Raw genomic sequence first — 161,623 nt, 5'->3', positions numbered from 1 at the left:
CCGCTGGAGATTTCTCGTACCGTTTCCCTGTCGGCCATGCCCAATCCCGAGGTGAGCCTTCCCATCTCGCCCCGTGCATACCTTGCACCCCAAGGAACAGGTACTGCCTGACTTGCTGCTGACCGCCTAGCCGGTCGCTGAACCCCAAAATTTACTAGGACCTATCGTGCGCCGTTTGGCGCACGCGGGATTCGCTCACCCTAAAGAAACCTCCATGGCTCTCGATCAGCAACAGACAACGCTTGCCCTCGCCTCGCTGCGGCTTCGCATGGGCGACGATCTCAAAGAATTTCAATGCGCCCAGCGCATGCTGCTGCGCAAAGTAGTACTGCAAGACGAACTGCAGTGGAATGTGATCTGGCAAGGGAAGAACGTTATTTCCGCCCGCCTCGTCCAGCGCTTGCAGCGTCTCGGTGGTCTGATGGGGGCATGGTAATGCGTACTGTGATCGCTCATAGCATCGCTGTGCTGTTGCTGCTTGCGCCGGCTTTTCTGACTGCTCTTGGGCTGGTGAAAGGGTAATGATGCGCGGTGCACGAATTAAGGACCATGCGTCATTCCGTTCGGCTGCGGACTTGCTGCGTGAGCGCGCGGCATGGGTGCCCACGCCTCCGGGTAATGAAGCAGCCAAGGCTGAGCTAGAGAAATCCATTTCTCTACTGCGCAACCGGCGGCGGCCCAATCTCCAAACCGGGATTGCCTATTCCTGGGCAGCGATGCCCAAGCCAGTGCGTCGACACATTCTGGCCCTGGCGGGATTCTCGGCGGATCGCTGGGAATGCCCTATTCACTCCTTCACAGAAGCTGAACGCCTGGCCATGCGCCATGCGGTGCTGCGTGCCATTACGACGTATGAAAGAGCCCTCAATGCAGTCTAGAACAGTCGATGCGAAGACACGGCGTCGGCATCGGGCCTTCGTCGAATCTCGCCAGTTTGCCGGAGAACTGGCACGTATTCCGCTGAAGTGGCGCGGACGTGTCGTGAGCCAGGCGCTGGAACTGATGTCGGTATGGCACTGGAACAAGATCTTTGAACCGGTTGCGGTTCAGTTCGTCCGCGAATTCGCTGAGCAGTACGTACCGGCCGGCGTGGACCTGTCGCAGGATGATGCCGATATTTGCGCCACGGCCGAGAAAGCCGCCGAGAACGTCAAGAAGGTTTTATGGAAAGCGATTTCTGACACCCACGCACGCGACCTCATTGAACAAGAGTGTAGCGACTACGGCATTGATATGCCTGAAGTGGATGATGATGACCTGCGCGCCATCATTGCACGTGTCGTGGATCCACGCTGGTGGCGCAGGCAACTGCGCAAGGTGGTCGGCCGCGCCTTTGAGGGCGGCAATATCCGCCTGGGCTACGTCCATTACCACGGCGAGCCCTATGCCAGTAATGACGCCGTACTGTCTCGCCTGGCACAGAACCGGAGAAATGCTGCCGCACTGGAATCAACCATTGTGCGCAATGAGGCTGGCCAGGAATTCAGCATTGCTGAGCTGGCCGAGAAGACGACTGCCAATAAGACCATTCGTCGTGGCGAACTCATGCTGCGCATCAATGGTTTCGAGGCCATTGCGAAGGAGTGCAACGATCAGGGCCTGTTCCTCACCTGGTCTTGCCCATCGCGCTTCCATGCGACGCTGCACACCGGTAAGCCGAATCCGAAGTATGACGGTTCGGACCCGCGCACCGCCAATAAGTACCTCGGCAAGATGACTGCGCTGGCGCGTTCGGCGCTGGCCCGTCGCGGTATCGGCCTGTACGGCTTCCGTATTGCCGAACCGCATCACGATGGTTGCCCGCACTGGCACATGCTGGTGTTCGTGCGCGCACTGCAGGATTACACCACGCCGCACGTCAAGGACGTGGCCAGCCGCGCTATCCGCGTCATGAAGAGATATGCCTGGCGTGTGGATCGCGGCGAGCCTGGCGCATTCAAGCGCCGCCTGGATGTGAAGCGTATCGACTGGGCGAAAGGTAGTGCTGCGGGCTACATCGCCAAATATGTGGCCAAGAACATCGATGGGGTGGCGGACCACAAGACCAAGGAAGGCTATCTCATCACCACCGATATGGCGGGTGATCGTGAGCTGACGCCCTCGGCCCGCGTGGAAGCCTGGGCGGCCCGCTGGGGGATTCGTCAGTTCCAGCAATGGGGTGGCGCACCGGTAAGCGTCTGGCGCGAGCTGCGCCGCGTTCCGGCAGACATGGTGCAAGAAGCACCACCGGCGATGGCTGCTGCCTGGGATGCGGTGCAGAAGGTCGAGGGCGAGAAGCGCGCGTGCTGGGCCAGCTATTTGCGCGCCCAAGGCGGTGCCATCGTGAAGCGCGACGATCTGATGGTCACGCTGGCGAAGGAAACCAAGACAGTCAGCGGTCGCTATGAAGAGTGCGAGCGCGTCATGCCTTATGGCGTCCAGTGTCGCCAGATGGTCGGTGTGGTTTTTAAATCCGTTCGGCACACATGGACGCCAGTTCAAGGACACGACGCCCGCGCTTCGGCGGGTTCGGGGTTCCCTTGGACTCGTGTAAATAACTGTACGCAGCCCGCTGGGCCTGACTTTTCAGCAGATGTGTCCTTCGAGCCGAAGACATCACCAGCGCCGGTCATGTTCAAGCCCGACCAAGCCGCCCAGATCGATCATGCCTGGCTCGCCCTGGGCGCATGTCCCTGGCCTCGACCGGTGGTGGACGACATGCCGACATGGCCAGGGCCAGCTATGACCGCCGACGAACAGCGCCAGGCCCTGGCCTCATGGGACGCAATCAAGGCATGCCCATGGCCGCGCGTGGTGCCGGTGCAGGATAAATCGCCGCGCCGTGGAACGCCGTGCCAGGTCGCCGACTGGCGGGCCGGCCGGCTCGATGTGACAGAACTTCCGATTGATACCAACCCAACGAAAGGGAACGCCCCATGACCGCGTTTCGTGTCGTCGTGCGCACTTCCAACGCACGCCATTCTTACACCGCCATCGCAGCCCATAGCTGCGACGTGATCGCCGCCGCCGTCGATCGCTTTGGCGTGTGCTCTGTTACGGCCATTCAGGAGAACCAAAAGTGAACGCAACCACAACCACCAATCCCGCCGTGTCTTACCGCGCCGAAGGTTACGACACCACGTATTTCGCCAAGCAGCCGAAACAGCGTGATTTCGTCATGCTGCCACCGCAGCCCCTGGACCGCATCACGTTCAACACACCAGATGACGGTGTACTGGCTGGCTATGTATCGGTCATCCGTCAGCACCTGGGCAATGGCCAGAGATTCGCCTGGGTGGAGCTGGATGACGAGCTGGCAGGGCAATTCCGGGGCGTGCCGCTGGTGGACATCCTCACTTGCGATGATGCGGGAAGCCTGCGCCGTAATATGCCGAACCAAGAAGCCAGACGTCTGTGCCTGAGCGACTACAGCGAAAAGTTGAAATCAGAGCCTCTGTGGGCAGCTTCTACAGATACTGGCCGAGCAGTTAAACCCTAAGCTCCGAAGCAGAAACATGCCCTAGACAAAAATGCAGAAACCGAAAGACATAATCTACATCCGGCATTATGAAGGCGACGATCTTTACAAGCTCTAAACAACAATCCAATTTTGTTGGACAGTTTCTGTGCAGCATTGATCACGCTAGTGACGAAATGCATCGTGAATACAATGCCGTGAACGGTTGCCTCTGCTGGAGAGCCTATCGAATCTCCATTTCACGTCTCAACAGATTGTTTCAAAAGCTGAGGGGCACTCTGCGCAACGAAGGTGTGATATGAAGGCACAAATGTTCTTAGTAATGAAATATGAGCGCATGACGATGACACTGGCCGAAGTCTGCGAGGAAATCAGCTTGGAGGTCGGCACCGCTCACAATAAAATCTCGGCAGGAACATTTCCAATCCCAACGCGTAAGGAGGGTAGGAACCGCGTGGCTGATGTACGTGACGTTGGCGACTACCTAGACAGGCAGCGCCAGGAAGCCAAGGAAGCGTATGAAATCCGGCATTGATGCCTTAATCCGCCTCAAACTGAAAGGCCTGAGCCCGGTGCAATACCGAACTCAGGCCTTCGCTGGCTAGCTTTTAAGCCGTCCGAATTTACGGGTCAGTTCAAAATTCCGAGCAGCCCGTTCGACCCAGGCCGGGGTCCCGGCCTGCTAATCCTCAGATTTCATTGCCGCCGCGATCGCCCTGATAGCGATCGTATATCGCCCCCGCCCAGGCCGCAAATCACGGCAGTCGCGCAATGGCATTGAGTTGAGCCTGGGAGTAGCCAGAGATATCCAATCCATTAGGGAAGTACTGTCGCAGCAAGCCGTTTATGTTCTCGTTCGATCCGCGCTGCTATGGACTGCGTGGATCGCAGAAGTAAACCTAGATGTTGATTTGCTCGCAGATTTGGCCCTCTCCATTTGACCCACCTTCCATTGCCTGCTGAAGGTAGCCACTCGGTCAGCCATCCGCGAAATCAATCACCACACGCGAGGCCACCTGGCCATGTTCCAGCCGTTCGAAGACCTGATTGATGGCCGAAAGCGGCTGCAACTCGATATCTGCCTTGACCTTACCGGTTGCGGCAAAAGCAAGCGCCTCATTCATGTCCTGGCGAGTTCCGACAAACGAACCGCGAATGGTGATGCAATTGGCCACCACATCGAACAGCGGTATCGGAAATTCTCCCGGCGGTAAGCCGACCAGTACGCAGGTGCCAAGCTTACGCGTCATAGAAACACCCTGCGCGAAGGCGCTTAGCGATGGTGCAGTGACAAGCACACCATGCGCCCCTCCGCCGATTTCTTTCTTCAACACTACAGCCGGATCGCTGGCTTTGGCATTGATCAGCAAATCTGCTCCCAACTGCCTGGCGTGCTCCAGCTTGCCATCGTCGACATCAATCGCGCACACGTTGAGTCCCATGACTTTGGCGTATTGCACCGCCAAATGGCCCAGGCCCCCAGCGCCGGAGATGGCAATCCATTCACCGGGCTTGACCGAGGTCTCCTTGATACCCTTGTAGGTAGTGACACCGGCACAGATGATCGGCGCCGCTTGCAGCGCACTGAGTCCTGCCGGAATGTGTGCGACATAGGCAGGATCAGCGAGAATGTATTCGGCAAATCCGCCGTTGACGGTGTAGCCACCGAATTGGGCCTGGCCACATACGGTCTCCCAGGCTTTCAGGCAATATTCACAATGGCCGCAAGCGGAAAACAACCAGGGCACACCGACGCGGTCACCCGCCTTCACCCTACTCACTCCGGCACCGACGGCTACAACCAAACCGATACCTTCATGTCCAGGTATGAATGGCAGTGTTGGCTTCAGAGGCCAATCTCCCTTAGCGGCATGCAGATCGGTGTGGCACACCCCACAGGCTTCCGTCTTGACAACAATCTGGCCTGCTGCCGGCGTGGGAATATCCCGCTCCCGTAGAACCAAAGGCTTTCGGAACTGCTCGACGACTGCGGCTTGCATTTTCAGTGCCATTATGAATTCCTTTGATTTTGAGAATTGAAGACGGGTGGAGCGGAAGACTTGAGCACGCTGCCGCCCAGCGGTGCACTCATTACATATGCCGTGTTTTTTTAGGCCGTGCTAGCCAGGCCACGGATCGCCTCAATCATTTTTACCAGTACGGTTTGCGCGTCGCCATACACCATCTCGCAGTTGTCCCCGTAGAACAGGGGATTTTCAATACCAGCATAACCACGGCCTTCACCGCGCTTCACGATGTATATTTTCTTCGCCTGGTCGGCATTGAGGATGGGCATGCCGAAAATCGGTGATGACTTGTCGTTGCGTGCAGCAGGATTGACCACATCATTGGCGCCTATCACCATCACTACATCGGTGTGGCTGAATTCTTCATTGATATCTTCAAGCTGATAGATCATGTCGTAAGGCACACTAGCCTCGGCCAGCAGTACATCCATTTGGCCCGGCATACGCCCCGCAACCGGATGCACCGCGAACTTCACAGTAACGCCGGCCACCTGCAACAATTTTACGAACTCATATAGCTTTTGTTGGCCGTGAGCGACGGCAAGCCCGTATCCTGGCACGATGATTACGCTACCGGCATAGCGCATGGAAATCCCGGCGTCGCCAGCATCGACCGGCTTCAGTTCGCCTTTGATAGCACCCGGCCTGGTCTTCGCAACCGCACCGAAATTGGTGAACACCACATTACCGATCGATCGATTCATTGCCTTGGCCATCAGTTGAGTGAGCGATAAGCCGGCCGCGCCCACTACCATGCCAGCGATCATGAGCGCCGGATTTTGCAGAACGAGCCCCTCCAGGGCCACGGCCAGCCCCGTTAATGCGTTGTAAATGGAAATCACCACGGGCATATCGGCACCGCCAATAGGCAATGTCATCAGCACACCGAAGACCAGCGCAAAAGCAAAAAACAGGCAGACCAATAGCGGCGCCGGCTGTGGTGTACCGATCACCACTTGCGTCAGATAGACGATGAAGCCTCCGAGAATGATGGTAGCCAGCATGGCGGTACCGTTTAGGATTTGTTGCCCGCGAAACCTCAGGGGCTGCTTAATTACTCCTTCCAGCTTGGCCCACGCAACCAGCGATCCGGACAGCGATACAGATCCAATCAGCGCGCCGAGCAAGGTAATGCTGAGTGATGGGATTCCGATGGCGCGAGTACTGAACAGTTCCATCGCCGCGATCGCTGCTGCAGCCCCGCCGCCCATACCGTTATAGAGCGCAACCATCTGAGGCATGGAGGTCATCGCTACACGTTTCCCGCTCAACCACGCCGTGCCGCCCCCCAATAGCAAGGCCGCGATTGCAAGTGCGATATTGAGCGGCAGATGCAGCTGTGCACTTGCATGGACACCGGCAATATAGAAGAAACCAACCACGACTGCGGCCAGCATGCCGCCACCTGCTAGCACAATCCCTGACGGTGCGGTGACGGGCGATGACATGCGTTTGAGACCATAGATCAGAAGAAACGCTGCAGCCAGATCCACGCCGCCGATTAGTAGTTGTGCAATCGAGTTGATCATGCTGGTTCCTCAGCCGGGCGTGGGCTTGGTCTGTGCGGCTTTCTTCGCGCGTCGTTTCGATGTTCTGGGATGCAGCGGTTTGGTTGGCCCCGGCTGAAACATCGCCAGCATGCGTTCGGTTACCGCGTAGCCGCCCACCGCGTTGCCAGCGCCCAGCAGCACGGCGAAGAAACCGATGACCTGATCCAGTGTCGTGCCGGCATTGAGCAACGCATACAGTGCGCCAACGACTACAATGCCGTGCACGAAATTGGAGCCGGACATCAGCGGCGTGTGCAATATGGCCGGCACACGAGTGACCACCACCCAGCCGGTAACGCCGGCCAACATGAGGATATAGACGGCCGCATAGCCGTTAATGCTGAAGTCGGGATTCATTGTGCGCTCCTGATGATGTCGCTTTCCATGCTGTCGGCCGATGCGTGGTTGGCCAGCACAATGCCGTTCTGCAGATTGCCGGAATGGGTTACCGCCGTTCTAGCCAGGACTTCGTCATCCCAATCGATAGTGACGACGTTATTTTTCAGCATCAAGGCCAGCAGGTTGTATTGGTTCCTGGCATACAGATCGCTAGCATCGCTGCTCAACAAAGAGGGAATATTTAGCGGTGCAACAATGGTGACAGCACCGATGTACGCGGTCTCACCAGGCCGCGTATCGAAGCAGTTGCCGCCGCCCTCGGCCGACATATCCACAATGACCGCCCCTCCTTTCATACCTTTCAACTGTTCGGCGCTGATCAGCTTGGGAGAGGGCTTTCCGGGAATCGCCGCAGTAGTGATGATGAGATCGGCCTGCTGTATATGTCGCGTGAGGACGGCATCGATCTTCACCTGTTCGTCAGCACTCAAGGCACGGGCATAACCTCCCTCGCCACGTGCGTCAACTCCAGTGTCGATGAAGCTCGCGCCCAGCGAGAGTGCCTGTTCCTGGGTCTCAGGACGAACGTCATAGGCCTCGACGACCGCACCCAGGCGATGCGCGGTGGCGATCGCTTCCAGACCGGCTACCCCAAGTCCCATCACCAGTACCCGGGCAGGTCCCACTGGCCCGGCTGCGGTGGTGATCTTCGGCAGGATTCTGGCGAGATGCGTCGCACCCAGCTGTACGCCGTAGTAGCCGGCCAGTGCAGACTGACTGGAGAGTGCATCCATCGCCTGTGCACGAGTGATGCGGGGAATGCGTTCCATCGCAAAGCAGGTGATCTTTTTATCCAACAAGCATTGCATCAGGCTGGTCGCTATTTCCGGGTAGATGAACGATATGAGAATTGCCCCCTCCTGCATCGCATTGACCTGTTGTACCGAGGGAGGCTGAACGGCGAGCACGACATCGGCCCGCTCGAGCAGTTGAGCACAATCGGAAGTAAAGAGGACCTCCTCATAGGCGGCGTCGTGGTAGCCGGCGCTGACACCCGCATCAGTTTGCATGTGCAGCCTGGCGCCAAGCTTGATCAGTTTGGGCACAAGAGCCGGAACCAGCGCGACACGGCGTTCATGCGGTCGCATTTCCTTCAGGATGGCAATAGTGACGTACATACTGATGGCCTATGCTGGGGCATCTATCGAAGCCGTGCGCACCAGTTTTTTGTTCACGAACTCCTGGATGCCCATGCTCGACAATTCACGTCCGTAGCCCGAATTCTTGATGCCGCCGAACGGTAAATCGGGCGTAGTCCAGGTGGGATGATTGATGAATACCATACCGGTATTGATGTGGCTGGCCAAACGCTTGCCGCGGTGTACGTCTCGGGTAAAGATGGAGCCGCCGAGGCCAAATTCGGAGTCGTTGGCCAGCGCAATTGCTTCGTTCTCATCCTTGACGCGGAAGAACAATGCCACCGGTCCGAAGAATTCATCCCTGAAGGCAGGATTGTCTGGAGTGATATGACTTAGAATTGTGGGCTCCATGAAAGCGCCCGGACGATTGAGGCGCTTGCCGCCCATCACCAGCTTTGCGCCTTTCTCAACCGCCTGCTTCACTTGGGCGAGCAACTTGATCAATGCTGCCTCGGTCGAGAGCGGCCCTAGCGTGGTTGCCACATCCATCGGATTGCCCGGTTTGAGCTTGGCAAGCGCAGTCTGGAACTTATCAAGAAATCGATCCGCCAGCTCCTCGACCACAATAAAGCGCTTGGCCGCAACACAGCACTGGCCGGTGTTGTTCATCTTGGCCCACACCGCCCATTCGACGGTCTTGTCGAGATCGGCATCCTCCAGCACGATAAAGGCGTCGCTACCACCCAATTCCATCGTCGATTTCTTCAGATTCAGACCCGCGCGCGCTGCCACAGCTTTGCCGGCCTCCACGCTGCCGGTCAGGGCAATACCTTTGATACGCGGGTCATCTATGACGCGGTTGACCTGGTCGTATGAAATGAGCAGGTTGGTGTAGGCCCCGGCAGGTGCACCGGCATCCAGCCATAACTTCTCAAAGGCGATAGCACATTGAGGCACACATCCCGCGTGCTTTACCATCACTACATTGCCGGCCATCAGATTGGGGGCTGCAAAGCGTGCGAGCTGATAGTAAGGAAAATTCCAAGGTTCCACGCCAAACAGCACTCCAAAAGCTGCGTTCTGGATCTCTGCTTCGCCGGTTGTCGGATGCAGTGCTTCTGGTGCCAGGAAGGTCTCGGCATTCTTTGCGTAATGGTCGATGATGTCGGCGCTCAGTTCCACTTCGCCACGCGCCTGGGTGATCAGCTTTCCCATCTCAAGCGTGACGGGCCGCGCAAATTCCTCGCTGCGCTCTCGCATCAGCACCGCCGCCCTGGCAACGATCACGGCGCGCTCGCCGTAACTCTTCTTATTCCAGATTTCAAAGCAGGCAGCGGCCGTTGCAAGGGCAGATTCCAACTGCCCATCGGTCATTTCCTCAAACTTTTGTAGGACAGTGCCGTCATAAGGATTAACACTTTCGTAGCTCATGGCATATTCCTTGTTGATTAGAAGCGAATTGGCAGAGCAGCGATAGCCAAGAACGATCAACCTTCAAAACAGCGCTGAACCGTCGTCCTGAGGGATCAGGAACTTTTTCCCGTCAGAATCGGCTACTCATTGCTCATTAGCCTCGATGATGACTTTCAGTGACTTGGTTTCAGGAGCATGCGCAAAAGTCTCATAAGCCTCCAGAATCTCATCGAACTTAAAGCGATGCGTAATCAGTTGTAAGGCATCGATTTTTTTAGCAGCAAGGGATTTGAGCAGCATGGGCGTGCTAACGGTATCCACCAGCCGGGTGGTAATGGAAATATTGCGGTCCCAGAGCTTTTCCAGATGCAATTGGACCGGTACGCCATGCACACCAATATTGGCGATAGTTCCTCCCGCCGCCACGACTTGCTGACATAGATCGAACGTGGCCGGAATCCCAACGGCCTCAATCGCAGCATCGACGCCCTTTTCCTGCGTCATTTGCATGATCTTCTCGCGTACGGCCCCATCTGCGCTGTTGATAATGTCGGTTGCGCCAAATCGCTTTGCCACCTCCAGACGGCTCTGGTCCAGATCGATCATGATGATCTTCGCCGGCGAATAGAATTGCGCCGTCAGCAAAGTTGCCAAGCCGATCGGCCCGGCACCGACAATCGCTACGATCGAGCCCGGGGCCACTTTGCCATTGAGTACACCGCACTCGAATCCAGTGGGCAGGATATCGCTGAGCATAACCAACGCATCTTCATCGGCGCCAGCTGGTACCGGATACAGACTGGTATCTGCATGTGGTATGCGCACATATTCAGCCTGCGTGCCATCAATCGTATTCCCAAGTATCCACCCGCCTGTGAGGCAATGTGAGTACATCCCGCGCCGGCAATACTCACATTTCCCGCATGAGGAAACACAGGAAATAAGTACGTGATCGCCTTTGTGAAACGTCGCTACGGCCGTTCCCACCGAATCGACGATGCCTACACCTTCATGTCCAAGGATGCGGCCTGGCTTACAGCTTGCCACGTGTCCCTTGAGAATATGGAGATCTGTACCGCAGATCGTAGTCTTCATGATCTTCACGATGGCATCGCCGGGCGCTGCAATGTCGGGCTTAGAACGGTCTTCAAGTGCCTTATTGTTGCTGCCTTTGTAGATTAAAGCCTTCATCGCACCCTCCTGCAGAGCTGAGAATCGGTCATTTGATGGATTCGATAATCCGGGAGACCAATTGTGTGCTCTGACGTCATCTGCCTTCTGTACGCTAACCCGCTTTGGCAGTATGAAAAATCCACCTTGGAGTGCTTCTAGAGAATGCATTGCGTCGATTGGGCTACTGTGCAAATTTCGGGCGCATCCCGTTGAACGACTTAGTCTCTTCATACGCGATTTTGGTACCCGGACTGTCTCTCTGTTTCAATACAGAAGTAGTTCCTCTGCATGTCTCTCTACCTGCTACCGAAATTTCGAGACATCCGTCCCATGTTCGATATCCAACAGACTCTCACTAAAGACTTCTTTAAAGTCAGGAAGTCGATTGAAACATGCTCTGTGCAGCCGCGCCGATCGTGCTTCTGTTCGTATGCAGTCATTCACAATCAGGAGGTTAATGATGAAAAAGATCAACTTAGTCATGGAACTCGCTGTTATCGCCATGATGTTTACAACAGGTTCGGTATCAGCCCAAACTGCCGGTAGCAGTACAACATTAGGCGTCAGCATTGTCGAATCCACACAAGTCGCATTGGGCTGGAGCGTCAAGAAATCGATCCTCGGGAAAGTGGTTTACACAGACACCGGTAAAAAGATTGGGAAGGTCGAAGATCTGATTATCGCGAAAGACCGACAGGTCTCCTATGTGATTATCGGGGCGGGAGGGTTCGTGGGTATTGGCACCCACAACGTCGCGATTCCTGTTGCGCAGATCGAATATCAGGGTGACAAGTTAATCATGCCTGGTGCCACACGTGATTTAGTCAAAGCACTCCCTCGTTTTGACTATGCAAGCAGTAGCTCAAGGCGCGATGAATTTGTAGCAAAGACTGAGGCTGACCTCGCCAGCGCCAGAACGGAAATTGCGATGTTAAAAAATCGCACCGTCTCGGGAACGAACGAGGCCAAAACGGAGATGGAGATGAGGATCAACGCGTCAGAAAAAGCACTGAAGGACACCGAGGATAAATTGATCGAACTGAAGAATTCCAAGGCAGGTCGATGGATGGAGTTTGAAGCAGGAGTGAAAGGTGCGAATGAACGCTTGCAAAGGTCGCTATTAAAGGCATCTGTGTGATCTCTACCGAGACTATCGCGACGTTTGAACTGCGCATCCATGAAGAAGAGCTGAGGCGCGATGCCTGGCGTGCGGCTGGCAATCTAGAGAAATATCTTGAAGCCTGCGGCACGGTGGATTGTCTTGAACGACAGCTGGAATTGAGATTCCAGAAACCATAGAAATGCATGCTCAGCTATATCGTACGGTGCGTGCATAAGGTGTTCGATATCTGGCGGCACGTCGTGACTATCAATCATGTCGCCAGCACTTCAAAGAGAAAATTTCAACACCGTTGAAAGGAATTGAAATGATTACGAAAAATGCCGGTCTTGCGATCGCAACTTATGCATCGCACCAGGAAGCGGAAGACGCCATCAAAGAACTACAGCGCTTGGGCTTTGACATGAAGAAAGTCTCTATTATCGGGAAGGACTATCGATTGGAAGAACATGTCATTGGTTTTCTCAACGCCGGCGATCGCGCCCGTATCTATGGAAAATTGGGCGCATTCTGGGGAGGGCTGCTTGGTATCCTTTTCGGATCGGCGTTGCTGTTCGTCCCAGTCGTGGGCCACATTGTCGTGCTGGGCCCACTCGCAGCGATGTTGTTTTCCGGCCTAGAAGGCGCAGTATTGGCGGGGGGCGCTAGTGCGTTGGTCGGCGCGTTGAGCTCGTTAGGTATTCCTAAGGACTCCGTGCTTCGCTATCAGACTGCACTTCAGGCGGAACACTTCATTCTTGTTGTTCACGGCGATACAGGTTCGGGGGAGCGCGCAAAGAGTCTGCTGACCTCTTCTGGCTATCTATCGTTCGAGCATCATGTGCCCTCTGGAAAGCCAACGTTGTCCGCTCCGCTGGAGCAGATCAATTGAACCGTTCTTGACTTAGTCGTCTCATGTGGTTAGACACGCGGGAGATGTAATCTGTAATCAAAGAAAGGTGCCCAGCGCCTTTCATGCTCGAGCTGGCAACCAATGGGGCACTTTTTATGGGGCGGCCAGTACAGCCTTTTTCGCGTGACTGACTCTGGCCTGATGCTGAGCCATTCACAAAGAAGCCGCAGTGGGTCGCTGCCTAGCTATGAAAATGGCCTCTTCCGGCGTAGCATTCTCTTACGATCACACAGCGCCTTCTGGAGATTTAACAACCTGGAAATCGCTCATGGATAAATCCAGTTTTCTGCCATTAATCCCGTTAGCACTAGCCGAAATGGATCGCGCTCATCAGCAGGTGCTGGCGGGATTTGTACAGTTGTCGCAAATACCTAACGCCGATTTTGCGGGGGCGTTCGATACATTGGTCAGGCAGATCGAGACAGGCTTCCGCAAACAAGAGGAACTAATGGACAAGATTGCGTATGTCGGTCTCAAGTCCCACCGGAAAGAGCATTGTGCCTTGCTTACTTTGTTGCACCGGCTGAAGCCCTATATCGATGATGGGGATACCCCGCCATCTGACATCGTCCAGAGCATGATGCCGGTCATGTTCATGAAGCACATGGGCGTTATGGATGCACAGTTGGCCAGTGTCTTGCGCGATTTCGAATGGAACCACTGACTATTGATTTTCTCTCAGATTTTACTCTCTCCATTTCCCCAGCTTCCATTGCCTGTTGACGCCAGCCACCCGGTCATACGCGCCATCGTATTCCAGTCCTTTTAGGTACAGGAACATCTAGTTAGGGGGCATTCTTTGCGTTGCAGATTTGAACATCTCTGCACTGAGTCAGGCGGAGATCTTGGCTGTGAAGTCATCGAGCGAGCTTGGTGAACGCTTTACTGGATAACCGGTTTTGTTGACATAGAATCGGATTTGGCGACGAACTGTCCTGAACGATGAACTGCTGATTGGACAGGATTCGCTTCGGAAGGTTTACTTCACGCGGCGGCAAGTCTTTTTACACAGCCTCGGCCAGAAGCGGACTTCTGACGCTTATCGGCGTCTAGGTAGCCGCCACCCTGTCCAGCTCGTTACAGTTTGACTTGCCAACTCAAACCGAACTGTGCGCCCACGTGCCTTCCAAATATGCAAATTCTGCGCGTAGTGGACAAAATTTGGACAAAAAATACTACCAACCCATTACCTATAGGACATCCAGACCTAATTCGCTCCAGTCCATCATCGGGGCGACGCTCAGGGTGCGCGGAGGCAGGTCTTTCTTCATGGGCTGACGAAATGCATCAATCAAGGTTCGTTTGCGCCTTCGGGCGCGGGGGCGACGATGGGATAGCCACACTCGCCGCAATCATCGCAATGGTACTTCGGCGCCGTCCCGAGGGTCTTTCCAGCTTACGCCAGCAATGGCTAGCAATGGCAGATAGCAGCGACAAATAGAAAGCCCGCAAGGCTTGCGCGTTGCGGGCTGGTGTCCCCTCTATCCTCTTCGAGATAGGATTTTTCGTACAGCGGACTCGATTCTGCACCACAAACCGGCAGTCGTCATTTCGCAATGCACAAAAACAGCGCAACAAAATCTATTTTGGACAAATGTTCATCTCTACTGACAAAGAGATGAAGACAAATCCGGCACCGAAACACCGCCGGGAAGCCCGGAAAGCGCCTCATTGGTTGGTCCGGCGAAATCGGCAAAAAAAAAGCCCACAACCGAAGTTGCGGGCTTGAATCCAATTCTTTAGGAGGAAATTGGAGGAGACAGGTGTAACTATATGGCAGTGCATCATGGCTGTCTGCTTTATTGTGCTGATATCAGTTATTCACAAACCACATATCAACACAACCTACCTCACTCCGGCGGCCGTTACCGGCCACCCCGCTCCCTTAGACCGATTCTTCGCGCGACGCCTTCTTGCGCTCGTGTTCCTTCAGGTGACGCTTGCGCAGGCGGATGCTCTTCGGGGTAACTTCGACCAGCTCGTCGTCCTCGATGAATTCCACCGCGTATTCCAACGACAGCTCGATGGGCGGCACCAGGCGCACGGCTTCGTCGGTACCGGAAGCGCGCACGTTGGTCAGCTGCTTGCCCTTGATGGGGTTGACCACCAGGTCGTTGTCGCGCGAGTGGATGCCGATGATCATGCCTTCATACACCGGGTCGTTGTGGCTGACGAACATGCGGCCGCGATCCTGCAGCTTCCACAGTGCGTAGGCCACGGCGGCGCCGTCGTCCTGGGAGATCAGCACACCGTTGCGACGGCCGGCCAGTTCACCCTTGGTGGTGTCAACCGGCTTGTAGTCGTCGAACACGTGGCTCATCAGACCGGTGCCGCGGGTCAGGGTCATGAATTCGCCCTGGAAGCCGATCAGGCCACGCGCCGGGATGTGGTATTCCAGGCGCACACGGCCCTTGCCGTCCGGTTCCATGTTCTGCAGGTCGCCACGACGGCGGCCCAGTTCTTCCATCACGCCACCCTGGTGGGTTTCTTCGACATCGACGGTCAGGTTTTCGTACGGTTCTTCACGTACGCCATCCACCATGCGGAACACCACGCGCGGACGCGACACGGCCAGTTCGAAGCCTTCGCGGCGCATGTTTTCGATCAGGATGGTCAGGTGCAATTCGCCACGGCCCGACACTTCGTAGGTCGAGTCGTCGTTCTCGGCCTGCACCACGCGCAGAGCCATGTTGGACTTCAGTTCCTTTTCCAGACGATCACGGATCTGGCGGGTGGTGACGAACTTGCCTTCGCGGCCAGCCAGCGGCGAGGTGTTGACCATGAAGTTCATGGTCAGGGTCGGTTCGTCCACCTTCAGCATCGGCAGGCCATTGGGCGCATCCGGCGAGCAGATGGTGGAACCGATGCCGATTTCCTCGATACCGTTGATCAGCACGATGTCGCCGGCCAGGGCTTCGTCCACCAGCACGCGCTCCAGACCCTTGAAGGTCAGCACCTGGTTGATGCGGGCCTTGGTGGGCTTGTCTTCGGGACCGTTCATCCAGACCACGTCCTGACCGCCCTTGACGCGACCGGCCAGGATACGGCCGACGCCGATCTTGCCGACGTAGGAGGAGTATTCCAGCGAGGTGATCTGCAGTTGCAGCGGCGCGTCCGGGTCATCCTTGCGGGCCGGGACGTACTTCAGGATGGCGTCGAACAGCGGTTCCATGCTGCCGCCACGCGCTTCCGGGTCCAGGCTGGCGTAGCCGTTCAGGCCCGAGGCGTAGATCACGGGGAAGTCCAGCTGTTCTTCGGTCGCACCCAGCTTGTCGAACAGTTCGAAGGTGGCGTTGATGGCCCACTCGGCGCGTGCGCCCGGGCGGTCGATCTTGTTCAGGACCACGATCGGCTTCAGACCCAGGGCCAGCGCCTTGCGGGTCACGAAGCGGGTCTGCGGCATCGGGCCTTCCTGGGCATCCACCAGCAGCAGCACCGAGTCGACCATCGACAGCACGCGCTCGACCTCACCGCCGAAGTCGGCGTGGCCCGGGGTATCGACGATGTTGATGTGGGTGCCCTTGTACTCCACCGCGCAGTTCTTCGACAGGATGGTGATGCCGCGTTCCTTTTCGATGTCGTTGGAGTCCATCACGCGGTTGTCCACTTGCTGGTTGTCGCGGAAGGTACCGGACTGGCGCAGCAGCTGGTCCACCAGAGTGGTTTTGCCGTGGTCAACGTGGGCGATGATGGCGATGTTGCGAATTGCGCGGATATTGTTTGACATGGTGACTGTGGTTGGAATGCCGATTCTTGGGAGGCGCGCATTATAGCATGTTGCGACGCATGAACTTTGAAAAAACCTGTGTTTTCAACGGCTTGCCGGTGCCCGGAGCATCCCCCGGGAAGACCTGCTGCAAGCCGCTTTGCTGCTGTTTTGTGCTGCTTTTGTGCTGGGTCTGGCTGATTTCTAGGAGGCCGTGGACACCAGCCGTTCCGGCGCCAGGATGGCGTATTCCTGCAACAACCCGGTACCCAGCAAGGCGCCATCCGAACTGCGATAGACCCGCACCCGGCCGGTCTGCTCCGGTACGGGCACACCCTCCTTGCCCAGCGGCAGGCGCTGGCCGTGCAGGAAGCGGCGCGCCAGCTCATCCGTCAGTTGCACTGCCGGGAAGCTGCGCAGCAGGCCATCGACGGGCAACAACATGGCCTTGCGGGAGTCGACGTCACCGGGAGCGTCGAACTGTTCCAGCGTGACCGCACCCTCCAGCGTCAGCGGGCCGACACCGATGCGGCGCAGGGCGTTCAGGTGCGCGCCGCAGCCCAGGGCCTCGCCGATATCTTCACCCAGCACGCGGATATAGGTCCCTTTGCTGCAGGTGACGCGAATACGCAACATCGGCGCCTGGTAATCCAGCAACTCCAGCGCATGGATGGTCACGTCGCGCGCCTCACGTTCCAGCGTGATGCCGGCGCGGGCGTATTCATACAAGGGCTTGCCATCTCGCTTCAAGGCCGAGTGCATGGGAGGAACCTGGCTGATCGGGCCACGGAACTGCGCCAGCGCGGCTTCGATCTGCGCCACGCTGACAGCCACCGGCCGCTCAGCGAGGACCTGGCCCTCGGTGTCGCCAGTATCGGTGCGCACACCCAGGTGCACGAGCGCCTCGTAGGTCTTGTCGGCTTCCAGCAGGTCCTGCGAGAACTTGGTGGCTTCGCCGAAGCACAGCGGCAGCAAGCCGGTGGCGAACGGATCCAGGGTGCCGGTATGGCCAGCCTTGGGCGCGTTAAGCATACGCTTGGCGCGGATCAGGGCGTCGTTGGAGGACAGGCCCACCGGCTTGTCCAGCAGCAACACACCATGCACCGGCACGCGCGGAGGACGCGGCGGCCGTTGCGGCTGGCCGCGCTTGCTGCGCTTGCCCTGCTCCGGCGCACTATCGGGGGAAGCGGACGCGGGGTCCGCCGTCATATTGTCAGCCATGAAATGCAAGACCGGCCTCGCGCCCCGATGAAGGGATCGCAGACCGGTGCGAAGATGAAGGAGAAAAACTGCAATGCTACGACGCAGCCGACGCCTGGCTCAGGCCTCGTCGTCCGAATCCTTGGCGCGGGTAGCGTTGGCCTCGTCGATCAGGCGCGACATTTCAATGCCGCGCGCGGTCGAGTTGTCGTGCACGAAATGCAGTTCCGGCAAGGTGTGGATGGTCAGGCGCCGACCCAGCTGGGTACGCAGGTAACCGCCCGCCTTGCGCAGTCCGGCCAGGGTGTTCTTGATCGCATCCGGGTTGTCCACCAGCGTGGTGAAGAAAACCTTGGCGTGCGCGTAATCCGGCGTGACCTGCACTTCGGTAATGGTGATCATGCCCACCCGCGGGTCCTTCAGCTCGAAGGCGATCAACTCCGACAGATCACGCTGGATCTGGTCGGCTACGCGCAAGCCGCGCCCGGGAATGGATTTGCTATGTTTTGCCATGCTTTAAAAAAACAATCCGTCGATGGCTTGGCGGGAGGATTCCCGCGTTGCTGCGACGGATCTTGCCAGTGAAGCCGGCGCATCCATCAGGATACGCCGGCATATTGCCTTTTTACAGGGTACGGGCGACTTCCTGGACTTCGAAGATTTCGAGCTGATCGCCCACTTCGATGTCGTTGTAGCCCTTGAGCGAGAGACCGCACTCGAAGCCCGACTTGACTTCCTTGACGTCGTCCTTGAAGCGCTTGAGCGAATCCAGTTCGCCGGTCCACACCACCACGTTGTTGCGCAGCAGACGCACTTGCGAGCCACGCTTGACCAGGCCTTCCAGCACGTAGCAGCCGGCAATCGAACCCACCTTGCTGACCACGAACACCTGGCGGATTTCCACCAGACCCAGTGCCTGTTCGCGCTTCTCCGGCGACAGCATGCCGGACATCGCGGCCTTCACCTCGTCCACCGCATCGTAAATGATGTTGTAGTAACGGATGTCCACGCCCGAGGCTTCTGCCAGCTTGCGAGCAGATGCGTCGGCACGGGTGTTGAAGCCGATGATGACCGCCTTGGAGGCGACCGCCAGGTTGACGTCGTTTTCGCTGATGCCACCCACGGCGGCATGCACCACCTGGACGCGCACTTCGCTGGTGGACAGCTTCTGCAGCGACTGCACCAGTGCTTCCTGCGAACCTTGCACGTCGGTCTTGATGATCATCGGCAGGTTCTTGACCTCGCCTTCGGTCATCTGGTCGAACATGTTTTCCAGCTTGGCGGCCTGCTGCTTGGCCAGCTTCACGTCGCGGAACTTGCCCTGGCGGAACAGGCCGATTTCGCGCGCCTTGCGCTCGTCGGTCATGACCACCACTTCTTCACCGGCGGAGGGCACTTCGGTCAGGCCCTGAATTTCCACCGGCAGGGACGGGCCTGCCTCGGCGATGTTCTTGCCGTTCTCGTCCAGCATGGCACGCACACGGCCATAGGCCGAACCGGCCAGCACGACGTCGCCGCGCTTCAAGGTACCGGATTGCACCAGGATCGTTGCCACCGGGCCACGACCCTTGTCCAGCTTGGCTTCGATCACCAGGCCACGGGCCGGCACGTCCACCGGTGCGGTCAGTTCCAGCACTTCGGCTTGCAGCAGCACGTTTTCCAGCAGCGAGTCGATACCTTCGCCGGTCTTGGCCGATACCGCGATGAAGGGGGCATCGCCACCGTATTCTTCCGGCACGACTTCTTCAGCGATCAGTTCCTGCTTGACGCGGTCGGGGTTGGCACCCGGCTTGTCGATCTTGTTGATCGCCACCACCAGCGGCACGCCGCCGGCCTTGGCGTGGGCGATCGCTTCCTTGGTCTGGGGCATGACGCCGTCGTCGGCTGCCACCACCAGGATCACGATGTCGGTCGCCTTGGCACCACGGGCACGCATGGCGGTGAACGCCTCGTGGCCCGGGGTATCCAGGAAGGTGATCATGCCGCGCGGGGTTTCCACGTGGTAGGCACCGATGTGCTGGGTGATGCCGCCGGCTTCACCCGAGGCCACCTTGGTGCGACGGATGTAATCCAGCAGCGAGGTCTTGCCGTGGTCGACGTGACCCATGACGGTAACCACCGGTGCACGCGGCAGCGCTTCGGCATCGGCGTGTTCTTCGCCTTCGACCAGCAGCGCTTCCGGATCTTCCGCCTTGGCGGCGTGGGCACGGTGGCCCATTTCTTCCACCACGATCATCGCGGTTTCCTGATCCAGCACCTGGTTGATGGTGACCATCTGGCCCAGCTTCATCAGGTGCTTGATGACCTCGGATGCCTTGACCGCCATCTTGTGGGCCACTTCGGCCACGGTGATGGTTTCCGGCACGTAGACATCGTGCACCACGGCTTCGGTCGGCACCTGGAAATTGCTTTCACGCTGGTCATCGCCATGCGAATGACGACGGCCCTTGGGGCCGGCACGCCAACCATCGCGACCACCGCCACCGGTAGCGCCGCGCGACTTCATGCCGCCGGTGCCACGCTTCTTGGCATCGTCCTGCCAGGTCGACGAGACATTGGCCGACTTGATCGACTTCTTGTCTGCAGCCACGACCGGCTTCTTGTCATCCTTCTTCTCGCCCGGCTTGGCAGCGGTCGCCGGCTTATGCAGCGTGCCTTCGGAGGTCTTGGCCGGGGCTGCAGCAGGTTCGGGCGCCTTGATGACGCGACGCGGCGCATTCATCATGGCCTTGATCTGTGCCACTTCGTCTTCCACGGCCTTGCGGGCGCGGTCAGCGGCGGCAGCACGGTCAGCGGCTTCCTTGGCGGCGGCTTCAGCCTTCTTCTTGGCTTCTTCGGCAGCAGCGCGCTTCTTTTCTTCGGCAGCCTGGTCGACCGCCGGAGCCGGTGCAGCAGCGGCAGCAGCCGTCGCGGCGGGGGCAGCGGCCTTGGCCTTCTCGGCTTCGGCGGCAGCAGCAGCCGCTTCCGCGGCCTGACGCTTGGCTTCGGCCTCGGCTTCTTCGCGGATGCGTTGCTGCTCCAGCTCGGCAGCCTTGGCCTGGGCGGCGCGTTCGGCCTCCAGCTGGTCCAGACGCTCCTGTTGCGCCTTCAGTTCGGCCTGACGGCGAGCCTCTTCCTGCTCACGTTCCTGCGCTTCGATGGCCGGATCGCGCTGAGGCGCCGCAGCACGCGCTGCGGTCTCGTCCACGCTGGGCTCGTCACGCTTGATGAAAGTACGCTTCTTGCGCACTTCCACCTGGATCGTGCGCGATTTGCCGGTTGCATCGGCCTGCTTGATCTCGGTGGTTTCCTTACGGGTCAGCGTGATCTTTTTCTTCTCGCCTTCCGGCGCGGCCCCGCGCGCTCGGCGCAGGTGTTCAAGCAGGCGGTCCTTGTCTTCCTTCGACAGGGAATCGGATGCAGAGCTCTTCTCGACGCCGGCCGAACGCAGCTGGGTCAGCAGCAGATCAGCGGGCATTTTCAGCTCGGTGGCAAATTGGGCAACGTTGTTACTCGCCATTCAGTCCTCTTTTCTATGTGGCTCGGCAGATGATGTGGAGACGCACCGCTTCTCAGCGGCCTTCGACTGCGCTCCATGCCTTGGCCTGCAGGGCCTTGGCGCGCTCATCGTATTTGGAATCGATGAGCTTCATTTCATCGTCGGTCACATCTTCAAATGCATTTTCAATCAGTTGGCGCGCGCGCTCGGAAGGCAGGGCCAGGATCGCGCCGAATTCGTCATAAGCCAGGCCGGCGAAGGCCGGCAGCGTCTTCACGCCAGCCAGACCCAGCTTGCCGGCCAGCACACGGTCCAGGCCTTCGAAGTTGATCAGCTCCTCTTCCATGCCTTCCAGGCCTTCTTCGGAGGCGATCGCTTCGGTCACCAGGGCGTCGCGGGCGCGGTTGCGCAGCTCATTGACGGTCTCTTCGTCGAACGATTCGATCTCGAGCATCTCGGTGATCGGCACGTAGGCGATTTCTTCCAGGGTCGAGAAACCTTCCTCGACCAGGATGTCGGCCACTTCCTGGTCAACATCGAGCTTTTCCATGAACAGCGTACGGATCAGCGCGGTCTCGGCCGCCGACTTGTCGGCCGATTCCTCGGCCGTCATGATGTTGATCTGCCAGCGGGTCAGTTCGGCTGCCAGACGCACGTTCTGACCGCCGCGACCAATGGCGATGGCCAAGTTCTCTTCGTCCACCACCACGTCCATGGCGTGCTTCTCTTCATCGACCACGATGGAGGTGACGTTGGCTGGGGCCAGCGCGCCGATGACGAACTGCGCCGGGTCTTCCGACCACAGCACGATGTCCACGCGCTCGCCACCCAGTTCACCGGTGACGGCCTGCACGCGCGAACCGCGCATGCCCACGCAGGTACCGATGGGGTCGATGCGCTTGTCGGCGGTGTAGACGGCGATCTTGGCGCGTACGCCCGGATCACGTGCGGCAGACTTGATTTCCAGCGAGCCTTGTTCGATTTCCGGCACTTCCAGCTCGAACAGCTTCATGATGAATTCCGGCGCGGTGCGCGACAGGATCACCTGCGGGCCACGGGCACCGCGATCCACGCGCAGGATATAGGCACGGACACGGTCGCCGATGCGCAGGTTTTCCTTGGGGATCATTTGGTCGCGCGGCAGGCGGGCTTCGATCTTGCCGGATTCGATGATGGCGTCACCGCGCTCCATGCGCTTGATGGTGCCGGTCACCAGGGCATCGCCACGGGCCAGGAAGTCGGCCAGGATCTGCTCGCGTTCGGCATCACGGATGCGCTGCAGGACCACCTGCTTGGTGTCCTGTGCGAAGCGACGGCCGAATTCCACGGACTCGATCGGGTCTTCGATGTATTCGTCCACTTCGATGTCGGGGAACTGTTCCTTGGCTTCGAACAGCAGCACTTCCTGGTCAGGCAGTTGCAGGCCGGCTTCGTCGGGCACCACGTGCCAGCGGCGGAAGGATTCGAACTCGCCGCTTTCGCGATCGATGGAGACGCGAATGTCGACCTCGCCTTCATAGCGCTTCTTGGTAGCCTGCGCCAGGGCATGCTCCAATGCGCCGAAGACGACTTCCTTATCGACGTTCTTTTCGCGCGCCAGCGCATCGACCAACAACAAAATTTCGCGACTCATCCTTTGCGACTCCTAAAATCGACCTGCGGCACCAGGTGTGCCTTATCCACATCGGCCAGCGTGAAATTCAACACGGCAGCCGACCCATCGTTTGCTTCAAATTCCAGTACCAGTTCCTCGCCTTCGGGCGCGCGCAGCACGCCTTCGTAGGTCTTGCGGTTGGACGTGCCGGGCAGCGGCACGCGCAACTTGACCACGGCTTCGCAATCCACGAAACGCACGAAGTCGGTAAATTTCTTCAGGGGGCGATCCAGGCCGGGCGAGGAAACCTCCAGACGCTCATAGATCACGTCTTCCACGGTGAAGACGTGCAACAGTTGATGCGTCGCCTTCTCGCAATCCTCGACGGTGATCGAACGCGCTTCCTCCGCATCAGGATCGAACGGGAAATCGATAAAGACGCGCACCAGACCGCGCGGCGCCTTCTCGAACTCGACCAGTTCGTAGCCCAGGCCCGAAAGGGTGGATTCGATCAGTTCCAGCAATTGCAAGACTTTTTCTCCATGACAATGCTGCTTTGCCGGAGTGGCAGGCAGACATCCAAAATTGAACAGCAAAAAAAAAATGGGCATCTGCCCATCTTTTGTTATCTCTACACAAATCGAGATCACACATCACGCGAACCGCCGGACTTCCAACACATCGGGGCGCAGGCGGATCTATCAATGATTTATCACATATGCGATTCGCGGCAGGTTGCGTTTAACTAACACATTATAACCGATCCAGGTATTGACAGCAAATCCCGAATTGGCAGAAATGTGAAGAAGGCACCAAAAACGTCCATAAAAAACGTCATTGGCGCACTCCTGCGGGGCTTATCGCAGCATGACAGGCCGAATTGTCCGCGGCATTGCCGCCGGACAATTCACTGCATCAGCGACCGCCGCGACGGCGATTCATGCCCGGCAGGCCGCCCAGCATGTAGTTGGCCGCGCTGTTGCCGCCACCACGCTGCGGGCGATTGCCGCGGCGCTGGCCGTTGCCGGCGTCAGGGAAGCCCAATGCGGTCTGCAGCGGGTCAGGCTGGCGGCTCTTGGGTTGGCCACCCTTGTTGCCGCCCTTGTTACCACCGTAATTGCCGCCACCGTAGTTACCGCCCCCGGCATTGCCACCCTGGCCGCCGTAATTGCCGCCCTGGTTGCCGAAGTTGCCGCTGCTACGCCCCTTCTGCGGCCCCTTGTTCTGCATCGCATTGCCGCGAGGCGCGTTGCCCTGCGGCTTGCCACCATTGCCCGACTTGGCCTCGCCAGCCTGTTTTTCCAGACCGCAGGCCGCCATCAGGTTGCGCACGGCGTTTTCTTCCAACTCTTCCCAGCGACCGCGCTTCAAGGTCTGCGGCAGCGTCATGGCGCCATAGCGGGTACGGATCAGGCGCGACACGGTCAGGCCGACCGCCTCGAACATGCGGCGCACTTCGCGGTTGCGGCCTTCGCCGATGGTCACGCGATACCACTTGTTGACGCCTTCGCCACCGCCGTCGGCGATGCGCGAGAACTGCGCCGGACCGTCATCGAGTTCGACGCCGCTCAACAGCTTCTGGCGCATGCCCTCTTCCAGCTCACCCAGGGTACGCACGGCGTATTCACGCTCGATGTTGTAGCGCGGGTGCATCAGGCGGTTGGCCAGGTCACCGGAGGTGGTGAACAGCAGCAGGCCTTCGGTGTTGAAGTCCAGGCGCCCCACGGCCAGCCACTTGCCGGCCTTCATGGTCGGCAGGCGGTCGAATACGGAACTGCGTCCTTCCGGATCGGCATGGCTGACGATTTCACCGGAGGGCTTGTGGTACACCAGCACGCGCGGCGGACGCTTGCTCACCTTGCGCTGGATCAGCTTGCCATTGATGCGCACGGCATCGGTGGGCAGGATGCGCTGGCCGATGTGGGCCGGCTCGCCGTTGACCGAGACACGGCCGGCGACGATCAGCTCTTCCATGTCGCGGCGCGAGCCCAGACCTGCGTCGGCCAGCACCTTGTGCAGCTTGGGAGCATCATCCTCGGCGGTCAGGTCGCGGCGACCGTTCTTGCCGCGCATCTGGTGCGCCTGGCGACCACCGGCCTTGGCGCCTTCGTCACGGTCATAGGCTTCCGAGGTGACGTAGGAGAAGATGTCGTCCACCGGCTCCGTCGCGCGCAGACCCAGTTGCGGGGCCTTGGGCTTCTTGCCGTTCTTGTCGAAGTTCTTCTTGCCTTGCTGACCTTGCTGGCCGGGCTGGCCGTTGTGACCACTTTGACCACCGTGGCCATTGTTCTTGCCGAACTGGCCGCGCGGCTGTTCCGGTGCCGAGGGGCTCTCGCCCTTGGCCGGAGCACCTGCTTCGGCGCCGGCAGCAGCGCGCTGGGCGGCGCGGTTGTTGCGCAGGGCGCGGGGGCCGCGCACGCCGCGACGGGCGGGCTTGGCACGGTTAGGGTCCAGCGGGGCGTCCAGCAGCACCGGCGGCGCCACCACTTCCTCACCCACGGTGACGATGACCTTGGGCGGCTCGACAGGCGCCGGCGCCGGCGCCGGTGCCGCAGCAGCCGGAGCCGCCTCAGCCTGGGCAGCCGCCTTGGGCTTGGCGGCGCGCTTGGGCTTGGCCGGCGCGGGCGCGGATTCGATCTCCAGGCTCAACTGGGCCGAAGCGGCCGAGGCGGCGCTTTCGATGGCCTGATCGGCCTTCTTGGCGCGCGGCTTGGTCGCGCGTGGCTTCTTGACCGGCTCGGCAGGCTCTTGTGCAGGTGCAGCTGCAACCTGGGCGGACGCTTGCTCCACCGGGGCCGATTCCTCGGCCACTGCCTTCTTGGCACGGGGAGCACGCTTCTTCGGCGCGGCAGCATCGGCAGCCACGGCTTGCGCCGCCGGCACCTCGCTTGCCTCGGATGCGGCGCTGGCCGCAGGCTTGCGGGTGCGCTTCTTCACCGGCTTGTCGGTGGTGGCGGCAGCAGCCGCTGCGAGTTCGACCTGGGTCTCGTCTTTGGAACTAGTTGGCTTCATTCTTCGAATCTGGATGTGGCGGACGCGCGTCATCTTCCCGCTGATCGGCCCGCTCGGTGGTGTCGTTATGCTCGCCTGCCGCTTCGCCGGCGGCCTCGATGGCGTCTGTGCCAGTTACGGCAACGTCTTGCTCAAAAGGTTCTGGTGCTTCCGGGGAAGCGTCGTCCTGATTACCCGCAGCGCGCTCTTCCCCGGCGGCGGCTGCAATATCCGTGTGATCTGCGGAAGCATCGGCTTCGGCCTGGCCGACCAACGCTTCGGTGTCATCGGCGTCAGGCGAACTGTCGATACCATCCACCGCTTCGGCGATCTCGACGGCTTCTCCGGCTTCTGCAGCCTCTGCAGTCTTTACAGCGTCTGCTTCGTCGCCAGCTTCCGGCAGTTCCGGTGTAGCGTCTGCAGACTCCTCGTCCGGCTCTTCTGCCGCCAGGGCAGCCACGCCGCCCTCAAGGGCCTGCAATTCCAGCAGCGCGCCCTGGGCAGCCGCTTCGCCGCTGACCTGCTGCAGCGGCGGCAATTCCTCCAGCGAGCTCAGGCCAAGGTCATCCAGGAACTTGCGTGTCGTCGCGAACAAGGCCGGTCGTCCCGGCACATCGCGATGGCCGATCGACTCGATCCAGCCCCGGTCTTCCAGCATGCGTATGGTCTGGGTGTTGACGGCCACGCCGCGGATCTCTTCGATATCGCCGCGGGTGACCGGCTGGCGGTAGGCGACGATGGCCAGCGTTTCCAGGGTGGCGCGGGTGTACTTGGGCGGCTTCTCCGGATTGAGGCGCTCCAGGTAGACCTTCATTTCCTTGCGGCTCTGGAAGCGCCAGCCGGTGGACAGGCTGACCACCTCCACGCCCTTGTCGGCCCACTCGGTACGCAGCTCGTCGAGCATCTGCCGGATCATCTCGGCATTGACGTCGCTGCTCTCATCGCTCTCGGGATCGACGTACAGCTTCTTCAGGTCATTGATCGACAGCGGCTCATGCGTGCAAAGCAATGCGGTTTCGAGGACTTTCTTGGCCTCAGCAATATTCATGTACCACTCTTGTGCGTCTTGTTGTTAACAAAAGTTCGGCTTGCAGCTGATCTCCATCCCGCAGGGCTGCGACAAACCAGGCCCGCGATCAGGCCAGGTACGGCAAGTCTTGCGCTGTGCTGGATGCGGCGGCGCTACCTTCCGGTGTTTGGAGATTGAATGAGCTGGAATCTAAGACCCGGGCAAATCGGCGTCGCGGAGGTATCGCGCTTTCGCAAAGCCGTCATGTCGCGGGGTTGCGGACGGCCGACTGGCACCTTTTCAACTACCGGCCTTGCGTCATGGAGACTTTGTTGTCCGCACAGGCTGCGGCGGTCGGGCGCAAGGCATTAAAAAGTTCTGCGCGGAGTGTAGCACAAAGATTTCCGTGGATGGAGCCTGTTGCACCCCGTGCACGATTATTTACCTGGCGCCGGCAGGCCGCTTCCCGCACGCCGGGTCAGCCATTCGGTGAAATCGGCCACCGCCATCGGCTTTCCAAAGTAATAACCCTGTACCTCATCACAGGCATTTTCCTTCAGGAAAGCATGCTGCTCCTCATCCTCCACGCCTTCTGCGATGACGCGCAGGTTCAGGATATGGGCCAGGGAGATGACCGCCTTGACGATGGCCGCACTGTCGGCATCGCGGGCGATATCGCGCACGAAGGACTTGTCGATCTTCAGCGCATCCACCGGGAAGCGCCGCAGATACGACAGGCTGGAATACCCCGTGCCAAAGTCATCCACCGAGATCTGCAGGCCCAGGCGCTTCAAGGCATGCAGGGTCGCCACGCTTTTTTCGGCATCCTTCATGACCACGTTCTCGGTGATTTCCAGCTCAAGGCAGGATGGCGCCAGCCCGCTCTGGGCCAGCACATCGCTGACGAAATCCGGCAGGCTCTGGTTCAGCTGCCGCGGCGACAGGTTCACCGCCACCGGAATGGTCGGCAAACCGGCCTGTTGCCAGCACTTGTTCTGGTGACAGGCAGTGCGCAGCACCCATTCGCCGATGGGCACGATCAGGCCGGCATCCTCGGCGAAGGGAATGAAGCGGTCCGGCGGCACCATGCCCTGTTCGGGCGACTGCCAGCGGATCAGGGCCTCGGCACCGATGACACTGCCATCCTTCAAGCTGAGCTTGGGCTGGTAGTACAGCTTGAACTCCTCCTGATCCAGCGCCCGACGCAGGTTGATCAGCATTTCCAGGCGGTTGCTGACCTGGGTATCCATCCATGGGGCGAAGAACTGGAAGTTGTTGCGTCCCTGCTCCTTGGCCCGGTACATGGCCGAGTCGGCCTGCTTCAGGAGGGTCTCCACATCCTTGCCATCGGCCGGATAGCGGCTCACGCCGATGCTGGCGGTGACCTGGAATTCACGGTCTCCGGCCTGCCAGGGGCGCGCCACGGCCGCCAGGATACGTTGCATGACCTCGGCAATGCCCTGCTCGCCGCCGGTCTGGTTCTGCAGCACCAGCACGAATTCGTCGCCGCCCTGGCGCGCCACCATATCGGTATCGCGCAGGCAGGCTTGCAGGCGCTGCGCCACGGTCTTGAGCAATTCGTCCCCGACCTGGTGGCCCAGGCTGTCATTGATGAACTTGAACTGGTCCAGGTCCACGAACACCACCGCCGTCAGGCCACCCTTCTGGCGCGCCACCTGGATGGCGCGCTGCAGGTGTTCGTGCAGCATGTTGCGATTGGGCAAGCCGGTCAGGGCATCGTGGGTGGCCTGGTGGCGCATCTCGGCTTCGTACAGCTTGCGCTCGGTGATCGCTTCCACCGTGCCCTCGTAGCAGATCAGCTTGTCGGCGTCGTCGTAGACCGCGCGCGCATTCTCGGAAATCCAGATGATGTCGCCATCGCGCCGGTACACCCGCGACTCGAAATTGGACACCGAGCCATGCTGTTCCATCAGGCGCATGAATTCGGTCCGCCGCTCCGGCTCCACATAGAGCTGGTGGCTGATGTCGCGCAGGCCCACGATCAGGTCTTCCGGCGAGTGATAGCCGTAGATGCGCGCCAGGGCAGGATTCACGGCGATGTAGGTGCCATCGGGCGTGGTCTGGAACACCCCCTCGATGGCATTCTCGAAGATGCTGCGATAGCGTCGCTCGGCTTCCTGCAGCGCCTGGGCGGCTTCCTTGCGTTCGGTCACGTCCTGCAGGAAGCCTTCCAGGGCCTCCACCTTGCCGGCCGCGTTGTACAGACCCACGCCCCGCTCCCACACCCAGCGCAGGCTGCCGTCGGCATGCACGATGCGATATTCGATATCGATGCGACGGCGCTCGCGCAGGCATGTCTCGATATGCGCGCGCACCATGTCCCGGTCATCCGGGTGGGTCAGCTCCAGGAAGGACAAGCGGCTGTTGAGCAACAGGTCACCCGGGGCGTAGCCGGTCAGCGCCTGGCAACCGTCGCTGACGAATTCCAGGGTCCAGTAGGCGTCGTCGCGGCAACGGTAGACCATGCCATCGAGGTTGGCCAGCAAGGTTTCCAGCAGGCGCGGCGGGCGCGCCATGGCCACGACGGCCTGGTCCCGGCCTGGCTCATGGCGGCACAGGGCGCGTGAAGCAACTGTTTTCATAACGACATCGTGTCTCTCGCCTCTGCTGAGCAGGAGCTGGTGTGGTTGTGGAGATGGAGGACGCCAGGCTGCCGAATCCCCAAGGCGGCCAGCGTGATGATTCGGCAAAGCAATAAGGATGCCCACTGCCAGCGTAACGGGCCCGCGTGCCGTCAGCGACGGCCCTTACCGCTAAATCGACGGGAAACACCCCTCAGTTCGTCCCGCACGCGGCTGGCCCCAGGGCGTTAGAATCCTGCTAACCCCGCCTACTGACCAACTGGTCGGTACCGGTTCAACAATGACAACAAACGGACTTTTCCATGTGGGCAAATCGGTATCTGGTTTTCTGGGCGGTGCTCGTACTGACCGTCGTCCTGCTGGCACTGGCGGCCACCCATGCCCTGAACTGGGCCTGGGTCCTGATTCCGCTGGCCTTGAGCGTGCTGGGCATCCATGACCTGGTACAACGGCGCCACGCCGTGCTGCGCAACTATCCGCTGATCGGCCATTTCCGCTTCATGTTCGAATCGATCCGTCCGGAGCTGCGCCAGTATTTCTTCGAAGATGAAATGGACGGCCGCCCGTTCTCGCGCAAGAAGCGCAGTATCGTCTACCAGCGTGCCAAGGCCGAGGTCGACAGCCGCCCCTTCGGTACCGAACTGGACATGCAACAGGCCGGCCATGAATGGATCGGCCATTCGCTGTCCCCGACCAAGATCGCCAGCCACGACTTCCGCGTAACGGTCGGCGCTGATCGTGCCCAGCCGTATTCGATGTCGGTCTTCAATGTCTCGGCGATGAGTTTCGGCTCGCTCTCGGCCAATGCCATCCGGGCACTGAACCAGGGTGCCAAGAAAGGTAATTTCGCCCATGACACCGGCGAAGGCTCGGTCTCCGAATACCACCGTGAATTCGGCGGCGACCTGGTCTGGCAGATCGCCTCCGGCTATTTCGGCTGCCGCAATGCCGATGGCAGCTTCAATGAAGAAAAATTCACGGCCCAGGCGCAATCACCGCAGATCAAGATGATCGAGGTGAAGCTGTCGCAAGGCGCCAAACCCGGCCACGGCGGTGTGTTGCCGGCGGCCAAGATCACCCCGGAAATTGCCGCCACCCGTGGCATTCCCATGGGCGTGGATTGCATTTCCCCGGCGGTGCACTCTTCCTTCTCCAACCCCATCGGGCTGCTGGAATTCATCGAGAAGCTGCGCGGCCTGTCCGGCGGCAAGCCGGTCGGCATCAAGTTGTGCGTGGGCCATCCCTGGGAATTCTTCGGCATCGCCAAGGCCATGCTCAAGACCGGCATCGTGCCCGACTTCATTACCGTGGACGGCTCCGAGGGCGGCACCGGCGCCGCGCCCCTGGAATTCGTGGACCACGTCGGCATGCCGCTGCAGGAAGGGCTGGTCATGGTGCACAACACCCTGGTAGGCATCGGCTTGCGCGACAAGGTGAAGATCGGCGCCAGTGGCAAGATCGTCACCGCCTTCGACGTGGCGCGCACGCTGGCACTGGGGGCGGACTGGTGCAATTCGGCGCGTGGCTTCATGTTCGCCCTGGGTTGCATCCAGTCGCAGAGCTGCCATACCGACCGCTGCCCCACCGGCGTGGCGACCCAGAACGCAAATCGCGCCCGCGCGCTGGTCGTCCCGGACAAGGCCGAGCGTGTGCATCGTTTCCACCAGAGCACCCTGCACGCGCTGCAGGAACTGGTGCAAGCCGCCGGATTGCCTCACACCTCGGCCTTGCGTCCGCATCACATCGTGCGGCGCATCAACGATCACGAGATCCAACTGATGTCCAACGTGCTCAAGTATCTCCAGCCCAACGACCTGATCGACGGCAATTACCGCTATCGGGTCTATGAGAAGTTCTGGCCCATTGCCCGCGCCGAAAGTTTCCACCCGGAATTCTGAAGCGCCCGGGCGGCTGCTCGACCGCCTGGCGACGGACAACAAAAAACCCGCAGCTCGGAGAGTTGCGGGTTTTTTCATGCTGCCAGCCATTGCTGGCATGGCAGAAATTACTTGCGCTTCATGAAGAAGATGAACTCATGTTCATCATTCTGCGATTGCTCCAGCAGATCGTTGCCGGTCTGCTTGGCAAAAGCCTGGAAATCGCGCACCGAACCGGTATCGGTGGCGGTCACCCTGAGCACCTGTCCACTGGCCATATCGGCCAGGGCTTTCTTGGTCTTGAGGATGGGCAGCGGGCAGTTAAGACCGCGCGCATCAAGTTCCCGGTGAAATTGAATGGTCATTACTTCGACTCAAAATGGATCACAACGAAAACGATTCTACTGCAAAATGCGCCGACTTGATGCATTGCACAAGTTCTGTTGTTTTCGCCGCACTAAGCTTGTGCAGAAGCAAGCTTTTTGCAGCAACGGGCGTCGGCACCGCTTTGTTGTCGCCTTGATTACTTCAGCACCACCGGCGCCTCGATGGGCGTAGTGGAACCGGCAAACTCCACATACTGCACCGGCAGATCGCGCTGACGCATCCAGTCGGCCACGGCATGGCCGGTTCCGGCCGGCCAGGGTCGCAGGTCGGCCGGGGCCGACAGGCGATACTCCACCAGCTCCGGCGAGAGCTTGATGACCCCGCTGGCCTTGACGTAGTAGGCGATGATCAGCTCGTTCTTGCGCATGAATTCATAGACACCGATCAGCTCGATGTACTGGGCGTCCAGATCGGTCTCTTCCTTCAGTTCGCGGGCAATGCCCTGCTCGGGCGTCTCGTCGCGTTCCATGAAACCGGTGATGAGGGCAAAGCGCCCCTCAGCCCAGGCGGCATTGCGTGCCGTCAACATCTTGCCGTCGATTTCGACCAGCGCGGCCAGCACCGGCAGCGGGTTGTCCCAATGCGTCCAATGGCCTTCAGGACAGGCCAGGCGGACCTTGCCCGCCTCGCCTTCATCGGCGCGCAGCACCAGCGATGCTGCGCAGACCGGGCAGAACTTGAAATCGCTCATGAGTGCTCCGCGCCGGTGTCGGCTTACAGTTTGGACTGGACCCAGCCCGCCACGCCCTGCAGGGCGCCCGGGAGGGCCGCCGGCTCGGTACCACCGGCCTGGGCCATATCGGGACGACCGCCACCCTTGCCGCCCACCTGCTGGGCGACGAAGTTGACCAGTTCGCCGGCCTTGACCTTGGCGGTGGCATCGGCCGTCACGCCTGCGATCAGGCTGACCTTGCCATCCTTGACGCTGCCCAGCACGATGGCGGCGGTCTTGAGCTTGTCCTTCAACTTGTCCATGGTCTCGCGCAGGGTCGCCACGTCGGCGCCTTCCAGCGTTGCCGCCAACACCTTGATACCGTTGATGTCAACGGCCTGGCTCACCAGTTCGTCGCCCTGGCTGGAGGCCAGCTTGGACTTCAGCGATGCCAGCTCCTTTTCCAGTGCCTTGACCTGGTCCTGCACCTGGCCGATGCGCGGCAACAGTTCTTCCGGCTGGGTCTTCAGGGCGGCAGCGGCCTCGGCCACCCGGGCCGACAGCGACTGCACCAGCGCCAGCGCGCCTTCGCCGGTGACCGCTTCAACCCGGCGGATGCCGGCCGCGACGCCACCTTCGGAGACGATCTTGAACAGGCCGATATCACCGGTACGGGTCACGTGGGTACCGCCGCACAGTTCGGTGGAAGTACCGATGGAGAGCACGCGCACCTGGTCGCCATACTTTTCGCCGAACAGCGCCATGGCGCCGGCGGCAATCGCGTCGTCGTAAGCCATCAGTTGGGCGCCGGTGGCGACGTTGGCCAGCACTTCGCGGTTGACGATGTCTTCCACGCGACGGATTTCGTCGGCGGTCATCGGCGCGTTGTGGCTGAAGTCGAACCGGGTCTTGTCGGCATCCACCAGCGAACCCTTCTGCGACACATGCGAACCCAGCACTTCACGCAGGGCCTTGTGCATCAGGTGGGTGGCCGAGTGGTTGCGCATGGTGCGCGCGCGCTGGTCGGCATCGACCTTGGCCTCGACGGCGTCGCCGATGGCCAGGCTCCCCTTGATCAGTTGACCATGGTGACCGAACACATCGGCCTGGATCTTGTGCGTATCGGCCACGGCGAACAGGGCATTGGCCGCTTCCAGCGCACCGGCATCCCCCGACTGGCCGCCGGATTCGGCGTAGAACGGGGTGGTATCGAGCACCACGATGGCGTCCTGGCCTGCCTCGATCTTCTGCACCGGGCTGCCGGCCACGTACAGCGCCACCACCTTGGCCTGCTGGGCCAAGGATTCGTAGCCGACGAAGCGGGTCTTGTCACCGGTGTACTCGATGGCAGCAGCCATCTTGAACTTGCCGGCGGCGCGGGCGGCGCTCTTCTGGCGTTCCATGGCGGCGTTGAAGCCGGCCTCATCCAGTTCGACATTGCGCTCGCGGCAGATGTCGGCGGTCAGGTCCAGCGGGAAACCGTAGGTGTCGTACAGGGTGAAGGCAGTCTCGCCGTCCAGCTTGCCGGTATTGGCAGCCAGTGCGGCTTCCAGGATCTTCATGCCGTGTTCCAAGGTTTCGCCGAAACGTTCTTCTTCCTGCTTCAGGACCATCTCGACGCGCTCGGCGGCTTCCGGCAGTTCCGGATAGGCGGCGCCCATCTGCAGCACCAGGTCCTTGACCAGCTTGTGGAAGAACGGCTTGGTCTGGCCCAGCTTGTGACCATGACGCAGGGCGCGGCGGATGATACGGCGCAGCACGTAGCCGCGACCTTCATTGCCGGGGATGACGCCGTCGACGATCAGGAAGGAAGTCGCGCGAATGTGGTCGGCGATCACGCGCAGCGAGGCGTTGGACAGGTCGCTGATGCCGGTTTCGCGGGCAGCGGCCTTGATCAGTGCCTGGAACAGGTCGATCTCGTAGTTGCTGTGCACATGCTGCAGGATGGCCGCCAGGCGTTCCAGGCCCATGCCGGTATCGACGCAGGGCGCCGGCAGCGGGGTCAGGGTGTATTCGCCGGTGGCCGCATCGAGCTGGCGGTCGAACTGCATGAACACGTTGTTCCAGATTTCGATGTAGCGGTCGCCGTCGGCGTCCGGGCTACCCGGGGGGCCGCCCCAGACGTCCGGACCGTGGTCATAGAAGATTTCCGAGCAAGGGCCGCAGGGGCCGGTCTCGGCCATCTGCCAGAAGTTGTCGGAGGCATAGGGCGCACCCTTGTTGTCGCCGATGCGCACCACGCGCTCCGGCGGCAGGCCGATTTCCTTGGTCCAGATGTCGTAGGCCTCGTCATCGGTCTGGTAGACCGTGGCCCAGAGCTTGTCGGCCGGCAGGCCATAGACCTGGGTCAGCAGTTCCCAGGCCCACTTCAGCGATTCGCGCTTGAAGTAGTCGCCGAAGGACCAGTTGCCCAGCATTTCGAAGAAGGTATGGTGGCGCGCGGTGTAGCCGACGTTTTCCAGGTCGTTGTGCTTGCCGCCGGCGCGCAGGCAGCGCTGCACGGAAGTAGCGCGCACGTAGTTGCGCTTGTCGGTGCCCAGGAACACGTCCTTGAACTGAACCATGCCCGAATTGGTGAACAGCAGGGTCGGGTCATTGCCCGGCACCAGGCTGGAGGAACGGACGATGGTGTGTTCTTTGGATTCAAAGAATTTCAGAAACTTGTCGCGAATTTCGGCTGAGTTCATGTTCGAAGACGGATAAATGGACCTGATGCCGCCGGAAAGAGGCAGATTCGGCCCGGATGATAGTCGGTGCAAAAAACGATTGCGAACCGATGATTATACGTGATCCGGCGCCGATGGGCGGGCTTCAAGGGTCCCCTCGGGCAGCCTCGTGCAAGCTCATGCAGGCGCTATCAGCTCGCCGTAACGCCCCGCAACGACGGACGAAAAAAAACCCGCCGGGATGACCCCGGACGGGTTACAGGTTCGGCTGACCCGGTACTGCGCGCTACCCTGCGCTCCCCGGTCCTTAACAATGTCAGCCTGACCTTCCGGTAAAGCAGGTCACCGGCCAGGTCTTCCGGCCGGCGGCAACCGCAATCAGGCGCCCTTGTTGATGGGCACTGCCGGCGCGGCCTTCTTGGCGTGCTTCTTGTGCTTCTTCTGCTTTTTCTTGGCGTGCTTCTTGTGCTTCTTGTGAGCAGGCTTGGCGGCCGGCGCTTCGGCTGCGGGAGCCGCTGCCGGTGCGGGCTGGGCCATGACCGGCATGGCGAAGGCGGCGACGAGTACGGCGGCCAGCAGTTTGTTGATCTTCATCGTTTTCCTCTATCTGTCAGTGTTGTGTGCTCCACAAGTCCACCGGCGTGCTCACGGGCGCCGGCCTTGTGTTTCCTTAACGCAGGGCTTTTGCGAGACGTTGACAGCATCCTGACAACTTTGGCTGACAGCGTCGACCGCAGGGAAATCATAGCGGGCGAGCCATGATTCAGTCCGCCGGTAAGAGCGCGATTTGCCGTTCATTTCCACGCTGCGCGATGCCCGCTAGCAAGAGCCTCCCCCGTTCACGCTGCCCAGGCATCGGCGGCGATCAGGTCGATGCGGTCGGTGCAGAAGGCATCCACGCCCCAGGCGCGGATTTCGGCGGCACGTGCCGTATCGTTGACGGTGTAGCAGAACAGGCCCACGCCAGCATCCTTGACGCTGGCCGCCAGGGCCGGGGTCAGGTGCTTGTGGTTGGTATGCAGGGCGACCGCCTGCAACTGCGCCAGGCGCTGCTGCCAGTCTTGCGGGATCACATCCACCAGGAAGCCGCGCGGCAACTGCGGCGCGGTCTCCTGCGCAGCCAGCAGGGCCTCGAACGAGAACGAGGACAGCACCGGCAAGGCGGCACCGCTGACTCCGGCAAAGCGCCGCGCCACCGCCTGCGCGGTCAGCTCGGCGGTGCGCCGCGCATGTTCCGGCGCGGCCGGTTTGATCTCGACGTTCATCCAGATGCCCTGTTCCAGGCAGAAATCCAGGCACTGCTCCAGGGTGCAAATGCGCTCGCCGGCAAAGGCGGGGTCACGCCAGGCACCGGCTTCCAGCTCGCGCAGCTCGGCCCAGTCGGTCTCGGCGATGCGCCCGCTGCCGGGCAGGGTGCGCCCGCGCTGGGGATCGTGCATCAGGATCGGGACCTCATCGCGGGTGAGCATGACATCGAACTCCACTGCACGATAACCGTGCTGCAGACCGGCGCGAAAACCGGCCAGCGTGTTTTCCGGCGCCAGCGTGCCGCCGCCGCGATGAGCAAGAATCCTGGGATAGGGCCACATGAAGTTCTCCGAAGGGTGGGCCGCATAAGGTAGTGCAGATCACGCCGCGCTTCAAGCATCCGGCACCCGCGCTGCTACCGTTGGTCGCAAGGCGCTGGCCCCGCACCCGGCCGGCGCGCATGCTGCGGGCATGATCACCCAGGCAGCCAGACAAGGAGAGCGCCATGCGAGATACCGAGCTTCACGACGACACCACCCATCCCGACTACCTGCGCGCCGAACGGCGCGTGGCACGCCAGTTGGGCTTTTTCAGGCATCTGGCGATCTACCTGGTGGTCAATGCCGGGCTGATGCTGGCCAACCTGCTCACCCCGCATCCTCACTGGTGGAGCATCGGGCCTCTCCTTGGCTGGGGAATCGGGGTACTATTCCACGCCTTGAGCGTATTCGGGCGCTTTCCCGCCGACTGGAAAAAGGCGATGATCGCGCGCGAACTGCGTCGCCGCTGAGCGGGCAGCGCGCCCCTCGGCCGCTTGTTTGCACTCTCCCAGGACCGCATGACCCCACACGATACTTCCGTCCCGCCCCGCCTGCTCCTGCTGCTGCGCGAACTGGCGCTGGCCCTGCTGCCCACGCTGGTGATCAACCTGCTGTGCGCGCTGGCCGTCACCTACCTGCTGCGCATTGGCGGCAGCTTCTATGAAAACCTGCAGGTATCGATGTGCATCGGCCTGCTCGCCATGCTGTTGATCAACGGCAGCCGCCTGCTGCTATGGGGTAACGACGCACCCAACAAGCTGGGCATGCTGCTGGTGATCGTGGTGATGGCACCGCTGGCGGTACTGCTGGGCCGGGTGCTGGCCAGCCTCTTGATGGGCCAGCCCATCCTGAGCCTGGTGCCGGAGCACAGCGACAGCATCATCGCGGTCATCGTGCTGACCTTCCTGGTCTGTTTCGGCGCCACCCTGTTCTTTTGGAACCGCCAGAAGATGGCCGCCCTGGAAGCCCACGCCACCCAGGTCGAGAAGCAGGCCGTGCAGGCCCAGCTGCAGATGCTGCAAGCCCAGATCGAGCCGCACATGCTGTTCAATACCCTGGCCACGCTGCAGTCGCTGATCAGCACCGATCCGCTGCAGGCCGAGCTGATGCTCAACCAGCTGGTGCAATACCTGCGCACCACCCTGTCGGCCTCGCGCGCCGACAGCACCTCGCTGCAAAAGGAATTCGACCTGATCAAGGCCTATCTGGGTTTGATGTCGCTGCGCATGGGCATGCGCCTGTCCTATACCCTGCAATTGCCGGAACACCTGGGCCGCCTCAGGCTGGCACCGATGCTGCTGCAGCCCCTGGTCGAAAACGCCATCAAGCACGGCCTCGAACCCAAGGTCGACGGCGGCAACTGCACCGTGCGCGCCGCCGTGCATAACGACATGCTGGTCCTGAGCGTGCTCGATACCGGTGCCGGCCTGCCCACCAGCATCAGCCTGAACCAGCCACCACCGCAGAAGGAGCCGGTGATCGGCATGCATTTCGGCCTGGACAATATCCGCGAACGTCTGGTCACGCTCTATGGCCCGCTGGCCGAACTGATCATCACCCACAACGTCCCGGCCGGCGCCATGGCGCAGATCACCATCCCGCTGAAGGCACTCAAGAGCGCCCACCGCACCACGCGCCACAACCGCGCCCTGGATGCCTAAAAACCTTGTCTGAAGAATCCTTCACTCTGGAGCCATCATGGCCGTCCCTACAGCGCTGATCGCCGAAGACGAACCCCTGCTGGCCCAGGCGCTCCGGCAGGCACTGGCCCAGGCCTGGCCGGCACTGCCACCGCCGCAACTGGCGGCCAATGGCATCGAGGCGCTGGAGCTGACGCTGGCGACCCTGCCCGATGTGCTGTTTCTGGATATCCGGATGCCCGGACTGAGCGGGCTGGAAGTGGCGGCGCAACTGGGGGAGGAATGGCCGGCGCAGCGGCCTTTCCCGCTACTGGTGTTCGTGACGGCCTATGACGACTATGCGGTGCAGGCCTTTGAACGCGCCGCCGTCGATTACCTGCTCAAGCCGGTCACCCGCGAACGCCTGGCGGTGACGGTCGGGCGCCTGCAAACCCTGCTGGCCCAGCGCGCCGCCAGCAGCCAGGAGGCCCACCTGGAGCACGCCCTGGCGCAGTTGCGCGCGCTGGCCCTGCCCGCTCCCGGCGACAAACCACCCCGGCTGGACTTCATCCGCGCCGCCGTGGGCAGCCGGGTGAGGATGATCCCGGTACAGGACGTGTTGTACTTCGAAGCCACCGACAAATACGTCAACGTGGTCACAGCCGAGGGCGAGGCCCTGATCCGTACCAGCCTGCGGGAACTGATCCCGCAACTGGACCCGCAGCAGTTCTGGCAGGTCCATCGCGGCATCGTGGTCCAGGCCCATCAGATACAGGCCGCGCAGCGCGACGAAGCGGGCAAGCTGTGGCTCACCCTGCATGGCCGACCTGACGGCCAGCGGCTGCCGGTGAGCCGCCTCTTCGCCCATCTGTTCAGGCAGATGTAATCCCGGCCAGTACCGGGAATATCAACGACCGATCAGCGGCCGATCAGCGCCCGTAGTAATAACCCGGGCCGTAATAAGGACGGTAATAGTGCGGTTGCGGCGGTCCGGCCGGCACCACCACGCAGGCCGAGAGGGTTGCAGCCGCCACGCTGGCGGCGACGACCAGTTTGATCAGTCGATTCATGATTGCGCTCCTTTTTCTTGTCCACCCCTGCCTGCATGGGGCCGGGAATGTTTACCTGACCCGGCACGCTGCCAAGTCATGGGCGCAGATTGCCAGCCGCCCCTCCTGACAGGTAATTCCCACCCGTATCTTGTGTAACAAGAAAAGTGTCTCCCAGGACAATCAGCCTGATCGCCAAGCTGGACCATGCGTTGTCTCCCGGCAAAAAATCTGGCCCTGGCAGCCGCAAAGCCCGTTGAAATCGGGCACGTGCGGTAAAATGCTTGCCATCTGAATAAACAGGCATTCCTCCGATTCATCTCATGAGCAACGAACTGAAAAACGGTCACACCCCTGCCCCCACCACCAATTTCCTGCGCGGCATCATCGAATCCGATCTGGTTTCCGGCACCTACGCCGAGCGCAGCAACGGTCAGGGCGAGGCCCTGCCGCAGGTGGTGACCCGTTTTCCGCCCGAGCCCAACGGCTACCTGCACATCGGCCACGCCAAGTCGATCTGCCTGAACTTCGGCCTGGCCGCCGACTACGCCGGCCGCTGCCACATGCGTTTCGACGACACCAACCCGGAAAAGGAAGAGCAGGAGTACGTCGACACCATCCTCGACTCGGTCAAGTGGCTGGGCTTCTCCTGGGAGCACGACGGCAAGTCGCACCTGTACTACGCCAGCAACTACTTCGACGTCATGTACGCCTGTGCCCAGGCGCTGATCCGCAAGGGCCTGGCCTATGTGGACGAGCAGAACGCCGAGCAGATGCGCGAGAACCGCGGCACCCTCACCGAACCCGGCAAGAACTCGCCCTGGCGTGACCGCCCGGCCGAGGAGTCTCTGCGCCTGTTCGATGAAATGCGCGACGGCAAGCATCCCGACGGCTCCCTGATCCTGCGCGCCAAGATCGACATGGCCAGCCCCAACATGAACCTGCGCGATCCGGCCATCTACCGCATCCGCCATGCCACCCACCACAACACCGGCGACAAGTGGCGCGTCTACCCGATGTACACCTTCGCGCATCCGATCGAGGACGCCCTGGAAAACATCTCCCACTCCATCTGCACCCTGGAGTTCGAAGACCAGCGCCCCTTCTACGACTGGCTGCTGGAGCAACTGGCCGAGGAAGGTTTCTTCAAGAAGCCGCTGCCGCACCAGTACGAATTCGCCCGCCTGAACCTGACCTACATCATCACCAGCAAGCGCAAGCTGCGCCAGCTGGTCGATGAAAAGATCGTCGCCGGCTGGGACGACCCGCGCATGCCCACCATCGTCGGCCTGCGCCGTCGCGGCTATACCCCGGAAGCGATCCGTCTGATGTGCGACCGCACCGGCGCCTCCAAGAACAACAGCTGGATCGACTTCAGCGTGCTCGAAGGCGCACTGCGCGAAGACCTCGACCCCAAGGCCCCGCGCGCGGTGGCCGTGCTGCGTCCGTTGAAGCTGATCATCGACAACTTCCCCGAAGGCGTGTCCATCGATTGCAGCGCCCCGGTCTATCCGCCGGCGCATCCGGAACACGACACCGCCCACCGTCACTTCCCCATCACCCGGGAACTGTGGATCGAACGCGAAGACTTCATGGAAGTGCCGACCAAGGGCTACTTCCGCCTCTTCCCCGGCAACAAGGTGCGCCTGCGCTATGGCTACGTGGTCGAATGCACCGGCTGCGACAAGGACGAGCACGGCAACGTCATCGCCGTCCACTGCAACTACTTCGAAGACAGCAAGAGCGGCACCGAAGGCAGCTCCAACTACAAGGTCAAGGGCAACCTGCACTGGGTCAGCGCGGACCACGCCCTGGCCACCGAAGTGCGCCTGTACGACCGCCTCTTCTCGGACCCGCATCCGGATGCCGGCGGCAAGGACTTCCTGGCAGCCTTGAATCCGAACTCCAAGGAAGTCATCACCGCCTACCTGGAGCCGACCCTGAAGAACGCCAAGCCGGGCGAGATCTACCAGTTCGAACGCCACGGCTACTTCGTGGCCGACCGCGTCGACTCGACCGAAGGCCAGCCGATCTTCAACCGCGCGGTCACGCTCAAGGACAGCTGGGGCAAGTAATCCCGGTATTCCGGGGAACCGGCCGCAAGGCCACGCGGGCGGCGCCATGCGCTACGCCGTCCGTGCACGGGAAGGCGCAGCGGCGTGGACAACTCCACGCGGACGAGCAAGGGGAAGGCTCATGTTCGAGCAGATCAAGATCCAGCGCATGTCGATGGCGTCCATCTACAAGCTGCTGGCCATCGGCACCACGTTTTCGCTGGTACCGTTTTCGACCCTGATGGGGGTCTTGTCGTTATTCGGCGCCCAGACCATCACCTGGGACGGCAAGCACCTGATCGGTTATGACGGCCTGATCGCCTCGCCCTTCATCGGGCTGTTCCTCTCGGGCTTCATCACCCTGTTCCTGGGCACGCTCTGCACCATCGGCCTGTGGCTGTATTCGCTGTGGCGCCCGCTGTCGTTGCGGGTGGAAGCAGTGGACAACCTGGACATCGACAAGCTGATCCGCGAGAGCGAGGAAGCCATGGCAACACGCGACTGAAACGCTGCAGGTGCCTGCCGCACCTGAAGCGCCCAAAGCGCCTCAAGCGCACAAGGCACCTCGAGCACCTAAAGCGCCATCTGGAAGATCTTCCTCAGAAGATCTTCATCCACCGCAGGAAGGCCACGGTCGCCACCCCCAGGCCACCCATGAGCCCCATCACTATCCAGAACGAGGTCTCGTCATGCAGACCCGGCAGACCTGCCACGTTCATCCCGAAAATCCCCGACACCAGCGTGGCCGGCATCAACAGCGCGGTCAGGATCGAGAGCGCCATCAGGTTGCGGTTCATCTGCTCCGACATCTGCGACGCGATCTCTTCCTGCAGCAGCTTGGCACGCTCATAGACCGCTTCCACGGTGGAATGCAGTTCATTGAGTTCGTCCAGTGCATGGGTCAGGTCTTCCAGTGCCTCGCGCGGCACCCAGGACGGGCGCAAGCGCTGGAACTGCGCCAGGATGCGGCGTTCCGGCGCGATGAAGCGCCGCAGCTCGGCCAGCTGGCGGCGAATCCCGGAGAGCTCGGCCCGGTCTTCGGCCCGGCGATCCGACAGCACCGAAAACTCGATGTCGTCCACCTTGTCGTTGAGCTTGTCCAGGCGCGCATTGAATCCGTCGGCCAAGCAGCGCAGCAGCTCGGCGAAGAGGTCCATGGGATTGTCGAAATCGCCGCCGTCCAACACCTTCTGGCGCAGCATGTTGGTGGAAATCAGCGGCTGGGTGCGCAGCGTCAGGAGGCGCGTGCGGTCCAGGTAGAAATGCAGCGCCCCCTTCTCGGTACCGGTGTCGCCGATCTCCATCTTCATGTCGGTCAAGGTGCCGTAGACGCTGTCGGGCGTGGCATGCAGGCCCGGATGGGTGTCGCTGCTGAGCAGGAATTCGGTGATGTATTCGGGGATGCCGCTGTGGTGGGCCAGCCATTGCTGGATCTTCACGTCGGCCGTCTTCACGTGCAGCCAACTGAACGCCGGAGTGACCGGATGATCATCGACCACCTCGTTCCAGTTCATCTGGCGCGCACGGCCCTCCTCGAAACGGAAGGAGCAGATGAATCCGGCCGGCTCGTAGAGCAGGTGCAAGGCTTGCGGCGTATCCGGCGGATTGTGCATGAGCGGCCAGTCAGGGAAGAGGGCAATCGAAAACCCCGCATTCTAACGACCGTCTTTGACAGATTTGTGACAGCGCCGTGACGATGCCAGGGCGCGTCCGGGCCGCCTCAGCCGATCAATAGTTGAAGTTGCGATTGGCCCAGGCTTCGCGGGCGGCTTCGCAGACCTTGATCTGGGACTGGTTCATGCCCGATGTGCCGTTGAGTTGGCATTGGTCGGACACCGACTTGGCCTCGTCCATATGCTGGCGGAAATAGGCGTAGTCCTTCTTGCCGGCCAGGGCGTCACAGGCCGACAGCAAAGGAAGGGCGATGCACAGCAAGGCTGGCAGGCGGATGGCGGAGTTCATGCGGTGATTCCCCTGATAAGCGAGCCTGGCAAGAGACCTGGCCCGACGACGTGCAGCTGGCTATCCCGGCCTCCTGCCCGGCCCCCCGGGGCCATGGCGGCGACGCTGCGCTGCAACGCGCCAAAGTATAGACAGCAAACGGAGATTGCTCAACGGAAATTTTCACAAAATCTCCGCCATATCCGAACATTCAGCACGAACAGAACATCAAGGCCGATCGCCCGGAACGGCCCGACCCGAACCGGCCTCTTCCTTCCCGCCCACACGCATTGTCAGGATGGAATCAACCCCGACGCTTGAGCAGCGCATGCAGGATGATCGCCCCGAAGGTGGCGGTACCGATGCCACCCAGCGCGAAGCCGCCCAGCTTGAGGGTGAAGTCGCCCGCGCCCAGCACCAGGGTCACGGCCGCCACGATCAGGTTGGTATTGTTGGAGAAATCGACCTTGTTCTCGACCCAGATACGGGCACCGGACACGGTAATGAGACCGAACACCACGATCGATACACCACCCAGCACCGCCCCGGGGATGGTCAGGATCACCGCGCCGAACTTGGGCGAGAAGCCCAGCAGGATGGCGATCACCGCCGCCACAACGAACACCAGGGTGGAGTAGATCTTGGTCACGGCCATCACGCCGATGTTCTCGGCATAGGTGGTCACGCCGGTGCCGCCGACGCTACCCGAAAGCATGGTCGCCAGGCCGTCACCGATGAAGGCACGGCCGATGTAGCGGTCCAGGTTCTGGCCGGTCATGGCCGACACGGCCTTGATGTGACCCAGGTTCTCGGCCACCAGGATGATCGCTACCGGAGCCAGCAAGGCCATCGCGCTGGCCTGGAACACCGGAGTGGCAAAGTGCGGCACGCCGAACCAGGCGGCATTGGCCACGCTGGCAAAGTCGATCGGCTTGCCCAGGCCCAGGCCATTGGCCAGCACTGCATACAGCACATAGGCCAGCAGCAGCCCGACCAAAATCAGCAGGCGCTGCAGCATGCCACGCGTAAACACGGCGACGAAGCCCACGCACAGCACGGTGGCCAGTGCCATCCAGCTGTCGAAATTGCTGCCCGAGACGCCCTTGACCGCGATCGGCGCCAGGTTCAGGCCGATCACCGCCACCACCGCACCGGTCACCACCGGCGGCATCAGCGACTCGATCCAGCGGGTACCGACGCCGGCCACGATCAGGCCGATCACCGCATACACCGCACCGCAGGCGATGATGCCGCCCAGCGCCACGCCCAGGTTGGCATTGGCACCGGAACCGGCATAACCGGTCACCGCAATGACCAGGCCGATGAAGGAAAAGCTGGACCCCAGGTAGCTCGGCACCCGGCCGCCCACCAGCAGGAAGAACAGCAGCGTACCGACGCCGGACATCAGGATTGCCAGGTTGGGATCGAAGCCCATGAGCAGCGGCGCCAGCACGGTCGAACCGAACATGGCCACCACGTGCTGCACCCCCATGGCCAGGGTCTGTGGCGCAGGCAGCCGCTCGTCGGCGGCGATCACGGCTCCCTGGCCGTCAGTGGTGCTTTGGCGCAGCCGCCATTGGGGGAAATACGAACCCGACATGGAGATCCCTTTCGTTGTGGATTTGTTTTGATTTTGGATAGATAAAACGGGAGCTAGTGTATTGAGCGCGGCCCCAAATAACAATTGCTGCGGCGCGTGGACGCAAAATAAATCCGTAAAAGATTTCGGCATCCACACGACTTGCCGCCAGACGGTGCAAAAAACCTGCGCGCACCATGACGACGCCCCAAAACAGGCCACCGCAGGCCGCGCGTGAAAGCTTTTCAGCCGACCACAAATTCCATTGAACGCCGGACTCCGGGGAAAATGTGATAATCGTGCGGCCCGCCGACGCACCACGGCGCCGGCGGCCACCCTCGACTATGCACTGCACAATGGAGAACCACATGATCCTGGAACTGGCGGACATCCGCATCCAACCCGGCAAGCAAGCCGAATTCGACGAAGCCATCCAGCGCGGCCTGGCGCAGACCATCAGCAAGGCCACCGGCTATCTCGGCCACAAGGTGCAAAAGGGCGTCGAATCGCCGGAGCGCTACCTGCTCATGGTGTACTGGGCCACCCTGGAAAACCATACCGTGGACTTCCGCGAATCGCCCGCCTTTACCGAATGGCGCAGCATCGTCGGCCCCTTCTTCGCCGGCGCCCCGCAGGTGGAACATTTCTCGCTGCTGACCGAATCGGTCTAAGCCCGCCCCCCCCTGATTGTCGGCAGCACCAGCACCACCGCATTGCCCCCCTCTGCAGCGCCTCCAACCGGGGCGCTGCGGAACGTTTGCGACTCGCCCCGGACTAACCGGGCAGACCCAAGAGCATCAACCCAGCATCAACCCTGCATCAGGCCGTACCCGGGCACAGCGCCCTCTTCGCGGCATGTGCCGCCATGACACGAGCACCGGGCAAGACCCGGCGCCAGGAACACCAGGATGACCACTTTGCACCGTCCCGCCCCTCCTCCCCGCCCAGCCTCACCTTCAGCCTCACCCGCGGCCGCCCCCTCTTCCGCCCACGCATTGCGTACCGGTGCCGGCGCCGTCGCCCTGGGCATGCTGCTGACCCTGTCGGGTTGCAACAATTTCAGCGGCGAGGAGCAGCAGCAGGCCGAAGTGGTCGGCGACTTCTACCGCATCCACCTCAAGCACAACGCCCCCGGCCTGCCCTCGGCCGACGAACTCAAGCAGTTCGAACCGCTGGTCAGCCGCTCCCTCTACAACCTGCTGACCCGGGCCGAAGCCGCCGACGCCCGCTACCAGGCCGCCGCCGGCCCGCAGGCGGCCCCCATCGTCGAGGGTGATCTGTTCACCTCGCTCTTCGAGGGCGCCACTTCCTTCGCCGTCCAGTCCTGCGACAGCGAAGCGGATCGCGCCGCCTGCCAGGTGGCCTTCCGCTACCAGCAATCGGGCAGCGACGAATCCTGGAACGACAAGATCCTGCTGGTCCGCGAAAACCGCCAGTGGCGCATCGATGACATCGAATTCATCGGCAACGACCAGTCTTCCCAGCGCGAATACCTCACCGACAACCTCAGCGACGCCATCCAGCAGACCGAATAAGGTGCCGCGGCAACAAACGTGGCACCCGGTCCAGAGCGAGCCGGCACGCCTCGCCAGCCCGCTTTGACGCAGCATTTGCAGCGAATTGGCGGCCTTTTGGCGATGTATTTCGGGCCTTCCTGCCGAGCCGGGAGGCGTAAGCTTGCCACCGGGAATGCTTGTCGATCTGCTCACGCAATCGTTCACATTCCACTGATGACAAGGTAATAACGAAATAACAGATCAACAGGCCGTCGGCCGCATGCCCCTCTACCATGCACGCGACCACGGCACAGGGAGAATCAGATTGAAGCGGATCGGTACGACACTCTTCGCCGCCGCCAGCCTCTTGCTGGCAGCGTGCACGGCCAATGAAGACGGCAAAGCCAAGGAATTGGTCACGGAGTTCTACCAGGCCCACGCCTCGGCCAGGCCCGTTGGCGCGCTGACGCTGAAGGAACTGATCACCTTCCGCAGCTTCCTGTCGGTGTCGCTGTTCGACCTGCTCAAGGATGTCTCGGTCGCCCAGGAAGCCCGCACCGCCCAGGCGGCCGCCGACCTGGCCGCCGATCCCGATGCCGAGCCGCTGCCGCCCCTGGTACAGGGCGACCTGTTCACCGGCAACCCGAATGGCGCCTCGACCTTCCGAGTGGTTCAGTGCGAAGCCCAGGAACGTGAAGCAACCTGCACGGTGGAACTGATCTTCAGCGATGCCAAGCTGCAATCCCCGGCCAAATGGACCGACCGCCTGACCCTCTCCCGCGACGCCCGCGGCTGGGTGATCGACAACATCCAGTACGCCGGCGGCAACCCGCCCCTGCGCAGCGGCACCCTGCAGGATCTGCTGCGCAAGGTGCTCAAGCGCGATACGCCGGCCTTGCAGTAACGCCGCCATCCAGGCCCTCGGCATCGATCGAGAAAGCCTCGGCAATCCCGCCGGCCTGCGCGCTGATCACGGCGCGCAGGCCACAAGGCTCTATAATCGCGCGATTCCCATAGAAGCCCGCCGCGATGTCCAATCACACCTTCCTCTGGCACGACTACGAAACCTTTGGCGCCGTGCCGCGCCGTGACCGTCCCGCGCAGTTCGCCGCCGTGCGCACCGATGCCGAACTCAACGAGATCGGCGAACCCATCATGATCTATTGCAAGCCGGCGCCGGACTACCTGCCCGACCCTGTGTCCTGCCTGATCACCGGCATCACGCCGCAGCACTGCCTGGAACACGGCATCCCCGAACACGCATTCGCCGCACAGATCGAGCAGGCCCTGGGCGAGCCCGGCACCATCGGCGTGGGCTACAACACCATCCGCTTCGACGACGAAGTCACCCGCTTCATGTTCTGGCGCAACCTGATCGATCCCTATGCCCGCGAATGGGCCAACGGCTGCGGCCGCTGGGACCTGCTGGATGTGGTGCGCCTGACCTATGCCCTGCGCCCCGACGGCATCCAGTGGCCGACCAAGGAAGACGGCAGCGTCAGCTTCAAGCTGGAACATCTCTCCAAGGCCAATGGCCTGCTGCACGAAGCCGCCCACGATGCCCTCTCCGACGTGCGCGCCACCATCGCGCTGGCGCGCCTGATCCGCCAGCACAACCCGCGCCTGTTCGACTTCGCCCTGGCCCTGCACAAGAAGGAAAAGGCCGCCGCCGAAATCGGCCTGCCGGCGGCCAAGCCCTTCCTGCACGTCTCCGGCATGTTCCCGGTGGCGCAGGGCTGCCTGGCGCTGATGTGGCCGCTGGGCATGCACCCCACCAACAAGAACGAAGTGATCGCCTGGGACCTCGGCTACGACCCCGCCGAACTGGCCGGCCTGGACGCGGCGACCGTGCGCACACGCATGTTCACCCGGCGCGATGACCTGCCTGAGGGCGTCGAACGCCTGCCGGTCAAGAGCATCCACCTGAACAAGTCGCCCATGGTGGTGGGCAGCCTCAAGACCCTCAGCGCCGAACGCGCCGCGGCCCTGGGCATCGACGTCGATACCGCCCTGCGCCATGCCGAACACGCGGCCGCCCTGCCCGACCTGTCGTCACTGTGGCGCCAGGTGTACCAGCGCGAGGGCGAAGACCGACCCGACGTGGACGAAGACCTCTACGGCGGCTTCATCGGCAACGGCGACCGGCGCCAGCTGACGCAACTGCGCGCCCTGGCTCCAGCCGCCCTGGCCGAGGCCAGCATGTCCTTCGACGATATGCGCCTCAACGAAATCCTGTTCCGCTATCGCGCCCGCAACTTCCCCGAGACCCTGCGTCCTGATGAAGCCCAGCACTGGGAAGAGCATCGCGCTGCCCGCCTGTTCGAAGGCGCCGGTGGCGCGCGCACCATCGCCCAGTTGTTCGAACAGATCGACCAGTTGCAGGAGCAGGCAGACGACGAGCGCACCCAGGACATCCTGGGTGCGCTCTACGACTACGCCGAAATGATCGCGCCGGCCAACCAGTAAGGGCGCCGCCGGCTGACCGCTTTATTCTGCGGCGGCCTTGCCCTGCGCCTTGAGCTTCATGATGAAGTCGCGCAGGGCCGGTTGTATTTCTTCGAACAGGGGATGCTTGCGGTTCTTCAGCATCACCTCCGAAAACAGTTTCAGCCCCAGCGCCAACTGCGCGCTGGTATCGCTGTCGAACTGGCCATTGCCGCGCAGGCGACCAACGATACTGAAGATATCGTCATGGTTGCCAGCCTCGAAACTGATGGGCTCATGCAGCGTCTGCCCCTCCGACGCCGTGGCCAGGTGTTCCAGGGTGATGCGGTAGCGATGTTCCTTCATGTTGCTCTCCTTGCTTGCTTCTTTGGGGCTCAGGCCCGCTCCACCGCCACGGCGGCGCGATCGATGATGTCGATGATGGCATGCAGTTCTTCCTGCTGCAGCTTGCCCTTGGCCAGGCGCGTATGCAGCGCCATGCGGAAGTTCTGGACCGCCCGGCGCAGTTCCGGCGAATCGGCATCCGGCCGTTCCTGGCGGCGCAGTTCGAACTTGCGCAGCACCTGCTGCAGTATCTCGGCGTTTTCCTTCTCTTCCAGATGCGCACGGCCCTCGGTGCTGATGGTGTAGAGCTTCTTGCCGCCCTCCTCGCCCTGCACCGAGGCATGGCCCATTTCTTCCAGCAGGGTCAGGGTCGGGTAGATCACGCCCGGGCTGGGGCTGTAGCCACCGCCCACCAGCTGCTCGATGGCCTTGATCATGTCGTAGCCGTGGCGCGGCTTTTCCTGCAACAGGTGCAGCATCACGATGCGCAATGCGCCCTGCTCGAACATGCGCGCACCGCGACCGCCCCCACCGCCACCCTCGCGGCCACGCGGACCGTGGTGGCCGCGATGGCCCTCTTCATCAAACAGGCCGCCGCCATGGTGCGGACGGTCGTGGCGCTGGTGCATGGGGCCGTGGCCCGGCTGGCCGTGGTGGCCGAATAGATGCTTGAACATGGTATTTCCTTCTTGTCGGTTTGCTAAAGGCAGCGACTGACGCACGCTGCGTGTCGATCGATATAACCAAGATATATCTTTATTTTGAATATTTCAAGATATATCTTAATCATATTTTTCATTGCATTTGATCAACACATGAAGCAAAAGGCTTCACCGTCAGGCTGGCGACATTGAACGACCGGAAGAAGTGCTATGTTCTCTCCGGGGCAGCCACTGCCCTGCCTACCACGACAACAGGAGACCCCATGACCCCGACCGCCCCCATCGGCCGCTTTCCCATCCCAGAACTCGACGAGCTTCCCGAGGACATCCGCCAGCGCATCCTGACAGTGCAGGAGAAGTCAGGATTCATCCCCAACGTCTTCCTGGTCCTGGCGCACCGCCCGGACGAATTCCGCGCCTTCTTCGCCTATCACGATGCCTTGATGGACAAGCCCGGCAAGCTCACCAAGGCCGAGCGCGAGATGATCGTGGTCGCCACCAGCAATGCCAACCAATGCCAGTACTGCGTGGTGGCGCATGGTGCGATCCTGCGTATCCGCGCCAAGGACCCCTTGCTGGCCGACCAGGTCGCGATCAATTACCGCAAGGCCGACATCAGCCCGCGGCAAAAGGCCATGCTGGATTTCGCCATGAAGGTCTCGGCCAGCGCCTGGGCGGTCAACGAAGAGGATTTCGCCCTGCTGGGGGAACAGGGCTGGGGAGAGGAGGAAGCCTGGGACATCGCGGCCATCGCGGCCTTCTTCGGCATGTCCAACCGGCTGGCCAACGTGACCAGCATGCGTCCCAATGAAGAGTTCTATCTGATGGGGCGAGTACCCCTGCAATGATGTCGCGCAGACAGGCTCAGCGCCGTCCCGCATGCCAGCGCGCCACCTGCTCCAGGCAGGCGCGCAGGTCACCCTGCACCAATTCGGCGGCGTGCGCCAGCATGAGGTTGCGCGGCAGGCCGAAGTCCTCGATCTGCATGCCCGCGCGGCAGTAACCGGGCTCGCCCTGCGGCACCTGCGCCAGCAGATCCTGCGCCGGCGTGTTGTAGCACCACACCCTCTTGCCACGCCCGACCGCGTAGCCGATCTCGAAGACCGTGCCCGAATCCGGCTCATGGCCGCGAAAGTCGCGCACGTTGGCCACCACGGCATCGGCCGACTCGATCAGGGCTATGTTGATTTCGTAGATGCGCCGGGCGATCTCGGACTTGCTCTCGCCCTGCACCTCGTCATCGCCCGGGCACAGGGCCAGCAAGCCCAGCTCGCCGCACCATTGCTTGATGCGCGTCTTGTGCGCGGCATAGTCGCGCGCGAAGACATCGGGACCGGCGAGGTAGATGCGGGGCTGTCGGGTCATGGTTCATCCTGTGGCTGTATCCGGAGCCGGCAGCTTACGCGAACTAGGAAACCTCTGCCATGTTCTCGGCCCGGTCGAAGTCGGCCGCAAAATCGTCCACCTGCACGCTGAGGTCCCCATAGTGGGCGAAGGCATCCAGCACTTCCTTCTCCTGCTGCGAGATCAGACCGCGCTGCAAAACCAGCGCACTCCAGGCCGGCAGTTCGCGCAGGCTCTGCGGCATCGGCGGCAGGCGCTCTTCCTTGATCTCCGGCTTGAGCCGCTGCTCCAGTTGCTGCACCACGGGCGCCAGTGCAAAGGCCAGTTCGCCGCAGGCCAGCGGATCACCTTCGCCGGGCACATAGGTATCGGCCACCAGCCGGTCACGGCTTGCACCCGGGGTCTGCATGGCCTTGGCCACCAGCGTGCCGAGCAGGTCCGATGGCTTGCGATAAGGCAGTCCCAGCGGGAAGATCAGCACCCGCAGCAACAGCGCCACCGGCCGGTTGGGGAAGTTGTGCAAGGTCTCGACGATGGCTTCCTGCGCCCGGTTCAGGGCATCCTGCACCGACCAGTCCACGTAGGCCTGGTCAGCTTCCTGACGACCTTCGTCCTCGAAGCGTTTCAACACCGCCGACACCAGGTACAACTGCGAGAGCACATCCCCCAGCCGCGCCGAGATACGTTCACGGAACTTGAGCGTACCGCCCAGCACGGCCATGCTGACATCGGTGAGCAAGGCGAAGGCCGAGGACAGGTGGACCACGGCGCGGTAGTAGCGGCGCGTGGCATGCGCCGCCTGGGACGGTGCCGGCAACAGCCAGCCGCCGCTGATGCCACCCACCAGGCTGCGCGCCGCATTGGCCGCCGCGAAGGACAGGTGCGCGAACAGCACGCGGTCGAAGGCCTGCACCGCGCGTTCGCGATCCTCCTCCGAGGCCGCAGCCAGCTCCTGCAGCACATAGGGATGGCAACGGATCGCCCCCTGGCCGAAGATGATCAGGCAGCGCGTCAGGATATTGGCGCCCTCTACCGTGATGGCGATCGGAATCTGCTGGTATACCCGCGCCAGGAAATTGCCCGGCCCCATGCAGATGCCCTTGCCACCGATCACGTCCATACCGTCATTGACCACCATGCGCCCGCGCTCGGTGACGTGGTACTTGGAGATGGCCGAGATCACCGATGGCTTCTCGCCCGCATCCACCGCCAGTGCCGACAGGCGGCGCGTGGCATCCATCATGTAGAGATGCCCGCCCATGCGCGCCAGCGCTTCCTGCACGCCCTCGAACTTGCCGATCTCGATCTTGAACTGGCGCCGCATGGCGGCATAGGCGCTGGTACCGCGCACCGCCATCTTGGAAAAACCGACGCTGGACGACGGCAGCGAAATCGCCCGCCCCGCCGCCAGGCATTCCATCAGCATGCGCCAGCCGCGTCCGACCTGGGCCACGCCGCCGATCACCCAATCCATCGGGATGAAGACATCGGTCCCCTCGGTCGGACCATTCTGGAACACCGCATTGAGCGGCCAGTGTCGACGACCGGTGACCACTCCCGGATGATCGGTGGGGATCAGCGCGCAGGTGATGCCGGGCTCCATCGCATAGCCCAGCAGGCCATGCGGATCGCGCGCCCGGAAGGCCAGGCCCAGCACGGTGGCCACCGGCGCCAGGGTGATGTAGCGCTTGCTCCAGGTGACCCGGAAGCCCAGCGTCTCGCGTCCCTCATACCGGCCCTTGCAGACGATGCCGATATCCGGAATGGCCGCCGCATCCGAACCCGCATAGGGGCTGGTGAGTGCGAAGCAGGGAATCTCCTGCCCCCGTGCCAGGCGCGGCAGGTAGTGATCCTTCTGCGCCTCGGTGCCGTAATGCAGCAGCAATTCGGCCGGCCCCAGCGAATTGGGCACCATCACCGCGATGGCCGCAGCCGAACTGCGCGAGGCCAGTTTCATCACCACCTGCGAATGCATGTAGGCCGAGAACTCCTTGCCGCCGTACTGGCGCGGAATGATCATGCCCAGGAAGCCGCGCTCCTTGATGAACTTCCAGGCCTGCTGCGGCAGGTCCTGGGTCTTCACGCTGGTGTCCCAGTCGCTGACCATGGCGCACAGCTGCTCGACCTCGTGATCGAGGAAAGCCTGCTCCTCCGGTGTCAGGCGTGGCGCCGGCAGCGCGAACAGGCGATCCCAGTCCGGCTTGCCGGAGAACAGCTCGGCATCCCACCAGGTGGTGCCGGCCTCGATGGCATCGCGTTCGGTGTCGGACATGCGCGGCGCCATCATGGCGAACGTGTCCAGCGCCGGCCGCGTGATCAGCGACTGCCGCACCGAGCGGATCGCCACCACCAGGGTCGGCGTAAACAACAGGATCGCCAGCAGCACCCGTACCGGCCAGTCGATATCGACCACTGCGCCGCCCAGGAAGATCAGGACCGCCTCGGCCGCCAGCCAGACCCAGGCGCTGGCACGCGCCATCATCAGCGCCAGTGCGCTTGCTATGAAAACAATGAGCCAGATGATCATGTGTCGCCTCCAGTGTTGTTGTGCTTGTTGCGCACGGGGTGCTGCCAGCAGTGCAGCCAGCAGTACAGCGGGCAATGCAGCGTTGCGTGGAGCGATGGGTGCAGCCAGGAATGCAGCTGACGATGCAGCGAGCAAGGCAGCCAGTGTGGCACCGAATGCCGAGCGCGCCAAGCGGGCGTCCCTGCATCCAGTCATCCGACATCCAGCCTGCGCCTTTTTGCACGATACCTTGCCAGCTCATCGGGCGGAATCGGACGGAACCCTCCCGGCCCCGTCAGACAACGTCCGACAAGCCGGCGCCCCATGTCATCCATTACAATCCGGGCATTGCAGACAGGCCCGCAGAGGAACGAATCATGAAATGGGAAGGCAATCGCGAAAGCGACAATGTGGAAGACCGTCGTGGTGAAGGTGGCGGCGGAGGAGGCGGCTTTGGCTTCGGCGGCCGCTCCATCGGCCTGGGCACCGTGGCCGTGGCACTGGTGGCGTCGTACTTCCTGGGCATCAACCCGCTGACCATGCTCAACCTGCTCTCCGGCGGAGGCGGCCCGGTACCGGTGCAGCAACAGGCGCCGGCCCACAAACCCTCGCCCAACGACCAGATGGCGCGCTTCGTTTCCACCGTCCTGGCCGACACCGAAGACACCTGGGGCCAGATCTTCGCCGCCAACGGCAAGCAGTATGCGCGGCCCAAGCTGGTGCTGTTTTCCGGCAGCACGCCGACCGCCTGCGGCACCGGCCAGACCGCCACCGGTCCCTTCTATTGCCCGGGCGACCAGAAGGTCTACATCGACCTGTCCTTCTATGAACTAATGAAGCAGCGTTTCAAGGTCTCCGGCAACTTCGCCCAGGCCTATGTGATCGCCCATGAAGTCGGCCACCACGTGCAACACCTGATGGGCATCTCCGACAAGGTCGATGCGGCCCGCCGCAATGCCAGCGAAAAGCAGGCCAATGCCATGTCGGTGCGACTGGAACTGCAGGCCGACTGCTTCGCCGGGGTCTGGGCCTTCCACGCCAACCAGGCGCGTCACATCCTGGAAGAAGGGGACATCGAAGACGCCCTGCACGCCGCCTCCGCCATCGGCGACGACGCCCTGCAGCGCCAGGCGCGCGGCGTGGTGGTGCCGGACTCCTTCACCCACGGCACCTCCGCCCAGCGCGTGACCTGGTTCAAGCGCGGCATCAACGAAGGCAAGGTCAGCGCCTGCAATACCTTCGCGGCCAAGGAGCTGTGAACCCATCCTGGGCGCACATCGGGCGCGCCATACCCGACATCGAACGCAACATCGAACACGACAACACAACGAGGAGACTGAACCCATGACCCTGTCCAACTGGTGCATCCTGATCGCCGGCCTGATGCCGGTGTTCACCATCGCGGTGGCCAAGCGCGGTCGCAAGGACTTCGACAACGCCGAACCGCGTGCCTGGCTGGACCAGCAGACCGGTGTGCGCCGCCGCGCCGACTACGCCCACCGCAACCACTTCGAGGCCTTCCCCTTCTTCGCCGCCGCCGTGCTGGTGGCGCAGCAGGCCGGTGCCGCCCAGGGCCAGATCGACATCGCCAGCGTGGTCTTCATCGCCGCCCGCCTGCTCTATACCCTGTTCTACCTGAACGACAAACCCTCGGCCCGCTCGGCGGTCTGGGCGGTCGGCTACCTGAGCGTGATCGCCCTGTTCGTCATCGCCGCCCGCGCCTGACCGGGAGCCCACCATGAGCCACCCCGCCGCCCAGCAACTGGCCCCCATGCGCGAGGCCCTCACCGCCCTGTGCGAGCAACGCGCCAGCATCGCCACCCTGTGCGCCACCTGGCGCGCCCGTGACGACGTGATGCAGGCCCTGCCACCCCGCTACCAGCAGGTCGCCGAAGACCTGCTGGGCCGCCTCGAAGCCGGCAGCCTCTTCACCGAGGAAAGCTGTTCCTTCAGCCAGAAGGACCTCACCGACAGCCTCGCCACCTGGCTGGACAAAGCCGGGCAGACCCTGTCAGCAAGCTGACCCGATCTGACCTGCTCCACCGGAAGAACTAGTTCTTCCGGTGGGCAGCCTGCCCTTACTGCCTCCCTCTTCTCCCTTCCCCCGCCTCTCCGTCGGACCGATGTTGCCGGCCTGCACCGATCGCTAAGCTGGACCCATCGATCAACATCCGCAGGAGGCTCCATGTCCGACCAGCGCAAGGCCTATGGCGTGCTGGGTTCCAGCACGCTCGCATTCACTGTCTGCTTCACCATCTGGATGCTGTTCGGGGTCATCGGCATCCCCATCAAGAATGCCCTGCACCTGAACGAAACCGAATTCGGCCTGCTCACCGCCATGCCGGTACTGACCGGCTCCCTGATCCGGGTGCCGCTGGGTATCTGGACCGACCGCTACGGCGGGCGCATCGTGTTCTTCATCCTGATGCTGTGCACGGTGGTCCCGATCTGGCTGATTTCCTACGCCACCGCCTTCTGGCACTTCCTGGTACTGGGCCTGTTCGTGGGCCTGGCCGGCGGTTCCTTCTCGGTCGGCACGCCCTATGTGGCGCGCTGGTTCAAGAAGGAACGCCAGGGCCTGGCCATGGGCGTGTTCGGCGCCGGCAACTCGGGCGCGGCGGTCAACAAGTTCGTGGCGCCGGTGCTCATCGCCGCCGGTGGCTGGATGCTGGTGCCCAAGGTCTATGCCGCCCTGATGCTGGCCGCAGCCCTGCTGTTCTGGCTGGGCTCGTCGACCGACCCGGCGCACCAGGTCAAGTCCGACACCGGCTTCATGGACCAGGTGCGCATGCTCAAGGACCCCAGGGTCTGGCGCTATTGCCAGTACTACTCGGTGGTCTTCGGCGGCTATGTCGGCCTGAGCCTGTGGATGGTCAAGTACTACGTCACCGAATACGGATTCGACATCAAGACCGCCGCCCTGCTGGCGGCCTGCTTCTCGCTGCCGGGCGGCGTGCTGCGCGCCGTGGGCGGCTGGCTCTCCGACAAGTACGGTGCCTACCAGGTCACCTGGTGGGTGATGTGGGTGTGCTGGGTGGCCTTCTTCCTGCTGTCTTATCCACAGACCGATTTCGCCATCCAGACCGTGGGCGGCACAAGGACCTTCCACATCGGCCTGAACCCGGTGCTCTTCACGGCGCTGCTGATGGTGGTCGGCGTAGCCATGGCGGTGGGCAAGGCCTCGGTCTTCAAGTTCATCTCCGACGACTACAGCGGCAACATCGGCGCGGTCTCCGGCATCGTCGGCCTGGCCGGCGGGCTGGGCGGCTTCATCCTGCCGATCCTGTTCGGCGTGGTGCTGGACGTCACAGGCGTACGCAGCTCCTGCTTCATGCTGCTCTACGGCACGGTCTGCATCTCGCTGGTGTGGATGCACTTCCAGTTCCGCCGCGAAGGCCTGCAAGCGCCACGCAAGGCCCTGGCGGCCGACTGATCCCTTCCCATTTCAAGGACACCTCATGAACCACGTACTCACGCGCTGGGAGCCGGAAAACCCGGACTTCTGGCGCAAGCAAGGCGAGCCGGTCGCCAACCGCAATCTCTGGATCTCCATCCCCTGCCTGATGCTGGCCTTCGCAGTCTGGATGCTGTGGAGCGTGGTGGCCGCCAACCTGGACAAGGCCGGCTTTCACTTCAGCAAGGACCAGTTGTTCTTCCTGACGGCCTTGCCCGCCCTCTCGGGCGCCACGCTGCGCATCTTCTATTCCTTCCTGGTACCGGTGTTCGGCGGGCGTCGCTGGACCGCCATTTCCACCGCCAGTCTGCTGATCCCCGCCATCGGCATGGGCCTGGCCCTGCGCGACCCCGGCACCAGCTACTCCACCCTGCTGGGCCTGGCCTTGCTGTGCGGGCTGGGCGGCGGCAATTTCAGTTCCAGCATGGCCAACATCAGCTTCTTCTTCCCCAAGGCGCGCAAAGGCTACGCCACCGGCATGAATGCCGGCATCGGCAACCTGGGCGTCTCGGTGGTGCAACTGGTCACGCCGCTGGTGATTTCCTCGGCCGTGTTCGCCACCTCCATCGCCGGCCAGGGGGTGCTCTTCCATGATCCCAAGAGCGGCCTGGACAGCAGCTACTGGCTGGCCAATGCCGGCTTCATCTGGGTGCCCTTCATCGTCGCCGCCACCCTGGCAGCCTGGTTCGGCATGAACGACATCGCCTCTGCCCAGGCGTCGCTGGCCGACCAGGCGGTGATCTTCAAGCGCAAGCACAACTGGCTGATGTGCTGGCTGTATGTCGGCACCTTCGGCTCCTTCATCGGTTTTTCGGCGGCGTTTGCGATGTTGATCAAGGCCCAGTTCCCGGAGGTGGAAGTCGCCCGCTTCGCCTTCCTCGGCCCGCTGGCCGGTGCCCTGGCGCGGCCGCTGGGCGGCATGATCTCGGACCGCATCGGCGGCGCGCGCGTCACGCTGTGGGTGTTCCTGGCCATGGGGCTGACCATCCTGCTGGGCATCCTGCCGGCCCTGCATACGCACCAGTTCACGCTGTTCCTGGCCTCCTTCATCGGCATGTTCATCCTCACCGGACTGGGCAATGGCTCGACCTTCTGCATGATTCCCATCATCTTCCAGACCGAGCGCGAGCGCGCTGCCGCGGGACAAGGCGAGGCAGCGCAACAGCAGGCCCGCCTGGATGCGGGCAAGGAATCGGCGGCCGTACTGGGTTTCTCCGGTGCCATCGGCGCCTATGGCGGCTTCTTCATCCCGCAGAGCTTCGGCACCTCGATCAGGATGACCGGCGCGCCGGACATGGCGATGCTCGTCTTCGTCGGCTTCTATGCCAGCTGCATGCTCATCACCTGGTGGTACTACGCCCGCAAGGGCGCGCCCATGCCGTGTTGAGATGGCCCTAGTTCTTTCGAACTAGCCCGCCTCCGCCGCCTGGATGGCTGCCCTGACCAAGCCGGTGAATAGGCAGGGACGGGGCGCCTGCCTACACTTTCCAACCATCAAGACTGCCCATATCGAAAACGCAGGTGGGGTACTCACCCACGCAACCGAGGATTCACAATGAGTCATTTTCTGGACCGATTGAAGTTCATGTCGCGGGTGAAGTCCACCTTCGCCGATGGACATGGCGCCGTGGTCGACGAAGACCGCCAATGGGAAAACGCCTACCGCAGCCGCTGGCAGCACGACAAGGTGGTGCGCTCCACGCACGGGGTCAACTGCACCGGGTCCTGCTCCTGGAAGGTCTATGTCAAGAACGGCCTGATCACCTGGGAAACCCAGCAGACCGACTACCCCCGTACCCGTCCCGACCTGCCCAACCACGAGCCGCGCGGCTGCCCGCGTGGCGCCTCCTATAGCTGGTACGTCTACTCCGCCCAGCGGGTGAAGTACCCCATGATCCGCGGCCGTCTCATGCAACTGTGGCAGGAGGCGCGCCGCACCCTGGGCCCGGTCGAGGCCTGGGCCGCCATCACCAGCGACCCCGCCCGTGCAAAAAGCTACAAGTCGGTGCGCGGCCAGGGTGGCTTCGTGCGGGCCGACTGGGATACCGCCAACGAAATCATCGCCGCCGCCAATGCCTACACCATCAAGCAGTATGGCCCGGACCGGGTGATCGGCTTCTCGCCCATCCCGGCCATGTCGATGGTGTCGTACGCGGCCGGCGCCCGTTACCTGAGCCTCATCGGCGGCGTGGCCCTGTCCTTCTACGACTGGTACTGCGACCTGCCGCCCGCCAGCCCGCAGATCTGGGGCGAGCAGACCGACGTGCCGGAATCGGCCGACTGGTACAACGCCACCTACCTGATGGTATGGGGCTCCAATGTGCCGCAGACGCGCACCCCCGACGCCCACTTCTACACCGAGGTGCGCTACAAGGGGACCAAGACGGTGGCGGTGTCCTCGGACTTCGGCGAGATGGTCAAGTTCGGCGACATCTGGCTGGCCCCGCGCCCGGGTACCGACGCCGCGCTGGCCATGGCCATGGGCCATGTGATCCTCAAGGAATTCCACCTGCAGCGCCCCTCGCCCTACTTCCGCCACTACGTCCGGCAATACACCGACCTGCCCATGCTGGTACGACTGGTGGAACGCGAGGGCCGCTACCTGCCGGAGCACCTGCTGCGCGCCTCGCAGATGCCCGGCCAGCTGGAAGAAGCCAACAACGCCGACTGGAAGACCCTGGCCATCGATGCCACCACCGGCCAGATCGTCGCGCCCAACGGTTCCATCGGCTACCGCTGGGGCGAAGGCCAGGTCAACGACGGCGCCAAGCTGGGCCGCTGGAACCTGGAAAGCCGGGACGGTCATTCCGGTCGCGAGATCGAGCCGCTGCTCTCGCTGGTGGACCAGCACGACGAGGTGGTCGCGGTCGCCTTCAACTACTTCGGCGGGGACGATGCCGAGCAATTGCAGACGCGCCGCGTGCCGGTACGCCACGTGCGGCTGGCCAACGGCAGCACCGCACTGGTGGCCACCGTGCACGACCTGATGATGGCCAACTATGGCGTGGACCAGGGTCTGGGCGGCCAGATTGCGCAGTCCTATGACGACGACATTCCCTACACGCCGGCGTGGCAGGAGAAGCACACCGGCGTCAAGCGCGAGCTGGTGATCCAGGTGGCACGCGAGTTCGCGCAGAACGCCCACGACACCGAGGGCAAGAGCATGGTCATCGTCGGCGCCGCGCTCAATCACTGGTACCACAACGACATGATCTATCGCGGCATCATCAACCTGCTGATGATGTGCGGTTGCGTGGGCAAGTCCGGCGGTGGCTGGGCGCACTACGTGGGACAGGAAAAGCTGCGCCCGCAGTTCGGCTGGGCGCCGCTGGCCTTCGCCACCGACTGGGTGCGCCCGCCCCGGCAGATGAACGGCACCAGCTTCTTCTACGCCCACACCAGCCAGTGGCGTCACGAAAAGCTGGGCCTGGACGAGATCGTCGCCCCCACCGCCGACAAGGACAAGCTGGCCGGCATGAGCATGATCGACATGAACGCACGCTCCGAACGCATGGGCTGGCTGCCCTCGGCCCCGCAGCTGGAAACCAATCCGCTGGACGTGTGCGACGCCGCCCAGGCGCTGGGCCAGACCCCGCAGGACTATCTGAAGGCAGCCCTGAAGTCCGGCACCGTCAACATGAGCTGCGACGACCCCGACAATCCGAAGAACTTCCCGCGCAACATGTTTGTCTGGCGCTCCAACATCCTGGGCAGTTCCGGCAAGGGCCACGAGTATTTCCTGAAATACCTGCTGGGGACCCAGCATGCGCTGTTCGACGACGCCGGGCAGGCCATCCGCCCGGCCGAGGTCAAGTACCGGGAAGAGGCTGCCGAGGGCAAGCTGGACCTGCTGGTGACGCTGGACTTCCGCATGAGCACCACCTGCCTGTATGCCGACATCGTGCTGCCCACCGCCACCTGGTACGAGAAGGATGACCTCAACACCTCGGACATGCATCCCTTCATCCATCCGCTTTCGGAAGCGGTGCAACCGCTGTGGGAGAGCAAGACCGACTGGGAAATCTACAAGGGCATCGCCAGCAAGTTCAGCCAGATCGGTGGCGAATACCTCGGCACCCGCAGCGACATCGTGCTGCAGCCGCTGATGCACGACACCCCGGCTGAACTGGGCCAGCCCTTCGAACCGAAGGACTGGAAGAAGGGCGAATGCGACCTCATCCCCGGCAAGACCGCCCCCAATTTCATGGTGGTGGAACGCAACTACCGAGACATCTACAAGAAGTTCACCTCGGTCGGCCCGCTGCTGGACAAGCTGGGCAACGGCGGCAAGGGCATCAACTGGAACACCGAACATGAGGTGGGCGAACTGGGCGCACTGAACAGGCGCGTCACCGAGCCCGGCGTCAGCCAGGGCCGCCCACGGCTGGACAGCGCCATCGATGCCTGCGAGATGATCCTCAGCTTCGCTCCCGAAACCAACGGCCATGTCTCGGTCAAGGCCTGGGAAGCACTGGGCAAGATCACCGGGCGCGACCACACCCACCTGGCGCGGGGCCGCGAGCACGACAAGATCCGTTTCCGCGACGTCCAGGCGCAGCCGCGCAAGATCATCTCGGCGCCGACCTGGTCAGGTCTTGAGTCAGAAGAGGTCAGCTATAACGCCGGCTATACCAATGTGCATGAACTCATTCCCTGGCGCACCCTGAGCGGCCGCCAGCAGTTCTACCAGGACCACCGCTGGATGCTGGATTTCGGTGAAGGCCTGTGCGTCTACAAACCAGCGGTCGATACCAAGACGGTCGCCCCCATGCTCGGGCGGCACCCCAATGGCGAGAAGGAGATCGTGCTCAACTTCCTCACGCCGCACCAGAAGTGGGGCATCCACTCCACCTACTCGGACAACCTGCGCATGCTCACCTTGAGTCGCGGCGGGCCGCATGTCTGGATTTCGGAAGACGACGCCAAGGCCGCAGGACTGGTGGACAACGACTGGGTCGAAGTCTTCAACAGCAACGGTACCCTGACCGCGCGCGTGGTGGTGAGCCAGCGCATCCCGGGCGGCATCTGCCTGATGTACCACGCCCAGGAAAAGATCGTGAACACCCCCGGTGCACAACTGAGCGGCAAGCGTGGCGGCATCCACAACTCGGTCACGCGGGCGGTGCTGAAGCCCACCCACATGATCGGCGGCTATGCGCAACTGGCCTATGGTTTCAACTACTACGGCACCGTGGGCAGCAATCGCGACGAGTTCATCATCCTGCGCAAGATGAACAAGGTCGACTGGCTCGACGGCAGCCTGCAAGAAAGGACGGCATCATGAGAATTCGCGCACAAGTGGGCATGGTGCTCAACCTGGACAAGTGCATCGGCTGCCACACCTGCTCGGTGACCTGCAAGAACGTCTGGACCAGCCGCGACGGCGTGGAATACGCCTGGTTCAACAATGTCGAGACCAAGCCCGGCATCGGCTATCCGAAGCAATGGGAAAACCAGCAGAAGTGGCAAGGCGGCTGGACCCGCACCACCGCCGGCCAGCTGGAGCCGCGCCAGGGCGGCCGCCTGCGCATCCTGGCCAACCTGTTCGCCAATCCCAACCTGCCGGCCATCGACGACTACTACGAGCCCTTCACCTACGATTACGAACACCTGCAGAAGGCGCCCCTGATGCAGACCCCGCCCACGGCGCGGCCGATCTCGGTGCTGACCGGCAAGAAGATGGACAAGATCACCTGGGGGCCGAACTGGGAAGACGATCTCGGCGGCGAGTTCAGCGCCCGTAGCCAGGATGCGCTGTTCGAGGGCGTGCAGAAGGAGATGCACAGCAGCTTCGAATCGACCTTCATGATGTACCTGCCGCGCCTGTGCGAACACTGCCTGAACCCGGCCTGCGTGGCGTCCTGCCCCTCGGGCTCGATCTACAAGCGCGAGGATGACGGCATCGTGCTGGTGGACCAGGACAAGTGCCGTGGCTGGCGCATGTGCATCTCCGGTTGTCCGTACAAGAAGATCTACTACAACTGGAGCTCCGGCAAGGCCGAGAAATGCACCTTCTGCTATCCCCGCATCGAGGCCGGCCAGCCCACCGTGTGCTCGGAAACCTGTGTCGGGCGCATCCGCTACCTGGGCGTGCTGCTGTATGACGCCGACCGCATCGAGGCAGCAGCCTCGGTGGCCGACGAGCAGGCGCTCTACCAGGCCCAGCTGGACTGCTTCCTCGACCCGCACGACCCGGCCGTGATCGCCGAGGCGCGCCGCCAGGGCATTGCCGAGAGCTGGCTGGAATCGGCACGTCGCTCGCCGGTGTACAAGATGGCCATGCAATGGAAGATCGCCTTCCCCCTGCATCCGGAATACCGCACCCTGCCCATGGTCTGGTACATCCCGCCGCTGTCGCCGATCCAGAAGGCCGCCGAGGCCGGCCACATGGGGATGGACGGCATCATCCCCGACGTGAAATCGCTGCGCATCCCGCTGCGCTATCTCGCCAACCTGCTGACCGCCGGCCAGGAAGCACCCATCCTCAACGCCCTGCAACGCCTGCTGGCCATGCGCGCCTACAAGCGCGCCCAGACGGTGCACGGCCGGCAGGAAGAAGCGCTGCTGCAGCAGGTCGGCCTGCAGGCCGACGAGGTCGAGGACATGTACCAGACCCTGGCCATCGCCAACTACGAAGACCGTTTCGTGGTCCCGTCCTCGCACAAGGAAATGGTGGAAGACAGCTTCAACGACAAGGGCAGTTGCGGCTTCAGCTTCGGCAACGGTTGTTCCGGTGGCGTCTCCGGCGGCAGCCTGTTCGGCAAGAAGCCGCAAGGCAGCGTGATCTTCGTGGACATGCCCAAGTCGCGCAAGAAGTCCCCCGTCACCGAATGAATGGAGCCCCTGTCATGACTTCCCACGTCAATCACGCGGCCGGCAGCGGCACGATCTACCGCGTCGTCTCGGCACTGATGAGTTATCCCCAACCGGAACTGATCGCAGCACTGCCCGAGATCGAACAGGCCCTGCAGGGCGAGGCGGCGCTAGCGGAGGCCTTGCCGGCGCTACAACCGTTGCTGCACCACCTGCAATCCGTCCCGCTGCTCACCCTGCAGGAAAACTACGTCGATACCTTCGACCGCAGTGCCGCGCTGTCGCTGCACCTGTTCGAACACATCCACGGCGAAAGCCGCGACCGCGGCCAGGCCATGGTCGATCTGCTGGAGGAATACCGTAGCCAGGGCCTGGAGCCGGCTACCAGCGAGTTGCCGGACTATGTGCCGCTGTTCCTGGAATTCCTGAGCCTGCTGTCACAGGACAGGGCCGCCCTGCTGCTGGGCGAGGCGATCCATGTGCTGGCCGCCATCGGCCAGCGCCTGCAGCGCCGGGACAGCCCCTACGCCGCGCCCTTGCTGTTGCTGACCCGGCTCACCGAGGTCGTGCCACGCGAACAGGACGATCCACCAGTGCGCGACATGGACGAGGCCATGGAAGTCTTCGGCCCCGGCGCCGACGGCGTGGAACCCCTGCTCAAACCTGCGCCGGGCGGCGTGCAGCCGCTGCACTTCCATCCCCGCCAGCAGGCCCGTCCCACAGTACAGTCCGCCACCCAATCCGCCCCCGGGAGACCAGCATGAGCTACCTGCATCAATTCCTCTACGGCATCTACCCCTACATCGCCCTGGCGGTGTTCCTGCTGGGCAGCCTGCTGCGCTTCGAGCGCGAGCAGTACACCTGGAAGAGCGACTCCTCGCAACTACTGCATGCCGGTCGCCTGCGACTGGGCAATATCCTGTTCCACGTCGGCGTACTGGGCCTGTTCTTCGGTCATCTGGTGGGCTTGCTCACGCCGGTGGCGGTATGGGATGCCGTGGGCGTGAGCCACGCTTTCAAGCAACTGGTCGCCATGGCGGCCGGCGGCGTGTTCGGCACGCTCTGCCTGCTGGGGCTGGCGATCCTGATCCATCGCCGCCTGACGGACGCGCGCATCGCCGCCGTCACCCGCCCCTCAGACAAGCTCCTGCTGCTGTGGCTGCTGGTCACGCTGTGCCTGGGCCTGTCCACCATCGTCGAGTCGGCCCAGCACCGCGACGGCCACATGATGGTGTTGCTGATGACCTGGGCGCAGCACATCGTCACCTTCCGGGGTGATGCCGCCGGCTTCATCGAAGGTGCGCCGCTGCTGTTCAAGCTGCACCTGTTCATGGGGCTGACGCTGTTCGTGATCTTCCCCTTCACGCGGCTGGTGCATGTGTGGAGCGGCTTTGCCTCCATCACCTACCTGAGCCGGGCCTGGCAACTGGTCCGCCCGCGTTGAGCAAGGAGAACCAGGATGCCTGTCATCGTCAATGAATACGAACTGAGCGACGCCGAGATGGCAAAGGAACTGGCCGCCCGCGATGCCGATGACCAGGACCTGCAGTCGGCCATGACCACCCTGGTGCTGCGCCGGCTGCTGCTGGAGGAAGCGCAGCGCCTGCAGCTGCAAGGTGAGGACGACGATGCGCGTATCGAGCTCCTGCTGCAGCGCCAGGTCAGCGTCCCGCAGGCCGGCGAAGAAGAATGCCGACGCCAGTACCAGGCCACGCCTGAACGTTTCATCATCGGGGCGCTGGCGGAAGTGAACCATATCCTGTTCCAGGTCACCCCGGAGGTCGATCTGGCGGCCCTGCGCCTGCGCGCAGAATCGGTGCTGGAGCACCTGCTGGCGCAACCGGAGGACTTCGCCACGCAGGCCGCAGCGCTGTCGAACTGCCCCTCCGGCGCACAGGGCGGCAGCCTTGGGCAGATCGCCCGGGGCGCCTGCGTGCCGGAATTCGAACGGGCCGTCTTCGCCGCCACACCACAGGGCATCATCCCGCGCCTGGTGGAGACCCGCTTCGGCCTGCACATCGTCCAGGTGGGGCGCAAGCTGGACGGCACGCGCCTGCCCTTCGAGGCGGTGCGCGAAAACATCGCCCAGGCCCTGCAACGCGCCGCCCATGACCAGGCCCTGCGTCACTACCTGCAGCAACTGGTGGGCGCTGCCCGCATCACTGGCGTGCAACTTCCCGGCATGACATCGCCGCTGCTGCAATAAGGAGCCTGCATGTCCTCGTCCGTCCCACCTTCCGGCCGCCCGGCCCTGCTGGATCGCTTCGGGCGGCGCATCGACTACCTGCGGCTGTCGGTCACCGACCGCTGCGACCTGCGGTGCAGCTATTGCATGCCCAAGGGCTTTTCCGGTTTCGAGGAGCCGGCCAACTGGCTCGACTTCGACGAGATCACGCGCGTGATCGCCGCCTTCGCCCGACTCGGCGTAGGGCGCATACGACTCACCGGCGGCGAACCGCTGATGCGGCGCAGGCTGCCCACGCTGGCCGCGCAATTGTCGGCCCTGCCGGGGGTGGAGGAACTGTCGCTGTCCACCAACGCCACGCAGATGCACAAGCACGCAAGGGCGCTACGGGCGGCCGGCGTACAGCGCATCAACGTCAGCCTGGATAGCCTGGATCGCGCCTGCGCGGCGCAGATCACCGGACGCGACAGCCTGCAGAGCGTCATGGCGGGACTGGCCGCCGCCAGGGATGCCGGATTTACCCCCATCAAGGTCAACATGGTGGTACTGCGCGGCGTCAATGAACATGAAGTGCCACGCATGGCGGAGTTCTGTTTCGCGCAAGGTTTCATCCTGCGCCTGATCGAAGCCATGCCCATGGGCGAGACCGGTCGCAACAGCGGCGTCGTCGCGCTTGGTCCGCTGCGCGATGCACTGGTGGCCCGCTTCGACCTGCAGCCCCTGGCCACCGAGCTGGGCGGTGGCCCGGCGCGCTACTGGGGCAGCGCCGATGGTCGCTGCACGCTGGGTTTCATCACACCCATGAGCCAGCACTTCTGCGCCACCTGCAACCGCGTGCGGCTCTCGGTGGACGGCACGCTCTATCTCTGCCTGGGACAGGAGGCGCGCCTGGAATTGCGTCCGCTGCTGCGCGCCGGCATCGATGATGGCGGGCTGGAGGAGGCGATCCGCCTGGCCATCGAACTCAAGCCGGAGCGCCATGAATTCAGTCAGGCATCGCACAAGATCATCCGCTTCATGTCGCAGACCGGCGGCTAGGGCGCCAGGACCGGCAGATCCGGCAGATCCGGCACGATCTGCACGATCTGCACGATCTGCACAAAGATTGACCTGGACCCGGTGTTTTAGTCCGGCCAACGGCCTAGACTGCCGCTTCCCTGGCTAGCCCTGGAACCTTCCATCATGCCCGCTCCCTCCCTGGCCCTGCTCCCCAACCCGCTGCCGCCCCACAAGCGCCTGACCTTCCGCATCCTGCTGATGACCCTGGTAGGACTAGGCCTGACGATGACGGCCATCGGCTATACCCTGCTGCTGTCCTGGCAACTGGAGGGCGGCGGCACCGTCATCAACGAGGCCGGCAGCCTGCGCATGCGCTCCTACGAACTGGGCCTGGCGATGGAAACCGGCCACGAGCGTTCCGACATCCAGCACCACATCGAACGCTTCAGCCAGATCCTGGCGCTGGTGCAGACCGGGCAGGCGGGTGAACCCAGCTTCGTGCCGGCCACCGGTCCCATTCACGAACAGCTGCTGCACGTGCAAGATCAATGGCAGCAGCGCATGCAGGTCCATGCCCGCACCGTGCTGGAGGCGGACGACCCGGTACTGCGCCAGCAGGCGCTGGATCGCTACCTGCAGGAGCTGCCCGACTTCGTGGGTGACATCAACCTGCTGGTGGCCTATGTGGAAGCAGACCTCACCGGCAAGACCACCTGGCTGCGGCTGTGCCAGACGGCGCTGATCTTCCTGGCGCTGGCGGCGAGTATCGCGGTGCTGTATCTGCTCTACCTGTGGATCGTCGGCCCGGTGCGGCGCATGCAGGCAGGCATTGCGCGCATGTCGCAAAACGACCTGGATGTGCGACTGGCGGTGGAGAGTGAAGACGAGTTCGGCCAGCTGGCCCAGGCCTTCAACCAGATGGCCGACCATGTGCAAGGCGTACACCGCACGCTGGCAGAGCGCGTGGCCGAAAAGACCGCCCGCCTGCGCGAGCAGAACGAAGAAGTCGGCACGCTCTACGAGATCACCGACTTCCTCTCGGGCGCGCATACCATCGAAGCCCTGTGCGATGGCTTCCTCAAACGCATCATGCAGCGCATGCAGGCCGATGGCGGCACGGTGCGCATCCTCGACGAGCGCGGCAATCTCTATCTCACGGTGCAGGACGGCATCTCGGACAAGATCATCGATGAAGAACGTTGCATCAAGGTCGATGACTGCCTGTGCGGCGCAGCTACCCGGCAGGGGGTGATCCTGGTACGCGATTTCCGCGAACTCGATGCACAGCGGCGCTACCGCTGCCAGGAAGAAGGCGCGCTGTCGCTGGGCATCTTCCAGATCCTGGTGCGGGAACAGGCCATCGGCAGTTTCTCCCTGCATTTCCTGCAGGAGCGCAGCATCGACGGCGACGAGCGCCGCCTCCTGGAAACCCTGGGCCGCCACCTCGGCGCGGCCATCGAGAACCAGCGCCTGATCGCCCGCGAAAAGGAATTCGCCATCGCCCACGAACGCAACCTGATGGCCCAGGGCCTGCATGACAGCATTGCCCAGGGACTGAACTTCCTCAACCTGCAGGTGCAGATGCTGGAGGATTCGCTGGCGCGCGAGAACCTGGCCGAAATCCGCGAGATCGCGCCCATGCTGCGCACCGGCGTGCAGGAAAACTATGAAGACGTGCGCGAACTGCTGCTCAACTTCCGCAGCCGCCTGCAAGACAGCAGCCTCGACTCCGAAATGCGCAAGTCGCTCGACAAGCTGCAGCGCCAGACCGGCCTGCAAGGCGCCATCACCATCAGCGGCGACGGTCCGCCGCTGGCGCCGGAACAGCAGTTGCAGGTGCTGTTCATCCTGCAGGAGGCGCTGTCCAATATCCGCAAGCATGCCCACGCCAGCCGGGTAGACATCGCCGTCACCAACGGCCGCGACTTCTGCCTGACGGTGCGCGACGACGGTCACGGCTTCCAGCTCGACAAGGCCAGCGCCAAGGGCGCCGACCATGTGGGTCTGCGCATCATGCAGGAACGCGCCGACCGCCTGGGCGCGCAACTGCAGATCGACAGCCGGCCCGATGAAGGTACCTGCGTCACCATCCGCCTGATGCGCCAGGAACGCCTCGTGGCCTGAAGCCATCCCGGAATCTTTGCAAGGAACCGCCCCACCATGCCCGCGCCCATCCGCATCCTGCTCGTCGATGATCACACCCTGTTTCGCAGCGGCGTACGCCTGCTGCTGCAACGCCATCCCGAATTCGAGGTCGTCGGCGAGGCCGTCGATGGTCTGGACGGCGTCAAGCGGGCCCGCCAGCTGCAGCCCGATGTGGTGCTGATGGACCTGAACATGCCCGGCCTGTCGGGTCTGGAAGCGATGCAGCTGATCGTGGAAGACCTGCCCGACACGGCTGTGCTGATGCTCTCCGTCTCGGAAGAAGCCGACGATCTCAGCACCGCCCTGCACAATGGCGCCGCCGGCTATCTGCTCAAGAACATCGAGGCCGAGTATCTGGTGCAGGCCATCAAGCGCGCCGCAGCCGGCGAACCGGTGATTTCGGAGGCGATGACGGCCAAGCTGGTGATGCAGTTCCGCGCCGCCCACCAGACACCGGCCCCGGTGGCGGCCGCCCGCGACAGGCTGACCGCCCGCGAACGCGAGACCATGGCCTGCGTGGCCCGTGGCGAGAGCAACAAGGAAATCGCCCGCACCCTGGACGTGGCCGAGAGCACGGTGAAGATCCATGTCCAGAACATCCTCAAGAAACTGAAGCTTTCCAGCCGGGTACAGATTGCGGTGTATGCTGTGGAACACGGTCTGGACAAAACGCCCTGAGCGGCGTACCTTACCGCTCCCTGTTTCATGCCCCTGGCCGCACGTCCGCTCCGCCCGGGGCTGCGCTCCCGAAAGAAAGCATATGCAAAAGATCACCTTCCCGCTGCAGGGCCATCCCCATGTCGAACTGAACCAGCTGCTCAAGCTCTGCGGCCTGTGCGACAGCGGCGGCGCCGGCAAGCAACTGGTCGCCGAAGGCCACGTGCGGGTCGATGGCAAGCCCGAAAGCCGCAAGACCTGCAAGATCACGGTCGGCCAGAAAGTCAGCCTGGGCGATGTGCAGATCACCGTGATCGCCGAATGAAGAGCGCCACGCAGGTCGGGGAAGTGCTGGACTTCTGGTTCGGCGAAGGCTGGGAGGCCATGCCGGCACATCAGGTGGCCGAGCGCCAGAAGAAACTCTGGTGGAGCAAGAACCCGGACATCGACGCCCAGTGCCGCAGCCGCTTCGAAGCGCTGGTGCAGCAGGCTGCAGCCAATGCGCTGGATGACTGGACCGAGGATGCGCATTCCATGCTGGCGCTGATCCTGCTGCTGGACCAGATGCCGCGCAATATCTACCGCGACACCCCACAGGCCTTCGCCTTCGATGAACTGGCACGCCAGTGTACGCATCTGGCGCTGGCCATGGGGCTGGACCAGGAACTGCCCCCGCTGGCACGGGTATTTCTCTACCTGCCGCTGGAACATGCGGAAGACCTGGATGACCAGCAATACGTGGTGCAACTGATGACGGCCCTGGCCAAATCCGCCAGCGGCGAGGACAAGGCGGCCTTCGACGGCTATGCCGACTATGCGCGACGCCACCTTGCGGTGATCGAGCGCTTCGGCCGCTTCCCCCATCGCAACCGCATCCTCGGGCGGGATTCCACCGCCGAGGAAGCGCAATTCCTGACGCAACCCGGCTCATCCTTCTGAAGTTTTCGATAGCGGGCCACTGAAAACGCTTCCCGGTGGAAGCACCCAGGCGTTTTCCCTACACTCGCGGCTTTCTTTTCGGATGGCCGCATGCAAACCCGTTGCGCAGGTTTCTCGATGATGGAAGTGCTGGTGGCCATGCTGGTCATCGGCACCGGCGCGCTGGCCCTGGTGATGCTGCAAATGCATGCCCTGCGCAGCAGCGCCGAGAGCGCCCAGCACGCCAGCGCCACGCTGCTGGCGCAGGAGTTGGCCGAACTGCGGGCGGCCACCCTGCCTACTTCCTTCACATCGTCCACCCCGGGCGCGACCGATCCCTACCTGTTTTCCATCCCCGCCGGCCGGGCCCCGCCAGCCCGCGCTGATTGCGACCTGGCCGCCTGTTCCCCTGCCGCCTTCGCCAACGCCGCCATCGCCGACTGGGCCGCGCGGCTGACGCGCGAACTCCCGGAAGCCCGGGCCACGGTCTGCCGCGATGCCCACCCGACGCCGCAGGACCAATGGTCCTGTGAAGAGGCCGCCACAGCGCCCGTGGTACTCAAGCTGGGCTGGCGCCGCAGCGCGGTGGCGGCCACTGCCACAGCGGCACGCGCCCCCTTGCTGACGCTGGTGCTGGGGCGCTGACCATGATGACCAGGCAAGTTCGCCGGCAGCGTCATCGGCAAGACGGCCTGACCCTGATCGAACTGATGATCTCCCTGGCCGTGGGCCTGCTGGTGGTGCTGGCAGCCGGTGTGATGTTGCAGCAGGCACGCAGCGTCTACCAGGACATCGACGACCACGGACGCGTACAGGAAACCGGCCGGCTGGCGCTGGAACACCTGCAGCAGGCCCTGCAACAGGCCGGCCACCTGCCCTGGGAAAACCTCGCCGACCACGCCATGCCCACCCGCCAAGGACTGCGCGGACTGGACGACAGCCGCCAGGCCGAGCTGCTGGACCCGGCCACCGGCAGGTTCGGCAGCAGCAGCGGTGATGGCGTCAACCACAGCGACCTGCTGATGCTGGGCTTCTTCGGCGCGCCGCGTGGCAGCCGCAGCGAGGTGGTCAACTGCAGTGGCGCCGAGGCCCCGGTCGGACCGCTGCAGGAAGCGGCCCGCAGTTGGGTCATCTACTACATCGCGCCCGGCACCGGTGGTGAGGCGGAATTGCGCTGTCGCTACCAGGGCAAGAACGGCAACTGGACCTCCGACGCCATCGCTCGCGGCGTGGAGGCCATGCAACTGCGCTACGCCATCGACAGCGATGACGACGGCGCACCGGACCGCTGGCTGGATGCCTCGGCCATGCCCGCCGATGGCTGGCAACGGGTCATGCTGGTCCGCATCGCCCTGCTGGTGCGTGGCACCCAGCTTCGACCGGCGGCGGATGATGCGCCGGCGCGCAGCTTCGACCTGTTCCCGCCCGGTCGCCATGCCGACCCGGGCTGGCGCGTCACCGAAGAGGACGGCGAGCAGCGACGGCGAGCCGTCTTCCGCACCACCGTGATGCTGCGCAACCTGAGCACCGGAGCAATGCGATGAATATCCACTGGCCCCTGATGCGCCTGCAGACCCGGCATCCATACCGCCACCAGCGCGGCGCCACGCTGATGATCGCGCTCATGCTGCTGAGCCTGCTCCTGCTGCTGGGTGCGGCCACCACCTCGCTGCTGCTGCTGGACGAACGCGCCGCCCGCAATCACCGCGATCACGCCCAGGCGCGGCTGGCGGCAGAGGCCACGCTGGAAGACGCCTGCGACGACATCGCCCGGGTCCGGCGCATCGATCCCGCGACGTTCGCATCCCCGCTGGAGTGCCGCACCGATGCAGACGGGCTGGGGCTGTGCCTGGGCCGCCCCGAACGCAGTGGCTGGCTGCCGGCACAACTGGTGGGCGCCCGTGCCACGGCGGCGGCCTATGGCCAGTTCACCGGACGCCGCTTGCCCAACAGCCAGGGCAGCACCTCCCCTCGCTATCTGATCGAACGCCTGCCCGGGACCGCCGGCAGCCCTGCCCCGGGGATGCCGACACAGGCACCGGCGCCGGTCTATCGCCTCAGCGCCGCGGGTTACGGCCGCAACGGTGCCATGGTCGCGCTGCAGGCCGTGGTGCGCCTGTCGGATGGCGAGGCATCTGCAGCATCCGCAGCCTCGGGCTGCCGCTGGCTGGCCTGGCGCACCCTTTATCTACCTTCACATGAATGACATGAAACTTCGGACTCGCCACCTCAAAACGCCGTCGTACGGCTTCACCCTGCTGGAAATCATGATCGTGCTCGCCATCGTGGTAATACTGGGTGGCATGGGCTGGAACGGCTATCGCCACATCATCCAGAAGGCAGGCCGCTCCGAAGGCCGTGCCGCCCTGCTGCAGTTGCTGCTGCAAGAGGAGCGCCACTTTTCCCACCAGCACCGTTACCAGGGCTTCACGGCGGGTAGTGGCACGGGCGGTTTCAAGTGGTATTCCGGCGCCACGCCCGAGACCAGCGCCTATGCCCTGTCGGCCCGTGCCTGCGACGGCGAAACGCTGTCCACCTGCGTGCTGCTCAAGGCCAACCCGGGCGCGGAAGGCGTCAATCGCAACTATGGCGACACCGAGTGCGGTGCCCTCTATCTGGACAGCCGGGGTGGTCGTCGCGCCGATGGCAAGGATTGCTGGTGAGACCCGCGCATCCACACGGGCGTCACCGAGGGTTCACGCTCATCGAGCTGATGGTGGTCCTGCTGATCGCCGGGCTTGTGTTGGCAGCCGGCGTACCGGCGTTACAGAACCTGTCCAATGAACAGCAACTGGTGACGGCCGCCAACGAGTTCTTCCACAGCGTCCAGCTGACCCGCTCCGAAGCCCTGCGCCATGGTCGCCGCGCCGAGATGCGGCCGGTCGCCGGCGACGACTGGCACAGCGGCTGGGAAATCATGGTCGGCGAGCACGTCGTCTCGCGCCGGCAGGCCCTGGCCAGCACCATCTCGGTGGCCTACACCACGGGCGGCGAACTGGTGGCCTACCAACCTGGCGGCCAGCCAGTGACGCGGGGCAGCTGGTATTTCAGCCATGACGGGCAGGAGCGGGTGGTGGTGATCAATTTCCTGGGAAGAGTACGCGTCTGCTCCCCCGGGCGGGATGCCCAATGCAGCAGGGCCGGCAATGAGTGAGGCCTGCGCCGGCGCAAGGACGGCTGCACAAAGCCGTGTATATTGACGGGCATCCGGCCCGCCGCACGGCGGCCTCCTCCGTTTGCCCAAGCCATGACTCCTACAGAAGACCCGCTCTACCAGTTCGACATCGAGAATGACCAGCAAGCCATGGCCCTGGCCCTGATCCAGGCCGGCTTCGGCATGCTCGACACCACCCCCAACCCCCGTGTGGGTTGCGTCATCGTCAAGGACCGCCGCGTCATCGGCGCCGGCTTCACCCAGCCGCCTGGCGGCAATCACGCCGAAATCCAGGCCATGGCCGATGCCGCCACACGCGGGGCCGATATACGCGGTGCGACCGTCTACGTCACCCTGGAACCCTGCAGCCACTTCGGCCGCACCCCACCCTGCGCCGACGCCCTGATCCGTGCCGGCGTGGGCCGCGTGGTGGCCGCCATCGCCGACCCCAACCCGCTGGTGGCCGGGCAGGGCCTGGCACGCCTGCAGGCGGCCGGCATCGAGGTGGCCTGCGGCATGCTGGAAGAGGATGCCCGCGACATCAACATCGGTTTCCTGCACCGCATGCGCACCGGCCGCCCCTGGGTCCGCATGAAGAGCGCTGCCAGCCTGGACGGCAAGACCGCCCTGCACAATGGCGTGAGCCAGTGGATCACAAGCCAGGCCGCGCGCGACGACGGCCACATCTGGCGCGCCCGCGCCTGCGCCATCATGGCCGGCATCGGCACCATCCAGAAGGACGATGCGCAACTGAACGTGCGTGCCATCGACACCCCGCGCCAGCCGCGTCGCATCGTGGTGGACAGCAAGCTGATCGTCTCGCCCGAGGCACGCGTGATCCAGGGCGGCAACACCTGGGTCTTCACCGCCACCGACGACCGCGAAAAGCGCGCCGCGCTGGAAGCCGAAGGCGCCGAAGTGATCCTGCTGGCCAATGCCGAAGGCAAGGTCGACCTCGACGGCCTGCTGCGCGAACTGGGCCAGCGCCAGATCAACGAACTGCACGTGGAAGCCGGCGCCAAGCTCAACGGCGCCCTGATCCGCGCAGGCTGCGTGGATGAATTGCTGGTCTACCTGGCCCCCGCGCTGATCGGCGAAGGCCGCAACATGTTCGAGCTGCCACCGCTGGAAGACCTGTCGGGCAAGATCGGCATCCGCTTCCATGAGGTCAAGCAGGTCGGGCCGGATTTGCGTATCCTTGCACGTTTCGAATAATCGACTCCCCACTTTTTCTGCATCAGGACCGCACCATGTTCACAGGTATCGTCGCCGCCGTCGGCACCATCACTTCCGTCACCCCCCTGGCCGCCGGCCCCGATGCCGGTGTACGCCTCACCATCGATGCTGGCGCGCTGCCCATGGGCGACGTCGGCCTGGGCGATTCCATCGCCCTCAATGGCGCCTGCATGACCGTGGTCGAAAAGACCGCCACCGGCTTCACCGTCGATGTCTCCCGCGAAAGCCTGCGCCTGACCGCCGGCCTGGACGCCCCCGGCGAAGTCAACCTGGAAAAGGCCCTGACCCTGGCCGAGCGCCTGGGCGGCCACCTGGTTTCCGGCCATGTCGACGGCCTGGGCCAGGTGCACTCCTTCGAACCGGTGGGCGAATCCCGCGAACTGATCGTCGATGCCCCCAAGGCGCTGGGCAAGTACCTGGCCTACAAGGGATCGATCGTGGTCAACGGCGTGTCGCTGACGGTGAACCGGGTCGAGGACCTGGCCGATGCCTGCCGTTTCTCGATCAACCTCATCCCGCACACGGTGGAAGTGACCACCCTCAAGCACCTGAAGGCGGGGAGCAAGGTCAATCTGGAGATTGACCTGATTGCGCGGTATGTGGAGCGCATGCTCTCCAGCGGCAAGGCCTGAGTTTCCGGCTTCTGTCCGAAGCCTTTATTTCCTGCTGCCCTCCCCGGGCAGCAGCGTCCCAATCAATATCTCCGCCATTTCCTTGAGCCGTTTCTCGTCCTGATAGACGCGCTCCAGCACCACCAGTCCCCGTGTCATGCAGACCACCATGCGGGCCGCTTCGCGCGGGGTCATGCTCAACTGGCTGCGGGTGTCCGGCCGGTCGAAGCGCTCCAGCAGGACCGCTTCCATGTCATCCAGCAAACCCCGGATCACGGCGCGGATCTGTTCTTCCTTGCCTTCCTCGCTCAGGGCCGTCTTGGTGCTCAGGCAGCCCCGCGAGGGCTTGCCGGTGCGCATCGAGCGGAAGATGTAATGCAGGAACTGGCGCAGGGCCAGGCGCGGGTCTTCCTGCGCCAGCGCCTGGCGCAACTGCGCCAGGTAACTGTCGCGGTAACGTCCGAAGACGTGCAGGAACAAGGTTTCCTTGTCGCCATAGGCGTTGTATAGGGAACCGCGCTGCACGCCGGTGGCCGCCGCCAGGTCCTGCATGGTGGTGGCGGCATAGCCCTTCTGCCAGAACACGGCCAGCGCTTCCTCGAATACCTCGTCCTCGTCGAATTGTCTTACGCCGGCCATCCCGGTCTCCTGTTGTTGTCGATACGATGCACACATTAAACCCATTCTTGACGCTCATGTCAATTTTGACTAGAGTGTCAATATTGACGTTAATGTCAAACATCGCACCCGACTACGGTGCCCATCGGTCAACTTGCAATCCACGTTGAATCTACTTGAACAGGCAGGCCATCATGCATTCACAAAACCCTGTGGGTGACCCCTCCCACGCCACCCACGCCACACATGCCACCCACGCGCCCTCCGCTACCCGCGCCGAGGTCTGGCGCTATATCTTCGCCGGGCTGTCCGCCAGCCTGGTCAGCATCGGGCTGGCCAGGTTCGGCTTTACGCCGCTCATTCCCGAGCTGATCCATCAGCACTGGTTTTCCACCTCCAGCGTGATCTACCTGGGTGCCGCCAATCTGGCCGGCTATCTGATCGGCGCGCTCATCGCCCGTCCCATCGGCGGGCGGATCGGCAACCAACGCGCGCTGCGGCTGATGATGCTGCTCATCACGCTGACCTTCCTGGCCTGTGCCTTCCCCTTGTCGCTGGCCTGGTACTTTGTCTGGCGCCTGCTCTCGGGTGTGGCCGGCGGGGTGGTGATGGTGCTGGTGGCCGGGACCATCCTGCCGCACGTACCGCCGGCCAGCCGGGGTCGCGCCAGTGGTGCGATCTTCCTCGGGCTGGGGCTGGGCATCGCTGCGACCGGTACGCTCATTCCGCTGCTGCTGGGCATGGGGCTGCGTGTCACCTGGATCGGGCTGGCAGTGCTGTCGGCCGTGCTGAGCGCGGCGAGCTGGTTTGCCTGGCCGCCGGTACAGGGCCACAAGAGTGCAGCTGCTACAGCGCACCCGGCGCCACGACACGTGACCACGGCCAACTGGCGCATCAAGCTGCTGTTTGGGCAATACGCGCTGATGGCGGCTTCGGCGGTGGCACCGATGGTGTTCCTGGTGGATTACATCTCACGCGGGCTGGGCATGGGGACCGAATATGGCGCGCTGTTCTGGGTGCTGTACGGTGTCGGCGCTATCGTCGGTCCGCCGCTGTATGGCTGGGTGGCGGACAAGGCTGGTGCGCAGAATGGCATGGCGCTGTTCAGCGTGGTGCAGGTGGCGATGCTGGTGGGTGTGTACCAGAGCGACAATCATCTGCTGCTGGGCCTGTACACGCTGGTGATCGGGATGTTTGCGCCGGGCATGGTGCCGTTGGCAGTGGCCCGGGTGCATGAGCTGTTGCCGCACCATCCGGTGCAGCAGAATCTGGTGTGGAGCCGCGCCACGGTGTTTTCGGCGGCCCTGATGGCGCTGGCGGCCTATGGTTTCTCGGCGCTCTTCAACCTGGTGCATGGCCAGCATCGCCTGATGTTCCTGGGCGCGGCGGTCATGGTGCTCATCGCGCTGTTGGCCGAGTTCGCCCGGCTGGCCGATCCTGCCGGCACCTGCCAGGCGGCCTAGCCGCCCCCCCCACGATGCGCCGCTCAGGAAGCAGCGGCGGCGCGTCGTTCCAGCAGCTCGGCAATACTGCGCTTGACCTTGTCGCTGGCCGCCGGGCCTTCGGCGATGATGTGGGTCTTGGGGGTGATGGGCTTGCCGGTGTTGGCATCCACCATCATGGGGATGGCCTGTTTGCCGGTCTCGATGTCGGTCAGGATTACGGCCGCACCTTCCGGGGCGAAATGGGTATTGCCCCATTGCAGCAGGGCCAGCAGCACCGGGCGGAAATCGCGTCCACGCGGGGTCAGGTGATATTCGTAGCGCGGCGGGCGTTCGGAATACTGCACCTTCTCCAGCAAGCCCTGCTCCACCAGCCCGGCCAGGCGGCGGGTCAGGATGTTGGGGGCGATCTCCAGGTGCTTCTGGAATTCATCGAAGCGCGACAGACCATAGAAGGCATCGCGCAGGATCAGGATGCTCCACCACTCACCCACGCGGTCCAGCGAACGGGCGATCGGGCATTGCATGTCATCAAAGCGCTTGCGCTGCATGTGGGGTTCTCCAGCTTTACTCAGGTTCTCAAGTTCTCAGGGTGGCCGCAGCAGGGCATTCCTGCGTGCGACCCGCATTGTGCCGCATTGTGACACGCCGGGCCGCCCTGCCCTCAATGCGCATCTGCCGAGGGCGCCTTGGGCGGTACCACCTTGCGCATCAGCGGCACCATCAGGGTGGCGATGATGAAGCACACCATCACGGCCAGGAAGGCGTCCGAGAAGGTCATGGTCTGCGCCTCGCGATAGGTCAGTTGCCACAGCTGGCGCAAGGCGGCGGCCTGCCCTGCCAGCGCGTCACCCAGTTGCGTGCTCAGGGCATCGCCCACTGCCCCCTGCCACTGCAGCATGGATTCGCTGGCGCCGTTGAGATGCTCGGCCAGGCGCATGAAGTGCAGGTTGGTACGGTCGTTGAGGATGGTGGCGCATAGCGCAATGCCAATAGCGCCGCCCAGGTTGCGCATCAGGTTGAACAAGCCCGAGGCGAACTTCAGCCGTGCCGGCGCCAGGCCGCCCAGAGTCAGCGTCACCGTCGGCGGCACCGCCAATTGCTGGGCCACGCCGCGCAGTGCCTGCGGCAGCAGCAGTTGCGCCCAGCCCCAGTCATGCGTGATCGGCACGAACTGCCACATCGACAGCGCAAACAGACCCAGCCCGAGCATCATGATCCAGCGCAGGTCCATGCGTTTGGTCAGCCAGGCATACAGCGGGATGGACATGATCTGGAACACGCCGGTGGAAAACACCGCCAGCCCGATCTGCAAGGCGCTGAAACCGCGCACCCGGCCCAGGAACAGCGGGGTCAGGTAGATCGTGGCGAAGATGCCGATGCCGGTGACAAAGGAAAAGAAACAGCCCAGCGCGAAATTGCGGTCCTTCAGTGCCCGCAGGTCCACCACCGGTTCGGCGGCCGTCAGGCTGCGCCAGACGAAGAGCACGCCGGCAATGCCCGCCACCCAGGCGGTGGTGGCGATGACCGGGTCGCCCATCCAGTCCCAGCGCGGCCCTTCTTCCAGGGTGTATTCGAGACAGCCGAGGAATAGCGACATCAGGATGATCCCCGGATAGTCGGCCCGCCGCAGCAGCGACCAGTCCGGCAGGTCGATGCGCACCAGGCGCGGCACGGTCAGGGTGATGAAGATGCCCGGCAGCAGGTTGATGAAGAACAGCCAGTGCCAGCTGTAGTGATCGGTGATCCAGCCGCCCACGGTGGGGCCCAGCGTAGGCGCCAGCGAGGCGATGGCACCGATGGTGGAGGCGGCGATGACGCGCTGCTTGTTGTCGAAGAAGGCGAAGGCGGTGGTGAAGACGGTGGGGATCATCGACCCACCCAGGAAACCCTGCATGGCGCGGAACACGATCATGCTCTGGATGTTCCAGGCCAGCCCGCACAGCAGACTGGTCAGGGTGAAGCCGGCGGCCGAGAAGGCGAACAGCCAGCGCGTGGACATGGTGCGCGTGAGCCAGCCCGAGAGCGGGATGACGATGATCTCGGCGATCAGGTAGCTGGTCTGTTCCCAGGTGGTTTCATCATTGCCGGCCGACAGGCCGCCGCCGATGTCGCGCAGCGAGGCTGAGACGATCTGGATATCCAGCAGTGCCACAAACATGCCGATGCACATCACGCCAAAGGCGAAGACCTTGGCGGAAGTCGTCATCTGCGACGGCTGGATCAGTTGCCCCGCCGCTGCCGCGCTGGCGCTCATGATCCCTGGCTCCGGTGGTCGACCCGCGCCACCACCGACAGGCCGGGGCGCAGCGCATCCAGCGCCGCATCGGCCTGGTCGAGGACGATGCGCACCGGTACCCGCTGCACGATCTTGGTGAAGTTGCCGGTGGCGTTTTCCGGCGGCAGCACGCTGAACTGGGCGCCGGTGGCCGGCGCCACGCTGGCCACCCGACCATGGAAGACCCGGCCCGGCACGGCATCGGCCTCAATGGTCGCGGGGTCACCGGGCTGGATGCCGGCCAGTTGGCTTTCCTTGAAATTGGCGTCGACCCACAGGCCGTGGGCCGGCACGATCACCATCAGCTGGCTGGCCGTGGCCGCATAGGCGCCGGCACGGGCGCGGCGGTTGCCGACCACGCCGTCGATGGGCGCACGCAATTCGGTATAGCCCAGGTTGAGGCTGGCTGCTTCGCGCTCGGCCATGGCCTGGGCCAGGCCGGCTGCCGCCTGCTGCTGCTGGGTATCGATCACGGCCAGTTGGCGCGTGACCACGGCCAGCCCGGCCAGGGCCTTCTGACCATTGGCAGCGGCCTGGCGGTAATCGGCCGCGGCCTTCTGGGCCGCCTGCACCGACACCGCCGCCTTGTCCACCAGCCGCTCGAAGCGGCGATCATCGTCCTGGCTGCGCACGATCTCGGCCTGGCTGGCGTCCACCGTGGCCTTGGCCTGCGCGATCAGCGCCGCCTGCACGGCACGGGTGGCCTCCAGGTTGGCGAGTTCGGCCTTGCGGGCGGCCACGGCGCCATCGGCGCGGGCCAGCGCGGCGCGGTAGTCGCGGTCATCCAGCCTGGCCAGCAGGTCGCCGGCATGCACCACCTGGTTGTCGCTCACCGCCACGGTAGCGATGTAGCCCGGCACCTTGGCACTGATGACGGTGATGTCACCGCCAACATAGGCATCGTCCGTGTCTTGCTGGTAACGCCCATGCTGCCACCAGTGCCAGCCATAGAAGGCCAGCGCCAACGCGGCCACGCCGGCCACCGCCAGCCCCAGGTGGGCCTTGCCCGTCATCCGTTTGCGCACAGCCGGTGGATTGCCGTCGGGTGAGAGGGGATGGGCCATGGAACAACTCCTTGCAAGGATCGGTGGATGGAGAAAGAAAATGGGGAGTGACACATCAGCAACAGGCGAAAGACGGGAGCGGGATCACCACATCGGGAACAAACCAGTTGCTTTCACAATGAAAGTGACTTTACACTAGCAACTATCAATTTGCAAGTAACTCATCGAACCCCACGAAAGGCCAGCGCATGCAATCCCGCCCCCGCCCCCGCTCCCTGAGCCTGCTCGCTCTCCTGGTCGCCACCACGCTGAGCGCCTGCGCCGTCGGCCCCGATTACGCCAGCGGCGATACCCCGGGCGCGGTGCTGCCGGCCCGCTATGCCCATGCCGGTGCGGCGGCGCAGGCCGATCCACAGGCCTCCATCAATCAGCAGGCCTCCAGCGAGGCGCTGCGCCAGTGGTGGTCCGGTTTCCACGACCCGGTGCTGGATCGCATCATCGATCGCGTGCTGGCCCAGAACCTGGATCTGCAGGCCGCCCTGTCCCGCGTCGAGCAGGCCCGTGCGGTGGCACAACTGGCCGATGCCGCCCTGCTGCCCAGCGCTGACGCCAACCTGCAGGTGCAGCAGCAGCGGCAGTCGCTGCGCAGTCCACTGGGCCAGATCGCCAGCAACTTCCCGGGTTACGAGCGCAACCACACGCAATACGACCTGGGCGTCGGCGCCAGTTGGGAAATCGATCTCTTCGGTGGCTTGCATCGCCAGCGCGAAGCCGATCTCGCCAGCGCCGAGGCCGCCGCGGCCGATGGCCTGGGCGTGCGGATATCGCTGGCCGCCGAAGCGGCCGATGCCTATTTCCGGCTGCGTGGGGCGCAAGCGCGGCTCCAGGTGCTGGAACAGCAGATCGCCGCCGAGCGCCAGTTGAGTGAACTGGTGGCGCTGCGGCTGCAGGATGGGTTTTCCAATCGTCGAGAACTGGCCCAGGCGCAGGCCCGGCTGGCCGGCGCGCGCGCCGCGGTCACACCGGTACGCGCCGAGATCGAGGTCCAGCGCAATCGGCTCGATGTCCTGATGGGAGCGGCGCCCGGCAGCCTGGCGACCCAGTGGACCAGCGATGCGCCGACCATGGCCGCCGCCCCCTCCCTGGAGGCCCTGCCGGCACCGGCCCAACTGCTGCGCCGCCGTCCCGATGTGATGGCGGCCGAGCGCCGGCTGGCGGCATCGAACGCCCGTATCGGCGTGGCCATGTCGGAGTACTACCCCAAGCTGTCCTTATCGGGCTTGCTGGGTTTCGAGAGCCTGTCGCGCTTCGAACTCTCCGAGCGCACCCTGCAGCCCACGGCGGTAGCGGGCCTGCGCTGGCGCCTGTTCGATTTCGGTCGGGTGGATGCGGAAGTGGCGGCGGCCAAAGGCGCCCATGCGGAAGACCTGTCGCGCTTCCGCCAGGCCATGCTGAAAGCCACCGAGGATGTGGAAAACGCGCTGGTCAACGAGAGCGAAGTCGACCAGCGGCGCCTGGCCCTGCAACAGCAGAAGGCGGCCAGCGAGGAAGCCTTGAGAGCGGTCACCGAGGCCTTCGACCATGGTGCCGAGAGTCGCGTGGAAGTGCTGGAACAGACGCGCCAGTTGCTGGCCGCGCAGGACCAGCTGATCGTGGCCGAGGCAGACTCGGCACGCGCCAGCGTGGGCCTGTATCGGGCCCTGGGCGGTGGTTGGTAGCGTGACGAGCGGTGGGTCGCAGTCAGTGACGGGGAGCCGTCGGCCTCAGCCGAGCATTTCCCTGATCACCGCCTGGCACACCGGACTGGCCGCATCGGCCAGCGGGAACAGCACCGTGTAGTGATGGGTCTGCGGTACCACGTGATGGGCCACCACCTGCGACCAGCAGTTGGCCATCACCGCGGCCTGCAGATGGAATTGCACCGTCTCCTGCTCACCGATGATGGTGTGTACGCGGGTACTGGCCGGGCCAGCCTGCAGCACCGGGCTCAGTGCGTCGGCACGGGCGACATCCAGCGTCAGGGCGCGGTTCAGCGAAGTGAGAATCAACGGCACCAGATCGAACACGCCACTGATTGCAAACACTGCCTGCACCGCTTGTGCGCCAGGCTGTGCCACCAGTTGTGCCGCCACGAAGGCCGCCAGATGCCCGCCAGCCGAATGACCCATCAGCGAGATGCGCGCCGGATCGATCTGCAGCTTGTGCGCCATGCCCCTGATCGATGCCAGGCAGGCATGCACCTCATCCACCATGTCCTCGATACGCGCCTGCGGGGCCAGCGAATAGTTGATCACCGCCACGCTGATGCCGGCCTGCACATAGGGCGCAGCGATGAAGCCGATGTCCTGCTTGTCGCCACCCTGCCAGTAGCCACCGTGGATGAACACCAGCAAGGGACGCTCGCCACCATCGGCGCGGTAGAAATCGAAACGCTGCAGCGGCCCGCTGCCATAGGCGATATCGGCCTCGGTCAGCAACGTGCCGGCAATGGCGGCGGTGGCCTGCTGCCATTGCTGCAGGACCTGCGGAAAGTCCGGGAAGGCCGCCTTGAGGTTGTAACCTGCTTCGCAGTCGGCTTCAGGGCAGAGGACGCGGCGGGTGGTAGTCAACGATTGGGGCGCGGGCATTATCTTTTCCTTAAGGCAGTTCGCAAGACCATTCAAAGCGCTTAAACGCTCAGATACTGGTCCCACAGTTCGGTCTGCACCGACAGTTGCGCAGAATCGCCCTGCCAGACCACCTTGCCCTTTTCCAGGATGGTGTGCTGGTCGGCAAAGCCGATCAGGCGCTTGATGTACTTGTCGATGACGATGATGGTCAGGCCGTATTCGCGCAGGGCTTTCAGGCAGGACCAGATTTCCTCGCGCACCAGCGGCGCCAGGCCTTCGGTGGCTTCATCCAGGATCAGCAGATGCGGGTTGGTCATCAGCGCGCGACCGATGGCCAGCATCTGCTGTTCGCCGCCCGAGAGCTGGCCACCACCGTTGCCGCGACGCTCCTTCAGGCGCGGGAACTGCTGATAGATCTTCTCCAGCGTCCACGGATTGTCGCGTCCGTTGCGACGGGCGGCGAAGGCGGACAGGTTTTCTTCCACGCTCAGGTTCTTGAAGATCTGCCGGCCCTCGGGAACGATGGCGATCCCGCGTCGCGCAATGGCGTCGGCGCTGGCGGCATGGATGGCTTCGCCACGGAAACGCACCTGGCCGCCGGTAGGCCGGTTCAGGCCCAGGATGGTGCGCAGCGTGGTGGTCTTGCCCATGCCATTGCGGCCCAGCAGGGTGACCACTTCGCCCTCGTTGACACGCAGGTCGATCCCGAACAGCACCTGGCTGGCCCCATAGCCGCCAGTGAGACCTTCCACCTCCAGCAATGCACTCATTGTGTTTCCTCCTCGCCCAGGTAAGCCAGCTTGACCTCGGCATTGGCGCGAATCTCGTCCACGCTGCCAGTGGCCAGCACCGCGCCCTGTACCAGCACGGTGATGCGGTCAGCCAGGGCGAAGACGGCGTCCATGTCATGCTCGACCAGCACCACGGTGAGTTCCTGCTTGAGCGACTGGATCAAAGCGATCATGTCGCCCGATTCCTCATGGCCCATGCCGGCCATGGGTTCATCCATCAACAGCACGCGCGGCCGGCTGGCAATGGCCAGGCCGACATCCAGGCGCCGTCGCGCCGCGTGCGACAACTGCGACGACAGCTGGTGCGCCACCTTCTCCAGCCCGACCCGGCGTGCCACCTCCAGCGCGGCTTCCCGCGCCAGGCGGTCGCTGGCGCTGGCGTGGAAGAAGCCATAGCTGCGATGCTGGCCGCGCTGTACGGCCACCTGCAGGTTTTCCAGCACGCTCAGTTCATCGAAGACGCTGGTGATCTGGAAGGAGCGCACCAGCCCGGCCGCCACCCTGGCTTGCTCGGCATGACCGTGCATGGCCTGGCCGAACAGGTAGATCTCGCCGGCATCCGCCGCCAGCGCGCCCGAGAGCAGCGACAGCAGCGTGGTCTTGCCGGCACCGTTGGGGCCGATGATGGCGTGCACCTGGCCGGCCGCGATCTCCAGATGGACATCGCGGGTGGCGGCCAGTCCGCCATAGTTCTTCTTCAGGCCCCGGACCGACAGCGCCTGCGCGCCCGATGCGGCGGCGTGCTCATGCGCCATGTTGCTCTCCCTGCTTCAAGGTCTTGCCGATGGTGGCCAGCGAACTCACGCCGCGCGGCGCCACCATCACCACCAGCAACAGGATCAGGCCGACATAGATCTGCCAGTATTCGAAATGGGTGGACAGCACTTCTTCCAGCAGCAGGAAGGCCGCCGCCCCCAGCAGGCCGCCGTAGAAATATCCCACCCCGCCCAGGGCCACCATCACCAGCAGGATGCCGGACTGCGACCAGTGCAAGAGCTTGGGGCTGGCGAACAGGTTGCTCATCCCGATCAGGCTGCCGGCGATGCCGGCGATGACGGCCGCAATCACGAAGGCGGCCAGCTTGTAGCGCATGGCCGGGTAGCCGATGGCCTGGGCGCGCCGCTCGTTCTGACGGATTGCATTGAGGGCCAGGCCGAAGCGCGAGGCCAGCAGGCGCCCCAGCAACAGGTAGGACAGCGCCAGCCAGGCCAGCACCACCCAGTAGAAACCATTGTCGCCACTGATATCCAGACCCAGGCCCAGCACCGGGCGGGCATTGACCTGCAGGCCGTCATCGCCGCCGTAGAAGCGCAGGCCGACGAAGAAGTAGTAGAACAGTTGCGCCAGCGCCATGGTGATCATGATGAAATAGACCGCCCGTGTACGCAGCGCGATGGCACCGATGCCCAGGCCGACCAGCGCCGTCACCAGCGCCGCCAGCAACCAGATCAGCCAGGCGCTGGTGACGCCATGGAAACTGGCGATGGCGGTCACGTAGGCACCCAGGCCGAAGAACACCGCATGGCCGAAGCTGACCATGCCGCCATAGCCGAGGATGAAGTTCAGGCTGGCCGCCACCATCGAAAAGATCAGGATGCGTGTGACCACGCCGATGTAGTACTCCATCCCGGTGGCCTGCGCCAGTATCGGCAGCAGCACTGCCAGAACCAGCAGCAGGGGAACGAACAGACGTTGCATGAGACTCCTCAGGTACGTGCCGGGAACAGACCGCTGGGGCGCCAGAACAGCACCGCGATCATCACCAGGTAGATCATCATCGAGCCCAGCGCCGGACCCACGGAAGCGGCGGCGTCGGCGCTCAGGAACAGCGCGAACAGGGACGGCAGCAGGCCGCGCCCCAGGGTATCGACCACGCCCACGATGAGCGCGCCGATGGCCGCGCCCGGCACCGAGCCGATGCCGCCGATGACCACCACCACGAAGGCCAGGATCAGCACATCGTCACCCATGCCGGCCTGCACCGCCACCAGCGGTCCCAGCATGATGCCGGCCAGTGCCGCCAGCAACAGGCCGAAGCTGAACACCAGCCGGAACAGCAGGCGGATGTTGATGCCCATGGCCGTGACCATCTCCAGGTTGTTGGCTCCGGCGCGCACCCACATGCCGATGCGGGTACGGTTGATCAGGAAGTACAGGCCGATGGCCACCGCCACACCCACCGCCATCACCAGCAGGCGATAGCTGGAGTAAGGCAGGCCCAGCAGATTGACCGGTCCGGCGAAGGCGGCCGGCATGTTCAGCGGCAGCGGTTGCGGCCCCCAGATCATGCGCACGCCATCGTTGAAGATCAGGATGAAGGCGAAGGTGGCCAGCACGTGCACCATGTGGTCCTTCTTGTAGAGCCGGCGAAACACCAGCCACTCCAGCAGGAAGCCCAGCGCAGCGGTGACCGGCAGGGCCACCAGCAGGCCCAGCCAGAACGATCCGCTGGCACCGGCCACCACCGCCGCCACATAGGCGCCGATCATGAAGAAGCTGCCGTGCGCCAGGTTCACGAAGTTCATCACACCGAAGATCAGCGTCAATCCTGATGCGATCAGGAACAGCATGACGCCGAACTGCAGGCTGTTGAGCACCTGCTCGAAGATCAGATTACCCAAGATGATCCGCCCTTATTGCATCTTGCATTCGCCGACGTAGGCGTCGACGTGGTCGGTCAACAGCGTCTGCGTCATGTTGTTGACGTACTTGCCGTCGGCGCCCTTGGTCACCACCCGCGCATACTGGTTCTGGATCGGGAAGTGGTTGGCCGCGAACTTGAAGCCACCGCGCACCGACTTGAAATTGGCAGCCTTCATGGCTGCGATCAGGGCCTCACGGTTGTCCACCTTGCCGCCGACGGCCTTGACGGCGCTGTCGATGAGCATGGCCGCGTCATAGGCCTGGGAGGCATACATCGAGGGCTGGCGACCGTATTCCTTGACGTAGGCGGCGACGAAGGCGCGGTTCTGCTCATTGGGCAGGTCGGCCGACCACTGGCCGGTGTTGGCCACGCCGGCGATCAGGTCGCCGTTGGACAGCATCTGCTGGTCGGCGTCATAGGCCGGCATCACGCGCACGATCTTGGGGTCCATGCCGGCAGCGGCATATTGCTTGACGAAGTTCACGCCCATGCCACCCGGCAGGAAGAAGTACACCGCGTCGATGTTGGCTGCGCGCAGTTGGGCGATCTCGGTGGCGAAATCAAGCTGGCCCAGCTTGGGGAACAGCTCCACCGCCGGTTCCTTCTTCAGGAAGCGCTTGAAGCCGGCCGAGGCATCCTTGCCCGCCGGATAGTTGGGGGCGATGATGGCCACGCGCTGATAACCCTTGTCGGCCATCAGCTTGCCGGCGGCTTCGTGGGTCGCATCGTTCTGGTAGCTGGCGCTGAAGAAATAGGGATTACAGCCGGCACCGGCCAGCTGGGCAGGTCCGGCATTGGCGCTGACCACCACGGTCTTGCTGGCAAAGGCAGCCGGCGCCACCGCCAGCAGGATGTTGGAATAGACGAAGCCGCTCAGGATGTCGACCTTCTCGCGCTTGATCAGGCGGTCCGCGCCCTGCTTGGCGGCATCCGGGCTGAACTGGTCATCCACCACGATGACTTCGGCGCGCACGCCGCCGAGCTTGTTGCCCAGGGTCTTCAGGGCCAGCATGAAGCCTTCGCGCTCGTCCACGCCGGGCGCGCTGGCCGGGCCGCTCAGGGTAGTCAGGAAGCCGACCTTCACCACGTCGGCCGCCTGGGCCGACAGGCTCGCGCCTGCTGCCATTGCCATCATTACTGCACCTGCCACTTTAGTCAGTCGGTTCATGCCTGGATTCCCCTCTAGGTTCTTGATGGTTTGAAATCGTCGTGATGTTGCAATGCGGTGTAGACGGTACGCCCTGCGCCGATGAAAGCCTGGTTCAACGCATGCGCCGGCCTGCCGTCCTATGTCCGCAGGTCGGCCTTCGAAAGGAAGGAGTCCGCGAAAAAGGCTGTCTCAGGCAGGCCGCAGGCGGCCGTGAAATCGCGCCGCGCTGACTCTACCACGACCGGTGCGCCACAGGCATAGACCTGATATTGCTGCATCGCAGGAACATCCTGCATCACGGCCTGGTGAACGAAACCGGTGCGCCCCTGCCAGCCGGAAGCGGAATCCACCTCCGACAGCACCGGCACATACTCGAACCAGGGCAGCGTCGCCGCCCAGTCGCGGCACAGCGCATCGAGGTAGAGATCGGCGGTGCGACGGCCACCCCAGTACAGGCGCATGGGCCGGGTATTGCCGACGGCGATCGCCTCTTCCACCAGTGCCTTGACCGGAGCAAATCCTGTGCCACTGGCCAGCAGGATCACCGGCTGCGTGCCGTCACGCAGATAGAAGCTGCCGGTCGGCCCTTCCAGCGTGAGCGCCTGGCCCGGCTGCATGCCGCCGAAGACACGATCGGTGAACACGCCACCGGGCAGGTGACGCACATGCAGCTCCAGCAGGTCGCTGCCGGCACCGGCATGGGTGGCCATGGAATAGCTGCGGCGCTGGCCGTCTTCCAGCAGCAGGTCGATGTATTGTCCGGCACGCCAGGACAGAGGCGCGGCGCAACGCAGGCGCAGGATCGCCACGTCCGGCGCAGCGCGCTCCATGCTTTCCACGCTGGCCTGCACCAGCTGCGGTGCGGCGTCCTGAGCAGCTGCCGCGCCTTCTCCGGTCTGCGCGGCATCGCCGACGCCGACGCCGACCTCCACCCGCCCCGCCACCACGCGCACCGGGAAGCTGCGCACGGCCTCGGTCACCGGCGCACAACGCGGTGCACCGCTACGGATATCGAACAGGCCCTGGTGCAGCGGACATTCGACGCAGCCATCCTCGACATAGCCATCGGAGAGCTTGGCATTGCCGTGGGTGCACAAGTCCTTGAGCGCAAAAATCTCTTCACCCAGGCGGAACATCGCCACTGCCTGGCTACCCGCCCTGGCCGCAGCGACCTCACCTTCGGCGAAATCATCGGCATGGCCGACATCGAACCACTCGCTCATACCGACCTCAGATGGGAGTGGCCAACAACGTCGCCACGCGCAGCGTGTCGTAGATCACGCGGCGACGGGCATAGCGCCAGCCGGCGTCGGTCTTGACCACGCGGTCTTCATAACGGCCAGCCTGGTAGACGAAGGACTCACCGTTCTGCAAGGTCTGCACCACCACATAGCTGGACTGCGCATCGACCGAACCGTCGGCGTTCTGGGTGAACACCAGTCCGGACGTCATGTGACGATAGGTGTGCGCCTCGTAGATGTTGGCATGGCGCAGCGAGAGCACGCGGTCATGCAGCATCTTCTTGCTGTCGCAGTAGATGATGCCGATGGGCAGGCCGGCATCGGCGTTTTCACGCGGGATGATCTCGTAGAGGCAGTCATCGGTGAAGAATTCGGGCCACTCTTCCAGGCGGTCGTTGTCGAGGGCGTGGACGTAACGCTCCTGCAATTGGTGCAGGGCGAACCACAATGTCATCTGTTCCATGTTTTCCATCTGCTGTGCCTCGTTCATGCCTTTTCGATGGACGGGAAGCCCATCAGTTTCTGGTAGCCCATCCAGAACTTGCGGATCAGGCTTTCGGTGATCAGGGTGTCTTCCTGGTCCGGGTTGTCGCGCGCCATGTCGATCACCGAGCAGTGATCCGGGTCACGCGCGGTGCCACGCTGCACCAGTTCGGTAGCCTCGGTGTCTTCCATCGAGATGTAGCCGGCCGGCCCCACCAGGTTGGCCTGCTTGATGCGCAGGGCGCGCAGTTCCGGGGTGTCGTCCTCGTAACCGAAGAAGTGGAAGATCAGCTCGAAGTTGTTGGGCCCCTTGGGCAGCAACTGGCGCGCCACCAGGGTGTTGTGGATCTGTTGCACCACCAGCTGCGGGAAGATGGGCTGGATGTGGTTGGTGGTCAGTTCCTCGTATTCCTTGATCTGGCCCAGCACCGACGGGTCCTGCAGCGAGAAACCCTCGTCGAAGGAACGGATCTCCTGTTGCTTGTAGGCATCGGCGGTCTCCACCTCGTTCTTGGTGGCGGTGATGATGCTGTGCAGGCCATGATGCTTGTCAGCCAGCGAGCGCGCCTTCATGCCCACGCGGAAGATATTGAAGGTGGTGTGGAACAGGTGTAGCAGACTGGCGTGGTACGGGTCCTTGACGTTTTCCAGGTAGAGCTTCCAGTTGGACTTGGAATACTGGCGGGTGCAGCCCAGGTAGACGATGGGCTTGTGGAAGATGCGGTCGATCCAGGGGCGCATCTCGGCGCCGATGTAGTCCGGCAGCGATTCCACGGTCTGGCTGAAGGTGGCGAAGACCAGGCCCTTGTAGCTGTCCACGCGCAACTGGCGCAGGCCATGGCACTTGGGATCGAAGTCCTTGGCCATGCCGGCCGCACCCTTCTGGCCGCGGCGGAACGGCACGCCCAGCAGGTTGCCACGCGAATCGAAGCTCCACTGGTGATAAGCACAGCTGTGGGAACTGGCATTGCCACGCGGGGTGCGGCAGACCACGGCGCCCCGGTGCGAACACTTGTTGACCCAGGCGGCCAGGCTGCCGTCTTCGGTACGGGTCACCACCACCGGGGTATCGCCGACGAACGTACTCTTGAAGTCGCCATTGTTGGGAATCTCCGCTTCCAGGGCCAGGAAGCTCCAGGTCTCGCCGCGATAGATGCGCTCCTGCTCCAGGTCGTAGACCTCCTTGGAGCTGAATACCTTGTAGGGGGTACGGGCGCCGTCGGCGCGGGGAAACTGCACCAGCGGTGCATAGCCTTGCTGATCAGGCTGGATGGATGTGTTCATGCGGCGTGTCCTCATCGTTAGACACCAGGTCTGGCCCGGTATAGGACGCATCTTAGGTAGTGCCTGCCGGCCCGGATATCCACCATTTGCAATCTTTCCGGCCTGGCTTATCCGTTTTTTGCACGGCAGGGACGTTATACCCAAAAGGTATGCAGCATGCCCGAAACGGTCTTGGACACCCGGCGCGCTTTTTTCCTATGATGCGGCAAGTCATCGCTTGCCAGCACTCATCATCACTTACCCGGATTTCATCTTGAGCTCATCCTTGCCCGCCACCTCCATCGAGACCGTCGAGGTCCTGCTGCTGGACGTTCCCACCATCCGCCCGCATCGCCTGTCGATGACCACCATGCATCGCCAGACCCTGGTCCTGGTGCGCATCACCGGCAACGACGGCATCGCCGGCTGGGGTGAAGCCACCACCATCGGCGGACTGGCCTATGGCGAAGAAAGCCCGGAAAGCATCAAGGTCAACATCGAGACCTACATGACGCCACTGCTGCTCGGCGCCGATGCCAACCAGGTCGCCGCACGCATGCACCTGCTGGACGAGCACGTGCAGGGCAACCGCTTCGCCAAGTGCGCCATCGAGACCGCGCTGTGCGATGCACTGGCGCGCCGCCTGGGCGTACCCTTGTCCACCCTCTTCGGCGGCCGCGTACGTGAGAGCCTGCCGATCGCCTGGACCCTGGCCAGCGGCGACACCAACCGCGACATCGAGGAAGCCGAGAAGATGCTGGCCCAGCGCCGTCACAACATCTTCAAGCTCAAGATCGGCGCCCGCACCGTGCAGCAGGATTGCGCCCACGTGGCAGCGATCAAGCGCGCCATCGGCGAGCGCGGCAGCGTGCGGGTGGACGTCAACCAGGCCTGGACCGAGACCGATGCCATGCTGGGCATGCAGTTGCTGGCCGATGCCGGCGTCGATCTGGTGGAGCAGCCCATTGCCGCCGGCAACCACGACGGACTGCGCCGCCTGCGCCAAAAGAACCGCATCGCCATCATGGCCGATGAAAGCCTGCACGGACCGCAGGACGCCTACCAGTTGGCACGCGTGGGCGCGGCCGACGTGTTTGCCGTGAAGATCAACCAGTCCGGCGGCCTGGCCGGCGCCCAGCAGGTCGCCGCCATCGCCGGTGCGGCGCAGGTCGATCTGTATGGCGGCACCATGCTGGAAGGTGCCATCGGCACCATGGCCTCGGCCCAGCTGTTCGCCACCTTCGGTGCCCTGGCCTGGGGCACCGAACTGTTCGGCCCGCTGCTGCTGACCGAAGAAATCCTCGCCATGCCGCTGCGCTATCGCGACTTCGCCCTCGAATTGCCCACCGGCCCCGGCCTGGGCATCGAACTCGACCAGGATCGCGTCAACGCACTGCGCCGCGACCGCAAGACCCCGCTGGTCTCGCTGGCCTGACATTCACCGGCCAGCGACACCAGAGCAAGCCAACCACATCCAACCAGAGACAGGAGAGACAACGTGGACAAGAAAGCCATCGACGCGGTATTGCAGAAAATCGAGAGCACCGAGCTCGCGGAAGGGAACCAGCGTGTCAAGACCATCGTCAACCGCATCGTGCGCGACATGTTTTATACGATTGAAGACCTGGATGTGCAGCCGGAAGAATTTTGGGCTGCCGTGGATTATCTGACCTCGGCCGGCAAGTCCGGCGAATATGGCCTGATCGCCGCCGGCCTGGGCTTCGAGCACTTCCTCGACCTGCGCATGGACGAAGCCGAAGCGCGTCGTGGCGTGCAGGGCGGCACCCCGCGCACTATCGAAGGTCCGCTGTACGTCTCGGGCGCGCCCGAACAGAAGGGCTTTGCGCGCATGGACAAGGACGAGCAACCGGGCGACACCCTCTTCATGCAAGGCCAGGTCTGCGACGAGCACGGCAAGCCGCTGGCCAATGCGCTGGTGGAGGTCTGGCACGCCAACCACCTGGGCCGCTATTCCTTCTTCGATCCGGACCAGACCCCGTTCAACCTGCGCTGCTCCATCCGTACCGACGAGCAGGGGCGTTATCGCTTCCGCAGCCGCGTGCCGGTCGGCTACAGCGTGCCCCCGGGCGGTGCGACCGATCGCCTGCTCAACAAGCTGGGCCGTCATGGCAGCCGTCCTGCGCACATCCACTTCTTCGTCACCGTGCCGGGCTACCGCAAGCTGACCACGCAGATCAACATCGCCGGCGATCCGTACCTGTGGGATGACTTCGCCTTCGCTACCCGCGAGGGCCTGGTGCCGGAGATGACGCATGTGACCGACCCGGCCGAACTGCGCAAGCACGAAGTCGATGCGCCCTTCTATGCCATCGAGTTCAACTTCAGCCTGCTGCCGGAACAGGGCGATCTGCCCAAGGCCGACATCAACCGTCCGCGCCTGGCCGCCTGAGCAGGCAGGGCGTCATGATGGAACGGGCCATGCCTTGTGCATGGCCCGTTGTCTTTCCGGCCAAGCTCAGGGATATTCCTCTGCATGCATCTGCGCGATGCCTGATGCCGTGGCGCGCAATTTCTCCAGCAGCACGGAGCGGTCGTTGGCCCGGAAATTCATGATCACCGGCGAATGCACACCCTTGTTGGACAAGGGCCGATAGACCACGTCCGACCGGTGCAGCCCCTGCACCGAACGCGGTACCAGGGTCACGCCGACCCCGGCTGCGACCAGGCCGATGGCGGTCTGCATTTCGTTGGCTTCCTTGACGATGGTGGGCCGCAGACCGCGAGTGGAAAAGATTTCCAGCACCTGGTCCGCATAGCTGGGACGCGGACGCGCCGGATAGAGGATGAAGCGCTCCTCGGCCAGTTGCGCCAGCGTCACCTTGTTGCGCGCCAGCAGCGCGTGACCCAGCGGAAACACCGCCACCAGCGGCTCTTCCACGATGGTCTCGCAGACGATGTCGGGATCGGTGATGGGCAGCCGGCCGAAGCCGACGTCGATGCGGCCGGACTTGAGTGCCTCGATCTGTTCCATGGTGACGATCTCGGAAAAGCCGATCTCGATATCCGGCAGTTCGGTCCGAAAACGCTTGATCATTTCCGGCAGCAGACCATACAGCGCCGACGGCACGAAGCCGATGTTGAACCAGTGTTGCTGTCCCTTGGCGATGAGACGGGTGCCTTCCTCGATCTGCTCCAGCCGCGCCAATACCTGCAGGGTCTGCTCGTAGAAGAACTTGCCGGCCATGGTCAGGGCAATGGGTCGCGAGGCTCGGTCGATCAGCTCGGCCCCCAGAAGGTCTTCCAGCTGGCGGATCTGCCGGCTCAGGGGCGGCTGGGCGATGTGCAGCAATTCGGCCGCACGGCTGAAGCTGAGGGTGCTGGCGACGGCGTTGAAATACTTGAGATGGCGAAGTTCCACTATACCTCCGGGGCATACCATGATGCTGATTTGATATTGTACGTTCTCCCGCCCTGGGCATAGAATCCAAGGCCAGCGGCCGCAGAGCCGAGCACACGACGCCTTCCACGCGTGCCGTGCGCACCACCATAGCGAGGCCAGCGCCCACGCCAGCGCAGGCCCGACCAGAAGACCGTAGAGGAGACCGACATGAACCGCAGCACCCTGCCCCATCTTTGCCCCTGCCCGTCCTCCTGGCGGGCATGAAACTTGCAACCTCATTGCATTGACCGCGAGGCTCGCTGACTGAAGGGAAAGCAGACAGCGCGCCTCCCGGTCCTGCAATCCATGAAGGTGCGGCGCACTTCTGGCCATCGGCCGGTGCGCCCGCGCTGCATCACCACCCGGTACCAACGTCTCCCCCGCAACCGGCACTGCGCGGGCGGGACCGTTAAGAGGTTAACATGCTCAACACTGTCCATGCGCTCAGTCTGGAGCCGCTGTATCGTCGTCGCGTGTTCCAGTCCACCCGCAAGGTCGACTGCCACGCCCAGGTCGCCAACGAACTGTCGGAACACGATCTGTTCTGGAAGGGTGACGACGTCGACACCGTGCTCTTCAAGGCCGCCATCCAGCAGTTGCAGATCTTCATGCTGAAGTACGGCGCCGAAGTCATCGTGCGGCCACGCCTGTTCAATGGCTTCGCCCTGGTCCACATGACACTCTCCGGCACGGCCGAGATCGAATCGGACGGCCAGAAAGTGTGCATCCCGCAGGGCAAGACCGCGCTGATCGCACCAAAACGGAATCTGCGCCTGTGGTGGCAGGCGGGTTCCGAGCAACTGATCCTGAAGGTACCGCTGGCGCTGTTCGAGGAACTGAGCGCAATGGGCCAGCCCGGACCGGCCAATATGCCCTCCCTGTTCCTGCTGCCGCAGCAGGCCGCGCCGCATTGGGACCTGCTGATCCAGTCGCTGCTGCGCGTACTGGCCCTGCCCGGGCAGAGCGAGGGGCATGGCGAGTGGATTCGCCATTTCGAACGTAGTGCCGCGCAATTCCTGCTCTCGCAGCTGACCAGCACGGTGCAGCCGGTGCTGGGTGTTTCCGGCAGCGCGCAGCTCGCGGCCAGCGAATCCGGCGACAGCCTGGTGGGCGCCGGCAAGCTGCAGCGGCTGGACATGCTGGAGCGTTACATCCGCACCCGCCTGTGCGCCCCGCTGGCGCTGGCCGACCTGGCCAGTGCCGCCGGCGTGAGCGTACGCGCGCTCAATGCGCTGTGCCACCAGCAATACGGCGTGGCCCCCATGGACCTGCTGCGCAACATCCGCCTGGACGCGGTACGCGAACGCCTGTTGACCCATCCCGGCGCCAACATCACCGACACCGCCTTCGAATTCGGCTTTGGTCACCTCGGACGTTTCTCTGCGTACTATCGGGAGCGGTTTGGGGAACTGCCCAAGCAGACGCGGGGCGGGATGCGTTAGAGAAGCCCTAGCCCGATCCAGACGGCTTGTATTCGATTAAACCTTGATCATTAGAAAGATTTAATCATGCGCCCCGTCATCTTCACCGGTGGTCAGCGTCACATATTCCAGACCATTGCGTACCTCGTTGGCATTGGCCAGCCACTGCCAGAGGATCTCCTTCTCTTCGATACCGGGACGATCGGTGACCACCGCAGGAAACGGCATACCCTTTCTCACATAGGCCTGCCGATCCCAGCGATTGAAGGAGGCATGCAAGGGATGTGTATCCGGTAGATAAGGACGCCATATGCCCGTGCGCGGGCAAGGTGAATGGCTTCTGTAGTAGCGCTCCGTTTTCGGGGTATCGCTATAGCGCGCTGCGCGGCGGGCCACACGGGGATCGTCCTTGATTGGCGCCGGTGGCAATTGGTCGATGGCCTCACCCAGATAATGGAAGCGGATGCGCCCATCTTCATCTTGCAGCCCGGTCCGGCTGCGATCGAAGAGCTCCCCCTTCAGATAGCGCATCGGCAGCTGCTGCGCATCCCACGCACGATGACGCTCACTGACAGGATGCATCAGGCGGGCGATCCAGTAGCCGGTTTCGGGGGCTGCCGTGCTTTCATACTGCGGCACGATCTGGCGTTGCGGTTGCTCGGGGAGTTGCCGGCCCGGTTCGATATGGGCACGGCCGGTAAGCAGCCAGGCCGGGTTCGGTTCGGGCGGAGGTGGTGCGGTGGGTCGGGGAAGAATTGGCTTGGCCGCGTCGAGCAGGGTGTTGCGGTCGCCGTTCCACATGGGGAGCTTGGCAGGGGGAAGAGGAAGAATCTTGTCCAGGTTGGGGAAGCGGAGATCGGGATCAATGCGGAGCGCCGCCGCCAACGTCGAATAGCGGTCTGCACGAGTCGGGTCTTTGAATCCTCCAACTAGCGGCCTACCCACCGAGAAAGACAGACTGAGATAAGAAGCACCCTCATCACTACCCAATTTGACCGAATCATGCAGGACAACCAATGCTCGCTCCATATCGTGGCCCATCGCGCTGTCCGTGCCTATCAAGCTTAGTCCTAATGCATAGGCAGCTTCGCGGTTTCCTTGTTGAAATCCGCATTCCATCATTTTGATGCCGATTTTTCTATTACCCCAGAAACCTTGTGCAGGATCATCATAGACTGCGCGCAGCGCCTTACCTATAAAAGCTTGAGCACTGGCACTACCCATGTCTGCCGCGAGTTCCAGAAAGGCATAAGCTCTACTTGGATCGCTTTTTACACCCATTCCTTCCATGTGATACCGCCCCATTACATTGAAGGCAGCGGGAATTCCCATCCTCATGGCCTCTTCGATAATCTGAATAGCGCGCTCGGTATTGCGATCCACGCCTTCGCCATGGGCGTAACCGTCGGCAAGATTAAGCATGGCTTTCCAGTGACCTCGATCCGCTGCCTGCTGCCATAACTGAATGGCCATTTTGTAATTGCGTTGCTCTGGCCAAAGCCGGTGATTGGTGAGCGCCAGGCCTTCTTGAAACCATATCTCAGCTTGTGGATCGTTCGGAGGAACAATGTCGGCTTCATGCTTACATTGAAATTCCTTGCGATGCGGATCAAAGGCTTTCAAAGGCATGTTGCGGGGAAGGTTATTCATGGCATTGGAGGAGAAAATAGTTAGAGAAATAAGAATCGATGAAACACACGAGAATCCACGCATAGGTTTATGCCAATCTAAATCTGCTAGTTCGCGAATCCTTGAATGGGAATAAAAATCCACTAGGCGCGCTACCTATTACACGAGCTTCCTCGTTCTCGTCCATCAGCTGCTTCCACGCATTGAATGCCTCATCTGCAGATATCCTATCTATGGTGACGGGATTACATTTCTCGGTATCTCCGGTATGTCTCCCCCACACATGCTTCCTGATCTGAGCACTCATCGCAGGATCATCGCAAGCCACATTGATCTCCGCATCCACTGCCATCGAGCGCAGATTCAGGTTGGCACTGCCCACCGTAAACATGGAGTCGTCGATCACCATCAACTTGCTGTGGATATAGATTTCACGATAGCGCTCGCCCAGTCTGGCTGACTCACCCTCCTTCGGTGGCGTTCGTGAGCGCCAGGCATGGTCGTAGGTCCACAAGGTGCCGATGAGCGTACGCATGCCCAATGTCTTCAGTTGCTCGCTGACGTTCTCCTTGCTGGTACCGGTCGATGCAGCGCTTTGGGCCATGGTCGAGGGCTCTGCCGGTTTGAGCATGGGGTTCGGCACTGCACCCTTGGCGCGCTTAATCATGCGCCCCGTCATCTTCACCTGTCGTCAGCGTCACGTGTTCCAGGCCATTGCGTACCTCGTTGGCATTGGCCAGCCACTGCCAGAGGATCTCCTTCTCTTCGATACCGGGACGATCGGTGACCACCGCAGGAAACGGCATGCCCTTTCTCACATAAGCCTGCCGATCCCAGCGATTGAAGGAAGCATGCAAGGGATGTGTATCCGGTAGAGAAGGACGCCATACCTATGCGAGTCGGAATGTACTTACTCGTTCATCTTTGAATGGGAAGAGGAATCCAGTTGGTGACTGGCCTTTTTTGCTTAGCTGCAAGTTGCGTTTCATCATCTTTAGCCACTCATCAAATGTATTGGCAATTTCCACATTACTCCCCCCACCCCCATCCTGCGTCCCACCCGTATGCCTTCCCCACACATGCTTCCTGATCTGAGCACTCATCCCCAACGCCCGCAGCGACAATGCCATCGGCTACCTGGGCAGCTTCAACGGTCTGACCGTCGGCGCCACCTACAGCTTCGGCCGCGATACCTCCAGCGCCGGCGGTGCCAGCGCCACCAACTGTGCCGGCGAAGTGGCCGGCAATGCCAAGGCCTGTCGCCAGATCACCGGTATGCTGGCCTATGACGGCAGCAGCTACGGCATCTCCAGCTCCTACGACATCCTGTACGGCAACACCGGTGCCGCCAATGGCCTCACCAGCAGCAACAATCACGATCAGCGCGTCACATTGAATGGCTACGTGATGCTGGGCCAGAGCAAGATCGGCGGCGGCGTGATCGACCGCAAGACCCGCGCAGCCACCGCCAATACCGATTCGGACCTGTACTACCTGGGCTTCTCCACGCCGCTGTCGGTCGCGCTGGTGCTGGATGCGCAGGTGGCACGGCTCAAGATCAAGGGCACGTCCAACAACTCCACACTGTCGGTGGCGCGCCTGACCTACAACCTCTCCAAGCGCACTGCGCTGTATAGCTCGGTGGGATACATGAAGAACGGCGGCAGCGCCGCGATCCCGCTGGACGTGGGCGGGACGGTCGGGGTCGGCATGAACCAGTTCGGCGTGATGACGGGTGTACGTCATACCTTCTGAGCTTGATCCCTCAGATCTCGGCGTCGACCACGGCGATCCATTGCAGGATGGCCTGCATTGCATCCGGCTCGCCGTCGGCCAGTGCCGTCTGTAGCATCTGGCTGCGTTCGGCCAGATGCTCGCGGCCCATGGCCAGCAGACCACCCTGCAGGCGATGCAGGATGCGTGCGGCGCGTTCGCCATCGCCGCGCTGCAGGACCTGCTGCAACTTGTCCCGCTCCTGCGGCCAACTGTGCCGGAAGGCTTCCAGCAGTACCTTTTGCAGCGGGTCGCCCTGGTCCTGTACCGGCGCTGCCGGGCGGCCGAAACGGGATAGCAGTTCCTGCATCTGCTGCAGCGACCCTGGTTTGTAGAGCAGGGCATCGAACAGTCCGCTGGGCAAGTGCGCCAGGCTGTCCGGGCCGGCGGCAGTGGTGGCGATGATGCATGCCTGCGCATGTTCCTGACGCACGCGTCGGGCCAGCGCGACGCCGTCCAGCCCCGGCATGTCCAGATCGGTGATGAGCAGGTCGGCGCGCTGCGCCTGCCATTGCGCCAGGGCGTCCAGGCCATCGCGTGCCAACCGCAGGCGCTGACAGCCCAACGCCTGCAGCTGTTGCTGGATCAGGGTCAGATTCACGTAGTCATCCTCCACCACCAGCACGTCCAGCATGTCCGGTGCGACGGGCAGCTGCACGGCCTGCGGCCGGCCTCGCCATGGCGGTACGATCATTCCATCCTGCTGGCTCAGGGCCATCCGCCAGGCATGGCGGTCGAAGGCACTGACCTGGCGCCAGTGCGTCACGCTGCTGCTGTGGCGAACCACATCGGCGCGGATCAGCACGGCCGTCTTCGATACACTCACAGGCGCAGCCACGAAGGCTTCTACGCTGTCCGGCGCCACCAGGTGAATGGTCGTGAGGCCCGCCGACTCCGGCTCGACCGGCTCGGCACCCCAATGTTTGAGGTAGGCGCGCAGCATGGCTGCGGTGCTCGCCTCACCGGCATGCAACGCCACCTGTCGTCCACGCAGCGGGGCGGCATGCTGCAAATCCGCCTGCGGCAAGGTCTGCAGCACAATCTCGGCGCCGAACACGCTGCCCTTCCCCGGCTCGCTGGTGAGGGTGATATCGCCGCCCATCAACTCGGCCAGGCGCCGGCACAGCGACAGCCCCAGTCCGGTGCCACCGAAGCGCTGGCTGATACTGTCGTCGGCCTGTTGCAGAGACTTGAAGATGCGCTGGCGCGCCCCGGACGAAACACCGATGCCGGTATCGGCCACCTCGAAACGCACCACGCTCACCCCCTCGGCAACGCGCAGCAGGCGCGTGGACAACGTGATGCTGCCGGTGCTGGTGAACTTGACCGCATTGCCAACCAGGTTCTGCAGGATCTGCATCAGCCGACGTGGATCGCCGCGCAGCGGACGTTCCAGCGCGACATCCGGCAGACAGCGGAACTGCAGTCCCTTGTCCAGCGCCAGCGGCGCGAACAGCTGGGCGCATTCTTCGAGCAGTTCGTTGACCTGCAACTGCTCGGAAGCCAACGTGATGCTCTGTGACTCGATCTTGGTGATGTCGAGAATGTCGTTGACCAGGCTCATGAGCATGTCGAAGGCATGCCGGATCAGCTCGATACGCTGGCGCTGCGGCGCCGACAGGTCTTCACGCGTCAGCAACTCCAGGTGACCGATGGCCCCGTGCAAGGGGGTGCGGATTTCGTGGCTGACCTGGGCCAGGAACATGGACTTGGCCTGGTTGGCACGGTCCGCCATGCTCCTGGCGTCGCGCATCAGGGCTTCATGCGCCTTCTGCATGTTGAGGTCGATCATGCCCAGCAGTAGCACATCCTGACCAGAAAAGCGGGTGCGCGACCACACTGCCCCCAGGTGGCTCACGCCGCCGTCGCGCAAAGGCAGCTCGGCTTCGATCATGGCCTGGCGCAGATCGTCACCCACCCGCACCGCCGTGAGGATCTGGGCGTAGAAGCCGGCGCTGGGCAGTGCAGATTGCTCCAGCATCTGTGCCGCCACTGCATTACGCAGCAGCACCTCGCCGGAGCCCGGCGCATAGACGGCGATACCCACCGGCAGGGTGTCAATAATGGTCTGGCTGAACTGGCGACTTTCCACCATCGCCAGCGCTTTCTTCTGTAGCGGGCCGATCACGCAACGATCAAAGTACAAGGTGGCTGCCCACACGAAAAGCAAGGAGAACAGCCCCCAGAAAGCGCCGGTGATGAAGTTGCCCTGAAGGCCGGCCAGCACGTCGCGCCAGGTGAAGGTATAGACCACCACCCAATCCGGCCCCTCGATGGTCTGGGCGATGAAGAAGCTGCCATCGTCATGGAAATGGCCGACGTGATCATGCGGATCCATCTCGCGTCGCACATGCTCCTGGATGTGCTGCATCAGGCCCGGATCGACCTGGTCGTCCGGCTGGCTCAACAACTGGACGCTACCCTGTCCTTCGAAGACGAACAGTCCAGGGGTATCTTCGTTCTTCATGAAGAACTGGCGGAACTGGCTGGCCGGGACCGAGAAGACGGCCGTGGCCTCATCGCCCTTGTCCAGCTGGATACGCACGGCCAGCCTGGTCACCGCATTACGTACCAGCGGCGCGCTCAAGGCCGGACTCATCCATAGCACACGCTGTCCGGTGCTGCCCTGGGCGCGGGCGGCACGCTCTCGTTCGGCGGCGAAGGCGGCGTTGACCGGCGCCCCCAGGGCGCTGATGAAGCGCGCGATACCCTGTTGCCTCACCAGAGCGAGCTCAGCGCCCTCCAGCGGTGGCGAGACAGCCAGGAAACCGGCATCGGCCGTATAAATGAAACCGTCCAGCGTCACCCCTGGCTCGGCAGGATTGAACATCGGCAGGGCCGACGCCTGACGCAAGAGGAGCAGCAGGCTGGCCAAGCGCAGGCGGTCGGCGGCCGTATCGCTGCGGACCAGGAGCGAGAACGGTACCACCGTCAAGTTTTCCGGACTGCGGGTGATCTGCCCGCCACCGACGTTGCCGGTATAACCCTCCAGCGTTAGCAATTCCCTCTTGTAAAGATGTTGCAGGCGTGCGTACATTTCGGCGAACTGAACCACACGCGCTGTCAGCCGGTCGACCTCGGACTTGATCTGCTCGCGCTTGCTGGTGAAGGTGCCGATCTGGCGTTCACGAAACTGGGAAAAGGCGCTGTATCCAAGGAACAGGATGGCGCAGACGATGGCCGCCGACAACAGGCAGGCACAGCTGTAGAGCAGGCGCCGATAGTAGCGCTCGGAAAGGGCGAGGAGCTGGCGTGGCATGGGGTCCGGTGGCGCGCTGGATCAGTCGCCCAGGCTCTGGAAGACGCGACTCAGTTCGACGTCATTGCTCACTCCCAGCTTCTTCATCGCCGCCACCTTCTGGTTGCTGATGGTCTTGGGGCTGCGGTGAAGTCGTTCGGCGATTGCGGTGATGGACATGCCCTGGCAGATCATGCGCGCCACCACCAGCTCGCGCTCGGACAGCTGGCCCAGGCCGCTTTGGCGCGGGTTGACGCTGAACAGGCTGCCCAGCAGGGCCGACGACAGGGACTGCGGCAGGTAGACCTGGCCTCCCTGCACGCTGTAGATGGCCTGTGGCAGGTTGACGAAATCACTGCGATTCTTGCCGATGAATCCGGCGGCGCCCAGCTCCAGGGCGCTGGAGATGATCTGCGGCTGGGCATGGGCGCTGAGGAAGATCACCTTCATTTCCGGATGGTGGCGGCGCAGCCGCTTGAGCAGGTCCAGGCCGTCGGCGTGCGGGTCGTCGTCGAAAGCGTAGTCGCACAGCAGTACATCGACCGGTGTCTGCGCCAGCGCTGCCATGAGCTGGGCGATGCTCTCGGCGGAAAAGTGCAGTGCGATGTCCGTGCAGGGCGCCAGGATCGCCTCTATCCCGCGCAGAACCACCGGAAAATCATCGGCAATGCCGACCCGTATCGTTACCCCTTTAGTCGTCACGGCAACACCCCCTTTCCGAAACTGGCTTCATCGTCGATGCTTGTGTGGCGTGACCGCCTACCGGCCTCCTGACGTGATTCAACCTGGCAAAAAAATCCGGCAGCGCCATCGGCCTGGCAAAGTAATATCCCTGGAAGCGTCTCACCCCGATGCCGCGCAGGCCCTGCCACTGCGCCAGGGTCTCGACACCTTCGGCGGTGACGGAGGCACCGAATACCGCGGCCAGTGCCACGATCTTTTCGATCAGGCGACTGTACATGGAATTTCCGTGCATGGCAGCAACAAATGAACGGTCGAGCTTGAGGCAACTGATGCGGCCGCAGGCCAGTTGGTGCAGGCGAGCGTCACCGACGCCGAAATCATCGAGCGCTATGGCGATATCGGCATGCTCGCACTGGGCGAACAGGCGGCGGCAATGCACCGGCCCGAGATCGCCGCCGCGTTCGGGCATCTCGATCATCAAGCGTAGCTGCCCCTCCTGCAAGTCTTGCAACAGGGCCTGACATTGCGCCACCAGGGTATCGTCGTGCAATTGCTGGCCACAAGCGTTGAAGGAGAGAAAGAAGGGCTGCAACAGACGCACCTGCGCCCGCTTCCAGCCGATGCTGAGCTGTCTGAGCATCTGCCGCGTGGCCGCCGCCAACAGTCCCTCCTCCTCCAGCCTGAGCAAAAAACTGCCCGGCGGCAGCATCCCGGCTTGCGGATGCTGCCATCGCATCAGGATCTCGGCACCCTGCCATTGGCCATCGGTACCGACGATGGCTTGCAGGAAGGGCAGGAACTGCCGTCGACGCAGCGCCTGCAACAGCTGCGCGCGCGTCATCGCGGGCATCCTGTCACTCCTGGTGCTGTGATAAGTGAGGCCAAGCATAAGAACTCCGTTCAGGGGTGGGAGGGCGGTGTCAGCGCAACTTCGTGTTCGCTGAGGCGGCCGTCGTCATTGATGGTCTGGTACCGCAGGTACGGTGCTTGCCAGGCGGCGGGCATCCCGGTCTGGGCATTTCCATCCTGCTGCAACACATAGCGCTGCTGGCCATAGGGTGGGACCATCTGGTCGGGCGCCAGACGTGGGGAGAACCCATGTGCGCCATCGCCAAGCTGCAAGGCGGCGAAGGAGACGAAGTAGGGGCTGTCGTTGCGGCATACCAGCATCCATGCGCCTTCTTCCCCGGAGTCGCGTTCCAGATGGAAGTGCAGTGCGCGGTGCCACTGCGGACCGGGGGCTGGCAGGCCAGGTGGGCGGTAAAACAGCTTGATCTGCGTGTTGATCCCCAGCAGTAGCCGTGATGCATCCTGCTGCGGGGCCTTGGCCGACAACAGCGCTATCTCATAGAGATTGAGCCAGAACACCGACTCGCGCCCGGCCGGCAGGGGATCGCCGGTGTACAACACCCGCACCTGGCTGACGGCGTGCGGCTGCAGTCGTTGTACCGCCGGCATGACGAACATCGAAGACAGCACCGTGTCCGGCGCCTGGCTGCCTTCCCCCTGATCGACCCAGCTCTGCAGCATCACCGGGTAATCGTTGGTATTGGCCAGGCGCAGGCTGATCTCGCCAACGCCCTGGCTGAAGATCAGACGCGTGCGTTCCGGCATGATCCCGGCCTCTCCGGTGCTGCATATTGTCAGGCTCAGCCACAGGAAGGCACAGCGCCACATGGACCACTGCCTCATTGCGTAGCTCCACTTGCCGCGGGCGGGCCGGCGTCGGCGGGGAGGAAGGCTTCGCGCCGGGGCGCGGCGATGCAAGCGGCATCCAGGCGCAGGAGGGCGGCCTTGAGATCCTGGCCGTGCAAGTCGTAACGGACCGCGCAGCGCTCCTGCTGGCCGTCCCCCCAGCGTACCAGCAGGTTGCCGCGCAACTGGGCGATGCGCAGATAGGCCTGGCTACCCTGCCCCACCATGCCCACCAGCTCGCCCTGCGGATCCAGCACATCGGCGCCCATGGGCAGAGGCTGACCATCGTCCCGCCGCAGCCGGATCAACAGGGCATGGCCGGAGCGGGTCCGGAAGTTCAGCTTCAGGGTGGCGCCGGCGTAGGGGATCACGGTGCGCTGGCTCTCAAGGATCTCGCTCTTGCTGCTCATCCCGGCGTCCGCCAGTTCCACGACATTGCGCTGGTAGGGTGACAAGGACGGCAGCAGCGCAAAGCCGTTGCTGTCGATCACCGCACCTTGACCGTTGAAGAGCCGGGCTCCCTCGGCCCCCTTGGCTTCGACCAGCGCAAAGGTATCTCCCAGATAGGGGCCAAAGGTGATGCCGCCACCATGCAAGGCCAGCGCGCCACGGGCATTGGCCGCAGCCTGCCAGTAGTCATGGCCACGCGCCAGGTTGAGATTGAGGTTGACCTTCGGCAGGCGCATGCCGACATTGCCATTGAGGCTGTCCTGTCCTCCGCCAGGTGCGTGGCTGGCACCCAGGCTGTAGCTGATGTGGCGCTCGCCCAGCACCATGGCGGAGAGCTGCGACTGGTACAAATCCTGTCCAGCCGCCTTGACCACCGAGCTGCTCAGGACCGGTCGATCACCGCCGGCTTGCCCCAATGGAATGGAAAGCGACAGCATGACCGAGGAACCTGGTCGACCCGCTTGCGGCAGGCGAGGGTCCAGGCCCGACTGTACACTGGAGGCGGCACTGACCTGCTGCCGCTGGAATGCCAGATTGATGCTCATGCCATTGCTCCACATGGTTGAATAACCGAACTGCAACTGGGTGATGCGGCTGCGGTTGTGATAGAAGGTCTGGGTCAGCCCGGAGAGGTAGAGTGACCCCACGCTGCCCAGTTGCTGACTGAGCGAGACGTCGAACCGCGAATGCTGCTGATAGCTGCTGGAATTGGCCAGCGCCCACTGGTTGCCGCGCCCGGCATGGCGTTCGCTGAGCACATCGGCCAGCTCACGGTAGCCGGCCGTCGAATAGCGATAGCTGGCAATGGAAAAATTGGTGCCGGTGGCCTCGAAGGCGTGCGAATACGACAAGCCCAGCATCCAGCCAGCGCGGGCCCCACGCCCGGTATCTGCGTGAGAATGATTCAGCGCCAGTCCGACCGACCCTGCCGGCCCTGCCAACGTAGTTCCGATCAGCACCGAACGGTAAGCCCGGGCCAGTCGCATCCCGACGTTGCCGGTCAAGGCATTGGTCAGACCACGTTGATAAAGCGCGTCCATGAACAGCGCCGGCGTGTCGGTATCACGCGTGCGCCCGGCGGTCAGGCTGTAGCGCGAGCGACCCGGGCGCATCGATTCCGGCAGTGCGGAAAATGGCACGCTGAAGCCGGAACGCGTGCCGTCAGCCTCGATCACGGTGACGTCGAGGTCGCCGTTGTAACTGGTCGGATACAGATCGTCAATGACAAAGCTGCCTGGCGCCACCGTGGTGCGATAGATCTCGCGTCCCTTCTGGCTGACGATGACCTGGGCGTTGCTGCGGGCACTGCCGCGAATGACCGGCGCGTAGCCGCGCTGCGAGTCAGGCAGCATGCGGTCATCCGAACTGAGTTCCAGACCCTGGTAGGCCAGACCGGAGAGCAGCTTTCCGGAAGTGAAGCTCTGGCCCACCGTCAGTTCGCTGGTCCAGCCCGGCAAGGCGCGCCTGGCGTAGGTGCGTACCGGATTCCAGGCCAGCCCGGCATGGTTGTCATAGCCCAGGCTGCCCTGCTGGCGCAGGCGCCACAGGCCGAGATTGACGCCGCTGTCGGTAAAGCCGTAGGTCGCGCTATGGCTGACCTGTGCCGTGCGAACGTAGTACTGGCTGATGCTGTAGTTGACGAAGCCGATACTTTCGCCGGCGTCGTAGTGTTCGGGGTCGACATAGCCCCGCGCCACGTGCTTGAGCTGTGCTTGTGGCAAGGTGAGGTTCAGGCGCAGATTGGCCAGATCGAACACCGCGTTTGCGCCTGGCGCAAGTTCTTCGAGGCGCGCACACTCGCGCTGCCCCAGTTGCGCCAGCAGATCCGGACGCAGGTTCAACATGGCAGCATCCTGCGCCTTGAAGCAGGCTGCGACGCCTTGCCCTTCGAACAAGTCGAAACGCAGCGACCGCCGGTGACTGAAACTGCCATTGACGAACACATCCACGCTGTAGGTGCCGGGCTCCACATTCCCTACCCGGTTGAAGCGCGACAGGCTACCCTTGTTGACAGGGGAGGCCATCTCCAGCGCCTCCAGGAAGCGATAGCTCTGCTCCGGTTGCCCTGCCACCGGCGGGGCCATGACCAACAGACTGGCGCCCAACGACAGCGCTGTCCAGCCGGCTCCCGCCCGTAGCGTTGATCTGCATGGTTTCACTACCGGTCTCGTCAGTGCAGTGGGTAGTCGCGCACGACTTCCGCCCCGAAATCATTGACGATGCGCAGTTGCATGCGCAGGTCCGAGCGGTCCACCGGCACACGTGTCAGCGGCCAGCGCAACTGCTGGAACGGACTGATCACCGTGGCCCGCGCCAGCGCTTGTTGCTGCTCTCCCTGCAGCAGCGTCGCCTGCTGCACCACGACGTGGTAGGCACTGGAATTATCGACAACGACGGTGGCAGCACTGCCCGTACTATCGATGGAAAATGCCAGGCCATCCGGCGCCCGCGCGGCATCGGCCTCGCTGGCCAGTGCCGTCGGTCGGTAGAACAGTTTCATGCGGCTGCGTACGGTGAGCACCAGCTGGTTTTCCCCGACGGAATCAGCCTTCAGGGCCGGCACCTGGAGAAAATTGAGGAAGAACAGGGACTCCCGATCCTGTGGCAACGCTGCACCCACATACGACAACCGCACCATCTGGCCCCCATGCGGCTCTACCCGAAACACCGGCGGAATCACCAGGAACGGCGAGGACAAGGCATGGGCATCGCCGCTGCGACCATCGTCGAGCCACACCTGGACCAGATTGGGGTGATCGTCCGGGTTACTGAAACGCAGCGCCTGTTCGCTGGCATCGGCCGGATAGATGATGCGCGTGCCAAGCATGGTCACGCTGGCCTGGGCGCTTGCGATGAATACCAACACAATGATGAGCCCTGCGAGCAAGCTTGCTTTTTTCATGTTCAAAACGGAAAAGGCACCGCGGCGGCGATCCAGCGGCGGCGAAGGTGAAGCGACAAAGCTGGCGCCGGCGCGCATTCAATCTGCGAGACGCGTGGATTGAATGTGCACCGGACCTGAAGGTAGCGAAGGAGATGATCAACAAGAGGCGACGCTGCAAGGCAGCCGCCCCGGAGGGCGGCCCGGCCCGCAGGTCAGAGGTAGTCCAGCGCGTACTGCACCGATCCGATGACCGAACCGGCTCCCGCCGAGCCAGCCTCTGAGATGTAGCGCACGGAGAAGGTATGCGACGCACTGGTGGCGCCCGTGGCGATCTCCAGGCCATCAACCGAGACGGCACTTCCGCCAACCAGCTTGATGGCTTCTCCGCCCATGCCGGCACGCAATTGCAGCGCCACGTTCTTGGCACTGCCGAGGTTGGGGATGTTGTTACCACCGGTGGCTGAACTGGCCAGGAACTGGGTCTTGATCTTCAGTGAATCCGAAGCCGATGCCGTACAACCGCTCACGCTGACCACGAAGGGGGTCTCACCGGCGGCGCTGCCAGCGGCCACCAGGTCGCCCGCAGCCACCGTGGGCAGCAGCACCACCGGATTGGTGGCGCCATCGACCATCACCTGGCAGGTCTTCTTGCTGACCTGGCCACGGAAGCTGATGGTATTGCCGGCCGCCAGCACCAGGGATGGCGAGACCAACATCAGGATTGCAAGATACTTTTTCATGTTTACCCCCAAAAGGATTCGGCCGACCGAAAGAAAATGCAGACGCCGACCGAAGCGCCCTGCACCGATCGCATCTTAGGCAAGAGCGGGCATCCAGAGGATCGGCGCACGCCCATCGACGGGCTGGCGAAGTCTGATTGCGGCATGGGCGAAATCCCATATGCTGCGCTAGGCATCGGCCCATGCGCATTGCGGGTCAGGCCCATTCACCGACGCAGCGCGGGGAGCGATGATGGTTGGGGTCTCCTTCCCACCCTTTCCCCTTTCCCCTTTCCCCTTTCCCCCTTCCCCACCCGCTCGCCCATGTCCCTCTTTCCTCACTATCCCCATCGCGCGCGCACGATGCAGCTTTTGCTGATGACGCTTTCCCTGTGGCTGCTACTGGCACCGACGGCAGAAGCAATCTGCAAGCGCAACAACCGCGCCGCCTATCCGTTCGCGCCGCTCAGTGACGGCGGCTCCGCCCAGTTCTGGTTCGGCCGCATCAATCTGGCCAGTACGGCGATCCAGCCACCAGGCAGCATACTGGGCAGCGCGGTGGCCAGCGCCGCTGAAGCGGCCGGCATCAACGGCGATACGCTGCTCTGGACCTGCGACCTGGCCGATGCCGACCAGATCTATGAAGTCTTTTCCACCAACGGTGATGACAGGGTCGGTGGCTATGCCGAAATAGGTATCAAGGATGGCCTCCATGGTTTCTATCGCACATGGTTTCCCGGGGTTGCGATCCGCCTCACGCATCTGCGCTCGGGCAAGATCCTTTCCCGCTATTACCAGTCCAGCAAGCTCGATACCTATGATGTCGATCAGGCCACCAGGAAGATCCTGATCCGCGCCCGTCACCTCAGTCCGATCAAGGCCGAGGTGGCGAGGGTATCGGACCTGACACCGGGCACCGGAACCAGCAACTGGTGCAGTGGCGCACCGGACAACACGCGCTGGGCAGCCGTCGCGTATGAGTGCACCCAGCCCAATGGCTACCTGATGCTGCGCGGTCCCGGCTATAACCGTGCCAGCGGCGACATGGATGACGATGGTGAAGACCATGCCTATCGCTACCTGTTCTTTGGCGCGGCCAATGGCATTGCATTCGGCATGCGCATGGGCGCAACACTGAGCGTGCTGCCCTCTTGCGTGGTCCAGAATGTGACACCGGAAGTGGTGTTCCCGCCGATCTCGGAAACCGAGCTCAATCTGGGGCAGACGCGCCAGGTGGAATTCACGCTCTCATTCCGCTGCGACGAGGGCATCGGCAGCAAGCCGCCTTTCGCCGCCGGCACGGATGACAACCAGACCGCCTTCGGCCTCCAGGTTTCACCGGGGGCGCTGGCGGCTGCCCGCTTGCTGGGCTACGTGAATCAGAGTCAGGGGGTACGCTATCTGCTTTCGGACAACTACGGCACCGACCCGTCGCTGGCCAAGGGAGTGGGGATAGGCCTGAGCGATGCAGACAATCAACAGGAGATGCAATTCCTGAGTTCATCGGTGACCGGCCAGTGGCTGTCGCAGTCCTTCCCGTCCGGCCGCAATGCCGGCTGGTATCGGCTGAGGGCAACCGAGGAACGATGTCCTCCCAGCCCGTCGTCGCCCGCTGCAGCCGTCGAACAATTTACGATCAACAAGCGCCTGACGGCGACCCTGCAAAAGCTGCCGGGGCAGACCGTCACACCGGGAAGAGTGTTCTCGACCGCCTATGTCATCGTAAAGGTGCAGTGAAGGTCTTGGTCCTAAGCGGCCTTCAGTCGCCCGGGCTGGCCATCATCGATGGGAAAATGCAGCAGCGCCGCGACGATTCCCACCACGAAGGTGGCCATCCACAGCAAGGAATACGATCCACTCAGCTCCAGCATCCAGCCTCCCAGCCAGGCGCCGAGGAAGGAACCGATCTGGTGGCTCAGGAAGCACACGCCGAACAAGCTGCCCATGTGGGTCGGACCGAACAGGCGTGCCACCAGCGCCGTGGTCAGCGGGACCGTGCCCAACCAGGTCAGCCCCATGACTGCGGCAAACAGGGTCACCGACAGACTGCTCTTGGGGGCGATGAAGAACAATCCGATCGCGGTGCTGCGCACCAGGTACAGCCAGCCCAGCACCTGCTGCGGACGATAGCGACCGCCCAGCCAGCCGCAGGTCCAGCTGCCGGCCATGTTGAACAGGCCGATCAGCGCCAGCGCCGTCGCCGCCAGGCCGGTGGGCATGTGGCACAGTTCCAGATAGCCCGGCAGGTGGGTGGCGATGAAGGCCAGCTGGAATCCACAGGCGAAGAATCCCAAGGTCAGCAACTGGAAGCCACGGTGCCGCAGTGACTGCACCATCACCCGCCGCAAACCGCCCTCCCGGCGCGGCATGACCGGCGTACTGATCGCTGGGGAGCGCAACACCAGCCCCAGCGGCGCCACCATCAGGACCAACGCGGCCAGCACCAGCAGCGCCAAGCTGATCCCCGAGGCTGCGCGCAAAGCCTGTACCAGCGGCAACATCAGCACCTGGCCCAGCGAGCCCCCGGCACTGACCAGCCCCATGGCGCTGCTGCGCCGTTCGGGCGGTACGCTGCGTCCCACCGCCGGTAGCACCACGCCGAAGCTGGTGCAACTGATACCCACGCCGATGAAGACCCCCATGCCCAAGACCAGCAAGGCGCCGTTGGGGGCGAGTGCCGTCAACGCCAGGCCGATGGCATAGCAGACCGCGCCGAATGCCACCACGGGCGCTGGGCCATGACGATCGGTCATGGCACCGGCCAGCGGCTGCGCCGCGCCCCATACCAGGTTGTGCAGGGCGATGGCGAAGGCGACCAGGGTCACCGGCAGGCCATGATCGTAGGACAAGGGACTGATGAACAGGCCGAAGGTCTGGCGCGATCCGAGCGCCATGCTCATGATGGCGGCACCGGCCAGCACGGCCCAGAGACGTTTGTGGCTCACAGAAGCATGGCTCATGGCAAGAGGCGATCCTGGATAGATGAATGATGCAATTTGACTCTGAAAATAGAGCGCATTCAAATGACTTCGGCACGACTACCCATTCCAAAATGGAATGCGAAATGATGGACACCGGATGCCCACGAGGATGCGCGACTATGCTTCAATAGCGCATCCGACCTGCTTCCCTTGCCGACCGCCATGACACTCCCTCTCGCCAAGCTGCCGCCGCTGGACCTGATCCGTGGCTTTGTCGCCGTGGGCCGCCGCATGAGCTTCACGCTGGCGGCACAAGACCTGTTCCTGACCCAGTCGGCGGTGAGCCGTCAGGTCCATCTGCTGGAAGAATTCATGGGAACCGCCCTGCTGCACCGCCACCACCGCGCAATCTCCTTCACGACCGCCGGTGAGCGGCTGTTCCGCAGCTGTGATGCGATGCTGCTGCAACTGCAGGACAGCATCGGCGAACTGCGTGCCGCCCAGGCAAGCCGTCCGGTGACCATCACCGCCAGCATCGGCATGACCGGGCTATGGCTGTTGCCGCGCCTGTCGCGACTGCAGCAGCAGGTGCCGGGAATAGACGTGCGGGTGGCGGCCAGTGACAGCGTGATCGACCTGCGCCACGAAGGCATTGATCTGGCCCTGCGCTACACCACGCGCGCCCAGACGCCGCCGGAAGCGATCCGCCTGTTCGGGGAATCGGTGGCACCGGTGGCGCACCCCCTGCTGCTCAAGCAAGGCAAGCTGCCGGCCGATACCACCCTGATCGAATTCGAACAAGCCAACCCGCGCCTGCGCTGGAAGGATTGGCTGGACCATGGCGAATGGAAGAAGAAGCACCGCATGCTGCGCTTCAACCAGTACGACATGGTGATCCAGGCGGCACTGGCCGGACAGGGCGTGGCGCTGGGCCGCATCGAACTGATCGGACCGCAACTGGCCAGCGGCCAGCTGGTGCTGCTGGGCGAAGCACGGGCGCAGGACGAGGATGGCTACGCCTACTGGATGATCCAGGCCACCCCTGCAGCCCGCCGCGAAGTACAGCAGGTCGCTGCCTGGATACGCAACGAGGCCGGGACCAGCCTCACGGGCTGAAGCTGGCTGGTTCCCTGCAGGCGGCCAATGCGTCGTCCAGCCGGTCGTTGCCCCAGAACATCTCCTTGCCGACGAAGAAGGTAGGCGCGCCGAAGATGCCTCGCGCACGGGCCAGCACGGTCTGCTCGCGCAGGCGGGCGCGATTGTCTGCGGACTGCGCCCCCTCCAGGAGGGACGCCACGGGCAGGTCCATCGCCGTCAAGACTTCAGCGACCGTCCCGGCGCTGTCGATGTCGCGGTCCTCGGCGAAGTTCAGATGCATCATCAGACGGCAAAAGCCACCCACCCAGTGCGTCCCGGATCCCGCCAGGGCGACCAGGGTGGGCAGCACCGCAGGACGCGGAAAGCGGCTGGGACGCCGCCACGGCAGGCCATACTTGCGACACTGGCGGGCCATGTCCTGCCAGGTGTACTCCCCCTTCTCCTTCTGCAACACGAAAGGAGACGTGCTCCAGCCCAGTTCGCGAAACACCGGCCCCAGCAGGAAGGGCCGCCACTGCACGGATACACCAGCCAGTTGCGCCGCCTGCTCGATGCGCAGCGTGCTCAGGTAACTGTAGTTGCTGCCGAAGTCGAACCAGTATTCGATCACGGGATGCGGCGCGCTCATGCATGCACCACCAGACAGCGGATTTCCAGGCTCTGACGCAAGGGGGCCCCGGGCCGGATGTCGGGCAGGTCGAAAGCGGTATGCGGGGTGAAGCGTGCCACCCCGCTGGTGCGCGAATCGAACTGCTTGAACACCAGCGCATGGTGACGATCCATCTGCGGGAAATAACACCAGCGATGCGCAGGGTTGTGGCGCATCAGATAGATTTCGCCGGTGCGCCGTGGATAGCGCACCTCGCCCCGCACCAGGTCCTCGCGTGCCACGCTGCGCGCGTCAACCACGGCCAACGGCGTGTCCTCAATCACGCCGCGCAGGCTGCGCCAGATGTTGATGATGGAAAAGTGCCGGGCAAAGGGAATCAGGTCCGAATCATGCAAGACCATGGACAGGCGCCGGCGCCCCGATACCTCGGTGTAATCGTTGTGGATGCGACCGTTGGCTGCCGGCGTGGCACCACGGGCGGCGCGCCCGAAATCCAGCGTCGCGCGTGCAGGGTCGCGCTCGCGCACCAGGTGATCGAAGACATAGGCATGGGTGCCACCGGTCACATCCAATGCCAGCTCCACTGCTTCGGCATAACAGGTAGCCTCGATCTCGTCGGCATCGGCCGGATTGCGCAAGGCCGTGGGGGCGTCACGCAATTCGAATCCATTGGTATCGATATCCAGTTCGCGCCAGGCGCTGGCATCGGCGATGAAGGTGTCGTGCACGGTGTAGTCGGCGCTCTCCCAGGGAACGCCAGGGGGCGGCGTATAGGCATAGCTGACCGGGTCACGGGCATGACTGGCGAGATAGCTCAGGCGCGCCAGCACGCCGCGCCTGGCATCAGCGTGACTCATGTCGGCGGGCAGGTGGGAGGTGGTCGTTTCCATGCTGGCTTCTGGTTCAAGAATGGCTGTTGGTAACGCCATTGAAGCAGTGCAGCAAAACCTGTTCAAACGACTAATTTTCTCTTTCGCATGCACAGAGGGAATACGATGGGTTACCACGATGGCCACCGACGCCCTTTTAGCTAACGGTATTTCCACATCGCAGACCATCGCTAGCAGGTCCCGGAGAGGGCCTTCTGGATATTCACGAACCGCCTCGGCGGTCTGCGTGAGGTCTGCGCCCTTCCCTCAAAAAATTGGCTCCGCAACGCGGAGCCAATTTCTTTATCGCGTACGTCTTGAAGAGATCAGGCAGCCTGCTTTTGCTGCTTCTCCAGTTTTTGCCGCACGCGTTCTGCCACCAGTTCACGGGTGCGCGGGATCAGTTCGCGACCGTAGTCGAGGGCATCTTCCAGCTGATCGAAGCCGCGGATCAGGAAGGTCGTTACGCCCAGGTCGTAGTAATCCAGCAGCGCCTCGGCCACCTGCTCGGGCGTACCGACCAGGGCCGTGGAGTTGTAGCGGGCACCGGTTTCGCGGGCGATGGCGGTCCACAGGCGACGATCGACCCGGTCACCCTTTTCTGCGGCGGCCAGCAGGCGGCGTGCGCCCACGCTTTCCTGGGGCCCGGTCTGGGCCGGATGACGGCTGCCATTGCCGGAGCGCAGGCGGCGTGTCTCGGCCAGGATACGTTCGGCACGCTCCCAGGCAGCGTCTTCTGTGGCCGCCAGAATGGGACGGAAGGAAACCGAGAAACTGATCTCCCTCCCATGCCGAGCCGCTTCGGTTCGCACACGCCCGGTCAGCTCGCGCACCTGGTCCAGTGACTCGCCCCACAAGGCATAGATGTCGGCATGCCGACCCGCGACCGGAATGGCGGCCTCGGAGGCACCACCGAAGAAGATCGGGATATGCGGCTGCTGCACCGGCTTGACCTCGGAAAAGGCTTGCTCGACGCGATAGAACTCGCCGTGATGATCGAAGGGCTCGCCGGCAGTCCACACCTTGCGCAGGACTTCCAGGTATTCATCGGTACGGGCATAACGCCGGTCGTGATCGAGGAAGTCACCGTCACGGCGCTGCTCGACGTCGGAACCGCCGGAGATGATGTGCACACCCAGCCGCCCACCGCTGAACTGGTCCAGCGTGGCCAACTGGCGGGCCGCCAGCGTGGGTGCCACGAACCCGGGCCGGTGTGCCAGCATCAGCTTGATGTGTCGCGTGGCGGCAGCCACCTGGGCGATGGTCAGGATGGCGTCCGGCCCGTTGGAGTGATACGGCACCAGCACCCGGTCGAAACCGGCCTCTTCGTGGGCACGCGCGAAACGCTGCAGGTAATCGATATCGATGGTGGGTCCCACCGGAGCATGAATCTCCGAATTCTTGTTGGTGGTGACCATGCCGATGAAGTTGACGCTCATGCTTCTCTCCTGGAAATGAATCAGACCTTGACGATGTAATCGCTCACCTGCACCTTCTGCGGCAGGATCTTGCGTGCGGCCAACCAATCGGCCGCTCCCTGGAAGGTGGCGATGAACTTCGCGTCATCGGCGCCATGGAATTCCCAGCGCCGCGCCAGCTTGATGAGCGAATCGCGCACCGCATCCGAATAGCCGGCATCCTTCTGCACCAGGATCTCGGCCTCGCGCGGATTCCTGCTGATCCACTCGCCCTCGGCGCGATAGGCGGCATTGACGGCGCGCACGATGTCGGCGTTTTCCTGCGCGAACTTGCGATGGGTGACGTAGGAGTTGAAGTCGATCAGGAAATCCAGATCGCGGCCTTCGAAGAAGACGTCATGCGCCTTGTATTCGACCCGCGCAATGTCCACGCCCGGGCTCCACATCGACCAGGCATCGACCTTGCCCTGGGAAAAGGCCGGACCGGCATCCGGCGGATTGAGATAGACGAACTGCACCTTGTCGCGGGCGATGCCGTGCTTTTCCAGCGCCGCCACCAGCAGGAACTCGCCCAGGCCCGAGCGGTTTACCGCCACGGTCTTGCCGACCAGATCGCTGACCTTGGTGATGCCCGAACCATCCTTGGCGATGATGGCGGTGCTGCGTGGCTCGACCACGGCAAACTGGGTGAATACCAGCGGCGAGCCGGCGATCATGGCCGCCAGCGCCGGCGTGGTGCTGCCGCCGAAACCAAAGTCGGCGCTACCGCCGGTGACCGCCTGCAGCGAAGGCGCGTGATTGGGGAAAGGCCCCACCCATTGCACCTTGATGCCATCGCGGGCCAGGGTCTTTTCGAATTCGCCACGGGTGCGGGCGATACCGGGCAGACCGCCCTTGCCCCAGGCCAGGCGCACGGTATCGGTATTGCGAGAGGAACCGGCGGCCAGCGCCACGGTAGGAGCACCGACGGCACCCAGGGCGGCGGCGCCTGCGGCCGCCTGCAACAGAAGACGACGATGGCGATGATGGTGATGGGCGGACTTGGCGTCTTGGGTCATGAGCATTCAGTGATGGTGAAGGGAAATCAGATCGGCATTAGATCGCTATTAATGCAGCGCATCGGCAGCCGCCACGCCCAGCTCGGCCAGCAATTGCGTGCGCAGGGCTTCGGCCGCCGGGTGGGCGCGATGGTGGGCGGCTTCCGGCGCGACGCGGTGATCGCTGGCAATGGCACCATCGCGCATGACCAGGATGCGGTCAGCCAGAACGATGGCTTCATCGACATCGTGCGTGACCAGCAGTACGCCCGGTCGATGGCGCGCCAGCAGTTGGCGCACCAGGGCATGCATGCGGATGCGGGTCAGGGCGTCCAGGGCGGCAAAGGGTTCATCCAGCAGCAGCAGACGAGGCTCGCGCACCAGGGCGCGTGCCAGCGCCACGCGCTGGGCCTGGCCGCCGGAGAGATTGCGGGGCCAATCCTCACTGCGGCCACCCAGGCCGACTTCTTCCAGCGCCGCCTGTGCGAGCGGCTTGCCGCTCTTGTCATCGAGCCCCAGGGAAACGTTGCGCCACAAGGGGTCCCACGGGATCAGGCGCGGTTCCTGAAACACCGCGGCCGGTTGCGCCGGACCGTCGATGCGGCCGCCATCGATGGCGTCCAGCCCCGCCAAGGCGCGCAGCAGGGTGGTCTTGCCGCAACCGCTCTCGCCCAGCAGGGCCACGAACTCGCCGCGATGGATGCGCAGGTTCAAGCCCTGGATGACGGTGCGCTGGCCGTAGCGGCGCTTGAGACCGGCGACCTGCACGGCAATCTCATCGACGCCGGCCGGATGCATGGTATGGGTGGTGGTGCTCATCATTTCCCCTTGGCGGCGTAGTTGGGATGCCAGGCCAGCAGACGGCGCTCCAGCAGGCGGGCGATGGCATCCGATATCACACCGATGCCGGCATAGATGACGATGGTCAGCACGATCACGTCGGTCTGCAGGAATTCACGCGCATCCATGGCCAGTGAGCCGATGCCGGTATTGGCGGCAATGGTTTCGGCAATCACCAGTGCCAGCCAGGCCACTGCCAGCGCATAGCGCACCCCGGCCAGGATCGAGGGCAAGGCACCGGGCAGCACGATGCGACGGATCAGGGTCCAGTTGGAGAGCCCGGTCACGCGGCCCAGTTCGAGCAGCTTGGGATCGACCTGGCGGATGCCCAGCACGGTATTGATATAGATCGGGAACAGCACGCCCAGCGACACCAGGAACACCTTGCCACCCTCGCCCACACCGAACCACACGATCACCAGCGGCAACGCCGCCAGGAAGGGGACGGCGCGCACCATCTGCACGCTGCGGTCGAACAGGGCTTCGGCCAGCCGCGAGAAGCCGACCAGGGTGCCCAGCACGAAGCCGAGGCTACCGCCGATGACGAAGCCTGCGGCAGCCCGCAGAAGACTGGCACCGAGGTCGGAGAGCAGGCGGCCCTGACCGATCAGGTTCCAGGCGGTCTGCAATACCTTGCTGGGCGCCGGCAGCACTTGCGGCGAGAGCACACCGGCACGGGCGAAGGCTTCCCAGAGCAGCAGCAGGAGCAGCGGTGCGGCCCAGGAGAGCAGGAACAGACTGCGGTTGCCGAGTTCTTGCAAGGGACGCAGTCGCCTCGATCGACGCACGGGGGAGGACTCGGCGGCTGCCGGCAAGGGGAAATGATTCACCGCTTCGGGCATGGGGATTTCCTTCCGTAGTAGTTCGCGCAGGACACGGGACACGGCCGTAGCCGCGAAAGGATGTCCATGCTAATGCGGACGGTGACCTCGGCGAACGAAGGATTTTGCGTTTGAATATCTGATAAACGGATTTGCAGGAAAAACGTAAGGCTTTGCTGGCCAGAAAACTAGAACAAATTCAAAGGCAAAACTCAAGTATTTCGAGTTGCCGTCAATGTTTTCCTTTTGTCGAGCCTGGCGCTGGAAGCGCAGCAGCAACTTGGATGTAATGGCCGGTTTCCTCCACCGGGCTCAACATCATGAACCATGCATATCTGCTGAAAGGCTTTCCCGCATCCCTCTTGAGCGAAGCGCATCGTGGCTTCCGGTTGTTATGGGAGCAAGGCTTGGCGCGTAACAAGTATTCCGATGTGCTGTTATTACAGAGCATGGACGTGAGTGAAACCCTGTGCGGCGGCGTGCTGGGCCATCTGACCTGTCTTTCTCCACAGGTCGGTCTGCCGCTGAAGGACCTGATCGGTACGCCCTTGTCGGTGCAGATCGTCACCGCAGAGCAGGGCCTGCATTCCATCTCCGGGATCATCACCGATGCCCGGGCAGGTCAGTCCGACGGCGCCTTGGCGGTCTATCAGCTGACCGTGCGCGATGCGCTGTCCATTTTGGACGGGCGCATCAATCATCGCGTTTTTCGACGCAAGAGCGTACCCGCAGTCATCGATATCCTGCTGCGCGAATGGCGCCATCGCAGCCCGACCTTGGGGAGAGCTTTCGACTTCGACACCAACCTGCTCAACAAGCGGGCCTATCCCGAGCGCGAGTTCATCCACCAGTTTCATGAGTCCGATGCCCATTTCATCCGGCGTCTATGCAAGCGCGAAGGAATAGGCTGGTTTATCGCTCACGGGCCCCGCCTGGCCCCGCATGAACTGGAGGCCAAAGACGGTCGGCTGATGGGCGGCGAACACCGGCTCGTGCTCTTCGATACTCCGCTGGATCTGCCAAGGGGTGTCGCCGAGGAAGTTCGATTCCATCGCGCGGGCGCCACGGAAACCAGTGACAGCATCCAGGTCTGGAGCAGCATGCAGACGCTTCGTCCAGGCAGCGTGGCGCGTTCCAGCTGGGATTACAAACGCGCCGGAGTGCATCAGGTGCAGATCCCCGGATTACTCGACCAGGGGATCTTCGGCAATGATCTGGCGCGGTTGTTATGCGATGCCCAGGTCGACGTGCCCCATGTGGGAGACTCAGAGCGCGATCATAAGCGGCTGGCCACGGCGCGCATGCTAGCGCATGAGCGGCAGGCGCTACGGGTCGAAGGTATCAGTACCGTGAGGAACCTGGAAGTGGGGCACTGGTTCAGCCTGCGCGGCCATCCCGAACTCGCCAGGACAAGCGACGAGGACAGGCAATTCATCGTCACCTCGCTACGCCACCGCGGGCGCAGCAATCTGCCAAAGGATATGGAGGTGCAAGTACAGGCTCTACTCCGCCAGGAGCCGGATGCGCCCCCCGACACACTGGCACCAGAACAACGCTACTGGAACAGCTTTACCTGTCTGCACCGTGGCCAATCCCTGACACCCGACTACGATCCCCATCTCGACCTGCCGCGGACCTATCCGATCACCGCACTGGTAGTCGGCCCACCAGGCGAAGAAATCTTTACCGACGAACTAGGGCGGATCAAGGTCCAGTTGCAAGGTCTCGATCCGGAAGATCACGTCCATACGGGCGGTGCCGGCACCAGCGCCAGGGAACGCGACAGCGCCTACGTCAGAGTCAGCAGTTCACTGGCCGGTCCACAGTTCGGTGCATCGATGCTGCCACGCGTGGGCATGGAGGTGGTACTCGATTTCATGCATGGCGATCCGGACAAGATGTTCGTCAGCGGCGTATTACCCAACGCTCTCAACCGGCCTGCCAGCTTCAGCAATACCGGGGCGCTGCCGGGCAACCGCTTCCTGTCCGGTATCAAGACTCGCGAATTCCACGGCAACCGCTACAACCAGCTACGCTTTGACGACACACCCGGCCAGACCAGCAGCCAACTGGCCAGCGAACATGCGGGAAGCCAGCTCAATCTCGGCTTCCTCACCCATCCGCGCAGCGCGGGACATGGCACCCCACGCGGCGAAGGCGTTGAATTGCGTACGGATGCCGCTGCATCCGTGCGTGCCGCGCGAGGCATCCTGATGAGCAGCTTCGCCCGCAAAGATGCCGCGGGAGAACTGCTGGACAGGGCTGAACTGACACAGTTGCTGGAAGAGTGCAGCGAACTGCTGCAGGCCCTGGGCACGTATGCGGGCCAGCACGGCGGTCAGGCGCCCGACACTGCGCCACAGGCCGGGCTGCGCGGCGCCATGCAACACTGGGACAGCACCAAGGCCCAAAGTGATCAGGCCATCCTCGCTTTCGGCGCGGCTGCGGGCGCCGTGCATCTCACCCCGAAAACCCAGGTCAGCTACGCCGGACAGAACGTCGACACCGTCGCCCAGCAACACCTGCAACTGACCAGCGGGCAGCGCACGCAACTCACTGCCGGGCGCGGCGTTTTCGTGTTTTCCCGTCAGGACGGCATCAGCGCCGTGGCGCATCACGGTGATATACGACTGCAGGCCCGATCCGACCGCTTACAGGCCAATGCCCAGAAGGAAGTGCTGATCAGTGCCAATGAAGGCGAAGTGCGCATCACCGGCAAGTCCATCACCCTGGTGGCCGAGGACGGCAGTTACCTCAAGCTTGGTGGCGGCATCAAACTCGGCACCCAGGGCGACCTGAACCTGCATGCCGCCGACCACCACTGGGGCGGCCCTGACGGCGCCAAGACCACGCCTGGCATGAGCTCCAGCCTGCCGACGGACCAGCAGTTCCTGCTGCGCTATCCCCAGGCTGGGGACCAGCCAGGAGCCCTGGCCAGCGGCCAGCAATACCGCATCCGCACCGAGGATGGTCGCACCATCGAGACGCAAAGCGACCTGCAGGGCCTGAGCCAGCAAGTCGACGATGAGGCCATGCGCCTGCTGGCCATCGACGTCCTCAAGCCCAGAATCTAACCACAGGAGAACCCATGAGCAATCTGGATAAGACTCACCGCGTCATCGCCCGCAGCGATGCCATCACCCTCCCCAACCGCCCAGGGCCGCGCACCCTCGAAGTGCCGCATGACCTGCCGGGCATCGTCATTTTCATCCACGGGGTCAACGATCCCGGCGCCAGCTACAGCCGGGTCGAAGCCGGTCTGTGCCAAGGGCTCAACGAGCGCCTGGACCTCAATGGCGCACTCAAGCCTGGCAGCTATGGAGAAAGCTACCGGCAGGCCAAAGCAATCAAGGACAACTCGGAACGCAAGAAGGTTGCCGACGTCCTCTATGATCCCGACACCTACCTCTACGAGCGCAAGGAAACAGGCAACACCAACAGCGTCTTCATTCCCTTCTACTGGGGTTATCGCGCGGACAATCGTGAAATTGCCCGCGATGCCAACAACGACCCGCTGCGCGTGCGCAGCCAGTACCAGGATCTGCAGGGCAACCGGCTCGACGCCAATTTCGCCAAGGGGGGCGGCTTCTTTTCCAACGCGACCAACAACATCGTCGACATGTACCAGAAAGGCTTCGAAGCCCCCCTCATGGGCGGTATAGTGACCCGCAACAATCTCGGTGGCAACGACGTCTTCATCGGGGACTGCCCACCCCGTCGCTATTTCGTGCTGGCCGCCGAACGTCTGGCCATGCTGATCAGCACGATCCGCACCATCCAACCCATGCCGCATGCTGCTGCAGCAGGCATGTTGCCCGAGCACGATACCATCACCGTCATGGGCCACAGCCAGGGCACGCTGATCACCTTGCTGGCCCAGGCCATCCTGGCGCGCGACAAGCAACGCTACGCCGATTGCATCATCATGGTAGACAGCCCCTACAACCTGGCAACCGCCACCGGCACCACCCAGAGCGTACACGCCAGGTTGAAGACCTTTGTGGATATCGTCAACGAGGTCACGCGCGAGAAGGATTACAGCATCCCCACCCTGGCCGACATGCTGCTGCAACACGAGCGCGATCCGTCGGTGCGCGCCGGCCCCCGCTGGACCCCAGCCCGTGGTCAGCGCCCGGGCAAGGACGGCGGCGACTGGATCAGCTTCGAAGAACGTGACAACCGGCGCAAGGTCTACCTCTACTTTTGCCCGGAGGACACCGTGGTGGCCCTGGACTCCGTGCAAGGCATTGGTACCTTCGGCGTTCCGGACCATCTGGCCGGGGATCGTCCGATGCCAGCCAGCGAGCTCCCACCGGTCATGAACATCCTGAAGGACATGCGCTTCTACCAGCGCATGTGGACCCGCATGCTGCGCCCACGGCCAGGACAGAACGGCCTGCACCCAGTGTTGGTGGGCCACCCGCCCGGTCGCTATCCAATACGAGAAGACAACGAGCGGAGCACCGTTGGCCCCGATGGCGGATTCGACATGGTCGTCAATCCTATGGTCTATACCGCGCATAAGCAGCGCGATATCCGTCTGCTCAACGGCGAAGCGCTCAACCCGCCGCACGAACCCGACCTGTACGGCGGTGAAGTCGTCCGCGGTGGCCCGGGTGCGGGAAACGCCGACCGCGCTGGTCTGCTGACACCGGACGACGTGAGCAAGAACGTGGCGCTGGGCAACCGTCATGCGAGTTTTCGCTGGATCAAGGTCACCACGTCCACATCAGAGGATACCGCACCGCATAAGAAACGATTCAACGCCAACATCACCGATCTCAATGACCGGGCCGAAAACTGGCGTGCCATTCGGGTTCACGATTCGGAATATGTCATCCAGCGGGAAGAAACACCCAATGAAGCAAGAACCCGCATGGAAACCGATCCATCGGTCCGCACCAAGAACAATTACCACTCTGGGGTCTTGAACAGCACCGAAAACCACCGTTGGGTCACGGCCATGGATGTGGCGGTGGGGCAGGCGGTGACCTTGGATGATCCTGAGTGGCGGAAGGTGTTGCTGTTTATGGGGCAGTGGCGGCTTAGTGCAAGGGTGATGACCGAGTTCAGCAGATGCAACAACTTCAAGCGTTTGCCAGCGCGTGCGCTGGCCCTTATCAACGCCTCTGCCCAGTATTATCAGAACGGACTATTCCCCGAAGAATCCCTGGTCCCTCTGCAGAAGATGCCTTCCCTGGTCACAGACAAGACCAAAAAGAGCCCTCCTCTCGACCAACTGAAATCCATGGCTAAGCAGGCGACTTCAGAAGGGGGAAAGCCTCACGCATTTCCACCCAAAGCTCCGCTTGCTCCAGCGAGGACGCCAAAATGACTGCCTCCAAGTTCTTCACCAAGAAAGCCTTTCGCTTTCTACTTGCCATTTTCCTGATCTCGATAGCGTGGATCGCTTACGTTCTCTTCGAGGACTATCAAAACTGGCTCACCGCAACACCCCAGGACACGCCCATGGAAATAAGAATTCGCAACGGAATATTGCTGATCGTAGGATTGGCCGCCTTGGCTTATGGCGCAGTCATTTCAATAAGCCATCTAAACGGAACTGCTGGCGCTGGTAACAAAGTTCCGGATTCTGCAGCACCCTCTGCTTCGGCAGCGAACCAGTCTTTCGAAGACAAGATGCTTTCCCTCGTGGGTCCGCAATATGTATTGGAAGTGAGAGGACTGGGCTCGTTTGTTGGCAATCACGGCAACTCAGAAATCTGGATGAAATTCGACCAAGTAGGAAACAGCCATCAGTCCATCATTTCCAAAAATCCTCAAGACTACCCCTGGGATTCCAGCAGCAGATTCGATAATCTCAGAATTGCCATTGCGATCGCTTTCAGAGACGCAGCGGGAAAGACAGTCGAGCGCTGGCCAATTCCTGTGATCAGTTGGGGACCACCCAAACACGAACTTTGTGATTTCCGCGCAGCATACGAGATTGCAGCAGCAAGACAAGCTGCAAGCCTGGGCATTCATTTGCTTCTCTGGGAGGAGGACGCCAATGTCGAGGACGGCACCGAACTGATCCAGCGTCTCTTTGCCTTTTTTGATAAAAACCCGGATGCGCCCGGTATCATCGTCCTAAGCACAGATGGGGACATAGCAAGGTTTGGCAATGGCGAGCCCGGGAGCGGCTCCATGAAGAACGGCTATTACGCCCCCGACATGCCTGACAGCGTCACCGCCATGTGGGTGACACGTACAGACCGTGTCAATCAACTCATCCGTCCATTTGCCGTCAAGCAACCGGAGGGGGTCAATAAAAACCATGCCCAATACGACATCATCAAACTCTGGAACTTCTTCTGGGAAAAGAACGACAATCGCGGACCGGAAAACTTCAATGCGTATTACCTTGAGCATTACAGGCGCCCCGGTTCAACGACAACGCTAACGCCGGGATTCATGACATCCGCATGGTGGCATCAACAACTCCCCACCCTCTGGAAACAAATCACCAATGCCGGCCCGGGCCTGTTCAAGCCCTCTCCTTATCTCCCCATCCGTTGGACCGACTGGCAGCTCAAGCAGTTTGACAGTGCGCCGGTGGTGGGCTATCTGCATCGCCCCATCGACATCAAGCTCACCGATGAACAGGGCAAACCGCTCGACCGGCTCATCCGGCGCGAACGCCTTCAACAAGGCTGGCAACAGGCAATGGCGACGCTCCCCGATGGCGAACGTCCCAAGCGCATCTTCTACGACAGCACCCTCGGCGGCACCAAATGGGTGGGGCATCTGAACCAGGCCTTCCAGCAGATCGATCCCGCCGCACCCGACATGACGGAAGACAAGGAGGGCTTCGACCTAGGTGTGCGTATCGGCAGCATGGGTGTCAGCGGCCCCGGCATGCAACTGGCGCTGGGAATCATTGCCGGCTATCACTTCGGCGGACCCAGCGCGACCGTTCATCTGCGACCCAACGGGGACGCGATGATGATGATGGTCAGCCCCATGGGGGAAAAGACCAAGGCAGCATGGGTTCAAACGTATGGCCGCATGGATCCGTTTGGTTCGGAATATCCACCGGATAAGTCGGCGTCTCCGCAGAATCCAGATACTCCGCAGGAAACCCGCTGATAGCGGTGTTTCAGCGGAGCTCGTCTTCGCCCACCCCCGGTACGCCACGCCGGATCAGCTTGCTGTAGTCGTCCCCTGGGTCGCTTTGCAAAGCCCGTCCGGTGATGCGGCCGGCCTCGCGCAGTTGCTCGAAGCGATAGCCGGGCGTCAATACCCCGTGGTCGTACACGTACCCGGCGAAATAACCGGAGAGCAGCAGGCGATAGTCCAGCGGCAACGTGGGAGAAAGACGGCGCGCCAACTCGAAGACGATGGTGGTGCAGTTGCTGGTGAGGGTGTTGTAGAAGCGCGGTGTGGCGCGCACCTGCGCGGCGCGTTCCAGGTATCCGAGGAAGACCTTGCGCAACTGGTCGGGGCGCAGTTGCAGGCGATACAGGTAGACGTCCTCGCCACGGGCGTTGGTGCGGGTACGGACGATGTCGCGCTCGTCGGCGGCGACGATGACGGTCTCGAACTTGCGGAAGAAGCCGCCCAGGGCCGAAAAGGATTCGCCGCGTTCGCGCCGGATCTCGAGCGAAAATACCAGGCGCCGGCCATCGGCAAACCCGAAGGAAACCAGGGTGTGCGCAATCGCCGGCCCCATCCAGTAGGACAGCAGCAGGTCGGCCGAGACCAGTTGCGACAGATCGTAGTCACGCGACTCCCAGCGCACGTCGTAATCGGTCTCGCTGCGCCATTCGAAGTTGCGTACATTGTCCAGTCTGACGCGGTCACCCGTGACCTGCGAGACCAGCATGCAGGCCACATCGTCGGCCCAGACCCGATCATGGGAAGCACGGATGCCATGCCACCAGCACAGCAACACCACCAGTGCCAGCACGAAGGCCAGCGGCCCCCAGGGCGATGCGCCACCTGGCCCGGCCAATGCTCCCAGGCTTGCCAGGGTGGCCAGCGCTGGCAGACTCCATGCCGTCATCACCAGCAGACGCGCCCGGCGTGGTCCAGGGCACTGGTACCAGAGCGCAAAACCACCCCAGGCCGCCAGCCCCAGCACCAGGCAGGCCAGCAAGATCAGCAATACGATAAAAAGAAGGCTCATTGACGTCACGCACGCTTGTTATTGGTCTGGCGTCGGGGTCCCTCCCCTCGCTCCCGGGCATTGTAGCCGTCCCGCGCGCATATGTTTATGCGGATATATTCGTGGCTGCCGCCGGGGTGGCCGGCACAGAATCGTCGGGTTTCCCATCATCAGGAATGCCTCCATGGAGCGCGACCGGTCGGTCTTACTTGCGTACGGCCTGAGCCTGTGCACGTGCCACGAGTCGTTCCCCTCCCCGGAGCCCCCCATGAGCCAGCCCCCAAGGCAATTGCATCTGAACGTCAATATCCTGCATTCCGGCTTCATCCCGTCGGCGTGGCGCCTGCCGCACGCCGATCCGCTGGCCTTCATCGATGCCGCGCATTACGTCAAGGTGGCGCGCATCGCCGAGGCGGCCAAATTCGATGCGGTGTTCCTGGCCGACAATGCGGCCATCATCGAGCAGATCGATTTCCGTCCCATCACGGCGCTGGAGCCTACCGTGCTGCTGGCCACGGTGGCGGCCGCGACCACCCATATCGGCGTCATCGGTACGGCCTCCAGCAGCTATAACGAGCCCTACAACATCGCACGCCGCTTCTCGACGCTGGACCATGTCAGTGGCGGCCGTGCCGGCTGGAACATCGTCACCACCGCGGATGTCGCATCGGCCCGCAATTTCGGGCTGGACAAGGTTCCCGACCATGCAGCGCGTTATGCGCGTGCAGATGAATTCACCCAGGTCGTGAAGTCGCTATGGAACAGCTGGGAAGACGAGGCGCTGGTGGCCGACAAGCTCAGCGGTCGTTTCATCGATGACAGCCGGGTGCATCCCATCGCCCATCGCGGCAGCCACTTCCAGGTGCACGGCCCGCTGAACCTGCCGCGCACGCCGCAAGGCCAGCCGGTACTGGTACAGGCCGGCGGATCGGGGGATGGCCAGGAGCTGGCCGCACGTCACGCGGAGGCGGTCTTCTCGGCGGCCCATACCGTGGAAGAATCGCTGGCCTACAGCCGCGCCATCAATACCCGCGCCGCACAGCTCGGACGCGGCCCCCATGCGGTCAAGATCCTGCCGGGGCTGGCCACCATCATCGGGGCCACCGAAGCCGAGGCCCTGCGCCGACGCGACGAACTGATCGACAACATTCCCTGGAGCTATAGCCTGAAGCGCCTGGCCGGCATCCTCGGGGTGCCGGTGGACAGCCTGGACCTGGATCGGCCACTGCCGGACAAGCTGGCCCTGCCCGGTGGCGGCAATGGCAACCACACCTTCTTCCATGCCACGCTGTCGCTGGTGAAGGGGCGGCCACACACGGTGCGCGATGTCATCCGTGCCCTGTGCGGTGGCGGCGGTCACCGGGTACTGGTCGGCACGCCCGAGCAGATTGCCGATGACATCGAACGGTGGTTCAAGGCCGGCGCCGCCGACGGTTTCAACCTGATGCCCGATGCCCTGCCGGATGGCCTGCAGCACTTCGTCGATGGTGTGGTGCCGCTGCTGCAACAACGCGGACTGTTCCGTCGCGACTACGAGGGCAAGACCCTGCGTTCCCATTTCGGACTCGTACATCCTGCCAGCACCGGTGGCCAGGCCAGGGCGGCCTGAGCCTCGGGATCAAGCACAATAGAGCAAAGGCTCGCCCCGGAACGACCGGGAGCGAGCCTTTTGCTTGATGGCAGACGGGTGGCAACAGCGGGACAATGCGCCGATCAGTTCTTGCCCAGCTTGAGACTCTTGTCGTCCTGGTCCTTGCTGCTGAAATAATCCGGCAGGGTGAAACCGTCATAGAAGCGGTCGCTGCGGATGGCCTTCTGGAAATGGTCGGAACGGTAGGCCTGGGCGATATCGCGGGCATAGGTCTCGTCCTGGCGGGTCTTCCTGACGGCCACCACGTTGATGTAGGGCGGCTTCATGTCTTCCAGGATGAAGGCCTCGGACAGCTTGAGTTTGGCGAAGATGGCGAAGTTGCCCTGGACGGCGGCGAAATCGGCGTCATCCAGCGCGCGTGGACCTTGGGCATTCTCCAGCAGTACCAGTTTCAGGCCGACCTTGTTTTCCACCACGTCCAGTTCGGTGACGTCGATCGGCTTGTTCTCGCGGATGCGGATCCAGCCCAGCCTTTGCAGTATCCACAGGGCGCGCTGCAGATTGACCGGGTCGTTGGGTACGGCGACGGTGAAGCCCTTCTTCAGGTTGTTCAGGTCCTTGTGCTTGCGCGAATACAGGCCCATGGGGGGCGTAGGCACCTGCACGATGCCCACCAGGTCGGTCTTGTTGCGCTCATTGTAGGAAGCCAGAAATACCGAGTGCTGCATCACGTTGGCATCGATGTCGCCCTTGAAGACGGCGCTGTTGGCTTCCAGTCCTGTGGAAAACTCATAGTAGCGGATCTTGTAGCCCTTCTTCTGCAGCTCGGGTTGCACGCCCAGCTTGAATTCGTCGATGTAGGGGCCGGGGACGAAGCCGATCTTCAGTTCGCGTTCGGGCGTGGCAGGGGGCGCGGCGTGGGCGCCGGCAATCACGGCAGCGCCGATGAGCAGCAGGCCGGCAAGTTGCTTGAGCATGATGGATTTCCTTCAGTGGATCGCGGAAATACCCGCCGCCAACTTGCATCACATTGGCGTGGAAATATGGCGGGTGGCGTATGTGGATGATTTCCTTGGGAGGTGAAACCGACCAAGGATTATGTGGCCGCGAACCGGTCCGAATGAACGAAGGAAAACGGATAAGAATATACAGAGCCAGTGTCCTGGCCGGAACTCATGTCGTCATCAGTTGCGAGATGTGTTCAAGGGCCCGTGAACCTGCAGCGGCTTGCTGGTGCGGATCGCCGCGATCATGTTGCGCACTGCCGGCGCGCGTTCGTGACGACGGAATACGGCTGCCACCTCGGAAACGATAGCGCTGCCCGCCAGCGGCCGATAGCAGACATTGGGCAGTTGCACCACCGAGGTCAATACCCCCGGCACCACCGCCACGCCCGCGCCCACCGATACCTCGGCCAGCACCGCCAGCAGTCCACCTGGACGACTCATGCTGCGCGGCTCGAAACCGCCGCGGCGCCAGACCTCGCGACTGCCCAGCTCCTGCTCGGGCAGGATGAAGGATTCTCCGGCCAGGGCCCGTGAACGCACGGCAGCGCCCGGGCTTGCCAGTGTGTGATCAGCGGGCAGGGCCAGGCAGAAGCGGTCGCGCAACAGGACTTGCGACTGCAGGGTGCCGCCCAGCGGCACCGGCATGCGCAGGAAGGCGATGTCGACCTTGCCCTCCTCCAGCGCGTCGGAAAGTTGCGCCATCGGCCACTCGCGGGCATGTACCGTGGCTTGCTGCCACTGACGACGGAAGGCGCTGATCTGCTGCTGCAGGATGCCGCCGAATACCGCCGATCCCACATAGCCGATTTCGACCCGGCCCAGCTCGCCGCGCCCGGCACGGCGACCCACGTCGATGGCCTGGTCGAAGCGTGCCAGTACCGCGCGTGCCTGCTCGACGAAATCACGACCGGCCGAGGTCAGCGATACGGAGCGCTTGGTGCGGGCGAACAACTGGACCTGCAGTTGGCGTTCCAGCTCCTGGATCTGCACCGACAGCGTGGGTGGCGCAATGCCCAGCAGTTCGGCAGCACGGGCGAAGTGCAGTTCTTCGGCGACGGTCAGGAAGTAACGCAGGTGTCGTAGGTCCACAGGCTTGCTCCGGTATGAGGGATGGCGGCGATGTCTTGAATTAGTTTAAAACTAATTAAGTCGTGGTTGATGATTATTGAAGTGAATTATAGAGACTGGTTCAATGAACCCTCTCCCCTCTCGCATTTCAGAAAAGGAATTCCATGATCATCAAGAACCGACTTCTCGCCCTGGCCCTCTCCAGCCTGTTGGCGGCCAATGTAGCGGCTGCCGCCACCCTGCCGACCCAGCCGGTGCTGACGCTGGCCGCTGCACAACAGGTGCTGCAGGCTGCCCAGGCCAAGGCGCAGGCGGAAAACTGGCCCTGCGTGATCTCGGTGGTGGATGCCGCCGGTCTGCCCGTGGCGCTGGTGCGCATGGACAACGCGGCCGTACCGGCCGGAGTCGAGATCGCGCCGGGCAAGGCGCGTACTGCAGCACTGTTTCGCCGTCCCAGCGGCGCACTGGAAGATGCGATCAACGGCAACCGCCCGGCGGCCGCCACGGCACGCGGCTTTGTCCTGATGCGCGGCGGCCTGCCGTTGGTGGCCGACGGTCAGGTGGTGGGGGCCATCGGCGTGTCGGCCGACACCCCGCAGCATGATGAAGACATCGCCAAGGCCGGCGTGGCGGCGTTGAAGTAAGACCCTCTTGCCCTCCTGCCCGCGCCGCCATGCGTTCGCCCTTCTCCTCCACCGCTGGCCGCATCCTGCTGACCGGTTCGCTGGGATGTGCCATGACGGTGCTGGACACCAACGTGGTCGGGATCATCCTGCCCACGTTGGCGCGTGAGCTGCAGGCGTCCTTCAGCGAGGTGGAATGGGTGGTCAGCAGCTATGTGCTGTGCTTTGCCGCGCTGCTGCTGCCGGCCGGTGCCCTGGCAGACCGCTATGGCCGCAAGCGGGTACTGCGGGGCGGGCTGGCGCTGTTCGCGCTGGCCTCACTGCTTTGTGCCTTGGCTCCCACGGCACAGGCCCTGTATGCGGCCCGCGCGCTGCAAGGGGTGGGTGCGGCCTTTTTGCTGGCGCCTTCGCTGGCGGTGATCGGCCATGCCTTCCATGACGAGAGCGAGCGCGCTCGCGCCTGGGCAGTGTGGGGCGTCATCATGGGCCTGACCATGGTGCTGGCGCCGCTGATCGGCGCCGTCATCAATACCCTGCTGGGCTGGCGCTGGGCGTTCGGGATCAACCTGCCGGTCTGCCTGTTGCTGGGCATGGCGGTAGGACGGCAGGTACCGGAGTCACGCAATCCGCTGCCGCGTCCGCTGGATCCGCTGGGCATCCTGTCTTTCTCCAGCGCGGTCTTCCTCCTGACCTGGGCCCTGATCACGGGTCCGGAACAGGGGTGGACCAGCGTTGTTTGCGTCGCCCGCGGTCTGGGCGGCGCATTTTTATTCCTGCTCTTCATCGCCTGGGAGCGCCGCTGCGCCCATCCGATGCTGGAGCTGTCACTGTTCCGCCATGCCGGTTTCGTGGCGGCAGTGGCGGCCATGTTCGCCTATGCGGCCTCGGCCCAGGTGATGGCGTCGCTGCTGCCGCTGTTCCTGCAAAACGCACGCGGCCTGAACGCGCTGCAGACCGGCCTGGGCATGCTGCCCTTCGCGCTGGCGATGCTGCTGTTGCCGCAGCTGGGTCGACGACTGGGTCACTACCTGTCCTCGGCGCAGGTGCTGGCGCTGGGACTGGGCGTGACGGCGCTGGGCAACCTGCTGATGATGTGGGCGGCCGGATCGGGATCGCAGATGCTGGTGATCCTCGGCATGGCAGTGCTGGGCAGTGGCGGTGGCCTGCTCAATGGCGAAACGCAAAAGGCCATCATGGGCAATGTGCCACGCGAGCGCGCGGGCATGGCCTCGGGCATCAGTACCACCTCGCGTTTCACGGGTGTGCTGGCCGGCTTTGCGGGCCTGGGTGCAGTACTGGCCGAGGCAGCGCGTGGCCGCATGCTGACGGGGATGGCGGGCATGCAAGAGGCGCCCGGACACGCGGCCCAGTTCGTGGCGCGGGCGATGGCCGGCGACATGGTGCAGGCAGCGCAGGGCTATGGCGAACGGCAGGCGGCGGTGCTGGCCTTGGCGCGAAATGCCTATGCCCAGGGCTTTGCGCATGCCTTTGCTGCGGCCGCGCTGCTGGCGCTGATGGCAGCGGCCATCGTACTGTGGTCGATCAGGAAGGCGGCTGTGACAGCAGTCGTGCCGCCAGATGCGGCAACACCGACTCGGCATCCTCCTGCAGCTTGAAGGCCAGCAGTTCGTCGGCACGGGTACGACCGCGATTGATGGCCGCCACCGGCTTGCCTGCGGCGGCCGCCATGCGCGCAAAGCGGAAACCCGACAACACCATCAGCGAAGAACCCACTACCAGCATGGCATCGCAGTCACGGGTGAGTGCTTCGGCCTGGGCGCTGCGTGTAGCCGGCACGCCATCGCCGAAGAACACCACGTCCGGTTGCAGCATGCCGCCACAGACAGTACAGGCGGGAACGTGGAAGGCGGCGTCGGCATCGGGCTCCAGCTGGGCATCGCCATCGGGCAGGACTTCTGCCTGCAGCTGGGCAAAGGCGGGGTTGCTGCGTTCCAGCTGCACCTGGATTTCGGCACGACCATAGGGCGTGCCACAGGCCAGACAGCGCACCGCATGGATGCTGCCGTGCAGTTCCAGCACATCGCGGCTGCCGGCCTGCTGATGCAGGCCATCGACGTTCTGGGTCAGGATTGCGCCCAGGTGGCCGGCTGCCTGCAACTGCGCCAGTGCCTGGTGGGCCGCATTGGGCAGGGCCTGGGCCAGGCGTGGCCAGCCGAGCATGCTGCGAGCCCAGTAGCGCTTGCGGGCGGCTTCGGACTGGCGGAATTCGCTGCCCTGGATGGGTAGGCGGCCACGTCGCACGCCTGCGTCATCGCGATAATCGGGAATGCCGGATGCAGTGCTGATACCGGCGCCGGTCAGTACCAATACCTTGCGATGGGAGAGCAGAAACTGCGCCAGCGCCGACAAGGTATCGGCGTGGGGCGATGGTGCGGCTCGGGGTTCGCCACGGGTAGCGACGTCAGCAGTGGCGGTCGCGGTGACGGTAACGGTAACGGTAACGGTGGGCGCCCCGTCCTCGGGCAGGCTCAGACTCTGGCTCATGGGAAACTCGCTGGACAATGACAACCGGCAGCGTACGCGAAATCGGTCCGGCGCGTCGGCCGCCGGGGCATTTCCAATTCCCGATCAGGCGCGACGTGGCACCTCATGGGGCGGCACCGCCTGCGCCAGCTCACCCAGGGCGCTGAGCAGCGCCGGTCGGCCGAACAGATAGCCCTGCCCTTCCTGGCAGCCCTCCTGCTCAAGGATGGCGCGCTGGGCTTCGGTTTCCACGCCTTCGGCCAGCACCGCCACATCCAGACTATGGCCCAGCGCCAGGATGGCACGCACAAAGGCCTTGGCCTGTTGGCTGGTTTCCAGCTCGCTGATGAAGCTGCGGTCCAGCTTGATCTTGTCGAAGGGGAAGGAACGCAGGGTCTCCAGCGAGGAATAGCCGCTGCCGAAATCGTCCATGGCGATGGTCACGCCCATGGCCTTGAGCTGCTGCAGCAGGTAGAGGGCGCGTTCGCGGTCGGCGATGATGGCGGTTTCGGTGACTTCCAGCTCCAGCCGCTGCGCTGGCAGGCCGCTGGCGGCCAGCACCGAGCGTACCTTTTCCACCAGGCCGGCATTGGACAATTGCAGGGCCGACAGGTTGACGGCGATGCGCGGCTGCAGATTCCATTGCGCCGCCTCGCGACAGGCGCGCTCCAGCACCCAGTCGCCGATGGCACCGATGGCGCCGCACTCTTCGGCCACCGGGATGAATACGGCCGGCGGGATCAGTCCCTGTACCGGATGCTGCCAGCGCAGGAGAACCTCATAGCCGGTGATCTCGTCGCAGCTGACGGCGCGTTGTATCTGGTAGTTCAGGAAGAACTCCCCGCGTTCCAGTGCAGTCCAGATATCGCGTGCCATGGCACGACGGGCGCGCGAAGCCTCGTCCATGCTGGCTTCGTAGAAGCAGATCTTTTCATCCATGCTCTTCTTGGCGCGATACATGGCGAGATCGGCATTGTTGAGCAATTGCCCGCGGTCACCCGCGTCGCCGGGAAACATCGCCACCCCCAGGCTGGCGCCGGGGACGATGTCGGTCTGCGCCAGGTGCAGCATGGAGGTCAGGGCGCGCTGCAGACGGCTGATGAAGTCCGCCAGATGGCGCTGCTGACGGAATACCTTGAAGGCGACGAATTCGTCACCGCCGAAGCGCGCCACGGTCTCGCCCTCGCCCACGGTGTTCTTGAGACGCTTCCCCAGTTCGGAGAGCAGCTGGTCGCCCACGCCATGACCGAAGGCATCGTTGATTTCCTTGAAACCATCCAGGTCGATGCTGACCACGGCCACTTGTTGCTGGCCGGCATGCAGGGTGGACATGGCTTCGTCCAGGCGTTCCAGGAAATGGACACGGTTGGGCAGGCCGGTCATGGCATCGTGCCGGGCCATGAAGAGGATTTTTTCGTTGGTTTCCAGTTGCTCGGTGCGGTCGCGGGTGATCTTGGCGAACCCCAGCAGGCGTCCATTTTCTTGGTAGATCGGATCGATCACCACGTGCGCCCAGAAACGTGAACCATCCTTGCGCACGCGCCAGCCCTCGTCCTCGAACTTGCCCTCGCGCAGGGCCAGGGCCAGGTTGGTGGCGGGCAGGCCAGCGAGACGATCCGGCTCTTCATAGAAGACCGAATAATGCTGGCCGATGATTTCGTCGGCGGTATAGCCCTTGAAGCGCTGGGCACCAGCATTCCAGCTGGCGACCACACCATCCGGACGCAGCATGTAGATGGCGTAGTCCTTGATCCGCTGCACCAGCAGCCGATAGGCGTTTTCCGAACCGAATTCGGTCAAGTCATTCTGCTGGCTCATCGCCCTTGCCCCCACTCCCCGATTTGCATGCCGTCCTGCCGGATCACCCTCATGGGCCGCAGGCGGCGGGCTGTTCAAGCCGTCATTGTACGCTGGCCCATTACCAGCACCGTGGTGCTAGCGCTACGCATGCTGGCGGGGATCAAGACGGAAGGTCGACACCAGGCTGGCCAGCGCAGCGGCCTGTTCCATCATCGAATTGGCGGCGGCGGCGGCCTCCTCGACCAGCGCCGAGTTCTGCTGCGTGGCCTCGTCCATGTGGGTGATGGCCAGGTTGACCTGGGTGATGCCGTGACTCTGTTCCTGGCTGGCATGCGAGATCTCGGCGACCACATCGGTCACCCGCCTCACGCTGTTGACCACGTTTTCCATCGTCACGCCAGCCTGCTGGACCAGGTTGCTGCCCTGGCCGATCTGCCCCACCGAGTCATTGATGAGTTCGGTGATTTCCTTGGCAGCGGTGGCGCTGCGTTGCGCCAGGTTGCGCACCTCCGACGCCACGACTGCGAAGCCGCGGCCCTGTTCACCGGCCCGGGCCGCTTCCACTGCCGCGTTCAAGGCCAGGATATTGGTCTGGAACGCGATACCGTCAATGACGCTGATGATGTCGACGATCTTGCGCGAGGAGGCATTGATACCTTCCATGGTACTCACCACCTGGCCCACGGCGACGCCGCCCTGGCTGGCCACTTCCGAGGCCGATACCGCAAGCTGGCTTGCCTGCCTGGCGTTGTCGGCGTTCTGTTTTACGGTGGACATCAGTTCTTCCATGGCGGAGGCGGTCTGCTCCAGGGCACCGGCCTGTTGCTCCGTGCGGGAAGACAGGTCCAGGTTACCGGTGGCAATCTCGGAGGAAGCCTGTTCGATGGTCTGGGTGCCTTCACGCACCTTGCCGACAATGGCGACCAGACTGTCTCGCATCTTCTTGATGGCCAGCAGCAGACTGGCGTTATCGCCGGGCCGCGTCACCACTTCAGAGGTCAGATCACCGGCAGCGATCTGCTGGGCGATGTCGGCAGCATAGGCGGGTTCACCGCCAAGTTGCTTGAGCAGGCTGCGGGTGATCAGTACGGCCACGATGATCGAGATGAACGTCACCAGCAAGGTGAGCGCGGCGACCACCATGGAACCGTGGGTCGCCATTTCCAGCGTGGAGTGATGCGCGCGGTCGTTTTCGGCGTCCACTTCCGCAATGACCTTGTTGATGTCCTGCACGATCTGGCGCCGCAGGGGACTGCATTCATTGACCAGGAAGTCACGGAACTCCTCGTTCTTCCCGCTTTCGCGATAGATGCGTGGACGCTTGAGTTCCTCGGCCATCTGCAGCAGCCCGGTCCGCACCTTGTCGAAGCCCTTGTTGCCGGCCATTTCCGGTTCGAGTTCGGCCAGGGCCTTGAGATAGATATTCTTCTGTTCATCGACGATGGCCAGTTCCTTGGCGGCATCGGCGTCGCTACGGAATACATAGGCATTGCGCGCCGCAAGGCCGGTCTGGTCCAGCGCCTCGCGCACCAGATAGAGCGGCACCAGGTGCCGGTCCTGGACGGCATCTGCGGCCTTGATGGAGGTCGTCAGTGACTGGATGCTGACCAGTGCAACGGCAGCCAGGATCATCGTCAGCACCAGCAGGACGGCAAACCCCAGCGATAACTTGGTCCCGATTTTCATATTCTTGAACACACTCATTGTTCCCCCTCGGATGTGATTGTTGGACATCGACCAATCCAGAGTGAATCAATCCATGCAGTGACTCACTATAGACAAAGGCGGGGTCGGGGGATCTAGGGCATTTCCCGATACGGATGAACTCCAGGACGGCGGGCAACAAAAAGGCGCCGGTGTTGCCACTGGCGCCTCTCCGATATCAGGTTCCGGTCTGACACGACCCTATCGATGTTCCGGTTGCTTTACTTGTTGTTTTTTCAATCTGCTGTGTCCTCCCGGCCAAGCATTCAGAGCTTTTCAGTCTCCCCGCTCTTGGGCTGCCACTTCATGAGCCGCTTCTCGATCACGCCCACGGCCAGGTCCAGCACCAGCGCGAAGACGGTCAGCACGACGATGCCGGCAAAGACGGTGTTGATGTCGAAGGTCCCTTCGGCCTGCAGGATCAGGTAACCGACGCCGCGCGCCGAGCCCAGGTACTCCCCCACCACCGCGCCGACGAAGGCCAGGCCGATGGAGGTGTGCAGGCTGGAGAACACCCACGAGGTGGCCGAGGGCAGGTAGACCGTACGCAGCAGCTGGCGCGCGTTGGCGCCCAGCATGCGGGCATTGGCCAACACCACCGGGCTGACTTCCTTGACGCCCTGGTAGACGTTGAAGAAGACAATGAAGAACACCAGCGTGACCGCCAGGGCCACCTTGGACCAGATGCCCAGGCCGAACCACATGGCGAAGATCGGGGCCAGGATCACGCGGGGCATGGAATTGGCGGCCTTCACGTAGGGATCGAGAATGGCCGAGGCGGTCGGCGACAGCGCCAGCCACAGGCCGATGCCCAGGCCGAAGACGGTGCCGATGACGAAGGCCAGCACGGTCTCGGTCAGCGTGATGAGCAGGTGTGAATAGATCTCGGCGGGGAAAGTGAGGGTGAAGAAGGTGGTATCGCCTAGGCCCACTTCCAGCGAGCCGCTACCCACCGTGAACCACTCCCAGATGCGCTGCGCCACCTTCAGCGGTTCGCCGAAGAAGAAGGCGGTCTGCGGATTGCGGGTGGCCACATGCCACACCAGCAGGACGATGGCCAATACCATCAGTTGCCAGAAGCGGATGTTCTTGTGATTCGGTTTCAGTAATTTCCACATGGTGCTGATTCTCTTCCCTGATCTTTTCCGGTACGGCTTACGCTGCGCGCTTTTGTTGTTGATAGCCCTTGAGCACTTCGTCGCGCAGCACGTCCCAGATCTGCTGGTGCAGTTCGACGAAGCGGGGATGCATGCGGATTTCGGCGACATCACGCGGGCGCGGCAGGTCGATCCTGAATTCGCCGATGGGGTGGGTGCCAGGGCCCGCGGCCAGCACGATCACGCGGTCGGACATGGCGATGGCTTCGTCGAGGTCGTGGGTGATGAAGAGCACGGCCTTCTTCTTGGCGTTCCACAGGTCCAGCACCTCGTTTTCCATCAACTGGCGGGTCTGGATATCGAGGGCCGAGAAGGGTTCGTCCATGAGGATGATGTCGGGGTCCAGGATCAGGGTCTGCGCCAGGGCCACGCGCTTGCGCATGCCGCCGGAGAGCTGGTGCGGGTAACGGTCGCCGAAGCCTTGCAGACCCACGCGGGCCAGCCATTGCTCGCCCAGTTCGGCAGCGGCCTTCTCGTCCTGGCCGCGATACTGCAGGCCGGCGATCACGTTCTGCAGCGCGCTGCGCCAGGGCATCAGCGCCTCGGCCTGGAACATGTAACCGGCGCGGCGATTGATGCCGGTGAGCTCTTCGCCGAATACCTTGACGCTGCCCGAGGAGGGTTGCAGCAGGCCGGCACCGACGTTGAGCAGGGTGGACTTGCCACAGCCGGTGGGGCCGACCACGGACACGAATTCGCCCGGTGCGATGGACAGGTCGGTATTGGCCACGGCGGTGTAGCGCTGGGAACGATCGTCCTTGGAGACGAAGGTGCAGGTGATGTTGTCGAACTGGAGGGCTGGCGTCATGGCGTCTGGGCTTCAGGGATTCAGGACTTCACTGCGTTACGGGCCGGCACGGCCGCGCTGGGTGATACACAGGCAAGCGCCCCGTTCAGATGCGCAAATGCCCGTTGCCGGGCATTTGCTGTGCATTCGCATCGGGTGGGAGCCTTGCTTCTTACTTGTACTTGGCGTTGGCCTTCTGCACGAAGGAATTGGTGAAGGTCTTGGAGAGGTCAATCTGTTTGTCGGCCAGCGAGGGCTCGAAGGCCTTGAGCGTGCGCAGGGCGGTATCGGGGCCACCTGGCGGGAAGTAGCCATCCGGCGAAATGGCCTGGCGCACCTTCATGAAGGCATCGATGTAGAGCGAACGGTCGCCCAGCAGGTAGCTCTCCGGCACGGCCTTGATGATGTCCGAGGGGCCGGCCTTCTGGATCCACTTCAGCGCGCGCACCATGGCGTTGGTCAGGGCTTGCGTGGTGTTGGGATACTTCTGGACGAAGGCCGCCGGAGCGTACAGGGTGGCGGCCGGCATCGGGCCACCGAAGACGTCGTTGGTGTCCTTCAGGGTGCGGGTGTCGGCGATGGTCTTGATCTCGTTGTGCTGTTCCAGCATGGAGATCACCGGGTCCAGGTTGGCGATGGCATCGATCTGGCCGGAGCGGATGGCCGAGATCGCACCGGCCGAGGCACCCACGCCGATGAAGGAGACGTCGGTGGGCTTCAGGCCGGCCTTGGCCAGCACATAGCTGGCCATGATGCTGGTGGATGAACCGGGTGCGGTCACGCCGATCTTCTTGCCCTTGAGGTCGGCCACGCTCTTGTAGTTGGGCATGGTCTTGTTGTTGGCGGCCAGCACGATCTGCGGCGCACGGCCTTGCAGCACGAAGGCGACGATGGCCTGGCCCTTGGCCTGCATGTTGATGGTGTGCTCGTAGGCGCCCGAGACCACGTCGGCGCTGCCGCCCACCATCGCCTGCAAGGCCTTGGCACCGCCGGCGAAGTCGGAAATCTCGACCTGCAGGCCTTCATCCTTGAAATAACCGAGCTGTTCGGCCACCGTCAGCGGGAGGTAATAGAACAGGTTCTTGCCACCGACGGCGATGGACACCTTGGGCTTTTCCAGTGCCTGTGCACCGGCACTGCCGTTGAAGGAAAAGTAGCCGGCCAGGAACAGGCCTGCGGCGATCAGCAATTGCTTCCAGCTCAATTTCATTATGTCTCCTCCGTGTGTGGATGGGGGTGCTGCGTTTTTGCTGCTTTATTGTCTGCAGCCAGTGCAGTGTTGGTCCGCAATCCCGTGCAGATTGCGCTACCGTTGCGTGCCGCTCAGACCACGCCGTGGTCGCGCAGCATCTTGATGTGGGCCTCATCATACCCCAGCGATTGCAGGATTTCATCGCTGTGGGCGCCCAGCTCGGGACCGAGCCACTTGGTCTGGCCGGGTGTCTCGGACATCTTGGGCGTGATGCCGGGCAGCTTGACCGGCGTGCCGTCGGCAAACTGGTGCTGCTCGAACATGTCACGCGCCAGGAACTGGGCGTCGCTCATCATGTCCTTGACCGAGTAGATCTTGCCGACCGGGACGTCGGCCCCCTGCAGCGTGGTCAGGGCATTGTCGATGGTCTGCGTGCTGCACCACTGCTGGATGGCCGCGTCGATCTCGGCGGTACGCGGGACGCGCCCGTCGTTGCGTGCCAGACCGGGGTCGCTGGCCATGTCTTCGCGACCGATGGCACTCATCAGGCGCTTGAAGATGGCGTCGCCATTGCCGGCGATGACGATGTTCATGCCGTCGCCCGTGGTGTAAGTGTTGGAGGGCACGATGCCGGGCAGCGCACCTCCGGTGCGCTCGCGGACCACGCCGGCAAAGTCGAACTCGGGGACCATCGATTCCATCATGTTGAAGACGGCCTCATACAAAGCCACATCCACCATCTGACCCTGGCCGGCGACGCAGTCGTCGCCCTGCTTGCCGTTCCAGCGGCCGCCTGTGACGTCGCGGTGGCGCAGCGCCATCATGGCGCCGATGACGCCGTGCAGGGCAGCGATGGAGTCGCCGATGGAAATGCCGATGCGCACCGGTGGACGATCCGGGTGGCCGGAAACGTAGCGGATACCGCCCATCGATTCGCCGATGGCGCCGAAGCCCGGCAGGTCGCGCAAGGGGCCGGTCTGGCCGTAGCCGGACAGGCGCACCATGATGGTGGCTGGGTTGATCTGCCTGAGGTCTTCATAGCCGAGCTTCCACTTTTCCAGCACGCCGGGACGGTAGTTCTCGATGATGACGTCGGCCTCCAGGGCGAGCTTGCGGGCGATTTCCTGGGCGCGCTCGTCCTTCATGTTGAGGGTGATGCTCTTCTTGTTGCGGGCCTGGACCGACCACCACAGCGAGGTGCCATCCTTGAGCACGCGCCATTGGCGCAGCGGGTCGCCGTTGCCGGGGGCTTCGACCTTGATCACATCGGCGCCGAATTCGGCCAGCATGCGCGAGCAGAACGGGCCTGCAATCAGCGTACCGAGTTCCAGTACCTTGATGCCGGCCAGCGGGCCGGGCTTGGATGTGCCTGTGCTCATCGTGCTTGCACCGGATGGCTGACGCGCTGCGGCGCGGCCGATCCGGTGATCTCCTCCTGATCGTGATGCCGGACCTGGCTCTTGTCGGGTAGTGGCCAGTGTCCTGAAATGCGTGGGTTGGTGTGCAGTCCGGTGCGCAGGGTTGCTGCGCTGTCGCCTGCGGCAGCCTCCGGGGGTACCGGCCGGCTGGCAGTCGTCATTCTATTGCAGCATGGACTGGATGTCGCGCATTTTGACCTTCATCGTCGACCTCATGCCTGCAAGTTTTTCATCTGAAAACCTGCCCGGCCTCACGTCGTGCGGCGGTCCAGCATGGCGCGGGCGATGGTGCCGGCATCCACGTATTCCAGCTCGCCGCCGACCGGGACGCCCCGTGCCAGGCGGCTGACCTTGAGGCCACGGGCCTTGAGGGTTTCGCTGATGTAGTGGGCGGTGGCTTCGCCTTCGTTGGTGAAGTTGGTGGCCAGCACCACTTCGGTGACCACGCCATCGGTGGCGCGGGTGATCAGCTTTTCGAGATGGATGTCACGCGGGCCGATGCCGTCCAGCGGCGAGAGGCGCCCCATGAGGACGAAATACAGGCCCTTGAAGGTCAGCGTCTGCTCGATCATGACCTGGTCGGAGGGCGACTCCACCACGCAGAGCTGGGTATGGTCGCGCTGGCTGTCCTGGCAGGTCTCGCAGATGACCTGCTCGGTGAAGGTGTTGCACAACGCGCAATGACGGATGGTATCGAGCGCCTGCGCCAGCGACTTGCTGAGCTCGGCAGCGGCGTCGCGATCATGCTGCAGCAGGTGGTAGGCCATGCGCTGCGCGGTCTTGGGCCCGATGCCGGGAAGCCGGCGCAGCGATTCGGTGAGGACGGTGAGACTGGAGGGCGTTTTCAATTGCGGTCTACGGAATAGCGGAAGGCTTCCAGCGCCTCGGCGGTCATCGAAGGCACGAATTCGATGATCTCGTATTCGGCCACGCCCCCGATGAAGAAGGGATCAGACTCCATGATGGCTTCGATCTCGGCACGATCGGCGCAATCGGCAATGATGATGCCGCCGGTGCGCGGAACCTTGCGGCCCGACATCAGGAACACGCCGTCGGCATATTGCTGGTTCAGGAATTTCTTGTGCGCGGTCAGCAGGGAGTCGATGTCGCCTGCCGGCTTGGTGTACGTGATCGAGACGATGAACATGGTGCATCCCCTAAACAATCGTGCATTCCGTCAACATCATGGATGTCTTGCTTTACCGCAGCGATCGTGGCGGCCCGGCATGCATGCGCGGGCCGCACCGACCTCAGAACGGCATCTTGAAGCCCGGGGGCATCGGCATGCCGGCAGTGACGCCGGACATCTTTTCCTGGGCGGTGGCTTCAGCCTTGCGCACGGCGTCGTTGAAGGCGGCGGCGACCAGGTCTTCCAGCATGTCCTTGTCGTCAGCCAGCAGCGACGGATCGATGGAGACACGCTTGACATCGTTCTTGCAGGTCATCACGACCTTCACCAGGCCGGCGCCGGACTGGCCTTCCACCTCGATGTTGGCCAGTTGTTCCTGGGCCTTCTTCATGTTGTCCTGCATGGCCTGTGCTTGCTTCATCAGACCTGCGAGTTGACCTTTCATCATGCTCATGCTCCTTGTTTCAATTTCACGGGATTCTATCGCGTTTGCGGAAGCGCCCGGCAATCCGGTCGGTCCTTCCGTTCCTGCTTCACAACGCCTGGATCGACCCCGGCACGATGGTGGCGCCGAATTCGCGCATCATGGTCATCACGAAGGGGTCGCTGGTCATCTTCTGTTCAGCCTTGCGCTGGCGCTCGGCGCGTTCGGCTTCGGCCACCGCGTTGGCCGTGTCGGCGACGGCGCCGAGTTCGGTTTCCACGCGGATTTCCTTGCCGAAGCGTTCTGACAGGGCGGCCACCAGTTTTTCCACGCTGCCCGAGGAACGCAGGGTGTCGAGGGGGATGCGCAGGTGGAAGCAGACATTGCCACCATTGAGCGCTTCGCAGCGCACCAGTTCGCTCTGGAACGCCATCTGATGGGCCACACCGCGCAGTGCCAGGCTGGCGGCCAGGCTGGGCCAATGGCCGTCCCAGCCCAGTTCAGCGGCGATGCGGGCGGTTTCCTGTTGCTGTGCGGGTGTGGCGGCCGGACGCTGGGGTGCGACGGGCGCGGCCGGTGCAGCCGGTGCGACGGCGACAGCGGGCTCAGTTTTTTTTTCAGCCGCGAAGCCAGCGGGTGGCATCGTGTCGACGCGTGCATCCTCTTCCCAGGGCGGGATGGCGTCGAAGGGCGGCGGTTCGGGCATGTCCGGCATGTCCGACGCCAGCGGCGCGGCGGCACGCGGAGCCGAAGCAGCCGGGGCGGCAGCGGTGGATACCACCTGCGCGGCGCCCCCAGCAGGCGCCGACGCTGGTGTCGGCGCAGGTGTTGGACGAGCAGCAGGAGCCTTGCCGTTCTTGCCGACGCGGGCTGCCATCAGCGCTGCCTCGCGGGCCGATGCCGGGGCTGCAGGGGCAGCACGCGTAGCAGGTGCGGCTGAAGCTGTTGCAGGTGCTGCGGATGCGCTTGCTGCGGCCGGTGCATTCAGTGCAGTCGGCACGGTCGGCGCTGGCGCTGCTGCCGGGGCCTGCACGCGGGCGACCGGGGCGCTGGTCACGGCCGCCTGCGGCGCCATCAGTGGGGCCGCCTGGCGCGGTGCAGCCGGGCGCGCCGCGGCTGGTGCTGCTGCGGCCGGTACCGGGCCGGAGGCAGTGGCGCTGACCGGACGGAAGGCCAGCATGCGCAAGAGCGTCATGCTGAAGCCGGCGCATTCGTCCGGGGCCAGGCCCAGTTCATTGCGGCCGTGCACGGCAATCTGGTAGAACAGCTGCACGTGCTCGGGACTGAACTGGGTCGCCAGGCGCAGGATATCTTCGCGGTTGGGCAGGTCCTCGGCCAGTGCAGCGGGTACGGCCTGCGCCAGCGCGATCTGGTGCAGCAGCGTCCCCAGGTCTTGCAGCGCGGCATTGTAGGACAGGCTGCGGGTCGCCATGTCGTCGGCCACACCCAGCAGTGCGGCGCCATCCTGCACGGCCAGGGCGTCGAGGACGCGGATCAGGTAGGACTGGTCCAGCGCGCCCAGCATGCCCTGCACGGCTTCCAGGGTGACCCGGCCGGCGGCATAGGCGATGGCCTGGTCGGTCAGCGACAGCGCATCGCGCATGGAGCCCGAGGCCCCCTGCGCCAGCAGGCGCAGCGCGGGGGGATCGAACGCGATGCCTTCCTGGTTCAGGATGTTGTCGAGATGGCTGATGATGTGGCCGGGCGGCATCTGCTTCAGGTTGAATTGCAGGCAGCGCGACAGCACGGTCACGGGAATCTTTTGCGGATCTGTGGTGGCGAGGATGAACTTGATGTGCTCGGGCGGCTCTTCCAGCGTCTTCAGCATGGCGTTGAAGGCGTGGTTGGTGAGCATGTGCACTTCGTCGATCATGTAGACCTTGAAGCGGGCGTTGGACGGCGCGTAGATGGCCTGTTCCAGCAACTGCGCCATCTCGTCCACACCGCGGTTGGAGGCGGCGTCCATCTCAATGTAGTCGACGAAGCGGCCGGCATCGATGGCCACGCAGGCTTCGCACACGCCACAGGGAGCCGCGGTGATGCCGCCGTTGCCATCCGGGCCGACGCAATTGAGCGATTTGGCCAGGATGCGCGAGAGCGTGGTCTTGCCTACGCCACGGGTCCCGGTGAACAGATAGGCGTGGTGCAGCCGCTGCTGTTCCAGCGCGTGCGTCAACGCGCGCACGACGTGTTCCTGGCCTACCAGGGTGTCGAAGCTGCGGGGACGATATTTACGGGCGAGAACTTGATAGGACATGAGGTGGCTGCAGTCGGCTTTTTGGCTCAGGGGGGCATTTTAAGCTATTTCGCCGCCCGTATCGCCTTTGCCTGCATGCACTGCCGCCGCCAGCCCCCGCTGACTGGATCAGGGCGCGGCGCGGCGCGCCTTCTTGCGCTCGTACATGGCTGCATCGGCGGCGCGCTGCAGGGCAGCCAGGTCAGGGTGCCGCGCTGCATCGTACTGCACCGCACCGACGCAGTAGTCCAGCTGATACTGGCGCTGGCCGCTCTGGTTGAAGGCTTGCACCGCCTGCTGCAGATGCTGCAGGACGACGACCGAATCGTCCAGGGAAGTATTGGTCAGGAAGACCGCGAATTCGTCACCGCCCAGGCGCCCGATGACATCGGATTCGCGCAGGTTGGCCATAAGCAGGCCGGCGAAATCGGTCAGGGCCTGATCGCCTTCGGAATGCCCGAAGCGGTCGTTGATCTGCTTGAAATGATTCAGGTCGAAGTTGAGCACGCAGGCGGCATGGCCGATGCGCCGGGCGTTGGCCAAGGCATGCCGGGCCAGCGCCTCGAAGCCGCGCCGGTTCGAGACCCCGGTAAGGTCGTCGATGGTGGCCAGTTTCACGGCAGCCAGTTCCTGTTCGACCATGGCAGCCAGGTCCTTGAGCAGGGATTGCTCATCGACATCGAAATTGCGGGGGACCATATCGACCAGGCACAAGGTACCCAGGGTAAAGCCGCTTTCACTCTTGATGGGACACCCGGCGTAGAACCGGATGAAGGGTTCGCCGGTGACCTGGGGATTGGTGGCGAAACGCGCATCGAGCCGGGCGTCGGGAACGATGGTCAGGTCTTCGCTCAGGATGGCATGGGCGCAGAAGGAAACGTCACGCGAGGTCTCGGTGGCATCGCCCAGTCCCACGCAGGACTTGAACCACTGACGATGGACATCGACCAGCGACACCACCGCCATCGGCACATCGAACAGGCGCCGCGCCAGGCGGGTCAGGCGGTCGAAGCGCTCTTCCCTGGGCGTATCGAGGATGCGCAGCGAATGCAGGGCGTCGATGCGGGCAGCTTCATTGACGGGTAGCTCGGCAATTATCATGATTCATCAACGCGGATGGACGTGGTTGCCCAGGTTAACGGCAGGCTGCGGCTCACTTTAACCCCAAATTTTTCGAGAAACAAGATTTAGAACTCATTTCATAAATAGTCGTGAGATGCGTTCTGCCCAGAAAGGGCGCTGGCAAGGCGCGCGACGCGTCGTGTGGTGGGTGCCACACGCAAGGAGCGCAACGCGGCCAGCGCCCTTTCTGGGCAGAACCCGGAGGGAGCGGCCCGTTTGGGCGAATTGCTGCGTTACGAATTTGGGTCAAGACGCCCAGTCTTGACCCAAATTCGCGCCTTGCACTTCATCCCAAACGGGACTCGCTCGCACTCGCGCCTATTTATGAAATGAGTTCTAGTTATGCACAAGAAGCGCGGACATCGCTCTCGCCCGCTTCCCATTGCCTGACATCGAACAGCAGGCCTCCCCTACCTCGGCCCGCCGTCAGGCGCCAGATCCATCGACGCTGTCGTGCCACCCTGCGGATGCCCTTGCTACGAAGGCTTTCCTCAGATCAGCAACTTTTAGCCGTCACTTCTTGGCGGCCGCCGGCTCTTCAGCCATCTTGTCAGCCTTGGCGGCGGGCTCCTTGCCCTTGTTCTCAGCGTGCGGGGATTTGGCGGCCTTACCCGAGCGGGCCGCCGCGTCGCCGGGCGCTCCGGACTTAGGCTGACCGTTCACCGTCAGGCCATTGGCAGACAGCTTCGCGGCGGCCTTGTCCTTGATGCCCTTGACCCTGGCCTGCAGGTCGCTCCAGTCCTTGAAGCTGCCGCCCTTCTGGCGTTCATCCAGGATGCGCCTGGACATGGAGGGACCGATTCCGCGTACGCCGTCGAGGGCGGCCTGATCGGCCTTGTTGACGTCCACCTCGGCCAGGGCGAGACCGGTAGCGACGAAAAAGCTCAGTACGAACAACAGGGTTTTCTTCAACATGATGCGTCCTTTCGACTTTCTGGATTGAGGGAAAAAACAAAGGGCAGCGCATCCGGAAATGCGCTGCCCATCCTCAACGAAAGTCACAGCAGCCTGTTGACAGTAATCCAGCTAGAAAACCGCTCTCAAATCACCCTGCCAGCAATTCCTCGCGGGTCACGGTGGCAGTACCGAGCTTGCCGACCACAATGCCTCCGGCACGATTGGCCATGGTGACGGCATCCACCAGCGAAGCACCTGCGCCCAGCATCACGGCGAGAGTACCGATGACGGTATCGCCTGCGCCAGATACGTCGAACACTTCACGCGCCATGGTGGGGAAGTGAGTGACTTCGCCATCGCGGTACAAGCTCATGCCTTCTTCCGAACGGGTCAGCAGCAAGGCTTCGAGGTCCAGTTCGGTACGCAGTTTCTGGGCGCGTGCGGTAAGGTCTTCCTCGTTCTTCCACTGGCCGACGATGCGCACCATCTCCGACTTGTTGGGCGTGAGGATGGAGGCACCGGCATAGGGCGTGAAATCGTCGCCCTTGGGATCGACCAGGATGCGCTTGCCCAGCTTCTTCGCGGTGGCGATCATCTCGGCGACGTTGACCAGCCCGCCCTTGGCGTAATCGGAAAAGACGATGACGTCGTAATCGGCCACCAGCGAGTTGAACTGGGTCAGCTTGTCGCGCAGGACCGTGTCGGTAGGCGCCTCTTCGAAGTCGATGCGCACCAGCTGCTGCTGGCGGCCGATCACGCGCAGCTTGACGATGGTGGCGATGCTGGGGTCGCGGTTCAGGTGGCTGTCGATGCCCATCTCGCGCAGCATGTTCTCCATCACGCGCGCCGGCTCGTCGTCGCCGGTGACGCCCAGCAGCGCCGTCCTGGCTCCCAGGCTGGCCGTATTGCGTGCCACGTTGGCGGCGCCACCCAGGCGCTCCTCGCGGCGTTCCACGCGCACCACCGGAACCGGGGCTTCGGGAGAGATGCGGTTGACTTCGCCGAACCAGTAGCGGTCCAGCATGACATCGCCCACGATGAGGATGCGGGCGGAATCCCAGGCGGAAGAGAGGTCCTTGTTCACGTTATTGTCCACGCGCTTGAAGAGTGCGGCCGATGCCGTAGTATTCGATGCCGCTGTCGGCCATGAGCTGCGGATCGAACAGGTTGCGGCCATCGAAGATGACCGGGGTCTTCAGTGCCGCCTTGACGCGCTCGAAATCGGGGCTGCGGAAGGCCTTCCATTCGGTGACGATGGCCAGGGCGTCGGCACCTTGCAAGGTGTCATTGGGCGACGCGGCGAAACGGATCTTCTGCAACAACTGCGTATCCTCGGCGAAGTCCAGTTCCAGCACGCGGCCGGCTTCCTTCATGGCCACCGGATCGTAGACGGCCACGCTGGCGCCGCGTCGTACCAGTTCGCCGATCAGCACCCGCGACGACGCTTCGCGCATGTCGTCGGTATTGGGCTTGAAGGCCAGGCCCCAGATCGCGAAGTGCTTGCCCGTCAGGTCTTCGCCGAAGCGGGTGACGATCTTCTTGCCCAGCACGTGCTTCTGGCGATCGTTGACACGCTCGACGGCCTGCAGGATCAGCAGTTCCTGGTCGTAGTCGCGGGCGGTACGTTCCAGCGCCTGCACATCCTTGGGGAAGCAGGAGCCGCCATAGCCGCAGCCGGCATACAGGAAGCTGTGACCGATACGCGGATCGGAACCGATGCCGTGACGCACCGACTCGATATCGGCACCGACCCGATCGGCCAGGTTGGCCAGCTCGTTCATGAAGGAAATGCGCGTGGCCAGCATGGCGTTGGCGGCGTATTTGGTGAATTCGGCCGAGCGCACGTCCATCCAGTAGGTGCGCTCATGGTTACGGTTGAAGGGCGCGTAGAGCTTCTTCATCAGCTTCTGCGCGCGCAGACCATCGGCGCTCTGGTCGTGACCGATCACGATGCGGTCAGGGCGCATGAAGTCTTCTACCGCAGCGCCTTCCTTGAGGAATTCCGGATTGGAGACCACCGAGAAGCTGGCATCGGTCGTGCCGCGCTGTGCCAGTTCCTCGGCGATGGCGGCCTTGACGCGGTCAGCCGTGCCCACCGGCACGGTGGACTTGTCGACCACCACCTTGAAGCCTTCCATGTGACGGCCGATGTTGCGGGCGGCGGCCAGCACGTATTGCAGGTCGGCCGAGCCGTCTTCGTCGGGCGGGGTACCCACCGCGATGAACTGGATATCCCCGTGGGCCACGCTGGCGGCCACGTCGGTGGAAAACTGCAGGCGGCCGGCGGCACGGTTGCGCGCCACCACTTCGTCCAGACCAGGTTCGTGGATGGGAATGCCGCCGTTGTTGAGAATGTCGACCTTGCGCTGGTCGAGGTCCAGGCAGAACACGTCGTTACCGAGTTCGGCCAAACAGGCGCCGGTCACCAGGCCAACGTAGCCTGTGCCGATGATGGTGATTTTCATGGGATATCCAGAGTTTCAGGTACGGCCGAAAGGCCTCAGTTCATCACGTTCAATTCTTCGGTGCGCCGCGGAGGGTAAGTTTCCCACTGGCTGCAGCCAGGGCATTGCCAGTAGAACTGGCGTGCTTTGAAACCGCAATGGCTACACTGGTAGCGGGCAAGCTTCTGAGTATACCCATGCACCAAGGTCTTGACCACCGCCAGCTCCGGACGCACGGTCTGGGGCGCACTCATCATGCGGGCTTCCAGGAACTTGTCCAGGCCCAGCAGCGTGGGCGTACGACGCAGCTCCTCGCTGACCAGAACGTTGGCGGCATCGATGCCATCGGCGTCGAGGACGGCCTTGAAGACCACTTCCAGCAAGTCGATCGACGGCGCTTCGGCGAGGTAGGCGCGCAGCAGGTTGATACCCTCCTGCGGGCGGCCCACGGCGATATAGCCATCCATCAGGCGCTGCGCCACCAGGGCAGTATGCGGCACGCTCTGGTGCTCCACACGGCGCCAGGTTTCCAGAGCGCCCTCGATGTCGCCACGGGCGCGCAGCGCGTCGCCCATCAGCATGGTGGCGCGTACGCTCTTGCGGTCAGCGGCCAGGGCCTTGTCCAGCAGGGACATGGCGGCATCGGTATTGGTGCGCACCAGTTCGTCGGCAGCCAGTTCGCAATAGAACTGGGCGATCTCACGCTGGCGGCCACCGGCGCCGGTGGCCTGCAGGATCTCGGCCGCGGCGATGGCGCGGGTCCACTCCTTCTCGCGCTGGTAGATTTCCAGCAGGGCGCGACCGGCCTGGGCGCTGTAGGGGGTGTCGATGAGCTTGTTGAAGGTTTCCTCGGCGCGGTCCAGCAGGCCGGCCTTCAGATAATCCTGGCCCAGTTCATACAGGGCATGTCCGTGGTGCTCGGCCGGCAGGTCCGGGCGCGCCAGCAGGTTCTGGTGCACGCGGATGGCGCGTTCGGTCTCGCCGCGGCGGCGGAACAGGTTGCCCAGGGCAAAGTGCAGTTCTACCGTTTCCGGGTCCAGCTTGACGATTTCGATGAAGGCGTCGATGGCCTTGTCGGGTTGCTCGTTGAGCAGGAAGTTGAGGCCCTTGAAATAGCCGCGTGGCAGGGTACGCGATTCGGACAGCAACTGGTTGATGTCGACCCGCGCGGCAATCCATCCGAGTCCGAAGAAGACCGGGATGCCGAGCAACCACCAAAATTCAAATTCCATAAAGAGAGAGGGGCAATTAGAGGATGTGCTGCGCTGTTATCACGCTGTCTGGCTGTGGCGGCTGGGCCTGTGCCTGGACCAGGTCTTCCTGGGCCTTCTGGATCTGGGCCAGGGTCTTCTTGTAGCGCGAGGCTTCGCGACGATGGCGCAAGACCAGCGGCACCATGGCCAGCACGCCCAGTACCGCGCCGACCACGAAGAAGGCCAGCAGGACCAGCACCAGCGGGTCGCTGCGCTCATAGCCGAGGAAGAAATGCATGGTCACTTCCTGGGTGTTGCGCAGGGCGAAGAAAAAGAAGAACACGAACAGGATGGCCGCGATCAATCGGGAGAGTATTTTCATGGCGTAATCCTTTCTGGCGGGTCAGTGTGCTGCCCGGAAGGCCGCCTGCGCACCTCGCGGCGGGGCGTGCCGGATCGCAATTATTGCGCTGGCCGGAAAAATCGGGCCTGTTTCGCTCGCTTTCCAGGTCAATCCAGGTCAAATGCGGATTGTACGTGAAAAAAAACGGCATCCAAAGATGCCGTTCATTTTGTTGATCTGCCTTTACACCCGCTCAGCGTGCGCTGGGCAGGTGCAAGGTATCAACGATTACTGCAGCCTGACATCGCCATCAAAGAAGCTGGCGACAAGAACTGCCTGGTCACAGGCCAAGCCGGTTCAATCCTCGCGGATTGGCTGGCCGACCATCGCATCGACGCGTTCGCGCAATTCCTTGCCGGGCTTGAAGTGCGGCACCCGTTTTTCGGGAACCATCACCTTGTCGCCAGACTTGGGATTGCGGCCGATACGCGGCGGACGGCGGTTGAGCGCGAAGCTGCCAAAACCACGGATCTCGATGCGCTGGCCGGTCGCAAGTGCGTCGACCATGGCATCGAGGATGGTCTTGACCGCGTAATCCGCATCCTTGGCGACAAGTTGCGGATAACGCTCAGCCAGACGGGCGATCAGCTCCGACTTCGTCATCGTGACCGGAAGATCAGTTCTTGTTGTCGAGCTTGGCCTTCAGCAGCGCGCCCAGGCTGGTGGTGCCCGAAGCAGCGTTGGAGTCAGCCGACATCTTCTGCATGGCTTCCTGGGTCTCGGCGTTGTCCTTGGCCTTGATCGACAGCTGGATGCTGCGCGCCTTGCGGTCGATGTTGATGACCAGGGCTTCGACGGAATCGCCAACCTTCAGGTGGGTACCGGCATCTTCCACGCGGTCGCGGGAGATTTCGGATGCACGCAGGTAGCCTTCGACTTCGTCGTTCAGCTGGATCACAGCACCCTTGGGCTCAACCGACTTGACGGTACCGGTCACCAACGCACCCTTGTCGTTCAGGGCGGCGAAGTTGTTGAACGGGTCGCCTTCCAGTTGCTTCACGCCCAGGGAGACGCGCTCGCGTTCCACGTCGATGGCCAGAACAACGGCTTCCAGCTCGTCGCCCTTCTTGAACTTGCGCACGGCTTCTTCGCCAGCTTCGGTCCAGGACAGGTCGGACAGGTGCACCAGGCCGTCGATGTTGCCCGGCAGGCCGATGAACACGCCGAAGTCGGTGATCGACTTGATGGAACCCTTGACCTTGTCGCCCTTCTTGTGGCTCATGGCGAAGTCGTCCCACGGGTTCGGCTTGCACTGCTTCATGCCCAGGGAGATACGACGACGCTCTTCGTCGATTTCCAGAACCATGACTTCGACTTCGTCGCCCAGCTGGACAACCTTGTTCGGGGCCACGTTCTTGTTGGTCCAGTCCATTTCGGAGACGTGCACCAGGCCTTCGATGCCTTGTTCGACTTCTACGAATGCACCGTAGTCGGTCAGGTTGGTGACCTTGCCGAACAGGCGGGTGCCTTGCGGGTAGCGACGCGACAGACCGGTCCACGGATCGTCGCCCAGTTGCTTCACGCCCAGGGAGACGCGGTTCTTCTCTTGATCGTACTTGAGGACCTTGGCGGTGATCTCTTGGCCAACCGACAGCACTTCCGACGGGTGACGCACGCGACGCCATGCCAGGTCGGTGATGTGCAGCAGGCCGTCGATGCCACCCAGGTCAACGAACGCACCGTAGTCGGTGATGTTCTTGACGATACCGGTGACGACGGTGCCTTCCTTCAGGGTTTCCATCAGCTTGGCGCGCTCTTCGCCCATGGAGGCTTCGATCACGGCACGGCGCGACAGAACGACGTTGTTGCGCTTGCGATCCAGCTTGATGACCTTGAATTCCAGGGTCTTGCCTTCGAACGGGGTGGTGTCCTTGACCGGACGGGTGTCGACCAGCGAACCCGGCAGGAAGGCACGGATGCCGTTGGTCAGAACGGTCAGGCCGCCCTTGACCTTGCCATTGACGGTACCGGTGACGATCTCGCCGGACTCCATCGCCTTTTCCAGCGAGAGCCACGATGCCAGACGCTTGGCCTTGTCGCGCGACAGGATGGTGTCGCCGAAGCCGTTTTCCAGCGATTCGATCGCAACGGAGATGAAGTCGCCGACGTTGACTTCGACTTCGCCGTTGTCGTTCTTGAATTCTTCAACAGGGATGAATGCTTCCGACTTCAGGCCGGCGTTGACGATCACGAAGTTGTGATCCAGGCGCACGACTTCTGCCGAGATGACTTCACCCGAACGCATGTCCTGACGCGACAGCGATTCTTCAAACAGAGCAGCAAATTCGCTGGAGGTATCAACACCTGCAGCGATAACGGTAGTGGTAGACATAAAAGAAAGTAAGAAAGATTGGCCGGTATCCGTACGATGCAATCGTCCCGACTTGCACTGCCGTCTGCGTTGCCGCCGATGGCATGGATACTGGGTTAGGTTTATCAACACCCGTCAGACTTTGCATCTGCCGGGCACCAATGGCACTACGGGTACAACAAGGACTTGCCCATGATGGCAGCGAAAGGCGCTTTTTCAAGCAGATTCAGGCGCTTTCAATGCCCCAGGGCAGCGTACCAGCTGAGTACCTGCTGCACCGCTTCGTCAGCGGTCATGTCGGATGTATCCAGGTGATATGCGCCCTCCGCAGGCTTCAAGGGGGCCGACGAGCGACTCATGTCGCGTTCGTCACGTTCCTTCAAATCTCTGGAGAGGTCTTCGATATTAGCAGAAAAACCCTTGTCAATCAATTGCTTATAGCGTCTTGTGGCGCGCGCTTCCACACTGGCGGTCAAAAACACCTTCAGACGGGCGTTGGGGAAGATGACGGTACCCATGTCGCGACCATCGGCCACCAGGCCGGGGGATTTCCTGAATGACAACTGCAGGCCGTACAAGGCCTGGCGCACGGTGATCAGGGCGGCGATGCGGGAGGCGGTATTGCCGACCTCTTCGGCACGGATGGCCTGGGTCACGTCTTCATTGGCCAGGAAGATGTGGGCGCCATCGAAATGGCAGTGCAGGTGCTCGGCCGCCTTGGCCAGCGCATGCTCGTCGTCCAGGGCGATGCCGCGCCGCAGCACGGACAGCGCCGTCAGGCGGTACAGCGCGCCCGAATCCAGGTAATGGAAACCGAGTTGCTGGGCTACCTTCTGGGCCACGGTGCCCTTGCCCGAGGCGGTGGGACCATCAATGGCGATGACCGGTATCTTTGCTTTTTCCATGGCCTGAACCCTCTATCAGTGAATAATTTGGTGCAATTTCTCGTTACTACAGGGTTTATCAGATCAAGGTTTGCTCGGCAATCTTTTTGAAGACGTCGAAGTAATCCGGGAAGGTCTTGGCCACGCATTTGGGGTCATTGATGCGCACTCGGTTGCCACGCCGCAATGCACCATCCAGCGATGCCAGGGAGAAACACATGGCCATGCGATGGTCGTCATAGGTGTCGATGGCGGCGCTGCCGATCTCGGCCGGCGGCGTCACCTTCAGGTAGTCGGCGCCCTCCTCCACCTCGGCGCCGAGCTTGCGCAGCTCAGTGGCCATGGCAGCCAGGCGGTCGGTTTCCTTGACACGCCAGCTGGCGATATTGCGCAAGGTGCTGGGGCCGTCGGCATAGAGCGCGGCCACGGCGATGGTCATGGCGGCATCGGGAATATGGTTGAAATCGGCTTCGATGGCCTTCAGGGGGCCGTTGGACGAGGCCTCGATCCAGTTCTCACCCATGGTAATGGTGGCTCCCATCTGCTGCAGCGCCTCGACGAAGCGCACATCGCCCTGGATGCTGTCGCGGCCCACCCCTTCGACCCGGATCGGGCCGCCGGTGATGGCGCCGGCTGCCAGGAAGTAGGAGGCCGAGGACGCATCGCCCTCGACGTGGATGCTGCCCGGGCTGCGGTAGTGCTGGCCGGGCTGGATGATGAACTGTTGCCAGCCATCACGCTCGACCTCGACGCCGAAGCGGCGCATCAGGTTCAGGGTGATCTCGATGTAGGGCTTGGAAATGAGCTCGCCGACCACGTCGATCTGCATCGCCTCTTCGCGCGCCATCAAGGGCGCCGCCATCAGCAAGGCGGTCAGGAACTGGCTGGACACATTGCCGCGCACCTTCATGCGCGAGGAGCTCAGCTGGCCACGACGGATGTGCAGCGGTGGATAACCCGGGTTGCCGGTGTAGTCGATGCGCATGCCGACCGCATTGAGGGCATCGACCAGGTCGCCGATGGGGCGCTCATGCATGCGCGGCACGCCGTGCAGCGTGTAGTCGCCACCCAGCACGGCCAGCGCGGCGGTGAGCGGGCGGATGGCGGTGCCGGCATTGCCCATGAAGAGATCGGCCTGGTGCACCGGCAGCACGCCGTTGACGCCATGCACGATGTAATCCTGGGTGCCTTCGATCTGCTCCCACTTCACGCCCAGGGTCTGCAGGGCCATCAGCATGACCAGGGTATCGTCGGAGGCCAGCAGGTCGAAGATACGGGTGGTGCCGCCGGACAGCGCCGCCAGCAGCAGGATGCGGTTGGAGATGCTCTTGGAGCCGGGCAGCTTGACCGTGCCTTGCACGTGGTGCACCGGAGTCAGGTCGATATGACGGGGGTAGGAAGGCTGTTTCATCGTGATTCGTTTTCGGTGGATGAATCGGGCCGCCGCAGCGGCACGCAAAGTTTCACTATTCTGCCGGCCAGGCTGGCTCAGCCGTTCTTGCGTTCGGCAGCCTCGATGGCGGCGGCCCATTGCTGGCGCGCATCGCGGGCACTGGCATAGACCTGTTCCAGCGCGGGGCCATCGCTATTGGCGATCATCTCGCGGATGGCCTGCAATTGCACCAGATAGGCATCGACTTCGGTCAACAGGGCATCGCGGTTGGCCAGTGTGATGTCGCGCCACATCTCGGGCGAAGAAGCAGCGATGCGGGTGAAATCGCGAAAACCGCTGGCCGCATACTGGAACAGCGTGTCCGCATGCGGCTTGGCGGCGATATCGTCCACCAGCGCAAAGGCCAGTACATGCGGCAGATGGCTGACCGAGGCGAACACCGCATCATGCTCCTGCGGCGAAAGACGATGGATGACGGCACCACAGGCGCGCCAGGCGGCGGCGACCGTTTCCACGTCCTGCGCGGCGTTCTCGGGCAAGGCGGTGATGACCACCTTCTTGCCTTCGTAGAGGTCGGCCAGGGCGGCTTCCGGACCATGCTGCTCACGCCCGGCGATTGGATGGGCGGGGACGAACTGGCTGATGCGCGCACCCAGCGCCTTGCGGGCTGCGGCGACCACGTCGCCCTTGGTGCTGCCAGCGTCGGTAACGATGGCCTCCGGTGCCAGGTAGGGTGCGATGGAGGCCAGGATGGCCTCGGTCTGGGCCACCGGGGCGGCCAGCAGGATCAGGTCGGCCCCATCGACTGCGGCCGCCGGGTCGGTGGCAACGCTATCGATCAGACCCAGTTCGCGGGCACGCTCCAGGCTGGCCGTGGAGCGACCGACGCCGACGATGTGGGCGGCCTGGCCGGCACGGCGCAGCGCCAGGGCAAACGAGCCGCCGATGAGGCCCACGCCGAAGATGACGACTTTCTTGAACACGGTGGACTCGGACGGTAAAGGTGTCAGGACAGCCGGCACTTACAGGCCCAGCGGATAGGAGCCCAGCAGCTTGAAGAAGGCAGCATTCTGGCGCAGTTCCTCCAGCGCCTGGGCGACCTTCTCGTCCTGCTCGTGACCTTCCAGGTCGACGTAGAAATAGTATTCCCACGCGCCCATGCGGGCCGGCCGCGACTCGAAGCGCGTCATCGACACGCCATGACGCGCCAGTGGCGCCAGCAGGTTGTAGACCGCCCCCGCCTTGTTGGGCACCGACAGCACGATGGAAGTCTGGTCACGGCCGGAGGGCGCCGTACGCAGACGGCCGATGATGGCGAATCGGGTGCGGTTGTGCGGGTCGTCCTGGATGTGTGCGTTGACGGTCTGCAGGTTGTACTTCTGCCCGGCGATCTCGCCGGCGATGGCCGCCACGCTCTTGTCTTCACCTGCCATGCGCGCCGCCTCGGCGTTGGAGGCCACCGCCTGGCGTTCGATGGAAGGATAGTTCATATTCAGCCACGCATTGCACTGGGCCAGGGCCTGCGAGTGTGCACAGATGCGGGTGATGCCATCCATCTTGCCGTCGGCGGTCATGAGGCTGTGATGCACGGGGATGGAGACTTCGCCGCTGATGGTCAGGGTGGTCTGCAGCAACAGATCGAGAGTGCGGTTGATGACGCCTTCGGAGGAATTCTCGATGGGCACCACGCCGAAATCGGCGGTGCCGGCTTCGGCGTCGCGGAACACTTCATCGATGGACACGCAGGGCAGGCCTTCGATGGCGTGGCCGAACTGCTGGTACACCGCCTGTTCGCTGAAGGTGCCCTCGGGGCCGAGATAGGCCACGACCACGCGCTTTTCCAGCGCGCGGCAGGCCGACATCACTTCGCGGAAGATGGTCTGGATATCGGTTCCCAGCAAGGGGCCGGGATTGCGGTCGGCGGCGCGGCGCAGCACCTGAGCTTCGCGCTCGGGGCGAAACACGGGGGCATTGGTCTCGGCCTTGACGTGACCCACTTCCTGCGCGACGCGGGCGCGCTGGTTCAACAGGTCGAGGATTTGCGCATCGATGGCATCGATCTTCTGGCGCAGGGGCAGCAACTTGTCGTCACTCATCTTGCTCTTTCAGTGTCTGCAGCCGCATCCCGGCGCGAAGACCGGGCTGCGGCGTTCTTGGCATGGCGTTGGCATGGCGCACGACCGAAGGCCGGCACCGCACGGGCAGGCTGCCCGGTCAGGTGCGGCTCAACCGTGCTGCTTTTCGAAGTCTTTCAGATAATCGACCAGGGCCTGTACGCCCTCGATCGGCATCGCGTTGTAGATCGATGCACGCATGCCGCCGACCGACTTGTGGCCTTTCAGCTGCAGCAGGCCGCGCTCTTTGGCGCCGGCCAGGAAAGTGTCATTGAGCGACTCGTCGCGCAGGAAGAACGGCACGTTCATGCGGGAACGGCAATCCGCTGCAATCCGGTTGCTGTAGAAATCGGTACTGTCCAGGTAGCCGTAGAGCAGCCCGGCCTTGGCGATGTTGCGCGCTTCCAGCGCAGCCACGCCACCCTGGCGCTTGATCCACTGGAACACCAGGCCGGCGATGTAGATCGCGTAGGTCGGCGGGGTGTTGTACATGGAGTCGTTGTCGGCCACGATCTTCCAGTCGAAGGCCGAGGGGCAGAACGGCAGCGCGTGACCCAGCAGGTCTTCGCGCACGATGACGATGGTCACGCCGGCCGGGCCGATGTTCTTCTGGGCACCGCCATAGATGACGCCGTACTTCGAGACATCAACCTCGCGCGAGAGGATGTGCGAGGACATGTCGGCCACCAGCGGCGCGCCGTCGGTATCGGCGGCAACCTCGGGGGTGTATTGGTATTCGACGCCGTCAATGGTCTCGTTGCTGCAGATGTGCACGTAGGCGGCATTGCGCGAGAGCTTCCAGTCACCGCGCGCCGGAATGCTGGCGAACTTGCGGTCGGCCGAGGAAGCCGCCACGTTGACGGTACAGTAGCGCCCTGCCTCCTTGATCGACTTGGTCGACCAGGAACCGGTATTGATGTAGTCGGCCACACCCACTTCGTGCTTGCCGGCCGGTGAACGCAGGGCCGCCAGGTTCATGGGGATGATGGCGTTTTCGGCAATCGCCCCGCCCTGCAGGAACAGCACCTTGTAGTTGGAGGGGATGTTCATCAGCGCGCGCACGTCAGCCAGCGCGGCTTCGATGATGGACATGTACTCCTTGCCGCGATGGCTCATCTCCATGACCGACATGCCGCTGCCATGCCAGTCCAGCATCTCGTCGGCTGCCTGTTGCAGCACTTCCTTGGGCAATACCGCCGGTCCGGCGGAAAAGTTATAAACCATTTCTGCGTTCGCCATCAAAAAAGGCGGCCGGCATGTCGCCAGCCGCCCGGGACTTGCTTTACTCGCCAGCGGCAGGAGCTTCGCTGCCGGCACCCTCGGCGTTCTCGCCGTCCATCACGTCTTCCACATCGGACTCGACCACGCGTTGCAGGCCGGACAGCTTGGTGCCGTCCTCCACCGCGATCAGGGTCACGCCCTGGGTGGCACGACCCATCTCGCGGATCTCCGAGACGCGGGTGCGAATCAGCACGCCACCGGTGGTGATCAGCATGATCTCGTCGGTGGAATCCACCAGCGTGGCCGCGACCACCTTGCCATTGCGCTCGCTGGTCTGGATCGCGATCATGCCCTTGGTGCCACGACCATGGCGGGTGTACTCGGTGATCGGGGTACGCTTGCCGAAGCCGTTCTCGGTGGCCGTGAGCACGGATTGCTGCTCATTCTCGGCCACCAGCAGGGCGATGACCTGCTGTGTTTCTTCAAGGTTCATGCCGCGCACGCCGCGGGCGGTACGGCCCATGGGACGGACATCGTTTTCATCGAAGCGCACGGCCTTGCCGGCGTCCGAGAACAGCATCACGTCATGGGCGCCATCTGTCAGCGCGGCGCCGATCAGGAAGTCGCCTTCATCAAGGTCCACGGCGATGATGCCGGCCTTGCGCGGGTTGGAGAAGTCCGACAGCGGGGTCTTCTTGACGGTGCCCAGGCTGGTCGCCATGAAGACATAGCGGTCATCCGGGAAGCTGCGGTTGGCGCCCGACACCGGCAGGATCACGGTGATCTTCTCGCCATCCTGCAGCGGGAACATGTTGACGATGGGCTTGCCGCGCGAGTTGCGCGAGCCCTGCGGCACTTCCCAGACCTTCAGCCAGTACAGGCGGCCACGGTTGGAGAAGCACAGGATGTAGTCGTGCGTGTTGGCGATGAAGAGCTGGTCGATCCAGTCGTCATCCTTGGTCGCCATGGCCTGCTTGCCGCGACCGCCACGTTTCTGTGCGCGGTACTCGGAGACCGGCTGCGACTTCATGTAGCCGGTGTGGGACAGGGTCACCACCATGTCCTGCGGTGTGATCAGGTCTTCGGTGGCCAGGTCGGTGGCGTTGTGCTCGATGGTGGAGCGACGCTCGTCCTTGGCACCGATGCCGTAGTCATTCCGTGCGGCGTTGAGTTCGTCGGTGATGATGGCGGTCACGCGGGCCGGCTTGGACAGGATGTCCAGCAGGTCGGCGATCTGCGCCATGACTTCCTTGTATTCGTTGACGATCTTGTCCTGCTCCAGGCCGGTCAGGCGCTGCAGACGCATCTGCAGGATTTCCTGGGCCTGATCGTCGGAGAGCTTGTACATGCCATCGGACTGGATGCCGTAATGGGCCGGCAGGCTTTCCGGACGGAAGGCTTCGATGCCACCTTCGTTGGCTTCCCCGGCGCGGGCCAGCATCTCGCGCACCATGGACGAATCCCAGGCGCGCGACATCAGTTCGGCCTTGGCGATCGGCGGCGTCGGTGCGGCGCGGATGATGGCGATGAAGTCATCGATGTTGGCCAGTGCCACGGCCAGACCTTCCAGCACGTGACCGCGTTCGCGCGCCTTGCGCAGTTCGAACACGGTGCGACGGGTAACCACTTCGCGACGGTGCGACAGGAAGCATTCCAGCAGCTGCTTCAGGTTCAGCAGGCGGGGCTGGCCATCGACCAGGGCCACCATGTTCATGCCGAAGGTGTCCTGCAGCTGGGTCTGCTTGTAGAGGTTGTTCAGCACCACCTCGGGCACTTCGCCGCGTTTCAATTCGATCACCACGCGCATGCCCGACTTGTCGGACTCGTCGCGCAGGTCGGAAATGCCTTCGAG

At 63.1% G+C, this 161,623-nt stretch carries 143 protein-coding genes and 2 pseudogenes (1 of these 145 running past the window's edge); 56 read left to right on the top strand and 89 right to left on the bottom strand.

The window, feature by feature from the left end; all coding sequences use genetic code 11:
- Window positions 1-214: 214 nt before the first annotated feature.
- From BTM36_RS06175 to BTM36_RS06155, 6 genes are all read left to right on the top strand, one after another.
- A complete protein-coding gene (locus tag BTM36_RS06175) occupies window positions 215-436 on the top strand; it encodes a hypothetical protein (RefSeq protein WP_077235592.1) in 222 nt (73 codons plus the stop codon).
- Between the two features lie 85 nt (window positions 437-521).
- Window positions 522-878: a hypothetical protein gene (locus BTM36_RS28580; RefSeq protein WP_254426945.1), complete on the top strand. Its 357-nt coding sequence runs from the start codon at window positions 522-524 to the stop codon at window positions 876-878.
- Window positions 868-2,919: a replication endonuclease gene (locus tag BTM36_RS06165; protein WP_077235591.1), complete on the top strand. Its 2,052-nt coding sequence runs from the start codon at window positions 868-870 to the stop codon at window positions 2,917-2,919. The genes BTM36_RS28580 and BTM36_RS06165 overlap by 11 nt, the downstream gene beginning before the upstream one ends.
- Window positions 2,916-3,062, top strand: coding sequence for a hypothetical protein (locus tag BTM36_RS28275; RefSeq protein WP_168189750.1), 147 nt, complete (start codon window positions 2,916-2,918; stop codon window positions 3,060-3,062). The genes BTM36_RS06165 and BTM36_RS28275 overlap by 4 nt, the downstream gene beginning before the upstream one ends.
- Complete coding sequence (locus BTM36_RS06160) at window positions 3,059-3,478, top strand: hypothetical protein (protein ID WP_254426944.1); 420 nt, start codon at window positions 3,059-3,061, stop codon at window positions 3,476-3,478. Before BTM36_RS28275 ends, BTM36_RS06160 begins: the two co-directional genes overlap by 4 nt.
- Window positions 3,479-3,755: 277 nt before the next feature.
- A complete protein-coding gene (locus BTM36_RS06155; protein WP_006465534.1) occupies window positions 3,756-3,992 on the top strand; it encodes a hypothetical protein in 237 nt (78 codons plus the stop codon).
- A gap of 229 nt (window positions 3,993-4,221) precedes the next feature.
- Here the strand turns inward: BTM36_RS06155 and BTM36_RS06150 are convergent.
- The 7 genes and pseudogenes from BTM36_RS06150 to BTM36_RS06120 all read right to left on the bottom strand — a co-directional run.
- Window positions 4,222-4,365 (bottom strand): annotated as a pseudogene (locus tag BTM36_RS06150) (transposase); the annotation flags it as partial.
- A 69-nt stretch (window positions 4,366-4,434) separates the two neighbouring features.
- Window positions 4,435-5,469, bottom strand: coding sequence for an alcohol dehydrogenase AdhP (gene adhP, locus BTM36_RS06145; protein ID WP_077235590.1), 1,035 nt, complete (start codon window positions 5,467-5,469; stop codon window positions 4,435-4,437).
- Window positions 5,470-5,567: 98 nt separating this feature from the next.
- Window positions 5,568-7,013 (bottom strand): NAD(P)(+) transhydrogenase (Re/Si-specific) subunit beta, encoded by a 1,446-nt coding sequence (locus BTM36_RS06140; protein WP_077235589.1) that lies wholly within the window; start codon window positions 7,011-7,013, stop codon window positions 5,568-5,570.
- Between the two features lie 9 nt (window positions 7,014-7,022).
- Entirely contained in the window at window positions 7,023-7,391 is a 369-nt protein-coding gene (locus BTM36_RS06135) for an NAD(P) transhydrogenase subunit alpha (RefSeq protein ID WP_077235588.1), read from the bottom strand.
- Window positions 7,388-8,551 (bottom strand): NAD(P) transhydrogenase subunit alpha, encoded by a 1,164-nt coding sequence (locus tag BTM36_RS06130; protein ID WP_077235587.1) that lies wholly within the window; start codon window positions 8,549-8,551, stop codon window positions 7,388-7,390. The genes BTM36_RS06135 and BTM36_RS06130 overlap by 4 nt, the downstream gene beginning before the upstream one ends.
- Window positions 8,552-8,560: 9 nt before the next feature.
- Window positions 8,561-9,943, bottom strand: a complete 1,383-nt coding sequence (locus BTM36_RS06125; RefSeq protein ID WP_077235586.1) for an NAD-dependent succinate-semialdehyde dehydrogenase — start codon at window positions 9,941-9,943, stop codon at window positions 8,561-8,563.
- A gap of 126 nt (window positions 9,944-10,069) precedes the next feature.
- On the bottom strand, window positions 10,070-11,116 hold the full coding sequence (locus BTM36_RS06120) for a zinc-dependent alcohol dehydrogenase family protein (RefSeq protein ID WP_077235585.1): 1,047 nt from the start codon (window positions 11,114-11,116) through the stop codon (window positions 10,070-10,072).
- A gap of 439 nt (window positions 11,117-11,555) precedes the next feature.
- On the opposite strand from BTM36_RS06120, the gene BTM36_RS06115 reads away from it, so the two are divergent.
- The 3 genes from BTM36_RS06115 to BTM36_RS06105 all read left to right on the top strand — a co-directional run bounded on the left by BTM36_RS06115 (window position 11,556) and on the right by BTM36_RS06105 (window position 13,774).
- Window positions 11,556-12,236: a PRC-barrel domain-containing protein gene (locus BTM36_RS06115; RefSeq protein ID WP_254426943.1), complete on the top strand. Its 681-nt coding sequence runs from the start codon at window positions 11,556-11,558 to the stop codon at window positions 12,234-12,236.
- A gap of 289 nt (window positions 12,237-12,525) precedes the next feature.
- Entirely contained in the window at window positions 12,526-13,089 is a 564-nt protein-coding gene (locus BTM36_RS06110; protein WP_077235584.1) for a general stress protein, read from the top strand.
- 289 nt (window positions 13,090-13,378) lie between these two features.
- Window positions 13,379-13,774 carry a bacteriohemerythrin gene (locus tag BTM36_RS06105; protein ID WP_168189749.1) on the top strand — a complete coding sequence of 132 codons (396 nt, stop codon included), beginning with the start codon at window positions 13,379-13,381 and terminating at the stop codon, window positions 13,772-13,774.
- Between the two features lie 1,221 nt (window positions 13,775-14,995).
- On the opposite strand, the gene typA is transcribed toward BTM36_RS06105, so the two are convergent.
- The 9 genes from typA to BTM36_RS06060 form a co-directional block, all read right to left on the bottom strand.
- Window positions 14,996-16,837 (bottom strand): translational GTPase TypA, encoded by a 1,842-nt coding sequence (gene typA / locus BTM36_RS06100; RefSeq protein ID WP_006465521.1) that lies wholly within the window; start codon window positions 16,835-16,837, stop codon window positions 14,996-14,998.
- Between the two features lie 183 nt (window positions 16,838-17,020).
- Entirely contained in the window at window positions 17,021-18,037 is a 1,017-nt protein-coding gene (gene truB, locus BTM36_RS06095) for a tRNA pseudouridine(55) synthase TruB (RefSeq protein WP_077235582.1), read from the bottom strand.
- A 99-nt stretch (window positions 18,038-18,136) separates the two neighbouring features.
- Complete coding sequence (gene rbfA / locus BTM36_RS06090) at window positions 18,137-18,529, bottom strand: 30S ribosome-binding factor RbfA (RefSeq protein WP_006464329.1); 393 nt, start codon at window positions 18,527-18,529, stop codon at window positions 18,137-18,139.
- 112 nt (window positions 18,530-18,641) lie between these two features.
- On the bottom strand, window positions 18,642-21,515 hold the full coding sequence (gene infB, locus BTM36_RS06085; RefSeq protein WP_077235581.1) for a translation initiation factor IF-2: 2,874 nt from the start codon (window positions 21,513-21,515) through the stop codon (window positions 18,642-18,644).
- Between the two features lie 52 nt (window positions 21,516-21,567).
- Window positions 21,568-23,127 (bottom strand): transcription termination factor NusA, encoded by a 1,560-nt coding sequence (nusA, locus tag BTM36_RS06080; protein WP_006464327.1) that lies wholly within the window; start codon window positions 23,125-23,127, stop codon window positions 21,568-21,570.
- Window positions 23,124-23,618 carry a ribosome maturation factor RimP gene (gene rimP / locus BTM36_RS06075; protein WP_006464325.1) on the bottom strand — a complete coding sequence of 165 codons (495 nt, stop codon included), beginning with the start codon at window positions 23,616-23,618 and terminating at the stop codon, window positions 23,124-23,126. Before rimP ends, nusA begins: the two co-directional genes overlap by 4 nt.
- A 385-nt stretch (window positions 23,619-24,003) precedes the next feature.
- Window positions 24,004-26,100 (bottom strand): 23S rRNA pseudouridine(2605) synthase RluB, encoded by a 2,097-nt coding sequence (gene rluB, locus BTM36_RS06070; protein ID WP_077235580.1) that lies wholly within the window; start codon window positions 26,098-26,100, stop codon window positions 24,004-24,006.
- Window positions 26,087-27,127, bottom strand: a complete 1,041-nt coding sequence (gene scpB / locus BTM36_RS06065; protein WP_077235579.1) for an SMC-Scp complex subunit ScpB — start codon at window positions 27,125-27,127, stop codon at window positions 26,087-26,089. The genes rluB and scpB overlap by 14 nt, the downstream gene beginning before the upstream one ends.
- Before the next feature lie 398 nt (window positions 27,128-27,525).
- Window positions 27,526-29,691, bottom strand: coding sequence for a bifunctional diguanylate cyclase/phosphodiesterase (locus BTM36_RS06060; protein ID WP_077235578.1), 2,166 nt, complete (start codon window positions 29,689-29,691; stop codon window positions 27,526-27,528).
- Window positions 29,692-29,993: 302 nt separating this feature from the next.
- Here BTM36_RS06060 and BTM36_RS06055 point away from each other — a divergent pair, with 302 nt between their 5' ends.
- Window positions 29,994-31,589 carry an FMN-binding glutamate synthase family protein gene (locus BTM36_RS06055; RefSeq protein ID WP_077235577.1) on the top strand — a complete coding sequence of 532 codons (1,596 nt, stop codon included), beginning with the start codon at window positions 29,994-29,996 and terminating at the stop codon, window positions 31,587-31,589.
- A 107-nt stretch (window positions 31,590-31,696) separates the two neighbouring features.
- Here the strand turns inward: BTM36_RS06055 and BTM36_RS06050 are convergent, their stop codons facing one another.
- From BTM36_RS06050 to ugpQ, 5 genes are all read right to left on the bottom strand, one after another.
- A complete protein-coding gene (locus BTM36_RS06050) occupies window positions 31,697-31,933 on the bottom strand; it encodes a sulfurtransferase TusA family protein (protein ID WP_006464319.1) in 237 nt (78 codons plus the stop codon).
- A 158-nt stretch (window positions 31,934-32,091) separates the two neighbouring features.
- On the bottom strand, window positions 32,092-32,646 hold the full coding sequence (locus BTM36_RS06045) for an NUDIX domain-containing protein (protein ID WP_077235576.1): 555 nt from the start codon (window positions 32,644-32,646) through the stop codon (window positions 32,092-32,094).
- 23 nt (window positions 32,647-32,669) lie between these two features.
- Window positions 32,670-35,294: an alanine--tRNA ligase gene (alaS, locus tag BTM36_RS06040; RefSeq protein ID WP_006464317.1), complete on the bottom strand. Its 2,625-nt coding sequence runs from the start codon at window positions 35,292-35,294 to the stop codon at window positions 32,670-32,672.
- Between the two features lie 357 nt (window positions 35,295-35,651).
- Complete coding sequence (locus tag BTM36_RS06035) at window positions 35,652-35,867, bottom strand: hypothetical protein (protein WP_006464316.1); 216 nt, start codon at window positions 35,865-35,867, stop codon at window positions 35,652-35,654.
- 245 nt (window positions 35,868-36,112) lie between these two features.
- Window positions 36,113-36,862: a glycerophosphodiester phosphodiesterase gene (gene ugpQ / locus BTM36_RS06030; protein ID WP_077235575.1), complete on the bottom strand. Its 750-nt coding sequence runs from the start codon at window positions 36,860-36,862 to the stop codon at window positions 36,113-36,115.
- Between the two features lie 164 nt (window positions 36,863-37,026).
- On the opposite strand from ugpQ, the gene BTM36_RS06025 reads away from it, so the two are divergent.
- The 3 genes from BTM36_RS06025 to BTM36_RS06015 are packed head-to-tail and all read left to right on the top strand — an operon-like array spanning window position 37,027 to window position 39,346.
- Entirely contained in the window at window positions 37,027-37,311 is a 285-nt protein-coding gene (locus tag BTM36_RS06025) for a 2TM domain-containing protein (RefSeq protein WP_077235574.1), read from the top strand.
- Window positions 37,312-37,359: 48 nt separating this feature from the next.
- Complete coding sequence (locus BTM36_RS06020) at window positions 37,360-38,502, top strand: sensor histidine kinase (protein WP_006464313.1); 1,143 nt, start codon at window positions 37,360-37,362, stop codon at window positions 38,500-38,502.
- A 37-nt stretch (window positions 38,503-38,539) separates the two neighbouring features.
- Window positions 38,540-39,346, top strand: a complete 807-nt coding sequence (locus BTM36_RS06015) for a LytTR family DNA-binding domain-containing protein (RefSeq protein WP_077235573.1) — start codon at window positions 38,540-38,542, stop codon at window positions 39,344-39,346.
- A 43-nt stretch (window positions 39,347-39,389) separates the two neighbouring features.
- Here BTM36_RS06015 and BTM36_RS28270 read toward each other — a convergent pair whose 3' ends face one another.
- Window positions 39,390-39,530 (bottom strand): hypothetical protein, encoded by a 141-nt coding sequence (locus tag BTM36_RS28270; RefSeq protein ID WP_166758282.1) that lies wholly within the window; start codon window positions 39,528-39,530, stop codon window positions 39,390-39,392.
- Window positions 39,531-39,832: 302 nt separating this feature from the next.
- Between BTM36_RS28270 and BTM36_RS06010 the strand changes: the two genes are divergently transcribed.
- On the top strand, window positions 39,833-41,584 hold the full coding sequence (locus BTM36_RS06010) for a glutamine--tRNA ligase/YqeY domain fusion protein (protein WP_077235572.1): 1,752 nt from the start codon (window positions 39,833-39,835) through the stop codon (window positions 41,582-41,584).
- Window positions 41,585-41,705: 121 nt separating this feature from the next.
- On the top strand, window positions 41,706-42,068 hold the full coding sequence (locus BTM36_RS06005) for a hypothetical protein (protein ID WP_077235571.1): 363 nt from the start codon (window positions 41,706-41,708) through the stop codon (window positions 42,066-42,068).
- Window positions 42,069-42,162: 94 nt separating this feature from the next.
- On the opposite strand, the gene BTM36_RS06000 is transcribed toward BTM36_RS06005, so the two are convergent.
- The 4 genes from BTM36_RS06000 to BTM36_RS27685 all read right to left on the bottom strand — a co-directional run bounded on the left by BTM36_RS06000 (window position 42,163) and on the right by BTM36_RS27685 (window position 45,453).
- On the bottom strand, window positions 42,163-43,176 hold the full coding sequence (locus tag BTM36_RS06000) for a transporter (RefSeq protein WP_077235570.1): 1,014 nt from the start codon (window positions 43,174-43,176) through the stop codon (window positions 42,163-42,165).
- A gap of 115 nt (window positions 43,177-43,291) precedes the next feature.
- The gene (locus tag BTM36_RS05995) at window positions 43,292-43,525 is read right to left on the bottom strand and encodes a hypothetical protein (RefSeq protein WP_006464308.1); all 234 of its coding nucleotides are present in this window, start codon (window positions 43,523-43,525) and stop codon (window positions 43,292-43,294) included.
- 283 nt (window positions 43,526-43,808) lie between these two features.
- The gene (locus BTM36_RS05990; protein ID WP_006464307.1) at window positions 43,809-45,104 is read right to left on the bottom strand and encodes a solute carrier family 23 protein; all 1,296 of its coding nucleotides are present in this window, start codon (window positions 45,102-45,104) and stop codon (window positions 43,809-43,811) included.
- Complete coding sequence (locus BTM36_RS27685; protein ID WP_139347086.1) at window positions 45,055-45,453, bottom strand: hypothetical protein; 399 nt, start codon at window positions 45,451-45,453, stop codon at window positions 45,055-45,057. The genes BTM36_RS05990 and BTM36_RS27685 overlap by 50 nt, the downstream gene beginning before the upstream one ends.
- Here BTM36_RS27685 and BTM36_RS05985 point away from each other — a divergent pair.
- The 4 genes from BTM36_RS05985 (at window position 45,452) to sbcB (ending at window position 49,045) form a co-directional block, all read left to right on the top strand.
- Complete coding sequence (locus BTM36_RS05985; RefSeq protein WP_077235569.1) at window positions 45,452-45,754, top strand: antibiotic biosynthesis monooxygenase; 303 nt, start codon at window positions 45,452-45,454, stop codon at window positions 45,752-45,754. The two genes, BTM36_RS27685 and BTM36_RS05985, sit on opposite strands and share 2 nt — an antisense overlap.
- 237 nt (window positions 45,755-45,991) lie before the next feature.
- Window positions 45,992-46,618, top strand: coding sequence for a DUF3828 domain-containing protein (locus BTM36_RS05980; RefSeq protein ID WP_254426942.1), 627 nt, complete (start codon window positions 45,992-45,994; stop codon window positions 46,616-46,618).
- A gap of 286 nt (window positions 46,619-46,904) precedes the next feature.
- Window positions 46,905-47,483 (top strand): hypothetical protein, encoded by a 579-nt coding sequence (locus tag BTM36_RS05975; RefSeq protein ID WP_077235567.1) that lies wholly within the window; start codon window positions 46,905-46,907, stop codon window positions 47,481-47,483.
- A 125-nt stretch (window positions 47,484-47,608) separates the two neighbouring features.
- A complete protein-coding gene (sbcB, locus tag BTM36_RS05970; RefSeq protein ID WP_077235566.1) occupies window positions 47,609-49,045 on the top strand; it encodes an exodeoxyribonuclease I in 1,437 nt (478 codons plus the stop codon).
- A 21-nt stretch (window positions 49,046-49,066) separates the two neighbouring features.
- Here the strand turns inward: sbcB and BTM36_RS05965 are convergent, their stop codons facing one another.
- Together BTM36_RS05965 and BTM36_RS05960 are read right to left on the bottom strand one after the other, a co-directional pair.
- On the bottom strand, window positions 49,067-49,369 hold the full coding sequence (locus BTM36_RS05965; protein ID WP_006464302.1) for a DUF3861 domain-containing protein: 303 nt from the start codon (window positions 49,367-49,369) through the stop codon (window positions 49,067-49,069).
- Window positions 49,370-49,398: 29 nt separating this feature from the next.
- Complete coding sequence (locus BTM36_RS05960; RefSeq protein WP_077235565.1) at window positions 49,399-50,025, bottom strand: PadR family transcriptional regulator; 627 nt, start codon at window positions 50,023-50,025, stop codon at window positions 49,399-49,401.
- 248 nt (window positions 50,026-50,273) lie between these two features.
- Between BTM36_RS05960 and BTM36_RS05955 the strand changes: the two genes are divergently transcribed.
- Window positions 50,274-50,858, top strand: coding sequence for a peroxidase-related enzyme (locus BTM36_RS05955; protein ID WP_006464300.1), 585 nt, complete (start codon window positions 50,274-50,276; stop codon window positions 50,856-50,858).
- A gap of 16 nt (window positions 50,859-50,874) precedes the next feature.
- Here the strand turns inward: BTM36_RS05955 and BTM36_RS05950 are convergent, their stop codons facing one another.
- Window positions 50,875-51,375 (bottom strand): nucleoside 2-deoxyribosyltransferase, encoded by a 501-nt coding sequence (locus tag BTM36_RS05950; RefSeq protein WP_077235564.1) that lies wholly within the window; start codon window positions 51,373-51,375, stop codon window positions 50,875-50,877.
- A gap of 43 nt (window positions 51,376-51,418) precedes the next feature.
- Window positions 51,419-53,881, bottom strand: coding sequence for an acyl-CoA dehydrogenase (locus BTM36_RS05945; RefSeq protein ID WP_077235563.1), 2,463 nt, complete (start codon window positions 53,879-53,881; stop codon window positions 51,419-51,421).
- 356 nt (window positions 53,882-54,237) lie between these two features.
- Here BTM36_RS05945 and BTM36_RS05940 point away from each other — a divergent pair, with 356 nt between their 5' ends.
- The 22 genes from BTM36_RS05940 (at window position 54,238) to BTM36_RS05835 (ending at window position 76,053) form a co-directional block, all read left to right on the top strand.
- Window positions 54,238-55,119: a neutral zinc metallopeptidase gene (locus BTM36_RS05940; protein WP_077235562.1), complete on the top strand. Its 882-nt coding sequence runs from the start codon at window positions 54,238-54,240 to the stop codon at window positions 55,117-55,119.
- 85 nt (window positions 55,120-55,204) lie between these two features.
- Entirely contained in the window at window positions 55,205-55,585 is a 381-nt protein-coding gene (locus BTM36_RS05935) for an MAPEG family protein (RefSeq protein ID WP_006464296.1), read from the top strand.
- Window positions 55,586-55,598: 13 nt separating this feature from the next.
- Complete coding sequence (locus BTM36_RS05930; protein ID WP_077235561.1) at window positions 55,599-55,883, top strand: hypothetical protein; 285 nt, start codon at window positions 55,599-55,601, stop codon at window positions 55,881-55,883.
- 162 nt (window positions 55,884-56,045) lie between these two features.
- Entirely contained in the window at window positions 56,046-57,293 is a 1,248-nt protein-coding gene (locus tag BTM36_RS05925; RefSeq protein ID WP_077235560.1) for a nitrate/nitrite transporter, read from the top strand.
- 25 nt (window positions 57,294-57,318) lie between these two features.
- On the top strand, window positions 57,319-58,701 hold the full coding sequence (locus BTM36_RS05920) for a NarK family nitrate/nitrite MFS transporter (protein ID WP_077235559.1): 1,383 nt from the start codon (window positions 57,319-57,321) through the stop codon (window positions 58,699-58,701).
- Window positions 58,702-58,869: 168 nt separating this feature from the next.
- Window positions 58,870-62,598, top strand: coding sequence for a nitrate reductase subunit alpha (locus BTM36_RS05915; RefSeq protein WP_077235558.1), 3,729 nt, complete (start codon window positions 58,870-58,872; stop codon window positions 62,596-62,598).
- Window positions 62,595-64,148, top strand: a complete 1,554-nt coding sequence (gene narH / locus BTM36_RS05910) for a nitrate reductase subunit beta (protein ID WP_077235557.1) — start codon at window positions 62,595-62,597, stop codon at window positions 64,146-64,148. Before BTM36_RS05915 ends, narH begins: the two co-directional genes overlap by 4 nt.
- A 14-nt stretch (window positions 64,149-64,162) precedes the next feature.
- The gene (narJ, locus tag BTM36_RS05905; RefSeq protein WP_077235556.1) at window positions 64,163-64,891 is read left to right on the top strand and encodes a nitrate reductase molybdenum cofactor assembly chaperone; all 729 of its coding nucleotides are present in this window, start codon (window positions 64,163-64,165) and stop codon (window positions 64,889-64,891) included.
- On the top strand, window positions 64,888-65,571 hold the full coding sequence (gene narI / locus BTM36_RS05900) for a respiratory nitrate reductase subunit gamma (RefSeq protein WP_077235555.1): 684 nt from the start codon (window positions 64,888-64,890) through the stop codon (window positions 65,569-65,571). Before narJ ends, narI begins: the two co-directional genes overlap by 4 nt.
- A gap of 15 nt (window positions 65,572-65,586) precedes the next feature.
- Window positions 65,587-66,333 (top strand): peptidylprolyl isomerase, encoded by a 747-nt coding sequence (locus tag BTM36_RS05895; RefSeq protein WP_077235554.1) that lies wholly within the window; start codon window positions 65,587-65,589, stop codon window positions 66,331-66,333.
- A gap of 9 nt (window positions 66,334-66,342) precedes the next feature.
- Complete coding sequence (gene moaA / locus BTM36_RS05890) at window positions 66,343-67,350, top strand: GTP 3',8-cyclase MoaA (RefSeq protein ID WP_077235553.1); 1,008 nt, start codon at window positions 66,343-66,345, stop codon at window positions 67,348-67,350.
- 144 nt (window positions 67,351-67,494) lie between these two features.
- The gene (locus tag BTM36_RS05885) at window positions 67,495-69,435 is read left to right on the top strand and encodes a type IV pili methyl-accepting chemotaxis transducer N-terminal domain-containing protein (protein ID WP_077235552.1); all 1,941 of its coding nucleotides are present in this window, start codon (window positions 67,495-67,497) and stop codon (window positions 69,433-69,435) included.
- A gap of 36 nt (window positions 69,436-69,471) precedes the next feature.
- Window positions 69,472-70,134 (top strand): response regulator transcription factor, encoded by a 663-nt coding sequence (locus BTM36_RS05880; protein ID WP_077235551.1) that lies wholly within the window; start codon window positions 69,472-69,474, stop codon window positions 70,132-70,134.
- 82 nt (window positions 70,135-70,216) lie between these two features.
- Entirely contained in the window at window positions 70,217-70,438 is a 222-nt protein-coding gene (locus BTM36_RS05875; RefSeq protein ID WP_006464284.1) for an RNA-binding S4 domain-containing protein, read from the top strand.
- Window positions 70,435-71,052, top strand: coding sequence for a DUF924 family protein (locus tag BTM36_RS05870; RefSeq protein ID WP_077235550.1), 618 nt, complete (start codon window positions 70,435-70,437; stop codon window positions 71,050-71,052). Before BTM36_RS05875 ends, BTM36_RS05870 begins: the two co-directional genes overlap by 4 nt.
- Before the next feature lie 90 nt (window positions 71,053-71,142).
- Window positions 71,143-71,676 carry a type IV pilus modification protein PilV gene (gene pilV, locus BTM36_RS05865; protein ID WP_077235549.1) on the top strand — a complete coding sequence of 178 codons (534 nt, stop codon included), beginning with the start codon at window positions 71,143-71,145 and terminating at the stop codon, window positions 71,674-71,676.
- 2 nt (window positions 71,677-71,678) lie between these two features.
- Window positions 71,679-72,575, top strand: a complete 897-nt coding sequence (locus tag BTM36_RS05860; RefSeq protein WP_077235548.1) for a PilW family protein — start codon at window positions 71,679-71,681, stop codon at window positions 72,573-72,575.
- Window positions 72,572-73,237, top strand: a complete 666-nt coding sequence (locus tag BTM36_RS05855) for a PilX N-terminal domain-containing pilus assembly protein (RefSeq protein ID WP_077235547.1) — start codon at window positions 72,572-72,574, stop codon at window positions 73,235-73,237. Before BTM36_RS05860 ends, BTM36_RS05855 begins: the two co-directional genes overlap by 4 nt.
- Before the next feature lies 1 nt (window position 73,238).
- Window positions 73,239-73,694: a type IV pilin protein gene (locus BTM36_RS05850; protein WP_077235546.1), complete on the top strand. Its 456-nt coding sequence runs from the start codon at window positions 73,239-73,241 to the stop codon at window positions 73,692-73,694.
- Window positions 73,691-74,185: a GspH/FimT family pseudopilin gene (locus tag BTM36_RS05845; RefSeq protein WP_168189748.1), complete on the top strand. Its 495-nt coding sequence runs from the start codon at window positions 73,691-73,693 to the stop codon at window positions 74,183-74,185. The genes BTM36_RS05850 and BTM36_RS05845 overlap by 4 nt, the downstream gene beginning before the upstream one ends.
- A gap of 93 nt (window positions 74,186-74,278) precedes the next feature.
- Complete coding sequence (gene ribD / locus BTM36_RS05840) at window positions 74,279-75,400, top strand: bifunctional diaminohydroxyphosphoribosylaminopyrimidine deaminase/5-amino-6-(5-phosphoribosylamino)uracil reductase RibD (protein ID WP_077235545.1); 1,122 nt, start codon at window positions 74,279-74,281, stop codon at window positions 75,398-75,400.
- Between the two features lie 35 nt (window positions 75,401-75,435).
- Window positions 75,436-76,053 (top strand): riboflavin synthase, encoded by a 618-nt coding sequence (locus BTM36_RS05835; protein ID WP_077235544.1) that lies wholly within the window; start codon window positions 75,436-75,438, stop codon window positions 76,051-76,053.
- 24 nt (window positions 76,054-76,077) lie between these two features.
- On the opposite strand, the gene BTM36_RS05830 is transcribed toward BTM36_RS05835, so the two are convergent.
- Complete coding sequence (locus BTM36_RS05830; protein WP_077235543.1) at window positions 76,078-76,671, bottom strand: TetR/AcrR family transcriptional regulator; 594 nt, start codon at window positions 76,669-76,671, stop codon at window positions 76,078-76,080.
- Between the two features lie 173 nt (window positions 76,672-76,844).
- Between BTM36_RS05830 and BTM36_RS05825 the strand changes: the two genes are divergently transcribed.
- Window positions 76,845-78,113 carry a YbfB/YjiJ family MFS transporter gene (locus BTM36_RS05825; RefSeq protein ID WP_077235603.1) on the top strand — a complete coding sequence of 423 codons (1,269 nt, stop codon included), beginning with the start codon at window positions 76,845-76,847 and terminating at the stop codon, window positions 78,111-78,113.
- Between the two features lie 23 nt (window positions 78,114-78,136).
- Here BTM36_RS05825 and BTM36_RS05820 read toward each other — a convergent pair whose 3' ends face one another.
- From BTM36_RS05820 to BTM36_RS05810, 3 genes are all read right to left on the bottom strand, one after another.
- Window positions 78,137-78,643 carry a helix-turn-helix domain-containing protein gene (locus BTM36_RS05820; protein WP_077235542.1) on the bottom strand — a complete coding sequence of 169 codons (507 nt, stop codon included), beginning with the start codon at window positions 78,641-78,643 and terminating at the stop codon, window positions 78,137-78,139.
- Window positions 78,644-78,756: 113 nt separating this feature from the next.
- Window positions 78,757-80,349 carry a DHA2 family efflux MFS transporter permease subunit gene (locus BTM36_RS05815; protein ID WP_077235541.1) on the bottom strand — a complete coding sequence of 531 codons (1,593 nt, stop codon included), beginning with the start codon at window positions 80,347-80,349 and terminating at the stop codon, window positions 78,757-78,759.
- Window positions 80,346-81,434, bottom strand: a complete 1,089-nt coding sequence (locus BTM36_RS05810; protein WP_077235540.1) for an HlyD family secretion protein — start codon at window positions 81,432-81,434, stop codon at window positions 80,346-80,348. The genes BTM36_RS05815 and BTM36_RS05810 overlap by 4 nt, the downstream gene beginning before the upstream one ends.
- Before the next feature lie 188 nt (window positions 81,435-81,622).
- Between BTM36_RS05810 and BTM36_RS05805 the strand changes: the two genes are divergently transcribed.
- Window positions 81,623-83,092, top strand: coding sequence for an efflux transporter outer membrane subunit (locus tag BTM36_RS05805; protein WP_077235539.1), 1,470 nt, complete (start codon window positions 81,623-81,625; stop codon window positions 83,090-83,092).
- A 45-nt stretch (window positions 83,093-83,137) separates the two neighbouring features.
- Here the strand turns inward: BTM36_RS05805 and BTM36_RS05800 are convergent, their stop codons facing one another.
- The 9 genes from BTM36_RS05800 to andAc all read right to left on the bottom strand — a co-directional run bounded on the left by BTM36_RS05800 (window position 83,138) and on the right by andAc (window position 91,576).
- Entirely contained in the window at window positions 83,138-84,001 is an 864-nt protein-coding gene (locus BTM36_RS05800; RefSeq protein WP_174616814.1) for an alpha/beta hydrolase, read from the bottom strand.
- A 41-nt stretch (window positions 84,002-84,042) separates the two neighbouring features.
- A complete protein-coding gene (locus BTM36_RS05795; protein WP_077235538.1) occupies window positions 84,043-84,753 on the bottom strand; it encodes an ABC transporter ATP-binding protein in 711 nt (236 codons plus the stop codon).
- Window positions 84,750-85,529 (bottom strand): ABC transporter ATP-binding protein, encoded by a 780-nt coding sequence (locus tag BTM36_RS05790; RefSeq protein ID WP_077235537.1) that lies wholly within the window; start codon window positions 85,527-85,529, stop codon window positions 84,750-84,752. Before BTM36_RS05790 ends, BTM36_RS05795 begins: the two co-directional genes overlap by 4 nt.
- On the bottom strand, window positions 85,519-86,472 hold the full coding sequence (locus BTM36_RS05785; protein WP_006464265.1) for a branched-chain amino acid ABC transporter permease: 954 nt from the start codon (window positions 86,470-86,472) through the stop codon (window positions 85,519-85,521). The genes BTM36_RS05790 and BTM36_RS05785 overlap by 11 nt, the downstream gene beginning before the upstream one ends.
- An 8-nt stretch (window positions 86,473-86,480) precedes the next feature.
- Window positions 86,481-87,395 carry a branched-chain amino acid ABC transporter permease gene (locus BTM36_RS05780; protein ID WP_006464264.1) on the bottom strand — a complete coding sequence of 305 codons (915 nt, stop codon included), beginning with the start codon at window positions 87,393-87,395 and terminating at the stop codon, window positions 86,481-86,483.
- 12 nt (window positions 87,396-87,407) lie between these two features.
- Window positions 87,408-88,586: an ABC transporter substrate-binding protein gene (locus BTM36_RS05775; RefSeq protein ID WP_077235536.1), complete on the bottom strand. Its 1,179-nt coding sequence runs from the start codon at window positions 88,584-88,586 to the stop codon at window positions 87,408-87,410.
- Between the two features lie 119 nt (window positions 88,587-88,705).
- Entirely contained in the window at window positions 88,706-89,791 is a 1,086-nt protein-coding gene (andAb, locus tag BTM36_RS05770; protein WP_077235535.1) for an anthranilate 1,2-dioxygenase ferredoxin subunit AndAb, read from the bottom strand.
- A 7-nt stretch (window positions 89,792-89,798) separates the two neighbouring features.
- A complete protein-coding gene (andAd, locus tag BTM36_RS05765) occupies window positions 89,799-90,299 on the bottom strand; it encodes an anthranilate 1,2-dioxygenase small subunit AndAd (RefSeq protein WP_006464261.1) in 501 nt (166 codons plus the stop codon).
- Window positions 90,296-91,576, bottom strand: coding sequence for an anthranilate 1,2-dioxygenase large subunit AndAc (andAc, locus tag BTM36_RS05760; protein ID WP_077235534.1), 1,281 nt, complete (start codon window positions 91,574-91,576; stop codon window positions 90,296-90,298). The genes andAd and andAc overlap by 4 nt, the downstream gene beginning before the upstream one ends.
- 253 nt (window positions 91,577-91,829) lie before the next feature.
- Between andAc and BTM36_RS05755 the strand changes: the two genes are divergently transcribed.
- Window positions 91,830-92,990: a muconate/chloromuconate family cycloisomerase gene (locus BTM36_RS05755; RefSeq protein ID WP_305778100.1), complete on the top strand. Its 1,161-nt coding sequence runs from the start codon at window positions 91,830-91,832 to the stop codon at window positions 92,988-92,990.
- 63 nt (window positions 92,991-93,053) lie between these two features.
- Window positions 93,054-93,965, top strand: coding sequence for a catechol 1,2-dioxygenase (gene catA / locus BTM36_RS05750; RefSeq protein WP_006464258.1), 912 nt, complete (start codon window positions 93,054-93,056; stop codon window positions 93,963-93,965).
- A gap of 66 nt (window positions 93,966-94,031) precedes the next feature.
- Here the strand turns inward: catA and BTM36_RS05745 are convergent, their stop codons facing one another.
- Entirely contained in the window at window positions 94,032-94,934 is a 903-nt protein-coding gene (locus BTM36_RS05745; RefSeq protein WP_077235532.1) for a LysR family transcriptional regulator, read from the bottom strand.
- A 443-nt stretch (window positions 94,935-95,377) separates the two neighbouring features.
- Between BTM36_RS05745 and BTM36_RS05740 the strand changes: the two genes are divergently transcribed.
- Window positions 95,378-96,397 carry an AraC family transcriptional regulator gene (locus tag BTM36_RS05740; RefSeq protein WP_077235531.1) on the top strand — a complete coding sequence of 340 codons (1,020 nt, stop codon included), beginning with the start codon at window positions 95,378-95,380 and terminating at the stop codon, window positions 96,395-96,397.
- Window positions 96,398-96,457: 60 nt separating this feature from the next.
- Here BTM36_RS05740 and BTM36_RS05735 read toward each other — a convergent pair whose 3' ends face one another.
- From BTM36_RS05735 to BTM36_RS28575, 3 genes are all read right to left on the bottom strand, one after another.
- On the bottom strand, window positions 96,458-98,026 hold the full coding sequence (locus BTM36_RS05735; RefSeq protein WP_254426941.1) for a tetratricopeptide repeat protein: 1,569 nt from the start codon (window positions 98,024-98,026) through the stop codon (window positions 96,458-96,460).
- 67 nt (window positions 98,027-98,093) lie between these two features.
- Window positions 98,094-98,672, bottom strand: a complete 579-nt coding sequence (locus BTM36_RS05730) for a phospholipase D-like domain-containing protein (protein WP_254426940.1) — start codon at window positions 98,670-98,672, stop codon at window positions 98,094-98,096.
- Complete coding sequence (locus BTM36_RS28575) at window positions 98,665-98,811, bottom strand: hypothetical protein (RefSeq protein WP_174616813.1); 147 nt, start codon at window positions 98,809-98,811, stop codon at window positions 98,665-98,667. Before BTM36_RS28575 ends, BTM36_RS05730 begins: the two co-directional genes overlap by 8 nt.
- Before the next feature lie 295 nt (window positions 98,812-99,106).
- Here BTM36_RS28575 and BTM36_RS05725 point away from each other — a divergent pair.
- Window positions 99,107-99,760: pseudogene (locus BTM36_RS05725) on the top strand (porin); the annotation flags it as partial.
- A 10-nt stretch (window positions 99,761-99,770) separates the two neighbouring features.
- Here BTM36_RS05725 and BTM36_RS05720 read toward each other — a convergent pair.
- From BTM36_RS05720 to BTM36_RS05690, 7 genes are all read right to left on the bottom strand, one after another.
- A complete protein-coding gene (locus BTM36_RS05720; protein ID WP_077235530.1) occupies window positions 99,771-103,037 on the bottom strand; it encodes an ATP-binding protein in 3,267 nt (1,088 codons plus the stop codon).
- Between the two features lie 21 nt (window positions 103,038-103,058).
- The gene (locus BTM36_RS05715) at window positions 103,059-103,718 is read right to left on the bottom strand and encodes a response regulator transcription factor (protein ID WP_077235529.1); all 660 of its coding nucleotides are present in this window, start codon (window positions 103,716-103,718) and stop codon (window positions 103,059-103,061) included.
- A complete protein-coding gene (locus BTM36_RS05710; RefSeq protein WP_139347084.1) occupies window positions 103,708-104,550 on the bottom strand; it encodes an EAL domain-containing protein in 843 nt (280 codons plus the stop codon). Before BTM36_RS05710 ends, BTM36_RS05715 begins: the two co-directional genes overlap by 11 nt.
- A 50-nt stretch (window positions 104,551-104,600) precedes the next feature.
- Window positions 104,601-105,314 (bottom strand): molecular chaperone, encoded by a 714-nt coding sequence (locus BTM36_RS05705; protein WP_254426939.1) that lies wholly within the window; start codon window positions 105,312-105,314, stop codon window positions 104,601-104,603.
- Between the two features lie 74 nt (window positions 105,315-105,388).
- On the bottom strand, window positions 105,389-108,004 hold the full coding sequence (locus tag BTM36_RS05700; RefSeq protein ID WP_077235526.1) for a fimbria/pilus outer membrane usher protein: 2,616 nt from the start codon (window positions 108,002-108,004) through the stop codon (window positions 105,389-105,391).
- Between the two features lie 11 nt (window positions 108,005-108,015).
- Window positions 108,016-108,825: a molecular chaperone gene (locus BTM36_RS05695; RefSeq protein ID WP_254426938.1), complete on the bottom strand. Its 810-nt coding sequence runs from the start codon at window positions 108,823-108,825 to the stop codon at window positions 108,016-108,018.
- Window positions 108,826-108,941: 116 nt separating this feature from the next.
- Entirely contained in the window at window positions 108,942-109,469 is a 528-nt protein-coding gene (locus BTM36_RS05690; RefSeq protein WP_254426937.1) for a fimbrial protein, read from the bottom strand.
- A gap of 36 nt (window positions 109,470-109,505) precedes the next feature.
- Between BTM36_RS05690 and BTM36_RS05685 the strand changes: the two genes are divergently transcribed.
- A complete protein-coding gene (locus BTM36_RS05685) occupies window positions 109,506-111,185 on the top strand; it encodes a fimbrial protein (protein WP_254426936.1) in 1,680 nt (559 codons plus the stop codon).
- 11 nt (window positions 111,186-111,196) lie between these two features.
- Here the strand turns inward: BTM36_RS05685 and BTM36_RS05680 are convergent, their stop codons facing one another.
- Window positions 111,197-112,408: an MFS transporter gene (locus BTM36_RS05680; RefSeq protein WP_077235523.1), complete on the bottom strand. Its 1,212-nt coding sequence runs from the start codon at window positions 112,406-112,408 to the stop codon at window positions 111,197-111,199.
- A gap of 183 nt (window positions 112,409-112,591) precedes the next feature.
- On the opposite strand from BTM36_RS05680, the gene BTM36_RS05675 reads away from it, so the two are divergent.
- Window positions 112,592-113,485 (top strand): LysR substrate-binding domain-containing protein, encoded by an 894-nt coding sequence (locus BTM36_RS05675; protein ID WP_077235522.1) that lies wholly within the window; start codon window positions 112,592-112,594, stop codon window positions 113,483-113,485.
- Here BTM36_RS05675 and BTM36_RS05670 read toward each other — a convergent pair.
- From BTM36_RS05670 to BTM36_RS05645, 6 genes are all read right to left on the bottom strand, one after another.
- Window positions 113,475-114,095 (bottom strand): 2-hydroxychromene-2-carboxylate isomerase, encoded by a 621-nt coding sequence (locus tag BTM36_RS05670; RefSeq protein WP_077235521.1) that lies wholly within the window; start codon window positions 114,093-114,095, stop codon window positions 113,475-113,477. The genes BTM36_RS05675 and BTM36_RS05670 overlap by 11 nt on opposite strands.
- The gene (locus tag BTM36_RS05665) at window positions 114,092-114,967 is read right to left on the bottom strand and encodes a CmcJ/NvfI family oxidoreductase (protein ID WP_077235520.1); all 876 of its coding nucleotides are present in this window, start codon (window positions 114,965-114,967) and stop codon (window positions 114,092-114,094) included. Before BTM36_RS05665 ends, BTM36_RS05670 begins: the two co-directional genes overlap by 4 nt.
- Before the next feature lie 305 nt (window positions 114,968-115,272).
- On the bottom strand, window positions 115,273-116,385 hold the full coding sequence (locus BTM36_RS05660) for an LLM class flavin-dependent oxidoreductase (RefSeq protein WP_077235519.1): 1,113 nt from the start codon (window positions 116,383-116,385) through the stop codon (window positions 115,273-115,275).
- 20 nt (window positions 116,386-116,405) lie between these two features.
- The gene (locus tag BTM36_RS05655) at window positions 116,406-117,422 is read right to left on the bottom strand and encodes an NrtA/SsuA/CpmA family ABC transporter substrate-binding protein (RefSeq protein WP_077235518.1); all 1,017 of its coding nucleotides are present in this window, start codon (window positions 117,420-117,422) and stop codon (window positions 116,406-116,408) included.
- Window positions 117,423-117,470: 48 nt separating this feature from the next.
- Window positions 117,471-118,220, bottom strand: a complete 750-nt coding sequence (locus tag BTM36_RS05650; RefSeq protein WP_077235517.1) for an ABC transporter ATP-binding protein — start codon at window positions 118,218-118,220, stop codon at window positions 117,471-117,473.
- Window positions 118,220-119,083: an ABC transporter permease subunit gene (locus BTM36_RS05645; protein ID WP_077235516.1), complete on the bottom strand. Its 864-nt coding sequence runs from the start codon at window positions 119,081-119,083 to the stop codon at window positions 118,220-118,222. Before BTM36_RS05645 ends, BTM36_RS05650 begins: the two co-directional genes overlap by 1 nt.
- A gap of 299 nt (window positions 119,084-119,382) precedes the next feature.
- On the opposite strand from BTM36_RS05645, the gene BTM36_RS05640 reads away from it, so the two are divergent.
- The 3 genes from BTM36_RS05640 to BTM36_RS05630 are packed head-to-tail and all read left to right on the top strand — an operon-like array spanning window position 119,383 to window position 126,151.
- Window positions 119,383-122,136 carry a type VI secretion system Vgr family protein gene (locus BTM36_RS05640; protein ID WP_077235515.1) on the top strand — a complete coding sequence of 918 codons (2,754 nt, stop codon included), beginning with the start codon at window positions 119,383-119,385 and terminating at the stop codon, window positions 122,134-122,136.
- Window positions 122,137-122,150: 14 nt separating this feature from the next.
- Window positions 122,151-124,397, top strand: a complete 2,247-nt coding sequence (locus BTM36_RS05635) for a DUF3274 domain-containing protein (protein WP_077235514.1) — start codon at window positions 122,151-122,153, stop codon at window positions 124,395-124,397.
- Complete coding sequence (locus BTM36_RS05630) at window positions 124,394-126,151, top strand: DUF2875 family protein (protein ID WP_077235513.1); 1,758 nt, start codon at window positions 124,394-124,396, stop codon at window positions 126,149-126,151. Before BTM36_RS05635 ends, BTM36_RS05630 begins: the two co-directional genes overlap by 4 nt.
- Before the next feature lie 10 nt (window positions 126,152-126,161).
- On the opposite strand, the gene BTM36_RS05625 is transcribed toward BTM36_RS05630, so the two are convergent.
- A complete protein-coding gene (locus BTM36_RS05625; protein WP_168189747.1) occupies window positions 126,162-127,190 on the bottom strand; it encodes a DUF4105 domain-containing protein in 1,029 nt (342 codons plus the stop codon).
- A gap of 247 nt (window positions 127,191-127,437) precedes the next feature.
- Here BTM36_RS05625 and BTM36_RS05620 point away from each other — a divergent pair, with 247 nt between their 5' ends.
- Window positions 127,438-128,778 (top strand): LLM class flavin-dependent oxidoreductase, encoded by a 1,341-nt coding sequence (locus BTM36_RS05620; protein ID WP_077235512.1) that lies wholly within the window; start codon window positions 127,438-127,440, stop codon window positions 128,776-128,778.
- A gap of 104 nt (window positions 128,779-128,882) precedes the next feature.
- On the opposite strand, the gene BTM36_RS05615 is transcribed toward BTM36_RS05620, so the two are convergent.
- Both BTM36_RS05615 and BTM36_RS05610 read right to left on the bottom strand, forming a co-directional pair.
- Window positions 128,883-129,737 carry a MetQ/NlpA family ABC transporter substrate-binding protein gene (locus BTM36_RS05615; RefSeq protein WP_077235511.1) on the bottom strand — a complete coding sequence of 285 codons (855 nt, stop codon included), beginning with the start codon at window positions 129,735-129,737 and terminating at the stop codon, window positions 128,883-128,885.
- 207 nt (window positions 129,738-129,944) lie between these two features.
- Window positions 129,945-130,856 carry a LysR substrate-binding domain-containing protein gene (locus BTM36_RS05610; RefSeq protein ID WP_077235510.1) on the bottom strand — a complete coding sequence of 304 codons (912 nt, stop codon included), beginning with the start codon at window positions 130,854-130,856 and terminating at the stop codon, window positions 129,945-129,947.
- 143 nt (window positions 130,857-130,999) lie between these two features.
- Here BTM36_RS05610 and BTM36_RS05605 point away from each other — a divergent pair, with 143 nt between their 5' ends.
- Together BTM36_RS05605 and BTM36_RS05600 are read left to right on the top strand one after the other, a co-directional pair.
- Complete coding sequence (locus BTM36_RS05605) at window positions 131,000-131,479, top strand: heme-binding protein (RefSeq protein WP_077235509.1); 480 nt, start codon at window positions 131,000-131,002, stop codon at window positions 131,477-131,479.
- A 29-nt stretch (window positions 131,480-131,508) separates the two neighbouring features.
- Window positions 131,509-133,074, top strand: a complete 1,566-nt coding sequence (locus tag BTM36_RS05600; RefSeq protein ID WP_077235508.1) for an MFS transporter — start codon at window positions 131,509-131,511, stop codon at window positions 133,072-133,074.
- Here BTM36_RS05600 and BTM36_RS05595 read toward each other — a convergent pair.
- The 25 genes from BTM36_RS05595 to gyrA form a co-directional block, all read right to left on the bottom strand.
- The gene (locus BTM36_RS05595) at window positions 133,001-133,963 is read right to left on the bottom strand and encodes an NAD-dependent protein deacetylase (RefSeq protein ID WP_254426935.1); all 963 of its coding nucleotides are present in this window, start codon (window positions 133,961-133,963) and stop codon (window positions 133,001-133,003) included. The two genes, BTM36_RS05600 and BTM36_RS05595, sit on opposite strands and share 74 nt — an antisense overlap.
- An 84-nt stretch (window positions 133,964-134,047) precedes the next feature.
- Window positions 134,048-135,760 (bottom strand): bifunctional diguanylate cyclase/phosphodiesterase, encoded by a 1,713-nt coding sequence (locus tag BTM36_RS05590; RefSeq protein WP_077235507.1) that lies wholly within the window; start codon window positions 135,758-135,760, stop codon window positions 134,048-134,050.
- A 123-nt stretch (window positions 135,761-135,883) separates the two neighbouring features.
- Window positions 135,884-137,428 carry a methyl-accepting chemotaxis protein gene (locus tag BTM36_RS05585; protein WP_305778099.1) on the bottom strand — a complete coding sequence of 515 codons (1,545 nt, stop codon included), beginning with the start codon at window positions 137,426-137,428 and terminating at the stop codon, window positions 135,884-135,886.
- Between the two features lie 284 nt (window positions 137,429-137,712).
- Window positions 137,713-138,564, bottom strand: a complete 852-nt coding sequence (locus BTM36_RS05580) for an ABC transporter permease (RefSeq protein ID WP_006465021.1) — start codon at window positions 138,562-138,564, stop codon at window positions 137,713-137,715.
- Window positions 138,565-138,601: 37 nt separating this feature from the next.
- Window positions 138,602-139,411 (bottom strand): ABC transporter ATP-binding protein, encoded by an 810-nt coding sequence (locus BTM36_RS05575; RefSeq protein WP_006465020.1) that lies wholly within the window; start codon window positions 139,409-139,411, stop codon window positions 138,602-138,604.
- A 151-nt stretch (window positions 139,412-139,562) separates the two neighbouring features.
- Entirely contained in the window at window positions 139,563-140,600 is a 1,038-nt protein-coding gene (locus BTM36_RS05570; RefSeq protein ID WP_006465019.1) for an ABC transporter substrate-binding protein, read from the bottom strand.
- 113 nt (window positions 140,601-140,713) lie between these two features.
- Complete coding sequence (locus BTM36_RS05565) at window positions 140,714-141,961, bottom strand: CaiB/BaiF CoA-transferase family protein (RefSeq protein ID WP_077235505.1); 1,248 nt, start codon at window positions 141,959-141,961, stop codon at window positions 140,714-140,716.
- 290 nt (window positions 141,962-142,251) lie between these two features.
- Window positions 142,252-142,848, bottom strand: coding sequence for a recombination mediator RecR (gene recR, locus BTM36_RS05560; RefSeq protein WP_006465016.1), 597 nt, complete (start codon window positions 142,846-142,848; stop codon window positions 142,252-142,254).
- Window positions 142,845-143,147 (bottom strand): YciI family protein, encoded by a 303-nt coding sequence (locus BTM36_RS05555; RefSeq protein WP_006465015.1) that lies wholly within the window; start codon window positions 143,145-143,147, stop codon window positions 142,845-142,847. Before BTM36_RS05555 ends, recR begins: the two co-directional genes overlap by 4 nt.
- 103 nt (window positions 143,148-143,250) lie before the next feature.
- On the bottom strand, window positions 143,251-143,577 hold the full coding sequence (locus tag BTM36_RS05550) for a YbaB/EbfC family nucleoid-associated protein (protein ID WP_006465014.1): 327 nt from the start codon (window positions 143,575-143,577) through the stop codon (window positions 143,251-143,253).
- Between the two features lie 85 nt (window positions 143,578-143,662).
- Window positions 143,663-145,810: a DNA polymerase III subunit gamma/tau gene (locus tag BTM36_RS05545; RefSeq protein ID WP_077235504.1), complete on the bottom strand. Its 2,148-nt coding sequence runs from the start codon at window positions 145,808-145,810 to the stop codon at window positions 143,663-143,665.
- A gap of 108 nt (window positions 145,811-145,918) precedes the next feature.
- On the bottom strand, window positions 145,919-146,890 hold the full coding sequence (locus tag BTM36_RS05540) for a diguanylate cyclase (RefSeq protein WP_077235503.1): 972 nt from the start codon (window positions 146,888-146,890) through the stop codon (window positions 145,919-145,921).
- 534 nt (window positions 146,891-147,424) lie between these two features.
- Window positions 147,425-147,826, bottom strand: coding sequence for a helix-hairpin-helix domain-containing protein (locus BTM36_RS05535; RefSeq protein ID WP_077235502.1), 402 nt, complete (start codon window positions 147,824-147,826; stop codon window positions 147,425-147,427).
- A 130-nt stretch (window positions 147,827-147,956) separates the two neighbouring features.
- Window positions 147,957-148,892 (bottom strand): D-glycero-beta-D-manno-heptose-7-phosphate kinase, encoded by a 936-nt coding sequence (gene rfaE1 / locus BTM36_RS05530; RefSeq protein WP_077235501.1) that lies wholly within the window; start codon window positions 148,890-148,892, stop codon window positions 147,957-147,959.
- A gap of 1 nt (window position 148,893) precedes the next feature.
- A complete protein-coding gene (locus BTM36_RS05525) occupies window positions 148,894-150,273 on the bottom strand; it encodes a UDP-glucose/GDP-mannose dehydrogenase family protein (protein WP_077235500.1) in 1,380 nt (459 codons plus the stop codon).
- A gap of 35 nt (window positions 150,274-150,308) precedes the next feature.
- The gene (lapB, locus tag BTM36_RS05520) at window positions 150,309-151,484 is read right to left on the bottom strand and encodes a lipopolysaccharide assembly protein LapB (RefSeq protein WP_077235499.1); all 1,176 of its coding nucleotides are present in this window, start codon (window positions 151,482-151,484) and stop codon (window positions 150,309-150,311) included.
- A gap of 16 nt (window positions 151,485-151,500) precedes the next feature.
- Window positions 151,501-151,827, bottom strand: a complete 327-nt coding sequence (locus BTM36_RS05515; RefSeq protein ID WP_039874393.1) for a lipopolysaccharide assembly LapA domain-containing protein — start codon at window positions 151,825-151,827, stop codon at window positions 151,501-151,503.
- Between the two features lie 318 nt (window positions 151,828-152,145).
- Window positions 152,146-152,451 carry an integration host factor subunit beta gene (locus BTM36_RS05510; RefSeq protein ID WP_006462119.1) on the bottom strand — a complete coding sequence of 102 codons (306 nt, stop codon included), beginning with the start codon at window positions 152,449-152,451 and terminating at the stop codon, window positions 152,146-152,148.
- Between the two features lie 13 nt (window positions 152,452-152,464).
- Window positions 152,465-154,180, bottom strand: coding sequence for a 30S ribosomal protein S1 (gene rpsA / locus BTM36_RS05505; RefSeq protein WP_077235498.1), 1,716 nt, complete (start codon window positions 154,178-154,180; stop codon window positions 152,465-152,467).
- 215 nt (window positions 154,181-154,395) lie between these two features.
- Window positions 154,396-155,064 (bottom strand): (d)CMP kinase, encoded by a 669-nt coding sequence (cmk, locus tag BTM36_RS05500; protein ID WP_006462117.1) that lies wholly within the window; start codon window positions 155,062-155,064, stop codon window positions 154,396-154,398.
- Between the two features lie 58 nt (window positions 155,065-155,122).
- On the bottom strand, window positions 155,123-156,454 hold the full coding sequence (gene aroA / locus BTM36_RS05495) for a 3-phosphoshikimate 1-carboxyvinyltransferase (protein WP_077235497.1): 1,332 nt from the start codon (window positions 156,452-156,454) through the stop codon (window positions 155,123-155,125).
- A 77-nt stretch (window positions 156,455-156,531) separates the two neighbouring features.
- Window positions 156,532-157,419 (bottom strand): prephenate dehydrogenase/arogenate dehydrogenase family protein, encoded by an 888-nt coding sequence (locus tag BTM36_RS05490; RefSeq protein WP_077235496.1) that lies wholly within the window; start codon window positions 157,417-157,419, stop codon window positions 156,532-156,534.
- Window positions 157,420-157,458: 39 nt separating this feature from the next.
- A complete protein-coding gene (gene pheA / locus BTM36_RS05485; RefSeq protein WP_006462114.1) occupies window positions 157,459-158,532 on the bottom strand; it encodes a prephenate dehydratase in 1,074 nt (357 codons plus the stop codon).
- 129 nt (window positions 158,533-158,661) lie between these two features.
- The gene (serC, locus tag BTM36_RS05480; RefSeq protein WP_077235495.1) at window positions 158,662-159,774 is read right to left on the bottom strand and encodes a 3-phosphoserine/phosphohydroxythreonine transaminase; all 1,113 of its coding nucleotides are present in this window, start codon (window positions 159,772-159,774) and stop codon (window positions 158,662-158,664) included.
- 58 nt (window positions 159,775-159,832) lie between these two features.
- Window positions 159,833-161,623: the 3' portion of a DNA gyrase subunit A gene (gene gyrA / locus BTM36_RS05475; protein ID WP_077235494.1), read on the bottom strand. The gene runs 855 nt beyond the window's last position; the window shows 1,791 of its 2,646 coding nt (coding positions 856-2,646); its start codon lies beyond the right edge, outside the window — the gene reads right to left on this strand; the stop codon is at window positions 159,833-159,835.

The organism is Herbaspirillum sp. VT-16-41, assembly GCF_001994935.1.
Lineage (GTDB): Bacteria > Pseudomonadota > Gammaproteobacteria > Burkholderiales > Burkholderiaceae_D > Herbaspirillum > Herbaspirillum frisingense.
The sequence above is the reverse complement of the archived record's forward strand: the minus strand, read 5'-3'. Positions and strand labels throughout refer to the sequence as shown.

Excerpts from the sequence above, each read along its gene's own strand:
- BTM36_RS06175 (WP_077235592.1), top strand. The coding sequence starts at position 215 with ATGGCTCTCGATCAGCAACAGACAACGCTTGCCCTCGCCTCGCTGCGG.
- BTM36_RS28580 (WP_254426945.1), top strand. The coding sequence starts at position 522 with ATGATGCGCGGTGCACGAATTAAGGACCATGCGTCATTCCGTTCGGCT.
- BTM36_RS06165 (WP_077235591.1), top strand. The coding sequence starts at position 868 with ATGCAGTCTAGAACAGTCGATGCGAAGACACGGCGTCGGCATCGGGCC.
- BTM36_RS28275 (WP_168189750.1), top strand. The coding sequence starts at position 2,916 with ATGACCGCGTTTCGTGTCGTCGTGCGCACTTCCAACGCACGCCATTCT.
- BTM36_RS06155 (WP_006465534.1), top strand. The coding sequence starts at position 3,756 with ATGAAGGCACAAATGTTCTTAGTAATGAAATATGAGCGCATGACGATG.
- adhP (WP_077235590.1), bottom strand. The coding sequence starts at position 5,469 with ATGGCACTGAAAATGCAAGCCGCAGTCGTCGAGCAGTTCCGAAAGCCT.
- BTM36_RS06140 (WP_077235589.1), bottom strand. The coding sequence starts at position 7,013 with ATGATCAACTCGATTGCACAACTACTAATCGGCGGCGTGGATCTGGCT.
- BTM36_RS06135 (WP_077235588.1), bottom strand. The coding sequence starts at position 7,391 with ATGAATCCCGACTTCAGCATTAACGGCTATGCGGCCGTCTATATCCTC.
- BTM36_RS06130 (WP_077235587.1), bottom strand. The coding sequence starts at position 8,551 with ATGTACGTCACTATTGCCATCCTGAAGGAAATGCGACCGCATGAACGC.
- BTM36_RS06125 (WP_077235586.1), bottom strand. The coding sequence starts at position 9,943 with ATGAGCTACGAAAGTGTTAATCCTTATGACGGCACTGTCCTACAAAAG.
- BTM36_RS06120 (WP_077235585.1), bottom strand. The coding sequence starts at position 11,116 with ATGAAGGCTTTAATCTACAAAGGCAGCAACAATAAGGCACTTGAAGAC.
- BTM36_RS06115 (WP_254426943.1), top strand. The coding sequence starts at position 11,556 with ATGATGAAAAAGATCAACTTAGTCATGGAACTCGCTGTTATCGCCATG.
- BTM36_RS06110 (WP_077235584.1), top strand. The coding sequence starts at position 12,526 with ATGATTACGAAAAATGCCGGTCTTGCGATCGCAACTTATGCATCGCAC.
- BTM36_RS06105 (WP_168189749.1), top strand. The coding sequence starts at position 13,379 with ATGGATAAATCCAGTTTTCTGCCATTAATCCCGTTAGCACTAGCCGAA.
- typA (WP_006465521.1), bottom strand. The coding sequence starts at position 16,837 with ATGTCAAACAATATCCGCGCAATTCGCAACATCGCCATCATCGCCCAC.
- truB (WP_077235582.1), bottom strand. The coding sequence starts at position 18,037 with ATGGCTGACAATATGACGGCGGACCCCGCGTCCGCTTCCCCCGATAGT.
- rbfA (WP_006464329.1), bottom strand. The coding sequence starts at position 18,529 with ATGGCAAAACATAGCAAATCCATTCCCGGGCGCGGCTTGCGCGTAGCC.
- infB (WP_077235581.1), bottom strand. The coding sequence starts at position 21,515 with ATGGCGAGTAACAACGTTGCCCAATTTGCCACCGAGCTGAAAATGCCC.
- nusA (WP_006464327.1), bottom strand. The coding sequence starts at position 23,127 with ATGAGTCGCGAAATTTTGTTGTTGGTCGATGCGCTGGCGCGCGAAAAG.
- rluB (WP_077235580.1), bottom strand. The coding sequence starts at position 26,100 with ATGAAGCCAACTAGTTCCAAAGACGAGACCCAGGTCGAACTCGCAGCG.
- scpB (WP_077235579.1), bottom strand. The coding sequence starts at position 27,127 with ATGAATATTGCTGAGGCCAAGAAAGTCCTCGAAACCGCATTGCTTTGC.
- BTM36_RS06060 (WP_077235578.1), bottom strand. The coding sequence starts at position 29,691 with ATGAAAACAGTTGCTTCACGCGCCCTGTGCCGCCATGAGCCAGGCCGG.
- BTM36_RS06055 (WP_077235577.1), top strand. The coding sequence starts at position 29,994 with ATGTGGGCAAATCGGTATCTGGTTTTCTGGGCGGTGCTCGTACTGACC.
- BTM36_RS06050 (WP_006464319.1), bottom strand. The coding sequence starts at position 31,933 with ATGACCATTCAATTTCACCGGGAACTTGATGCGCGCGGTCTTAACTGC.
- BTM36_RS06045 (WP_077235576.1), bottom strand. The coding sequence starts at position 32,646 with ATGAGCGATTTCAAGTTCTGCCCGGTCTGCGCAGCATCGCTGGTGCTG.
- alaS (WP_006464317.1), bottom strand. The coding sequence starts at position 35,294 with ATGAACTCAGCCGAAATTCGCGACAAGTTTCTGAAATTCTTTGAATCC.
- BTM36_RS06035 (WP_006464316.1), bottom strand. The coding sequence starts at position 35,867 with ATGAAGATCAACAAACTGCTGGCCGCCGTACTCGTCGCCGCCTTCGCC.
- ugpQ (WP_077235575.1), bottom strand. The coding sequence starts at position 36,862 with ATGTGGCCCTATCCCAGGATTCTTGCTCATCGCGGCGGCGGCACGCTG.
- BTM36_RS06025 (WP_077235574.1), top strand. The coding sequence starts at position 37,027 with ATGCGAGATACCGAGCTTCACGACGACACCACCCATCCCGACTACCTG.
- BTM36_RS06020 (WP_006464313.1), top strand. The coding sequence starts at position 37,360 with ATGACCCCACACGATACTTCCGTCCCGCCCCGCCTGCTCCTGCTGCTG.
- BTM36_RS06015 (WP_077235573.1), top strand. The coding sequence starts at position 38,540 with ATGGCCGTCCCTACAGCGCTGATCGCCGAAGACGAACCCCTGCTGGCC.
- BTM36_RS28270 (WP_166758282.1), bottom strand. The coding sequence starts at position 39,530 with ATGAATCGACTGATCAAACTGGTCGTCGCCGCCAGCGTGGCGGCTGCA.
- BTM36_RS06010 (WP_077235572.1), top strand. The coding sequence starts at position 39,833 with ATGAGCAACGAACTGAAAAACGGTCACACCCCTGCCCCCACCACCAAT.
- BTM36_RS06005 (WP_077235571.1), top strand. The coding sequence starts at position 41,706 with ATGTTCGAGCAGATCAAGATCCAGCGCATGTCGATGGCGTCCATCTAC.
- BTM36_RS06000 (WP_077235570.1), bottom strand. The coding sequence starts at position 43,176 with ATGCACAATCCGCCGGATACGCCGCAAGCCTTGCACCTGCTCTACGAG.
- BTM36_RS05995 (WP_006464308.1), bottom strand. The coding sequence starts at position 43,525 with ATGAACTCCGCCATCCGCCTGCCAGCCTTGCTGTGCATCGCCCTTCCT.
- BTM36_RS05990 (WP_006464307.1), bottom strand. The coding sequence starts at position 45,104 with ATGTCGGGTTCGTATTTCCCCCAATGGCGGCTGCGCCAAAGCACCACT.
- BTM36_RS05985 (WP_077235569.1), top strand. The coding sequence starts at position 45,452 with ATGATCCTGGAACTGGCGGACATCCGCATCCAACCCGGCAAGCAAGCC.
- BTM36_RS27685 (WP_139347086.1), bottom strand. The coding sequence starts at position 45,453 with ATGTGGTTCTCCATTGTGCAGTGCATAGTCGAGGGTGGCCGCCGGCGC.
- BTM36_RS05980 (WP_254426942.1), top strand. The coding sequence starts at position 45,992 with ATGACCACTTTGCACCGTCCCGCCCCTCCTCCCCGCCCAGCCTCACCT.
- sbcB (WP_077235566.1), top strand. The coding sequence starts at position 47,609 with ATGTCCAATCACACCTTCCTCTGGCACGACTACGAAACCTTTGGCGCC.
- BTM36_RS05965 (WP_006464302.1), bottom strand. The coding sequence starts at position 49,369 with ATGAAGGAACATCGCTACCGCATCACCCTGGAACACCTGGCCACGGCG.
- BTM36_RS05960 (WP_077235565.1), bottom strand. The coding sequence starts at position 50,025 with ATGTTCAAGCATCTATTCGGCCACCACGGCCAGCCGGGCCACGGCCCC.
- BTM36_RS05955 (WP_006464300.1), top strand. The coding sequence starts at position 50,274 with ATGACCCCGACCGCCCCCATCGGCCGCTTTCCCATCCCAGAACTCGAC.
- BTM36_RS05950 (WP_077235564.1), bottom strand. The coding sequence starts at position 51,375 with ATGACCCGACAGCCCCGCATCTACCTCGCCGGTCCCGATGTCTTCGCG.
- BTM36_RS05945 (WP_077235563.1), bottom strand. The coding sequence starts at position 53,881 with ATGATCATCTGGCTCATTGTTTTCATAGCAAGCGCACTGGCGCTGATG.
- BTM36_RS05940 (WP_077235562.1), top strand. The coding sequence starts at position 54,238 with ATGAAATGGGAAGGCAATCGCGAAAGCGACAATGTGGAAGACCGTCGT.
- BTM36_RS05935 (WP_006464296.1), top strand. The coding sequence starts at position 55,205 with ATGACCCTGTCCAACTGGTGCATCCTGATCGCCGGCCTGATGCCGGTG.
- BTM36_RS05930 (WP_077235561.1), top strand. The coding sequence starts at position 55,599 with ATGAGCCACCCCGCCGCCCAGCAACTGGCCCCCATGCGCGAGGCCCTC.
- BTM36_RS05925 (WP_077235560.1), top strand. The coding sequence starts at position 56,046 with ATGTCCGACCAGCGCAAGGCCTATGGCGTGCTGGGTTCCAGCACGCTC.
- BTM36_RS05920 (WP_077235559.1), top strand. The coding sequence starts at position 57,319 with ATGAACCACGTACTCACGCGCTGGGAGCCGGAAAACCCGGACTTCTGG.
- BTM36_RS05915 (WP_077235558.1), top strand. The coding sequence starts at position 58,870 with ATGAGTCATTTTCTGGACCGATTGAAGTTCATGTCGCGGGTGAAGTCC.
- narH (WP_077235557.1), top strand. The coding sequence starts at position 62,595 with ATGAGAATTCGCGCACAAGTGGGCATGGTGCTCAACCTGGACAAGTGC.
- narJ (WP_077235556.1), top strand. The coding sequence starts at position 64,163 with ATGACTTCCCACGTCAATCACGCGGCCGGCAGCGGCACGATCTACCGC.
- narI (WP_077235555.1), top strand. The coding sequence starts at position 64,888 with ATGAGCTACCTGCATCAATTCCTCTACGGCATCTACCCCTACATCGCC.
- BTM36_RS05895 (WP_077235554.1), top strand. The coding sequence starts at position 65,587 with ATGCCTGTCATCGTCAATGAATACGAACTGAGCGACGCCGAGATGGCA.
- moaA (WP_077235553.1), top strand. The coding sequence starts at position 66,343 with ATGTCCTCGTCCGTCCCACCTTCCGGCCGCCCGGCCCTGCTGGATCGC.
- BTM36_RS05885 (WP_077235552.1), top strand. The coding sequence starts at position 67,495 with ATGCCCGCTCCCTCCCTGGCCCTGCTCCCCAACCCGCTGCCGCCCCAC.
- BTM36_RS05880 (WP_077235551.1), top strand. The coding sequence starts at position 69,472 with ATGCCCGCGCCCATCCGCATCCTGCTCGTCGATGATCACACCCTGTTT.
- BTM36_RS05875 (WP_006464284.1), top strand. The coding sequence starts at position 70,217 with ATGCAAAAGATCACCTTCCCGCTGCAGGGCCATCCCCATGTCGAACTG.
- BTM36_RS05870 (WP_077235550.1), top strand. The coding sequence starts at position 70,435 with ATGAAGAGCGCCACGCAGGTCGGGGAAGTGCTGGACTTCTGGTTCGGC.
- pilV (WP_077235549.1), top strand. The coding sequence starts at position 71,143 with ATGCAAACCCGTTGCGCAGGTTTCTCGATGATGGAAGTGCTGGTGGCC.
- BTM36_RS05860 (WP_077235548.1), top strand. The coding sequence starts at position 71,679 with ATGATGACCAGGCAAGTTCGCCGGCAGCGTCATCGGCAAGACGGCCTG.
- BTM36_RS05855 (WP_077235547.1), top strand. The coding sequence starts at position 72,572 with ATGAATATCCACTGGCCCCTGATGCGCCTGCAGACCCGGCATCCATAC.
- BTM36_RS05850 (WP_077235546.1), top strand. The coding sequence starts at position 73,239 with ATGAAACTTCGGACTCGCCACCTCAAAACGCCGTCGTACGGCTTCACC.
- ribD (WP_077235545.1), top strand. The coding sequence starts at position 74,279 with ATGACTCCTACAGAAGACCCGCTCTACCAGTTCGACATCGAGAATGAC.
- BTM36_RS05835 (WP_077235544.1), top strand. The coding sequence starts at position 75,436 with ATGTTCACAGGTATCGTCGCCGCCGTCGGCACCATCACTTCCGTCACC.
- BTM36_RS05830 (WP_077235543.1), bottom strand. The coding sequence starts at position 76,671 with ATGGCCGGCGTAAGACAATTCGACGAGGACGAGGTATTCGAGGAAGCG.
- BTM36_RS05825 (WP_077235603.1), top strand. The coding sequence starts at position 76,845 with ATGCATTCACAAAACCCTGTGGGTGACCCCTCCCACGCCACCCACGCC.
- BTM36_RS05820 (WP_077235542.1), bottom strand. The coding sequence starts at position 78,643 with ATGCAGCGCAAGCGCTTTGATGACATGCAATGCCCGATCGCCCGTTCG.
- BTM36_RS05815 (WP_077235541.1), bottom strand. The coding sequence starts at position 80,349 with ATGAGCGCCAGCGCGGCAGCGGCGGGGCAACTGATCCAGCCGTCGCAG.
- BTM36_RS05810 (WP_077235540.1), bottom strand. The coding sequence starts at position 81,434 with ATGGCCCATCCCCTCTCACCCGACGGCAATCCACCGGCTGTGCGCAAA.
- BTM36_RS05805 (WP_077235539.1), top strand. The coding sequence starts at position 81,623 with ATGCAATCCCGCCCCCGCCCCCGCTCCCTGAGCCTGCTCGCTCTCCTG.
- BTM36_RS05800 (WP_174616814.1), bottom strand. The coding sequence starts at position 84,001 with ATGCCCGCGCCCCAATCGTTGACTACCACCCGCCGCGTCCTCTGCCCT.
- BTM36_RS05795 (WP_077235538.1), bottom strand. The coding sequence starts at position 84,753 with ATGAGTGCATTGCTGGAGGTGGAAGGTCTCACTGGCGGCTATGGGGCC.
- BTM36_RS05790 (WP_077235537.1), bottom strand. The coding sequence starts at position 85,529 with ATGGCGCATGAGCACGCCGCCGCATCGGGCGCGCAGGCGCTGTCGGTC.
- BTM36_RS05785 (WP_006464265.1), bottom strand. The coding sequence starts at position 86,472 with ATGCAACGTCTGTTCGTTCCCCTGCTGCTGGTTCTGGCAGTGCTGCTG.
- BTM36_RS05775 (WP_077235536.1), bottom strand. The coding sequence starts at position 88,586 with ATGAACCGACTGACTAAAGTGGCAGGTGCAGTAATGATGGCAATGGCA.
- andAb (WP_077235535.1), bottom strand. The coding sequence starts at position 89,791 with ATGAGCGAGTGGTTCGATGTCGGCCATGCCGATGATTTCGCCGAAGGT.
- andAd (WP_006464261.1), bottom strand. The coding sequence starts at position 90,299 with ATGAACGAGGCACAGCAGATGGAAAACATGGAACAGATGACATTGTGG.
- andAc (WP_077235534.1), bottom strand. The coding sequence starts at position 91,576 with ATGAACACATCCATCCAGCCTGATCAGCAAGGCTATGCACCGCTGGTG.
- BTM36_RS05740 (WP_077235531.1), top strand. The coding sequence starts at position 95,378 with ATGCTCAACACTGTCCATGCGCTCAGTCTGGAGCCGCTGTATCGTCGT.
- BTM36_RS05735 (WP_254426941.1), bottom strand. The coding sequence starts at position 98,026 with ATGAATAACCTTCCCCGCAACATGCCTTTGAAAGCCTTTGATCCGCAT.
- BTM36_RS05730 (WP_254426940.1), bottom strand. The coding sequence starts at position 98,672 with ATGATTAAGCGCGCCAAGGGTGCAGTGCCGAACCCCATGCTCAAACCG.
- BTM36_RS28575 (WP_174616813.1), bottom strand. The coding sequence starts at position 98,811 with ATGCCGTTTCCTGCGGTGGTCACCGATCGTCCCGGTATCGAAGAGAAG.
- BTM36_RS05720 (WP_077235530.1), bottom strand. The coding sequence starts at position 103,037 with ATGCCACGCCAGCTCCTCGCCCTTTCCGAGCGCTACTATCGGCGCCTG.
- BTM36_RS05710 (WP_139347084.1), bottom strand. The coding sequence starts at position 104,550 with ATGCCCGCGATGACGCGCGCGCAGCTGTTGCAGGCGCTGCGTCGACGG.
- BTM36_RS05705 (WP_254426939.1), bottom strand. The coding sequence starts at position 105,314 with ATGCCGGAACGCACGCGTCTGATCTTCAGCCAGGGCGTTGGCGAGATC.
- BTM36_RS05695 (WP_254426938.1), bottom strand. The coding sequence starts at position 108,825 with ATGCGCGCCGGCGCCAGCTTTGTCGCTTCACCTTCGCCGCCGCTGGAT.
- BTM36_RS05690 (WP_254426937.1), bottom strand. The coding sequence starts at position 109,469 with ATGAAAAAGTATCTTGCAATCCTGATGTTGGTCTCGCCATCCCTGGTG.
- BTM36_RS05685 (WP_254426936.1), top strand. The coding sequence starts at position 109,506 with ATGCAGACGCCGACCGAAGCGCCCTGCACCGATCGCATCTTAGGCAAG.
- BTM36_RS05680 (WP_077235523.1), bottom strand. The coding sequence starts at position 112,408 with ATGAGCCATGCTTCTGTGAGCCACAAACGTCTCTGGGCCGTGCTGGCC.
- BTM36_RS05675 (WP_077235522.1), top strand. The coding sequence starts at position 112,592 with ATGACACTCCCTCTCGCCAAGCTGCCGCCGCTGGACCTGATCCGTGGC.
- BTM36_RS05670 (WP_077235521.1), bottom strand. The coding sequence starts at position 114,095 with ATGAGCGCGCCGCATCCCGTGATCGAATACTGGTTCGACTTCGGCAGC.
- BTM36_RS05665 (WP_077235520.1), bottom strand. The coding sequence starts at position 114,967 with ATGGAAACGACCACCTCCCACCTGCCCGCCGACATGAGTCACGCTGAT.
- BTM36_RS05660 (WP_077235519.1), bottom strand. The coding sequence starts at position 116,385 with ATGAGCGTCAACTTCATCGGCATGGTCACCACCAACAAGAATTCGGAG.
- BTM36_RS05655 (WP_077235518.1), bottom strand. The coding sequence starts at position 117,422 with ATGACCCAAGACGCCAAGTCCGCCCATCACCATCATCGCCATCGTCGT.
- BTM36_RS05650 (WP_077235517.1), bottom strand. The coding sequence starts at position 118,220 with ATGAGCACCACCACCCATACCATGCATCCGGCCGGCGTCGATGAGATT.
- BTM36_RS05645 (WP_077235516.1), bottom strand. The coding sequence starts at position 119,083 with ATGCCCGAAGCGGTGAATCATTTCCCCTTGCCGGCAGCCGCCGAGTCC.
- BTM36_RS05640 (WP_077235515.1), top strand. The coding sequence starts at position 119,383 with ATGAACCATGCATATCTGCTGAAAGGCTTTCCCGCATCCCTCTTGAGC.
- BTM36_RS05635 (WP_077235514.1), top strand. The coding sequence starts at position 122,151 with ATGAGCAATCTGGATAAGACTCACCGCGTCATCGCCCGCAGCGATGCC.
- BTM36_RS05630 (WP_077235513.1), top strand. The coding sequence starts at position 124,394 with ATGACTGCCTCCAAGTTCTTCACCAAGAAAGCCTTTCGCTTTCTACTT.
- BTM36_RS05625 (WP_168189747.1), bottom strand. The coding sequence starts at position 127,190 with ATGAGCCTTCTTTTTATCGTATTGCTGATCTTGCTGGCCTGCCTGGTG.
- BTM36_RS05620 (WP_077235512.1), top strand. The coding sequence starts at position 127,438 with ATGAGCCAGCCCCCAAGGCAATTGCATCTGAACGTCAATATCCTGCAT.
- BTM36_RS05615 (WP_077235511.1), bottom strand. The coding sequence starts at position 129,737 with ATGCTCAAGCAACTTGCCGGCCTGCTGCTCATCGGCGCTGCCGTGATT.
- BTM36_RS05605 (WP_077235509.1), top strand. The coding sequence starts at position 131,000 with ATGATCATCAAGAACCGACTTCTCGCCCTGGCCCTCTCCAGCCTGTTG.
- BTM36_RS05600 (WP_077235508.1), top strand. The coding sequence starts at position 131,509 with ATGCGTTCGCCCTTCTCCTCCACCGCTGGCCGCATCCTGCTGACCGGT.
- BTM36_RS05595 (WP_254426935.1), bottom strand. The coding sequence starts at position 133,963 with ATGAGCCAGAGTCTGAGCCTGCCCGAGGACGGGGCGCCCACCGTTACC.
- BTM36_RS05590 (WP_077235507.1), bottom strand. The coding sequence starts at position 135,760 with ATGAGCCAGCAGAATGACTTGACCGAATTCGGTTCGGAAAACGCCTAT.
- BTM36_RS05585 (WP_305778099.1), bottom strand. The coding sequence starts at position 137,428 with ATGAAAATCGGGACCAAGTTATCGCTGGGGTTTGCCGTCCTGCTGGTG.
- BTM36_RS05580 (WP_006465021.1), bottom strand. The coding sequence starts at position 138,564 with ATGTGGAAATTACTGAAACCGAATCACAAGAACATCCGCTTCTGGCAA.
- BTM36_RS05575 (WP_006465020.1), bottom strand. The coding sequence starts at position 139,411 with ATGACGCCAGCCCTCCAGTTCGACAACATCACCTGCACCTTCGTCTCC.
- BTM36_RS05570 (WP_006465019.1), bottom strand. The coding sequence starts at position 140,600 with ATGAAATTGAGCTGGAAGCAATTGCTGATCGCCGCAGGCCTGTTCCTG.
- BTM36_RS05565 (WP_077235505.1), bottom strand. The coding sequence starts at position 141,961 with ATGAGCACAGGCACATCCAAGCCCGGCCCGCTGGCCGGCATCAAGGTA.
- BTM36_RS05555 (WP_006465015.1), bottom strand. The coding sequence starts at position 143,147 with ATGTTCATCGTCTCGATCACGTACACCAAGCCGGCAGGCGACATCGAC.
- BTM36_RS05550 (WP_006465014.1), bottom strand. The coding sequence starts at position 143,577 with ATGATGAAAGGTCAACTCGCAGGTCTGATGAAGCAAGCACAGGCCATG.
- BTM36_RS05545 (WP_077235504.1), bottom strand. The coding sequence starts at position 145,810 with ATGTCCTATCAAGTTCTCGCCCGTAAATATCGTCCCCGCAGCTTCGAC.
- BTM36_RS05540 (WP_077235503.1), bottom strand. The coding sequence starts at position 146,890 with ATGATAATTGCCGAGCTACCCGTCAATGAAGCTGCCCGCATCGACGCC.
- BTM36_RS05535 (WP_077235502.1), bottom strand. The coding sequence starts at position 147,826 with ATGTTGAAGAAAACCCTGTTGTTCGTACTGAGCTTTTTCGTCGCTACC.
- BTM36_RS05525 (WP_077235500.1), bottom strand. The coding sequence starts at position 150,273 with ATGAAAATCACCATCATCGGCACAGGCTACGTTGGCCTGGTGACCGGC.
- lapB (WP_077235499.1), bottom strand. The coding sequence starts at position 151,484 with ATGGAATTTGAATTTTGGTGGTTGCTCGGCATCCCGGTCTTCTTCGGA.
- BTM36_RS05515 (WP_039874393.1), bottom strand. The coding sequence starts at position 151,827 with ATGAAAATACTCTCCCGATTGATCGCGGCCATCCTGTTCGTGTTCTTC.
- BTM36_RS05510 (WP_006462119.1), bottom strand. The coding sequence starts at position 152,451 with ATGACGAAGTCGGAGCTGATCGCCCGTCTGGCTGAGCGTTATCCGCAA.
- rpsA (WP_077235498.1), bottom strand. The coding sequence starts at position 154,180 with ATGTCTACCACTACCGTTATCGCTGCAGGTGTTGATACCTCCAGCGAA.
- cmk (WP_006462117.1), bottom strand. The coding sequence starts at position 155,064 with ATGGAAAAAGCAAAGATACCGGTCATCGCCATTGATGGTCCCACCGCC.
- aroA (WP_077235497.1), bottom strand. The coding sequence starts at position 156,454 with ATGAAACAGCCTTCCTACCCCCGTCATATCGACCTGACTCCGGTGCAC.
- pheA (WP_006462114.1), bottom strand. The coding sequence starts at position 158,532 with ATGAGTGACGACAAGTTGCTGCCCCTGCGCCAGAAGATCGATGCCATC.
- serC (WP_077235495.1), bottom strand. The coding sequence starts at position 159,774 with ATGGTTTATAACTTTTCCGCCGGACCGGCGGTATTGCCCAAGGAAGTG.